Origin of the sequence: Novosphingobium arvoryzae, from assembly GCF_014652615.1 — a bacterium.
GTDB classification, from domain to species: Bacteria; Pseudomonadota; Alphaproteobacteria; order Sphingomonadales; family Sphingomonadaceae; genus Novosphingobium; species Novosphingobium arvoryzae.
In genome coordinates, this window is record NZ_BMZD01000002.1 from 110,689 (window position 1) to 335,106 (window position 224,418).

Sequence of the window (224,418 nt, forward strand, 5' to 3'; positions counted from 1 at the left end):
TCGACCGTGCGGCCCGGATAGGCGGCCTCCAGCGCGGCGGCATAGGCTGCCATCTGCCGCAGGATCGCCACCGGCACTCCATCCAGGCTGGCGGGCGGACGCCGCGCGGTCTTGAAATCGACCAGGCGGATGCGCGCCGGTTCGATCAGCAGGCGGTCAATCGTCCCGGCCACGACCTGCCCGCCGACCGTCGCCGCAATCGGCACTTCGGCCAGCGCGGCGGGGGTGAACAGGTCGCTCCAGTCCTTGTGCTCCACCACGGCCAGCGCGGACGCGGCCATTTCGGCGCGGGCATGGGCGTCAAGGTCACTGGCCGAACGCGCCAGCCAGCCTTGCGCGGCGGCCTTGCGTTCCGCCGGGGGCACATCGGGCAGGCGTTCCAGCAGCTTGTGCAGCAGCACGCCCCGGCGCGCGGCGGCCATGCCCGCACCCGGCGGGAACGGCGGATCGGCCGCGAGTTCCTCGCCCAGCGCCGACGGAGCCAGCGGGCGCGGCGGGCGCGGTTCGGCGGGCGGCGCGCGGTCCAGCCAGGGCGGCAACAGCGGCAGGCTGGCCGGGTCTCCGCCCGTGCGCGGCGGTGCGGCCGGCAGGGCGTCGCCATGTTCCAGCCGCGCGCCCCAGATCGGGTCTTCCACCCATTCATCGGCCAGGAACAGCCCGGCCAGCCGCGCATACCAGCTGTCTGGCGCGGGCTCCTTCTCCTTCGGCCCCAGCGCGCCCGCCACGAACAGCGCCTCTTCCGCGCGAGTCATCGCGACGTAGAGCAGGCGCCAGTGCTCCTGCCGCTCCTCGGCCTTGGCCTGCGCTTCGGCGGCGCGAATCGGCCCCACCTTTTCCTCGGTCCGCAGGCTGGGCAGCGGCACCGCGCGGCCTGCCGGATCGGGCAGGGTCAGCGGGCTGCCGAGCGAGCGATCGGGATTATCCGCCGCATCGGCCAGGATCACGATCGGTGCCTGCAAGCCTTTCGATCCGTGGACCGTCATCACCCGCACTTCATCGCCGCGCTGGCCCGCCTCGCGCTTCAGCTCGCCCTCGCCCGCGTCGAACCAGCGGATGAAGCCGAGCAGGCTGGGGACCGAGCTGGCGGCATAGGCGCTGGCGGCGTTGAGCAGCTCGTCAATCGGATCGTTGGCTTCGCCGCCCAGCCGTGCAACCAGCTGGCGGCGCCCCTGCCACGGCCCGGTCAGCAGCCAGTGCAGCAGCGCCTGCGGGGTCTCGCGATCAGCCTGGTTGAGCAGGTCCACCAGCCGGTCCACCGTGCCCGCAACAAAGGGATCGCGCGAGCGACCCAGGTGGCTCCACAGCCGCACCCGCTCACCCCGGTGGCCGTGTTCCAGCAACTGCTCCTGCGTCCACCCCAGCAGCGGCGAGACGAGCAGGCAGGCAAGGTTGAGATCGTCGAGCGGCTGGGTGGCAAACCGCACCGCCGCCATCAGATCGCGCACCGCCAGCGGCGCGGCCAGCCGCAGCCGGTCCACCCCCGCCACCGGCACTCCGGCCGCATGAAGCCGCGCGACAATCAGCCCGGCCAGTTCCTTGCGCTTGCGCACCAGCACCATGACGTCGCCCGGCCCGGCGCGGCGCAATCCGCCCTTTTGCAGGGGAAAGCCGTGATCCATCCAGCTGCGCACCTGCCGCGCGATCCGGTCGGCCAGCCGCCGGTCCGACCGGGCGAACCAGCCCTCCTGCCCTTCGTCGTCGTCATCGCCGCCGGCCTGTTCGGATGCGTCGCCGACCACCCGCCACAGCGCGACATGGCCGGGCCGCGCCTCACCCACGTGCTGTTCCGGCTCACGCGGCAGGCCGAAGGCGGCATAGCCGATCCGGGCAATCGCCATGTTGACGAAATCCAGCACGGATTGCGCGGTGCGGAAGCTTTGCCCCAGATCGAGGTCCTGCAATTCGCGCGCCGCGATATTGCCGCGCAGCGCCTCGGCATTCTGGGCCAGACCGGCCATTTCCGCGCGCACCCGCTCGCGCGCGGCTTCGAAGTTTTCCGGGCTGGTCCCCTGGAAGCGGAAAATCGCCTGCTTGTAATCGCCCACCACGAACAGCGTGCGCAGCTTGTCGGCATGGGCGCCCAGCCCTGCAAAGAAATCGCCGGTCAGCGCGTTGATGATATCCCATTGCTGGGCGTTGGTATCCTGCGCCTCGTCCACCAGAATGTGATCGAAGCGCCGGTCCAGCTTGTAGCGGATCCACTCGGCGAGGTCCGACTGGTGCAGCAAGGCGGCGGCCTGGCGAATCTGGTCGTCGAAATCGATGAACCCGGCGCGCGCCTTCGCCTCGTCCCACGCCAGCGCGAACTTGCGGCCCAGCTCCAGCGCGGGAGCAAGCCATTCGGAGAGGTCAAGCAGCGCCTTGCGGTCCGTCACGGCGTTGACGGCCTCAAGCACCGCCAATCCCGCCGCCTCGAAGTTCTCTTCGAACTTTTCGACATAGCGCTTGTTTTTGACGTTACCCTCTTTCGAGAACATCGTCGTCACCAGCGCATCAAGCTCAGATCGCCGCTGTTGAGGCGAAGCAGACAACCAATCCGCAATCACCGCGCGCGCGGCGATCGCAGTCGGCGATTGCCACTGGTTATAGGCCGACAGACAGCAGCGCAGCGCATCGACCGCGAAGGCATCATCACTGCACAACGCCACCAGATCGTCCGGCCCGGCATCGCTGGGCAGGCCGATCAGTTGCCGTATACGCGGCAGCATCGGCGGCTGCCAACCGGTGGAGCCGGTCCACAGCTCATGCGCCTGCGCGCAGCGCAGCAGCCATGATTCCACCTTGTCCGGACCCAGCCGGACGGAAAGATTGGCCAGTGCCTCCAGCGTGCCTGCGTCGTTCTGCGCCTCGGCATCGGCGAGCAGATCGGCCAGAACTTCGCGGCGCAGCAGGTCGCGGTCACGGTCCTCCATCGCGCGGGTGCCGGGGGTTAGCCCGGCCTCATGCGGGAACGCGGCGAGCAGCCACTGGGCAAAGGCGTGGATCGTATCGATCCGCAGGCCCCCGCCGGGGCAGTCCAGCACTTCGGCGAACAGCGTGCGGGCGCGGGCCTGCGTATCCGGGCCGATATCCGCCCCGATGGCCTGCAAGTCCGCGGCCAGGGCTTCGGGCTTGGCCCGCACCCAGCGCGCCAACACCTCGTTGATCCGCGCCGCCATTTCGGTCGCCCCGGCCTTGGTGAACGTCAGGCACAGCACCTGCCCCGGACTGACCCCGTCCTCCAGCAGCAGCCGCAGCACGCGGGCCGAAAGCACTTGCGTCTTGCCAGTCCCCGCCGAGGCGGAGAGCCACACCGTGTCTGCCGGATTGACGGCCGGACGCTGGTTGCCGACGAGGGGCCAGAGTTTTGCCGAACCGCTCATTGGCCGCCCTCCATTTGGCCGCCTTCCATTTGACTGGCCTCCCCGCGCGCCTGCCATTCGTCCAGCCGCATCAGCTGGTCATAGTCGTTGTAGCCGCCAAGGTCCGGATTGAGCCGCGCGGTGAAGGGTTCGTCGCCCTTGATCCAGCGCCGGATCGCATCGGCCAGAAAGCCCTCGATCTTTTCAAGGAACTGCTCACGCGGGATGCCGGATTTTTTCTTGTCCTCTAGGATTGGTTCGGTTGCATAGCCAAAGCCGGTTTCGCTGGTCTTGGCCTTGGATTTGCCCAGCGACCAGTATTCGAACCGCTCCGGCTCGCCCGTTACCCCGGCAAAACCCCCGTCGCGCGCGATCAGGCCGATCACGCCCAGTTGCAAGGCGAAGCCTTCTTCCACCATGCGCGGCGTTGGGGGGGCGCCGGTCTTGTAATCGACCACCGCCAGCGCCCCATCCGGCAGCCGGTCAATCCGGTCGGCCCGGCCATGGACCTTGACGTCCATGAACGTCATTTCACCCGTCTTTTCGCTGACCGCCACGGTGCGACCCTGCGCGGCAGCGGCGCGCACTTCGGCGTCGATCCATTCCAGCGCTTTCGACAGGCGCGGCCACCACAAGTGGCGGACGAGCGGGTGCGCCTGCATCGCGGCGAGCTCTTCCGACGCCAGCGCCAGCAATTCGCCCGCCCCGCCCTCACTCTTGTGCCAGCGTTCCAGCACCCGGTGAACCACGGTGCCCTTCCACGCGGCGGTCGGTTCCGCATCCAGCGCGTCGAGCGAGCGCAGCCCGAGGATCGCCTGCGCGTAGAACTGGTAGGGATCGCCGCGCAGCCGGTCGATCGCAGTGACGGCCAGCGGCACGTCGCGTTGCTCCGCCGAAGGCATCGGCTTGGGCTGAGGATAGGCCGGCGCGGGGTTGGCCCGGTCGATCCGGCGGGCCAGATCGATCGCGGCGACTTCGCGGTGCTGGTCGGCCAGCTCGCCCAGCATGGCCTCCACCCGCATGACGAAGCGGCTGGGGATCACCGGCCCGCCCTCATCGCGCAAGGCATGGCTCAGCACCACTTCCGGTGCACCGAGCGCCCCGGCAAGGTCATGCGCGGACAGGCCGATGCGAAACTCCGCCCCCGGCACGCCCAGCGCACGCAGCACGGCGGGGGGAAGCAACGCTTCGGGCGACGGGCTGGCAGGCCAGCTGCCCTCGGTCAGCCCGGCGCAGATCACCAGGTCGGCACGGCTCATCCGCGCTTCCAGCAGGCCATAGATCGCGACGCGCGGGTGGCCGCCCCACGGCGGGCGCACCGCCACGCGGTCCATCGCATCGCGCAGCACGGCGGGCAGATCGCGCGGGCCGATCACGGTGCCAATCGCCCGCGCGCCCTCGCGCAAGTCCTCGATGAAGGCGGCCAGCGCGCGGCCATCGGCCCCGCTCCACAGCGCGTCCCCGCACAAGGCCTCGCCGCCCGCTAAGAGCAGATCGAGCGCGTCGGCCAGCGGCACTTCCTCGGCCCAGTCGAGCAGCGGGGTCAGCACGGTTTCCACCTCGCACCACCAGCTGCGAATATCCTCGCCGTCCGCGCGCTTGGCCAGCTTGTCGATGGCCGCATGGAGCGGCGGCAAGCCCGGCGCGGGGCGCGGGCCGCGCAGTTCCAGATCGAGCGCACGGACCCGTTCCAGCCAGTCACGCCGCCCCTCGCCCGCGCGGACCAGCGGGTGTTGCAGCAGCGCCAGCAGCGGCACCGGCGCGGCGGCTTCTGCCGCGACTTCGGCCAGCAGCAGCAGCGCGCGGCCCGCCGAGGTTTGCGGCAGCGGGCGACCGGCGGTGTCGTCGGCGGCAATGCCCCAGCGTTTCAGCTGCGCGATGACGCGCCCTGCCAGGCCGCGATCCGGCGTGATCAGCGCAACGCGGCGTTCCGGCTGTTCCAGCGCCTGCCGGATCAGGATCGCAATAGCCTGCGCCTCCTCGCCCGGATGCGCGCTTTGCATCAAGCGCACGCCCGACAGGCGGCGCTGCGCGGCGGGCAGATCGACCCAGCCCGCGCTCGCGGCGGGGGGCAGGAACAGGTTGGAAATCGCGCGGCTGCGTTCCGGCGGAGCGGCGGCCAGACCCGCACGGTGCCAGGGCTGCACTTCATCGCGGTTCACGCCCATGCGGTTGAGCAGCAGCTTCAGGTGATATTGCGGGTGCGTCACCGCGTCGCGCTCACCGAACGGCGGATCGTCCGGCCCCTCCGGCGCGCCAGCCGTGCCCAGCGCGGCCCAGACATCGCGGTCCAGCGACAGGTCCAGATCGGGCAGGATCACCGCGCCGCGCGGGGTTTCCGCAATCGTGCGCAGCAGCGCGGCCAGCGCGGGCGAGGCGCTGGTTACGCCCGCCGCAACCACCGGATGCGCAGGCGGCGCTTCGCGCCAGCGCCGCGCGGCATACTGGAACAGCAGGTTGCGCCGCTCTGGCGGGTCCACTTCGCCGCGCTCGGCAAGGTCAGCCAGCCAGTGCGCCTGCACCGTGGCGAACAGCCGGGTCGCCTGCCGCCAGTGATCGGCCAGATCGCCGACGATCCCCGCAACGCGGTCCTGCAGCAGGTCGCCAAGTTCGATCCCTTCGACGGCCAGCCGGTCCATCGTCCGCCCGGTTTCCTGCGCCAGTCGCAACAAGCCCGGTGCCTTGGGGGCATCCTCGCCCAGTTCCGCCTTGAGCAGCTGCGCCAGCCGCAGCCAGCGCCGGGTCGGGTCGGCGGCGGGAGGAATGGCGCTGCCCGCGCCCAGCGGATCGAGCAGCGGCCCCAGCGTTTCGTCGAGGTCGAGGTCGCCCACCACCGCCATGCGCGGCAGCAGCATCCCCCCACCCGACAGGCGAATGAACGCCTCGGTCACGATCCGTTCGGCGCGGCGGCTAGGCAGCAGCAGGGTCAGCCGGGCCAGCCCGACATCGTCCCGCGCATAACGCGGGATCAGACCGGCGACGAGTGCGTCGGCGAACCCGCGATGCGCGGCGATGGAGTAGACTTGCGGCCCCGCCCGCTCAGCCACGGGCGAGCGCCGCCTCGGTCATGGCAATGGCGGCGGGGTAGCCGACATCGAACCACTGGCCGTGGTGAACCAGCCCGAAGCAGCGTCCCTGCGCAATCGCGCGGTCCCAGAACACGTTGGTCGAAAACACCGCCTCCGGGGGATCGGCGATCACCCGCCTGGCCAGCAGCTGGATGCCTGTCCAGACATAGGGACGCGGCCGCTTTGGCCCTTCGCGGGAGATGCGACCGTCGGCGTCGAGGTCGAAATCGCCAGTCCCCTGCGTGTTGCCCGCGCGGCTTGTCGGCACCAGCAGCATCAGCACGTCCATCCGCGCATCGTCCCACGCCTCGGCCAGCCGCAACAGGGCGTTCCCGCCCGCGTCGGTCCACCAGTTGTCGGCGTTGATGCAATAGAACGGATCGTCCGCGATCAGGTCTTTGGCCTGCACCAGCCCGCCCCCGGTATCGCGCAGCAGCCCGCGTTCATCGGAAATGCGGACATCGAAATCGGCAGCGTGCTTCGCCAGATGCGCCTCGACTTGATCGGCGAGGTAGTGGACGTTGACCACGATCCGCCCCACCCCGGCAGCGCGCAGCTGATCCAGCACGTGATCGAGCAGGGTCTGCCCGGCCACCTCGACCAGCGGTTTCGGCCGGTCCTTGGTCAGCGGCAGCATCCGCGTGCCCAGCCCCGCGGCCATCACCATCGCCGTGCCGGGATGCGCAGCGCTCATACCGTGAACGTGCCGCCGCCCGCCGCGCGCAATTCCGCCGGGATATTGGCATCGAACCAGCGCGCCACCGGTTCCAGCGCCGGGTGCGCCAGATCGCGTTCCAGCAAGGCCCAGACGCGCGGGATGTAATCCAGGTAACGCGGCTTGCCGTCGCGCTTCCACAGGCGCACGAAAATGCCCACGATCTTGGCGTTGCGCTGCGCGCCGAGGCGGGCGTAGTCGGCCAGGAAATCCGCGCCCGCGCCGGTCTGGCGGACGTAGTAATCGAACATTTCCGCTTCAAGTTCCGGTGCCACGTCGCGGCGCGCGTCTTGCAGCAGCGACACCAGGTCATAGGCCGGATGGCCGACCAGCGCGTCCTGAAAGTCCAGCAGGCCCTGCTTTTCCAGCGCACCCAGCAGCATCACGTTTTCGGCGTGATAATCGCGCATCACCACCACGCCGGGGCGCTGGCGCGGCAGCATCGGGCTGAGCACGGCTTCCCACGCGGCGGCATAGCCGGGACCATCGACGTAAAGGTTCTGCGCCGGGCAATACCAGTCAACCAGCAGCTTCGCCTCGCGCTGGTATTCGGCCAGGCTGTAGTCGCGGAACGGGCCAGGCGGCAGGCGGTGCAGATCGACCAGCGTGTCGATCGCGGCGGTATAGACCGCGCGTTCGTCGTCCGGCCACTGGTCCAGATACTCGCGCATCCGCACTTCGCCGAAGTCTTCGAGCAGGACCAGCCCGCGCAGCCCATCCTCGGCCAGGATGTGCGGCGCGCGCAGGCCGTTGGCGTCGAGCCACTTGGCGGCACGCAGGAACGGCTGGGGATCTTCCTCTGGCGGCGGAGCGTCCATCAGCATAGCCGATTTATCGCCCCGGCGAATGCGGAAATAGCGGCGGAACGAGGCATCGCCCGCCAGCGGTTCAACCACGCCGTCGCCCCATCCGGCGCTGGCAAGAAAGGCTTCGACGCCGTCAGGCAGGTTCAGTCCCATGGCTCCCGCCCTAGCCAATCGGGACCGGCTGTCGCAATGGCAATCCGCCCGCTGTCCGCAGTTTCCAGGGCGAGCGAGAGGCACCCCGGTTCATGTCCGAACCCGCCCGCGTGTTCCGGCCATTCCGCCAGCAGCGCCGCGCCGTAACGATAGTCGTCCAGTCCCAGCTCCTCCGCCTCGTCCGGGTGGTCCAGCCGGTAGAAATCGGCATGGACCAGCGGCAGGCGCACGGCGGGGGGATCATAAGTCTCGATGATGGCAAAGCTGGGGGACGGCACTTCGCCCGCATGGCCCAGCGCGGCGATGATCGCGCGGGCCAGCGTGGTCTTGCCCGCGCCCAGCCCGCCCGACAGTGCAATCACATCGCCGGGGCGCAAGGCGGTGGCGATGCGGCGGCCAAAGGCCTCGGTCGCGGCCAGATCGGGCAGCGCAATGCGCATCACGGCAAGTCAATGATCGCGGCAGTGCCCTGCCCCGGCTGCGACATCAGTTCCAGCATCCCGCCATGCGCCTCGATCAGTTGCCGCGCGAGCGGCAGGCCAAGGCCCTGACGGCGCTCCACCGCCTTGCCATCGGCCGACAGCTTCAGCCCTTCCAGCGCACGGGCCAGCGTCGGGCCGTCCATGCCGGGGCCATTGTCGGAAATGACGACCCGCGCCTTGCCCTTGCGGGCAGCCAGTTCAACCAGAATGCGCCCGCCCGGCGGCGTGGCCGAGATCGCGTTGTCGAGCACGTGCCCCAGCGCGCGGGCCAGCCGGCGCCGATCCCCCATGATCCGGCCCACGCCCTTCGCCCCGCGCAAGTCCAAGGTCAGGCCGCCATCCTTCAGCCGCGCCGCGCGATCTTCGACCAGCTTGGTCAGCAGCGGGAACAGGTCCACTTCCTCACGCGCAAGGGGCAGCATTCCGGCTTCGCTTTGCGACAGGTCCAGCACCGATTCGATCTGCTCGCCCAGCCGCTCGACCGACGTGAGGATCGCGGCGACATATTCGCGGCCCTGCTCGGACAGTTCACCGCCCAGCCCGGCTTCCAGCAGTTCGGCAAACCCGCCGATCGAGGTCAGCGGCGTACGGAATTCATAGCTCATGTTGGCAAGGAAGCGCGTTTTCATCGCGTCCGCTTCTTCCAGCGCGGCGTTGCGTTCGCGCAGGGCTTCCTCAGCCTTTTGCGAATCGGTGATGTCCAGCACGGTCAACAGCCCGTTGCCATCGGGCAGCGGCACGCCCGCGAATTCCAGCGTGCGCCCATCGGCCAGCACCGCCCGCCCCGTAGTCTGCCGCCGGTCCAGCGTCGCGCCGCGCACGGCATCGCCCACGGACTTGGCCTTGACCGGTTTGAGCAACCGGCGCGCGATCCGCTCCAGCAGCGATTCGATCCGGGGATGGGTATCCAGGAACGTGTCTTCCAGCCCCCAGTCGGCCGCAAACCGCCGGTTCCACAGCTGCATCCGGCCATCAGGCGCGAACACCGCGATCGATTCGAACAGGCTGTCGAACGTGGCAGTGCGGGTGCGCAGCAGGGTATCGCGCACGGCGGACAGGCGCAGCTGCTCGGTCCGGTCCTCCGCAATCAGCATCAGCCCGCCATCCGGCAGCGGCTGCGCGACGATCCGCAAGTGCGTGCCGTCACCCAGCGCCCAGGCTTCCTCTTGCGCCGCACTGGCCAGGAACCAGCCCGCGCGCGCTCGCCGCCAGGCCGGGAAATCGCGCGCTTCGGGCACCCGGCCCGCATCGCGCGCCTGATCCAGGAACCGTTCGAACTGCGGCGGATCGATCATCACGGCGGGCTTGAGCGCGAAAATGCGCTGGAACGGCTGGTTGGCAAAGGTCAGCTGGCGCTTGGCATCGAACTGGGCGACCCCGGCGGACAGCTGGTCCAGCATGGCGCGCTGCGCCTCGCGGAACGCGCGGAAGGCGCGGCCCTGCTCTTCCATGTCCTCGATATCGACGGCGTAACCGGCCACGCCTTCATCGCCCAGCGGCAGGTCCGACACGCGCAGCGCCCGGCGCGCGCCGTCGATCGTCGCCGCGACGATCCGCTCGATCGGCAGGCGCTTGGCTGCCGCCTGCAAGGCAATCTGCCGCGCGGTCAGGCCATCGACGCTTTCGATCAGTTCCGTCCCGTCCGCCACCACGGCGCGGGCATCCTTGCCCCCGACCGCACGGACATAGGCATCGTTGACCAGCCGCAGCGAGCCGTCGCCCCCGCGGAACCACATCGGCATCGGTGCCGCTTCGATCAGGCCGACCAGCGCGGCGAAATCGGCACGCGCACTGGCCGCTTCGGCGCGCAATTGCACCAGTTCGCTCTCGCTGTCGGAAAAGTCGAACACCCACACCAGCGCCGCGCCGCCGGGGGACACCGCCGGGTCGGCCAGGTGCCCGCGCAAGGCCAGGCTGCGCTTCGACCCGCGCGGGGTGACCACCATGCGGAAGGGTGCGGCGGTTTTCTGGGTGCGGCGCACCGCCTCGGTCAGCTGCGCCAGCTGCTCGCCGGTCAGCCCGCCGCCGCCGCCGTCGATCCGCCCGCCGTCCAGCTCGGTCAGAAAGCGGGGGACCGCATCCAGCCCCAGCCAGTTGGCCAGCCGCTGCGGCGCCTCGATCTTGCCGTCGACGCGCACCAGCAGCGGCAGCGCCGGGCTTTCATCCACCATCCGCGCCAGCCGCTTGGCATGGCGCTGGCTGGCTTCGGCGCGGCGTTCGCGCTGGCGGGCAGACAGCACCGCCCACGCCGCAGCCATCGTCCACGCGGCCAGCAGCAGCCCGATCACGGTCAAAGCCAGGGGGGACAGGGTCATGACACCCAGCTATGCGCGCCCAGCGCCAATGGCAAGGGCGGCACAGTGGCCGCCCCTGTGATAAGTTGCAGGTTCCGCCGGTCGGGAGCCGGTCAGTAGCGATAGTGGTCCGGCTTGAACGGCCCTTCGGTCGACACGCCGATGTAATCGGCCTGCTTCTTCGACAACTTGGTCAGCTTCACGCCCAGCTTTTCGAGGTGCAGCGCCGCGACCTTTTCGTCGAGGTGCTTGGGCAGGACATAGACTTCGTTCTTGTATTCCGAAGCCTTGGTGAACAGCTCGATCTGCGCCAGCGTCTGATTGGTGAAGCTGGCCGACATGACAAAGCTGGGATGGCCGGTGGCGCAGCCCAGGTTCACCAGGCGGCCCTTTGCCAGCACGATGATCTGCTTGCCATCGGGGAATTCGACCAGGTCGGTGCCCGGCTTCACTTCGGTCCACTTGTAGTTCGACAGGGCGGCGATCTGGATCTCGCTGTCGAAGTGGCCGATGTTGCACACGATGCTCATCGGCTTCATCGCCTTCATGTGCTCGGCGGTGATGACGTCTTCGTTACCAGTGGCGGTGACGAAGATGTCGCAGCGCTTCACCGCTTCTTCCATCGTGACGACCTCATAGCCTTCCATCGCCGCCTGCAGCGCGCAGATCGGATCGATTTCGGTGACCATCACGCGCGCGCCGCCCTGGCGGAGCGAAGCGGCGCTGCCCTTGCCCACATCGCCAAAACCGGCGACGCAGGCGACCTTGCCAGCCAGCATCACGTCGGTGGCGCGGCGGATCGCGTCGACCAGCGATTCCTTGCAACCATAGAGGTTGTCGAACTTCGACTTGGTGACGCTGTCGTTCACGTTGATCGCGGGGAACGGCAGCTTGCCGTCCTTGGCGATCTGGTAGAGCCGGTGCACGCCGGTGGTGGTTTCCTCCGACACGCCCTTGATGTGCGCGACCGACATCGTGAGATAGCCCGGCTTCTTCTTGAGGAACGCCTTCAGCGCGCGGCAGAATTCGATTTCCTCAGCATTGCTGGGCTCGAAAAGGTCTTCACCCGCTTCGACCCGCGCGCCCCACAGCGCGAACATCGTGGCATCGCCGCCATCGTCGAGGATCATGTTGGCGGTGCGGCCAGTGCCGTCATCCCAGTCAAAGATGCTGCCGACATAGTCCCAGTATTCGGCCAGGCTTTCGCCCTTCACCGCAAAGACCGGAATGCCCGCGGCGGCAATCGCGGCGGCGGCGTGGTCCTGCGTGGAGAAGATGTTGCAGGTGGCCCAGCGCACTTCCGCACCCAGCGCGACCAGCGTTTCGATCAGCACGGCGGTCTGGATCGTCATGTGCAGCGAACCGGTGATCCGCGCGCCCTTCAGCGGCTGGCTGGGGCCGAACTCCTCGCGCAGGGCCATCAGGCCGGGCATTTCGGTTTCGGCAATGCGGATTTCCGCGCGGCCAAAGTCGGCCAGGCCGATATCGGCAATCACGTAATCCTTGGCGGCTTCGGCGGTAGTGGCCACGATGCTAACTCCTGTGAACGTCGTTTCGGCGCGGCCCATACGACAAGGGCGGCACCGGCATGGTCCCGCCCTTAGCCGCTCACCCCAAGCGGCGCAAATATAAAGAAGTCTTTATATGGACCTGTGGTCAGCGCGCCCAGGCAAATTGCGGCGTACCGGACGACGCCAGCAACTGGTCCGCCGCCGCCAGCAACGGTTCCGGCCCGCTGGCTTCGGCCAGCCCGCGCGCCACCTGCTTCAGCTGCGCGCAGTTCAGCCACGGGTGCCCCTGGCCATAGGCGTTCGCCATCGTCACGCTCAGCCTGTCGAGCGCGCGGTTGGCCCCGCCAGCCCCGTGGCTCGCGGCCAGTTCGGTCTTCAACGCATCGCTCGCCTTGTTGAGTTCTGCGATGTGGCGCGTGGTGAAGCGGCCATAATCGGCCTGGAAATTGTCACTCGTGGTGCGGCATCGCAGCCCCGTAACCATCAGCATGATATCCAGCCGCCGCAACTTTTCCGCCTTGCTCATCGGCGCGGCCAGCACGGGCTGGGAACATAGCATTGCCACTGCGGCCATTCCGGCCGCGACCCCTGAAACTCGGTTCATCTGCAGTCTCCCGGCGGGACGGTCCCGCCAGGCTCACCCTGTCGGAGCCGGTTTACGGAATCTTAAACCGGGCCAGTAAAGCGAAATTAAGCATAACCGGACGTTGCGGAGTGCGGCGGCTGCCCTATATCCTGCGAGAGACTCGCAAATTCCCAACACCATCACAGGAGACGGATCCCATGACCATTTCAGTTGGCGACAAGCTGCCAGACGTAAAGCTCGTCAAGGCGGGCGAAAACGGCCCCGAAGCGGTGCAGTCGTCGGATTACTTCAAGGGCAAGCGCGTCGCGCTGTTCTCGGTTCCCGGCGCGTTCACGCCGACCTGCTCGGCCAAGCACCTGCCGGGCTATGTCGAAAAGGCCGAAGACCTGAAGGCCAAGGGCATCGACGAAATCGCCTGCACCGCCGTCAACGATCCGTTCGTGATGGGCGCGTGGGGCAAGGCCGCCGGTTCGGCCGACGTGACCATGCTGGCTGACGGCAACGGCGACTTTGCCGAAGCGCTGGGCCTGACGATGGACGGCAGCGGCTTTGGCCTGGGCAAGCGCGGCCAGCGCTTCTCGATGGTGGTCAACGACGGCGTGGTCGAACAGCTCCACGTCGAAGCACCGGGCGACTTCAAGGTCAGCGCGGCCGACTACATGATCGAGCAACTCTAAGTTGCTGCGATAAAAAAAGGGGGCAAGAACCGATGTTCTTGCCCCCTTTTTTTGTGCCCATCGGGTCAGTCTGAGTGCCGCTTGGGCGCGTTCGCCAGCGGCTGACGCAGTTTCAGGGCCACTTTGCCATTGGTGAAACTGCCGCGCATTCCGCAATAGCTATGGCAGCCGTTATCGCGGTCGCTCCAGCGCAGGTCCTTGCCCTGCCGCCAGATCTCCAGCCGGCACGCCTTGCCCTGCCAGCCATCGGGATCGGTGAACACCAGCTTGCGCCCCTGCATCACCGCCCGCCCCTGCAAATCGCAAGTGTGGCCGTTGAAGAAGTTCAGCGCAAAGCTGACATCCGCGCTCTGCCCATCGACGGGCGTGATGATCACTTCGTCGGTAACGTCGAACTTCGCCCCGCTGACGTCCCCGCTCTGCCAGGTGCGCGGATAATACCCGGCCAGTTCGGCCAGCGGATCGGCCTTGCCCGCCTGCACCGCTGCCGCCCCGCCCAGCGCCAGCAGCGCCGCCGCCGCGATCATCATCCGCCGCATCGGATCAGTAACCCATCAGGCTGAGCACTTCCTTGCGGCTGCGGTGATCGTCCAGGAAACAACCGATCAGGCGGCTGGTGACCATGCCCACGCCCGGAGTCTTGACCCCGCGCCCGGTCATGCAGCCATGCTGTGCCTCGATCACCACGGCCACGCCGTGCGGTTGCAGGTTGTCCCAGATGCACTGGGCCACTTCGGCGGTCAGCCGTTCCTGGATCTGCAGGCGCTGGGCATAGCCGTGCAGCACCCGCGCCAGCTTGGAAATCCCCACCACCTTGTCCCGCGGCATGTAGGCGATCGCCGCCTTGCCGGTGATCGGTGCCATGTGGTGTTCGCAGTGCGACTGGAACGGGATGTCCTTCAGCAGCACGACTTCATCATAGCCGCCCACTTCCTCGAACTGGCGCGCCAGATGGATCGCCGGGTCGTCCTGATAGCCCTGGCAATATTCCTTCCACGCCCGCGCCACGCGGGCCGGCGTATCCAGCAGGCCCTCGCGGCTCGGGTCGTCCCCCGCCCAGCTGATCAGGGTGCGGATCGCGTCCTGCACGTGCTCCGGAACCGGAAGCTTGGCCATCGGGCCGGCATCGCCGGCGTCGGAATCGCAGCTCATCCTCAAACCTTTCCCCTCAGCGCGGACGGCGCAACATCCCCCCGCGGAACAGCCCGCGCCGCTTGCTGAACGGCTCGAACAGTTCTTCCGGCCGCTCAGGATCGAGCAGGGCCTTGTCGGCAACCGCTTTCTCCGCTTCGCTCAACGGAGGCAAGACCAAAGCGTCCAGTCGCTTCCCATGCTTTGTGCTGTGTTCGATCAGCGCGATCATCGAGGGGTCGGCGGCCAGCGCCGCCTCCACCGCCTCGACCGACAGGCCCAGATGCTCGGCCAGCAGCCGGTGGCGCAGCCGGGTAATCGCCGGCATGGCATGGCCGTTGCCGGGGCGCGCGGCGTCGATGAACACGTCGCATTCGCTGTCCAGCCCCAGCGAGCGGTTGTTCATGTTGGCAGAACCGATCCGGACAATTTCGTCATCGACGATCATCATCTTGGAATGGACATAGATCGGCGTGCCCGCCGCGTTACGCGGCACATAGACGCGGAACCGGCCACGATGGTCGCGCTCGGCAATGGCATGGCACAGCCGCGCCCGCGCGCCGTCCATCGCCTTCTGCTCCAGCCAGCCGGATGCCGTCAGCGGGTTGATCAGGACGATTTCCGGCGGGTCCGGCTCCGCCATGCGCTCGGCGATCGCCTCGGCAATGGTGCGCGCCGCGAAATACTGGCTTTCGGCATAGATGAAGCGCCGGGCGCGGCGGATATGTTCGATGAACAGGTTCTCCACCTCGCGCAGCTCGCCCAGCCCGCCCCATGCGGCGCGGGTGCGGGCAATCCCGATCTCCACATCCTCGAATTCCGCCTTGATCGTCGCGGGCCAGGCCGTGGCGCGGCTGGGGGCGCATGGCTCCATCGGCACACCGCCCGCATTGCGCCACCGTTCGCGCCCCAGTTCGGCCAACGCGCCCGCCGCGTCGCCCTCGACCAGCATCGACAGGTCGTGCCAGGGCGGGAATACCCGCCGCCCCCACGGCATCTTGCGCCGCTCGTCGTCCTCGCGGTGTTCAGGCGTGTCCCAGCGGTCGGACGTCATGTCGATCCCGCCGCAGACCGCAAAGGTATCGTCGATCACCACGACCTTCTGGTGATGGCTGCACCCTAGCGGATGCGCGGCGTCGAACTTGAAATCGATATGCCGGTGCAGCCACCAGCGGATCAGATCGACCACCATCGAACCACGGAAGATGAACTTCAGCGCGCCGAAGTTCCATTTCAGCACCCGCACTTCCAGTTCGCGCGTGCGGCGGCACAGCCAGACGACGAAGCTGCCTAGCCGTGCCGGCATCTCGGTCTTGCTGGGACGATGCCAGATGCGCCGACCGGTGCCGAGGTGAATGCGGGTGTCAAAGTCCCAGCCGATCAGCATGATCCGCTGGCGCGCGCGCAGCATCGCGGTCTGCATCAGCGCAAAGTAATCCGCCGCATCGACCACCACGTGCGCGCGGCTGGCGCGGGCGAAGCGCCAGACGGATGGCGCCTCCTGATCCCCTGCCGTGCCGCCGTGTTCGGTCATGGCCCATGTGTAACCCGGCTTGGCTCGCGCGTCATCCGCCGCGATAAGGGGCAATCGCGCCCTTTCCCTAGGCCCCGGCGTATGACACCAAGGCCGCATGGTGCTCGATCCCCAACAATCCGCCCTCGCCGCCGTCGCGCGGCGATTCGCGGGCCGGATTCCCGGTGCCATGCCGCTGGGCCGCCTGGTGCGCCGCCTGCTCGATCCCGGCCTGCGCGAAATCGACCGCCTGCGACGCCATGAGGCGACACGCATCCTGCAGCCCTTCCCCGACACGTTCGAGGAACGCTATCCGCAATTGTTCGATGCCTTGGCCGAGCGGCTGCGCCATGTGCCGGAGCCGCGGATCCTGTCGTTCGGCTGCTCCAGCGGGGCCGAAGTGCGCTCGCTGCGCCGCCGCCTGCCCCAGGCGCGGATCGTGGGGCTGGACCTCAACCGCCGGATGATCGCGCAGGCACGCGCCGCCGATCCCGATCCCCGCAGCGATTACCGCCTCGCCGACGCGCCGCTTCCGGGTGAGGCGTTCGATGCCGTGCTGGCCATGGCCGTGCTGCGTCACGGGGTGCTGGAAGCGGATCGACCGGCCAGCTGCGCCGCCGTGCTGCCGTTCGCGCGCTTTGCGGAAACGATCGCCCGGCTGGACCGGCATGTCGCGCCGGGTGGCTGGCTGGCGCTCTATCACGCGCACTTCCGTTTTCGCGACACGCCGGTCGCACTGCATTATGCGGCCGATCCGCTGCGGATGAGCGACCATGCGCCGCAGACGCTGCTCTATGGACCCGATGACCGGCTGCTGGTTGGCGCGGTGGAGCCGGCAGTGCTGTTTCGCAAAAACGCAGCCGCTCAGGACGGCTGAAAAACAGGCAATACGGCCCGAAAATAAAAACCCCCGCCAGGTCAACAGACCGGCGGGGGATTTTGGCGCGCCCGGAACGATTGCCCTCGCCCTGCGGGCTCGGTCGTCTCCGCTTCGCTGCGACTCCGAAAGTCCGCAGCGTTGGCTCAGACCCGCCATATACAAAAGGGCCCACCTTGCGGTGGACCCTTTTGTATATGGCGCGCCCGGAACGATTCGAACGTCCGACCCTCAGATTCGTAGTCTGATGCTCTATCCAGCTGAGCTACGGGCGCGTTGGAGAGGCGCCAATAGGGGCCTGCTCCGACCTTGGCAAGGCCCTAATTGCACCTGTCGATAAGTTCTTTCACCGCGGACGCCAGCGGCACGTCGAGCGGCGGCATGGCGAGGTTCGCCAGTGCATCGGCCGCGAACCAGCCGATCGCTTCACCATCCAGGCAGCGCGGCTCCCCGGTCCACGCGCGGCAGGTGTAAAGCAGCACGACATGCGGATCGCCGGGGTTTGCGGCAAAGCTCAGCGGCGCCAGCGCGGCGGGTGTCAGCACCACGCCCAGCTCCTCGGCAATCTCGCGCACGAGGGCCCCCTCCAGCGATTCGCCCGGTTCCACCTTGCCGCCGGGAAATTCCCACAGCCCGCCATGCGCCTTGCCGATCCGGCGCTGCTGCATCAGCACCCGCCCCGCCGGGTCGATCAGCGCCGCCGCCACCACCGGCACGATTGTCGGAATTTTTGGCACCACCGCCACGGCCATAAACCTTTTCTTAGGGAACTGCTGCGAAACCGGGCCATCCGCCTGATCTCGCGGAGAGGGGACCCATGCTGGCCATTATCAAACGACTGTTTGCTGACAAGGCCGGGGCCACCGCTCTGGAGTACGGGCTGATTTGCGCGCTGATCGTGATTGCCATGGTTGGTGCTTTCAACGGCTTCACCAACGAAACCCAGTCCATGTGGACTGACGTCGCGTCGAAGCAAAAAGCGGCCACGCAAAAGTCCTCCAGGAATTAAGTATTTTTCAAGGAATAATACCTAGTTCTGCAAATGCTCAAACGGGGAAACCAAAGCGAGCCGGGTTTAATAGACTGCCTTAAGGAGACTGACCATGAAGAAGCTCATCAACAAGTTTTTCAAGAACGAAGACGGCGCCACCGCGATCGAATACGGTCTGATTGCTGCCCTCATCGCCGTTGCCGCGATCACCGCGATGCAGGGCCTGGGCAACGAACTGGGCACCACCTTCAACACGACTTCCTCGGCCATGCAGGAAGCCAACCAGGCTGGCGCCGGCAACTAAGCTGGCAGCCAACTGGCAAACGTTCGGGGCGGCAGGGAAACCTGCCGCCCTTTTCGTATGCGCGGGTCAATAGGTGACCAGCTTGACCTTTTGCCCGACTGTTACCGTGGCCCCGGCCGCCAGACCGTTGAGCACCCGGAAACGGTCTTCCTGCGCAGCGGTATAGGCCATGCGCTTGGCCAGCGACTGCACCGTGTCGCCCTTCTTGACAGTGTCCACCACCAGCTTGCGCGGCTTCACCGCGGTTGCCTCGGCCGCCGTGATCCGCCGCATAGACTGGAACATCCCGTCGAACAGGGCGGTGTTGCCGGCAGGAACGATGGTGATGAAGTGGAACGCCGAATCCTTCGCCCATTCATAGGCAAACACCACCACGTCCACCTGGCTGCCGCCAGAGGCGACCCGCGCCAGCGCGTAAGCGGCGGGAATGCCATTCACCGTGGTGCGCGAAATCGCGCCGGGCGTGATCTGCTGCTGCCCCGATTCGGTCAGCGACGCAAACGCCGAGCGGACATAGGCGTCCATGTCCCCCGCATAAGCGGCGGTGGTGAACTGCGCCTTCCCCGCCTGCCCGGTGATCGCCACCGCGCGGGTGCCGTTGACCAGGTAAAAGCCGTTGGGCGCGGTAAACGTCAGCTTCAGATCGGGGTGCGTGAACTTGTGCCCGTCGACAATGCCCTGCTTGGGATCGTCGCCATAGGTCAGCCCGGCGATCCGGCTGAGGAACAGGTCGCGATTCGTCACGCCCTTGGCCGTGCTGCCCGCGCGGGTCAGCGCGGTGCGCACGCGCGAGGCCGGGTCCGGGTGGGTAGAAGCCCATTCCGGCACCTTGTCGGTCGATCCCATCAGCCGGGCATCGAGCGTGTTCTGCGCCGCGAGGCTGCCCAGCACGGTCGACATCGCGCGCGGATCGTATCCGGCCTTGTTCAGATAGGCGATGCCCAGGTTGTCCGCCTCGGTTTCCTGCCCGCGCGAATACTTCAGGGTCAGCAGCTGCGATCCCTGCATGAAGCCCTGTTGCAGGACCTGGCCGACCTGGCTGTTCTTGAGCAGCACGCCCGACAGCACGCTGCCCAGCACGCCAATCACCGCGTTGCGCGTTGCCGCGCTCTGGCGCTTGGCCGCATGGCGGGCGGCCACGTGGCCAACCTCGTGCCCCAGCACGGCGGCCAGTTCCGCCTCGTTGTTCATCAGGGCCACCAGCTGGCGGGTGGTGTAGACATAGCCGCCGGGGATCGCGAAAGCGTTGTTCACCGGCGAATTGAGCAGCGTGACCGTGAAATCGCTCTGCGCGTTGCTGAGGCCGGACTGGACGGCGATCTTCTTGCCGACCGATTCGACGTATTGTGCCTGCATGCCGGTCATCGCGCCGCCGAATTCGGCCACCAGCTGCGGGTGCGCCTCTGCCCCCTGCTGCTTGTCCTTGGCGCTGATCGACTGGACCACGCCCGTGCCGGACTGGGCAATGGTGCCGGCCTGCGGAATGGCAACGGCGGCCAGCGCCGCGCTGGCAATCAGAACGGGACGGATGGGGCGCGACATGGCTGGCTTCTCCTCAAGGCCAAATTAACCACGACAAGGGCTACGCCCTCGCCAAGCGGTTGAAAAGGCCTGATAGCCAGCCCTGGGATGACCCGCCGCTGAACGGCGCTGTGCCGAAGTGTCGCGGGCCTCAGCCCTCGCCGATCCGCAGGAAGCGTTCCTCGCGCATGGCGCGGATCTTTTCCGCAGGCAGCTTGGCCAGCGTATCCAGTTCCTCGCCGATCACCTTGGCCAGCGCCAGGGCGGCCCCGGTCGGATCGCGGTGCGCACCGCCGATCGGTTCCTTCACGATCCGGTCGATCACGCCCAGCGCCAGCAGATCCTGCGCGGTCACTTTCATCGCTTCGGCCGCATCGGCCGCGCGTTCGTTGGTGCGCCACAGGATCGAGGCGCAGCCTTCCGGCGAGATCACCGAATAGACCGCGTGTTCCAGCATCAGCACGCGTTCCGCGCTGGCCAGCGCCACCGCGCCGCCGGAGCCGCCTTCGCCCACGATCACCGCCACCATCGGCACGCCCAGCGCCAGGCACGCCTCGGTCGAACGGGCAATTGCCTCGGCCTGGCCGCGCTCTTCCGCCTCGACCCCCGGAAACGCGCCCGAGGTATCGACCAGCGTCACCACCGGCAGACCAAACCGGCTGGCCATTTCCATCAGGCGGATCGCCTTGCGATAGCCTTCGGGCTTGCCCATGCCGAAGTTGTGCTTGATCCGGCTCTGCGTGTCGTTGCCCTTTTCGTGGCCGATCAGCATGACCCGGCGGCCACCCAGTCGCGCGAAGCCGCCGATGATCGCCTGGTCGTCGCCGTAATAGCGATCCCCGCCCAGCGGCACGAAATCGGTGAAGGCCAGCTCCACGAAATCCTTGAAGTGCGGGCGCATCGGGTGCCGCGCGACCTGCGTCTTCTGCCAGGGCGTCAGCGCGGCATAGGTGCTGGCCAGCAGGTCCGCGCTTTTCTTTTCAAGGCGGCGCAGCTCGGCGCTGATATCGACATCGCCGCCCGCGGCAGAGCGCAGCTCGGCAATGCGGGCTTCGAGCGCGGCGACGGGCTTTTCGAATTCGAGATAGGAAACCATGGTCGCTGCGCTAGCCTCATGCGCCGCGCACGGCAAGGGGATGCCGCGCATTCACCAGCGCCACCAGCCGCGCGCTGTCCACATGGGTATAGATCTGGGTGGTCGCGATGTCGGCATGGCCCAGCAGCGCTTGCAGCACGCGCAGGTCCGCCCCGCCTTCCAGCAGGTGCGTGGCAAAGGCATGGCGCAGCACGTGCGGGCTGACCTTTTGCGGGTCGATCCCGGCCCTTCCCGCCAGTTCGCGCAGCAACTGGTACAGCCGGATCCGGGTAATATGCCCCGCGCCGGAGCGCGACGGGAACAGCAGCCTGCCCCCCGGCGGGCGCACCGCCAGCCAGCGCGACAGCGCGTGGCGCGCACGGGTGCTGACCGGGACCATGCGTTGCTGCCCACCCTTGCCGGTCACGGTCAGGAACGGCGCATCGCGCGGCACCGCGTTCTGCGGCAGCGATACCAGTTCCGTCGCGCGCAGGCCCGACCCATAGAGCAGTTCCAGCAGGGTCAGCAGCCGCACGGCTTCGGGACGATCCGCCGCCGCCTCATCCTCGGCCCGGCGCAGCATCGCCTCGACCTCTGCATGGCTGAGCAGGCGCGGGAGCGGGCGGCGGGTGCGCGGGCGCGGCAGGGCGGGCGACGGATCGTCCGTGCGCAGTCCCTCATCCAGCAGGAAACCATAGAACTGGCGCAGCGCCGAGCACTTGCGGGCCAGGCTGGACGGCGCAAGATCCGCCCAGGCACCGCCCAGCGAGGCCAGTGCCGCCCCATCCGCCGCCACCAGATCGCCGATTGCCTCCTCGGCCCCGGCGAGGTCGCGGGCATAAGCCGCCAGCGTGTTTGCCGCCGCCCCGCGTTCTGCCGCGAGCATGGCAAGGAACGCGGAAATCGCGGCGGAAATCGGCTTATCCCCGCGCGACCGCTTCGGCCGCGATCATCCGCGCTTCCGCGCCCAGCCCGACGCGGTTGAGCGCCGCAACGATGTGATAGAGGTGCAGCCCCGTCATCCGGTTCCAGCCATCGCCCTGCATCCCCACCCCGGCCAGCAAGGCCACCAGCGCGCGGTTGTTGGTATCGGCAGCCTGTTCGATCAGCCGCGTCCAGCGCGTCTGCCGGGTCAGGTCGAGGCCCAGGTCCGCCGCGAAATCGCGCGCGGCGGCATCGTCCACGCGGCGCAGGCCCATCAGGCCGGCCAGCAGGAACTGCGATTTGCGGGCGGCATCGCTGTCATCGCCGCTCTTGAAGCTGCTGAGCGCCGCACTGTCCACCGGGCTGGCCCGCGTCGGCGCGGCAACGGCCAGGATGCCCCACGCCAGCGAACCGGATTCGGCCTGCGCGGCCCAGCGCAGGGCGTTCTGGTCCAGCCCCGCCGCCAGCATCGAGGCGATCAAGTCGGGCGCATCGTCGGCAAAGTCTGGCGCAACCGGCATGCGCGCGGCGGCATAGGCGGTCAGCACCTGCCGCGAATAGCGCGCGACCGGATCGCTGCCGCCATCCCACAACGTGCGAATCGCCGCCATGCGGTCCGCCGGAGCAGACGCGGTATAGGCCGTGCGCAGCGTCTCCGCCGCTTGCGACCAGTCACCGCTGATATCGTCCTGCGCGTAGATCTGGCTGTAGAGGTCCACCATCGCCGCGCTCGACAGGATGCCCGCCGCTGCCGCCTGGTCGGCCCCGGCCGCGCGCGATTGCAGCGGCACCATCGGCGCCAGCGCCGCGCTGTAGGCATAGCGGCGCGGCGCTCCGCGCATCAGGGCGGCTGGCGGCTCCAGCCCGGTGGCGATGGTCAGGGCATAGCGCCACGGGGTGATTTCATTCACGCCGTCCCACTCGATGGTTACCGCCCGGCGCGCCTTGCCGGCCGCGCCGGCATATTTCTGGGCCAGCAGGATATCGATCTTGGGCCAGACCTTGCCCCCTTCCAGCCGGTCGAGCTGGGTCATGCCGGCGGTGCTGTCGCCCTGGAACGACTGGCAGACGGCGCGCAGCACCTGCCAATCCGGGTCCTTGCGCACGCCGCCATGCACCGAGACGACCGGACAGATGCCGGTGATGTCGGCGGTGAAGGCATAAGCATCCATCGCTGTCTGGATCAGCGCGGGCGAATAATTCGCCGCGTCAACGTCCTGCACCAGCGCGCGGGCCACATCGCCCTCGCCCATGCGCAGCAACAGCGCCGCACGCTTGGCCGTGAAATCGGCCGGGTTCATGCCCGCTGGGGCATCCAGCCGTGAGGCCAGCGCGCGGCGCAGCAGGATGTGCCCCCAGCGCGACACCATCCGCCCGTTGTTCTTGTCCAACGCGGCCTCGATCAGGCGGGCGTTCTGCCGCGCGACCGAGCCGGCCGCAAAGCCGCCCTCGCTGGCGGCCAGAACGCCGACCTGCTTCATCGAGCGGCGCGCGGCGGCAGGCATGTCGGACTTGGGCTTCAGCCCCAGCAACTCGTCCAGCTCATCCGGAGACATTTCCTCCAGTTCCTTGAGCGTGGGAATCCGCATCCCGCTGGGGAGAGTCGGGATCGCACTGGCAGCCGCGCCCGGCACGGGCTGGACCACTGGCACCGATACCGATCCGCTGGCAGGCTGCGCGGCGGCGCTGGATTTGGCGGCAGGCGCAGCGGCCGCAGGCGCGGCAGCTGGCGTGCGGCTGGGGCGCGGCTTGTCAAAACCGGGGGGCAGCAGCGATTCCGGCGAATCCTGCGCAATCGCAAAGGCTGAGGTCAGCGCCAGCGCCGCGCCGCCCAGCAACAGGGAAATCCGCTTCACTGTCCGATCTCCGGCGCATCGAGGGGCACGGTTCCCGGCAGGGCCACCGGCTGAGCCAGCGGGCGAACCGGGCGCAGGCCGCCATCGGCCCAGGCATAGGCCAAGAGCGCCGCCAGCGCCGCCCCGCCGATTGCCAGCCACCAGATTTTCCCGATTCTTACCGCCACCCGCGACCTCACCTTGCGCAATGCTTGCGCTGCGGACTAGCGCAACTATAGGCGGGGCCGCAATGGAACTTGACGAAACCACCCTGTCCGCCCCCGAAATCGAGGCGCTGGCCCGGCGGATCGACCGGCCGCTGGTGCTGGTCGGCATGATGGGCGTCGGCAAGTCCAGCGTCGGACGCAAGCTGGCGACCCTGCTGCACATGCCATTCGTCGATGCTGACGACGAGATCGAGCGCGCCGCGCAAATGACGATTCCCGAAATTTTCGAACGCTTTGGCGAAGCCCACTTCCGCGACGGCGAACGCCGCGTGATCGCGCGGCTGGTGGATGGCGAGCGCAAGGTGATCGCCACCGGCGGCGGGGCGTTCGTCAATCCGGAAACCCGCGCGCTGATCCTTGATCGGGCCATTGCCATCTGGCTCGACAGCGATGTCGAGACGCTGCTCGAACGGGTCGGGCGCAAGGACAACCGCCCGTTGCTGAAACAGGGCAACCCGCGCGAAATCCTCACCCGGCTGCGCGACGAGCGCCGCCCCGCCTATGAACAGGCCCCCATCCACGTCATCAGCACGCGCGGCCCGCATGGGCGGACGCTGGGCAAGGTGCTGAAAGGAATCCAGGCATGGCTGTGATCCCGGTCGATATCGCTGGCCGTCCCTATGAAGTGCGGGTCGGCACCGGCCTGCTGGAAACTGTGGCCCAGCAATGCGCCGGGCGGCTGCGCAAGAAGCGCGTGCCGATCGTCACGGACGAACGGGTTCACGCCGCGTGGGGCAACGTGGTCGAAGCCTCGCTGGTCGCTGCCGGACATGAGCCAGCCTGGCGGATCCTGCCAGCCGGGGAAGCGACCAAGAGCTGGGACCAGCTGGCCGCGCTAGTCGACTGGCTGCTGGCCGAGGAAGTGGAGCGCGGCGACCATATCCTCGCGCTGGGCGGCGGGGTGATCGGTGATCTGACCGGATTTGCCGCCTCGATTGTCAAGCGCGGCTGCAACTTCATCCAGCTGCCCACCACCCTGCTGGCGCAAGTCGATTCCAGCGTCGGCGGCAAGACGGCGATCAACACGCCCGCGGGCAAGAACCTGGTCGGCGCGTTCCACCAGCCCGCGCTGGTGCTGGCAGACCTGGCCGCGCTCGACACCCTGCCCCGCCGCGAATTGCAGGCGGGCTATGCCGAAGTGGTCAAGTATGGCCTGCTGGGCGACGCCGCGTTCTTTGACTGGTGCGAGGCCCACGGTGCGGCAATGCTGGCGGGCGATCCCGCCTTGCGCGAATATGCCGTGTCCCGCTCGGTCGAGGCAAAGGCAAAGATCGTGAAAGCGGATGAGCGCGAGACGCTGGGCCTGCGCGCGCTGCTCAACCTGGGCCACACGTTCGGCCACGCGCTGGAAGCGCAGACCGGATTTTCCGACCGGCTGCTGCACGGCGAAGGCGTGGCGCTGGGGATGGTGCTGGCGGCGCGCTACTCCGCGCGGCGCGGCCATTTCCCGGCGGCGCAGGCAGAGCGGATCGCCCGGCACTTCGCCGACGCGGGCATGATCGGCAACATCAGCGCGCTGGGCCTGAACTGCGACGGCGCGGCGCTGACCGCGCACATGCTCCACGACAAGAAGATGGACGCCGGTACCCTGCCCTTCCTGCTGCTGAACGCGATTGGCGAGGCGTTTCTGGCCAAGGACGTGGAGCTGGCCGACGTCGCCGCGTTCCTCGACCAAGAACTGGCGCGCTGATCAGCCAGGCTTCGTTCAACCAAACAGGGCGATGGACTGCATCCCCACGGCCACCGCCGTGCCATCGGCATTCCAAATCGCCATGTCCTGGCTGGAGCAGCCCTTCTCGGCATAGTTTCCGGCCGAACGCAGCAGCCACCAGCCGTCGCGCGTTTCGGGCAGCGGGGTCAGCAGGTTGACCAGCCAGGTCATCGAACTGATCGGCGCGGGGTTCGGCATCATGAACAGCACGCCCGGCGGCAGGGCATCGGCGCAGAGCATCAGCTCTACCATCGGGTCCAGCCCCTCCCGGTCCTTCAGCTGCACCCACCAGCCGATTTCCGGTTCCGGCCGATCCGTGCGCGGCAAGCCGAAGCGGCGGTTGAAATGGCCCGCAAAGCCGGGGCCGCGCCCTTCCGGCAGCGGCTTGGCCTGGTCAACCGGCACCACGTTGGCGGGCGGCGGCACTTCGTGCAGGTGCAGCGCACTGTCGACCGCGCCCATGAACACGAACGTCGCCGTCAGCCCCACCCCGGCCGCGCTCGATACTTCGGCGCTGATCCAGCTGGCATTGCGCCCGCGCCGCAGGATGCGGGCGCGCACTTCCACTTCGCCCGCCAGCGGACCGATGAAGCTGACCTGGGCCGAACGCAGCGGCGGCAGATCGTCCGCCAGCCCGCGCGCGGCCTCCAGCGCCAGTGCGGCGGAGAACCCGCCATAGCTGGTACGGCCCTGCATCCAGCCGTCGGGCACGATCGTGGCAAAGCCGCCGTCGATGCGGCGCAGGTTCGAGAGGGTATCGGGCAAACTCATCGGCTTTCCATTGACGTAAACGGAAAGCAGGTCAACCGCTCACTGCCTCAGCCGCGCAGGCTGGCGGAGAGCACCGCCCCGACCTTGTCGCTGATCTGCTGGACCGAGAACGGCTTGGGCAGGAAGTGGACATTGGCAATGTCGATCTCCTTGCGCAGCTGTTCCTCGGCATAGCCGGACATGAACAGAACCGGCAGGTCCGGGGCCAGCTTGCGGATTTCGCGGGCCATCGTCGGGCCGTCCATCGCCGGCATCACAACGTCGGACACGATCAGGTCGAACTGCGCGCCACCTTCGACGATTTCCAGTCCCTCATCGCCATCGGCAGCGGTGGTGACGGTATAGCCCGCGCGGGTCAGGGCGCGTTCGGCCACGGCGCGGACCATGTCCTCGTCCTCGACCAGCAGGATGCGCCCGCCCCCGGCCCATTCGGTCACGACTTCAGGCTTGGCCGCCTTGGCCGCGCGTTCTTCGGGCAAGGCATTGTGGACCGGCAGGTAGACCGTGAAGCGCGTGCCGCGCCCGACTTCGCTGTCGGCGAAGATGAACCCGCCCGATTGCTTGACGATGCCATAGACCGTCGAGAGGCCCAGCCCGGTGCCCTTGCCCTGCTCCTTGGTGGTGAAGAAGGGCTCGAAGATCTTGCCGAGGTGATCGGGGGGAATGCCGGTGCCGGTGTCCTCCACGATCAGCGCGGTGTAATCGGCCTGCGGCATGATCGCGCTGCGCATCGCCCGCACATCGGCCGCGGTGACCCGGCGGGTCGCAAGGGTCAGCTTGCCACCGCTCTCGCTGCGCGCCTGCATGGCATCGCGGGCATTCACCGCCAGGTTGACGATCACCTGTTCCAGCTGTGTCGGGTCGGCGCGGACCGGGCCCAGATCGCGGTCGTGAGTCACGACCAGCTGGATCTTCTCGCCGATCAGCCGCTTGAGCAGGTGCGACACGTCCGACACGACGTCAGGCAATTGCAGCACTTCCGGGCGCAGGGTCTGCTGGCGCGAGAACGCCAGCAATTGCCGGGTCAGGCTGGCCGCGCGGTTGGAATTGGCACGGATCTGCTGGATATCGTCGTAATCGCTGTCGCCGGGCGTGTGGCGCAGCAGCATCAGGTCGCAGGTGCCCAGGATCGCGGTCAGCACGTTGTTGAAATCATGCGCGACCCCGCCCGCCAACTGGCCGACGGCCTGCATCTTGGTCGCCTGCGCCACCTGCCGCTTCAGGCGGGTTTCCTCGGTGCTGTCGGTCAGCCCCAGCAAGACCGCCGCTTCACCCAGCCCGCGCACGCCCGCGAGGCTCAGCGAAACCGGGTCTTCGGGCTGGTGCCGCAACCGCACGGCAATGTCGCCGCTGCTAACCCCGCCTTGCGCAAACCGGCGGATCGCGTCGGACAGCGGGCCCTTGTCTTCCTGCACCACCAGGTCGGTCGGATAGATCGGCGGCGCATCGCCCTCGCGCCCGGCCGCACGCATGAACGCCGGGTTCGCGAACAGCAGCCGCCCGTCGCGATCGGCCATCGCCAACCCCAGCGGCAACTGGCTGAGCAGCGCCTCAAGATGCGGCGCGGCGGCCGATCCCTCTCCGCCGCCACCGCCAATGCCGACGCCCTGATCGACCAGCAGCATCAGCGACGGGGCCTGTTCGTAATCCAGCCCGCCTGCGGCATCGGGATCGGCCACCGGCAGGTAATACATCGTCAGCGGCGCGCCGCGCTTGCCCTCGCGCGCCCAGCTGATCCGGTCGCGCTCGTCCTGACGCAGGAGGCTGACGAAATCCTCTCCGCTCAGCAGCGCGGCGGCATCGCCCACGGCGCGCAGGGCAAAGCCGGGGCTGGCGATGCGGATCTTGCCATCGGGATCGACAATCGCGGCGGAAATGCCGGCCTGCGCCAGCGCGCGGCCCAGCTTGCCGGTCAGGTGCGGAACCAGTTCCGCCACCGGATCGGACGCGACCAGCGGCTGGATCGTCCAGACCAGGTAATCATCGCCGCGCCCCGCGCGCAGCGCCTCGGCCCGCCAGCGACCGGTCGGCCCTTCCACCACATCGGCCTGCCCGCGCCCGTCGCGCCAGCCCGCCCGGCCCGCCTTGGCCAGCCGTTCCAGCGAGGGATTGTCCACCGGCAGGCGCGGCGGGGCCTGGCCCGTGCCGAACCATTCCTCGAACCGGGCGTTGGCGCAGACCAGCCGCCCGGCACGGTCGATGATGGCAACGGCGCAATCCGGCCGGTCGATCGCCGCAACCGTGACGGACCAGTCCGGGATCACCTGTTCGGGTTCAAGGACCACCGGCTTCGGACGGTAAAAGGCCCAGGCAATGCTGCCGAATGCCGCGATGCCGGCCGCGAACACGCCCACCAGCACCGGCTGGCGCGTGGTGAACCAGACCGCCGCGATGCTCAGCACCACGGCCGCGCCCATCACCAGCGCGCCTTGCGGGCGACTGTCGCCTGACGCCTCGCGGCGTGCCGTCATTTGGTTTCGCGTCCTGCCATCAGTTGCTCAAGCTTCGCCCGGCGCTTGTGCCGGACCCACCAGTTCCAGGTGAACGAAGCCACCAGATAGCCCACCGCAGCGGTCACGGTCGAGATGATGAACAGCCCGATCACCAGCGCCGGAGCGGCATCCGAGAGCATCCAGTAGGCCCATTCGCGCACCCCGGCCCCATGCTCCATCAACGAATAAAACGTCGAAATATCAGCATGAAATCCCAGCTTGTTACCAAGGTAGATCGACCCGGCGAGGATCAGCGGGGTGGTCGCGGGATTGGACAGGAAGGTCATCAGCGCGGCAATCGGGATGTTGCCCCGGCTCGGCACGCACATCAGCGCCGCGCCCAGGATCTGGATGCCGGGGATCAGCGCAAAGATGCCCACCAACAGGCCCACCGCGACACCGCGCGGCACCGAGCGGCGCGTGAAGCGCCAAAGTTCCGGCCGACGCGCGAACGGGCCGACGAAGCGGCTGTGCTCCAGCTCCTCGCGCCGGGGCATGTTGCGGTTGGCCCAGGCCGCGATGCGGGCAACCAGCGCGCTCACTTGTAGTCCCGCATGATCCGGGACTGTTCGCGCTTCCAGTCGCGTTCCTTGATGGTCGCGCGCTTGTCCGCCACGTTCTTGCCCTTCGCCAGCGCCAGTTCCACCTTGGCCCGGCCGCGTCCGTTGAAATAGACCGACAGCGGGACCAGCGTCATGCCCTTGCGTTCAACCGCCCCTTGCAGGCGATCAACTTCGCGGCGGTGCAGCAGCAGCTTGCGCGGACGCTTGGGTTCGTGGTTGTAACGGTTGCCGTGGCTGAATTCGGGGACGTTGGAATTGACCAGCCAGACCTCGCCATTCTTCACTTCGGCATAGGATTCGGCGATCGAGCCTTCGCCGAAGCGCAGGCTCTTCACCTCGGTCCCGGTCAGCATGATGCCCGCTTCCAACGTCTCGTCGATGAAATAGTCGAAACGCGCGCGCCGGTTCTCGGCGACGACTTTCTTCTTGTCGAACTGGGCGTGGGTCGGGCGGGCCATGATAGGGCGCATGTAGGGAGGGTTTGGTAAAAAAGAAACGTATCAAACGCCCCCTTTTTACCGAACTGCCCGGAAACCTGCCCGTCAGACCAGCCCGGCGTGTTCCAGCGCCGCATCCACCGCCTTGCGGGCGGCGGCGCTGCACGGGACCAGCGGCAGGCGCAGCTCTTCCCCGATCCAGTCGTGCACGCGGCTCAGCGCGTACTTGACCGGCCCCGGCGAGGCATCGTCGAACATCGCGTAGTGCAGCGGATAGAGCTTGTCGTTCAGCTCGCGCGCCTTTTCCAGGTTGTTTTCGGCACACGCCGCCTGGAATTCCGCGCAAAGCTTGGGCGCGACATTGGCCGTCACCGAAATGCAGCCTACGCCGCCCGCCGCGTTGAACGGCAGGGCCAGTTCATCGTCGCCGGCGAGCTGGCACCAGTCCTTCGAAATTCCCATGCGATGATCGGTCACGCGCGACAGGTCGCCGCTGGCGTCCTTGATCGCGATGAAGGTGTCGGGATAGCGCCGCACCAGCTCGATCACAGTTTCCGGCTTGAGATCGGTCACGGTCCGCCCCGGCACGTTGTAGAGCACGATCGGCAGTTCCGTGTTTTCGGCCAGGAAGCTGAAATGCGCGATCAGCCCTTCCTGGCTGGGACGATTGTAATAGGGCGCAACGCACAGCCCCGCCGCCGCGCCGCTCTTCTTGGAAAAGTTCAGGTGCAGGCGGGCGTTCATCGTGTCGTTCGATCCGCAGCCCGCGATCACCGGCACCCGGCCCGCGGCCTGTTCGATGCAGACCTCGATCACGCGGTGGTGTTCGGCGTTCGACAGGGTCGATGCCTCACCCGTGGTGCCACAGGGAACGAGCGCGGCCGAGCCGTTCTCGATCTGCCAGTCGACCAGGCGGCGAAACGCCTTTTCATCGAAGGCGCCATCGCGAAACGGGGTGACCAGAGCCGGAATCGAGCCGGAAAACATGGACTTTACCTTTGCACTTGCCCCATAGGTGACGGCACCGGCCGCCCCGCGTTCGGGGTATCCCATCATTCATCGCCTGATAAGGAGCCTTTGGCGAAAATGTCCAGTATGCACCGCAAGACAATTCCTTTGTTGCTGGTAATGCTGGCTATCGCTCCGCATGCGGCCCTGGCCCAGTCCGGTGCCGACCGTGACGGGGCGGAGTGGGACCGCGCCCGCGCCGCGCTGCGCGCCGCGCCCGCCGGAAACATGGCGCAGGCGATTGCGCGGTGGAAGCTGCTATCCGCCTCGGAACGCTTCACCTTTGCCGATTATTCGGGCTTCATGCTCAGCTATCCGGGCTTTCCGGAAGAGGCCAAGATCCGGGTCTGGGCCGAGCGCGCGCTGGAACGCGAAAGCGCCGAACCCGGCCGGACGGTTGCCTTTTTCGATCGCTTTGCCCCCGTCACCAACGCCGCCCGTGCGCAATATGCCCTTGCCCTGTTCGCGCTGAACCGGCCCGAGGCGCTGACGGTGGCGCGCGCGGCCTGGCGCGGCGGCGCGATGAGCGATGCCGCAGAAGCGGCGCTCTCGGCGCGGATTGCCCACACCCTGACTCCGGCGGATCACGATGCGCGCATGGACGCCTTGCTGTGGGCCGGGGCTTCGGCGCAGGCGGAGCGGCAGTTGCTCTATGTTTCCGCCGCCGCCCGCCCGCGCTTTCTGGCGCGGATGGGGCTGGCCAACGGCACTGACCCCAATGGCACGGCGCTGCAACCCGGCGCGGAAGTGCTGCGCGATCCCGGCTATCTCTACAACCGCGCGCGGATGCTGCGGCAGGCCGGGCGCCAGGCCGAGGCGATCAGCCTGCTGGCCTATCGCGCGCCGCTGGCCGCCCCGCCACAGGACGTGCGCAAGTGGATTGCCGAGCAGCTGGCCAACGCCCGCCGCGCCGATGCCGACAGCGCGGTGCGGATCGCAAGCCTGATCGACGATGCCTTTGCCCCCGGCACCGATGTCGCCCGCGAATCGTTCCAGATTCGCGATGACTACACCTCGCTGATGTGGCTGGGCGGGACGATGGCGCTGAACGGGCTGCGCGACGGGGCGCGGGCCGCGCCGCTGTTCTGGCGCTACGGCGCGGCAGCGCGCACGCCGCAGACGCGCACCAAGGGCTTCTACTGGGCCGGCCGCGCGATGGCGGCGGCAGGCCGGGTGGCCGAGGCGAACCGCTATTTCGAAATGGCCGCCGCCTTTCCCGATCAGTATTACGGGATGCTGGCGCTGGAACGGCTGGGCCGGGCCATGCCCGCCTTCAACAACGTCCCCCGCGTTGTCCCGACCCGGGCCGAGCGGGACGCCTTCAACGCCCGCGCCCTGACGCTGGCCGTGCGCGAAGTGGCACGCGAGAGCGACTGGCCGACCGGGGTGCGCTTTTTCCGGGAAATCGCCAACCAGGCCGAAACCGAGGCGGAGCACGTGCTGGTGGCCGAGCTGGCGCGCGAACTGGGGCGGCGCGACTTGGGCGTGATCCTGGCGCAGGCCGCGCATACGGACGGGTTCGGCGATTTCCAGCAGATCGGCTTTCCGCTGATCCCGATTCCCGAAGGCGGCAACTGGACGATCATCCACGCCATCACCCGGCAGGAAAGCCAGTTCGCGATGAACGCGGTGAGCCATGCGGGTGCGCGGGGGCTGATGCAGCTGATGCCGGGCACCGCGCGCGAGCAGGCGGGCAAGATGGAACTGGCCTATGACCAGCAGGCGCTGACGCTGGACGCGGGCTATAACATCACGCTGGGCAATGCCTATTTCGCCCGCGTGCTGGACTATTTCGGCGGCAGCTATCCCCTGGCCATCGCGGCCTACAACGCCGGTCCGGGCAACGTGAACAAGTGGCTGCGGCTGAACGGCGATCCCCGCAACGGATCGGTCGACTGGATTGAATGGGTGGAGAAGATCCCGATTTCGGAAACGCGCGGCTATGTCCAGCGCGTGCTGGAAAACGCGGTCGTCTATGAAACGATGCACCCGGCCCGCGCCCGGATGCCCGGTCCCAATCCGCTCAGCCGGTTCATGGGCAAGCGCCAGCCCGGATGAAGCCTGCCCAATGAAGCCTGCCCAATGAAACCTGAAGGCCCTCCGATCACGCCCGCCGGGTTTGCCGCCCTGCGCGCGCGCTATGACCACCTGCTGGGGACCGAGCGCCCCGCGATCGTCGAGATCGTCAGCTGGGCCGCCGGCAATGGCGACCGCAGCGAGAACGGCGATTACCTCTATGGCCGCAAGCGGATGCGCGAGATCGACCGCGAGCTGGCGCATCTGGCCCGGCGGATGAAGTTCTGCCGGGTCGTCGATCCTGCCCGGCAGGAGGACCGCGGCCGCGTCTGGTTCGGCGCAACCGTGACCATCGCGGACGAGGACGACAACCAGCGTACCCTGACCCTGGTCGGTGACGACGAACAGGATGCCAGCGCGGGCCTGATCGGCTGGAGCGCCCCCCTCGCCCGCGCGCTGCGCGGCGCGGCGCCGGGCGATCTGCGCCGGGTCAGCCTGCCCGGGGGCGAGAAGGAATGGGAAGTGCTGGAGATTTCTTATCCCGCCGCGTGAGGCGGCGCTTTCCATTTCCGGGTTTCATCCCTATATCGGCGGCATCGCGGTATTTCGCCTGTAAGCGTCCGCGGCTGAGAGACCATCCGTGCTCCCGCTTACTGGCCGGAGCCCATTCATGGACCTCAATTCCCTGTATTTTCGCCATCAAGTGCTGCTGATCCGCGCGGCGGCCAGCGGCTCGCGCTCGCTGCGCGCAACCCACGTGGCCGCGGCCGAGGCGCTGGCCGGCACGATTGCCTGCCTGCAATTCCGCTCTGGCGCGCCCGCATCGCACGGCTGGGCCGCGATTGCCGATCCCGCCGCCGATTTCAGCCAGTGCGAGTGCGCCGCATGAGCCGGGCGATGAACATCAAGCTGACCGAGGCCGAAGTGCTGGCCGAATGCGCAACCCGCAACGTCAAGGTCAGCGCCATCGAGCCGCTGCCGGGCGTCGGCACGCACCTGGTCTGCGTCACCATCGAAGGGGCGGATGAAATCCGCGCGCGCCTGAAAAAGCACCTGATTACCGGAGCGGTGAAGCGCTTTCCGTTCTACCGCGTGCCCGGCGCCTGGTAAGGCCTTTCCCGCCAGCGCTGCTTCTGGCAAGGCTGGCGGAGCATGGCTGACATCATCAATCTCCGCCTGGCCCGCAAGGCCCGCGCCCGCAGCGACGCGCAAGTCGCAGCGGCGGAAAACCGCGCCCGGTTTGGCCAGACCAAGGCCGTGAAACAGGTTCGCGCGCTGGACGAAGCCCGCGCCGCCCGGCAACTGGACGGCGCAAAGCGCGGGGACGATTGATGCGCACCACGTATGACCATGCCACCGTGCGGCTCTATCACCTCGACAGCGAGCAGGAAGGCGGCGCGGCGACCACGCTGTGCTATGCCCCGCTGGCCGAGGCGCTGGCCATGGCGGCCGCCCAGCCAGAGGAATTGCAGGGCGGATTATTCATCGCCACCGACAACGATGTGGTGGCCTACCTCGACCTGATCGGGCAATAGCGCCGCCGATGAAACCCGTCGTTCCCGCCGCGATCCTTGCGCTGGCCGCGCTGGCCAGCCCGGCGCTCGCCCGCGATGCGCTGGGGATGTTCGGCGAATGGGCCGCCTTCCGCGATCCCGCCGTGCCGCGCTGCTACGCCATCGCCAAGGCCGCGCCCTCCACGCTGCAACGCGATTACCAGCCCTATGCCGATGTGGCCTATTGGCCCAGGCAGGGCGTGCGCGGGCAGGTCCACTTTCGCCTGTCGCGCAAGCTGGCGGCGGATGCGAAGATCACGCTCAGCATAGGCGGACAGAAAATCCCCCTGACGGGCGGTGGCGGGGATGCCTGGGCGGTGGACAAGCGCGGCGATGCCGCCATCGTCGCGGCCATGCGGTCGGCCCGTGAAATGACCGTCAGCGCCCGCGATGCGCGCGGCCGCGGCTTTTCCAACACCTGGCAACTGGCCGGGGCCGCAACCGCAATGGACGCCGCCGCCGTGGGGTGTGCCGCCATTCGCTAGCTTTTCCGGGCGCGGCGCACTATATCGCCGCGCTTATGGCCGATACTGCACTTATGCCCATCCCCGGACAGATCGATCCGGTGCCCGTCGCGCGCGACATCACCCCGCGTGCCGATGGCCGCATCGACCTGATCGGCCTGCCCCGCCCGCGCATTGCCGAACTGTTCGCCGCCGCCGGGCTCGACCCCAAGGCGGCCAAGCTGCGCGCCAAGCAGGTGTTCCACTGGCTCTATCACCGCGGCGTCACCGATTTCGAGGCGATGACCGACATTGCCAAGACCATGCGGCCCTGGCTGGCGGAGCGGTTCGTGATCGGCCGGCCGGAAATCGTGCTGGCCCAGCATTCCAGCGATGGCACCCGCAAGTGGCTGCTGCGCACCGATGACGGCCACGAATTCGAAATGGTCTTCATTCCCGATGCGGACCGCGGCACGCTGTGTGTTTCCAGCCAGGTCGGCTGCACGCTGAACTGCCGGTTCTGCCACACCGGCACGATGCGGCTGGTGCGCAACCTGACGCCGGGCGAGATTGTCGGGCAGGTCATGCTGGCGCGCGACGCGCTGGGCGAATGGCCGCGCGCGGGCCAGGCCGATCTGGCCGCACTGGGCGATGATCTGGTCGACGAGGACGGCGGCTATTCCTCTGACGGACGCCTCCTCACCAACATCGTCATGATGGGCATGGGCGAGCCGCTGTACAACTTCGACAACGTCCGCGATGCGCTGAAGCTGGTGATGGACGGCGATGGCCTCGCCCTGTCGAAGCGCCGCATCACCCTTTCGACCAGCGGCGTCGTGCCGATGATGGCCAAGTGCGGCGAAGAAATCGGCGTCAACCTGGCCGTCTCGCTCCACGCCGTCTCCAAGGACGTGCGCGACGAGATCGTCCCGATCAACCGCAAGTATGGCCTTGAAGAATTGCTGCAGGCCTGCGCCGATTACCCCGGCGCATCGAACGCGCGGCGCATCACGTTCGAGTACGTCATGCTCAAGGACAAGAACGACAGCGATGCCGACGCACGCGAACTGGTCCGCCTGATCAAGCAGTACAAGCTGCCCGCCAAGGTCAACCTGATCCCGTTCAACCCCTGGCCCGGCGCGATCTATGAATGCTCCACGCCAGAGCGTATCCGCCGCTTTTCCGACATCGTGTTCGAAGCCGGGATCAGCGCCCCGGTGCGCACCCCGCGCGGGCGCGACATCGACGCGGCCTGCGGCCAGCTGAAAACCGCCGCCCAGAAGATGAGCCGCGCCGAACTGGACCGTCTGGCCGAGGAAAAGCAGGCCGCGCTGGGCTAACGCAGCGCCGCCCCGGCGGCGATGGTATCCACCCGCCCGCCGATCCAGACTGCGCCGTCCGGCTCGATCCGGCAATGCACGCGGCCGTCCGCGCCGATCTGCTGGCCCTGCCGCGCGATATAGCGATCCTGCGCCAGACCGCTGGCGAACAGGTATTGGGCGGTGGCGGCATTGAGGCTGCCAGTAACGGGATCTTCCTTCAGCTCGCCATTGGCGTTGGCGAAAAACGCGCGCACTTCCCAGGCCGGATCGCTGTCGTCATGCGGCCCGACCAGCCCCACATCGGTGCCCAGCGGCGCGCGGGCCACCGGCTGCGCCGCCAGCACAGCGGCGGCAGAGCGCAGCCGCAGCAGTTTCCACCCCGGTCCGTTGTTGGCGTGCACCGCATCGACGATGCCCGCTTCGTCCACCCCGGTCAGCCGCGCCACTTCGGCCCGCTCCTCCGCCGAGAGCGGCCCGCCTTTCACCAGCGGCGGGGCCTTGAACGCCAGCAGCTCGCCCTCGATCCGCACCTCGACCAGCCCGACCCCGCATTCCTGCACGACCACGCCCGCGCGCTTGGGCTGTCCCCCGGCGCGCAACCAGGCGTGGGCCGTGCCCAGCGTCGGATGGCCCGCGAACGGCAATTCGCCCGCCGGATAGAAAATCCGCACCCGGTAATCGGCATCGGGATGCGTCGGCGGCAGCAGGAAGGTGCACTCCGAAAAGCCGATCCAGCGCGTCAGGCGCAGCATCGCCTCGGCGCTCATCCCGTCAGCGGCGTGGACCACGCCCAGCGGATTGCCCGCCATGGCCCGCGCCCCGAACACATCGACCAGATCAAGCTGCATGCGCGATTCTCCTTCAGGCGGACGCAGGGCTAACCGCTCGTCGCGGCAAGGCAACTGTCCAACGCGCCGTTCATCGCCCGTTTTGGCGATCCGGCGCAAGGTATCCGGGTCGCAACTGCTCAACCCGAAAGGAACAAGCAGCCATGAAGAAACCCATTCTGGCCCTGATGATGGCCGCCGTCACCCTCCCCGCCGCCCCCGCGCTGGCCGATCCGCCGCACTGGGCCCCGGCCCACGGCTACCGCGCCAAGCAGGGCGGCATCGCCTATCGCACCACCGACAACGGCATCCGCTACTGGCGGGGCGAGGACGGGCGCTATTACTGCAAGCGGTCCAACGGCACCACCGGCCTGCTGGTCGGCGCGGCGCTGGGCGCGCTGGTCGGCCGTGCGGTCGATACGCGCGGCGAACGCACCACCGGCACGATCCTGGGCGCGGCAGCCGGGGCGCTGATCGGCAAGGAACTGGATAGCGGCCCGACCCGCTGCCGCTAGGCGGCATGGACCGGGTCTTTCGTCCCCTGCCGATTGACGCGGCGGGCCATCGTCCGCATGGGTTGCGGCGATGACCCGACCCGCTGTTCTCGTTACCGGAGGCGCCCGGCGCATTGGCGCCGTGCTGACCCGCACGTTCGCGGCGGCAGGCTGGCACGTGGTGATCCACGTCAAGGATTCGGTCCGCGATGCCCAGACCCTCGCCGCCACGCTGCCCTCGGCCGAAGTCGTCACCTGCGACCTGACCGATCCCGCCGCCGCCGCCGCCATGATCGAGCAGGTGGCCGCGCGGCTGGATGACTGGCGGGTGCTGGTGAACTGCGCGGCCGTATTCAACCTTGATACCGCCGCCGCCATCGACCATCCGACCTATGTCGAGGCCGTGACCGTCAATGCCGAAAGCCCGGCCCGCATGGCGCAGGCATTCCTGGCCCATGCGCGGTCCGCTGGTGGCCGCCGGGTAATCAATTTCCTCGACCAGAAGCTGCGCAACCCGAACCCGGATTTCTTCAGCTACACGATGGCCAAGCATGGCCTCGCCGCCGCCACCACGATGCAGGCGATGGCGCAGACCAGCGCCACGGACCGGGTCTATGGCCTTGCCCCCGGCGCGATGATGGCCAGTTTCGACCAGGCGCCGGAGGAGCACGAGATCAGCGGGCGGATGAACCTGCTGCGCCGCCTGACCGATCCGCAGGAACTGGCCGACGCGGCGCTGTGGCTGGCCGACGGCTGGCTGGCCAGCGGAGAAACCCTGTTCATCGATTCCGGCCAGCATTTGCTGGCGCAGCCGCGCGACGTGCTCTACCTCGCGCGGGCATGATTCCCGATCCGCTCAGCATCTTCACCGCGTCCACCGCCGTCGTTGCCCTCGCCGAAATCGGCGACAAGACGATGCTGCTGGCAATCGTCCTTGCCGCGCGGCTGCGGGCGCACTGGCAGATCCTGGCCGGGATCCTGGTCGCCACGCTGGCCAACCACGGCCTTGCCGCGCTGATCGGGCAGGAAGTGGCCGGGCTGCTGGACGCGCCGTGGTTCCGCACGGCGGTCGCGCTGGGCTTCATCGCCATGGCCGCCTGGACGCTGGTGCCCGACAAGCTGGACGATGACGAAGACAGCTTCGCCCATCGCGGCGGCGCATTCCTGACCACGCTGGTCGCGTTCTTCCTGGTCGAAATGGGCGACAAGACCCAGATCGCCACGATCGCGCTGGGCGCACAGTATCAGGATGTGGTCATCGTGGCCGCCGGCACCACGCTGGGGATGATGCTGGCCAATGCGCCCGCCGTGTTCCTGGGCGAGGAGCTGGTCAAGCGCGTCTCGCTGAACGCCACGCGCATTGCCGCGGCGCTGCTGTTCCTGGTGCTGGGGCTGTGGCAGCTGGCCGGGATTTTCGGCTGGCTCTGACCCCCTTGCCGCCACGCCGCTGGTAAGGCCGTCATTAGGACTTGTCTCTGCGCGCAGGAGGCATAGTCTTCCTGCCCATGTGGTTACTCGACAGGATGCTTCGTGCGCTGGTCCGGGATGGCCAGCTGGTCGTCACCGATCATGACGGCACGGTCTATCGCTATGGCGATGCCGCTGCCGATCCGGTCCGCATCCGCTTTACCGACAAGGGCGCGGCATTCCACGTCGCCCGCGATCCGCGGGTCGGCGCGGGGGAAGCCTACATGGACGGGCGGCTGGTGGTGGAACCGCCGCACGACATCCGCGACATGGTGCTGCTGGTCATGCGCAACGCCAACCGTCCCGGCGGAAAGCTGGGGCCGCCCAGCCGCCTGCGCCGCGCGGTGGACTGGGCCGTGGCCAAGGCGGACCAGATCAACCTGCGCGCCAAGGCCAGCACCAACGTCACCCACCACTATGACCTGACCCGCCAGTTCTATGAACTGTTCCTCGACGAGGACCGGCAATACACGATGGCCTATTTTCGCGATCCGGCCAATTCGCTGGAACGCGCGCAATTGGACAAGCAAGCGCTGATCGCGGCCAAGCTGCGGCTGGTGCCGGGCCAGTGCGAAGGCATGCGGATGCTGGACATCGGCTGCGGCTGGGGCGGCCTTGGCCTCTATCTCCATCGCCATTTCGGGATCGAGGTTCTGGGCGTGTCGCTCGCCCCCGATCAAGTCCGCTTCGCCAACGAACGCGCCGAGGCCGCCGGGGTGGCGGACAAGGTGAAGTTCCAGTTGATCGACTACCGCGATGTCACCGGCCAGTTCGACCGGATCACCAGCGTCGGCATGATCGAACACGTCGGCGCGCCCCACTTTGGCGAATACTTTGCCAAGACGAACGAGTTGCTGGCCGATGACGGCATCATGCTGACCCACACCATCGGCCGCACCGGCCCGCCCGGCACGACCGACAAGTGGACTCGCAAGTACATCTTCCCCGGCGGCTACATCCCGGCGATGAGTGAGCTGGTCGCCGCGCTGGAGCGCACTCGGTGGGAAATCGCGGATATCGAGGTGCTGCGTTATCACTACGCCCACACCCTGGCCGAATGGTATGCCCGCACCTGCCAGCACGAGGCGGAGATCACCGCGCTCTACGACGCGCGGCTGTTCCGCATGTGGCAGTTCTATCTGGCGGGGGCCGAACAGAGCTTCCGGTCAGGCGGGATGGTCAATTTCCATATCCAGAGCGTGAAACGCCGCAGCGCCGTGCCGATGACCCGCGACTACATCAGCGCCGAAGCTGCGCGGCTCTCCGCGCTCGACGAAGCGCCCAAGTGGCATCTGGCCAGGGACTGAGCGAAAGCCCGGTCAGTCCGGATACGCGGCGTTCATCACATCCCAGCTCAGCGCGACCAGTTGCTCCAGCACTGCCAGATCGACCTGATCCAGCCGCTTGATATAGAGGCACGACTTGCCGGTGGTGTGCTTGCCCAGCCGCGCGAACAGGTCATCCGCCTCCGCCTGCCGGTTCACGTAGTTGCCCATCAGGTAGATCGTCATCGCGGCCTTGCGCGGAGAAAACCCGCCCCGGCACATCACCCCTTCGCGCCCGCTGTCATAGCGGTAGTGATAGCTGCCATAGCCGACGATGCTCGGCCCCCACAGCTTGGGCTCGCACCCAGTCACCCGGCGGTGGAGCGCATCGATCACTCCGGCCTCGGCCCGGCAGCGTTCATCCGGTACGGCGGCGAGGAAATCGGCCACGCTGGCCTCGGTCGCGGTGGTTTTCATGTCCGCTTTGGCCACGCGCCTTCCTCCCCTTGCCGTCACGGCCCCCATGGCTTAGGGGCGCGCTGCAATCCTAACGTCAACGCAGTGGAACTCCAGCCCATGTCGGAAATCAAGAAAGTCGTCCTCGCGTATTCCGGCGGCCTCGACACCTCGGTCATTCTGAAGTGGCTGCAAGTCACCTACAACTGCGAAGTGGTGACTTTCACCGCCGACCTCGGCCAGGGCGAGGAACTGGAACCGGCGCGCGCCAAGGCCAAGCTGATGGGCCTGCCGGATGCGAACATCTACATCGACGACCTGCGCGAGGAATTCGTCCGCGACTTCGTGTTCCCGATGATGCGCGCAAATGCCCGCTACGAAGGCGACTACCTGCTGGGCACGTCCATCGCCCGCCCGCTGATTTCCAAGCGCCTGATCGAGATCGCGCACGAAACCGGCGCCGATGCCGTGGCGCACGGCGCGACCGGCAAGGGCAACGACCAGGTGCGGTTCGAGTTGTCCGCCTATGCGCTGGACCCGAACATCAAGGTCATCGCCCCCTGGCGCGAATGGGACCTGACCAGCCGCACCGCGCTGATCGCGTGGGCTGAACAGCACCAGATCCCCGTCCCCAAGGACAAGCGCGGCGAAAGCCCGTTCAGCACCGACGCAAACCTCCTCCACACCTCGTCCGAGGGCAAGGTGCTGGAAGATCCGTGGGAAGAAACCCCGGACTATGTCTATTCGCGCACGGTCAACCCGGAAGACGCGCCCGACGCCCCGGAATACATCACGATCGATTTCGAGAGCGGTGATGGCGTGGCGCTGAACGGCGTGGCGATGAGCCCGGCCACCCTGCTGACCGCGCTCAACGAACTTGGCCGCAAGCATGGCATCGGCCGGCTCGACCTGGTCGAAAACCGCTTCGTCGGCATGAAGAGCCGCGGGATGTACGAAACCCCCGGCGGCGAAATCTATGCCCGCGCGCATCGCGGCATCGAACAGATCACGCTCGATCGCGGCGCAGCCCATCTGAAGGATGAGCTGATGCCCAAGTATGCCGAGCTGATCTACAACGGCTTCTGGTTCGCGCCGGAACGCGAAATGCTCCAGGCCGCGATCGATCACAGCCAGGAAAAGGTGTCCGGCACCGTCCGCCTGAAGCTCTACAAGGGCCAGGCCTCGGTCGTGGGCCGCAAGTCGCCCAACTCGCTCTATTCCGAACGCCACGTGACGTTCGAGGACGACGCGGGCGCCTATAACCAGAAGGACGCCGCCGGTTTCATCAAGCTGAATGCGCTCCGGTTGCGCCTCTTGGCGCAGAGAGACCGGTAACGCTTGCGCCTCTTGGCGCAGCGGGACCGCTAAGCGCGAAGAAAACCGGGCCGTTTGACGGCCTATCCTGATTCTGTCCACCGCAAGGGCTGGGTTATCCACCGCCAAAATGGCGACTTGTGGATAACTCGGCCCTGCGCTGCTTGTGCGACTCAGCGATGAGGCGCAGCTTCAAGTCATCGAGAGGCTGAAATCGAACTTGAAAATTCGGCGGGAAACCACTGGATAAAAAGGGAAAACAGAAACCTCAAGATACCGGCGGCGATGCCCGCAGCAGTATCGGAAAACACGCTTGGCACACTCTTCGGAGCCGCCCAGCGAACCGCAGATGCAGCGAGAGGCGCAAGGCCGGTTGACCGCTTCAGGGCGGCCCGAACGGACACAGGGAAAGCAGCGTTTCGGCGCAGCGGAACGAAAGTCCGGGCAGGCAAGGCTGGAAACGGTCGCGGAACCGCCAGGCGGCGGAAACGGCTCTCGGGCCGGAACCGCCGCCTGACGGGACCACCACGCCGGCAAAGAGACGCCGGGCGAGGAACGCCGGTGCCTTGGCACCTCCGGGCTCGCAAGTGGCAGAACGGCAGGGGAAGGCAGCAATTGCCGGAACTCGCCGGACCGGATGCCGCCAGGCATTACCACGGTCGATCTGCCGCACAGTACCCCGGGAAAGGCGGTCGCCCAACTCGACCGGAACCGATGCAGGCGCGTGTGGGGCTGGCAGCAATGCCGGCCCCATTTGCGTTTGCGGCGCGGCTCCGGCAGCACCCCAAACTCTACCATTTGTTACAAAATCGCTTGCCTCGCCCCCGCGCTCCCGCGATATTGCGGGCCAAGGTGCCGTTCAGCGCACACGGGAGAGAATGATGCAGGATTTCGCGGGCCAGCTGGCCTTCATCACCGGCGGCGCATCGGGCGCGGGGTTTGGTCAGGCGCAGGTGTTCGGGCGGGCGGGCTGCCGGATCGTGATTGCCGATATCCGCGCCGAAGCCGTTGAAAAGGCTCGCGCAGCGCTGGCCGCCGAAGGCATCGAGGTCCAAGGCATCGCCCTCGACATCACCGACCGCGCCGCTTACGCCGCTGCTGCGGACGAAGTGGAGCGCGTGTTCGGGCAGGCCCCCACCCTGTTGTTCAACACGGCGGGTGTGAACAACTTCGGGCCGATCGAGAACACCACCTATGGCGATTTCGACTGGCTGATCGGCGTGAATCTGGGCGGCGTGGTCAACGGGATGGTCACCTTCGTGCCGCGCATGATCGCCAGCGGCAAGCCGTGCCACGTGGTCACCGTCGCCTCGCTCGGCGGGTTCACCGGCTCGGCGCTGGCCGGGCCGTACTCGGCGGCCAAGGCGGCAGTGATCAACCTGATGGAAGGCTACCGGCAGGGTCTTGAAAAGTATGGCATCGGTGTGTCGGTCGTCTGCCCGGCCAATATCAAGTCGAACATCGCGGAGGCCACCCTCACCCGCCCCGCTGCGCTGGGGGCAAGCGGCTATGTCGAAGGCCCGGAAGCGATTGCCTCGCTCCAGTCGATCTACCAGCACGGGATGGAGCCCGAAGTGCTGGCCGCCCACGTGATGCAGGGCATCCGCGACAACGCGCTCTACATCATCCCCTACCCCGAAACGAAGGACATGCTGGACCAGCATTTCCAGGCGATCCTGGCCTCGATCCCGCCGCTGGAAACGGATCCCGAAGGCGCGGAAAAGCGGGTCAAGGCGCTGATGGAATGGGCTGCTGGCGGGGCGCAAGTGTTCACCCAGCCCAAGGGTTAGTCCCGCACGAACAGGCTCGCCAGCTCGACATGGGTTGACCAGCGGAACTGCCCCACCGGGCGCAGCTGCGCGAGGCGATAGCCGTTCTCGATCAGCAAGGCCCCGTCCCGCGCCCAGCTGGACGGGTTGCAGCTGATATAGACGATCCGCGCGACGCTGCTGTCCGCCAGCCGCTCCACCTGCTCGCGCGCGCCCGCGCGCGGCGGGTCGAGCACGACGCCGCCAAAGCGGTTGAGTTCATCCACCAGCAGCGGGTTGCGGAACAGGTCGCGGTGCAGCGCGTGGACCGGCAATTGCAGCCGCACCGCCGCCGTCTTGCACGCCAGGTGCGCGTCGCGCGCGGCTTCCACCGCCAGCACTTTCGCGCCCTGCCCGGCCAGCGCAAAGGCAAATGTCCCCAGCCCCGCGAACAGGTCCGCCACCGCGCCGCAGCCGTCCAGCCATTCGCAGGCGGCGGCGACCAGCGCCTGTTCGCCGTCCAGCGTGGCCTGCAGGAACGATCCCGGCGGGAACGGCACGCTGACGCCGCCCAGTGCGACCGTCACCGGCTCCGGCTCCCACACGGCTTCCGGGCCATAGCCCGCATCCAGCACCAGCCGCGCCAGGGCGTGATCGCGCGCGAAATCGAGCAAGGCCTCGGTCGCGGCCAGCCCTTCGACTTTCAGCCCCTTGATGCCGATGTCCAGCCCCTGCTCGGTCATCGCCAGTTCGACGTCGGCGGCCAGCTTGGCGTGGACGTGCTTGCCGCCGGGTGCGCGCTTGCTGCCCTTGGCCGGGCCAGCGGCCTGTCCCAGCTTGATCAGCAGCTTGCGCAAATGCGGCAGGATCGCCACGAATTCCGGCACCAGCACCGGGCATTCGGTGAGTTCCACCAGCCGGTGCGACTTCGCCTCGCGGTAGCCGATCACGACCCGCCCTTGCGAGCTTTCCGCCCGCAGCGAGGCGCGGCGGCGCGAGTGCGGCGGGGACAGGTGCGGCAGCGCGATCGATTCCGCGCCGAGCCCTTGCGAGGTCGAGGCATTGGCCACCCGCGCCTCGACAAAGTCGGCCAGCGATGGCTCGTCCAACTGTTGCAGCTGGCACCCGCCGCAGCGGCCAAAGTGCTTGCACACGGGGGCCACGTGGTGTGGTCCCGGCTCAAGTGTGCCATCGGGCAGCAGCAAGTCGCCCGGCGCGGCGCCCCACGCGAAACGGCCCGATGCGGTTACGCCATCGCCCTTGGCGGCGATGCGGATGATTTCTTCTGGCTGGTCAGTCACAGCTCGCCGCGTAGGCGCTGCGGATCGCGGCGGCAAGCATTCCCGCCGTAAACGCGGGTGGACAGCGCCGCGCGGCCTCCCCATGCAGCCACACGCCCTGGCACGCGGCAGTGAAGGGATCGGCGCCGTTGGCGAGGCGGCTGGCAATGGTTCCGGCCAGCACATCGCCCGTCCCGGCGGTGGAGAGCCAGCTCGATGCGCGCGGCGATAGCGCCAGTCGGCCATCCGGCGCGGCAATCACGGTATCGGCCCCCTTGGCGACAATCACCATGCCGCTCGCCCGTGCCAGATCGCGCGCCCGGTCCAACTTGCTCCCCCCGGCATCGCAGCCGAACGCCCGCTCCAGCGCGGCAAGTTCGCCCTCGTGCGGGGTGGCGATCAGCGGCGCGGTCCGCTCTGCCAGCAGGCGCGGGGCCAGCAGGACCAGCGCATCGGCATCCAGCACGGCCGGGATGTTTTCCGCCACGGCCAGCGTCAGCCGCTCGCGCGCCGTGGCATCGCGGCCCAGACCGGGACCGACCAGCACCGCGTTGATCCGGGTATCGAGCAGGGCATTGGCCAGCGGCTGCGCATCGGTGACCAGATCGTCCGGCGCGGGGACATCGCCCAGCAGCTTGACGTAGCCTGCCCCCGCCCCTTGCGCCGCACTGGCCGCCAGCAGCGCCGCGCCCCGCATCGCCCCGCCGATTATCGCCAGCAAGCCGCGCCGATACTTGTGCGCGTCGGCATCCGGGGCGTGCAGCCGGGGGCGCTCGATCAGCATGGCAGCATTCGCCGCCGGGCCGATCCCGATGGGCACCAGCCGCAGCGCCCCCATCTGCGCACAGGCAGGCATCAGGAAATGCGCGGGCTTCCACGCGCCCAGCGCCACGGTCAAGTCATAGGCCGGCAGACCGGGGCCAAGTGGCTGGCCGGTATCGCTGTCCACCCCGCTCGGCAGATCGACCGCGACGCGATAGGGATGGCTGGCGGCAAGCTGGGCCAGCAAGGCCGTGTGTTCGGGGGAAAGCGCGCGGGTCAGCCCCGTGCCGAACAGGCAATCCACCAGCACTTCGCCGCTGGCGCCGCCATCCGGCCCGGTCACTTCGCCATGATAGAACCCGCGGGCGGTGCGCGCCACAGCGGTTCCGGGTTCGCTTGCGGCGATCACCCGCACCGCGCCGCCGCGCTCCAGCAGCGCCTGCGCGATCACATAGCCATCGCCGCCGTTGTTGCCGGGGCCGCACAGCACGGTAACCGCGCGCCCGCCGCTGATCCGCCAGACCCATTCCGCCGCGCCGCGCCCGGCGGTCTGCATCAGCGCATCGACGCTCGTCCCGGCATCCATCAGCTCCTCTTCCGCGCGGCGCATCTGCGCGGCGGTGAGGATCTGGTTACTGGGCAGCAGCATCGGCCTCGGCCGGGATGACATAGCGGTCCGGGCCAAGGATCACCTCGTAACGGCCCTCCTTCAGCGCGGATTGCGTCTGATCGGCCCCATCGGCGGCGAGCAGGTTCTGCCCATCCTCGCTCACTTCCAGACGGCGGAACGCGCCGTCCGGGTGGCGCACGATAAACACCTGCGCCCCTTCGACCACGCTGCGGTCGAGCTGGCATTCCGCCTTGAAATCCCGCGCTCCGCCCAGCGAGCACAGCACCGTCTCGCCCTTGGGCAACAGCTCATCGCCGCCCGCCTGGCCGCAGGCCGATGCCGCCAGCGCCAGCAGGATCGCCGCGCTGCGCCGCATCACTTGCCCTTCAGCTGCGACAGGTCGCGCACCGCGCCGCGCGCGGCGCTGGTGGTCATCGCGGCATAGGCTTGCAGCGCGGTCGAGACCTTGCGCGGGCGCTCCTTGGCCGGCTGCCAGCCCTTCGCGTCCTGCGCGGCGCGGCGGCGGGCCAGTTCATCCTCGGACACGGCGAGGTGGATGGTCCGCCCCGGAATGTCGATTTCGATCACGTCGCCATTCTCGACCAACCCGATGGTGCCACCTTCCGCCGCTTCGGGCGAAACGTGGCCGATCGACAGGCCGGACGTGCCGCCCGAAAAGCGCCCGTCGGTCAGCAGCGCGCAGGCAGCCCCCAGCCCCTTCGACTTCAGGTAGCTGGTGGGATAGAGCATTTCCTGCATGCCGGGGCCGCCCTTCGGCCCTTCATAGCGGATCACCACCACGTCACCGGCCACGACCTGCCCGGTCAGGATCGCGGTGACGGCGGCGTCCTGGCTTTCATAGACCTTGGCCGGGCCGGTGAACTTCAGGATCTTGTCGTCCACGCCCGCCGTCTTCACGATGCAGCCGTCGAGCGCGATATTGCCCGACAGCACGGCCAGCCCGCCGTCTTTGCTGAAAGCGTGTTCGGCGCTGCGGATCACGCCGTTCTGGCGATCGAGGTCCAGTTCCTCCCACCGGCGGTTCTGGCTGAACGCGACTTGCGTGGGCACCCCGCCCGGCGCCGCCTTGAAGAAGTGCTGCACGGCGGGATCGTTGGTGCGGCAAATGTCCCACTGGTTCAGCGCATCGCCCATCGTCGGCGCGTGCACCGTCGGCAGATCGGTGTGGAGCAGCCCGGCGCGGTCCAGTTCGCCCAGGATCGCCGGGATGCCGCCTGCGCGGTGCACGTCTTCCATGTGCACGTCGCTCTTGGCCGGGGCGACCTTGGACAGGCACGGCACCTTGCGGCTCAGCCGGTCGATGTCGGCCATGGTGAAATCCACCCCGGCTTCGTGCGCGGCGGCCAGCAGGTGCAGCACGGTGTTGGTTGACCCGCCCATCGCGATGTCCAGGCTCATGGCGTTTTCGAACGCCTTGAAGCTGGCAATGGCGCGCGGCAGGACCGATGCGTCGTCCTGCTCGTAATAGCGGCGGCACAGCTCCACCGCCAGGCGCCCCGCGCGCAGGAACAGCTCCTTGCGGTCGGCATGGGTGGCCAGCTGCGAGCCGTTGCCCGGCAGCGAGAGGCCCAGCGCCTCGGTCAGGCAGTTCATCGAATTAGCGGTGAACATCCCGCTGCACGACCCACAAGTGGGGCAGGCCGAACGTTCGATCTTGGCCACGTCCTCGTCGCTGACCTTGTCATCGGCGGCGGCAACCATCGCGTCGACGAGGTCCAGCGCGACTTCCTTGCCGTTCAGGATGACCTTGCCCGCTTCCATCGGCCCGCCAGACACGAACACCACCGGAATGTTGATCCGCAGCGCGGCCATCAGCATCCCGGGCGTGATCTTGTCGCAGTTGGAAATGCACACCATCGCATCGGCGCAGTGGGCATTGACCATGTATTCCACGCTGTCGGCGATCAGATCGCGGCTGGGCAGCGAATAGAGCATCCCGTCGTGGCCCATCGCGATGCCGTCATCGACCGCGATGGTGTTGAATTCCTTGGCAACGCCGCCCGCCGCCTCGATCTCGCGGGCGACCATCTGGCCGAGGTCCTTGAGGTGGACGTGGCCCGGCACGAACTGGGTGAACGAGTTTACCACCGCGATGATCGGCTTGCCGAAATCGCTGTCCTTCATCCCCGTCGCGCGCCACAGCCCGCGCGCCCCCGCCATGTTGCGGCCGTGGGTAGAGGTTCTGGAACGATAGGCAGGCATGGGTGGGGCTCCGGTAACGGCGAATGCTTCGCCCCGGCCCTACACCGCTAGTCGCCCAGCTTCAACGCCACATCATTACAAATTCGGCCCAGCAGGCTCGCCCAAAATTGCTGGCCTGCCGCGTCCGCGATCTGATCCTGCCGGATCTCGATCCCCAGATAGGGTCGCCCCTCGGCTTCGGCATGGCGGTTCATCGTCGCGTTGAGCAGCTTGCCGGAATAGGGTTCCTGATCGCCCACCACCAGTCCTTCGGCTGCCAGCAGCGGTATCGCGATCCGCGCGGCGCGGTCGTCCTGGTTATAGAGCACCCCCACCTGCCAGGGGCGCGGCTGGTCGCTGGTGGCCAGCTGCGGGGTGAAGGAATGCAGCGACAGGATCAGCGCGGGCGGCTTGTCATCCAGCACGGCGGCAAGCGCGGCGTGATAGGGGCGAAAGAACCGGTCCAGCCGCGCCTTGTGGCCCGCATGATCCAGCGCGTTGCCGGGAATCGCGTGGCCATCGCTGGCCACCGGAATGACGGCGGGGGCGTGTTCCTCGCGGTTGAAATCGCACACCAGCCGGCTCACTCCGCCCTGAAAGGCGGCGATGCCGGGGCGCTCCGCCATCAGCGCGCCGACTTCGGCCACGCCGATGTCGATGGCGATGTGCTGGTCCAGCAGCGCGGGGTCGATCCCCAGTTCGATGTCGGCGGGAACATGGCTGCTGGCGTGGTCCGACACCACCAGAATGCCGCCAAAGCGTGGGTTGCCAATCAGGCGGAAGGCTTCGCTCACCGCAGCTTCCCCAGCAATTGCCACCAGCCGGGCTGGCTGCGCGCGATCTGTGCCGCCGCAGCTTCCGCAGCACCGTAATCCTCATAAAGCGCAAAGCAGGTCGCACCCGATCCCGACATCCGCGCGATCAGCGGCGCGGTGGCGCGCAAGGCCGCCAGCACATCGCCGATCACCGGACACAGCGCCAGCGCGGGCGGTTCCAGATCGTTGCGTCCGGTCAGGGTGATGGTGCGCACATCACCCGTCGGCAGGGGGCCGCGATCCTGCCCGTCCCAGGCCTTGAACACCGGCCCGGTGCTGAGTGGCACGCGCGGGTTGACCAGCAGGCAGGCCATGCCCGCCAGATCGTTGTCGACCGGCTCCAGCTCCGTCCCGGTGCCAAGGCCAATGCACGCGCGGGACAGCACGCAAGCCGGCACATCCGCCCCCAGCGCGGCGGCGCGAGCGGGCCAGTCGGCGGGCAGGCCGTGGCTGCGCTCGACCATCCGGAACACCGCGCCCGCATCCGCGGAGCCACCGCCCAGCCCGGCGGCGACCGGCAGGCGCTTGTCCAGCGTCACCGCCCAGCCCGGCCCATGCGGCAGCGCCGACAGCGCCCGTGCCACGATATTACCGAACGGATCGTCCAGCGCCCCGCCAAACTCGCCCACCACGCGCAGGTCATCGCGCGCGGCGGGAACGGCGCTCAGTTCATCCCCCGCATCGACGAAGGCGAACAGCGTTTCCAGCTCATGATACCCATCCTCGCGCCGCCGCCGAACGTGCAGCGCGAGGTTGATCTTGGCATAGGCGGTTTCAATCATGCTTCCTCCCCGGCACGGGGAGGGGGAGGAAGATTGGCCATCACATATTCGGGTAGTTCGGGCCGCCGCCGCCTTCGGGCGTGACCCAGTTGATGTTCTGGGTCATGTCCTTGATATCGCAGGTCTTGCAGTGGACGCAGTTCTGGGCGTTGATCTGCAGGCGCGGGTTGCCTTCCTCGACGCCCAGGAACTCATAGACCCCCGCCGGGCAATAGCGCGCTTCCGGCCCGGCATAGTGCTTCAGGTTGACCTCGACCGGGATCGCCGGGTCCTTCAGCTGCAGGTGGCAGGGCTGGTCTTCTTCATGGTTGGTGAAGGACAGCGCGACCGAGGACAGGCGATCGAAGCTGATCACGCCATCCGGCTTGGGATAGTTGATCGGCTGATACAGGTCCGCGCGGCCAATCGCCTCGCAGTCGCGGTGGTGCTTCATCGGCTTCCACACGCCGAACCCGAACAGGGTGCGCAGCCACATGTCCGCGCCCGCCAGGATCGTGCCGAGGTCCCCGCCCCACTTCGCCACCAGCGGCTCTGCGTTCTGGACGAGCTTCAGTTCCTTGGCGATCCAGCTGTCGCGCACGGCGGCATCGTATTCGCTCATCGAATCGTTGGCGCGGCCTGCGGCAATCGCGGCGGCAATGGATTCAGCGGCGAGCATCCCGCTCTTCATCGCGGTGTGGCTGCCCTTGATGCGCGGCACGTTGACGAAGCCGGCCGAGCACCCGATCAGCGCGCCACCGGGGAAGTCCAGCTTGGGCACCGATTGCCAGCCGCCCTCGTTGATCGCGCGCGCACCATACGACACGCGGCGGCCACCTTCCAGAATCGCACGGATTTCCGGGTGCTGCTTCCAGCGCTGGAATTCCTCGAACGGGAAGACATAGGGATTCTTGTAATCGAGCGCGGTCACGAAGCCGAGCGCGACCTGGTTGTTGGCCTGATGGTACAGGAACCCGCCGCCCCAGCTGTCGCTTTCCGACAGCGGCCAGCCCTGGGTGTGGATCACGCGGCCCGGCACGTGCTTGGCCGGGTCGATGTCCCACAGTTCCTTGATGCCGATGCCGTAAACCTGCGGCTCGCAATCCGCTTCAAGGTCATAGCGGGCCTTGAGCTGCTTGGTCAGGTGGCCGCGCGCCCCTTCGGCGAACAGGGTGTACTTGGCGTGCAGTTCCATGCCGGGCTGGTATTCGCCCTTGTGGCTGCCGTCCTTGGCCACGCCCATGTCCTGCGTGGCAACGCCCTTGACCGAGCCGTCCTCGTTATAAAGCACTTCGCTGGCCGGGAAGCCGGGGAAGATTTCCACGCCCAGTTCCTCGGCCTTGCCCGCCAGCCAGCGGCACAGGTTGCCCAGGCTGCCGGTGTAGTTGCCGTCGTTCGACATGAACGGGGGCATCGGCCAGTGTGGAATGGGGATGTGCTTGCCCTTGGTCAGCACCCAGTGCCAGTTGTCGGTCACCGGGGTTTCCGCCATCGGGCAGCCATCGGTGCGCCAGTCGGGCAGCAGTTCATCCAGCGCCTTGGGATCGACCACCGCGCCCGACAGGATGTGCGCGCCGACTTCCGAGCCTTTTTCCAGGATGCATACCGAAAGATCGGCGTTCAGCTGCTTCAACCGGATCGCCGCGCCGAGGCCGGCCGGACCGCCCCCAACGATGACGACGTCATATGGCATCGATTCGCGTTCGCTCATGGCGGATTCCGTCCCCTGCAATATCTGCCTGTATCTGCGGAAAGCCTTGATTGCTGCGATGCGGCAGGTCAAGACCGCAATGTGGATGCAATGACACATTCTGACGCCCCCGATGGCCTGACGCCCCAGCAGTTCGCAGCCGTGCTGGACTGGTGGCGCGATGCCGGGGTGGACCTGGAATTCGTCGATACCGCGCGTGACTGGCTGGCCCGGCCCGATGCTGCCGCTACGGCAGGCAACGCTCCGCAATTCGTGGCGCCCCAGCCGCCCCCGCCCCCGCCCGCGCCAAAGATCGGCGGCGACGGGGCAGACCTGCCCGCGACCCTGGCCGAATTCGCGCAGTGGTGGCTGACCGAACCTTCGCTCGACGGCGGCCAGGTGTTTGACCGCGTCCCGCCGCGCGGACCGGCCGGGGCAGAGTTGATGGTGCTGGTCGACCATCCCGAGCCGGGCGATTCGGCGCGCCTGCTGGACGGGCCGCAAGGCGCGCTGCTGGATGCGATCCTGACCAGCTTCGGCATTGCCCCGGACGCCGCCTATGTCGCCAGCTGCCTGCCGCGCCACATGCCGATGCCCGATTGGGCCGCGCTGGCAGAGGCCGGGCTTGGCCGGATCGTGGCCCATCACGTCAATCTGGCCGCCCCCAGACGCCTGATCGTGCTGGGTCCGCACATCTCGTCGCTGCTGGGCCACGACCCGGCGAAAAGCGCTAATCCTTTACCGCGATTTAACCATGAGGGGGGGAATCTTGCGGTATTGGTAGCGCCGGGGCTAATGCGCCTGTCCGGCCGACCACGCGACAAGGCCGGCCTGTGGAACGCCTGGCTCGACTGGACGGGGTAATTCGGGACGTGACATTGCGGGCGAACGCACGACTTCTGGGGATGGCGCTGGCCAGTGCTGCCGCCCTGCTGCCGGTTGCCGCGCAGGCCAACAGCGCGGCGGTCGATTACTTCCGCAGCCGCGCCAATCGCTCCGCCGTGCCCAGCCTGCTGACGCAGGACGAGCGCACCTATTACCAGGACCTGTTCGCCGCGATCGACAAGGCCGACTGGGCCAAAGTGCAAGCGTTGTTCGAGCAAAAGGCCGATGGCCCGCTGCACCAGGTTGCCCGCGCGGAATACTTCCTGGCCCCCACTTCACCCAAGATCGAGGCCGGACCGCTGAGCGAATGGCTGGCGCGCGGCACCGACCTGCCGCAAGCGACGCAGATCGCCGCGCTGGCGGCCAAGCGCGGCGTGGCTGAACTGCCCGCGCTGCCGTCCGCCAACCGGCTGGTGTCGATGCCCAACCGGGCCAAGCGCATCCGCCCGCGCGAAGTGAACGATGGCACGATGCCCGCCGCGGTTTCCGCCGGCATCCAGGCCAGGATCAAGGCCGACGATCCCGCCGGGGCCAAGGCGCTGCTCGACGGGATCGACACCCAGCTCTCGCTTGAAACGCGGGCCGAATGGCGCGCCAAGGTGGCGTGGAGTTTCTACATCGAGAATGACGACGCCAATGCCTATGCGCTGGCGCAGACCGCCGCCGATGGCAGCGGCCCGTGGGTGGCCGAAGGGTTGTGGACAGCCGGCCTCGCCGCATGGCGCCTGAACGACTGCGCCGGGGCCGCCGACGCGTTTGAGCGCACCGCCCGCAGCTCTGACAATGCCGAACTCACCGCCGCCGCGCATTTCTGGCATTCCCGCGCGCTGGTGCGCTGCCGCCAGCCGGAACGCGCCGCCGCCCCGCTGAAGATCGCGGCGCGGATGGACGAAACGCTCTATGGCATGCTCGCCGCCGAACAGCTCGGCATGAAGCTGCCCGAAACCCACACCGCGCCCGACTTCACGCAGGCCGACTGGCAGAAACTGCGCGACGTGCCGAACATCCGCGTTGCCGTGGGGCTGGCCGAAGTGGGCCGCGACGGGCTGGCGGACGAAGTGCTGCGCCATCAGGCACGGATCGGATCGTCCGCGCAGTATCAGCCGCTTTCGCGCCTCGCGCGCGATCTGGGGCTGCCCTCGACCCAGTTGTGGATGGCCTACAACGCGCCTGCCGGGGGCAAGGCCGAACCCGCCGCGCGCTTCCCCACGCCCAAGTGGACGCCGACCACCGGGTGGAACGTCGATCCGGCGCTGGTCTATGCCCACGCGCTGCAGGAATCGATCTTCCGCACCGCCGTGACCAGCCCAGCCGGAGCCAAGGGGCTGATGCAGATCATGCCCGCCGCCGCGCGCGACCATGCCGCCGCGCTGGGCGTGTCGGGATCGTCCACCGATCTGGCCAAGCCGGAAGTGAACCTGGCGTTTGGCCAGCGCCACCTGCAACGCCTGAAGGACAGCCCCGCCACGCAGGGGCTGCTGCCCAAGGTCATGGCCGCCTACAACGCGGGCCTTGTCCCGGTCAGCCGCTGGCAGACCGAAATCCGTGATCAGGGCGATCCGCTGCTGTGGATCGAAAGCGTCCCCTATTGGGAGACGCGCGGCTACGTGAACATCGTGATGCGCAATTACTGGATGTATGAACGGCAGGCCGGCGGCCCGTCGGAAAGCCGGATGGCGCTGGCGCAAGGGTTGTGGCCCACCTTCCCCGGCCTGACCGGATCGGAAGCGGTGCGGCTGTCGGCCAGTGGCACGGTGCTGCGCACGCGGTGATGCCACGCCGCGCTTGCGGCAATGTTCTATTTATGTTCTAACTTGGGGATGATTCCCCACCCCATCCACGGGCGCGGTGCGCAGTCAGCCGCAGTGCCGCAACGCTTTGGCCTGTCCGCGCGCGAGGCGGATGGGGACTGGCTCGACGCGCAGGGTGGCGTGGACGGCCCCGCGCCCAAGCTGCGCACCACCGTGACGGAGGAACGCGCGCGCTCGATCCTCAGCTTCAACCGCTCGCCCGACATTCCGTTTGACCGCAGCATCAACGCCTATCGCGGGTGCGAACATGGCTGCGTCTATTGCTATGCCCGCCCCAGCCACGCCTTTCACGACCTGTCGCCGGGGCTGGATTTCGAAACGAAGCTGTTCGCCAAGCCCGATGCCGCCCGGCTGCTGCGCGCGGCGCTGGCAAAACCCGGCTACAAGCCCGCCCCGATCGCGATGGGGACCAACACCGATCCCTATCAGCCGATCGAGGCGCGTTACCGCCTGACCCGCGCCGTGCTGGAAGTGTGCCTGGAAACGCGCCACCCGGTCACGATCACCACCAAGAGCGTGCGGGTGCTGCGCGATCTGGAACTGCTGACCCAGCTGGCGCGGCTGAACCTGACGGCGGTCAGCATCTCGGTCACCAGTCTCGACCCGCGCCTGTCCGGCCTGCTGGAACCGCGCGCCTCGGCCCCGGCCAAGCGGCTGGACGCGCTGGCGCAACTGGCCGCAGCGGGGGTTCCGGCGCACGTTTCGGTCGCCCCGGTGATCCCGGCGATCACGGATGCATACATCGAAGGCATCCTCGAAGCCGCTGCCGCGCGGGGCGTGCAGACCGCCAGCTGGATCATGCTGCGCCTGCCCCACGAAGTCGCGCCGCTGTTCCGCGAATGGCTCGGCGTCCACTACCCCGACCGCGCGGGCAAGGTCATGGCCATCGTCCAGTCGGTGCGCGGGGGCAAGGACAACGACAGCCGCTTTTGCGAACGAATGAAGCCACGGGGCGTCTGGGCCGACGTGTTCCGCACCCGCTTTCGCCTCGCCTGCCAGCGGCTGGGGCTCAACCGCGATCAACCCGCGCTGGATTGCACGCGGTTCGTGCGGCCGGAACCGGGCGGGCAATTGCGGTTGTTTTGACTGACTACGGCCCCCGGCAACTCGTCACCCTGAACTTGTTTCAGGGTCCATCTCTCCGCCTGCACGGACAGTGCGGACCGAGAAATGGATGCTGAAACAAGTTCAGCATGACGGTTGGATAAAGCGAAACCTGATTGCCCTACCCCCGAAACCGGATCAGCCGGCTGTCCGCCAGAGCCGCCGTGCGATGCGGCACGATGTCGCGGATATATTCCTCGTTCTTGACCATGGCCATGAACAGGCCGCTGTTCGGGTATCCCATCACGAAGGCCTCGTCCCATTCGCCCGCCGGGCCGGTGACGGTGCATTCCATCGGCGCTTCCCACACCATCGCCGCGCCATCGTTCGCGACCACGCGCTGGAACCCTTCCTTGTAGATCGCGTAAGCCTCACGCCCGGTCAGTCCCTTGCCGTGCAGGGGATGCCCTTCCGGGTATTCGGCCAACTCGCGAAACTTGATCAGGTTGAGCATGTGGATCGGCGTGTCGCGCGGCAGGTCCTTGAAGGCCTGCCAGTTCGCGCGGTCGGGATCGATATAGGCGGTCATAAGGCTCCCTCGTCATTGCGAGCGACCGAAGGTCGCGCGGCAATCCAGCGCGATCCAAGCACGCCCTGGATTGCTTCGCTTCGCTCGCAATGACGAACGAAGCATTCGGGCGTTACGCGTCGGCCAGCTTGTAGTCCCGGAACCGGTCGCGCAGGTCCTTCTTGCTGATCTTGCCGGTGCCGGTGTGGGGAATGTCGTCCACGAACTCCACCGCGTCGGGCAGCCACCACTTGGCGACGTGCTGCGCCAGGTAATTGCGGATCTCCTCGGCAGTGGCGTCCACCCCGGCCTTTTTCACCACCACCAGAATCGGGCGCTCGTCCCACTTGGGGTGATAGATGCCGATCGCGGCGGCTTCCGCCACGGCGGGGTGGCCGACAGCGGCGTTTTCCAGCTCGACCGAGCTGATCCATTCGCCGCCGGACTTGATCACGTCCTTGGTCCGGTCGGTCAGTTGCAGGGTGCCGTCCGGGTGGATCACCGCGACGTCGCCGGTGTCGAACCACTGCTCGGCGTCGGTCGCGTCCTTGTCCGCCTTGAAGTAGCGCTTGATCACCCACGGCCCGCGCACCTGCAGCGCGCCAGAGGTCTTGCCATCGCGCGGCAGGACTTCGCCGGGACCATCCAGGCTGACGCAGCGCAGTTCCACGCCGAAGGGCACGCGGCCCTGCATCTGCTTGATGTCGACCTGCTGCTCGAATGGCAGATCGTCCCAGTCGTGGGTCTTGGCGCCGGTGGTGCCGATCGGGCTGGTTTCGGTCATGCCCCAGGCGTGGGCCACGTTGACGCCCGCCTTCATCAACCGCTCGATCATGAAGCGCGGCGCGGCGGAACCGCCGATGATCGCATGGCGCAGCGTCGGCAGGCTCGCGCCCGTCGCGTCCATGTGCTGGAACATCGAGAGCCACACCGTCGGCACCCCGGCCGAGTGCGTCACTCGTTCGCGGTTCATCAGCTCGGTCAGCACGGCCGCATCGTTGACGGCGGAGAACACGAACTTGATGCCAGCAGCCGCCCCGCCCCACGGCAGGCCCCAGCTGGCCGCGTGGAACATCGGCACCACCGGCAGCATGACCGAGCGCGCATCGAAATCAAAGATCGCCGGCTGCAGCCCGGTGATCGCGTGCAGGAACGTGCTGCGATGCTGATAGAGCACGCCCTTGGGATTGCCGGTGGTGCCGCTGGTATAGCACAGCATGCACGGATCGCGTTCGTCCCCGGTGGCCCAGGTGGTCTGGCCATCCTCGCCCCCGATCCAGTCCTCGAACTGGCCATCGTCATAGCAGATGTAGTGGCGGATGGTGGTCCAGCGCGGCTTCATCCGGTCGATGATCGGCTGGAACGCCTTGTCATAGAGCAGGACCTGGTCCTCGGCGTGGTTGGCGATGTATTCCAGCTGGTCGTCGAACAGGCGCGGGTTGATGGTGTGCAGCACCCCGCCCACGCCCACCGCGCCATACCAGGACACCAGGTGGCGGCTGTGGTTCATTGCCAGCGTGGCGATCCGGTCACCCACCTGCACGCCCAGCTTGCGCAGCGCCTGCGTCATGCGCAGCGCATCGTGGCGGATCCCGGCCCAGGTCGTGCGCGATTCGCTGCCGTCGGCCCAGCGCGTCACGATCTCCCGCGTGCCGTGTTCACGCGCGGCGTGATCGATGATGTGCGTGACCCGAAGGTCGAAATCCTGCATCGCTCCCAGCATTCTCTACTCCCATGTGCGCTTGCCCGCAGGCCCGGCGCGGTTCGTCCGCGCTCGCCCCGTGGCAAGGTGTGTTCGATCAGGCGACCAGCCGCAAGTGGCTTGCCCCGCGCCGCGCCGTCAGCGACACATTGGCAATCCCTTCGATGCTTGCCAAGCGTTCTGCAAGCTCGCCATCCAGCTGAAAGTCCGTACCCAGCCGGAAGGTGGGCTGTTCTTCCTGTCCGGTGATCAGCCGCGCGATCACTTCGCCGCGCCCGCTGGCCCCGCGCACCAGCAGCATGGCCAGTTCCTGCAATGCGTCGATCCGGGCGATATCCAGCCGCAGGACCATGCTCGATGCGCTCTTGACCTCGCTCAGCGGGCGGGCGCCGCGCACGGTCACGCGCGGGGGTTCGTCCGGGCTGGGCGCGTCAAGCTCGACGTTGAGCAGGATGCACGTGCCCTCGCGCGCCCATTGCAGCATCGGTTCGACCAGCGATTCCTCGAAACAGGCGGCGCTGAACTGGCCGGAACTGTCGGAGAAATCGGCGCGGACAAAGTCGTTGCCCTTGCGCGTCTTGCCCTTGCTGACGCTTTCCACCATCGCCGCCATCACCGCGGCGGATCGCCCGCCGGCAACGCCGGATTCCATCAGGCTGGCATAAGACCGCGCGCCATTGGCCGAGGCCACCGCGCGCCACTGTTCCACGGGATGCGCGGCGAAATAGAAGCCGAAGTTCTCGCGCTCCTTCGCCATCTGCTCGGACCGGCTCCACGCCTCTGTCTCGACCAGCCGCAGCGATGGCGCGGCGTGATCCTCGCCGCCGAACAGCCCCGCCTGTCCGCTGCTGCGGGTCCGCTCCGCCTCGTCCGCGACGGCCAGAAGCATGTCGGCATTGGCCAGCACCTTGGCGCGGTTCGGCTCAAGGCTGTCAAACGCCCCGGCGGCGGCCAGCCCTTCCAGCTGGCGGCGGTTCATGCTGCCACTGGGCACGCGGCGGAACAGGTCTTCAAGGCTGCTGAACCAGCCGTGCGCCTCACGCTCCGCCACGATCGCGTCCATTGCCTTTTCGCCGACGTTGCGGATACCCGCCAGCGCATAGCGCACCGCATGGCCATCGTCGGTCCGCTCCACGGTGAATTCCGCCTCGGACCGGTTGATATCCGGCCCGGCCAGCGCCAGTCCCGCCCGGCGCATGTCATCCACGAACACCGCCAGCTTTTCCGACTGGTGCATATCGAAGCACATCGCAGCGGCATAGAATTCGTGCGGATAGTGCGTCTTCATCCACGCCGTCTGATAGGCCAGCAGCGCGTAGGCGGCAGCGTGGCTCTTGTTGAAGCCATAGCCCGCGAACTTGTCGATCAAGTCGAACAGCTCGTTCGCCTTGGCCTTGTCGATCCCGGACACCTCGCGGCAGCCATCGACGAAGCGCTGGCGCTGCGCGTCCATTTCGGCCTGGACCTTCTTGCCCATCGCGCGGCGCAGCAAGTCTGCATCGCCCAGCGAATAACCCGCAAGGATCTGCGCGGCCTGCATCACCTGTTCCTGGTAGACGAAGATCCCGTACGTCTCGCTCAGGATCCCTTCCAGCTTGGGGTGCGGGTATTCAATGCTTTCCAGCCCGTTCTTGCGCCGCCCGAACAGCGGGATGTTGTCCATCGGCCCCGGTCGATAGAGCGAGACGAGCGCGATGATGTCGCCAAAGTTGGTCGGTTTCACCGCCGCCAGCGTGCGGCGCATCCCTTCGGATTCCAGCTGGAACACGCCCACGGTGTCGCCGCGTTGCAGCAGCTCGTAGACTTGCGCGTCATCCCACGGCAGCGCGTCGAGCTGGATGTCGATCTCGCGCCGCTTCAGCAGGTCGGTCGCCTTGCGCAGCACCGACAGGGTTTTCAGGCCCAGAAAGTCGAACTTGATGAGGCCCGTGTCCTCGACATATTTCATGTCGAACTGGGTCACCGGCATGTCGGAGCGCGGATCGCGGTAGAGCGGGATCAGCTGCTCCAGCGGCCGGTCACCGATCACCACGCCCGCCGCGTGAGTGGAACTGTTGCGCGGCATCCCCTCCAGCTGGATCGCCAGATCGATCAGCCGCTTCACATCGGGATCGTTGTCGTATTCGCGCTTGAACTCGGCCATGCCGTTCAGCGTGCGCGGGACGGTCCACTGGTCGGTCGGATGGTTGGGCACCATCTTGCACAGCCGGTCGACCTGGCCATAGCTCATCTGCAGGATGCGCCCGCAGTCGCGCAGCACCGCGCGGGCCTTGAGTTTGCCGAAGGTGATGATCTGCGCCACCCGGTCCGCGCCGTATTTCTGCTGGACGTAACGGATCACCTCGCCGCGCCGGGTTTCGCAGAAGTCGATATCGAAGTCCGGCATCGAGACGCGTTCTGGGTTGAGGAAGCGTTCGAACAGCAGGCCCAGCCGGATCGGGTCGAGGTCGGTGATCAGCAACGCCCACGCCACCAGCGAGCCCGCGCCCGAACCGCGCCCCGGCCCCACCGGAATGCCGTTGTCCTTGGCCCACTTGATGAAGTCGGCCACGATCAGGAAGTACCCGCAGAACCCCATGCGGGTGATGATGCCGACTTCGAAATCCAGCCGGTCGAAATAGACCTGCCGCTCCTCGGTCGAAAGCTCGCCATAAGGGGCCAGCCGTCGTTCCAGACCGGCGCGGGCATGCTCGGCCATCATCGCGGCCTCGCCTTCCTTGTCGCCCGCGAGGCTGGGCAGCAGCGCCTTGCGCTTCGGCGGCGAGAACGCGCAGCGCTGGGCGATGACCAGCGTGTTGGCGGTGGCTTCCGGCAGGTCCGCGAACAATTCGGCCATCGTCTCGGCCGGTTTCACCCAGTTTTCGGACATGGAGCGCGGCCGCTCCGCCGCGTCGACATGGGTCGAATTGGCAATGCAAAGCATCGCATCGTGCGCGGCGTGGAATCCGGCTTCCGCAAACTGCGCCGGGTTGGTGGCGACCAGCGGCAGATTGCGGGCATAGGCAAGGTCGATCAGCGCCTCTTCCGAAGCCTCCTCAACCGCCTCGCCGCGCCGGACGATCTCGATGTAAAGCCGCCCCGGAAACAGTACTTCCAGCTTTTCGGCATAGGCCTCGGCCCGCTCGTGCCGCCCCTCGGCCAGCAGCCGCGCCAGTGCGCCCTCCCCGCCGCCGGTCAACGCGATCAGCCCGTCGCTGTGGCCAGCGAAATCGGCCAGCGTGACGTGCGGGTCCAGTTCCAGCGGGCGGTCCAGGTGCGCGCGGCTGACCAGCCGGCACAGGTTCAGCCAGCCCGCGTCGTTCTGCACGATCAGCCCCAGCCAGTCGATCGGCCCGCCGCTTTCGCGCTGCACCGCCAGATAGGTGCCGACCAGCGGCTGGATGCCCGCATCCTTGCAGGCCGAGGCAAACGCCATCGCGCCGTACAGCCCGTTGCGATCGGTCATCGCGATGGCGGGAAAGCCGCGCTCCTTGGCCAGCTTGGCGATCGCCTTGGGATCGATCGCGCCGTCCAGCATCGAGTAGCTGGAAAAGACGCGCAAGGGGACAAAGGGAGCGTAGGCCATCGCGGCAGCCTAGGCCGCAATCGACGATTCGGGCAGTGCCGCCGCGCCGCTTTTTCCCCAGCGTTTCAGAGCAACGCTTCGATGTCCCGTTCCAGCGCTTCGGGCTTGTCGGTCGGGGCATAGCGGCGCACCACCTTGCCGTCGCGGTCGATCAGGAACTTGGTGAAGTTCCACTTGACCGACTTCGTCCCCATCAGCCCCGGCGCTTCGGCCTTGAGCCAGTCATACAGCGGATCGGCCTTGTCGCCGTTGACGTCGATCTTGGCCATCAGCGGGAAGGTGACGTCGTACTTCAGGCTGCAGAAGTTGGCGATTTCCTCGGCATTGCCGGGTTCCTGCGCGCCGAACTGGTTGCAGGGAAAGGCGATGACTTCAAAGCCGCGCTCCGCATACTTGCGATAGAGCGCTTCCAGCCCTTCATACTGCGGGGTGAAGCCGCACTTGCTGGCGGTGTTGACGATCAGCAGCACCTTGCCCGCCTTTTCCGACAGGTCGAGCGTTTCCCCGCCCGGCAGCTTAGCCTTGAAATCGGCAATCGTCTTCATTCCAGCACTCCCTCATGCAGCCGCACCACCCGGTCCATCGACCGCGCCAGCCGTTCGTTATGGGTCGCGACCAGCGCCGCGCTGCCTTCATCACGCACGAGTTTCAGAAACTCGGCAAGCACTTTGTCGGCGGTCGCCTCGTCGAGGTTGCCGGTCGGCTCGTCCGCCAGCACCAGCGCGGGCTTGTTGGCCAGCGCGCGGGCAACGGCGACGCGCTGCTGCTCACCGCCCGACAGCTGGCTCGGCCGGTGGTCCAGCCGCTGCCCCAGCCCCAGCGCGCCCAGCAATTCGCGCGCCCGGTCCTGCGCGGCGGCGAGCGGCTTGTCGGCCACCAGCTGCGGCAGGACGACGTTTTCCAGCGCGGTGAAATCGGGCAGCAGGTGATGGAACTGATAGACGAACCCCACCCGGTCGCGCCGCAGCGCGGTGCGCGCATCGCCATCGAGCGCGGAGGCATCGGTCCCGGCAATGTCGATCCGCCCGCCAAAGCCGCCTTCCAGCAGCCCGACGGCTTGCAGCAGGGTCGACTTGCCCGACCCCGACGGCCCCAACAGCGCGACGATCTCTCCGGGCTGGACCGCAAGGTTGACGCCGCGCAGCACGTCGATCCGCACCCCGCCCTGTTCGAAGCTGCGGGTCAGGTTCGTCAGCTGGACAACGGGATCATTCATAACGCAGCACCTGCACGGGATCGGTGCTCGCCGCCTTGAACGCGGGGTAGAGCGTGGCGAGGAAGCTGAACAGCAGCGCCATGATGCAGATGATGGCGATCTCCACCGGGTCGGAGCGGCTGGGCAGCTCGGTCAGGAACCGGATCGAAGGGTCCCACAGGTTCTGCCCGGTGACGAACTCCACCGCGCGCACCACCGACTGGCGGAAATAGAGGAAGATGAAGCCCAGCCCCAGCCCGGTGAACGTCCCCAGCGCGCCGATCAGGAAGCCCGCCGTCACGAAGATCTTCAGCAGGCTGCGCCGCGATGCGCCCATCGTGCGCAGGATCGCGATGTCGCGGGTCTTGGCCCGCACGAGCATGATCAGCGACGAGAGAATGTTGAACACTGCGACCAGCACGATGATCGAAAGGACGACGAACATCGCCACCCGCTCCACCGCCAGCGCCTCGAACAGGCTGGCGTTGATCGTCTTCCAGTCGGTCACCACGGCCCGCCCCGCCAGCTTCTGCGCCACGGGGGCAAGGATTTCGGACACGCGGTCCGGGTCGGTCACCTGCACTTCGATCATGCCGACGCTGTCGCCCGCCAGCAGGAGCGTCTGCGCATCACGCATCGGCATGACGACGAAGCGCTCGTCGAAATCATAGACCCCGATCTCGAAGATCGCGGCCACTTCATAGGCAATTTCGCGCGGAACCGTGCCGAATGGGGTGGAGCGGCCCTGCGGGTTGATGATGGTGATCGAATCGCCCACCCGCAGCCCCAGGTTCTGCGCCAGCTGCGATCCCACGGCGACCTTGCCCGCATCGGCCTGGAGCGGGGAAAGCGCGCCCGCGATCACTTTCGGCCCCAGCCGCTGAATGTCCTCCTGCGTGTTGCCACGCGCGAACACCGCCTCGACCCGGCCGTTGAAGCTGCCCAGCAGGGGCTGCTCGATCAGCGGGGATGCGCTGGTGACTTCGGGCGTGGCCTTTACGTCGGCCAGCACTTCGCGCCAGTTATCCAGCCGCCCGCCATAGGCCTGAACGATGGCATGGCCGTTCAGGCCGACGATCTTGTCGAACAGTTCGGCGCGAAAGCCGTTCATCACGCTCATCACGATGACCAGCGCCGCCACGCCCAGCGCCACCGCGACCAGGCTGATGCCGGCGACCAGCGCAATGAAGGCCTCGCCCCGTCCGGGCAGCATGTAACGCTTGGCAATCGTCCATTCGAAAGGGGTCAGGATCAAGCTTCGGTCCCGTCAGGTTGGCCCGGCGCGCGGGGCAGGACCGAGGATTTAGGGGGATCGGCCGCGCAGGGCAATGCCCCCCTTGTTTCCGGCCTTGGTTCCGGAGCACTCGTTTCCAGCGGCCTTGCTTTCCCCCGCCCTTGCTTTCCCTCACCCTTGCTTTCCAACGCGCATGGGGCCAAAGCGGCGCCAGCACTGGCCGGGCGAATCCTCATGAACGTGACACACCCCTTTTTCGACGCGGATGGCGACAAGCTCCGCGAGGAATGCGGCATTTTCGGCGTCATTGGCGCGCGTGATGCGGCGGCAATGACGGCGCTGGGGCTCCACGCGCTCCAGCATCGCGGGCAGGAAGCCTGCGGCATCGTCAGCCTTGATGGCCGCGAATTCTATGCGCACCGGGGCATCGGCCACGTCGCGCAGGTCTTTTCCGACAACGGCATCTTCGAACAATTGCCCGGCTCGGTCGCATCGGGCCACGTGCGCTATTCCACCACTGGCGGATCGGGGCTGCGCAACATCCAGCCGCTGTTCGCCGATCTGGCGGCGGGCGGCTTTTCCATCGCGCACAATGGCAACATCTCCAACGCGATGACGCTGAAGCGCGAACTGGTGTCCAAGGGTTCGATCTTCCAGTCGACGTCGGACACCGAAGTCATCATCCACCTGATCGCGACCAGCCGATTCCACAAGCTGCTGGACCGCTTCGTCGATGCGCTGCGCATGATCGAAGGGGCCTATTCGCTGATCTGCATGACGCCCAAGCGCCTGATCGCCTGCCGCGACCCGCTGGGCATCCGCCCGCTGGTGATGGGCCGGATCGGCGATGCCACCGTGTTCGCCAGCGAATCGGTTGCGCTCGATGTGGTCGGCGCGGAATTCGTGCGCGAGGTCGAACCCGGCGAAATCGTCGAAGTGCGCACCGATGGCCGGATCACCAGCCACCGCCCGTTCGGCGAAACCTCTGCCCGGCCCTGCATTTTCGAGCACGTCTATTTCAGCCGCCCGGATTCGGTCATGGGTGGCAATTCCGTCTATGAAGTGCGCCGCCAGATCGGCGCGGAACTGGCGATCGAGGCCCCGGTCGAGGCGGACCTGGTGGTCCCCGTGCCGGACAGCGGCGTGCCCGCGGCGATCGGGTATGCCCAGCAGAGCGGCATTCCCTTTGGCCTGGGAATCATCCGTTCGCACTATGTCGGGCGCACTTTCATCCAGCCGTCGGACGGCGCGCGCCACGCCGATGTAAAGCGCAAGCACAACGCCAACCGCGCGCTGGTGGAAGGCAAGCGGATCGTGCTGATCGACGATTCGATCGTGCGCGGCACGACCTCGATGAAGATCGTGCAGATGATGCGCGACGCGGGCGCGGCCGAAGTGCACATGCGCATTGCCAGCCCGCCCACGGTGCACAGCTGCTTCTATGGCGTCGATACGCCGGAACGCTCCAAGCTGCTGGCCGCGCGGATGAACATCGCGGAAATGACGCAGTTCATCCATGCCGACAGCCTGGCCTTCGTCTCCATCGACGGTCTGTATCGCGCGGTCGGGGAAAGGCAGCGTTCTGCCGCCTGCCCGCAGCATTGCGACGCCTGCTTCACCGGGGACTATCCCACCAGCCTGACCGACCTGGCCGAGCGTGACAACGCTGCCGACCAGCTGACCCTGCCGGTCGGACAGGTCGCATGACCGATCTGGCCGGACAAGTCGCGCTCGTCACCGGGGCGAGCGGAGGGATCGGTGCGGCCACGGCCGAGGCGCTGGCTGCGGCAGGCGCGCACGTGGTGCTGACCGGCCGCGATACCCGCGCGCTGGAAGCGGTCGAGGAGCGGATTTTCGCCGCCGGCGGCCATGCCACCATCGCGCCGGTCGACCTGGCCGAAGCGGACGGGATTGCCCGGCTGGCGCAGGCCATTGCCGGGCGCTGGAGCGCACTCGACATCCTGGTGCACTGCGCCGCCACCCTGCCCCAGCTGACCCCGGTCACCGCGATCGACCAGTCCACCCTGTCCAAGGCGCTGACGATCAACGTCCTCGCCACGCAGGCCCTGATCGCGCAGTTCGATCCGCTGCTGCGCAAGGCCGCCGATCCGCGGTTCCTGTACCTGACCACCAGCGTCGCCACCGCCCCGCGCGCGTTCTGGGGGGCCTATGCCGCCAGCAAGGCCGCCGCCGAAACGCTGGTCGATTGCTATGCGCAGGAAGTGCGCAATGCCGGCAAGGTGCGCGTGGGCATCATCGATCCGGGCGCGACCCGCACGGCGATGCGCGCCAAGGCCTATCCGGGCGAAGATCCGCAGACGGTGAAGCTGCCGTCGGTCGTGGCGGAGCGGATGGTAACCCTGCTTGGTGAACAATTCGCCAGCCCGCACCGCGAACGGGTTAACCAGTCTTCATAAATTCGTCGCAACCAGACAGCGCGATACTTTGCAAAGGCTGTCGGGAAAGACAGTGGCAAGCAAAGCAGCAGGGGTTGCAGACGATGAGTGATTACCTGATCCAGACGCGAGATCCCTATTTCACCGCAGCGCAGGAAGACCGCTGCGCGCCGCGCACCCGCATTTCGATCCCCGCAACGCTGCGCATGTCGGGCGGGCGCGGATTCCAGTCGGTGGTGCACGATCTGTCGCTCAGCGGCTTTTGCGCTGCGGCGGTCAACCGGATCACGCCGGGCACGGTCTGCTGGCTGACGCTGCCGGGGCTGGAATCCCTGCAGGGCGAAGTGATCTGGTGGGACAACAGCCTGGTCGGCTGCGCGTTCAACCAGATGCTCAGCCCGATCGTGCTGGACAACCTGCTGATGCGCTGGCGGCCGGAAACGGCGTATCGCCCGCTTGCCTAGGATCATGTGAGCCCGCTTGCCTAGGATCATGTGAGCCCCCCGGCGGTTCCCGTCCGGTCAGTCAAGCACGGATCGCGCTCCCCCCGGAGCGAACCGTTGGCCGGGCGGGAACTCGCGCCCGACGGGTGCGGCACCTCAATGGCGGCGCATCAGGTTCTCCAGGATCACCGGGTTCAACGGTTTCATGAACTCGCAGCCGAATTCGAATTCCGTGACCCAGGCCACGCGCGCCTCGATCGATTCCAGGCCCGGCAGGGTCAGGAAGAAGCGGTCGCCCTCGTGGACCAGGTAAACCCCCGATACCCGCGCGCCCAGCGTGGAAATGTCGCGGACCTTGACGGTTGCCTTGCGCGTGCCCGCACGGAACACAACCGCTGCTTCGAACGGAGCACGATCAGTGCGCCGCCCGCCTGTGGTCTGAAATGCCGGTTCACCTGCATATGCCATTGTGGCCACCGAATGCCTGCCTCTGTCAGGATCCGAATTTGCCAATGACCGGTAAAGGGGCTGTTAACGCAAGATTATCACCATTGCACAGCAATTTAGCGATTCAAAACGCAACAAGGGCGCGCATTGGCTGCGCGCCCTTGCCGGATTTTCAATGAAATTGCCGATTCGCCGCCCCGTGACCGGGGCAACGGATCAGAACTTCATTTCCGCCTGCAGGATGAACGAGCGACCGCGCGGATCGGCCACGCGCGGCTCCCACGAGCTGCCCGCACCGGTGTTGCCATCATAGGTGATGGCGAACGGCGGATCGGTATCGAACACGTTCTTCACGCCTGCGGTCAGCTTCAGCCCTTCGATCAGGCCCTGATAGCTGACCGTCAGGTTGTAGATCGCGTAATCCTTGACCATCGGGTTGTAGTCCGGCCGGGTGATCGTGCCCGCGGCGATGCCCGGCAGCGCCTGGTTCTTGTATCCCTTGCGGAAGATCTGGCTGAACGTGGCCGAGAGGTTGTCGTTCGACCAGGTCAGCCAGGCGTTGTGCTTCCAGCGCAGGCCCAGATCGCCCGCAAAGGTGAACACGCCGATCTGGCTGGCGCTCCACGCCGAAGTCGGGGTGAGCTTTTCCTTCTTTTCCAGCAGCATCGTGCCGTCCGCGCCCAGGTTCAGCTGGCTGTTCCCCGGCAGGTCGAACCCGCCGCGCAGCGAGATTTCCAACCCTTGCGTCTTGCGCGCACCGGCGTTGATCCAGCGCTGGTCGATGGTGGTGATCGTGCCGCTGCCGTCGCGGATGAACCGGTCGGGGAACAGGGCGGCGTTGTCGATCAGCTGGCGCAGGGTGAGCAGCTGGATCGTGTTGTCAGCGCGGATGCTCCACCAGTCGACCGAGGCGGTCCAGCGCGGCGCAGGCCGCAGCACCACGCCCAGGCTGGCCATCTTGGCCGTTTCAGGCCCCAGGTCGATCGTGCCGCCGGTCCAGATGTTCGGGCGGATGAAGGCGCAGGCCGGGTTGGTGGCGTTCGGCACGCCGCCCGGGCACTTCACCGGATCGGCCAGGTCGCTGCCCGAATAGGGGCTTTCGGTGATGCCGTTGAAGATCTGGTTGAAGCTCGGCACGCGGAAGCCGGTGCTGTAGGAGCCACGGAACATCACCCACTCGGCCGGCTGGAACTTGGCCGAAACCTTAGGGTTGGTGGTGGTGCCAAAGCCCGAATAGTCATCGATCCGCACCGCGCCGGTCAGTTCCAGCATATCGAACACCGGCACGTTGATTTCGGCATAGGCCGCCTTCACGTCGCGGTTCTTCGGGGTCAGCGCGTTGACGTTGTCGAACGCCGCCAGGAAGATCACCGGCGCGGTCGCCGCCGCAGCGGGCGAGCCGTTGAACTCATACGTCTCGCGGCGATAGTCCACGCCAACCGCCATCTGCACGTCGCCGCCCGGCAGCGCGAACAGCGGGCCAGAGAACGACGCATCGACCTGCTTCAGCTGATAGCGCCCGCCATAGAGCGTCGCGCCCTTGGCCGACACGGCTTCCAGCGCGGCGAGGCCGGCTTCGGTCTGGGTCAGCGAGAACGGATTGATCAGGCCGCTGTTGATCACGCCCACCAGGCCCGGCGCGGTCGCGCCCGGCGCGGTCGGTGCGTTGGGATCGGACGCGCCGTTGGCCAGCGTGCCGCGATAGTAATAGCCGCTGCCCAGCACCGACGAGCTTTCGCTGCGGGCATAGCTGGCACCGACGCGGTAATCCCACCCGGCCAGCGGCAGCGGACCGTCGATCCCGGCGGCAACGCGGAAGGTCTTGGTATCGGTCACGTATTCGCGCGGGCCGCACGGGGCGCAGCGCCAGCGGAACCCGATCGGGCGGCCATAGCGCGCATCGAGTGCGGCGACTTGCGCGGCATTGCCCGCAAACGCGCCTCGGATCGAATTGAACACCGAGTCATAGGTCGACTTGGTCAGGCTGTTCAGCGGCATCCCGATCGGCAGGTTGGTGGTGTTGGCGGAAAGCTGCGCGTTGGAGAAGCTCTTGGCCGAATTGGCGTCCGACCCGGTCAGTTCGACCGACAGTTCGCTTGCCCCCAGCGCCACCACGCCGCGCGCGAAATAGGTCAGCGTTTCGATCGGCTGCTGGATCACCGCCGCGCGGCCCGTATCCCAGGCGCAGGCGTAATAGGCGGTCGCCGCATTCCACAGGGCATAGTCATAGGCCATGCCGCCATCCATGGTTTCGCAGCCCGCCCCGCCCGGCAGGTTCAGCGGGTTGATCCCGCCCGCCGCCGCGTTTGCGCCGTTCGGCGCGGTCAGCGTCAGCCCTTGCAGCAGAGTGCCGCCCGGCTGCTGGAACGCGTTCGCGCCAATGTTGAACGCGGTTGCCAGCGGCGTGCCGCGCGTATCGACCGACAGGCCGCGGTTCGGCTGGTTGCCGTTCACGAAATCGCGCTGGCTGCCGCGCAGCATCTTGTTCCAGCGGTAGGACACCGCCGCCATGATGTTGAAGCCCTGCTCCTTCAGGTCGCCATACCCGGCAATGCCCGACACGTTGTAGATATTGCCGCCGCCCGCTTCGGTCAGGTCGGCAAAGCCGCTGACGCCAAGGCCGGTGTAGTCCTTCTTGGTGATGTAGTTGATCACCCCGCCGATGGCGTCGGTGCCGTAAATGGCCGAAGCGCCGTCCTTCAGCACTTCGACGCGGTCGATCGCGGCGAACGGGATCTGGTTCACATCAACCGCGCTGCCCGACAGGCCGTGCGCGGCGACGCGGCGGCCGTTGAGCAGCACCAGCGTTGCCGCCGAGCCCTGCCCGCGCAGGTTCGCTGCCGAAAGGCCGTTGGTGCCGCGCTGCGCGCCGGTGGTGACGTCGGCATTGGCGGCCAGGTTGTCCGCGCCGGTGCCGTTGGTGGACAGGTACATGATCAGCTGTTCGGGGCTGGAAATGCCGTTCTGCTGGATTTCCGCGTTGCTGATGACGGTCAGCGGCAGGGCGCTCTTGGTCGGGTCCTGCTTGATGCGCGAGCCGGTGACGATGATCGCGGTGCTGCCGCCCTCATCCGCCGCAGCCATCCCCGAAGAGCTGCCGGGCGCGGTCTGCGCCAGCGCCGGCGAGGCGAGCGCGCCCAGAGCCACGCCGCTGGTCAGCAGGATGCGGGAAAAGTCGCGTACATTCATGGATAACCCCCAAAGCGAAATGAATCGGCCCCCCAAAGGCCTGAGCGCGCACACTATCAAGCAGTCCGGGCAGCGCCAGAGTTGAAACCCCGTTCAACTGCCGGGCGCGCACGGTTTTTCGCCGCTGCCGCAATTTTGTTGCAACTGCGCAACAATTCCACTGGAAGCGATTTCAATTCGCGGCGGCGATCAGCAGCAAGGCTGCGTCCATGGCCGGAACCGCGCGGCCATCTTCCGGCACGTCGTTGGCCAGGATGGAAAACGTCAGTTCCCGCCCGCTGGCCGCCGTCAGATAGCCAGAAAGGGTGTTGGTGGCGTTGAGCGTGCCGGTCTTGGCGCGGATCTTCCCTTCCAGCGCGGTGCCCTTGAATCGCCGCCGCAGCGTGCCATCCACCCCGCCGACCGGCAGCGAGGCCGCCCAGTCCCCGCCCCACGGCTGCCCCTTGGCCCAGCGCAGCAGCGTGACCGCCGCGCGCGGGGAAATGCGGTTGTAGGTCGACATGCCGGAGCCGTCCGAGAAGTCATAGCTGCCGCGCGCCACGCCCGCCGCCGCCATCACGGCGTGCAGCGCGGCAATCCCGTCCGCCAGCGATCCGGTGCCGTCCAGCTTGCCCACGCGGCGCAGCAGCAACTCGGCATAAAGGTTCTGGCTGTCCTTGTTGACCACCCGGATCGTGTCGGCCAGCGGCGGCGCGGTGTGGCCGCCCATGAACGCGGCGCGCGGCATCCGCACCCGGATATCGCGCCCCTCGCGCGCCTTGGGTTCATCAATCAGGCTGACCGGGCGGTGCTGCGCGCGCACGCTGCCCGTCACGTTCACCCCGCGCGCTTCCAGCATCCGGCGCAGCTGCCAGGCGGAGTAATGCGCCGGATCGTCGATCCCCAGCCGGTCGCGGAATGGCGGTGCGCCGACCGCGATCTCGCCATAGATGCGCAGTTCCATGCCATTCACCGCGCGCTCGAACCCCAGCCGGGTCTGGCCGCCCGCCGCAATCGTCACCGCCTCGTTGCGCACGGTGTAATAGGGCGCGATTTCGACCAGCGGCGGCTGCCCTTCCGCTCCCGGCGCGATGGCCACCGGCAGCTCGTTGTTGTCGAGCGACAGCGCCGAAATCGCGGTGCCGGAATCGGTGCCGATGTTGTTCCAGCTCATGCCGGGGCTCCAGCGCTGGTCCGGGAACCAGCTGTCGTCGCCCACGACATCGCCCACCCGCCGGGCCTTGCGCGCGATCATGTCGGCTAGTTCGCTAAGGCAGTCCTGCTTGCAGTCCGCCGCGCTGGAAAGCTGCGCATCGCCCCGGCCATAGAGGATCACATCGGGCGCATCGCCCTCGCGCTCGGCCAGACCGATGAACGCACCAGGGGCATATCGCCCAAATCCCTCCGTCCCCAGCCTGGCCCCCGCGACCTTGTCGGCCAGCAGGGCATAGGCCGTGGCCGTGGTGAACAGCTTGGTGTTGGAGGCCGGGATGAAGCGGTCATCGGGCCGGATCGCCAGCACGTCCCGGCCCTCATCGTCGACCACCAGCACGCCAAAGCGTGTGCCCGCCGGGGCCAGCGCCAGCGCCTGCTCCACCGTCTGCGGCGGCGCTGTGGGCGTTTGAGCAGCTACGGGAACGGCCAGCAACAGCGCGGCTGCGAAAGGAACTGAAAACGAACGCATTCCCGCGTTGTGCCGCGCGGGACCGCTTATCGCAAGTCCACCAGTTCCACCGCAGGCAGCGCCTGAGCCCCCGGCTGTTCGGCCCAGTGGCGCGCGTTCAGCACGCCGCCATCGGCGCGCAGGTCCGCCACGCGGGCCAGGTCCACTTCGGCAAAGACCCACTGGCTGGCGTCCATTTCCCCCAGCGCGACCACGCCGTCATCGGGAAAGCCCCGGTCGGGCGGGCCATAGATCGCCGCCGCGCCGCGGTTGCTGTCCACCGCCGGGGACCAGTCCGCCTGCCCCACGGTCGGGCTGTGGACGGCATAGCACTGCCCCTCCAGCGCGCGGGCCTGCGCGCCCAGCCGCACCCGCCAGTAACCCAACGCCGCCTCGGTGCAGGACGGCACCAGCAGCAGTTCCATCCCCGCTTCCACCTGGCTGCGGGCGAGCAGCGGAAATTCGCTGTCATAGCAGATGGTTATGCCGATCTTGCCAAGTACGGTCTCAAACAGCCGCAGCGGCGCGCCACCGTGGATGCCCCATGCCTCGCGCTCGAACCGGGTCATGATCAGCTTGTCCTGCACGCCCACCTTGCCATTCGGCGCGAACAGCCGCGCGCGGTTGACGAAGCGGCCATCGGCGCGCTGGAACGGCGCGCTGGCGGCAAGGATGTGCAGGCCGTGCCGCGCGGCCAGTTCGCGGTGGAGCGCATCCACTTGCGGCAACAACGCCGACACGGTCGCAATCGAACCGCGCAAGTCACTCATCGTTGCTGGATCGAGCGAGGCCAGTTCCATCGCCCCGTATTCCGGAAAAACCGCCAGCGCCGCGCCGCCTGCGCCAGCGCGCTCGACCCAGCCGGTCAGCTTGGCCACATAGGCGTCCCAGTCGGCCAGTGCCTCGATCGGATACTGCGCGGCGGCGATGGTGAAGCGGGTCATAGGTTGCGCATCCAGTATTGCATCGGCTTGGGGCTTTCCTGCGCCTCGCCATGCTCGGCCCAGCTGAACTCCCCCGTCAGCCCCGCGACCGGGGCATAGCCGCGCCGCCGCCAGAACGCGTCGAGCGGGGTATATCCGGCGGGCCGCGCAGGGTGATCGTCTGACCGCACCACCGCGCAGAAGCTGGCCTGCGCCGCACCCCACGCCCGCGCCGCCGCCTCGCGGGCATCGAAAAAGGCATGGCCGATCCCTTGCCCGCGATAGTCCGGCAGCAGCACGCTTTCCCCGAAATAGAACACCCCGGCCGGATCGATCCCGGCGCGCCTGAACGGTTCGCGGATATAATCATCCTGTGCGCTCAGCGGCGAGGCCGTGGCCGCCCCGACGATCCGCGCACCATCGAACGCGGCGACCAGCACGGCATCGGGCGCGGCGGTAAATTCGGCCAGGTATTCGCGCTCATATTCCGCCGACCCGGCATAGAGATAGGGGAACGCGGCGAAGACCGCGATCCGCAGGGCCGCCAGATCGTCCAGCGCCGCGTGCAGGTCCGCGCCGGTCAGCGCCCGGACGGCAACGCTCATCCGCCGACCTGCGCGGTCCAGTCGGCCAGGTTGTAATAGACCGTGACCCGCGTGATCCGCCCGCCCGCGATGCTGAAAAACGCACCGGCCGGCAGGGTATAGGTCTGCCCGTTGGCTTCGGGCAGGCCCTCGTCGGTCGCGAGGTATTCGCCGTGGACCACGAATTCCGCCGCGCCGCGGGTGCCATCGTCGCTCGCCATCAGCACGATGCCGTCCAGCCGTTCGCGATAGCAGCGCTCCATGTGCGCCAGAAAGCTGCGGAACGCGTCCTTGCCGGTCTGCCGCCCACCCTGGTTGATGTCGTGGATCACGCCGTCGTCGAGGCAGTCGAGCATCCCTTCCCAATCGCCCGCATTGAACGCGGCGTAGTAACGGGTGAGCAGGGCAAGCGCTTCGGTGCGGTCCATCGGTGTCTCCTTGTGCCATGGGATTTAGCGCAGCGGCGGGGCGTTGTCAGCGGTTCGTCGATAAGCCGGTTGCCTGATCGCCCTGCCCCGGCCAGTCTGCGGGCATAGACCAATCTCAGGGGAATCCATCCACCATGCGTAAACTTCTGCTGGGCTTCACCGCCCTGACCCTGTCGATGACGCCTGCGCTGACTCCGGCGCTTGCACAAGATGCTACGCCGGTCGCCCCCAAGCCTGCGGGAATCGAGGCGGACGGCGTGCCTGCCGTGCCGATGGCGCTGGTCGATGCGACCCGCCCCTACATGGAATTCCGCACTGCCGCGTTCCTCGATTGGGACCCGGTGACCCGGGCGATGCTGGTATCGACCCGCTTCGGCAACGTTGCGCAGCTGCACACCGTGGCTGGCCCCGGCATGGCCCGCCGCCAGATCAGCTTCGAGGCGGAACCGCTGGGCGGCAGCTATGTCGGCAATGACGGCACGCTGGTGGTGCGCAAGGACAAGGGCGGCGATGAATTCTGGCAGCTCTACACGCTCAAGGACGGCCGCCTGACCCTGCTGACCGATGGCAAGAGCCGCAATGCGCTGAACGCGATCAGCGCCGACGGCACGCTGATCGGGTACAGCTCCACCCGCCGCAACGGCACCGACGGTGACCTCTATGTCGCCGACCCGCGCAATCCGGCGACCACGCGGATGGTGGCCGAGGTCAAGGGCGGCGGCTGGGCACTGGCCGATTTCGCGCCGGGCAACCAGACCGCGGTCGTCGTCAACTATGTCTCGGTCCAGAAGTCGGACCTTTACACGCTGGACCTGGCATCCGGCAAAATGACCCCCATCGGCAATCACAAGCTGGCAATTGCCCACGGCGGAGCCGAATATGCCCCCGACGGGCAGCTGTGGGTGACCAGCGATGTCGGCAGCGATTTCCAGCGGCTGGGCACGCTGGACATCAAGACCGGCAAGTTCACGCCCCGCTCGCCTGAGCCGAAGTGGGATGTCGAAGGGTTCGACATTGCCCCAGACGGCAGCTTCATCGCCTATGTGGTGAACGAGGCGGGGATTTCGAAGCTGAAGCTGCTCGATCCGAAAACCGGAACCGTGCGCGAAGTCACCGCCCTGCCCAAGGGCGTGATCGGCGGCATGAAGATCGCGCCGTGGGGCACGATTGGCGTGACGGTGTCCTCGGCCAAGGTGCCGACCGATGCCTTCTCGGTCGATCCGGCGACTCTGGCCGTCACCCGCTGGACGGAGAGCGAGACCGGCGGGCTCAACCCGGCCGTGAACGTCGAGCCGGAGCTGGTAGAAGTGAAGAGCTTTGACGGCGAGGCCGTGTCCGGCTTTCTCTATCGCCCCGATCCGGCCAAGTTCCCTGGCAAGCGCCCGCTGATCGTCAACATCCACGGTGGGCCGGAAGGGCAAAGCACCCCCAGCTTCAGGGGCCGCGCCAACTACCTGCTGAACGAGCTGGGCGTGGCGATCTTCTATCCCAACGTCCGCGGCTCCACCGGCTATGGCAAGCGTTTCGTCAGCCTGGATAACGGGCCGTTCAAGCGCGAGGATTCGGTCAAGGACATCGGCGCGTTCCTGGACCGCTTGCAGGCCGATCCCGCGATCGACGCGGGCCGAATGGCCGTGCAGGGCGGCTCCTATGGCGGCTACATGTGCTATGCCAGCGCGATCCGCTATGGCGCGCAGTTCAAGGCGGCGGATTGCATTGTCGCGATCAGCAACTTCGTGACGTTCCTCGAAAACACCCAGAGCTATCGCCGCGATCTGCGCCGGGTCGAATACGGCGATGAGCGTGATCCCAAGCAGCGCGCCAAGCTGCTCGAAATCTCGCCGCTGACCAGCATCGACAAGCTGGCGATCCCGCTGCTGGTCGTAACCGGCGCGAACGATCCGCGCGTGCCGAAAAGCGAGGCCGACCAGGCCGTCGCCGCCGTCCGTGCCAAGGGCCGCACCGCCTGGCACCTCGTCGGCCTCAACGAAGGCCACGGGTTCGGCAAGAAGGAGAACCAGGACTACCAGTTCTGGACCGAATTGCAGTTCTGGCAGAAGAACCTGCTGGGCGAGAAGTAAGAGACAGCGCCTCTCCCCTCCCCGCGTCGCCCCGGACCTGATCCGGGGCCCCGCTTCCCGTGACGGGGGGCGGAAAGGAAGCGGGACCCCGGATCAGGTCCGGGGTGACGGGCTGGGAGAGGTTGAGGCATCGGCGGGGCGGACCAGCGCGGTCCGCCCCGTTGTCGTTTTACCCGAACAGCTTGTTCGCGGTTTCGGCGACGCGCTTGCCCAGGTGCTGCGCGCCTTCCAGTTCGGTCGCGCTCGGCTGGCGGCTGCCGTCGCCGCCCGCGATGGTGGTCGCGCCATATGGGGCGCCGCCGACCACTTCGTCATTCCGCATCTGCCCGGCGTGGGCATAGTCCAGACCGACGATGGTCATGCCGAAGTGCAGCATGTTAGTGATGAGGTTGAACAGCGTGGTTTCCTGCCCGCCGTGCTGGGTGGCGGAGGAAGTGAACGCCGCGCCGACCTTGCCGATCAGCGCGCCGCGCGCCCACAGCCCGCCAGCCTGATCGAGGAACGCCGCCATCTGGCTGCTGATCCGGCCAAACCGCGTGCCGGTGCCCAGGACGATCGCGTCATAGTTTTCCAGTTCGGCGACCGTGGCGATCGGAGCGGCCTGGTCCAGCTTGAAATGCGCGCCGCGCGCGACGTCTTCCGGCACGGTTTCTGGAACGCGCTTCACGTCCACTTCCGCGCCGCCCGCGCGGGCGCCTTCGGCAATGGCGTGGGCCATCGTTTCAAGGTGACCATAGCTGGAATAATAGAGGACGAGGACCTTGCTCATGACAATTGCTCCATGGTGATCGCGGCCGGGGGGAAACGCCGCTGCATCTGATGGAGCGGATATGGCACCGCTTCACATTTCTGTTCAGTCGGATAATATCGATCATACTTTTCGACTGGATAGATATGTTCAAACCCGGCACGCCCTCGGTCGAGCAGATCCGCACCTTTCTGGCGGTGGTGGAGGAAGGCAGCTTTGCCGCCGCCGGACGCCGCCTTCGCCGCGCAACCTCGGTGGTCAGCTATGCCATCGCCAATCTGGAGGCCCAGCTGGGCGTCACCCTGTTCAGCCGCGAAGGCACGAAGAAGCCCCGCCTGACCCCGGCGGGCGAAGCGGTGCTGGAGGAGCTGCGGCAGGTCGAACGCGGGCTGGAAAGCCTGCGCGCCCGGGTCGGCGGGCTGGTCGCGGGGCTGGAACCGCGCGTGGCGCTGGTGGTGGACGTGATGTTCCCGATGCCCTGCCTTGCCGCCGCGCTGCGCGATTTCGCCGCCCAGTTCCCCAGCGTGGCGCTGTCCCTGCGGATCGAGGCGCTGGGCGCGGTGGCGCAGCTGGTTCAGCAGGGCGAGGCTTCGCTGGGAATCGCCGGACCGCTCGCGGCGGAGCAGGCCGGGCTGGAGCGTCGCCTGCTTGCCCATGTCGACCTGATCCCGGTCGTCGCGCCCGGCCATCCGCTGGCCCACGGCAGCCGCCCCCGCGATGAAGTGCAGCTGGTCCTGTCAGACCGTTCCAGCTTGTCGGCGGGCCGCGAATTCTCGGTCATCTCGCCGCGCACCTGGCGGCTGGGCGATCTCGGCGCAAAGCACGAATTGCTGCGTGAGGGGCTGGGCTGGGGCAACATGCCGCGCTGGATGGTGGGCGATGATCTGGCCCGCGGGCGGCTGGTGGAACTGACCCTGCCGGAAGCGCCCGGCGGGGCCTACCCGCTCTACGCAATCCACCGCACCGATGCTCCGCCCGGCCCCGCCGCACGCTGGCTGGCGGACCGGCTGGGGCAATTGGACGGCTCGATTGCACCGGCTGTCGTTTTGGCGTAGAGGCGCTCAAATCTGCCCCGGCCCGCGCGAGTCCCGTTAACCGACCCGCCTTTGCCGGGGCTTGGTTTTTCGAGGAACGTGAAGATGTCCCGTCGCCGCCAGATCTACGAAGGCAAGGCCAAGATCCTGTACGAAGGCCCCGAACCGGGCACGATCATCCAGTACTTCAAGGACGATGCCACCGCGTTCAACGCCCTGAAAAAGGGCACGATCAACGGCAAGGGCGTGATCAACAACCGCATCAGCGAGTATGTGTTCACCCGCCTCAACCACATCGGCATCCCCACCCACTTCATCAAGCGGCTCAACATGCGTGAGCAGCTGGTCCGGCAGGTGGAAATCGTGCCGATCGAAGTGGTCGTGCGCAACGTTGCCGCCGGTTCGATCTCCAAGCGCCTCGGCATTCCCGAAGGGGAACCGTTGCCGCACACCCTGATCGAATACTATTACAAGGACGATGCGCTGGGCGATCCGCTGATCGCGGAAGAGCACATCGCCTGCTTCGGCTGGGCCAATAACGAGGAAATGCAGGACATTTCCTCGATGGCGATCCGCATCAACGATTTCATGTGCGGGATGTTCGCGGCGATCAACATTCGCCTGGTGGACTTCAAGCTGGAATTCGGCCGCATCTGGGACGGCGATTACAGCCGCGTGATCCTGGCGGACGAAATCAGCCCCGACGGCTGCCGCCTGTGGGACATGACCACCGGCGAAAAGCTGGACAAGGACCGCTTCCGCCGCGACCTTGGCGGGGAAGAAGAAGCCTATCAGGAAGTCGCGCGCCGCCTTGGCCTGCTCGACGCCGACAACGGTCCGAGCGAAGTGCTGGACCTGTCCGCGCACCGCAAGCTGCGCGGCAAGTAAGTTCCGGCCTCCTCCCCCCCCAGCGGGGGAGGAGCGCCCCACTTGCCCCACCCCACCCACTTGCCCCGGCGGGCACAATCCGGCACGAAGCCGCGATGATTTCGCGCAAGTTCCTGCTCGCCCTCACCATTTCCACATTTGCCCTGTCCGCCTGCGCCCCGCGCGGCGAGGGGCTGACCTCTGCCGCCACCGCCCTGCCCCCGCGCCCGACCTGGGCCTTCGAGGCGAGCGACGTGCCGCTCGACCCCGGCTACCGCTTCGGCCAGCTCGAAAACGGGATGCGCTATGCCATCCGCAGCAACGCCACGCCAAAGGGCACGGCGCTGGTGCGGATGCAGGTCGATGCCGGATCGCTGGACGAGGAAGACAGCGAGCGCGGGTTTGCCCACTTTGTCGAGCACATGGCCTTCAACGGCAGCACCAACCTGCCCGAAGGCGAGATGGTGAAGCTGCTCGAACGGCTGGGGCTGGCATTTGGCGCGCACAACAACGCCAGCACCAATTACGACCGCACGACCTATATGCTCGACCTGCCGCGCAACGATCCCGCGCTGCTCGACACCGCGCTGATGATCATGCGCGAAACCGCCAGCGAACTGACGATTTCACCTGAAGCGGTGGAGCGCGAACGCGGGGTCGTGCTGGCCGAAATGCGCGACCGCAACACTTTCGCGCTGCGCAATTACCAGGACAGCCAGGAATTCCTGGCTCCCGACGCGCGTTTCACCAGGCGGCTCGCCATCGGCGCCGCCGAAACGCTGAACGGCGCGACGGCGGAAAGCCTGCGCGCGTTCTGGCGGCGCGAATACGTGCCGCGCCACACCACGCTGCTGATCGTCGGCGATTTTGACGCAGGCGAAGTGGAGGCCGCGATCCGCCGCCGCTTTGGCGACTGGCGCCCGGCCCCGGCCGAGCCGCAGCCCAGCCCCGGCCCGCTCGATCCCAGGGCGGCGGGCAAGGTCGACGTGTTCGTCGATCCCGCGCTGTCCGAACGGATCACCGCCACCCGGATCGGCCCCTGGCTGGACGAGCGCGACAGCATTGCCCAGCGCCGCGAGAACCTGCTGCGCCAGATCGGCTATGCCATTCTCAACCGCCGCCTGCTGAGCCGCACGCGTGAGGACAACGCCCCCTTCCGCAGCGCCGGGTTCGGCACTGGCGACGTGTTCCGCACCGGCCGCACCACCAGCATCGCGGTCGATACCGTGGACGGCAAGTGGCGGCGCGGGCTGATCGAGGCGGCGAAGGAATACCGCCGCGCGCTGCAATACGGCTTTACCGCGCAGGAAGTGGCCGAACAGGTCGCCAACATCCGCAAGGCGAACCTCAACGCCGCCGCATCCGAAAGCACCCGCAGCCATTCCCAGCTGCTGGGCGCGGCTCTGGCGCTGGTGAACGATGATGTCGTGCCCGATACGCCAACCCGTTCGCTGGAACGGCTGGAAGCGTTCATTCCCCAGATCACGCCGGCGGCGGTGCTGGCCGCGGTCAAGCGCGAGGTCGTCCCGCTCGATACGCCGTTGCTGCGCTTTCAGGGGCGGCGCGATCCCGAAGGCGGGGCCAGTGCGATCCGCGCCGCGTGGGACGAGGCGATGCGCGCGGCGATCAGGCCGCTGGAGCAGAAGGCCGCCGGGGCCTTTGCCTACACCGATTTCGGCCCTGCCGGGCAGGTCGTCAGCGACACGACCGAGCCGGTGCTGGGCATCCGCCAGCTGCGCTTTGCCAATGGCGTGCGGCTGAACCTGAAGCGGACCACCATCGAGAAAGAGCGCGTGCTAGTGCAGCTGTCGGTCGACGGCGGGCAGCTGATCGAAACGCGCGAAAACCCGCACGCGACCAACATGATGTCGGTCTTTGCCCAAGGCGGGCTGGGCAAGCACAGCCGGGACGAGCTGGATTCGCTGCTGGCGGGTCGCACCGTCTCGGCCGGGCTCAGCGCGACGGATGAAACCTTCGTGGCGCTGGCGGGCACGACGCCCGGCGATCTGGAACTGCAATTGCAGCTGCTGACCGCGCAGCTGACCGATCCGGGCTATCGCAAGGAAGGCGAAGTCCTGTTCCGCCAGACGATCAACAACATGTTCGCCGCGCTGCGGGCCACGCCGGGCAGCGCGCTCAACGCCGATCTGGGGGCGATCCTGTCGGACAACGACCCGCGCTTCAGCCTGGGCAAGGTCGAGGAATGGCGCGCGCTGACCTTTGCAAAGCTGAAGGCCGACGTGGCCGACCGGCTGGCGAAGGGCGCGATCGAAGTGGGGCTGGTCGGTGACTTTGACGAGGCGCAGGCCATCGCGCTGGTCGGCAAGACGCTGGGCGCGCTGCCCGCGCGCGAGGCGGAGTTCGGCGCCTATGCCGACCGCCGCACCCGCCCCTTCACCGCCGACCGCAGCCAACGCGTGCTGCGCCATACCGGCGCGAAGGATCAGGCGCTGCTGGCGCTGACCTGGCCCACGCGCGACGGGGAAGACCCGGTTGCCGCGCTGGAGCTGCAACTGCTCGACCGGGTGGTGCAACTGGCGATTACCGACACCCTGCGCGAAAAGCTGGGCAAGGCCTACTCCCCCGGCGTGAACAGCAACGCCTCGCGCACCTGGCGCGGTTACGGCACGTTCTCGATCAACGCCTCGGTCGATGTGGCGCAAGTCGCGGCGACCCGCGCGGCAATCTTCGAGACGCTGGCGGCACTGCGCGACGCGCCGGTGGGCGAGGATATGCTGCTGCGCGCCCGCGCGCCGGTGCTGGAAGGCTATGACAACGCGCTGAAAACGAACGGCGGCTGGCTGACCCTGGTCGACCGCGCCCAGACCGAACCGGACCGGATCGAGCGCTATGCCGCCGCCAAGGCGCGGATTGCGGCGATCACGCCCGCGCGCCTGCAGGCGCTGGTCCGACAATATCTGGCGCAGGACGCCGCCGTCGAAGTGACCGTCCTGCCCGAAGGAGTCGATCCGCCGCGCTGAGGCAGACTGACGGATTACCGTCACGAAAACGTCATATCGCTGGGTCATGGTGCAGCTTCAGGATCAACCGAAGCGCTGCAACCAAGACCGGACCGATGACTGTTCTGCTGACCGCCCAGGACCCCACGCTATACGGCACCCTTTCACAGGTGAAGCCGGGGGTGCGCGCGTTACCACTGGGGCCGGACATTCCCGAAATCCCTTTCGACGGCCCGATCTGGTGCTTTGTCGACTGGCTGCTGCCAGAGCTGTCGGGACTGGAAATGGTCCGCCGCCTGCGCGAGGCGAAAAACACCCGCCACGGCCATATCACGATGGTGCTGGAAGCCGGCGATCCCGATGACCAGCGCCGCGCGCTGCGCGCCGGGGCGGACGATTACCTTGTCGGCCCGCTCAGCCCGGCCAAGCTGGCCGAACGGCTGGACCTTTATGAAGCGAAAGACCCGGCGGCCGGCGCGCGCACCCGGCTGGTCCACGGCGACCTGACGCTGGATCTGGCTGCGCATCAGGTGCGATTTCGCGGAAATCCGCTGCCGCTGCGCCCCAACGAGTTCCGCCTGCTGGCGCATTTCTGCGAGCACCCCGACCAGGTGTTCAGCCGCACCGCGCTGATCGAACGGATCGGCAAGGACAGCGAAGCCATCGACGAGCGCACGGTCGATGTCTGGATCGGCCGACTGCGCCGTTCGCTGACCGGACACGGCGTGCCCGATCCGCTGCGCACGGTCCGCTCGCTCGGATACGTATTGGATTCGCTGCCCGCCGGTTAAAACGCGCGCGCAACCCTTGCCCCGCCGCCGTTCTGGCGGCATAGGCGCGGTCGAGTCTCCTGCCCCGTTTGGAAAGGCCCCGCCCATGAAGGTCCGCGTCTATGTCAGCCTCAAGAACGGGGTGCTCGACCCGCAGGGCCGCGCCATTCACCACGCGATCGAAGGGCTGGGCTTTTCGGGCGTGCAGGACGTGCGCGCCGGCCGCCTGATCGAACTCGACGTGGACGATACCGTCACCGACGAAGCGCTCGACGCGATGGCAAAGCAGCTGCTGGCAAACATGGTGATTGAAAACTACCGCATCGAACGGGTGGCGGCATGACCTTCCGCTCCGCCGTCATCACCTTCCCCGGCTCCAACTGCGACCGGGACATGGCCGATGCGCTGGAGAAGATTTCAGGCACCGCGCCGCACCGCGTGTGGCACGGCGACGATGCCCTGCCGGACGGGCTGGACTTCATCGCCCTGCCCGGCGGGTTCTCCTATGGCGATTACCTGCGCTCTGGCGCGATGGCCGCGCGCAGCCACATCATGCAGGCCGTGATCGCGGCGGCGGGCCGGGGCGTGCCGGTGCTGGGCGTGTGCAACGGCTTTCAGGTCCTGACCGAAAGCGGGCTGCTGCCGGGCGCGCTGATGCGCAACGCGGGCATCCGCTTCGTCTGCCGCGATGTGAAGCTGACGGTTGAAAACAACCAAAGCCTGTTCACCAGCGGCTATGGCGCGGGCCAGGAAATCCTGATCCCGGTCGCCCACCACGATGGCAACTACTTTGCCGATGCCGATACGCTCGACCGGCTGGAAGGCGAAGGCCGCGTGGCGTTCCGCTATGCCGAAAGCGTCAACGGTTCGGCCCGCAACATCGCGGGCGTGCTGAACGCGGCGGGCAACGTGCTGGGCATGATGCCGCACCCCGAACGCATGATCGAACCCGAACAGGGCGGCACCGATGGCCGCGCGCTGTTTGAAAGCGCGATCCGGGGTCTGGTCGGGGCGTAAGTTCCGCGCCGGGGCCGGTTAATCCTTACGCACCAACCCGCTGCAACTGCGGACGGCCGAACAGCGCGCGCGCGTCGGTCGCCGGCATGGGGCGCCCGAAGTAATACCCCTGGATCTTGCGGCACCCCAGGCCGCGAATGATCGCCAGCTCGCGTTCGGTTTCCACGCCTTCGGCCGTGGTCGACATTTCCAGGCTTTCCGCCATCGCCACCACGGCGCGGATGATCGCCAGGCTTTCCGGATTGTCCGCCGCCGCGCCCTGCACGAAGCTGCGGTCGACCTTGATGGTCGAGAACCGCAGGTTGCGGATGTAGGCGAGCGAGGAATAGCCGGTTCCGAAATCGTCCAGCGCGATGCCGCAGCCCAGCGCCATGATCTGTTCCAGCACGCCCCGCGCTGCCGACGAATCGCGCACGAAGATGCTTTCCGTGACCTCGATTTCCAGCCGCTGCGCCGCCAGCCCGCTGGAGGACAGCGCCCCCACGACCGTGGCGATGAAGTTCTGTTCCAGCAGCTGTTCGCCCGATACGTTGACCGCGACCTTGACGTTGGACGGCCAGTTGGCCGCCTCGCGGCAGGCTTCGCGCAGCACCCATTCGCCAATCGGCACGATCAGGCGGGTGTCCTCGGCCAGCGGGATGAACTTGGCCGGGCTGACGAAGCCGTGCTCCTCGCTATGCCAGCGCAGCAGCGCCTCGAAGCTGACGATGGACTCGTCCTTGGCGTCGACCACCGGCTGGTAATTCAGCACGAACTCGTTGCGTTCCAGCGCGCGGCGGAGCGAAAACTCCAGCTTGCGGCGCTCCTCGGCGTGGGCGTGCAGCGAGGGCTCGTAATTGAAATGCTGCCCGCCGCCCTCTTCCTTCGAGCGGTAGAGCGCAAGGTCGGCGTTGCGCATCAGCGTTTCCACCGTGTTGCCATCGCGCGGACCGATCGCGGAGCCGACGCTGGCCCCGATGTAGAGCGTGTGGTGATCCACTTCATAGGGGCGCGAGAGCAGCTCGATCACCGCCTGCGCCACGCGGTTGACGCGGGTGTGGTCCGACGCATCGCGCACCACGATGGCGAATTCGTCCCCGCCCAGGCGGCCGCACAGCTCGTTGTCGGTAATCAGGCTTTTCAGCCGTTCCGACACCCGCGCCAGCAACTGGTCGCCGACCAGGTGGCCCAGCGTATCGTTGACCGACTTGAACCGGTCGAGGTCGATCATCAGAAACGCGCAGCGCGTGCGCCACTGCGCGGCATAGCGCAGCGCATCGCCCAGCGCCTCGGTCACCATCATGCGGTTCGGCAGGCCGGTCAGCGTGTCGTAACGCGCCATGTGCGCGATCTTGTCAGAGCTTTCGCGCTGCTCGGTCACGTCCGAGCCGACGCCGCGAAAGCCGTCGAACACCCCGTTTTCGTCAAGCTTGGGCGTGCCCGACAGTTCCCACCAGCGCTGCTGGCCGTTGATGGTGACGCGCACCAGCAGGTTGGAGAAGTTCTCGCGCCGCTTCAGGCGTTCGGCCAGGTCGTGCAGGCTGGACGGGAACTGGCCCGTTTCCCAGGCCGGCCCGGCGATCATCTGGATGAACGGCTTGCCATCGATTTCCTCCGGCGGCAGGCCCAGCGCATAGGCGAAGCGTGGGCTGACCGAGCGGCACCGGCGCGAGGTATCGATCTGCCACAGCCAGTCGGCCTCGCCTTCCTCGAACTCGCGCAGCAGCAGCGAGACGACCTCGCTCTTTTCCGCCATCGCGGATTCGGCCACCCGCGCGGTCAGGAACGAGCGGGCGCTTTCAATCGAGCCCAGCCCGACGACTCCGGCAAAGATCAGGTTGCCCAGCGGCACGGCGGGCATCAGCACCGCCGATGCCGTCATCAGCATCGCGGTGATCGCCCACAATTCCAGCATCCGGTCGGAATCGCCGAACGGCGCGAACCCGGCAATCGGCACGACCCAGACCAGCGCGTTGGCAGCGGACAGCATCGTCTGCTTCTTGACCTCGTCGCGCGACAGGCGGCGGCGGTCGGCGTCGGCTAGCGACTGGTCGGTCTTGGCCGAATAGAACAGGCTGGCCCCCAGCGCGACACCCCAGCCCAGCAGGATGAAGATCGACACCACATCATAGAACAGCCGCGCCACGCCCACCGCCGCCACGGCATGGGCCAGCACGCGCAGCTTGGTGACGTTCGACAGGCTGGAATACTGCAGTCCGCGCAGGCGGGTCCAGTCGGCATCGCCCGGCTCGTTCAGGCCAAGCACCGCCATGACCGGCAGGTTGCGCGGAAGGCTTGCGGATGAGGTCTGGTTCTGGGTCACCCGCGCATCATACGCGGGCAATCGTTAGCAGCGCGTAAAGCCTGTCCGGCAATGGCGCGGTGAGGCTACTCCACCGTCACCGATTTCGCCAGGTTGCGCGGCTGGTCCACATCGGTGCCCTTCACGCAGGCAACGTGATAGGCCAGCAGCTGGACCGGCACGGCATAGACCAGCGGCGCGATCAGCGGGTGAACCTTGGGCATCTCGATCGTGGCCAGGCACCCCTCGCCCGCCTCGTCCAGCCCTTCGCGGTCGGAAATCAGCACGATCTTGCCGCCGCGCGCGCGCACTTCCTGCATGTTGGACACGGTCTTTTCGAACAGCGGCCCGGATGGCGCCAGCACGATTACCGGCACGGCTTCGTCGATCAGGGCGATGGGGCCGTGCTTCATTTCGCCGGCGGCATAGCCTTCGGCATGGATATAGCTGATTTCCTTCAGCTTCAGCGCCCCTTCCAGCGCCAGCGGATAGTCCTGCCCGCGCCCCAGGTAGAGCACGTCGCGCGCCGGGGCGATCAGCGGGGCAATCGCCGCGATCTCGTCGTCATGGTTCAGCGCGGCGTTGAGCGTGGAGGGCGTTTCGAGCAGCTGGGCGACGATTTCCGTCTCCTCCGCGCGGTCCATCCGCCCGCGCTTGACCGCCATGTTGGCGGCAAACGCGGCCAGCACTGCCAGCTGGCACGTGAACGCCTTGGTCGATGCAACGCCGATTTCCGGCCCGGCATGGGTCGGCAGCAGCAGGTCCGCCTCGCGCGCCATAGAACTGGTCGGCACGTTGACGACCACCGCGATGGTCTGCCCCGCCGCCTTGCAGTGGCGCAGCGCGGCAAGGGTATCGGCGGTTTCGCCCGACTGGCTGATGAACAGCGCCAGGCCGCCCGGCTCCAGCACGGGGTCGCGATAGCGGAACTCGCTGGCCACATCGATGTCCACCGGCAAGCGCGCGAACTGTTCCAGCCAGTATTTCGCCACCATCCCGGCATAGAAGCTGGTCCCGCAGGCGACGATAGTGACGCGGCTGATCTGGCTGAGATCAAAATCGAACTGCGGCAGCGCGACCGACTGGTCGACCTGGCGGATATAGGTCTTGAGCGTCTGCGCGACGACGGTTGGCTGCTCGAAGATCTCCTTCTGCATGAAGTGGCGGTAATTGCCCTTCTCGATCGCGGCGGCCGATGCGCCGGACGTGGTGACCGCGCGGGTGACGGGCTGGTTGTCCTTGTCAAAGATCTGCGCGCCTTCGCGCGTCACGATCACCCAGTCGCCCTCTTCCAGATAGGTGATCTTCTGGGTCAGCGGGGCCAGCGCCAGCGCGTCCGACCCCAGGTAGGTCTCGCCCTCGCCAAAGCCCAGTACCAGCGGCGATCCCAGCCGCGCCCCGATCAGCATGTCGGGATGCTGGCGGAACGCGATGGCCAGCGCGAACGCGCCGCGCAATTGCGGCAGCGCGGCCTGCACCGCTTCCGCCGGGGTCTTGCCCGCCTCGACCTGTTCGGAGATCAGGTGCGCGACGACTTCGGTATCGGTGTCGCTTTCAAACTTGTGCCCGCGCGCCTGCAGGGCTTCCTTCAGCTGGCGGAAATTCTCGATGATCCCGTTGTGGACCAGCGCCAGTTCCTTCGTCGCGTGGGGATGCGCGTTCGCGGCGGTCGGCGCGCCGTGGGTGGCCCAGCGGGTGTGGGCAATGCCGGTGGTGCCGGGCGCGGGATCGCGCGCCAGTTCGCGCACCAGCCCGATCAGCTTGCCCGGCGCGCGGCGGCGGATCAGTTGCCCGTCCGAAACCGTGCAGACGCCCGCGCTGTCATAACCGCGATATTCCATCCGCCGCAGCCCATCGACCAGCCGGTCTGCCACTTCTTCCTTGCCGACGATGCCGATAATGCCGCACATGGAACTTGCTTTCTCTAGAGGGTGTAAGGAACGCGGATACCCGGCATCTCTGCCGGAAAATCCTTTGTATTTCGTGTAATAAGGATCGCCCCGTTCACTTGCGCGGTGGCCAGGATATAGGCGTCCATCAGCTTCATCCGGCTGCGGTGGCGAATGTCCGCCGCCGCCATCGCAATGCGCGCGTCAATCTCGACAACCTCGAACGGGGCGATCAGCGCCCTCACCGTATCGCGGGTTTCCAGCGATTCCCCGGCAAGAATTTCGGTCCACACGACGCGGCTGATCCGGTTGACGTTATAGCGCGCCAGCTCGGCGCTGGCCTCGGGAACGTCTCGCAGCCAGTCGATCAGAATGTTGGTGTCGAAGAACGGGTCCGCCACCGCTCAGAGATCTTCGTAAGGGGTGCGATCTTCACGCAGGGCCCGCTGGTATTCCACCGCGTCACCAATATCGCTCCGGTGCTTCCAGTATCCGGCCCCGCGCCTGATCCAGTCCTTGTTATCGGCGTTCTGCACCAGGTGCATTCGGATCGCTTCCCGAATCTCCGCCGCACGCGACTTGCCATGGCGCTTGGCCAGCGCGTCGAGCTTTTCGATGTCTTCGTCGGGGATATCAACCAGGGTTCGCATGATATACTGATATCATATCATGATATCGCGTCAACCCTACCCCTTCTTCTCCGCCTTCTTCTTCTTCATGGCGTCGTGGAACCGGTCGGCCCAGCCGGGCTTGACCAGCTGTTCCGCGCGCACGATCCGCAGCTCGCCCGCGCCGACGTCGCGCGTTACCGCGCTGCCCGCGCCGACGATCGCGTCCGCGCCGATCTTCACCGGGGCGATCAGCGAGGAATTGGAGCCGATGAACGCGCGTTCGCCGATCACGGTCTTGTACTTGAAATAGCCGTCATAGTTGCACGTGATCGTGCCTGCGCCGATGTTCGCCCCTGCCCCCACTTCGGCATCGCCGATGTAGGACAAGTGGTTGGCCTTCGCGCCCTTGCCCATGGTCGCCTTCTTGACCTCGACGAAGTTGCCGACCTTGGCCTTTTCTTCCAGCACCGCGCCGGGGCGCAGGCGGGCATAGGGGCCGACTTCGACCCCGGTGGCAAGGCTGGCACCCTCGATATGGCAGAACGCGCGGATCTTCACGCCGTCGGCCACGGTCACGCCGGGGCCGAACACCACGTTGGGTTCAACCAGCACATCGCGGCCCAGCCGGGTATCCCACGCGAACCACACGGTTTCCGGCGCGACCAGCGTGGCGCCGTCATCCATCGCGGCGCGGCGGCGGCGCTGCTGCCAGCGACCCTCGGCCTCGGCCAGTTCGGCGCGGCTGTTGATACCCGCCACTTCGTCCGGGTCCTCGGTCGTCACCACGGCGCAGACGCGGCCATCGCCCAGCGCGATGTTGACCACATCGGGCAGGTAGTATTCGCCTTGCGCGTTGTCATTCCCGACCCGCGCCAGCAGCGCGAACAGGTCGGCGGCGCGCACTGCCATCAGGCCCGAATTGCACAAGTTGCAGGCGCGTTCCTCCGGGTCGGCGTCCTTGTATTCGACCATCTTCACGATCCGGTCGCCCACCGCGATCACGCGGCCATATTGCAGCGCGTCGTCCGGGGTGAAGCCCAGCACGACGACCGCGGGCTCATCGGCATCGTGGAGCCGTTCCAGCATCGCGCGCATGGTGTCTGCGGCCACGAAGGGCACATCGCCGTACAGGATCAGCACATCGCCGGCGAAGCCCGCCAGCGCGCTCTCGGCCTGTTGGACCGCATGGGCGGTGCCCAGTTGCGGGTCCTGCACCGCCAGGCTGGCGCGGCCGTTCAGCGCGGTTTCCAGCTGATCGCGCCCGCTGCCCACCACCACGACCTGCCGCGCCGGGGCCAGCGCAGCCACGCTGGCCAGCAGGTGTTCCAGCATCGGGCGGCCCGCAATCGGGTGCAGTACCTTGTGCAGGTCGCTTTTCATGCGGGTGCCCTTGCCCGCGGCAAGGACGATGACGGCAAGATCGGATTCAGCGCTCATGGTTCAGCGCCATGCCACCAAATGCTTGCCGTTTCCACAATCGCGCGGCAGGTGCAGGCCCGATGACGCAAATTCCCTTCCGGATCGTCGGGTTCGACCTTGACGGCACCCTGCTCGACACCTCGAAAGACCTTGGCGCGGCGGTCAACCACGCGCTGTCGCTGATTGGCCGCCCGCCCGTGCCGGACGAGGCGGTGTCAGGCCTGATCGGCGGGGGATCGCGGCTGATGCTGCGGCGCGCGCTGGCGCTGACCGGCGGGGACGAAGGGCTGGACGTGGAGGCGCTCTATGCCCCGCTGCTGGCGTTTTATGAGGACAACATCGCGGTCCATACCGCGCTCTATCCCGGCGGCGCGGCGATGCTCGATGCGCTGGACGATGCCGGCGTGGCCATCGCCATGGTCACCAACAAGCCTCAGCCACTGGCGGAAAAGCTGCTGGGCGAACTGGGCCTGATGCAGCGCTTTGCCTGCGTGATCGGCGGAGGCGGCGGGTTTCCGCTGAAACCCGCACCCGATGCGCTGCACGCGATGGTAGAGCGCGCGGGCGGCGGCGCGGCGGCCTATGTCGGTGATACCACGTTCGACACCGGCGCGGCCCGGGCGGCGGGCCTGCCCTGCGTCGCGGTCAGTTTCGGCTTCAACGACCTGCCGGTACACGATCTGGGCGCCGATGCGATGATTGACCACTTCGACGCCCTGATCCCGGCGCTGCGCCGCCTTTAGAAGTCGATCTGCAATCGCGACTGCAGCACGTTGACGCCATATTCGCGCTGATTGACCGGCAGGGTCGAAGCCGGGTCGACCAGCGCCGCAATCGGCCCGCCGCGCACTTCGATCCGGCCGTAGTTCAGCATGAAGCGGACATAGTCGGTCGCGTGCCAGTTCAGTCCCAGCAGATAGCTGGACTGGGTGCCCCCGCGGCCCAGGCGGCTGTTCAGCGCGGCCAGGCTGGTGGCGCCGGTGGTGAAGTTGTTGGTGACGCCGCCGGTCAGCGCATCGTCGGCCAGGTCCAGGTATTCATAGCGCGCCGCCAGCAGGAACGCGCCAGAGCCGCCCTTGCTGACCGGGTTCAGCACCTTGGTCCGCGCCCAGGTGCCGTCACCGCGCTTGTAGCCGCGCGTCTCGCCGGTCAGGAAATAGCCCACTTCGCCATAGGCCCCGAAGAAGCCGGGATTTTCCGTCGGCACGACCGCGCTGTTGCCGCCGCTGAAGACGTCGGCGCCGGTGGCCAGCTCACCCGCGCGATAGGCCTTGGTCTTCACCCACTGCGCTTCGCTGGACAGGTACAGCCCCTTGAAGATCGCCATCGCTTCCAGCCCCAGCACCTGGTCGCTGTGCGCGGCAAAGCTGCCGGTGTCGACAAACCGCACATCGGTTAGCTGGCTGTTCGGACGGGCGCGATAGCGGGCCAGCTGGTTGGTCGAGGGCATCGCCGTGCCGGTCGAGGTGCCGCCGGAAATGTTCGAGGCAAAATCGCGGTACTGATAGTTCAGGCCCAGGTGCAGCTGCCCGCCCAGCGCCTGCGGCGCATAGACCAGCCGCGCCGCGCCGATCCAGCCGTCGTTGTCCAGGCTGCCGTCGATCGCATGGCCGGTGAACAGGCCCAGTTCGGCACGCAGGTCGTTGTCCTTGGTGCGATAGGCCACTGCCGCACCCAGACGGCGGGCATTGATGAAGGCATCGTTGAAGGCTGCCCGCTCGATGAAGGTGTTGAAGTTCGAACTGGAAATCTGCTCCATCGAATTGAGCGATTCAAAGTTGCCGATGCGGACGCTGACTGGCGAATTGGCCGGGCTGTAGCTGATCTGGACATCGCCGAAGCCGACGCTGCTGTTGGCGAAATCGGCCTCCGCCTTGTATCCGAACCCGCCCGGCACGGTGCCTTCAAAGCCCAGGCGGGCGCGGCGCACGCGGCTGCGGGTGCCGAGATTGGCGTTGGTATAGGCGCCCGGCGAAGACACGGTGCCGGCATCGATGTGCAACCGGCCGCGCGGCTTGAACGACCAGCCGTCCTTGGTCGTCAGCTTGGGCGCGCCGTCCCACGTGATCTCGGTCGCGGGCTTGGCCGAGGCGGTGGCGGCGGGGACGGCGGCCGCGCTGGCCTTGGCGGCTTCGGCCTGGGCGATGGCGGTAGCGGCCTTGGCCTCGGCCGCATCGGCGCGGGCCTTGGCGGCGGCGAGATCGCCTTCCAGCGTGCCGACGCGCTGGTTCAGCTGTTCCAGCTGAGCCTGCATCGCCGCCAGCTGCTGCATCACGGCGTTATCCTTGGCGGCAGCGGCATGAACAGGCAGCGCCCATCCTGCGGCGAGCGCCAGTGCGATGGTCGAAGTGCGAAGCGTGCGGTTCATGGTCGGTGCCCCTCCAGGCGGCTGTGTTACGATTCGAAGGCGTATCTAAGACGAGAGCGTGACAGATATTTGACAGTGCGACGGCACCTGCCGCTACGGCAAGGCGGCTGGCATTATCCGCAGTTGAAAGGGGCGCGCCAACGTGTCAGTGACGCGCCGTTTCCTGCCGGTTTCAGGCGGGATCAACCCTTTTGCAGCGGAGCACACGATATGACGATTTCTTTCAAGGACCGCGTCGCGATTGTTACCGGCGCTGGCGGCGGCCTGGGCCGGACTTACGCGCTTGAACTGGCCCGGCGCGGCGCGAAGGTCGTCGTCAACGACCTCGGCGGTTCGCGCGACGGCACCGGCCATTCCGACGCCGCGCTGAAGGTGGTCGAGGAAATCAAGGCCTTCGGCGGTGAAGCCATGTCGAACGGCGGCAACGTTGCCGACCTGGAGCAGATGACCGAAATGGTCGCCAAGGCGAAGGAAGCCTGGGGCGGCGTCCACGTGCTGATCAACAACGCCGGCATCCTGCGCGACAAGAGCTTCGCCAAGATGACCATGGACGATTTCAAGCTGGTCGTGGACGTCCACCTGATCGGCAGCGCCAACTGCACCAAGGCGGTATGGGAAACCATGCGCGAGCAGAACTATGGCCGCATCCTGATGACCGCATCGTCCACCGGCCTGTTCGGCAACTTCGGCCAGGCCAACTATGGCGCGGCCAAGCTGGGCCTGGCTGGCCTGACCAAGACGCTCTACCTCGAAGGCGCGAAGAACAACATCCGCGTCAACACGCTGGCCCCGGTCGCCGGCACCCGCATGACCGAGGACCTGGGCATGCCCGAAGCCCTGTTCAACGCGCTGAAGCCTGAAAACGTCGCCCCGGCGGCGCTGTTCCTAGTCAGCGAAGATGCTCCCACCAACATGATCGTCGGCGCCGGCGCGGGTGCCTACCACGCCTCGTTCATCACCCTGACGCCGGGCGTGGCCCTGCCCGAAGCGGAACGCACCCCCGAGGGCATCGCGGCCCACTGGGACCAGATCATCGACCGCACCGGCGAAATCGTGCCGCAGTCGGGCGGCGAACAGTCGGGCGTGGTGATGGCCGCGCTGAACAAGATCGGCGGCCTCGGCTGATCCAGCCGCGCCTTACCGGCTAAACAACACCGCGCGAAACGGCGATGCCCGTTCCGCGCGGTTTCTGTTTGGGGAGCAGTCAGGGTGATGGCTCGCCCCGCAAGCGCAATCTCAATGCACGCTCCCTCCAACCCCTTCACCCCGGACTAGATCCGGGGTCCAGCTTGGTCTGATGGCGCTTGCGGGCCTGATTAGCTGGACGGAAAAACCGCAGCGGGACCCCGGATCAAGTCCGGGGTGACGGGCGCGTGGCGGATGGTGGGAGTGACCCCCTACTCTTTAACCAGTTTCACCAGCCGCCGCTCAACCGGGGAGAGCACGCTGGCGAGGTCGTGCCCGCGTTTCAGCACCTGGCCCATCTCGCCATAGAGCACCCACATCCCCTGTTTCGCGCGCAGGGCGGGGCGTTTTTCCAGGCGGCTCTGGGGGTATTCGGCGGCGCGGCGATAGGCGCAGAAGATCGCCGCGTCTTTCGTGAAGTCCATCGCGTAATCGCGCCACTCCCCCGCCGCGACCATGCGGCCGTAGAGATCGAGGATACGCAGCAATTCGGCGCGGTCAAAACCGACCTGAGTGGGCTGGGCAGCCGGGCCGGGAAACGGGGTGACGACCGCGCTCAAGCGCTTTTCTTGCCCTTTGCCTTCGCGGCGGCCGCAGCCTTGGCCGCTTCGCGTTCATCCAGCAATTCGGCCAGCCGCTTTTGCAGGACCTGCATTTCGCACTGGAGCAGTTCCAGCTTTTGCGTCGCGGGATCGAACCGGTCGGAGCACGGCGTGCCATAGGGCACGAAGTTCTGGGTTTCGGGCTTCACCTCGACCAGCATCTGCTTGGCCGGGATGCCGACCATCGTCGCGCCTTCGGGCACGTCCTTGGTCACCACCGCGTTGGCGCCGATGCGCGCGCCCGCGCCGACGTGGATCGGGCCGAGGATCGCCGCACCCAGACTGATGATCGCGCCGTCGCCAATGGTCGGGTGACGCTTGCCGCCCACGCCGCTGGTGGGGTTGGTGCCGCCCAGGGTGGAGCCCTGGTACATCGTCACGTTATCGCCGATTTCGGCGGTTTCCCCGATCACCACGAAGCCGTGGTCGACAAAGAAGTTCTTGCCGATACTCGCGCCGGGATGGATGTCGATCGAGGTCATGAACCGCGCAAAGTGGTTGACCACCCGCGCGAGAAAGAACAGCCGCGCCTTGAACAGGCGATGCGCGATCTTGTGAAAGCCCAGCGCCCAGACGCCGGGATACAGCAGCACTTCCCAGCGCGAACGGGGCGCGGGATCGCGGGCGACAATCGAGTCGATATAGCTGAACAGACGTCCCGGCATGGTTCCCCTCTTGTCCCACGCGCCTTGCTGGAAAGCAAGGTTTGCTATTGCCGCGCTCTCAAAACAGGCGCGGTTCCTGCGGCCCCATCAGCTCTTCCAGCGCATCGCGCCAGACCGACAGCGTGGGGGCCTGCTTGCGTTCCAGGCTGATCCGGTCAATCGCCTCGACCAGCCGCTCCACCCCCATGTGGGAACGCTCGGCGCGCGGCACAAGATAGGCGCAGGCATCGGGACCAAGCACGATCCCGCGCTGCTCTGCGTGCAGTTCGATCAACTCCGCCAGCATCGCGTCATCCGGCGCGCCGATCTGCAGGTGCAGCGCCGCGCCGAGGCGCGAGGCAAGATCGGGCAGGCGGATGGTCCACGCCCCCTCCGCCGCGCTGCTGGTAAGAAGCAGCGGCACGCCGCTTTCCTGCGCGCGGTTCCAGCGGTGAAACAGTTCCGTCTCGTCCATCCGGTCGGCATCGTCGATCGCCTCGCCCACGCCCGATTCGGCGAACCAGCGCGCGATCAGCGATTTGCCGGAGCGCGGCGGTCCGAACAGGATCGCGGTGCGGAACGGCCAGGTGGCAGCGGCGGCCATGGCTTCCAGCGCGGCGCGGTTGGCATTGCCGACGACGATCCGCGTCGGGCCATCCGCCCCGCCCGGTGCCAGGGGAAGTGCAATCTGGCTCATGCCCGAAAAGCCGCCTAGCGCCGGATCGAAAGCGCGTTGCTGCCGACCGAGACCTGCCACCCGCGCGCGCGCAGCGCGGCGGCCAGCGCGCTGAGTTCGCCCGCATAGGACACGCGCATCACCGAAGTGCCGCCCATCGCCAGGCTGGTGGTCGAAGCGCCCTGCACCCCCGGCGCGCCGCGCACCGCGGCCAGCGCGGCATCGACCGCGCCCGCATCGGGCGAGGCGAACTGGATCGTGATCGTGCTGGCAGGGGCTGCGGCGGCGGTGGGCGTGGCGGATGGCGTTGCCCCGTCGGTCGGCGCGGTCCCGGCCTGCTTGGCCTGTTCCAGCGCCTGCGCCCGCTGCACCAGCGCGACCAGCGCCGGATCCATGCCCGAACCCTGCCGGATCGTGGGATCAGGCTTCAGCAGGCCCTGCTCCAGCGCGCGGGTATAGGCGGCATCGATCCGCACCACGGCGTCGGCCAGCATCCGGGTAACCCCGGCCTCGTCATTGGCGGTGAGCGTGAAGGATTCGAGGAACGTCCGATCCGGGCCATAGCGCGCCGTGAACGTGCCGCGCACCGGGCCACCGGGCCATTGCCGTTCCAGCCGCGCCTCGGGCACGATCACGTCGGCCGCGCCGAACTGGTCGAGCACGTTGTGCCACCATGCCCGGCTGCGGCGGGCGGGCTGACCGGCGGTGACCAGCAGCGAATCGCCGCCCGCGCCGCTGGGGCGCACGTAATCGATCGGACTGGTACCGCCGCGAAACTGTGCCCACGCGTTCTGCCAGGGCCCGCGCACTTCGAACACTTGCGCTACGCCGCCCGAATAGAGCACCGGGATCACCAGCAGCGGGGCCGAGCGCGCCCGCGCGCCCGTGGCGACGCCGCCGATATACTGCCCGGCGCGCGCCCGGTCGAACACGATGGTCAGCGTGGCGATATAGCGGCGGGGGCCGATCTGCTCACGCTCGATCACCACGGCCGTGACCATGCTTTCGATCGTGCCGTCGGCCATCGGTGCGCCGCCCGCCTTGATCCATGCTTGTTTTTGCGCGGCTTTCCAGCCGGCCAGCCGCGCTTCCCAGCCGGTCTTGCCAGTGGTGTTGACTGCGATTCCGGTGATTTCGATGTCGCTGGAGGTGGCCACGGGCAGAATGCCGCGCTCCCCCTCGACTTGCGCGATCAGCCGCGCGGGACCGATGGCGACGAGCGCCACGGCCAGCGCCACGCCAAGCCCGCCCAGCAGGGTGGCGGCGGGTCCGGGCCGCCAGCGGCCGAGGTGCGAAAGGGTCAGGTTGGGTGTCATCGGGGAAAACCGAGGGCCTTTTGCCCAAACGGCGATGGAAATCCAAGCCGGAAAGCGTTAGGCGCCCAAACATGTCTGAAAAGTCTTACAGCTACGAGCAGGCCGGCGTGTCGATTGCCGCCGGTAATGCCTTGGTCAAAGCCATTGCGCCGCTGGCGAAAGCCACTGCGCGGCCCGGCGCGGATGCGGAACTGGGGGGCTTTGGCGGGTTCTTCGATCTGAAGGCCGCCGGTTACACCGATCCGCTGCTGGTCGCCGCGAACGACGGCGTCGGCACCAAGGTGAAGCTGGCGATCGACCATGACCGCCATGACAGAATCGGGATCGACCTGGTCGCGATGTGCGTCAACGACCTGATCGTGCAAGGCGCAGAGCCGCTGTTCTTCCTCGACTATTTCGCCACCGGCAAGCTCGACAGCGGCGTCGCCGAACGCGTCGTCGCGGGGATCGCCGATGGCTGCAGGATTTCGGGCTGCGCGCTGATCGGCGGCGAAACGGCGGAAATGCCGGGGATGTATGCCGCCGGGGACTATGACCTGGCAGGCTTCTGCGTCGGCGCGGTGGAGCGCGGGCAGCAACTGACCGGGGACCGGGTCGCTGCGGGCGATGTTCTCCTCGGCCTCGCCAGTTCGGGCGTTCATTCCAACGGCTATTCGCTGGTCCGGCGGCTGGCGGCGGACAAGGGCTGGAAGCTGGACCGCCCCGCCCTGTTCGACGCCGACCGGCTGCTGATCGACCACCTGATCGAACCGACCCGCATCTACGTGAAAAGCCTGCTGCCGGTGATCCGCTCTGGCCGGATCCACGCGCTAGCGCACATCACCGGCGGTGGTCTGCTGGAAAACGTCCCCCGCGTCCTGCCCAAGGGACTGCACGCGCGGATCGACGCCGACGCGTGGGAACAGCCCCGGCTGATGGCGTTCCTGCAGGCGCAGGGCAACATCGAACCGGGCGAGATGGCGCGCACGTTCAACTGCGGCATCGGCATGGTGCTGGCCGTGGCGGCGGACGATGTCGCCAGCGTGCAGGCCGATCTGGTCGCGGCGGGCGAAACGGTCCACGTAATCGGCGCGATCGAGCCGGGTGAACGGGGCTGCACCGTGCAGGGCAGCGCTGAGGCGTGGAGCGCCCGCGCTGCGTGGGAAGCCGTGCATCTTGCCTGAACAGGCGCCTGAACGGGCCAAAGTCGCCGTCCTGATTTCAGGCAGCGGCACCAACATGGCCGCGCTGCTCTATGCCAGCCGCGCGCCCGATTGCCCGTACGAGATCGTGCTGGTCGCCAGCAACAACCCGGACGCAGGCGGCCTCGCGCTCGCGGCAGCCGAGGGCGTGGCGACTTTCGCCCTGCCGCACAAGGGGATGGCCCGCGCCGACCACGACGCCGCGATGGACGCCGCGATCCGGGCCAGCGGCGCGCAATATGTCGCGCTGGCCGGGTACATGCGCATCCTCACCCCGGAATTCGTCAGCGGCTGGGAAGGCCGGATGGTCAACATCCACCCCTCGCTGCTGCCCAAGTACACCGGCCTCCACACCCATGACCGCGCGCTGGCGGCGGGTGACAGCCACGGCGGCTGCACCGTCCATCTGGTCACGGCCGAGCTGGATGAAGGCCCCATGCTGGGCCAGACGGCAGTGGCGATCCTGCCCGGCGACACCGCCGACAGCCTGGCCGCGCGGGTACTGATCGCGGAACACCAGCTCTATTCGCGCTGCCTCTCCGCCCTCGTCGCGCGCGGCAACGATCCCGTGTGGCTGCTGGAGCGGGTCCGCGAACTGGCCCTCGCCCTGCCCGAGGTCGAGGAACGCCCCAGCCACGGCTCCCCCGGCTGGCGGGTGGGCGGCAAGTATTTCGCCCACTTCAACGACCAGCACCACGGCACGCCGCACATCGCCCTGCTGGCCAAGACCAGCGGCGCGGACGAGCTGGACGGATTGGTGGAAAGCCAGCCCCACGCCTATTTCCGCCCGGCCTATTACGGCGCAGCGGGCTGGGTTGGCGTGATCCTGAACCAGCCGGACGTCGACTGGGACGGCGTGGCCCAATGGCTGGCCCGCAGCTGGCGCAGCGTGGCTCCGAAAAAGCTGACGGCGCTGATGGACGCGGCGGACGCGTTTTAGGCCGGGATATCCACTTCAACCGTCACCCCGGACTTGATCCGGGGTCAGGCTGCTTTGGCCAGCATTGCCGCAACCTGCACCGTTGCCGACGAAAAGCCCAGCCCCGGGTCAAGCCCGGGGCGACGAGATGTAGGTTGGGAACTTCCCTAAATCTCGCTCTCCTCCACCACCGGGCGGCTTTCGCGGGTGCCCTTGTAGCGCGCCTCCGGTTCGTTTTCGCCCGGTGAAATCACCACGTAATCGTCGTGAACCTCGATCAGCTGGCCGACGAAGGGGAAGCCCTCGAAATTGCCGGTCACGCGGTAGCTGACGGTATCGCCGACCTTGAACGTCGCCGGATCGAAGTTGAATTCGAACGGGCAATCCTCGCCGCCCGCGCCCATGCCTTTCATTGCGTCTCTCCTTTGCGGGGCAGGATAGGCTGAACCGCGCGCAAAAGGAAAGGGCCGCCGGATCGCTCCGGCGGCCCTTTCCTGAAACGGTGAACCAGATGGTTCAGCCGACGATTTCTTCCGGCTTGAAGAAGAAGGCGATTTCGATCGCCGCGTTCTCTTCCGAGTCCGAACCGTGGACGGTGTTCTCACCGATCGACAGCGCGAAGGTCTTGCGGATGGTGCCTTCGGCGGCGTCGGCCGGGTTGGTGGCGCCCATCACTTCACGATTGCGGGCCACGGCGTCTTCGCCTTCCAGCACCTGCACGACGACCGGTTCGCTCATCATGAAATCGCACAGTTCGCCGAAGAAGGGGCGATCCTTGTGGACCGCGTAGAAGCCTTCGGCCTGTTCGCGGGTCATGTGGATGCGCTTGGACGCAACGACGCGCAGGCCGGCTTCTTCCAGCTTCGCGGTGACCGCACCGGTCAGGTTGCGGCGCGTGGCGTCGGGCTTGATGATCGAGAAGGTGCGGGTGACCGCCATGATGTTATCCTTGCAGAAAATTGCGGGAGGGTGTGGTTGGCGCGGCCCCTAGCGGGGATTGCGCCGCGCTGCAACATTCATGCAGCCTTGATCCAGCGCCCGTCCTCCTGCCGCCAGAAATTGCGTTCCAGCCCGGCGTGACTGCCCAGACTGCGCCACACGCCGCGTGCGTCGTCGATGCTGGCATTGTCGAACAGCAGGAACGCGCGCTCATACTCCAGCGCCTCGTCCAGCCAGCGGCCATCAGCCATGGCGATATAGCGCGCGCCATTGGTGGCATCGGGCACATCGGCCAGCAGCACCGGCTGGCGCGCGTCATGCGGACCGCCCGCCAGCCCATGCGCCAGAAAGCTGTCCTTCAGCGCCCACAGCGCCTGGCTGAGCCGCTGGGTGAGGTCGGCATCGGCGGAAACGACCAGCAACCGTTCCCCCAGTTTCAGCGTGTTGCGCGCGATCAGCGGCAGGGCGCCTTCCGCGCCGCCCTGCCCCAGCTGATAGAAATCCACGCGCATTCAGGCCTGATCCTTTTTCGCGCCGCCTTTGCCGCTGCGGCAGCGGTCGGAACAATAGCGCACGTTGTCCCAGTCACGCTCCCATTTCTTGCGCCACGTGAACGGCAATCCGCACGCGGCGCAAGTCTTGGTCGGCAGGTCGCTCTTGCGCCGCATGCGCGGCATGGGCGTTACCCTTCGAGGTGATCGCGCACGAAGCGGTCAAGGATGCGCACGCCATAGCCGGTTGCGCCCTTGTCCCACGTCGCGCCGGGCTTGGACGCCCAGACCATGCCCGCGATATCCAGATGCGCCCACGGCGTGCCCTTGTTCACGAACCGCTGGATGAACTGCGCCGCCGTGATCGAGCCGCCTTCGCGCGGGCCGACGTTCTTCATGTCGGCAATCGGGCTGTCGATCAGCTTGTCGTACGCCGGCCCCATCGGGAAGCGCCACAGCTTGTCGCCCGAAGCCGTCCCGGCATCGAGCAGCTTGCCCGCAAGCGCATCGTCGTTGGAGAACAGCCCGCCGTGCTCGTTGCCGAGCGAGATGATCATCGCGCCGGTCAGCGTGGCCAGATCGATCACGGCGCTGGGGGCGAATTCCTGCTGCACCCAGGTCACCGCATCGCACAGCACCAGCCGCCCTTCGGCGTCAGTGTTGATGACTTCGATCGTCTGCCCCGACATCGAGGTGACGACATCGCCGGGACGCTGCGCGTTGCCATCGGGCATGTTTTCCACCAGCCCGCAGATGCCGACCACGTTGGCCTTGGCCCCGCGCTTCGCCAGCGCCAGCATCGCGCCCGCAACCGCGCCCGCGCCGCCCATGTCCCACTTCATGTCTTCCATGCCGGCGGCCGGCTTCAGCGAGATGCCGCCGGTGTCGAACGTGACGCCCTTGCCGACGAAGGCGGTGGGCTTGCCGCCAGCGGGGCCGCCCTTCCATTCCATCACCAGGAGCTGCGGTTCGCGCACCGACCCCTGCGCCACGCCCAGCAGTGCGCCCATGCCCAGCGCGACCATCTCGTCACGCCCCAGCACGCGGATCGCCACGCCGGTTCCGGCCAGGCGGGCCTGCGCGCGGGCGACGAAGCTGGCGGGGTAGATCACGTTGGCCGGTTCGGTCACCAGCTCGCGGGTGAACTCCACCCCTTCGGCCAGCGCGGCTTCCACCGCCCAGGCCTCGGCCGTGCCAGCCGGGGCGTTGGCGACATGCAGCGTGGTCAGGGTGGGCTTCTGATCGTCGGGGAGCTTGGTGCGATAGGCATCGTGGCGCCAGCCGCGCAGCCGCGCGCCCAGAAGCACGGCGGCCGCGTCCGTGGCCGAAAGGCCCGCGCCCGACAGGTCCAGCGTCAGGGCGGTCACGCCGGAGGTCAGGTACTTGGCGGTGATCGCCGCGCCCGCGCGTTCCAGCGCGGCGCTGCGGTCCTTGGCCTTGGGATCGCCAGCGCCGGCCAGCGCCATCCGCACGACCGAGCCGCCCTGCGCGACGAAGCCTTCGTGCAGCTGCCCGGTCTTGCCGGAGAAGCGCGAGGCGCGCGCGCCTTCGACCAGGACGGCATCAAGATCGGCGGGCAACGCATCGAGGTTGACGATGCGGGCGACGGGGCTGGTTCCGGCGGCAATCGGACCGGCAAGGAATTCGATGATCATGCGTGCTCCCATGGGAAACTGGCCCACCCGCGCCGCACGCCCCGTTGAATGAAGTATGCGGCCAAGTGGTTAGCGTGGATTGCAGTTAGGCGCGGGCGGTGCGATAGGCAACCCATGCTCCCTTGTCCGCAGCCCCTGCTGCCTGCCCCGGAATCGCGCCTGCCCACCTGCCGCACCAGCGCCCTTGCGCTGGCGCTGATGCTGGCCTGCGCCCCGGTTGCCGCGCTGGCGCAGGATGCCCCGGCAGCGGAAACGGCGGCCGAGGACCCGGATATCGGCTTCGAGGCGGACGGCGTCAGCTATGACAGCGACACCGGCATCGTCACCGCGTTCGGCAACGTGGTGATGAAGCGCGGCGACCAGTCGCTGCGGGCCGACCAGATCACCTGGAACCGCACCACCGGTGTGATCGAGGCGACCGGCACGATCCGCATGGTCGATGCGGACGGCAACCAGCTGTTCACCGACCGGATCGAGCTGAACGACGAATTCAAGGCCGGGGCGATGCAGAACATGCTGCTGGCCCTGCGCGAAGGCGGGCGGCTGGCCGCGGCCAGCGGCTCGCGCGCCGAGGACGGCACGATCCTGCTCGACCGCGCGGTCTATACCGCCTGCGCGATCGAGGACGACCAGGGCTGCCCGCGCAACCCCAGCTGGCGCATCACTGCCAAGCGCGTGATCTATGACGACGCGAAGAAGCAGGTGACGTTCAAGGGCGCGCGGCTGGAATTGTTCGGCGCGCGGCTGCTGCCCTTGCCGGGGCTGGTGCTGACCACCGATGGCCGCCCGATTTCCGGCCTGCTGATCCCGGACGTGCGCCTCTCCGCCTCGAACGGGGTGGAATTTTCCGAAACCTGGTATCAGCGCCTCGCCCCCAACCGGGACATCGCGGTGACGGGCTATGTCTATACCGAGGCGCTGCCGATGATCTCGGCGCAATACCGCGCGCTGACCGCCAAGGGCGCCTATCAGGTCACCGGCTATGCCACGCGCAGCAGCCGCATTTCGATTTCAGGCAACAGCGTCGGCTCGGAAAAGGACTTTCGCGGCTATTTCTTCGCCAACGGCAAGTTCCAGTTCAACCCGAACTGGAGCATTACCGCATCGGGCCGCTTCGCCTCTGACCGCACGTTCCTGCGCCGCTATGACATCAGCCGGGATGACCGGCTGCGCTCGATGATCGAGGCAGAGCGGATCGGCGAGAATTCATACCTCTCCATCGCCGGCTGGGCGACCCAGACGCTGCGCGTGGGCGACAAGCAGGGGCTGGTCCCGGTGGCGCTGCCGATCATCGACTATCGCCGCCGGATCAACGATCCCATGCTGGGCGGCAAGATCGAGCTGCAGGCCAATTCGATGGCGATTACCCGCACCAGCGGGCAGGATACCCAGCGCGCCTTTGCCAGCGCGCGGTGGGATCTGCGCCGGATCACCGGGCTGGGCCAGGAAGTGACCTTCACCACCCTGCTGCGCGGCGATGTCTATCATTCGGACGAGAACGCGCTGACCGCGACCACCATCTATCGCGGCAATCCCGGCTGGGAAACGCGCGGTCTGGCCACGGCGGCGGTCGACGTGAAGTGGCCGCTGGTGGGCGAATTCGCGGGCGGAACGCAAGTGCTGACCCCGCGCTTCGAGGTCGTCGCCAGCCCGCGCCTGCGCAACCTGGCGGTCCCCAACGAGGACGCCCGCGCGATCGACCTTGAGGATTCCAACCTCTTCGCGCTCAACCGCTTCCCCGGCTATGACCGGGTCGAGGACGGCGTGCGCTTTACCTACGGTCTCGACTGGCAGTTCGAACGGCCGGGCTGGCGCGTGTCCTCCACCATCGGCCAGACCTACCGCGTGTCCAGCCGTCCCACCCTGCTGCCTGATGGCACCGGCCTGTCGAGCCGCGTGTCCGACGTCGTCGGGCGGACCGAGGTGCGCTTCCGCGACTTCGTGAAGCTGACGCACCGCTTCCGGCTGGACAAGGACAACTTCGCCGTCCGCCGCAACGAGTTCGACGCCACCATCGGGACCGAGCGGACCTATGCCGAAATCGGCTACCTGCGGCTCAACCGCGACATCGGCGCCGGGATCGAGGATCTGGCCGACCGCGAGGAACTGCGCGTGGCCGGGCGGGTCGCCTTTGCCCGTTACTGGTCGCTGTTCGGCTCTGGCGTGTTCAACCTGACCAGCAAGAACGAGGACCCGCTGACCACGACCGACGGGTTCCAGCCGCTGCGCACCCGCATCGGTGTGGCCTATCAGGACGAATGCCTGGAGCTGGCCTTCACCTGGCGGCGCGATTTCGTGGCCACCGGCGATGCGCGCAAGGGCAACACGTTCCAGATCAATTTCGCGCTGCGCAATCTGGGCTTCAGGTGATAGCGCGGCCCGCAACATTGGCACTGGCGCGCAAACGCGCTATCCGCCGCGATGCTCAGCTTGGGTTAAGCCTGCTTGCGGCAGTCCACCCGGCAAGTCCGGCCCGGAAATCCCCGGCCGTTTTTGGGAATTAGGTACCTGTGAACAGCACTTCGCTCTCCCGCCTTTCGGCCCGTTTTCCGGCTCGCTTCTCGGCCCGCCTCGCAGTTGCCGCACTGGGCGTCAGCGCCATCGCCCTGACCGGCGCCGCCATCGCGCAGGACGGCGGTGCCGCCGGCGGCCTGATCCTGCCCGACAATCCGGCCTTTTTCGCCAAGAACGATCCCAACCACCGCAAGGCGACCGTGATCGTCAACGGCGAGATCATTACCGGCACCGACGTTGACCAGCGCGTCGCGCTGATCGTCAACGCCAGCGGGGGCAAGGTCAGCGACGAGGAACTGGGCCGCCTGAAGCTGCAGGTGCTGCGCAACCTGATGGACGAAACGCTCCAGATCCAGGAAGCCAAGGCGCAGAAGGTCGATGTCGACAACAGCGAAGTCGATCAGACCTTTGCCCGCATCGCCCAGCAGAACTTCGGCCAGGACGTGAAGGCGATGGAGGCCTATCTGGCCAAGATCGGCTCCTCCGCCGCTTCGCTCAAGCGCCAGATCCGGGGCGAGCTGTCGTGGAACCGCCTGCTGCGCCGCAACGTCCAGCCGTTCGTCAACGTCTCGGACGAAGAAGTGCGCGAAGTGCTGAAGCGAATGCAGGAAGCCAAGGGGACCGAGGAATATCGCGTCGGCGAAATCTTCCTCTCGGCCACCAGCGAAAACCGCGACGCGGTGTACCAGAACGCCCAGAAGATCGTCGAACAGCTCAAGGGCGGCGGCAGCTTCGTGGGCTATGCCCGCCAGTTCTCCGAAGCCTCGACCGCGGCCACCGGCGGCGATCTGGGCTGGGTGAAGCGCGGCGTGCTGCCGACCGAACTCGATGCCCTGCTGCCCACGATCCAGAGCGGCCAGCTGGTCGGCCCGGTGGAGATCCGGGGCGGCTTTTCGATCCTGCTGCTGATCGACAAGCGCCAGGTGCTGACCGCCGATCCGCGCGATGCGGTGCTCAGCCTCAAGCAGATTTCCATCGGGTTCGCCCCCGGCGTGACCGAAACCCAGGCCACCACCCGCGCCAAGGCCTTTGCCGATGCGATGGGCGCCGCGCGTGGCTGTGCCAACGCCGATGAAGTCGCCGCCTCGCTGGGGGCGGACGTGGTCAACAACGACCAGATCAAGGCGCGCGACCTGCCGACCCCGCTGCAGAACCTGGTGCTCAGCCTGAACCTGGGGGAAACCACCCCGCCGTTCGGCTCGATCCAGGAAGGCGTGCGCGTGCTGATGCTGTGCGGCCGCGACGATCCCAAGGCCGATAGCGGCCCGGATTTCGAACAGGTGCAAAGCCAGATGGAAGACGAACGCGTCAACAAGCGCGCGCAAACCTACCTGCGCGACCTGCGCCGCGACGCGGTGATCGATTATAACTGACGGCATGGACGGGGCCGCGCTGGCAGTATCGCTGGGCGATCCGGCGGGCGTCGGCCCCGAATTGCTGGCCGCCGCCTGGGCGCGGCGGTTTGCTGACGATCTGCCGCCGTTCTTCGCCGTGGGCGGGCCAGACCTGCTGGCCGAAGCAGCGAAGCAGCGCGGGCTGTCCGTGCCCATCGTCCAGATTTTCCACCCGGCCGAAGCGCTCGACTGCTTCGATGTCGCCCTGCCCGTGCTGGCAGGAATCGACAGCGATTACCGCCCCGGCGCGCCGGACCGCGACGGCGCGGAATTCGCGCTGGCTTCGCTGACCGAGGCCGCCCGGCTGGCGGTGGACGGCGAAGCCGCCGCGCTGGTCACCGGCCCGATTGCCAAGGCGCGGCTGGCCGAAGTCGGGTTCGACCATCCCGGCCAGACCGAATTCGTCGCGGCGGCCTGCGGGGTTGCGGCAGAGGACGCGGTGATGATGCTGGCCGGGCCGAACCTGCGCACCGTGCCACTGACGGTCCACATCGCCTTGTCCGAAGTGCCCCGGCGCCTGTCGAGCGACCTCATCGTCCGCCGCGCCCGGGTCGTCGCCGCCGCGCTGGCGCGCGATTTTGGGATCGAGCAGCCGCGCCTCGCCATCGCCGCCTTGAACCCCCACGCGGGCGAGGACGGGCGCATGGGGGATGAGGAAGCGCGGATCATCGCTCCGGCGATCGCAGCCTTGCAGGCCGAGGGGATCGCCGCCACTGGCCCCCACCCCGCCGACGCCCTGTTCGCCCCGCGCGCCCGCGCCGGGTTCGATGCGGCGCTGTGCATGTATCACGATCAGGCGCTGATCCCGCTGAAAGCGCTCGATTTCGACAACGGCGTCAACGTCACGCTGGGCCTGCCCGTCATCCGCACCTCGCCCGATCACGGCACCGCGTTCGGCATTGCCGGAACCGGTCAGGCCGACGCAGGCGCAACCATCGCCGCAATCCGCATGGCCGGGGAATGCGCGGCGCGGCGCGCAGAGGCGCTTTGATTTCTCCCGCGAACGGCTAAGGGAAACGGGTGAACCAACCTGACCTCCCCCCCCTGCGCGACGTCATCAATCGCCACGGCCTGTTCGCCACCAAGGCGCTGGGCCAGAACTTCCTGTTTGACGAACAGCTGCTGGACCGGATCGCCGCGATCCCCGGCAAGCTGAAGGGGCAGGACGTGCTGGAAGTCGGCCCCGGACCTGGCGGCCTCACCCGCGCGCTGCTGCGCGCCGGGGCCAACGTCACCGCGATTGAAATGGACAAGCGCTGCCTGCCCGCACTGGCCGAACTGTCAGAAGCGTTTCCCGGCCAGCTGACCGTGATCGAGGGCGATGCGACCAAGATCGACCCGGCCACGCTGTTCGCGGGCGCGTATCACATCGTCGCCAACCTGCCCTACAATGTCGGCACCGCGCTGTTCACTGGCTGGCTGTCGGGTGAAAACTGGCCGCCGCAGTGGGCCAGTCTGACGCTGATGTTCCAGCTGGAAGTCGCCCAGCGGATCATCGCCACCCCCGCTGATCCGTCCGCCTTCGGCCGTCTCGCCGTGCTGGCCCAGTGGCGCAGCGCCGCGAAGCTGGCGATGAAAGTCCACCGCAGCGCCTTCACCCCGCCGCCCAAAGTGATGAGCGCGATCGTCCACGTGACCCCCGCCGATATGCCGCAAGGCGTCTCCGCCCGGATGCTCGAACGCGTCACCGAAGCCGCCTTCGGCCAGCGCCGCAAGATGCTACGCCAAAGCCTGAAAGGCCTACCCGGCGCGCTGGCTGCGCTGGAGCGCCTGGGCATCGATCCCCAGCGCCGCGCCGAAACGCTGAACGTGGAAGAATTCGTCGCCATCGCCCGCGAACTGACCGCCTAGGCGGCGCGGACAAATTCCGCACTGAAGAGATGACCGCTATTGCGGATCGCCAACAGGGCACCGAACGGCAGTATATGGGTGGGTTCCAGACGGTCGGCTTTCGGACGCGAGGCACCACAAGCTGAAGTAATTTGAACAGCTTCGCCATGCGCTCACGATCATAGTCGAGGAGCCAGTCAGCAAAACCCGCGTAAAGCCCGTGAAGCGTGGCGGCATCATAAGCACTCACGTCCATTCCTCGATCATCATAGATGTGCATCATCACGGATTTGCTTGGGTCGATCAGGAAGGCAACGACAGGAGCGCTCGGATAGATGGGCATTTCTGACGCGACCACATGCCAAAGAAGGGTGTCGCGGACGATCTTGTCGGGACCCATATCGTAGCTCCGGACGTCCCAGACATCCGCCTCTTCGCCGGGATCGGGGTAAAGAACTGCCTGCCATTCGCTGATCTGAGGCGCATGAAATCCGGTGGACTGAAGAGCCACGAACCCGTCGTCTACTTCATCAGGGAGACCAGCTGGATCAGGCAGGCGGCCGTTCCAAGCCACAACGCCTATGCAGCTTTCACGAAACAGCGCGTCAGCGACGGTCGATGCCCGTCGGTGCGCCTGAAGAAAACGAGGAACTGGCTGGACGGAGTTATCAAACTCCTTGCCCCCAAGTTCGAAACGTAGCCGAACGTCTTCGAAGCCAAAGCGGGCTGCCCAAAGATTCGACCACAAATTCTCAATGGATGGGCTGCTCATAGGGCTTCATAGCCGCATCACGCGCGACCGAGCAATGACGGCTTTTGACACTATGAAAAGCTTGGCCGAATGACCGCAATGGGGTCGTGTCCTGACAGGCAGCTTTCAGAGCAAAATGGCGGATAGCTGACGTTCCCACCATGACGGAATTTGTCCACGCGTCCTGAGCTCCTCCCGATTCTGGCCCGTTTTCTCATGGGACCAAATGGGGAGGTGGCAGCCGCCAAGCGGCTGACGGAGGGGCCATTTTCCTACATCGCCGCCGCCTGCTACGTTCGCGTCGGCTCTTTCCATCGTCGATCTTCACGCACCAGCGCAGGGGACCGCTTGTTTCGCATCGAAACAGACGCCCCGCGCATGACTTTCATCAACTAAACCCCGGCGACACCCCGGCGACTCGGGCGAATCACCGCGCCTTTTTCACCCGCCGCCAGGCATGCAGCAGCGGTTCTGTATAGCCGCTGGGCTGCTCCACGCCCTTGAACACCAGATCGCAGGCAGCGCGGAAGGCCGGGCCATCCTCGTTCCCGGTCAGCGGCACATAGGCCGGATCGCCCGCGTTCTGGGCATCGACCTTCACCGCCATCCGCCGCAGCGAATCCATCACCTGCTCCGCCGTGCAGACCCCGTGGAGCAGCCAGTTGGCCATGTGCTGGCTGGAAATGCGCAGCGTCGCGCGGTCTTCCATCAGGCCAACGTCGTTGATGTCAGGCACCTTGGAACAGCCGACCCCGGCATCGATCCAGCGCACGACATAGCCGAGCAGCCCTTGCGCATTGTTGTCCAGTTCGGCGCGGACTTCCGCGTCCGACCAGTTGGTTCCCTGCGCCAGCGGCACGGTCAGCAGCGCCTCCAGCGGCGGCACCGGCTGGCTCGCCAGTTCACGCTGGACGGCGAACACGTCGACCGCATGGTAATGCATCGCATGCAGCGTCGCCGCCGTGGGCGACGGCACCCAGGCGGTGTTCGCGCCAGCCTTGGGATGGCCGATCTTCTGGACCATCATGTCGCCCATCATGTCCGGCGCGGCCCACATGCCCTTGCCGATCTGCGCCTTGCCCGACAGCCCGCAGGAAAGGCCGATCTGGACGTTGCGGGCCTCATAGGCACTGATCCACGCGGTCTGCTTCATGTCGGCCTTGCGGATCATCGGCCCGGCCCGCATCGAGGTGTGGATTTCATCCCCGGTCCGATCGAGGAACCCGGTGTTGATGAACACGATCCGGTCCTTCACCGCATGGATGCAGGCGGCCAGATTGGCGGAGGTGCGGCGCTCCTCGTCCATCACGCCAACCTTGATCGTGTGGCGCGGCAGTTCCAGCAAATCCTCAACCACGTCGAACAAGGTATTGGTAAAGGCGGCTTCTTCCGGCCCGTGCATCTTCGGCTTGACGATATAGATGCTGCCTTCGCGGCTGTTGCCGAACCGCCCCAGCCCGGCCAGGTCCTGCGCCGAAATCGCGCTGGTCAGGACCGCGTCCATGATTCCTTCGGGGATCTCGCCGCCGTCCGCCAGCCGGATCGCCGGGTTGGTCATCAGGTGGCCGACATTGCGCACGAACAGCAGGCTGCGCCCCGGCAGGGTCAGTTCGCTGCCATCGGACAGAGTCCAGACGCGGTCCGGATTAAGCGTACGGGTCAGCGTCTTGCCGCCCTTCTCAAAGGTGTCGGCCAGATCGCCCCGGATCACGCCCAGCCAGTTGGCATAGGCGTTCAGCTTGTCCTCGGCATCGACCGCCGCGACCGAATCTTCCAGGTCGACAATGGTGGTCAGCGCGGCTTCCAGCACGATGTCGGCAATGCCCAGGGGATCGGTCTTGCCGACGGGATGGGCCGGATCGACCAGCACTTCGATGTGCAGGCCGTTATGCCGGAACAGGAAGCCGCCCTCGCGCCGGGCGACTAGGTGTTCGCACGGCTGCCCCGCCAGCGCCGCTTCCCAGCCGGGAATCGCACTGTTCAGGAACGCCCGCCCCGCCGCGATAACCGCCGCGCCGCGCACCTCGTCATAGCCGCCGGGCCGCGCCGGTGCGGCATCGAGCGCGTCGGTGCCGTAGTAGGCGTCGTAGAGGCTGCCCCAGCGGGCATTGGCGGCGTTGAGCAGGAAGCGCGCGTTGAGCACCGGCACCACCAGCTGCGGCCCGGCCATCTGCGCGATCTCGCGGTCCACGTTCTGCGTACCAACGCTGAACGGAGCGGGTTCGGGCACCAGATAGCCGATCTCGCGCAGGAACGCCTGATATTCGGCCATGTCGATCGGCTTGCCCGCGCGGGCCATGTGCCACGCGTCGATTTCGGCCTGCAGCGCATCGCGCTTGGCCAGCAGCGCGCGGTTGACGGGCACCAGCCGGTCCACCAGCGCGGCAAACCCGGCCCAGAACGCGGCCACATCCTTGCCCAGCGGGGCCAGCACCTGACCTTCGACAAACGCCGCCAGCGCCGCATCGACCTGCAAGCCCGACTTATCGACAAAACCGCTCATTGTTCCTCGCACATCATTGAACCGGGGACGCAACATGCGCCTCGGCAGGGGTGATCAACGATTCCGGGGAGGAATGCCAGCGCCTATGCCGCACTTGCGAAGGCAGCGCAACCGGGTCTGTATCGGGCAGGGGTTGGAGAGCGTCCATTGGTCAGCTAGAGAAGGTTTCAGATGCAACAGCTTGACCCCACCGAACAGGCCCTGCTGGCCGCCGTCGATCCCGCCCCGATGCTGGGACAGGTGCAGGCGTGGAGCGCGATCAACACCGGCACCGGCAATCTGGCGGGTCTGGCCGAGCAGGCCGCGCAACTGGCCGATGCCTTTGCCGCGCTGCCCGGCAAGGTGACGCTGGAGGCCCCTGCCCCCGTCACCCAGATCGCCGCCGATGGGCGCGAGGCCGGCGTCGCATTTGGCCAGCATCTGGTCCTGCGGGTTCGCCCCGATGCGCCGCGCCGGTTCCTGTTGACCGGGCACATGGACACCGTGTTCCCCGCGCACCACCCCTTCCAGCAGCAGCACTGGCTGGACGAGCAGACCCTGTGCGGCCCCGGCGTGGCCGACATGAAGGGCGGGATCGCGGTGATCCTGGCGGCGCTCAAGGCCTTCGAGACGTCCCCGGCGGCACCGGCGACCGGCTATGACGTGCTGATCAATTCGGACGAGGAAACCGGCAGCCTCTCTTCCGCCGCGCTGATCGCCGCGCTGGCCCAGGGAAAGACCGCCGCGCTGACCTATGAACCTTCCGCCCTGCCCGATGGCACGCTGGCGGGCGAGCGGGCGGGCAGCGGCAACTACAGCCTGATCGTGACGGGCCGCTCCGCCCATGCGGGCCGCAACCCGCAGGACGGGCGCAACGCGATTGTCGCCGCCGCCGCGCTGGCGCTGGAGCTGAAGGCGCTGGAGCGCGAAGGCCTCTCGGTCAACCCGGCGCGGATCGACGGCGGCAGCGCCAACAACGTCGTGCCGGACATGGCCGTCCTGCGCTTCAACATCCGCCCGCGCAGCACAGCGCTGGCCACAATTTTCGAACAGGAAATCAACAGCCTTATCCACAAGGTTGCTGCCGAATATGAAGTCTTGATCCACCGCCACGGCGGGATCAGCCGCCCGCCCAAGCCACTTGATGCGGCGGCGGAAAAGCTGTTCGGGATCGTCGAGGAATGCAGCGCGCTGCTGGGCCAGCCAATCACCCGCAAGGCATCGGGCGGGGTCTGCGATGGCAACAATATCGCGGCCTGCGGCGTGCCGGTGGTCGATACGATGGGCGTGCGCGGCGGGGCGATTCATTCGCCTGACGAATTCCTGATCGTGCCCAGTCTGGCCGAACGCGCACGCCTGTCCGCGCTGGTCCTTCATCGACTTGCCAACGGAGCAACCCTGTGACTTTCCTGATACGCGCCGCCACGCCTGACGATCTGCAGCACATCTATGAAATGGCCAAGCGCACCGGCGGCGGCTTCACCAACCTGCCACCGGACCGCAAGGCGCTGACTGCCAAGCTGGAGCGATCGGCAGAGGGCTTTGCCCGGACCGAGGATACGCTCGGCAACGACCTGTTCGTGTTCGTGCTGGAGAATACGGCCACCGGCGAAGTGCGCGGCACCTGCCAGGTGTTCTCCGCCGTCGGCCTGAAATGGCCGTTCTACAGCTATCGCATCGGCGCACTAACCCAGCACAGCGAGGAACTGGGCCGCACCTTTCGCGCCGATATCCTCAACCTCTCGACCGATCTGGAAGGGGCAACCGAAGTCGGCGGGCTGTTCCTCCATCCGGGCGAGCGGTCAGGCGGGCTGGGGATGCTGATCGCGCGCAGCCGTTACCTGTTCATCCGCAACCACCGCCCCCGCTTTGCCGACCGCACTCTGGCCGAATTGCGCGGGGTCATCGACGAGGCCGGTGGATCGCCATTCTGGGACGGAGTCGCCGGGCGTTTCTTTGGCATGAACTTCCAGGACGCGGACGAATTCAATGCCAAGTATGGCAACCAGTTCATTGCCGACCTGATGCCCAAACACCCGGTCTATATCGCCATGCTGACCGAACACGCCCGCGCCGTGATCGGCGTGCCCCACCCCACGGGGCGGGCCGCCATGCGGATGCTGGAAAACGAAGGGTTCGCCTGGGAAAACTATATCGACATTTTCGACGGCGGCCCGACGATGACCGTCCGCACCGACCAGATCCGTTCGATCCGCGAGGCGCAGGACAGCCAGGTCACGCTGCTCGATGCGGGGCTGGGTGATCACTTGCGCGGCGAGAAGCGGCTGGTGGCCTGCGGCAAGCTGGCGGACTTCCGGACAACCTATGGCTGGGTTGAACCTGATGGCGACGGCATCGCGCTCGATCCGGCCAGCGCCGCCCGGCTGGGGATCGAGCCCGGGATGACCGTCACCCATGTGGCGCGGTGGTGAGCCATGGCACTGGTTGAAATCAACTTCGACGGGATCATCGGTCCCAGCCACAACTACGCCGGCCTCAGCCTTGGCAACCTCGCCTCGGCCAACAACGCGGGCGAGGTGTCCTATCCCCGCGCGGCCGCGCTGCAGGGCCTGGCCAAGATGCGCCACAATCTGGCGCTCGGCCTGGCGCAGGGCTTCCTGCTGCCCCTGCCCCGCCCCAACCACCGTTTCCTGGACGCGCTGGGGCTCGATCAGGGTCAGGACCAGCGCTTGCTGGCGGCGGCGTGGTCGGCCAGCTCGATGTGGACGGCGAATGCCGCCACGGTATCGCCTGCGCCGGACACGACGGACGGGCGCTGTCACCTGACGGCAGCCAATCTGGTGACGATGCCGCATCGATCGCAGGAATGGCCGATTACGGTCCGCCAGTTGCAGTTGGCATTTGCCGATCCGGAACATTTCCGGGTGCACGATGCGGTGCCGCCCTGTTTTGGCGACGAGGGCGCGGCCAATCATATGCGGATGTGCGCCAGCCATGATGCGCCGGGGCTGGAAATCTTCGTCTATGGCCGCAGTGGCAGCGCGTTTCCGGCGCGTCAGCACGAACAGGCCAGTCGCGCGGTTGCGCGGCTCAACCGGCTGCCTGCCGAACGGGCGCTGTTCGTCGAGCAAGCGCCCGAGGCCATCGCGGCCGGGGCGTTTCACAACGACGTCGTTGCCGTGGCGAATGAGCGGGTATTGTTCACCCACGAGCAGGCCTTTGCCGATCCGGAAGGCACTTACGCCGCAATCCGGGCAAAGCTGCCAGAGGCCGAAATCGTGGTGGTTCCCGCCAGCGCTGTAAGCCTGGCCGACGCCATCAGCTCATACTTGTTCAACGCCCAGTTGCTGACCCTGCCGGGCGGAGAAATGGCACTGGTGATCCCGTCGGAAGCCTGGGAGCATCCGCGCGTTCGCGTTTGGCTGGACGGGATGCTGGCCGGCAACGGCCCGATCCGGCAGGTTCTGCCCGTCGATGTCCGCCAATCGATGGCCAACGGCGGCGGCCCGGCCTGCCTGCGCCTGCGCGTGGTAGCCGATCCGGCGGCAGTCGATCCGCGCTTCATGCTGGATGTGGCCAAGGCCAGCCGGATCGAAGCGGTCATTGCCGCGCACTGGCCCGAAAGCATCTACCCGGACCAGATCGGCACGCCGGCTCTGGCGCGCGCAGTGACGACCGCCAGAGTGGCCCTGCTGGAGGAGTTGCAACTGACGGAGTTGGCATGACACGGGGTTGTCGGCGGGCTTTACAGCATCGGCAGCGTTAACCACCCTCTTGCGCCAAAATCCGCCACTGGCATGATCATTGCGGAGACGGCGGTTAAGAATTCGAGGGTCCCGATGCTGCGCAAGATCAAACGTCTGTTCGTAATCAAGACACCGATCGAGGCGTACATGATCATCTACGCCCTTGCGCTTGGCGCGGTGGAGCGCGGATCGGCCTATCTGGTGCGGTTTCCGGGCTATGGCGGCAAGCTGCTGTTCCTGGCTTGCACGGGCGCGGTATTCCTGGCGGGCGCCAAGATCCTCGACTGCCTGAAGCTGGAACGCATGCTCAAGGAAAAACCTGAGACCGTGTTTTAAGCGCCGGAAACGCGGCACGCTGCGTTCGCAGCCCGGCATCGGAATTCACCGCGGTTCGGAAAGGTGGGGTGGTTCTGTTGCTAGGCCCACCCCGGGCCCCCGGTATCCGTTCTGTTGCCCGGTCGGTCCAACCGCGCTTTAGCTTTGTAAGATCAGGCCGCTAGGCCGTCAGATTACGCCGCGAGAGCGAGTGCTTCGTTGTCGTTGGCACTTATGAGTTTTGAGCCTTGAACGGGTTACTCAGCCCGGGTGAAAACAACGCTTTTCAACACACGTCGATCCTAGTTCGGCCCCATCATCACCCCGGCGACAACCGGGCCCCGGCCTACCCGCTTCCGGGCGTCCAGGTGGTGGTGGTGGAGCCGCCGGGTACCGCCCCCGGGTCCGCTGCATCTATTGCACGTCGCAATTTATCACCATAGCCGGGCGAACCCGGCAACGCGGATATAGGATGCCTGCGCGCAAAAGAAAAGGGCGGGACGCTCTGATCACGCCCCGCCCTTTGATTAAGTCAATGAAGTAAATTCACTTTTTCAGTGAATCGCGAATCTCGGTCAGCAGTTCCACTTCGGTCGGACCGGCCGGTGCCGCAGGCGGCGGCGGAAACGCCCGGTTGGCCTGGCGCACGATGAGGAAGATCACGAATGCCAGTATCAGGAAATTGATCACCGCCGTTACGAAGCTGCCGTAAGCCAGCACGGTCGCTCCGGCCTCGCGCGCGGCGGCCAGGGTTGCCCCTTCGGGCGCGCTGCCAGACAGCACCACATACTTGTTGGAATAATCAATCCCGCCGGTCACGGTCCCGATTACCGGCATGATCACGTCATCCGTCAGCGATGATACTATCTTGCCGAACGCCGCACCGATGATCACACCAACAGCAAGGTCCAGCACGTTCCCGCGCGCGATAAAGGTCTTGAATTCACTCAGCATTGCGTCCCACCCCTTCACGGATTTCCTCGGTCGGCACTTTGCCAGCAAACTCATGACGTCACAATAATCGATTGATGGCACACGAAATTCGACCGAATGCCATTGAAAGCAATGCCCCCTGCGCTACATTCCAGACCACTGCGGCCCGATGCCGCGATTTTGAAGGGAATGTGATCTGATGACCGCATCGCCAGTCCGTCATTTTGGGCTTGTCCGCCGTTTCGGGCAGATTGCCTTTGCCGCAGCCGCCGCAGTGAGCCTGACGGCCTGCGGGATCAACAGCGTTCCGACCGCGGAAGAAAACGCCAAGGCCAAGTGGGCCGACGTCGAAAGCGCCTACCAGCGCCGCGCCGATCTCGTCCCGAACCTGGTCGAAACGGCCAAGGCTGCCGCTGCTTCCGAAACCCAGATCCTGACCAACGTCACCAACGCACGCGCCGCGGCGACCTCGATCAACATCCGGACCGAGGATCTGTCCGATCCCGCCGCGTTCGAAAAGTTCCAAGGCGCGCAGAACCAGCTCACCCAGGCGCTGGGCCAGTTGCGCACCGTGGTCGAGAACTATCCGCAACTGCAAAGCCAGGCCCGCTTTGCCGACCTGATGGTGCAGCTGGAGGGCACCGAAAACCGCATCAACGTGGCCCGCACCCGTTATAACGAGGCGGTGCAGGAATATAACACCACGATCCGCACCTTCCCCGATGCGATCGGTGCCAAGCTGATCCACGGCGCGAAGCCGATGATCCCGTTCAAGGCCGATCCGGCGGCCGCGACCGCACCCAAGGTGAACTTCGGTGCAGCCCCTGCAGCGCCCGCAGCCAATGACAACGCGGCTGCCGCTCCGGTCTCGCCCGCTGCTGCGGCGAACTGAGTGAAGGGCTGAAAGGGCGCGTCGATGCGGCGCTTCATCCTCTGGTGCGCGGCGGTCCTGGCTCTTGCGAGCACCGCCGCGCACGCCGAGCTGCCGCCGCGCCCTGAAGGGCCGGTGCTGGATCAGGCCGCCATCATTCCCGATGCGGATGAAGCCGCGCTGGACCAGAAACTGCGCGCCTACAATCGCGATACCGGACGGGCCGTGATCGTTGCGACCGTCTCCAGCCTCGACGGTTTGGAGGTGGAGCAATACGCCCAGACGCTGGCCGAAACGTGGGACATCGGCGGCGCGGAAACCGAACAGGGCGTGCTGCTGCTGGTCGCGCCGAACGAACGCAAGATCCGCATCCACACCGCGCGCGGCGTGCAGGAACGCCTGCCGGACGTACTGGCCGGGCGGATCATCCGCGACCAGATGGTGGGTCCGTTTCGCGAAAAGAACTTCGCGAGCGGGATTGCTGCGGGCATCGATGCCATCACCGCCCAGCTCAATCGCGATCCCGCTGACGCGAAAGCGATTGCCGAAGCCGCAGCAGCCGCCCAGCAAGCCGGTGGCCGGGATGAAGCAAGCGCGGGTAGCGTGATCTTCTGGATCCTGCTGATCCTGTTCTTCATGTTCGTGTTCGGTCGCGGTGGACGCCGCCGGTCGCGGCGCAGCCGCATCGATCCCGGCATCGTCCTGTGGGGCCTCAGCGAAGTGATGCACCACGCCGCCCGCAACAGCGGCAGCGGCGGCTGGAGCAGCGGCGGCGGCAGTGACTTTGGCGGGTTCGGCGGCTTTGGCGGCGGCGGCGGCGGGTTCGACGGCGGCGGCGCATCGGGGGATTGGTAATGCGTGCGCCCCTCCTTCTCTCTCCCGCCGATCACGCCCGCATTTCGGCCGCCGTGCACGCTGCCGAACAGCACAGCGCGGGTGAAATCGTGACGATCGTGACCGACCGGTCCGATGGCTACACCGACATTGCGCTCGCCTGGGCGGCACTGGCAGCATTCACGGCGCTAACGGCACTGTCGATCTTCCCCGATTTTTTCCTTGGCCTCTACGACCGCATGACGGGCCACTGGGACCGTGCATGGACCCCGGCGGCAGTGCTGACACTGGGTGTCAGTTTCGCGATCGTGAAGTTCATCGGCGTGCTGCTGATCCAGCTCTGGCCGCCGGTGAAGTGGTTCCTGATCCCGCGCCACATCAAGGCAGCCCGCGTCCGCGCCCGCGCGATCACCTGCTTCAAGGTCGGTGCGGAACGCAGGACCGATGGCCACACCGGCATCCTGATCTATGTCAGCCTGCGCGAACATCGCGCCGAGATTATTGCTGATTCCGCCATTGCTGCCCTGGTCTCTCCCGAAACATGGGGCGAGGCGATGGCGGCAATGCTGATCCACATCCGTGCCGGTGATCTGGCCGAGGGAATGATTGCGGCAGTCGGCAAAGTCGGCGCAGTGCTGGCCGAGCACTTCCCCCGCGCCGAAAATGACCGGAACGAATTGCCGGACCGCCTGATTGAGGTCTAGGTAGCCGAATGGCTATCGAAGACCCCGAACACACCGTCTGGCAAGGCAAGTTCATCACCGCCAAGGTCAAGGGCAAGTGGGAATACGTGTCCCGCGCGCGGGGCATCAAGGCGGCGGTGATCCTCGCGATTGACGACGAGCAACACGTCATTCTGGTCGAACAGTTCCGCGTTCCATTGGGACGCGCCTGCATTGAGCTCCCTGCGGGCCTGATCGGAGATAATGGCGAAAGCGAGAACGCCACTGATGCGGCCGTGCGCGAACTGGAGGAAGAAACCGGATACCGCGCCGCCCGGATGGATACCCTTGGCGAGTATTACTCATCGCCTGGCATGGTCAGCGAGAGCTTCACCCTGTTGCGGGCATCGGGCCTGACCAAGGTTGGCCCCGGCGGAGGGGTGGACGGCGAGGACATCACCGTCCATCGTGTGCCGATAACAGGGATCGGCCAGTTCATCGCCGAATCACGGGCACGGGGTCTGGGCATCGATGTGCGGCTGCTGATGCTGCTGGGGCCGGCAATCATGACGGGAGAGTGAAAAGATGGCAGGACGGGTTGCAGGCAAGAAGGCATTGGTAACCGGTGCGGCGCAGGGACTGGGGGCCGCTCAGGCCCGCATGCTCGCGCGTGAAGGGGCACAGGTGCTGCTGGCCGATATCAATGCGTCTGGCGCAGCGGATCAGGCCGCTGCCATCAATGCCGAACTTGGCTCTGGCACGGCATTTTCGGTCGCACTGGACGTCACGCAGGAGGACCAGTGGATTGCTGCCGTGGACTATGCGGCAGAGGCAATGGGCGGTCTATCGGTGCTGGTCAACAACGCCGGCGTCGGGGTGCGCGGCAATATCGAAACCTGCACACTGGCAGATTGGCACCGGGGCTTTGCGATCAACGTGGATTCCGTGTTTCTGGGCTGCCAGAAAGCGTTGCCGCTGATGAAGGAGAGCCAGCCGGGCTCGATCATCAACATCTCTTCCATCGCCGGGCTGATCGCCAGCGATACCATGCCGGGCTACAACGCCAGCAAGGCGGCCGTCTGGATGCTATCCAAATCGGTTGCGCTCTATTGCGCCAAGATGGGCTGGGATATCCGCAGCAACTCGGTCCACCCCACATTCGTCGACACGCCGATCCTCGATGGAATCGCGGCCAGTTCCGGCCACCCCAAGGATGTGGTCATGGGAAAGCTGGCCCGCCAGATTCCGCTGAAGCGGGTGGGCGAACCCGATGACATCGCTGCCGGGGTGCTGTACCTGGCCAGCGACGAATCCCGGTTCATGACCGGGGCGGAGTTGAAGCTGGATGGCGGCATCTCCGCAATGTGAAGGCGGATAAAGGCGGGGCGCATGGACGAGGACAACAGCAAGGCCAAGGCGCGCAATTACCGCGTGACCTCGTTCGACGTGGCTGCCGAGGCGGGCGTCAGCCAGTCCACGGTTTCGCGCGCGCTGGCTGGCGACCCGGTCGTGAGCGAGGCGACACGGCTGCGCGTCGCAGAAGCTGCCCGCCGATTGAACTATTCCGTCGATGAAAACGCAGCGCGACTGCGCACCGGCAAGACCGGAACACTTGCCGTGGTGGTGATCTGCCGTCCGGATGAAGACCGCAAGGATCTCAACCCCTTTACCTATTCGCTGCTCGGCACGATCTGCGCCGCGGCATCGGTACGCGGGTATGAGACACTGGTCAGTTTTCAGGACGGGCCGCAGAACCTGTCCGGCCGGTATGAGGAACGGCGCAAAGCCGACGGATTGATCCTGATCGGGACGACCCAGAACCTGGATGCGTGGAACTATTACCGCGATCTGGGGCAATCAGGCATGAAGCTGGTGTGCTGGGGATCGCCGTTCGACGATCTGGAATGGATCCGCAGTGACAATCACGCTGGCGCCGTGCTGGCGACCGATCACCTGATCAACGCAGGCTTTCGGCAGATCGTCTGCATCGGTTCCGAAAATTCGCTGCAGCGCCAGTTCAAGGAACGGTACGACGGCTATTGCGAGGCCATCCATGCCGCTGGTCTGACACCGGCCCTGATCGAGATCGAGGAAGGCCTGAGCCGCGAAGAACAGGGCCGCCGCGCGGTCCGTGCGCTGAAAGCCAGCGGCCAGCCCTTCGACGCGATCTTCGCCGTCTGTGACGAGTTGGCGCTGGGCGTTCTGCGCGAACTGACCGAAACCGGCACGCGCATACCACAGGATTGCGGCCTGATCGGCTTCGACGGCATTCGCGCCAGTGCCCACGCCATGCCGCCGCTCTCCAGCATCCAGCCGGATTTCACCGCCGCCGGGGCCATGCTGGTGGACAAGCTGCTGGCCGTCATCGCTGGCAAGGCCCACGAGCAGCGCCGGGTTCCCGTCAGCCTGTTGGCGCGGGAAAGTACCAGGCGGAGTTAGTCCCTAACCCTTCAGCGCTTGATGCGCTGCCAGCGCCCGCGCTCGTGCGGCGGCGTGATCGACGATCCTTTGCGGATAGCCGCGCACCGGCTTGACCGGGTCGTGAATCTCGAAATCCGACAGGTGGGCCAGTTCCGGCACCCATTGGCGGATGTAATCACCAGCGTCGAACTTGGGCGACTGGGTCAGCGGCGCCATGATCCGCACGAACATGTTGCTGTCCACGCCGGTTCCCGCGCTCCATTGCCAGTTGACCGCGTTCGAACCGTAATCGGCATCGACCAGTGTGTCCCAGAACCACTGCTCCCCGCGTCGCCAATCGATCAGCAGGTGCTTTATCAGGAAACTGGCGGCAATCATCCGGACGCGATTGTGCATCCAGCCCGTTGCCCATAGCTGACGCATCCCGGCATCGACGATTGGATAGCCGGTGCGGCCCTGCGTCCAGGCCGTGAAATCCGCATCGGCATCCGCACCTTCACGCCACGGAAAAGCATCATAGGCATCGCGGGCATTGCGGCTGCCATAGTCGGGGTATTGCAGGATCACGTTCTGGGCATATTCGCGCCAGCCAATCTCCCCCAGGAACGTATCGACCGACCCGCCTGCATCGGCCACCCGATGCCAGATCGTGGCAGGCGAAACCTCACCGAAATGAAGGTGCGGAGACAACCGCGAAGTGCCCTCCATCGAGGGCAGGTTGCGGTGCTCCGCATAGCGGGAGGCACGGCCTGCAAAGGTTTCCAGTCGGTCGAGTGCTCCGGCCTCACCGGGCCTCCATTCGGCCCGAAACCCAGCAGCCCAATCCGGCCGGACCGGAAGCAGGCCCCAGTCTTCCAACGGCTCACTCGCCGGCCACTGCGCGGGCGCGGCCAGTTCAGGCACCGGCAACGGCGGCGCGGGCGGCATCCGTTCAGACAACGCGCGCCAGAATGGGGTGTAGATCTTGAAGGGCGTGCCGCTGCCGGTCAGAACAGATCCAGCCGGAACCAGCGTATTGCCATGGTGGAGGTGGAGCGGCACCGAGCGGGCCACGGCGCGCTCGGCATTGCGCCACCACGGTTCATAGTGATGCAACGCGTGGACACTGCTTGCGCCGGTCTCTGCCACCAGTGCGGGCAAGATCTCCTCGCACCGCCCACGCCGGAGAATCAGCCGTGACCCAAGGGCGCGCAAGTCTGCATCGAGCCGGGCCAGGGAGTGATGCAGCCACCAGCGCGAGGCCCCGCCCATCCGGCGGTGGCGCAGCGTTTCATCATCCAGTACAAAGACCGGGATCACCGGCCCGGCCTGGGTGGCGGCGTGGAAAGCTGCCTGGTCTGCCAGCCGCAGGTCGCGGCGCAGCCAGACAATGGTGTGCAAGGTCATGGTTTGGGTTTCAGCGTTACCGTAAATCCGGATCGTGCCGGGGATTGCGCGAAACGCTGGTCAGTCAGCAAGATGCCCTTTGGTCCCACCGTGGCCACTGGCATGCGGCTCCAGAACAGGAACGCCTCTGCACCGGGATTGCCCCGGGCCCAGGCTGCGATGCGGGCATCGGCCATGTTCGTTGGCTTGCCGGATGTATCGATGCCCGATGCCCCGCCAAACAGCGACCAGTCATATGCGCCATGGCGATCCGCGCTGCGCCACAGGATTTCACGGCGCCAGAACGCCGCCGGGACGGGCTGAGATACCACGGTTACGGGATATGGCTCTCGCATCCGGGCCAGATCGGCGGAGACCTCAGTGAGCGTCAGGTTCAGGCCGATATAGGCGGCAAGGACCAGCAACGCCGCGCGGGCCGGGCGCGCCGGACGCCCTGCCCCGCCGCGTTCGCGCCGGCGCGACTGCCAGATGCCCAGACCCAGCATGGCGAGCACCCAGATGTCGATGATGAACAGCGTGTCGCCATAGAACCACCGGCTGGAGAACGGCTCCAGCAGCCGGATGCCGTAATTGTTGAACCAGTCGAACAGCGGATGGCTGAGGCAGCCGATCAAGGCGAGCAGATAGAGCCAGCCAAACCGGACCGGCAAACGCCCTTCCGGCCGGGTTCCCCGCCCGGTTTGCCACCGATCATAGCCCCACAAAAGCGCCGCCAGCACCAGTGGCAGCAGCACCATCGCTGGCGGACCGTGCGTGATGCCACGGCGGAAGCCCAGGTGCTCCGTCCCATCCAGCCAGAGAAAGCACGATGCGTCCACATCGGGCAGGTTCGCGCCGATGATCAGCGCCGGCATGGCAAGGCCCGTGCGACGTTTAAGCCCCGCCTGACCGATTGCGGCGCCGATCAGGGAATGCGTGAGATTATCCATCTACCGGATTTCACACGAAGATGCGCCAAAGGCAAACATCCCGTTCCCGCGTGCAAATCCGGTAATGGATATCAGGCCGGATGCCCCTCGCGGTCGTCCACCGTCCAGGTCTGGCCCTTGGCCAGCAGCTTGCCCAGATCGGCGACCTTGCCTTCGCGGGCCTGGTGATCCTGCCCCAGCACGGCATCCTCGAACGTCGGGCGCGGGTCGTCATAGAGAACGCCCAGCGCCATCGGGAACGGACCAAACGGCATTTCCACCAGCATGTGCGCGATCGAACGGTTGGTCACGTCGTGAACAATCACGCCAGCAGCCTGCCAATCACCATCGGTCACATCGACGACCTTGAGCGTCAACGCCTCGGCATCGAGCGCGATACCCTTGGTGCCCTTGCCGAACAGCATCGGTTCGCCGTTCTTCAGCCACAGCTGCCGATCCTCCGCACCCTTCGGGGCGGCGAATTCCTCGAACCGGTCCTTGTTGTAGACGATGCAGTTCTGGAAGATTTCGATGAACGCCGCGCCGCGGTGCGCATGGGCGGCCTTGAGCACATTCGGCAGTTCCTTCGACACGTCGAACCCGCGCGCGATGAACCGAGCACCCGCCCCCAGCGCGAACGCGCAAGGGCTAGCCGGACGGTCGACCGAGCCGAGCGGCGTGGTCGGGCTGTTGGTGCCCTGACGGCTGGTCGGCGAATACTGCCCCTTGGTCAGACCGTAGATCTCGTTGTTGAACAACATGATCTGGCAATTCAGGTTGCGGCGCAGCACGTGCATCGTGTGGTTGCCACCAATGGACATGCCATCGCCGTCACCCGTGACCAGCCAGATATCCAGTTCCGGATTGGCCAGCTTGATGCCCGTGGCGAAGGCCGGGGCGCGACCGTGGATGGTGTGGAAACCATAGCTTTCGACGTAGTACGGAAAGCGGCTGGAGCAGCCGATGCCGGATACGAACACCGTCTTGGACGGGTCCGCGCCGATTTCCGGCAGGGTGCGCTGCACCGCCTTGAGGATCGCATAGTCGCCGCAACCGGGGCACCAGCGCACTTCCTGATCGGTTTCCCAGTCCTTCAACGTGGTCTGGACCTTGGCGATGGGGGTCATGTCGTTCATGAAAGCGCTCCTTCGATGGCCGCCTCGATCTCTGCGATCGTGAAGGGCTGGCCGGAGGTCTTGGTCAGGGGCTTGGCGTCGACCAGATACTGGTCGCGCAGCACGGTCTTGAACTGCCCGGTATTCATTTCGGGGACCAGCACGCGCTCATACCCCTTGAGCAGGTCGCCCAGGTATTCCGGCAGCGGCCAGACGTGGCGCACATGGACGTGGCTGACATCCAGCCCCTTCGTCCGCGCCCGGCGGACGGCCTGGTGGATCGGGCCATAGGTGCTCCCCCAGCCGACCACGGCCAGCTTGCCGCCTTCCGTGCCCAGCGTGACTTCCTGGGCCGGAATGCCCTTGGCGATACCGTCAACTTTCGCCTTGCGCGCGTCGGTCTGAGCCTGGTGGTTCGCGGGCGAATAGTCGAGGTGGCCTGTATCGACCGCCTTTTCGATCCCGCCAATGCGGTGCATCAGGCCCGGCGTGCCGGCCTTGATCCACGGCCGCGCACCCTTTTCGTCGCGCTTGTAGGGCAGCAGGGTGTCGCCGCCGTTCTTCTCGGTCAGGAACTGCACGGGGAACGGCGTGAACGTGGCCGGATCAGGCACCTTCCACGGTTCCGCCGCGTTGGCGATGTAGCCATCGGTCAGCAGGATCACCGGCGTCATGTACTGCACGGCAATGCGGCACGCCTCGATCGCGCAATCGAACGCGTCCGACGGGCTGCGCGCAGCAATCACCGGAATCGGCGCATCGCCATTGCGGCCATAGACTGCCTGATAAAGGTCGCTCTGCTCGGTCTTGGTCGGCAGACCGGTCGACGGGCCACCACGCTGCGAATTGACGATGACCAGCGGCAGTTCGGTCATCACCGCCAACCCCATCGCCTCACCCTTCAGGGCAATGCCCGGACCGGACGAGGAGGTGACGCCCAGTTGCCCGGCATAGCTGGCCCCGATGGCCGCGCAGATCGCCGCGATTTCGTCTTCCGCCTGGAACGTGGTGACGCCGAATTCCTTCAGCCGGACCAGGCTGTGCAGGATCGAGCTGGCAGGCGTGATCGGATAGCCGCCAAAGAACATCGGCAGTTCGGCCAACTGCGCCCCGGCGACCAGCCCCAGCGCAATCGCGTCGGCACCCGTCACCGTACGATAAAGGCCCGGCGGCGATGCAACGGGATCAAGATGGATCTTCTTGATCTGGCCGCCCAGTTCCGCCGTCTCGCCATAGGCATGGCCGGCATTGAGCGCGGCGATGTTGGCATCCGCCAGAACCTGGTTCTTGGCGAACTTGCCCTTCAGCCAGTCAATCAGCGGCGCGCGGTCGCGGTCGAACATCCAGAGCGCCAGCCCCAGTGTCCACATGTTCTTGCAGCGCAGTGCTTCCTTGTTGCCAAGGCCGAACGGCTTGACCGATTCCAGCGTCAGCGCGCTGATGTCGAAGGCCAGCACCTGCCACTTCGCCAGGCTGCCGTCTTCCAGCGGATTGACATCGTACTTGGCCTTTTCAAGGTTGCGCTTGTTGAATTCACCGGTGTCAGCGATGATCAGCCCGCCGGGCTTGAGCGCACCGACATTGGTTTTCAGCGCCGCCGGGTTCATCGCCACCAGCACATCCGGCGCATCGCCCGCGGTGTCGATCTCAGTCGAACCGAAGTTGATCTGGAACGCCGAAACGCCGAACAGCGTGCCTTGCGGCGCACGGATTTCCGCCGGAAAATCCGGGAAGGTGGCAAGGTCGTTGCCCGCCAGCGCGGTCGAGAGCGTGAACTGCCCACCGGTCAACTGCATGCCGTCGCCGGAGTCACCCGCAAAGCGGACAACGACAGCTTCGGGCGCGTTGGTGGTCTGTGCTTGTTGATCGGCGAGTTGCGTTGCCATGCTTGTTCCTTGTCAGGCGGACAGGCCGCCCCTTCTCACTCAGGGCCGCCCTAATCCCCTCCCTGCCGACTGCGCAATCAAGAAAAACTGTCGCCCCGGCAAAACCACAAGACGAGCGCCAAGGCGGCTAGTCAAGTGGCATTTCGCGACTTAACCTGCCGATTAAACAGTAACGAGAGAGGATTCCCCGATGGCCGATACCCAGCCCTATGTCCGTCCCGACGTAAAAGCTGTGCTTGATGCGCTGGCCGCAATGGCGGGACCGGAAATGAGCGAGATACCACTGGCCGATGCCCGCGCCAGCTATCTCGCCATGGGGGCCATGCTGGAAGCCGATCCGCTGCCGCTGGCGGTGATCAAGGATCTGACCTGCCCCGGCCCCGGCGGTGCCATTCCGCTGCGCCTCTACGATGCCCGCGCAGAGCGTGGCCCCGGCCCGGTTATCATGTTCTTCCACGGAGGAGGATTCGTGATTGGCGATCTCGATACCCATCACGCGCTGTGCACCCAGATTGCCGCGGAAATGGATCTGCCCGTTGTCGCCGTGCATTACCGCCTGGCACCCGAGGCGCCCTACCCCGCCGCCGCGGACGATTGCGAGGCAGCGACCCGCTGGGTGGCTGGCAGCCCGACCGACCTGGGACGCAGCGCCACCGGGCTGATCACCACGGGAGACAGTGCTGGCGGGCACCTGGCCATTGTCGTGCCCCAGGCCCTTGCGGCGCAACCGGCGGCCGTACCGGTAATCATGCAGGCCCCGATCTATCCGGCCACGGATGAATCGCATGACGGATCGATGCAGGAATTTGCCGAGGGCTATGTCCTGACCAAGAAGACGATGGACTGGTTCATGGATTGCTATGCGCCAGTCGCTGGCGAAGCGCGGGCCTATCCGATCCATGGCAACCACGCCGCCTCGCCGCCAACCGTCATCACCACCGCCGGGCTGGACCCCTTGCGCGATCAGGGCCGTCGCTACGCCGCCGCACTGATCCAGGCCGGGGTGGAGTGCCACTACATGGAAATGAAGGGCATCGTTCATGGCTTCGTCAACTTGCGCAAAGCCGTCCCCAGCGCCCAGGCCGACACGCTGGCCTTCATCAAGGCAATGAAGTTGATGCTGGAGCGGGTTTCGGCCTAAAGGGCCGTCATGACTGATCCTTTCGCCAATCTGCCCTATCGCCCCTGCGTGGGCGTCATGCTCGTCAATTCCGCCGGCCACGCCTTTGTCGGCCGGCGGATCGACAACCAGGAGGGGGAATTCTGGCAGATGCCGCAAGGCGGGATCGACGATGGCGAGGATTTGCGCGAAGCCGCCCTGCGCGAACTGTGGGAAGAAACGGGCGTGCGGGCCGAGCATGTCACGATCCTGGCGCAAACCCGCGAGGAACTGCTTTATGACCTGCCGCCCGAACTGCTGGGCAAGGTTCTGGGCGGAAAATTCCGCGGCCAGCGCCAGCACTGGCTGCTGGCCCGCTTCACCGGCGAAGACGCGCATATCGACCTGGAAGCGCATGATCCGCCGGAATTCTGCGAGTGGAAGTGGCTCAACCCCGCGCATTTGCCGGATGTGATCGTGCCGTTCAAAAAGCGCGTCTACCGCGCCGTTCTGGACGAATTCCGCGACCTGATCTGAACCGAAGCCCCGTCACGAGGCCACAAGAGTTCAGTTTTCGACCACCACGGGCTCTGCCTTGACCTGATCCGCCGTGACCACCCTGGGCGCGGGACCGGCTGCAATCGCGGCGGCAAGATCGCGGGCAGGCTGGCAATCCGCGCCGCACAGCTGGTTCAGCCGCGACAGGTTGCGCCGTGCCTTCTCGATTGCGCCCTTCTCGGCCAGCGCCATGCCCTCACCCGCGATGGCATACTGGTTGTCCGGTTCGATCGTCAGCGCCTGGCGGTAATACCGCAGCGCCTTGCCCTGCATCCCCTGCTTGCGGGTCGCCTCCGCAAGGTTGAGATAGATCGCGACATGGCCGGGCTGGACGGCAAGAGCCGATTCATAAGCATCGATCGCGCCATCGACATTGCCAGCCGCCAGCGCGCTCCGCCCCTGCTGAACCAATGCCGCCGCGCGTGGGTCAAGCGGGGCGGGAGCCTTGCCTTGTCCCACGCTGGATGTCACCGCGACCAGCATGGCCAGCGCGAGGGCAGCGGGGGTGTAGCGCATCAATTGCTCCCGAATGGTCGGCATACACAGCGTGGCTATCACAGCTTCCGCAGGCGCGCGACGAAAAACCCGTCCGTGCCGTCATGCCAGGGCGACAAGCGCAGCCCCTGGCCGCGAGGCACACCGGCGCCGATGCCCGGCGCCTCGACCTGCCACCCCGGATTGCGCGACAGGAACGCATCCACCTGATTCGCCCCCTCGGCATCCAACAGCGAGCAGGTGACAAACACCAACCGGCCACCAACGCGCACCAGGCCCGCCGCAACGTCCAGCAAGCGGGACTGAAGGGCCGCATAACGGGCGACTTCCGTGGGGCTGAGCCGCCAGCGCGCTTCCGGATTGCGCCGCCACGTGCCTGTACCAGAACACGGTGCGTCAACCAGCACCGCATCGGCCTGTCCGGCAAGGTCCGCCAGCGCGTCCAATTCCCGATTGGGGTTCAGCAGGCGCATTTCGATCAGACCGGCCCCGGCCCGCTCGGCACGAGGGGTCAGCCGCGACAGACGGGTGCGGTCGGTATCGCAGGCGATCAGCCGCCCGCGCCCGGCCATCGCGGCGGCCAGCGCCAGCGTCTTGCCGCCAGCACCTGCGCACAAGTCGATTACCATCTCGCCAGACTGGGCCGCGACTGCAAGGCACGTCAGCTGCGAGCCGCCGTCCTGTACCTCGATCTGGCCAGCCTGATAGGCCTCCCAGCTTTCGACGTTGGTGCCATGCGGCAGGCGCAGCCCCTGCGGTGCCAGCAACGCCTCGCCGGCCAGCGGCAAGTCCAGTACCGCACGATCCGCTTTCAGCGTGTTGACGCGAATGTCCAACGGTGCCCGGTCCAGCAACCGGGCGGCCTCATCGGCAGCGATCCCGCTATCGGCAAGGGCTTGTTCCAACCAGCGTGGGGCAATGCCCGGAGCCGCGACAGGCTCACCCTCCGCGATCGGCAGCGGCGCGTGGCGCGATCCATCGAACAGGCCGGCCAGCGACGGGTCCCGGTGGGCAAGCAGCACCAGCGCGGCCCGCCCGCTTTCGGGAACGTCGCCGCAAGTCCGGATCGCGGCATAGGCCAGATCGCGCACCGCCCGGCGATCCCCGCTGCCGGCAAAGCGACGCGTGCGGAACCAGTCGGTAATGATCCGGTCAGCCGGAGCGCCGCCCCGGCGCGCGGCGTCGATCACCAGGTCCAGCACCTCGATCGCGGCCTGGACGCGCGCTTGCGGGGTCATCGCCCTGAACCCGTTCCGCCCGCCTTATCGCGTCGGGTAGTTCGGGGCTTCGCGCGTGATCGTGACGTCGTGAACGTGGCTTTCCTTCAGCCCCGCGCCGGTGATCCGCACGAAGTTGGCCTTGGTGCGCAGTTCCTCGATCGTGGCCGATCCGGTGTAGCCCATCGCCGCCTTGATGCCGCCAACCAGCTGGTGAATGACGTCCTTGGCGGGTCCCTTGTAGGGCACCTGGCCTTCGATCCCTTCGGGCACCAGCTTCATCTGGTCCTTGATGTCGCCCTGGAAATAGCGGTCCGCACTGCCGCTACCCATCGCCCCGACCGAGCCCATGCCGCGATACGACTTGTAGGCGCGGCCCTGATACAGGAACGTTTCGCCCGGTGCTTCCTCGGTCCCGGCCAGCAACGAGCCGACCATGACCGACGATGCCCCGGCAGCAAGCGCCTTGGCCGCATCGCCCGACGTGCGCAGACCGCCATCGGCGATGATCGGCACGCCCGCGTCACGCGCGGCGCGCGAAGCTTCCATGATCGCGGTCAGCTGCGGCACGCCCACGCCCGCGACAATGCGGGTCGTGCAGATCGAACCAGGGCCGATGCCCACCTTCACCGCGTCCGCACCCGCATCGATCAGCGCGCGGGTAGCGTCATAAGTGGCGACGTTGCCCGCGATCACCTGCGCCGAATTGGACAGCTTCTTCACCCGCTCCACCGCGCGCGCGACGTCCTTGTTGTGCCCGTGCGCCGTGTCGATGATCACGACATCGCATTCGGCCGCCAGCAGCGCCTCGGTCCGTTCAAAGCCCTTGTCACCCACGGTGGTCGCCGCGGCCACGCGCAGGCGCCCGGCGGCGTCCTTGGTGGCGTTGGGGTAATTGACCGCCTTTTCGATGTCCTTGACCGTGATCAGGCCGACGCAGTGGAATGCATCATCCACCACCAGCAGCTTCTCGATCCGGCGCTGGTGCAGCAGCTTGCGCGCTTCTTCCTTGCCCACGCCCATGCTGACGGTCGCGAGGTTTTCGTGGGTCATCAATTCGCGCACCGGCTGGGCCGGGTTCTCGGCAAACCGCACATCGCGGTTGGTAACGATGCCGACCAGCTTACCGCTGGCTTCGACGACCGGAATGCCGCTGATGCGGTTGATCTGCATCAGGGCCCGCGCCTCACCCAGGGTGGCGTCGGGGCCGATGGTGATCGGGTTGACCACCATGCCGCTTTCAAACCGCTTCACCGCGCGAACGGCGGCGCACTGTTCCTCAAGGGTAAGGTTGCGGTGCAGCACCCCAATGCCGCCCAACTGGGCCATGACAATCGCCATGTCGGCTTCGGTCACGGTATCCATCGCGGACGACAGCACCGGGATATTCAGCGCAATCTCACGCGAAAGCCGGGTCCGGGTATCGGCCATCGAGGGGACGATATCGGATTCGGCGGGCTGGAGCAGGACGTCGTCAAACGTCAGGCCAAGGGGGATGTCGATGAATGCCACAGTGCCTCTGGGGGTCTAGAATCGTGGCGGCCCATGTAAACCCAGTCCCCGAAAAGGGCTAGTGCGTTTTCCAGCCCTATTTTGCGGGCCGGTCCGGGATGCCGGGCACCTTCCTTGGATCGGCAAACCAGCGTGCCAGTGCGGTGAGGAAAACGACATCGTCCGCCGCTCCGCCCAGCTCGATGCCGGGTTTCACCGTGTCGCCGGGGCGGTGGTAATCACCGTCCATAAAGCGCTCCATCCGCGCGATATCGGACCATGCGGTGGAAACCATCACGGCCGGCACATCGTGCTGCAATAACGCCCAGCCATCCTGCCGCCGCACGAAGGCGTTGGCAGCATCGCCGTTCACCAGCTTCTTCTTGTTGGCCTTGGCCGCCGCGGCGATCTGGGCATCCAGTCCGGTCATGCCCTTGCCGACGATGGCAAAAGGTGACCCCGCCGGGGCCACCGCCACGGTATCGATATTGAACGCCGCCACGATTTGTCCCAACGGCAGCGGTGGATTGTCGGCAAAGGCGTGCGCACCCAGCAAGCCGATCTCCTCTGCCGTAGTCGCCAGGAAATAAATGTCACGCTCTGGCGTGATCCCGCGCACCAACCGCCGGGCGATCTCGGTCAGCACCGCCACCCCGCTCGCGTTGTCGATCGCGCCATTGCAGATCAGGTCTTCGGCGGGCGGCTCGGCACAGCGTCCGAAATGGTCCCAGTGCGCCAGCAGCAGCACCGCCTTGCCATCCGGTTTGCGCCCAGGCAGCTTGCCGATCACGTTGTGGGTGTTGATCCGCGTCTCACGCGTGGTGGCTTCCAGTGTGGCCGTCAGGTCGATCAGGCGGGGTGCGAAATCGGGCGCCGCCGCCGCCGCCTGCAAGCTTGCCAGCGACTGCCCGGTCCCGGCCAGCAACCGCCCCAGCCCCTCCGGCGTGATGAACGCTTCCAGATCACCGCCCAGCCGGTCGCTGGCCAGCGCATAGCCGGACCGTTCGCGACGATCGCGGACGTTGTCCAGCGTACGATCACCGTCCAGCACAGTCAGCACCGCGGTCGCCCCGCCCTTGAGCAAGGCGTTCTGCCGCTCCGAATCCTCGGTTCCGCCATCCAGCAACAGCGCCACCCGCCCCGCCAGCTCGGTACGCGAAGGGATTGCCGCACCCGTGCCCACAAACAGGACCGGCGCGTTTTCAACCAGGCTGCGCTTGGCCGACGTCAACACCAGCGTCGCACCGGCCGGCAGGATCAGCCGCCGCCCCTTGCGCATAAACACGGCATTGCTGCCATAGGGCTCGCGCGCGACCAGCGTGACCGGCGCAAACCAGTTATGCAGCGGGTCATTAGTGCCGGATTCCAGGCCGATGTCGAACCACTGCTTGCCAAGATAGCGCAGCGTCTTGGATTCGCCTTCGGTCCCCGGCTCGCGTCCCTCATAGGCGTCGCTGGCGAGTTCGGTGATGTGGGCCAGCAATTGCGCTTCGAGCGCCTTGTCCCGTTTGGGCGCGGCGACGGAGGCGGCGGGAGACAACAGCATAGTGGCGGCAAATGCCACCACAACCCCTCGCCTCATCGCTCTCCAGCCACGCTTCATCGCGGCGAAACTACACGTTGCCCGCCCGCCGACAAGCGCCGTTCGTCGAGTCGGTTCAGTTCGCCGCGCGGGGTGGCAGGAAAGCTACAGTCGCGCTACCCGCCGCCCTATTCCGCGGTCCAGCCACCATCCATGCTGATGTTCGTCCCGGTGATGTTGGCGGCGGCGTCGCGGCACAGGAACACGGCCATTTCGCCCACGTCGCCTGGCTGGACGAACTTCTTGGTCGGCTGGCGCTGCAACAGCACATCGTTGATCACCTGCTCGCGCGAGAGGCCGCGGGCGGCCATCGTGTCGGGGATCTGGTTTTCCACCAGCGGCGTCCAGACATAGCCGGGGCTGATGCAGTTGGCGGTGATGTTGTGCGTTGCCAGTTCCAGCGCCAGCGTCTTGGTCAGCCCGGCAAGGCCATGCTTGGCCGAAACATAGGCCGCCTTGAACGGGGAAGCGGTCAGCGAATGGGCGCTGGCCGTGTTGATTATCCGCCCCCACCCGGCAGCCTTCATGTGCGGGATCGCCAGGCGGCAGGCATCGAACGCCGCCGTCAGGTTCAGGGCAATGATCGTGTCCCACTTCTCGACCGGGAATTCCTCGACCGGGGCGACATGCTGCATCCCGGCATTGTTGACCAGGATGTCGACCGGCCCAGCCCCCGCCATCAATGCTTCGACCCCGGCGCGCTGCGACAGGTCGGCGGCGACATGGATTGCGCCCAGTTCCTCGCACAACGCGGCAATCACGGCGTCATCGCCGAAGCCGGACAGCACCACCTCTGCCCCCTCGGCCCGCAGCGAGCGCGCAATCGCCAGCCCGATGCCCGACGTCGAACCCGTAATCAGCGCACGCTTGCCCGAAAGAAACATTCCCGACTCCAACCCTATGAGAAAACACGTTACACCCCGGCATTGCCGCTGGGTCGCAAACCTGTCCAGCGTCTTGCCACGGTTTGGAAGGTTTTCGCGATGCGCCTCGACGATTTTGATCCCAATGCCCTGAACATCGAGGATCAGCGCGGCAGTGGCGGCGGGTTCCGGATGGGCGGCGGCGGCGGCAAGATCGGCTGCGGCACCCTGGTGATCGCCCTGATTGCGGCAGTGGTGTTCGGGGTCGATCCGGTGCAGATGCTGGGCGGGCTGCAACAGATACAGCAGGCCGGGCCGGAAGTGGCCGGCCCCGCGCAGGGCGGCGCGACCATTTCGGAAAGCTGCACGGTCGACGCGATGAGCCGCGAGACATGCAATGCGCTCTCCTCGCTCAACAAGACCTGGCAACCGATCTTCGCGGCGGCGGGCGAGGAATTCGCGCCGCCGAAGCTGGTGTTCTATTCCCAGTCCGGCGATTCCGGCTGCGGCGCGGCGCAAAGCGCGATGGGGCCGTTCTATTGCCCAAGCGACAACGGCATCTACATCGACACCGACTTCTACCGCGAGATGGAGCAGAAGCTGGGGGCCGGAGGCGATTTCGCCCGCGCCTATGTCATCGCGCATGAATATGGCCACCATATCCAGACCATCACCGGCATCGCCGCGCAGATCCGCAGCGCGCAAGAGCGCAATCCGCAGGCCGCCAACCGCTTGCAGGTGCGGATGGAATTGCAGGCCGATTGCTATGCCGGGGTCTGGGCCGCCAAGAATGCCGACCGGATCGAACCGGGCGACATGGAAGAAGGCCTGAACGCGGCGCACTCCATCGGCGATGACACGCTGATGAAAAACGCCGGCCGCCGCCCGGTAGAAGCCGCCTTCACCCACGGCACCAGCGAACAGCGGATGACCTGGCTCAAGCGCGGACTGGAAAGCGCGAGCGAGAACGCCTGCGACACGTTTGCCGATCTGCGGTAACCGATATGCGCCTGACCGATTGCCACAACATCGACGATTTTCGCCGCCTCGCCAAGCAACGGCTGCCCTGGCCCGTGTTCGATTACATCGACGGAGCCGCCGACGATGAGCTGACCAAGCAGCGCAACACCGATGCCTATGCCCGCGCCGATCTGGTCCCGGACGTGCTGGCCGGGGTGGAAACCATCGACACCAGCTGTTCGATCATGGGCCGCACCAGCGCGCTGCCGCTGATCCTTTCCCCCACCGCGCTGCAACGCGTGTTCCACTGGCAGGGCGAACGCGCCGTGGCCCGCGCGGCGGCGAAGTTCGGGCTGTGGTTCGGCATTTCCAGCCTTGCCACCGTCTCGATCGAGGAAATCGGGGCGATGGGGGACAATCCCAAGATGTTCCAGTTCTATTACCACAAGGACCGGGGCCTCAACCGCAGCATGATCGAGCGTTGCCAGGCGGCGAAGTTCGATGCCATCGCGCTGACGGTGGACACTATCGTCGCGGGCAAGCGCGAACGCTGCGCCCGCAGCGGGTTCACCTCGCCGCCCAGGTTCACCGCCCGCAACCTGCTGGGCTATGCGATGAAGCCGCGCTGGGGGCTGGACTACCTGCTACGCGAGAAGTTCGCCCTCCCCAACCTCGACACCCACGTCAGGGAAGGCACCGGCGAAGCCGTCTCCATCGCGGGCTACTTCAACACCATGCTCGACCAGTCGATGGACTGGAAGATGGCCGAACAGCTGCGCGAGGACTGGGGCGGCAAGTTCGCGCTCAAGGGCGTGATGAGCGTGGCCGATGCGCGCCGCGCGGTGGCAATCGGCGCGGATGCGATCATGATTTCCAACCACGGCGGCCGTCAACTCGATGGCAGCCGTTCCCCCTTCGACCAGTTACCCGAAATCGTCGATGCCGTGGGCGGACAGATCGAGATCATCTGCGACGGCGGCGTCCGGCGCGGCACCCATGCGCTGAAGGCGCTGTGTGCCGGAGCCACGGCGGCATCGGGCGGCCGCCTCTACCTCTACGCCCTCGCCGCCGCCGGACAGGACGGGGTGGAGCGCGCGCTGGCGATCCTGCAGGACGAAATCGAACGCGGCATGAAGCTGATGGGCGTCACCCGTGTTGACCAGCTGACGGCGGACCGCCTGCGCTGGCGCTGATCGCATGGGGCGCAGGGCGGATGGGTGACTGAGACCATCCGCCCTGCTGTTTCCAGGTCAGGGATCAAGGGGTGTGCGATCAGCCCTGCTTGGAAAGTCGTTCAATCTCCGCATCCAGTTGCCGGACGATGTCGTCGCGCATCGCGGGCAAGAGCTTGTCGTCCTTCATCAGGCGGTCGCGCGCGGCCTTGATCCCTTCGACCGCCTTGGCCATCGGTGCGCCCTTGGCGCAGAACCGCATCACCATCTTGCGCTGCTTGCCATCCGGGCCGACGCCGGTGCTCTCGGCGGTGGAACCACTGCCTTCGGGGCAATCGAACGCCAGCGGCTTGCCGTCCTGTTCGTGCCACACCATCGCGCCGGGAGCACCCTCGCCGTGCAGGCGCTTCACGATCACGCGGGTCTGGCCATCCACGGGCGGGACCGGCGGAACCGGGGGAACGGGCGGCACCGGGGGCATTGCGGCCATGGCGCGGGCAACCTTTTCCTCGACCTCGGCATCGGTCAGATCCTTGCTGGTCTTGAGCACGATGGTCTTGCCATCGCGGGTCACGACCCGGGTCTTGAGCGCGGCATCGGCATTCTCGCCATCCGCCTGCTTCTCGACAATCACGATCCGGTGCTGCTGGTGAACTTCCGGCGCGGGCATCGCTTGGGGAGCGGGCGGAGCCTCTGGCGCAGAGGGCGCGGCCTCGGCGGCGGAGTACGAGATCGAGGCGGTCAGCGGCAGCGCCAGCGCGCCAACCGCAATCAGGGTGCGGCCTGCCAGTCGGCGGCGCGGGGTGGGTTCATGCATGGTCAGGCTCCTCAAACGATGGATGATGCTTTTCTCGCCCAGCACCGGGCAGGCCATCGGCGCGGCCAGGGCAAGGCGGGGGGACTTGGCAAACGTGGCAATCAGGTGGGCATAGGCGGCGCGGGTGGCCCCATCGGCCCCGGCCAGCACGCGGGCATCGCAGGCGGCTTCTTGATCGCGGCGCAGGGCGCGCCATCCGGCCCATGCCAGCGGGTTGAACCAGTGCAACGCCAACAGCGGCTGCATCGCCAGGTTGACCGCCAGGTCCCGCCCCGCATGGTGCTGCAATTCATGGGTGATGGCGAGGTCGCGTCCGGCGCGGTCCGCCCGGTCCATGAACCCGGCGGGCAAGGCCACGACCTTGTCCAGCACCCCGAACGCCACCGGCGATTGCGTCGCCGGGCTTTCGACCAGCCGCACCGCCCCGACCTGCCCCAGCGGCTGTGCATCCGCCAGCAGCGCCCGCCGCATCCGGATATAACAGGCCGCGCGCCACAGCAGGAACAGCCCGGCCCCGCCCAGCCAGAGCGCCAGCAGCAGGTCTGGCCAGAGCGGCGCGGCGGCCGGCGCGGCGGTCAGCATGACTTCGGCGACCGCCCCGTCCGCTGCCACGGCAGCCACCGGCGCGGCTGGCAGGACCAGCGGCGGCAGCATCAGGCGCAGCAGCGGCAAGGCCCACAGCGTATAGGCCATGCCGGGGCCAAACCAGCGCGCCACCGGACGGCGGATCACCAGCACCAGCGCGATCAGCCCGCCGGTGACCAGCAGCGTATCGAGCAGCCAGGTCAGCACCGGCGCATTCATTGCCCGGCCCCTTCGCGCAGGCCCTTCAGCAGCGCCTCGATCTCGGACAGGTCCGCCTCGCTCAGCGCCTCGGCTTCGGCCAGGTGGGCGAACAGGCCCGCCGCGCTGCCACCGAACAGCCGTTCGACCAGCCGCCGGGATTCACCCGCGGCATAGTCCGTCCGGGCGAGCAGCGGGCGGTAGAGAAAGCGCTTGCCCTGCGGCTGGGTCGCCACCGCCTGCTTGGCCACCAGCCGCGACAGCAGCGTCTTGACCGTGGGCAGGGTCCAGCCCCGCGCGGGGGCGACGGCATCGGCCACCTCGTTGGCAGTCAGCGGCGAGCGCGCCCACAGCGCCTCCATTACCGCGTGTTCCGCCTCGCTGATCCGTTCGCCGGGTTCGGGCGCTTCGGCCATGTCCTCACCTCATCGTTTACACTCGTAATCGACTACAGTTGTAAACATGAAGCGTGGATGAATGCAATCGGTCATCCAGCGGCTGCCAGCGACCGCCTTTGCAAACTGCCTCCTTTGATTTTCAAGGCTTTTCCCAGGTTAGTTGATGAAAGTCATCCGCAGGGCGGTGTTGTACTCAAAAAACGGGCCTGCCCTGCCCCACGCCACCCGCAACGGGAATCCAACAGAGTCAAAGCGCCGGGCCTGAGTATGACAGGTTTGCCGGATGTAGGAAAACCGGGGGATTGCAAAAGCCAGCGCCAGGCGGGCGATCTTGATGTCCGCCCGCGGCAATCACCGGCAAGACCGTGGCGCGCGCGCCGGACATCCGCGTGGCCGTTGCCAGAGTCGGCTTGAACCGCCGGACATTTGCGTTACTTTAGCAACGCGGGCCGGGCCCCTCTGGCGACCATCCCGGTCGTGATGTCGGACCGCATCGGGTGAGCCCGATGCCGGTTTGTTGTATTTTCGCCATGCCGGTGCGCGGGCCACTCGTTTCTGAACGACGAAACGAGGAAATTGCCAGTGACCGATACCATTCGATCCAGATCCGTGGCGCTCTATGCTCCGCTGGGCAGCTTCGCCGTGGACCGGGGGCCAGCGGCATATGCGCCGGCACTCTGCCAGGCCATCGGCGCCAGCCTGACCGGGCTCTTGTTCAATATCGAAGCCAATGCCACGCCATCGGCCGACGGGCTGAGCCTGTCCGCGCAGGAACAGCAAGCACGGGATCGCGATCAGGCCAACGCCGCCAATGCCGCGCAACTGGAACAGCGCTGCTCCGCCCTCAGCGTTCCCGCGCGCACCGTTACCGCCATCGACCACTCGCAGGGACTGATCAACTACATCGCCGATCATGCCCGGCTTCACGACGTGCTGATTACCGGATCACGCCGCTCCGGCCCGCTGAGCGACCGGATCATGGCGGAAAATCTGCTGTTTGAAACAGGGCGGCCACTGCTGGTCGTGCCGGAGGCGCATGACGGCCAGTTTGCAGCGCGGCGCATCGTTGCGGCCTGGGACAACAGCCGCAACGCCGCGCGGGCGCTGGGAGATGCGCTAGCGCTGCTGCCACAGATCGAGGACGTCGTGCTGCTGACGGTCGGCGACGAAAAGGCCATTCGTTCGACGCTGGATCAGGCCGATCTGGTCGCCGGCATCGCCCGGCGCGGCATCGCGGCCAGCGTAGAACGGCGATTCCTCAATGGCCGCAAGATCGGTGAAGCCTTGCAGGATACGGCCATCGAACTGGATGCCGACCTGCTGGTCATGGGCGGCTGCGGCCATTCCCGCTTGCGCGACTTCCTGCTGGGCGGCGCCACGATCAGCGTCCTGGATAACCCGCGCCTGCCAGTGCTGCTGTCGCACTGAACACAAAAAGGCCGGAGCGTTGCCGCTCCGGCCTTTCCTGTTCCAGCGCTGAAGCAGCGGCTTAGTAAACGCGCTTCTTCGGCTTGATGTAGTCCACGTCGTCGGTCAGCGTGAATTCGTGCACCGGGCGGTAGTCCAGCCGGACTTCGCCGCCCTTGCCGCCCCAGCCGTTGAACCAGGCAGCGGTGTGCTTCATCCAGTTGGCGTCGTCGCGATCGGGGAAGTCCTCGTGCGCGTGGGCGCCGCGGCTTTCCTTGCGGTTGTGGGCGCCGTGCAGCGTGACAGTGGCCTGGCTGATCAGGTTGTCCAGCTCCAGCGTCTCGATCAGGTCCGAGTTCCAGATCAGCGAGCGGTCGGTAACGTGGATGTCCTCCATCCGCTTGTAGGTTTCGGCCAGCTTGACCTTGCCTTCCGCCATCAGTTCATCGTTGCGGAACACGGCTGCGTGCTTCGACATCGTGCGCTGCATTTCGGTGCGCACTTCCGCCGTGGGCGAGCCGCCCTTGGCGTTGCGGAAGTGGTCGAGCCGGGTCAGCGCGAGGTCGGCGCTGTCCTTGGGCAGGGCCTGGTGCGCGGTCTGCGGCTTGATCAGTTCCTTCAGGCGGTGGCCCGCCGCGCGGCCGAACACCACGAGGTCGATCAGCGAGTTGGAACCCAGGCGGTTCGCGCCGTGGACTGAAACGCAGGCAGCCTCACCCACCGCGAACAGGCCAGGGACGACCGTTTCGGGGTTGCCGTCAGGCCCGATGGTCACGACTTCGCCGTGATAGTTCGTCGGGATGCCGCCCATGTTGTAGTGCACGGTCGGCACCACCGGCAGCGGCTGGCGGGTCAGGTCGACACCGGCAAAGATCTTGCCCGATTCGGTGATGCCCGGCAGGCGTTCGCCCAGCACCTTGGGATCGATGTGATCGAGGTGCAGGTAGATGTGGTCCTTGTTCGGACCCACGCCGCGCCCTTCGCGGATTTCCAGCGCCATCGAGCGCGAGACGACGTCGCGCGAGGCGAGATCCTTGGCCGAGGGGGCATAGCGCTCCATGAAGCGCTCGCCTTCGGAGTTGGTCAGGTAGCCGCCCTCGCCGCGCGCGCCTTCGGTGATCAGCACGCCCGCGCCGTAGATGCCGGTCGGGTGGAACTGCACGAATTCCATGTCCTGCAGCGGCAGGCCGGCGCGCAGCACCATCGCCCCGCCGTCACCGGTGCAGGTGTGGGCCGAAGTGGCGGTGTAATACGAACGGCCATAACCACCGGTCGCCAGCACCACGGCCTTCGCGCGGAAGCGGTGGATCGAGCCATCGTCCATGCACAGCGCGATCACGCCCCGGCATTCCGGCACGCCGCTGGCGCCGGTTTCCATGATCAGGTCGATCGCGAAGTATTCGATGAAGAAGTCCGCGTCGTACTTCAGGCTCTGCTGATAGAGCGCGTGGAGCATGGCGTGGCCGGTGCGGTCCGCCGCGGCGCAGGTGCGCTGCACCGGCGGGCCTTCACCCATGTTCTGCATGTGGCCGCCGAACGGGCGCTGATAGATCGTGCCATCCGGGTTGCGCGAAAACGGCACGCCCGCGTGTTCCAGCTCGTACACCGCCTGCGGCGCTTCGCGGACCATGTATTCGATCGCGTCCTGGTCGCCCAGCCAGTCAGACCCCTTGACGGTGTCGAACATGTGCCAGGTCCAGTGGTCGGGCGAATTGTTCATGAGGCTCGCGGCGATCCCGCCCTGCGCGGCCACGGTGTGGCTGCGGGTGGGGAACACCTTGGTGATGCACGCGGTCTTCAGGCCGGCTTCGGCGCTGCCCATCGTGGCGCGCAGGCCAGAGCCGCCCGCGCCGACGACGACGGTGTCATAAGTGTGGTCGATGATCTTGTAGGCAGGCGCGGACATCAGGCAGCTCCCAGCGCGAGGCGAACGATGCTGAACAGGCCGAAAGCGGCCCCGGCAAAGACGGAAAGGTTGAGCAGCGCCATGCAGGCGAACTTGTTGGCGTGTTCGTAGACATAGTCCTCGATCAGCACCTGGATGCCCAGGCGCGCGTGCCAGAACGCCGACACGACCAGCAGGGCCATCGCCGTTGCCGGGATGCCGCCCGAAATCCATTCGCGCACCGTCTTGAAGTCATAGTCCGGCAGCGTGATCAGCGAGATGATCAGCCACAGCCCCAGCACCAGGTTGCCGATGGCGCTGAAGCGCTGCACCAGCCAGTGATGCGCCCCCGAATGCGCCGAGCCCAGCCCGCGCACCCGTCCGATCGAAGTTCCGTTACCCATGTCTCAGCACTCTCAACGCAGGATCGTCGCCCAGGTGGCGACAGTCAGCACGATGGCCACGATCGGCGTCACCACCGACCAGAAATTGTTGCTCTGCAGTTCGAACCCCGCGCCGATATCCAGCACGAAGTGGCGCAGGCCAGAGCACATGTGGCTGAAGAACGCCCAGGTCAGCCCGATCAGCACGACCCGGCCATACCAGGCGGTGGCGTGCGTGGTGAACACGGCATAGGCCGCTTCCCCGCCAACCAGCGCACCCAGCCACCACAGCAACACGCCCAGGCCCGCGAAGGCCAGGCCATTGCCGGTAACGCGGTGCAGGATCGAGATGGCCATCGCCGGGCCCCAGCGCCAGATTTGCAGGTGCGGCGAAAGCGGGCGGTTTTTCACTCCGGCCATGCGGCTGTTCCCTTTCGTGACTTTTGCGGGCGCAAGGACGCCCCCCTTCGTGCAAACCCCATAACCAAAACGCGGGGCCGTGCAAGCGGTCCTAAGGTCAGGACTTGCGGATCGCGCCTTCGAGGCGCCGAAATGGCGAACAGATCGAGCGGATATTCGTGCCGGGAAGGCTGGTTGCCTTTCCAAACGAATGTCCGTTCGAGATGGAAGCCATTTCGGCGTCCCTGCGGGATTTGATCAGAATGGCCCATTGCGGCGTCGGGTCGGCGCGAAATATCGACATATTCCCGCGCCTCCCCTTCTTGCACCGGGCCATTCTGCTTCAAACCTCGAAGGCGCGCTCCGCAAGTCCTGACCTTAGCCTTATCTGACTTGTCCCACGGCGCGGCGTGCGCCAATGGCAGGGGATGAGCACACTTACCGCACTTGTCACCGGATCCTCGCGCGGCATTGGCGCGGCCATCGCCGCCCAGCTGCGCGCGCGCGGCGTTACCGTCATTGGCCACGCCACCCGCGCGGTGGACGAACACACGATTGCCGCCGACCTGACCGATCCCGCCGCCCCGGCGCGGATCTGGGGCGAGGCGCTGGAGCGCGGCGGCGGGCGGATCGACCTGCTGGTCAACAACGCCGGGCTGTTCAGCCCCAATCCGATCGCGCTGTCCGACATCCAGTGGCTGGACAACTGGGAAGATACCCTGCGGATCAACCTGACCGCATCAGCAGAACTGTCGCGCTTTGCGGTGAAGCACTGGCTGGATGATGGCCGCGCGGGCCGGATCGTCCACATCGCCAGCCGCGCCGGATACCGGGGCGATTCGCCCGACCACTGGCACTATGCCGCCGCCAAGGGCGGGATGATCGCGATGCACAAGACCATCGCCCGCCAGTATGCCGCGAAGGGCGTGATGAGCTATGCCATCTGCCCCGGCTTCACCGACACCTCGATGGCCGACGATTACCTCGCCAGCCGGGGCGGCGCCGGGCTGCTGGCCGACATTCCGCTGGGCCGGGTCGCCACGCCCGACGAAATCGCCACGATCGCCACGTTCTGCGCGCTCGACGCGCCGGAAAGCATGACCGGCGCGGTGCTGGACGCCAACGGGGCGAGTTATGTTCGCTAGGCTCGCACTGGCGGGCGCGGTGCTGCTGACGCTGGGCGCGGCGGCTCCGGCGGAACGCACGGGCGCAAGCCCAAGGGCTAGCAAGGACATCGCGGGCGCCTGCGCCGGGCGCGATGGCTGGTCCGATCCCGCCCCGCCCGCGCATATTCACGGGCGCAGCTGGTATGTCGGCACGTGCGGGATCACGGCGGTGCTGGTGGAAACCGCCGCCGGACTGGTGCTGATCGATACCGGGCCAGAGGACGCCGCGCCGCACGTGCTGGCCAATATCCGCGCGCTGGGGTTCGATCCCCGGCAGGTCAAATGGCTGCTGATGACGCACGAACATTTCGACCATGTCGGCGCCATGGCCGCGATCCAGCGGGCGACCGGGGCCAGGCTGGTCACCGGGACCGAGGCCGCCGCCGTGATGCGGTCCGGGCAGGCGCACCCGGCTGACCCGCAGGCCGATCTGCTGGCGAAGTATCCGATGGCCCCGGCCCGCGTCGACCGAACGCTGCGCCACGGCGGCGCGCTCACCGTCGGCGGCACGCGCTTTGCCCTGCACGCCAACCCGACGCACTCGCCCGGATCGACCAGCTGGACCTGGCAAAGCTGCGAGGGCAAGCAGTGCGTGACCGTGGCCTACGCGGATTCGACCAACACGATCTCGTCCGACACCTACCGCTTCACCGCCCATCCCGACCGGGTGGACGCCGCGCGCGCGGGCCTGCGCGTGATCGAGCGCCTGCCCTGTGACGTATTGCTCACCCCGCATCCGGGCAGCAGCGCGCTGCTGGAGCGCCTCTCGGGCAAGGCCCCGCTGGCCCAGCCGCGCGCCTGCATCGCCTATGCCGCCGGGGGCAGCGACCGGCTGGCGAAACGCCTTGCGCGTGAGGAAGCCGGCCAATGACCAGCTGGAAAGTCACCGCCCTCGCCCCCCGCCCCGTGATCGAAGGCGCGCTGCTGGCGCACGAGGATGCGTTCGACTGGGACCCGGACATCGTCATTTCCGGCAGCGAGATTGCCGAGGACAAGCCCGACGACTGGCAACTGGAAGCGTGGCTGCCGCGCAAGCCTTCGCGCGCCGACAAGGCCGCGCTGGCCGCGCTGTTCGCGGATGGCCCGCCGCCGTTCGAGATCGAGCAGCTGCCCGAGGTCGACTGGCTGACCACCAGCCAGCAGGGGCTGGAGCCGATTCGCGCCGGACGGTTCCACGTCCACACGCCAGAACATCCGCCGCTGGCCCAGCCGGGCGTGCGCGACTTCTGCATTCCGGCCAGCCAGGCCTTCGGCACCGGCCAGCACGCCACGACGGCCGGATGCCTCGCCATGCTGGGCGCGATGAAGCGCAGCGGCGTGGTGGTGAAGAACTGCGCCGACATCGGCACCGGCACCGGCCTGCTGGCCTTCGCCGCGCTGGACCTGTGGCCGCGCGCGCTGGCGACCGCGAGCGACATCGACCACGTCTGCGTTGGCGTGGTGGAGGACAACGCCGCGCTGAACCACGTGGCCATGGGGCCGCGCCCCGGTGAGCTGGTGATGCTGGTGGCCGACGGGATGGAGCATCCGCTGCTCGCCGCGCGCGGGCCTTATGACCTGGTGATCGCCAATATCCTTGCCGGGCCGCTGATCAGCCTTGCCCCGGATTTCGCCAAGGCGCTGGTGCCGGGCGGGCATCTACTGCTGGCCGGGCTGCTGGAAACGCAGGAGGCACAAGTGCGCGCCGCCTGCCGCCGGGCCGGGATGCGGCTGGCGGGGCGAATGGTGAACGGCGACTGGTCGATCCTGTGGCTGCGCAAGCGCACCGGCGCGCGGGTCCATGCCTCACGCCCCGGCGCACTGCCCGAATGGTCGCGCAAGTGGTGATGGATAGGCCCTGATCCGAACCAGACGGTTCGGATGTTGCGGCACCGACCCGCTCCCCCGCCCGGCCACCCAACGAGATGGTATGCTCTGGGTGACCGGGCGGGGGAGCGGGCCGGTGCCGCTGCTGAAATTCGCATCTTGCGAATTTCAGGACACCTCTAGAACCGCGCGTAATGCTCCAGCCGGATGCGGGCGGTGGAGTAGGACGGCGGACCGCCGTGCCGGAACACCCGCACGCCCTCGGCGCGGAAAGTCAGCCCTGCCGGACCGAACAGCCGCACCGCCGCGCCGCCGCCCAGTTCCTCGAACTCGTTGTCACGCAGGCCCTTGGTGTCGAAGCCCGCTGCCGCATGGAGATAGGCATCGAGCGCCCAGCGCTCATTCTCCGCCAGCCGCAGGCCCGGACGGACGCGCCCGGTGAACAGCACGTTGTCGTCATAGCGCGAATAATAGATGCCGTCGGCATAGACATCCGCCACCGGGCGGATGCCGCCGCCTTCGCGCGGGGCCATGTTCCAGTCGTTGTAGTAGAGGAACCCGCCGCGCACATCCCCGCGCCAGCGCGTCCGCCCCCGGTCGACCAGGTCATAGGCCGCGCCGCCTTCGACGAACAGCGCCAGCCCCGGCAGCGGGCGCAGGCGCAGACCGGCCGCAACGGCGGCCATGTTGTCGGTATAGACCTGCGGCCCGAACGGCCCCTTGCCCGAACGGCTGTCCACGTTCAGCCGCACCCCGACATAGGCCTCCACCACCGGCGCATCGGCCAGCACCACGCCGACCCGCGCCTGGACCGGCAGCACCGCCATGTCCCAGTACGAGTTGTATTCGGGCGCGGCATAGGTCTCACCGAAGATGTCCCCCTTTTCCGCCGGACCCCAGGCCCCGCCGGCCGAGCGCAGGTAGGCCAGCTCCGCCCGTGCCGGCCGGTCCGCCGGGTCGAGCTGCGCCGCGCGCTCGAACGCCGTGATCGCGCCAGACCGCTGCCCCAGCGCCTTGCGGATGTAACCGACCTGCTTCCACAGGTCCGCCCGTTCCGGCTGGAGGGCAACCGCGCGTTCGAACCACGGCAGGGCCTCGGCCCGGCGATCCTGCTTGAGCAGGTAATAGCCCGCCTCAAGCTGGATGCGCGGATCGTCCGGATAGCGCGGAGCGGCTTCGGCCAGCGCGGCGAACGCCGCCGCCGGGTCTTGCTGGGCCTGCGCGTAATAGCGGTTCAGCACCTCTTCCGGGTTGGCCAGCGCCGTGCCGGCATTGAGCAGGGCGGCGCCCGCCAGCAGCGCGGCGGCCAGACGCGGCCAGCGGCGCGCGGGTGTATTTGTCTTGGTCATGGGGTCCCTCTGTTCCATCGCCGGGTCAGTTCAGTTCGCTGGGGGTATGCTCGGTCTTGTCCCACGGGATCGGCTCATGCCGCTTGCGCGCGCGGAAATAGAACAGCAGCGCCCGGGTGGTTGCCAGGAAGTTGATGAAATTGCCCCAGACCGCGCGCGGGATGGAAAGCACAGCGTGGATCAGGCCATAGATCGTCAAAGTGCAGGCAAACCGCACGATCAGCTGGATCAGCATGATGAAGAAGTTGATGATCAGCAGATACCACACCAGCGTGCCTTCGGGGACGACGTTGGGGAAGGTCTGGTCATCGGTGATCTGCCAGCGCGTGATCCACAGGCCCAGCGTGAAGACCACCAGGATATAGCCGGCGAAGTTCGCCAGGTTGCCGAACAGCACCTTGCGATCGCGCCACAGCATGTAGCTGTGCATCGCCCCGCCGCCGCGCCAGCCCAGGTGCTCCCAGCCCTGCAACGAGATGCCCAGCACCCAGCGCGTCTTCTGCCGCACCGCCGCGCGCAGCTTTTCCGGGAAGGCGCTGCGGATATAGGGGTATTCCTCGTCCACGGTGACTTCGGGCGCGATGTCCGGGTGCTCGCTGTAGACCGGCTTGCCGGGTTCGACGAACGCCTCGTTCGCCTTCATCCGCACCAGTTGCAGCGGCAGCTCGTAGTCCTCGGTCAACGTGTCTTCGGAAAAGACCTTGCCGTGGTTGACCTCGGCCGCCAGCAGCATGGCCCGGCGGCTGAACGCCGCGCCCACCCCGGCGCTGGGGATCACCCCGGTCAGCCATTCGCGGGTGCGCATGTCTTTCAGGTGCAACTGCGCGAATTCGTCCATGTAATGGCCGGCGGTGAATTTCCACCAGCGCACCTTTTCCGGAAACACCGGCAGCTGCACGAAGTCCTTGCGCGGGACGAGGTGGTTGAACACCAGGAAGCCGTAGCGCGGGATCGCATCCTCGGCATCGTCGAGCACGAAGATCTCGAACGGCTTGCCCGTGGTCTGTTCCAGCGCAAAGGCATCGGCGATGATCGCGTTCAGGCAGTCGGCCTTGGTCGTCGGGCCATCATGGCCCACTTCGACGATTCGGATCCGTTCGGGATAGAGCGTGCGCGCGCCCTCCACTTCGGCCCGGGTGGCCGGATCGTTGGGATAGACGCCGACGAAGATCGTGTATTCGTCGTACTGGATCTTCTCGATCGCGCGCAGCAGCGTGGCCCGGATCACCTTGTCCTCGCGCCAGGCGGGGATCATCACCGCAATCGGCCGCTGCGGTTCGGCCAGCAGCATTTCGCGCGTCAGCGGGCGGTGCTTGCGGTTGAACGCCGGTCGGCGGAACACCCGCCAGACCACGTAGAACACGTCCATCAGCAGATCATCGATCCCGCTGAACACAAAGACCGTCGCAACAATCGCGATCAGGATCGTGATGATCGGAACGGCACTGTCGATCAATTCCAGCATCGTCAGGTCAGCCTTTCAGGCGAAAAGAGCGATCCGGCGAGGCCGCAAGGCCGCATCGGAACTCTTAACATCTAGCCTGAAGTAACTTACCCGTTAATTGACCTGAAACAAACGTTACACATTCAACGCGGATCAATCTGGTCCGCGCAGCACCGCCGCAAGGTGATCCAGCGCGGCGCGGGTGAAAGTAACCATGTTGGCGATGCGGTCATCGCTGGCGGTTTCGGTGACGCGCACCTGTTCCACGCCGGGGCCGACCACCGCGCAGACGCTGATCCCCGATGCCACCCCCAGCGGATGGGTGCTGCCCCCGGCGGACCCGGATTCGGCAATCCCCCACTCCGCCCCGAACCGGTCGCGGATCGCGCGGGCTTGCAGCAGGGCATAGTCGTTGGTGGCAGAGCGCATCCCGGCATAGGCATCGCGCGGCAGATCGAACAGCACGTCGCGCGCGCGCAGCGAATAGACCACGCCGCCGCCGACATAGAATTGCAGCGCCCCCGGCACGGTCAGCAGCGATGCCGCGATCAGCCCGCCGGTCGCTCCGTCCGCCACCGCGATCTTCTGCCCCCGTGCTTTCAAAGCCTCGGCAATCCGCGCCGCCGTCTGGTGGAACTCCTCCAGCATCGCCCTACCCCGCTGCCTTGACGATTTCGGCCCACGCCGCCTCGTCGATCACTTCGATCCCCAGCGCGGCGGCCTGCTTCAGCTTGCTGCCCGCGCCGGGGCCGGCCACCACCAGATCGGTCTTGGCCGAGACGGACCCGGCCGCCTTGGCCCCCAGCCGCTCGGCCTGCGCCTTGGCCTCGTCGCGGCTCATGGTTTCCAGCTTACCGGTGAACACCACCGTCTTGCCCGCCACCGCGCTGTCTTTCGTTTCCACCACGTAATCGGGCGGGGAGACTTCGGACAGCAGATCGTCCCACACCGCGCGGTTGTGGGGTTCGTGAAAGAAATCGCCCAGCGCCTCGACCACGGCGGGGCCGATCCCGTCGATCGCCAGCAGTTCGGCGCGCGTATCTTCCGCTTCCGCCACCTCCCGCAGCCGGTCCAGCGTCACGAACCGCTTGAGCAGATCGCGCGCCGTGACCGCGCCGACATGGCGGATGCCAAGGCCGAACAGCAGCCGCGCCGCATCCGGCTGGCGCTTTGCCTCGATCGCGGCAAGCAGGTTGTCGACCGACTTGTCCTTCCACCCCTCGCGCCCGACGATCTCCTCGCGGCGGGCCTTCAGGCGGAAAATATCGGCCGGGCTTTCCAGCCAGCCCAGCGCGAAGAACTCGGCAATGGTCTTTTCGCCCAGCCCCTCGATATCGAGCGCACCGCGGCTGACGAAGTGCTTCAGGCGTTCGGTCCGCTGCGCCGGGCAGACCAGCCCGCCGGTGCAGCGCACATCGACCTCGCCTTCCTCGGCCACCGCCTCGCTGCCGCATTCCGGGCAGTGATCGGGGAACGGGAAAGCCGCGCGCGGTTCGTCGCGGGTCAGGTTCTCCACCACTTGCGGGATCACATCGCCCGCGCGCTGCAGCACCACGCGGTCGCCCACCCGCACCTCCAGCCGCGCGATCTCGTCGCGGTTGTGGAGCGTGACGTTGGAGACGACCACGCCGCCCACTGTCACCGGCGTCAGGCGGCCCACGGGCGTCAGCTTGCCGGTGCGGCCCACCTGGATGTCGATGGCTTCCAGCGTGGTCTCCGCGCGTTCGGCGGGAAACTTGTGCGCCATGCCCCAGCGCGGCGCCTTGGCGACAAAGCCCAGCCGCTCCTGCCAGTCGAGCCGGTCGACCTTGTAGACCACGCCGTCGATGTCATAGGGCAGCTCCGCCCGCTCGCGCTCGATCCGCCGGTAATGCGCCAGCATCGCGGCCGTATCGGCGCAGCGCACCAGCAGCGGGGATACCGGCACGCCCCAGGCCGCAATTGCCTGCATCACCTCCAGCTGGGTCGTCCCCGGAATCTCGCTCGCCGCGCCCCAGCCGTGCGCCCAGAACCGCAAGGGACGGCTGGCGGTGACGCTGGCGTCCTTTTGCCGCAGCGATCCGGCAGCGGCATTGCGCGGGTTGGCAAAGACCTTGTCCCCCCGCTCCGCCTGCGCGGCGTTGAGCGCGGCGAAATCGGCCTTGCTCATGAACACTTCGCCGCGAATTTCGAACACGGCCGGCACGTTGCCGCGCAAGGCCTGCGGAATGTCGGCAATCGTGGCGACATTGGGCGTCACGTCCTCGCCCACCTGCCCGTCGCCGCGCGTCGCCGCGCGCACCAGCAGGCCGTTTTCATAGCGCAGCGAACAGGACAGCCCGTCGATCTTGTCCTCCGCCGTCATCGCCACGGGCGCGTCGTCCGGCAGGGCCAGGAACCGCCGCACCCGCGCGACGAATTCGGCCACGTCCTCGTCAGAGAACGCGTTGTCGAGGCTCATCATCCGCACTTCGTGCGTGACTTTCGACAGCGGCGATGCGGCGACGTCATGCCCGACCTGACGGCTGGGCGAATCGGGGCGGATCAGGTGCGGAAAGGCCGCTTCCAGTTCCGCATTGCGGCGCACCAGCGCGTCATAGGCCGCGTCGGAAATCTCCGGCGAATCCTCGGCGTGATACAGCTTGTTGTGATGCGCGATCTGGCGCGCCAGCCGCATCAGCTCGTTGGCGGCATCAGCTTCGGATATCGGGTTCACAACGTCTCCAGCAGCCGGTCCGCCTGCGCGCGGGCCTCCGGCGTCACTTCCGCACCGGAAAGCATCCGGGCGATCTCTTCCTGCCGCCCCGCGTGATCGAGCAGGTGGACCGAGGTGCGCGTTACCGTCCCCTCGCTCGATTTCGCGATCACGTAGTGGCGGTTGCCGCGCGCGGCGACTTGCGGGCTGTGCGTAACGGCCAGCAATTGCCCGCCAGCCGCCAGCCGCGCCAACCGTTCGCCAATGGCGCTGGCAACAGCCCCGCCGACGCCGCGGTCGATCTCATCGAAGATCACCGTTGCCGCGCCGCCCTCTTCCGCCAGCGCGACCTTGAGCGCGAGGATGAAGCGCGACAGTTCCCCGCCCGAAGCGATCTTGCCCAGCGGGGCGAAGTCCGCGCCGGGGTTGGTGGAGATCAGGAATTCCACCCCGTCGCTGCCCGACGGGCCCCAGCGGTCCTCTGGCAAAACGGTGACGCTGGTGCGGAACCGCGCGGCGTCCAGCTTCAGCGGCGCGAGTTCCGCCGCGACCGCCGCGTCCAGCCGCTCCGCCCCGGCGCGGCGCAGCGCGGATACTTCGGCGGCTAGGGCGCGATAGGTCTCGCCCGCCGCCCGGGCCGCCGCTTCCAGCCCGGCCAGCGCCGCTTCCCCGCCCTCGATCGCGTCGAGCTGCTCACGCATCGCGCGCATCTTCGCGGGCAAGTCATCGACCTGGCAAGCGTGCTTGCGGGCCAGCGCACGCAGATCGAACAGGCGGGTTTCGATCCGGTCGAGCGCGGCGGGATCATGGGCCAGCGCCTCGACCGCGCGGGTGATCTTGTCCTCGGCCTCGCCCGCCTCGATCACCGCGCGGTCCAGCGCGTCGAGCGCTTCGGCCAGCAGGGGGTGTTCCGCCGCAATCCGGTCCAGCCGCCGCGCCGCGCCGCGCAGGGCCGCCAGCGCCGAATCCGATCCTGCCCAGAGGTGCTGCAATTCGGCAAGATCGCCGGACAGACGCTCTCCCTTCTGCATGTCGGCGCGGGCCGAGGCGAGTTCCGCTTCCTCGCCCTCCTCCGGAGCAATCGCGGTGAGTTCGGCCAGATGCGCGAGCAACAGGTCACGATCCGCCGCCGCCTGGGCGATGGCGGCGCGGCGTTCGTCCAGCGCGTCTGCCGCGCTGCGCCACGCCTTCCACGCCGCTTCCACGCCGGCAACGTCAGCGCGGGCATAGCGATCCAGCAACTGACGATGGCCGCGCGGATTGACCAGCCCGCGGTCATCATGCTGGCCGTGCAGTTCCACCAGGAACGGCGCCAGTTCGCGCAGCAAGGCGGCGCTGACCGGCTGGTCGTTGACGAAGGCCTTGGACCCGCCGTCCGCTTTCAGCCGGCGCTTGATCAGCAGCGGTTCGCCGGGCTCCACGTCCACTTCCGCTTCGGCCAGCACGGCGCGGACCCCGGCAGGCAGCTGGCTGAATTCAAAGCTGGCGGTGACGCTGGCCTGCTCCTCGCCCCCGCGCACCAGTCCGCTGTCGGCGCGGTTGCCCAGCACCAGCCCCAGCGCATCGAGCAGGATCGACTTGCCCGCCCCGGTTTCGCCGGTCAGCACGCCCAGCCCGGAGCCGAAATCGAGGTCCAGCGCCTCGATCAGCACGATGTTGCGGATGGATAATCTGGTCAGCATGTTCGCGACTCGTTCTAGCGAACAAGCACGCGCGCGCAAATCCCCCTGCCGCGATTGGCAGGGGGATACTCCAGATTCAGAACGTCGCCTTGATCGTTGCGCCAAAGGTGCGCGGATCGCCCGGCTGGCCGGTGATCAGCCCGGTGTTGCCGCCGGGCACATTGAGCGCCTCGAAGTAGTTCACGTCAAACGCGTTGCGGACCCAGCCATAGATGTCGAACCCGGCATCGGTGCGGAACCCCAGCCGGATATTGCTGAGCGCATAACCATTCACCCAGGTATAGGCCGAGGGCGAGGGATTGGACGAGAAGCTGGAGCGATAGTTGCCGTCAAACCCCAGATAGGCCTGCCCATCCTGACCCAGCAGCTTGACCGGCACGTTGTATTCCGCGCCGTAGCTGAAGGTCCATTCCGACACGCCCGGCAGGCGCTGGCCGGAAATGTTGCAGTTGGCCGGGCTGTTGGTGCCCGGCGCGCCCGGCGCCCCGATCACCGCGCCACTGCCCCCGCCCGACAGTTCCGGCGGGCACGGCGCGTCGACGAACTTGCGGTACTTCGCATCGTTGTAGGCGGCGTTGACGTAGACGTTGAACCGCTCGCTGGGGCGCAGCGAGAAATCGGCCTCCACCCCTTGCGAGCGAACCTGCTGCGCATTGGCGAGATAGCCACGCACCAGCCCCAGGCTGCCGTTGGTGACCTGCGCCTGATAGTCCTGGATGTCGGTGCGGAAGATCGAGAGGTTGAAGGTGGCCTTGCGGTCCCAGAACTGCGCCTTGATCCCGGCTTCATAGTGGTTCAGCGATTCCGGCAGGATCGTCTGCGCGGCCAGCGCGGGGACGCCGGTGGCATCGTTGGGCACGCCGTTCTGGTTGATCCCGAACGACTTGAACGTCTTGGCATAGGTCGCATAGGCCAGCACATCGCGCGCCAGCTCGTAGCTCAGCGTCAGGTCATAGCTGAAGTTCCAGTCGCGGCCTTCGGGGGCATAGGATTGCGGCGAGAAGATCGCCAGCTGCGCGGCCTTTACCGCCCCCGTCTGGCCCAGCAGCACGGGCACGCCCCGCCCGTCAAACACCTTGCGGTCGTAGAAGCCCTTCTTCTTGTCATAGTTGAGCCGCACGCCCGGCTGGATGGTGAAGGCATCGGTCACTTTCCAGCTGGCCTGCCCGAACAGCGCCGCGCTGGTGTTGATCAGGTACTGCGTGTTCAGCGCGGTCAGCCCGTTCAGGACCGAGGGATCGTTCGCCAGCGCATTGGTGGGGTTGATGTTCCAGCGGCTGGATGCCGGCCCGTGCTGTTCGGTCCCCTGCGTGTCGATCCGCTGGTGATAGATGAACGCGCCCAGCACGAAGTCCAGCCAATCACCGCTTTGCAAATAGCGCAGTTCCTGCGTGTACTGGTTCTGCTGCGACGGGTTCTGCGAGCGGGTGACGATCGGCAGCCCGGTGAAGTCGCGGTCATTCTCCGGCTTCCAGTCCCAGAACCGCCAGGCGGTGACGGAGGTGAACTCACCCGCGCCCACGTCCCACTTGATCCGCAGCGAAGCCCCGCCGATCTTGTTGCCCGCGTTGAGATCCGCGTCGATGTCGGTCAGCCGGTCGAACGGATTGGTGCTGACCACGGCATAGCCCTGCGCTGCGGCGAGCGCGGCATACTGGCGGCTGAGCGGACGCTGGGTCGATCCGGTGCGGACATAGACAGTGCCGCAGCATTCCGGGTTCTGCGCGCTGTAATCGCCCGCCAGCGTGATATCGAGGGTGTCGTTCGGCCGGAACAGCAGCTGCGCGCGCAGGCCCAGGTTGTCCTGTTCGTTGATCCAGTTACCGCTGGTGACGTTGAAGATCGTGCCCCGGCGACTGGTGGACGACAGCGCGATGCGCGCGGCCAGCGTGTCCGACAGCGGGCCGGAAACCGCCGCCTTGGCCTGCTTGAACCCCAGGTTGCCCACGGTCACTTCGGCGCGACCTTCGAAATCGAAGGTCGGCTGGCGGGTGGCGATGTTGATCGCACCGGCCGTGGTGTTCTTGCCATAGAGCGTGCCTTGCGGGCCGCGCAGCACTTCGATCTGGGCCACATCGAGGAAGTCGAAGGTCGAGGACGCCGCGCGCGAATAATAGACGTCGTCGACATAGATGCCGACGCCCTGCTCGATCCCGTCGTTGGTCAGGCCGAACGGCGCGCCCAGCCCGCGAATGTTGGCGGCGCTGTTGCGCGGGTTGGATGAATAGAACGTCAGCGACGGGGTCAGCTGGGTCAGGCGGCCGACATTGAAGCTGCCGGTGTTGTCGATGTGATCCCCGCCCACGACCGAGATCGCCAGCGGCACCTCCTGCGAGGTTTCCTGGCGGCGGCGCGCAGTGACGAGGATTTCGGCTTCGGGTTCGGTGGCGCCAGTGCCAGCGGCGGAAATCTGCTGGTCATCAGCAGACAGGTCGGCGGCCAGTGCGGGGGCCGCGACGAATGCGGCGGACGAGAACAGGGCGAAACGGACTAATGAATGCATTTCCAATTCCTTTGCAGGGTATTGGCCGCATCCGGTGGTCCGGTCTGCAACGATGGTCAGGTGAAAACGTGAAGAATCATAGGGTTTGGGCAGGCCCGGTCATGCGCGGCCGGACCTGCCCGCTGAAGCGGCTCAGCCGAAGCGCTGCCGCTCCGTAACATCGAGCTGCACGACGCGGCCTTCGTGGACGGTCAGTTGCACCACCCCGTACCGCACCTTGCCCAGCGCGCGCGACACGGCATCCAGCACGGGTTCGGTGATCCGGTTGGCGGGATGGGTGCGGGTCGCTTCGGGCGGTTGGACGGGGTGCGGCATCGGTCAGCTCCTTCGCCGCCCACACTAACTCTACCGATTAGATAGACAAGTGCAGTTTCGCTTGCACGCGGCGAAGCGCAACTTTTGCGCGCCAAAGCGCAAACCCGCCCGACTGTAACCGAACCGTCACCGCGCTGCCATGCAACCGCAACCTTGCCCGCGCAGAGCAGGGTTCCGAATTGGCCCGGATTGGAGAGCGCCATGGCAAGTCGGATACGCACCACGATCAGCAACCTGCCCGCCTGGCTGGACCTGCCCGAACCGCAGGCGTTCCGGCCCAAGCGGCGCTATCGCACGATCTGGATTTCGGACATTCACCTGGGCACGCGCGGCTGCAACGCGGTGATGCTGCTGGACTTCCTGCGCTCGGTCGAATGCGACGTGCTCTATCTGGTCGGCGACATTCTGGACGGGTGGCGGCTGCGCAAGGGCTGGTACTGGCCCGATGCCCACAACGAAGTGGTGCGCCGCATCCTGAAGATGGCGCACGGCGGCACCCGCGTGATCCTGATCGCCGGCAACCATGACGAGATGCTGCGCCCTTATGCCGGCATGAGCTTTGGCGGAGTGGAGGTCGCGCTCGATGCCGTCCACCTCACCGCCGATGGCCGCCGCCTGCTGGTGACGCACGGCGACAGCTTCGACAGCGTGGTGCTCTATGCCCGCTGGCTCGCGTTCCTGGGGGACAAGGCCTATTCGGTGCTGCTGCGGCTGAACGTGGTGCTGAACGCGGTGCGGCGGCGCTTGCATCTGCCATACTGGTCGCTGTCGGCCTATCTGAAGAAGCGCGTCAAGAACGCGGTCCAGTTCATCGGCGCCTACGAGGAAGCCGTGGCCCACGCCGCGCGCGATTGCCACGTCGACGGCGTGGTCTGCGGCCACATCCACAGCGCCGAGATCCGCCAGATCGGCGACATCACCTATTACAACGACGGCGACTGGGTCGAAAGCTGCACCGCGCTGGTCGAGGCTGCCGACGGCACGATCAGCCTGGTCGACTGGGCCGAGGAATGCCGCCTGCGCGCGGCCAAGGCCCCGGCCACCGCCCCATCCGAAGAGAAGGAATACGCATGAGGATCGCCATCTGCACCGATGCCTGGCACCCGCAAGTCAACGGCGTGGTCCGTTCGCTGGCGATGACCGTCCACCAGTTGACCCAGCGCGGCCACGCGGTGGAGCTGATCACGCCCGACCAGTTCCGCACCCTGCCCCTGCCCGGCTACAGCGAGATCCGGCTGGCGCTGGCCCCGCGCTTCGGCACGCGGCGATCCCTGTCGGCGTTCGCGCCGGACATCGTCCACATCGCCACCGAAGGGCCGATCGGCTGGAGTGCGCGGCGCTGGTGCCTGGCGAATGATGTGCCGTTCACCACGGCCTTCCACACCCGCTTTCCCGATTACGCCGCGCTGCGCACCGGGCTGGATGCGGAACGGTTCTGGCCGCTGATGCGCCGGTTCCACGCGGCCAGCCGCGCGGTGCTGGTGTCCACGCCGGCGCTGGCTGCGGAACTGGCCGCGCGCGGCCTGCCGCAGGCACGGCTGTGGAGCCGGGGGATCGACCGCGCGTTGTTCCGGCCCGGCCATGCCCCCCTGCCCGAACTCGCCGCGCTGCCGGGGCCGATCATGCTGTATGTCGGGCGCGTGGCGGCGGAAAAGAACCTGCCCGCGTTTCTCGACGCCCCGGTCACCGGCACCAAGGTGGTCGTCGGCGACGGGCCGGAGCTGGAACGGCTGCGCCAGCGTTACCCGGAAGTGCGCTTCCTGGGCGCGCTGAGCGGCGAGGACCTGGCCCGCGCCTATTGCTCGGCCGACGTGTTCGTGTTCCCCAGCCGCACCGATACCTTCGGGCTGGTGCTGATCGAGGCGCTGGCCTGCGGGCTGCCGGTCGCGGCATTCCCGGTGGCGGGTCCGCTCGACGTGATCGGCGCGGACGGGCGCGGCGCGGACGGGACGATGCCCGCCACGATCGGCGTGCTGCATGATAACCTGACCTTCGCGATCCAGCGCGCGCTGCGGCTCGATCCGCTGGCGGCGGCGGTCTATGGCGCGGGGTTCGGGTGGGACCGGGCGACCGACCAGTTCGAGGCCGCGCTGGCCGAGGCGGCTATTCGGCCGCTTCCGGTTCCTGCATCTGCAATTCGGGAAATGGCGGTTCCAGCTTGATCGGGTCGGCCAGGCTGACCCGGTCCAGCATGGCCGCCATTTCATCGCGCAACGTCAGCATCAGCCCGCGCAGCCGGCATTCCGCCTCTGGCAGGCAGTTCTGGCAGGTTTCGTGGGCGTTACGGCTGGCACACGGCACCAGCGCCAGGCTGCCGCGCGTCAGGCGGATGATGTCGCCATAGCGGATGTCGATAGGATCGAGCGCCAGCTCATAGCCGCCGTCCCGCCCCCGGTGCGAGATGACCAGCCCTTCGCGCACCATTTCCGCCAGGATCACGGTCAGGAACTTGCGCGGGATGTTCTGCGCTTCGGCAATCACGTCCAGCCGCACCGGTCCCTGCCGCCAGGTGTCGGCCAGATGCTGCAAGGCGCGGATCGTATAGCGGGTTTTCTGCGAAAGCATGGGCGCCGCCTATCAGCGCCCCCGCCGCCGGATTGTCAACCTGCAGGGTAGAAAGTTTTCGGCTGTGGCGCGTTTGCCGCAGTGGCCCGGATCAGGAAACCTTGGTGCCGGCGGCGTGCTTCTGCATCAGGTCGAACGCCTTCTGATACCATTCGCTGCCGGGATAGTTCGAACCCAGTACGGCGGCGGCCTTTTGCGCTTCTTCCGGGATGCCCATCGCCAGATTGGTTTCGACCAGCCGGAACAACGCCTCGGGCGTGTGGCTGGTGGTCTGGTACTGGTCGATCACGTTGCGGAACCGCAGCGATGCCGCCAGCCAGCGTCCGGCGCGTTCGTAGAACCGGCCGATTTCCATTTCCTTGCCGGCCAGGTGGTCATTCACCAGGTCGATCTTCAGGCGGGCATCGGCGGCATAGCGCGTGCCGGGATAGCGGCGCACCACTTCGTTGAGCGCGTTCAGCGCCAGCAGCGTGTTCTTCTGGTCCCGCGAAACGTCGCTGATCTGCTCGTAATAGCACAGCGCGATCAGGTAATAGGCATAGGGCGCATCGCGGTTGCCGGGGTGGATTTCCAGAAAGCGCTGCGCGGCCTGCACGGACTTGTTGTAATCCTTGGCCACGTAATACGAGAACGAGCTCATCAGCTGCGCCCGGCGCGCCCACGGCGAATAGGGGTGCTGACGCTCCACCTCGTCGAACAGGGCGGCGGCGACGCGGGTGTCGCCCCGGTCCAGCCGATCCTTCGCCGCGCGGTAGAGCGTATCGACGTCACGCGCGACGAACGCGGTATCCTTGGGCTTGCCGCCCCGTCCGCCGCAACCGGCGGTAAGCGAAATGGCCACCGTGGCGGCGGCAAGAACGGCGAGCTTCAGCGGAGAACGAGCATGCATGGGGATGGCCTATAACCACCCCCAGCCTGAACGCCAAGTGAAGTTGCAGCGGCTATGCCCGATCCCGTTTGCCGACCGGCTTCGGGCCAAGGCCTATTCCCAATACGCGATGCAGCGCACCTCGATCGACGAGCGGGTCTGCGCATCCGGCAGGCTGGTATCGTGGAACGCGGTGTGGGGGCAGCGCCAGGTGACCGAATGGTCGCTGTCATAGAACTTGAACAACAGCACGTCGTCCGCCGCCATGTTCGAAAAATACCACCAGCGGTGGGCCGCGCGGTGGCGAAAGATCGATGCGGCGATCCGCTGGTCCTCGTCCGCGACCGGCGCGGTCAGCGCGTCGCCTTCGGGGAAGCGGTCGACCACGAACAGGGTGTTGTTCGCCGTCTCGTCGCCCACCACGGAGCGTCCATCCATCACCGCCAGCGGCCAGTCCTGCGGCCCCGGCGAGAACGTGCGCCAGAACGAGAAGCAGCAGTGGCGGCGATAGCCGGGGCCATCCGGCCGGCGCTCGGCATAGACGCGCGCGCCCGCGCGCTCTCCGGTCAGCGGGTTGTAATCGATGTGCGCCTCGCCCGCCGGGGGCTGGATGCCGCCGACGTGCTGGTAATTCTCCACCTGCTCCTGCGCGCGGGCGGAAAGGTCGGCGCTGGTGCGGATCATCCAGCCTTGCGCGGCGACGAAGCTGGCACCCGTCAGCGCCGCAACCGCGCGTTCGACATCGGCGTTGTAGAGCGCGTTGACCGCATCGGTATCGCCGAAGTCCTCCAGCGGCGGCGCCCACTTGCCGAGCATGAAGCCGTGGGTGTCCAGCGTGAAGTGATCGCGGATCGGCATCCCGTCGCGCACCGGCATGGGATGGTCGAAATAGTCCCCGGTATTCATTTCCGCACCCCGGCTGACATAGCGCCGGGTGACGTAATCCCCGTCCCCCAGATAGCGGATCAGCGCGGGCGCGATGCGGGCATCGTCCTCGATGGGGTCGTAAACCGTGGCGGTTGCCATGAGCCTCTCCAGTGCGGCATTGCCATTATGGCTTTGTATGCTTCACTGACAACCTTACCGATTGTTAGAGTACTGGCAAGCCCATCAGCTTTTCAGTTTCCAGCCGCTGCGCAGCAACCGGTACAGCACCAGCGCCAGCACCACGTTCAGCACGCCCAGCCCGATGGCGCCGTTCAGCACCGCCATGTTGGTATCGCCGATGTCGCTTTGCCCCAGGAAGCCGAACCGGAATCCGGAAATGACATAGAAGAAGGGATTGAGGCGACTGATCGTCTGGAACATCGGCGCCAGGTTGTCGATCACGTAGAACGTGCCCGACAGCAGCGACAGCGGCGCGATCACGAAGTTGGTGACCGCGGCGTTATGATCGAACTTTTCCGCCCACAGCGACGTCATCAGGCCCACCAGCGCCAGCATGATCGACCCCATCAGGCCGAACCAGGCCACCGCCCAGGGATGCGCCATGGTCAGGTGCACGTCGGGCCACAGCAGCATCGCGGCATAGAGCGCCAGCCCCACCAGCAGCGCGCGGGTCACGGCGGCGGCCGTCATCGCCAGCATCAGCTCCCCTTCGGACAGGGGCGGCATCAGGTAATCGATGATCGTGCCCTGGATCTTGCCGGCCAGGAAACTGAAGCTGGCATTGGCAAAGGCATTCTGCATCATTCCCATCACGATCAGCCCCGGCGCGACGAAGGTGGCGAAGTTCACGCCCAGCACCATCCGCCCTTCCCGCCCAAGCGCCACGGTGAAGATCACCAGGAACAGCAGGGTGGTGACGGCGGGCGCCCAGATCGTCTGGGTCTGCACCTTGAAAAATCGGCGCACTTCCTTCATATAGAGCGTCCAGAGCCCCAACCGGTTGATCCGGTGGATCACGGGCACTCCCTGCGCCGGAAAGTTGCGTTGCCCCACACCCGTTTCGGGCAGGTGGGCGGACGAAGCTGCGGAGGCAGGAACAGGTTGATCGGCCATGCCGCTGCGACTATCGCCTTGCCGACAGACTGGCAAGCGCGGGGCGTGGTTTGGCCCGCTAAGGAAGTGGACAGGTAATGAGCTGGACCGACGAACGGATCGAAAAGCTGACCAAGATGTGGGAAGGCGGCTCCACCGCCAGCCAGATCGCGGAAGAGCTGGGCGGCGTCAGCCGCAACGCCGTGATCGGCAAGGCGCACCGCCTGGGGCTGAAGGCCCGCCCCTCCCCCGTGAAGGCCAACGACAAGACCGCTGACCGGGCCGAAGCCGCGCCCGCTCCGGCCAAGGCGGCCAAGCCCGCGCCGGAACCGGCCGCTCCGCGCGCCGCACCGGCCGCCCCGGCACCGCGCGCGGCCGCTCCGACTGCACCCACGCCTGCCGCCCCGGCACCGCGCGCCGCGGCACCGGCCGCCGCCGTACCGGCGGGCGATGCCCCCGCCGCCGCGCCGCAGCCGCGCATCGTTTCGGTTGGCCCCGGCGGGTTCCTGCGCCAGGGCCCCGGCGATCAGCAGGCCCCGATCCCGCCCGCGCCGCCGCGCCGCCTGGTTCCGGCCAAGCCCAGCCCGGAAATCGCCGACAAGACCAGCCTGCTGGACCTGAACGACCGCATCTGCCGCTGGCCGATGGGCCACCCCGGCGAAGCGGACTTCCATTTCTGCGGCGAAAAGGTGAACCCCGGTTTCCCCTATTGCGTGGAACACTGCGGCCGGGCGTTCCAGGCCCAGCTGCCGCGCGGCCATCGCCGCCCGCCGCCGCCGCTGCCGTTTGGCGGGCCGCGCGTCCGCTAAATCCGGTCCATTCGCGCGCCGTGGTCGGTCGTCGGGCTTAAAAACCCCGGCAGGCTGCCGTTAACCATGGCATGACCGCGCATGATCGTTCCCTGCACCGCCCGAAAGGCGGACTTCTCGGCTGGCTGAGACTGGGCCAGCGTGCCGCTGCCGCATCGGCCACGGACGAGCCGCCTTCGCCTGCCGCTGGCCGCGACCGGCGCGAGGCGCTGCGCCAGCGCACGCTCGAGGAAATCGCCTCGTTCCTGACCTATCACCAGCTGGAAGTGACGGTCCAGACGCTGACCATCGCGCACAACTATCTGTCCGGGGCGGACCCGCAGCTGGCCCGCCTGATCGACCGGCAGGTGCAGGCGCGCAAGCCCGTGACGATCGACTGGATCGAGGACGTCCTGTCGCGCAGCGAGCGCAGCGACGAACTGGCCATGCTGACCCAGCTGATGCAGCGGCTGGAAGCCAGCATCGAGGAATTCGGCAAGACCAGCCAGGACGCCCAGCGGGCCACCAGCGACTACAATTCCGCATTGGCCGAACACGTGACCGAGCTGGAACAGGTTACCGCCGCCGGGGCCGTCATTTCCGAGCTGGCGACCATCGCCAAGGTCATGCTGAAGCGCACCCGCGACATCGAGCGCCAGATGGTCCGCAGCGAAGCGCAGACCCGCGCGCTCAAGCGCCGCCTGGCCGAAACCCGCCGCAGCGCGGAGGAAGACCACCTGACCGGCCTGCCCAACCGCCGCGCCTTCGAGGTGCGCTATGAAGAGGAATACCGCCAGGCCTTTGCGGCGGCGGAACCGCTGTGCGTGGCGTTCTGCGATATCGACAACTTCAAGCGGATCAACGATCACCACGGCCACGACGCCGGCGACCGGGTGCTGAAACTGGTGGCGGAAAGCCTCAGCCGCATTTCAAACGACAGCTGCCACGTTGCCCGTCACGGCGGCGAGGAGTTCGTCGTCCTGCTGCGCGATGTGACGCCGGGGGACGCGTTCGAGCGGCTCGACAAGCTGCGCGCCAGCCTGGCCGAACGACGCCTCGTCAACCGCGCCACGGACGTGCCGTTCGGGCAGATCACGTTCTCGGCCGGGATCGCCGATGTGTTCGCCTTCCCGGATCGCCGCGCCGCGCTGAAGGCTGCTGACGCGGCGCTGTACCGGGCCAAGCAGGGCGGCCGGAACCGGATCGAGATGGCTGAGCCCGGCGATCTGGCCCCGGCGGAGTAGCCCCGGTCAGATCCCCCGGACGGCGGCGTTCTCCACATCGGGGGTGGCGTCCAGCACGGCGGCCGCGCGGGCGCGCTGCCAGTCCTTGAAGATGCCGTGGGTGACGATGTAGGTCGCGTTGGCGACGATCCCGTCGGCCACCATGTTGCCCACCACGTCCGGCTCCATCCAGTCCGCGCCGACCTGGCGCCGGGCTAGCTGCGCCTCGCTCTCCACGAAGCCGCTGCCGCTGCGCAAGTGTTCGGGGCGGTTCTGGCTGGCCTGGTGGATGTTGGACTTGATCGGCCCCGGCAGCAGGATCGACACGCCGATGCCGTGCTCGGCAAGTTCGGGCTTCACCGCCTCGCAATAGTGGCACACGGCCGCCTTGCTCGCGGCGTAGATCGCCAGGTGGGGCGGCATCACCACTTCGGCGGCCAGGCTGGCGGTCGAGACGATGTGCCCGCCCCGGCCATGCGCGATCATCTGCGGCAGGAACGTGACGAACCCGTTGATGACCCCGCCGACATTGACGCCAAAGCCGAAGTCATAGTCCGCGTAGGTCGCTTTCAGCACCGGCCCTTCCAGCCCGACGCCCGCGTTGTTGACCAGGATGTCGATCCCGCCAAACTCCGCCTGCATCCGCGCGGCGGCGTCGGCATAGGCCTCGCGGCTGGTAACATCCAGCTGCAGCGCCGTCACCGCGTTCGACCGCGCTCCCCCCGCAAAGCTGGCCAGCGCGGTGTCGATATGGTCCGCCCGCAAGTCCGCGATCACCACCCGCGCGCCGCGTTCGGCCAGCACTCTGGCGATCCCCAGGCCGATCCCGCTGGCCCCGCCAGTGATGAAGGCCGTGCGGCCGGTGAAATCGGTGATGTGCATCCAGTTCCTCGCCCCTTGGTTATTTGTATGCATTGCTAACAAATGGGAGGAAGTCTGGCTAGTGCTCCGGATTGACGAGGAACACCACGTAGCCGCGAAAGCCCGGATCGCTGCGCAGCGCCGCCGGTTCCTGCCATTCGCCGCCCTGCACCAGCGCCACCTTGTGCGGGATCGGCACCCGCGCCAGCCGGCTCAGATAATCGGCATAACCGGGGATCGTGCTGCGCCCCTGATAGGATTGCACCACCACTTCATCGACAATCCCCGCCAGCCGGGCGAGCGCGGCGGGATCGCCATGCGCGCTCCAGTCCATCAGCCCGGTGACGGATAGCTGGTAACGCTGCGGCAGGCGCTGGCGCAGGCGGGCGAGGAAATCGGCATAGCCATCCAGCCCCCGCGTCGCGGCGTCGAAATCCACTTGTAGGCCCGCCACGCCATTGCCCGCGCGTTCCCAGCGCGCCAGATCGGTCAGCACCGCGCGGTGGACGCCCTCGCCCCAGTCCAGCCGCGCCGCGCGGACCACCAGCCAGACCCGCTTGTCCGCCAGCCGCGGCACGCCTGCGCGCATCGGCACGTAAGTGTCGGGGTCCTCCGCCTTCACCTCGCCGCCGAGGATATAGAGCTCGGTCGCGCGGCTCAGTTCCGGAGGGGGCTTCACCTCGGCCCACAGAAAGAACGACGTGTAATCCGCCGGATCGACGCGTTGGTCGCTGCCGCCGGACCGTTCCCAGCACCCGGCCAGCAGCGCCAGCGCCGCCAGCAGGGCAATGCTCCGGCGCACGCTTACCAATAGAACCGCAGCTTCCTGGCCCAGGGGCTGGCCGGATATTCGCGCTTCAGCTGGTTGAACCACGCCTTGCGCTGGTCGACCTCGACATCCTTGCCGCCGCAGCCGTTATAGCCAGACGGGGCATAGCAATAGACCATCCGGTAGAGCGCATAGGCGCGGTCGTTCGCGGGGGCGGCGCGGTTGGCGATGATCCCGGCGTAGATCGATTCGCGCGTCAGCGGCTGGCCCGCGAAATCGCGCGCGTGGCCGCCCAGCTCGTCCTTGTCCGGGCTGTCGTCCAGCTCGTTCCAGCCATCGAACCCGTTGAGCCGCAGGAAATCGCCCAGGCACAGCCGCGCGGCGGTGTCCTGCGGGTTTTGCGCCAACTTCTGCGCGGTGACGGTGATCGACTGGCACGGATAGCCGTCCGACCACCGCCCCGTGGCGAACAGGCCCACGGGAATCGTCTCCTGCTCGGTAAAGTTCCACAGCGCGGCATCCGTGTTGGCCCCCGCCGGAACCAGCGCGCGGTTGCCGATGAACCCGGCATAATCGCCGCGCGTCAGCTGCTTGTAGAGCAGCGTGAACAGCGCCGCGTCACGCTCTGCCTGCGGACGGGCACCGTCCTGCGCCACGCCGCGCAGCACGGCCGGACCGGCGGAATGGGTCAGCAGGATCTTGCGGATCGTGGTGTCCTGCACCGGCGAATCCTTGGCAAAGACCTGTGCGACCTGGCCGCGGCGCTCCATGTGCAGGGCCAGCCCCAGTTCGACCGTCGGGCGCTGCCACAGCGCCTTCGCGCCGCCCAGCAGCTCGCGCCAGAAGCCGCCCTCGTTGCGGTCGCCCAGCGCCGCCAGCGCCATCCCGCGCAGCACCTGGCGGCTGAACGCGACCGGGGAATACTCGCTGCGCCGTGCATCGTCCGGGATCAGCGCCAGCACCTTGCGATAGTCCTTCTGGACATAGAACGCGTGGCTGGCCTGAACGAAGCCATACAGCTCCGGCTCGCCGGCAAAGGCGGGGGCCTGCGCGGCGAGGGCAGCCTCGGTCAGCGCGGGCTTGCCGACCTGCGCCTCACCTTCGTCATCATAAGTATGGGTCTCGCGCATCTGGACCAGATCGAGCGCGGCCAGCAGCAGCGGACCGCTCGCGGCGGCAGGGCGGTCTCCCGCGAACAGCAGCTTGTTGTCGATTTCCTCGACCAGCCGGGCGGCCTGCTCGCTTCCGGCAGGGACCGCGCCCAGCAGCCGCGCATATTCCGCCGCCAGCGCGCCGGTATCGCCCGCCAGCCACAGCGCGCGGCGCTGCAGGCCAATGGCCGAGGCGGCATAGCGCCCGTTCGGCCAGGCCTTCAGATAGGCGGCCAGATCGGCATGGGCCTGCTTGACCGCCGCCTGGTCGATTGTCTTCAGCCCCTCATACCAGCCATATTCGTCAAACGCCTTGGCCTGCGCGGCGTTGAGCGCGACGCGGGCGAGCATGTAGACGCCGGTTTCGCGCAGCCACGGATCAGGCGCCTGCGCCAGCGTGGCATAGCCTTGGCGCGCCGCGTCCCAACGCTCATCATAGAACGCTTCGGACGCCTGAAGATAGGTCAGGAACGCTTTCGCCACCGGGCTGGTCAGGCCGGCGGGCCACACGGTCTTGTCGGCCTCGTCGCTGCCCCGGCAGGTCTGCTCCAGCCGCTGGCGGGCCTCGGTCAGCCCGGCACGCTCGCTGGCGGAGAGCGCCGCGTTGGCGTTCAGCGCCGCCAGGAACGCGGGCGTCCCGGTGTTCAGGCTGACGCAGCGCGATCCGGCGAAGTCCGGGCCATAGTCATCCTCGGCGCGGGGCGGCCGGGGGAACAGCCCCTCGTTCAGCAACTGCCAGTCAACGAAATTGCGGCCATAGCCCGAAGATTGATACTCCAGCGCCGGATAGCTGGCCGGATTGACGCCCAGCCCGGCCTTGCCGCGCAGCAGGAACAGCAGGTTGACGCGGCTGTCATTGCCGGGAGAGAGGATTGCGTTGCTGGCGCAGTCCAGATCGGTCGAACCCAGCTTCCAGCTGGGCGAACAGCTGCTGTCCGCACAGGCCCAGGCCACACCCGACGCCGCCAGCAGGCCCGCCCCGACGGCCGACCACATGACATTCCGCTTCATTCAAATCACTCCGGAACCAGACGCGCGCGAACTGGCGACAGATTCCAGAGCGAGGGGGGAATGTGCAAGCGAAAAGGGGGCCGCAGCGCGACCCCCTTCCCGTTTTTCAACCGTTTAGCGTGGTTCTCAGTCGTCAGACTTGAGGAACGCCGGAATGTGATCCGGATTGCCGCCTTCTTCACGGTCACGGCGCGGAGCACGATCGCCGTCACGGCGCGGACCACGGTCCCCGCCGCGACCGCCACGGTCGCCATCACGGCGCGGACGACGGTCGCCGCGGTCGCCACGATCACCGCGCGGTTCGCGCGGTTCTCGGGCCGGACGGGTGTCTTCCAGCTCTGCACCGGTTTCCTGATCGACGACGCGCATCGACAGGCGAACCTTGCCGCGCGGATCGATTTCGAGGACCTTGACCTTCACGGCCTGGCCTTCGGACACGACATCGGTCGGCTTTTCGACGCGCTCGTTCTTCATTTCGGAGACGTGGACCAGACCGTCCTTGCCGCCCATGAAGTTCACGAAAGCACCGAAGTCGACGATGGTGACGACCTTGCCGTCATAGATCTTGCCGACTTCCGGTTCCTCGACGATGCCCAGGATCCAGTTCTTCGCGGCTTCGATCTGCGACAGGTCGGACGAGCTGATCTTGATCAGGCCTTCGTCGTCGATGTCGACCTTCGCACCGGTGGTGGCGACGATCTCGCGGATCACCTTGCCGCCGGTGCCGATCACGTCGCGGATCTTCGACTTGTCGATCTGCAGCGTTTCGATGCGCGGAGCATGGGCCGACAGCTCGGTGCGGGCCGAACCCAGCGCCTTGGTCATTTCGCCCAGGATGTGCGCGCGGCCTTCCTTGGCCTGGTTGAGCGCGGCGGCGAAGATTTCCTTCGTGATGCCGGCCACCTTAATGTCCATCTGCATCGTGGTGATGCCTTCGGACGTACCGGCCACCTTGAAGTCCATGTCGCCCAGGTGATCTTCGTCACCCAGGATGTCGGACAGCACGGTGAATTCGTCACCTTCCAGGATCAGGCCCATGGCGATGCCCGACACCGGACGCGTCAGCGGCACGCCCGCATCCATCATCGACAGCGCGCCGCCGCAGACGGTGGCCATCGACGACGAACCGTTGGACTCGGTGATGTCCGAGACAACGCGGATCGTGTAGGGGAACTCTTCCTTGCTGGGCAGCACCGCCTGCAGCGCGCGCCAGGCCAGCTTGCCGTGACCGGTGTCGCGACGGCTGGGAGCGCCAAAACGGCCAACTTCACCAACCGAATAGGGCGGGAAGTTATAGTGCAGCATGAAGTTCGAATACGACAGGCCTTCCAGCCCGTCGATCATCTGTTCCGCATCCTTGGTGCCCAGCGTGGTGGTGCAGATCGCCTGCGTTTCACCGCGGGTGAACAGCGCCGAACCGTGGGTGCGCGGCAGGAAGCCGACCATCGATTCAATCGGACGGATCTGGGTGGTCGAACGCCCGTCGATGCGGGTGCCGTCCTTCAGGATCGCGCCGCGCACGATGTCCGCCTCGACCTTCTTGACGGTCTTGATGGCGACCATCTGGGTCTGCGCATCCTGATCGGCAAAGGCGGCCTTGGCCTTGTCGCGCGCCGCGTTGAGCGCGTTCGAACGGGCCGACTTGTCGGTCAGCTTGTAAGCGGCGGCGATGTCGTCGCCGATCAGCTTCTTCAGCTGGTCCTTGATCGCGGTGTTGTCCGAAACGGCCACGTCCCACGGATCCTTCGCGGCCTTTTCAGCCAGCGAGATGATCAGGTCGACGACCTTCTTGCACTCGTCATGCGCGAACATGACGGCGCCCAGCATCACGTCTTCCGACAGTTCGCGGGCCTGCGATTCGACCATCATCACGGCATTGCCGGTGGCAGCCACGACCAGGTCGAGCGCGCCGGCGGCGGCCGCGTCCTGACGCGGGTTCAGCGTGTAGGCACCGTCTTCGTAACCGACGCGCACCGCGCCGATCGGGCCCATGAACGGCACGCCCGAAATGGTCAGCGCGGCCGAAGCGGCGATCATCGCCAGCACGTCGGGCTCGACTTCACCGTCATAGCTCAGAACCTGGGCGATGACGTTGATTTCGTTGTAGAAACCTTCGGGGAACAGCGGGCGGACCGGACGGTCGATCAGGCGGGAAACCAGCGTTTCCTTTTCCGTCGCGCCGCGTTCACGCTTGAAGAAGCCGCCCGGAATGCGCCCGGCGGCGAAGAACTTTTCCTGATAGTGCACGGTGAGCGGGAAGAAGTCCTGCCCTTCCTTCACCGACTTGGCGGCCGTGACAGCGCACAGCACGACAGTTTCGCCATACGTGGCGAGGACCGCGCCGTCAGCCTGACGGGCAATGCGGCCGGTTTCCAGCGTGAGGGTCTTTCCGCCCCACTCCATGGATACGGTTTTGACGTCGAACATTTCGTTTCCTTCAGCCCGCAGGCCCTATTGCGTGCGGGTTTTGCTGCCGGGGTAAAAATCCGTCCCGGTCCGGATATGGGGCGCTTTCGGCCCCCAAAGGCCTGCCGCCGGATTGCGGCCGGGCCTTAAAGCAAAAGCGGCCCCGTAGGGCCGCTCCGCTTGGTTACTTGCGCAGACCGAGCTTTGCGATCAGTGCGTTGTAACGGTCAACGTCCTTGCGCTTGAGGTAATCCAGCAGCGAGCGCCGCTTGTTCACCATCATCAGCAGGCCGCGACGCGAATGGTTGTCCTTGTGGTGAGCCTTGAAGTGCTCGGTCAGCGTCTGGATGCGGCTGGTCAGGATGGCAACCTGAACTTCCGGCGAACCCGTGTCACCCGCGGCGCGGGCGTTGCTGGCGATGACTTCCTGCTTCTTGTCTGCCGAGATCGACATATTCTTTACTCCGCGACATCCGGAAGATTGAAACCCCTGACGACCCGGACGTTTCCGCCGGAAAGCTCGACCAGAGCAACCGGAGTATCCTCCAGCCGCGCCCAGTAGAGCCCATCGCCTTGGGGCAACCCGGTCAGAACCCGGCCCTGTCGGACCGCCCTTGCCTGTTCCGGGTCGAGGTTGAGAGCCGGGATGTCGACCAGCCCTGCCTCCAGCGGCAAGAGTACGTTCTCAAGGGGTGCGCCCTTACCGACTTCGTTGAGATTGTCCAGCGAAATCGCCCGGTCCAGCCCGAACGGCCCGGCCCGCAGCCGCCGCAGCATGGTGACATGGCCCACCGTGCCAAGCGCGCGCGCAATGTCCCGCGCAAGGCTGCGGATGTAGGTGCCCTTGGAGACATGGGCGACCAGCGTGGCATGGCCGGCCTCCGCCCCCTCCAGCCGCAGCGCATGGATCGTGACGCTGCGGCTTTTCAACGCTACCGCCTCGCCCTTGCGCGCCAGGTCATAGGCGCGCTGGCCGTCGATCATCAGCGCGGAATAGGCGGGCGGCACCTGCTCGATCGGCCCGGTAAAGCGCGGCAGCACCGCCTCCAGCTCCGCACGGGTTGGCCTGACCGCACTTTCCGCAATCACCTTGCCTTCCAGGTCCAGCGTGTCTGTCTCGGTCCCGAAGGCAATCGTGAAGGCGTATTCCTTGCTGGCATCCAGCATCCGCCCGCACAGCTTGGTCGCCTCGCCCAGCGCGATCGGCAGCACCCCGGTCGCCAGCGGGTCGAGCGTGCCGCCGTGGCCGACCTTGACCTTGCCCAGCCCCGCCGAACGCAAATTGCGCTTCACCGCGCCGACGGCCTGGGTCGAGCCCAGCTCCAGCGGCTTGTCGAGGATGATCCAGCCGTTGACGCGCGCCGGATCAGGCACCCGCCACCACCTTCACCACCGCCAGATACTGGTCCATCGCCCAGTTCACCGGCGGCAGCAGGAAGCGGCGCACCACGTCCAGTTCCGGGGCGATGGTGGGCAGTACCACCAGCAAGGCGATCATCAGGAAAAAGGCATAGGGCCGCGTCGCCGCATAGGCCGCCGCCGCCCGGCGCGGGAGCAGCCCTTCGACCACGTGCGAACCGTCAAACGGCGGGATCGGCAGCAGGTTGAACAGCGCCAGGAACACGTTGATCGCCAGGAAATTGACCAGGTTGAGCATCAGGAACGCCGTCACCCCGGTCGGCTCCGCATCGCGGTAGGGCGCGACCAGCAGGCCCAGCGCGACCGCGCCCGCCAGCGCCATCAGCAGGTTCATCCCCGGCCCCGCCACCGCCACCAGCATCATGCCGACGCGCGGATTGCGCAGCCGCTGCGGCACCACCGGCACCGGCTTGGCCCAGCCGAACACCGGCAGGCCCGCCAGCTTGAGCATCCCCGGCACGATGATCGTGCCCATCGGGTCGACATGGCGCAGCGGGTTGAGGCTGAGCCTGTTCAGTTCCGCCGCGGTCGGATCGCCCAGCGCCCGCGCGGTCCACCCATGCGCGACTTCGTGGAACACGATTGCCAGCACCAGCGGGATAATCAGCGCGGCGGCCTGGTAAATGGTATCCGTCATCGTCCCAGCGCCTCGGTAAAATGCTTGCGGCACAGCGCCACGTAGCGATCATTCCCGCCAATCTCGGTCTGCGCGCCCTGCTTCACCGCCGCGCCGCTGGCATCGACCCGCAGGTTCATCGTCGACTTGCGGCCGCAGTGGCAGACGGCTTTCAGCTCGACCAGCGAATCCGCGATGCCCAGCAGGACCTTGGCGCCGGGGAACAATTCACCCTGGAAATCGGTCCGCAGGCCATAGCACAGCACCGGAATGCCCGCCTCGTCCGCCACCCGCGCCAGTTGCCAGACCTGTCCCTCGGTCAGGAACTGCGCCTCGTCCACCAGCACGCAGGCCAGCGGCTCCACCCGGTGCGCAGCCGTAATCCGGCCCCACAGGTCGGTTCCGCCATCAAAGCGGTGGGCATCGGCGTGCAGCCCGATCCGGCTTTCGATCGCCCGGTCCCCGCCGCGATTGTCGATGTCGGCAGTCCACAGCATCGTGTGCATGCCCCGCTCACGGTAATTGAAATCCGCCTGCAGCAAGGTGGTCGATTTGCCGGCGTTCATGCTGGCGTAATAGAAGTAAAGCTTAGCCATGGTGGACAAGCATCTACCTGTGATGGCAGTCAAAGAACAACTCGCGAAACAGCGGGACATGGGGAAAGATCAGACGATGAGCGAATTGGCCGCACAGCAGAACAGCGCAACCGGGCAAACCGGCGTGCTGGCGTGGATCGAACGGACGGGCAACCGGCTGCCCGATCCGGTGTTCCTGTTCCTGGGGCTGATCGCCGGGTTGGTGGTCCTGTCGATGATCGCGGCGGCGGCGGGCTGGTCCGCCCTGCACCCGACCGAGATCGACGAGGCGACCGGGCAGGCCAAGGTCATCGCCGCCACCAGCCTGCTGTCCGCCGACAACATCCGCACGCTGTGGGTCGACATGCCCAAGACCTTCACCCACTTTCACCCGCTGGGATACGTGCTGGTGGTGATGCTGGGCGCGGGCGTGGCGGAGCGGTCCGGGCTGTTCGGCACCGCGATGCGTGCCGGGGTGAGCGGCGCGCCGACAGTCCTGCTGACGCCGATCGTCGCCTTCGTGGCGATGATGGGCAATCTGGCGGCGGATGCGGCCTATGTCGTGCTGATCCCGCTGGCGGGCATCATCTTTCACGCCGCGGGCCGCCACCCCATCGCGGGGATCGCGGCGGCCTTCGCCGGGGTTTCGGGCGGATTTTCGGCCAACCTGCTGCCGGGGCAGCTGGATGCGCTGCTGTTCGGGATCACCGAGGCGGCAGTCGAAACCGTGTTTGCCGACTTTACCGCCAACATCGCCGGCAACTGGTACTTCATTGCCGCGATGCTGGTGATCTTCCTGCCGGTCATCTGGTATGTCACCGACCGGGTGATCGAGCCGCGCCTGGGCCCGTGGGACCCGGCCCGCGCCGGATCGGCGGGCGCGAACGAGCAGGTTTCGGATGAACTCACCGGCGCCGAGCGCAAGGGCCTGCGCCGCGCCGGGCTGGCGACGCTGTTCGTGGTCGGCCTGTGGCTGCTGTTCACCTTCGGCCCCGGCACGCCGCTAATCGACGAGGAGGCCAGCGCCGAAGCCCGCCTGACCCCGCTCTACCAGAGCCTGGTGGGCGGCTTCTTCCTGCTGTTCCTGCTGGCGGGCTGGGCCTACGGCAAGGCCGCCGGCACGGTCAGCGACCATCGCGGCCTCGTAAAGATGATGAGCGAATCGATGGCCGACATGGCCTATTACCTGGTCCTCGCGTTCACCGCCGCGCACTTCGTGGCGATGTTCGCGTGGTCGAACCTGGGGCTGATCCTGGCCGTGCAGGGCGCCGACCTGCTCAAGGCATCGGGGCTGCCCGCCTGGGCGCTGCTGATGCTGATCGTGGTGTTCACCGCGCTGCTCAACCTGTTCGTCGGCTCGGCCAGCGCCAAGTGGGCGCTGCTCGCCCCGGTGCTGGTGCCGATGCTGATGCTGCTGGGGATCACCCCGGAAATGACCACCGCCGCCTATCGCGTGGGCGACGGGGCGACCAACATCATCACCCCGCTGATGGTCTATTTCCCGCTGATCCTGATCTTCTGCCAGCGCTGGCAAAAGGATTTCGGCCTTGGCAGCCTGGCCGCGACGATGCTGCCGTTCTCGATCGGGCTGCTGCTGTCGGGCATGGTGCTGGTTGGCGCGTGGGTCATGCTGGACCTGCCGCTTGGCCCCGGCGCCAGCGTGTTTGCCCCGGTGCCCGCCGCACCATGAGCCTGCCCCGCCCGCTGCGCGCCGGACTGCTGGCTGCCGCGCTGATCCTGCTAACCGGCGCGGCAACGCCGACCTATCGCTACCAGATCGATGCGCCGCGCAGTTCGGTTGACGCCAAGGTCGCGTTCCTGGGCCTGGCCAGCAAGTCCGCCCGCTTTCCCCGGATGAGCGGCGGCATCCACCTGACCCCGGACCGGCTCGACGCGATCGACCTTGACGTCACGCTGGATGCCCGCGCCCTGACCGCCGGGGACAAGGTCACGCTGGAGCGGCTGCGCGGCAAGGACTTCTTCGATGTGGAGCGCTATCCCACGATCCGCTTCGCCGGCACGCGCATGACCATGACCGGGCAGACCACCGCGCGGGTCGAAGGGGAGATCACCGCGCGCGGCGTAACGCGCCCCGCCACGCTGGCCGTCACGTTCGCCCAGCCGCCCGTCAGCGCCACCGGCAAGGAACCGATCCAGCTGAGCGCGCAGACCACTATCAATCGCCACGATTTCGGCATGACGGCCTATAGCGTGGTGGTGGGCCGGAAAGTGACGATCACCATCAACGCGCGGATGGTGCCGGGCTAAACGGGCGCTTATTCGGCGTCCGCCTCGCCTGCCACGTCGCGGCGGACTTGCGGGCTGGCCAGCAGCGCCTCGATCCGGCTGGCCTCGTCAAAGCTCTCGTCCGGCAGGAACTTGATCTTCGCGGCGTATTTCAGGCGCAGCTTGCCGGCGACTTCCTTCTGGAAATAGGCCGTGTTGGTGCGCAGCGCCTTGAGCACGACGTCCTCGTCGCTGCCCAGCAGCGGTTTCACGAACACGGTGGCGTGGCGCAAATCGGGCGACATGCGCACTTCGGTCACGCTGATCGCGTGCGCGGTAAGCACTTCGTCGTGGACCATCTGGCGGGTCAGCAGTTCGCTGATCACGTGGCGTACCTGTTCGCCCACCTTGAGCAGGCGGACCGAGCGGGTTTCGGGGGTTGCATTGGGCTTGGCCATGGCCGCTCTCTACTCTCTATCCTGCCCGCTTGCATCAAGCTTGGCGACGATCCGGGCCAGCGAGCGCACATTGCGCGCGGTGCCCCGGCATTGCATCCGCCGCTCGATGAACGGCAGCGTGAGGCGGCTGGTCCCCGCCCCGCCCGCATAATCGATATAGAGCGCGCGCGGTCCCATCGCCAACCGTTCCGGCCCGCGCCCGGCGTGATCCGCCACCAGCACCGCGAACTGGTCCGGATCGGGATCGCGGTCGAGGAACAGGGTGTGGACGAGGTTCGGCTCGCCATCGGCGGCAAAGGGGTTGTCGGCAATCGCCGCGGCCAGTTCGTCACGGCTGCGCACGGCGGCCAGGCTGCGCATGCCAAAGCGCTGGCGCATCATCAGCTCCAGCTTTTCCTCAAGGCCGCGCGTCGGGCGGTCTTCGTGATCGAACAGCACGTTACCGCTGGCGACCACGGTTTCGACGTTGCTCAACCCTTCCGCCTCGAACGCGGCGCGCAGCTCCGCCATCGTCAGGCGGTTGCCGCCGACGTTGATGCTGCCGAACAGGGCGACATAGCGGGCCATGTCAGCGCCGTGCCCGCATGGTCATGCGGACGGCTTGGGCGTGGGAATCGCGGTGGAGGTTGCACGCGCCAGCGGCTTGCCGTCGAGGCTGAACAGTTCCGCCTCCAGGAAGATCACGCGCCGTCCGCGCCGCACCACCCGGCCCTTGCCCAGCAGCGGGCCGGGCGGGATCAGGCTGAGCAGCGTCATGCTGATTTCCAGGTTGAGCGGGGCTTCCTCGCCTTTCGTGGCGTGGACATGGGCCCAGCCCATCGCCTCGTCCAGAAACCCGGCAACCAGCCCGCCCTGCACCCCGCCGCGCGGCGTGATGAAGCTGTCGGGCGCGTGGAAGCGCATCGTGATCGTCTCGGTGACCGGGTCGAAGTCCACGAACTCCGCCCCGATCAGCGCGACATGCGCTCCCTGATAGGTGTCGATGCCACTCACAGGGTGCGTTCGCGTTCCTCGACCTCAAACACTTCGAGCATGTCGCCCGGCTTGATGTCGTTGGTATCCTGCAACACGACGCCGCATTCCAGACCGGCACGGACTTCGGCCACGTCGTCCTTGAAGCGCCGCAGCGAAGCGATGACCGTCTTCGAAACGATAACGTCGTTGCGGGTAAGGCGCGCGAAGATGCCCTTCTTGATATAGCCTTCCAGCACCAGCAGACCGGCTGCCTTGTCCTTCTTGCCCGCGGGGAACACTTCCTTGACCTCGGCGCGGCCGACGACGTGTTCGATGATTTCCGGGCCCCACTGGCCGGCCATTTCCTTGGCGACGTCCTCGGTCAGGTGATAGATCACGTCGAAGTACTTCAGCCGCACCTTCTGGCGTTCGATCAGCTCGCGCGCCTTGGCGTTCGGGCGGACGTTGAAGCCGATGATCGGCGCGCCCGATGCCTGCGCCAGGCTCACGTCGCTTTCGGTGATCGCGCCAACGCCAGACTGCAGGATGCGGACCTTGATCTCGTCGTTCGACAGGCGGTTCAGCGCGTTGACGATGGCTTCGGTCGAACCCTGCACGTCGGCCTTCACGACCACCGGGTATTCGATGACCGTCTGCTTGGCCGACAGCGCGGAGAACATGTTTTCCAGGCTGGTCGGCGCGGTGGTGGTGCGCTTGGCGGTCGCGCGTTCCTGGCGGAAAGCGGCGACTTCGCGGGCGCGGGCCTCGCTCTCGACCACGGTCAGCGTATCGCCGGCCATCGGCACGCCGCCGATCCCCAGCACTTCGACCGGAAGCGAGGGCGGCGCGGCCTTGATCTGGCGACCCTTGTCATCCAGCATCGCGCGGACGCGGCCGGAATGGGTGCCGACAACCAGGATGTCGCCCACCTTCAGCGTGCCGCGCGTGATCAGCACGGTCGCCAGCGGACCCTTGCCCTTGTCGAGCTTCGCCTCGATCACGGTCGCTTCGGCGGCGCGGTCGGGGTTGGCCTTCAGCTCCATCAGTTCGGCCTGGAGCAGGATCTTCTCGATCAGCTCGTCCAGACCGGCGCCGGTCTTGGCCGAAACCTCGACGTCCTGCACATCGCCCGACATCTGCTCGACGATCACTTCGTGCTCCAGCAGGCGCTCGCGGATCTTCTGCGGGTTCGCCTCGTGCTTGTCCGACTTGGTGATCGCCACGATCATCGGCACGCCGGCGGCCTTGGTGTGATTGATCGCCTCGATCGTCTGCGGCATGATCCCGTCATCGGCGGCAACCACCAGAATGACTATGTCGGTGACGTTCGCCCCGCGCATGCGCATTTCGGTGAACGCTTCGTGGCCCGGCGTATCGAGGAAGGTGATCAGGTCACCGCCCTTGGTCTTGATCTGGTACGCGCCGATGTGCTGCGTGATCCCGCCCGCTTCGCCGCGCACCACGTCGGTGCCGCGCAGCGCGTCGAGCAGGCTGGTCTTGCCGTGGTCGACATGGCCCATGATCGTCACGACCGGCGGACGCGGCTTGAGGGTGTCTTCCGCGTCAACGTCGGCAGCGGTGTCGATATCGACGTCCGCTTCGGACACGCGCTGGATGTTGTGGCCGAATTCGGTGACGAGCAGTTCGGCGGTATCCTGGTCGATCGTCTGGTTGACGGTGACCATCATGCCCATCTTGAACAGCGCCTTGACCAGGTCCGCGCCCTTTTCGGCCATGCGGTTTGCCAGTTCCTGCACGGTGATCGCTTCGGGCACGACCACGTCGCGGACCTGCTTTTCACGCTGCTGCTGCTGGCCGCCAAAGTGCGCGCGGCGCTCCTTCTCGCGGGCGCGCTTCAGCGCCGCGAGGCTGCGGGCGCGGGCGCCCTCGTCCTCGTTCAGCGCCTTGGTCACGGTCAGCTTGCCGGCCTGGCGGCGGTTGTCGCCAGCCTTGTCGCGCGGGTTGTTCGCGGGCTTCTTGACCACCGGCTCGGGGCGCTTGACCGGCGCAACCGGGGTGAAGCGGCGCGGCGCGGGGGCGGCTGCGGCAGCCGGCTTGGCCTCTGCCTCGGCAGCGGCGGGCGCGGCGGCAGTTTCCGCGGCCGGAGCAGCCGCTTCGGCGGCCGGCGCGGGCGCGGCGGCTACCGGAGCTTCCGGTTCCGGCGCACGCGCAGGCGCGGCGGCGGCGGCAGCCGCGGCAGCTTCGGCCTGGCGCTTTTCCTCGGCGCGGCGGCGCTCTTCTTCCTGAGCGCGCTGGCGGGCTTCCATCTCGCGGCGGGTCTGCTCTTCCAGCAGGGCCAGACGGGCTTCCTCGGCCTCGCGCTGCAGGCGGGCGACGCGCTCCTGCGGGGTCTCGTCCGACGCGACCGGGCGCGGCGCGGGCTTGGGCGCGGCGGCGACGGGGGCTGGCGGCGGCGGCGGAGCCGGTTCGGGCGCGGCCGGAGCGGCCAGCGGGGCTTCACCCGGCTTGCCGATCAGCTTGCGGCGCTTCACCTCGACCACCACCTTGTTGGTGCGGCCGTGGCTGAAGGTCTGCTTGACCTCGCCCGCTTCGACCGAGCGCTTCAGCCCAAGCGGCTTGCGGCCCAGAGTCGGTTTATCGTTGCTGTCGGTCATGCTCAAATAGGCCCTTCACGTCTCAATTCGTCGTCACGGCAACAGGCGCGGCGGAATCCGCCGGGCTATCGCCTTCATTCTGTCCGGTCGCCGCGCCATGCCCCAGATAGCGCAGCAAGCGCTGTAGCGGGATGGCCAGCCGTTCCGCCGCCGACCGGTCGGTCAGCGCCATGTGGACGACGTTGTCGCGGCCCAATGCCACAGACAGCGTTGCCCGGTCCAGTGGCAAGGTGATGCCCTGCTTGCCGGATCCTTCCTCGTCCTCGCCCACGCGCCAGGCCTGGTCCAGCTTGCGCGAACCGTCCTGCCCGGCATCGGCGGCGTGCGCCAGCCAGCGGACCTTGCCCATCCGGGCATTCTCCGCGATCCGGTCGGACCCGACCAGCAGCTTGCCGCTTTTCATTTCCAGCCCCAGCCGGTCGGTGAAGGCGCGGGTCAGCGCCGCTTCAATCCGCTGCGGCAAATCGGCCGGAATGGTCAGCGCGGCACCCTTGTAGGCTCGCGCCAGCGCGCCTTTCAGCTTGCCCTTGGCCAGTGCGGTTTCCAGCTCCCCGCGCGACACGCCGATCCACGCCCCCCGCCCCGGCGCACGCGCCAGCGCATCGGGCAGCACATCGCCATCGGGCGAAATGGCAAGCCGGATCAGCTCATCCCGCGAGCCGTGGCTCCCGGTGAGGATGCAGCGCCGCTCGGGCGCTTCCAGGCTGTCGGAACCTAGCGCGTCATTGTGAGGAATCCGCATCGGCGGCCTCCTCGGTAGCCGGTTCATCCTCGAACCAGTGGGCGCGCGCGGCCATGATGATCTCGTTGCCCTGCTCTTCGTTCAAGCCATATTCGCCGAGCACGCCGCCCTTGTCCTCGACACGGTCGCTGCGGCGCGGCGCGGTGGCGGACTTGAGCGAGTTGTCGCGGCGGCGCTGTTCGGTGCGCTTCTTGGCAATGAGTTCGTCGGTGGCGAGGTCGGCCAGATCGTCCAGCGTCTTGATCCCGGCCTTGCCCAGCGTGACCAGCATCGCTTCGGTCAGGTGCGGGATTTCGGCCAGCGCATCCTCGACGCCCAGCGCGCGGCGTTCCTCGCGGCTGGCTTCCTCGCGGCGTTCCAGCGCTTCGGTGGCGCGGCTTTGCAGCTCCTCGGCCAGTTCCTCGTCGAAGCCTTCGATCGCGGCCAACTCGTTCACATCGATGTAGGCCACTTCTTCCAGCTCGCTGAAGCCTTCGGCCACCAGCAGCTGCGAGAGGGTTTCGTCGACGTCCAGTTCTTCCTCGAACATCTTGGAGCGCTCGGCGAATTCCTTCTGGCGCTTTTCCGAAGCTTCCGCCTCGGTCATGATGTCGATCTGCGAACCGGTCAGCTGGCTGGCCAGACGCACGTTCTGGCCGCGGCGGCCGATCGCCAGCGAAAGCTGGTCATCGGGGACAACCACTTCGATGCGGCTTTCTTCCTCGTCGATCACCACGCGGCTGACAGTGGCCGGCTGGAGCGCGTTGACGACGAACGTCGCGGTGTCTTCGCTCCACGGGATGATGTCGATCTTTTCGCCCTGCAGTTCCTGCACGACGGCCTGCACGCGGCTGCCCTTCATGCCGACGCAGGCGCCGACCGGGTCGATGCTCGAATCGCGGCTGATCACGCCGATCTTGGCGCGGCTGCCCGGATCGCGGGCGGCGGCCTTGATCTCGATGATGTTGTCGTAGATTTCGGGCACTTCCTGCGCGAACAGCTTCTTCATGAATTCCGGGTGCGCCCGGCTGAGGAAGATCTGCGGACCGCGGTTCTGGCGCTCCACCTTCAGGATCAGCGCGCGGACGCGTTCGCCGACGCGGGCGACTTCGCGCGGGATCTGCTGATCGCGGCGGATCACGCCTTCGGCGCGACCCAGGTTCACGATCACGTGGCCGAATTCGACCGACTTGATCACGCCGGTGACGACTTCGCCGGCACGGTCCTTGAATTCGTCATACTGGCGATCACGCTCGGCATCGCGGACCTTCTGGAAGATCACCTGCTTGGCCGACTGCGCGTCGATGCGGCCCAGATCGACCGGCGGCAGCGGATCGACGATGAAGTCGCCCAGCTTCGCGTTCGGATCGAGCTTCTGCGCGGCCTTGAGGTCCACCTGCTTGAAGTAGTCCTCGACTTCCTCGACCACTTCGACGACGCGCCACAGGCGCAGGTCGCCGGTGCGCGGGTCCAGCTTGGCGCGAATGTCGTTTTCCGCGCCGTATCGGTTGCGCGCGGACTTCTGGATCGCTTCTTCCATCGCCTCGATCACGATCGACTTGTCGATCATCTTCTCGGTCGCGACGGAGGTCGCGATCGCAAGCAGTTCGGCGCGGTTGGCAGAAATCGGACTGGCCATAATCAGTCTTCCTGTTCTTCAAGCAATTCGTCCGCGCCACTGGAATCCAGCGGGCGCGTGGCAGCAATCAGCCGGTCGGTCAGGACCAGCTTGGCGGAATGAATATCGGACAGCGGGAAGGAAACGCGGCCGGACTTCTTGTCCTCCAGCGTCACCACATCGCCTTCCAGGCCCACGAGTTCGCCCTGGAGCGACTTGCGATTCCCTTCGACCGGAACGGTCAGATTGATGCGAGCCTCGTGACCAGCCCAGTTGGCATAGTCCTTGGGGCGGGTCAGCGGCCGGTCGATCCCAGGCGAGCTGACTTCGAGGCGGTAGGCATCCGCGATCAGCACTTCGCCCGCTTCTTCCAGCGCGTCCAGCGCATCGGAGACGCGGCGCGACAATTCGGCGCAGTCCTCGATCACCAACTGGCCGGTTTCGGGACGCTCGGCCATGATCTGGAGCGTATGCTCGTCGTCATGGTCGGAAATCGGGCCGATCTCTCCACCCTTGTAATAGCGCACGCGCACGAGATCGAAGCCGAGCGCTTTCGCCTCCGGCTCAACAACCTCGATAATCCGCGCGATATCCGCCATGCCAACTCCGTTTTGCCCGAAAAGCGAAATGCCCGTCTGCGCCGGCCCCTTTCGGCGCCAGCCCTGACCTTGGTTCACAATGTCGGGATGAGCAGTCCGTTAGGCCCATTTCCCGCGAAACGCAAGCAGAGTCTGCGCCGCTTATCCCCGCTCCAGCAGGCCATGCTTCTTCATCGCATGGCGCAACTGGTCATAGCTGAGGCTCAGCGCTTTCGCGGTCTGCCGCTGGTTATAGCGGTTGCGGCCCAGCGCCTGTTCCAGGATCGCCTTTTCGTGCGCGTCCACCGCCGCGCGCAGATCGTCGATCGAATCGAGCGGCGGCAGCGTGGGGGTGCCGGCCGGGGCGGGCTGGAACACCGGGTGATCCTCGCTGCGCACGGCGTTAAGCGCCTGCGCCATCGGCTCCGGCTTCCACGGGCTTTCGAACGGGTTGAACTGGATGTGGGCGATCGGGGTTTCGGGATCGCCCCAGCGATAGACCGCACGCTCCACCACGTTGCGCAATTCGCGCACGTTGCCCGGCCACTGGTATTCCTCCAGTGCGCGCAGGGCATGGTCGGAAAAGCCGGGCCACCGCTCCCAGTCCAGCTCGGTCGCCATGCGGCGGCCGAAGTATTCGGCCAGCACGTGAATGTCGCCCTCCCGCACGCGCAGCGGCGGCAGGGTGATGACCTCGAAACTCAGCCGGTCGAGCAGATCGGCGCGGAACCGGCCCTGATCGGCCATGCGCGGCAGGTCCTCGTTGGTGGCGGCGACGATCCGCACATCCACCCGGATCGGGCGGGAAGAACCGATCCGCGTGACTTCGCCATATTCGACCGCGCGCAGCAGGCGTTCCTGCGCGCCCATCGACAGCGTGGCCAGTTCGTCGAGGAACAACGTGCCTTTGTCGGCTTCCTCGAACCGCCCGGCCCGCGCTCTGGTAGCGCCGGTAAAGGCCCCTTGCTCATGACCGAACAGCTCCGCCTCGATCAGCGTTTCCGGCAGTGCCGCGCAGTTCAGCGTGACCAGCGGCTCGCCCCAGCGCGGCGACAGGCGATGGAGGCGCTCGGCGATCAGTTCCTTGCCGGTCCCGCGCTCACCGATCACCAGCACCGGGCGGCGCATCGGCGCGGCGCGGCTGGCGCGTTCGACCGCGTCGAGAAAGGCCGTGGACTGGCCGATGAACTGAACGTCACGATCCATTCCCAACATATAGTGAAAATTCCCAACATTGGGAACAGGCGCCAATATGTCGTTCGTCGATTAATCCGCAAAAACCCGCAAAATCGGCCCGACCGCAATTTGGCACACCCTTTGCGAAGGGATGACCAAACGCTTTACCACGAGGAACGCCATGTTCACCAAGCCTCTCTCCGCCGCTTCCAAGCTCGACAAGGCGATCATGCTGTCGATCACCGCGATGCTGGCGATGAACGTCGTCGTGCTGGCCAACCAGCTGGATGCGGCCCCGGTGGTTGCCCAGTATGCACAGCCCTCGACGCAGCCGGTCGCTGCGGCGCAGCAGGCCTGATCGGCACGATCATGGTCAACGATCCCTTCAACCCCCTTGGGCCGGAACGCGACGAGCCCCCCGCTGGCGGCACCCAGTCCCCCCGCCACAGCGACGTTCCGGCCCAAACCCTCTCCAGCGGGAGCACCGGCTCCGCGCGCAAGGCCTCGCGCTTCGATGACGAAGTGGAACGCCTGCGCAAGTCGCCCACCCCCGCCGCTTCTTCGCTTTCCAGTATCGGAGTACCCTTGATGGGCATTTTCAGCCGCACCCGTGACATCATCGCCGCCAACTTCAACGAGTTGCTCGACAAGGCGGACGACCCGTCGAAGATGATCCGCATGATCATCCTGGAGATGGAGGAAACCCTGGTCGAAGTGCGCGCCAGCGCGGCCCGCACCATCGCCGACCAGAAGGAAATGCACCGCCACACCGTGAAGCTGGACCGCCTGCAGGCCGACTGGGCGGAAAAGGCCCAGCTGGCGCTGAGCAAGGACCGCGAAGACCTGGCCCGCGCGGCGCTGGTCGAAAAGAAGAAGGCCGCCGACATGGCCGACCAGCTGAAGGCTGAAATTGCCGTGCTGGACGATGCCCTGCGCGCCTACGAACTGGACATCGAAAAGCTCCAGACCCGCCTGCGCGAAGCCCGCAGCCGCCAGACCGCGATCGCCGCCCGCCTGGAAAGCGCCGAGAACCGCGTCAAGCTGCGCACGCTGCTGGCCAGCGAGCGGGTGGACGAGGCGATGGCCCGGTTCGACCAGCTGGAACGCCGCGTCGATTACGCCGAAGGCCGCGCCGATGCGCTGAGCCTGGCGGACGGCACCGGCCAGCCCAGCCTGGCCGACCAGATCTCCGCGCTCGCCGGGCAGGACAAGATCGACGAGGAACTCGAAGCCATGAAGCGCGCCCTCTCTGGCGGCGCCAACACCACCAAGGAGGGCTGAAGCCATGGAAGAAATCGTCCTGTTCGGATCGCTGTTCATCGGCCTGCCGTGGCTCATCCTGCACTATGTCACCAAGTGGAAGACCGCCGCGACGCTGACCGTCGATGACGAGGCGATGCTGGAGGAACTCTACCAGCTGGCCCGCCGCCTGGATGAACGGATGGACACGGTCGAGCGCCTGGTCGCTGCCGACAACCCGGAATTCCGCCCGGCCCGGCTGGTCCACGACCGCGAGATCGACAACCAGCCGCTGCGGGAACTCGACCGCATGATTGCACGCAAGGGGGGGAAGTAAGATGAACAGCCCGCGCACCAGCTTTTACCGCGACAAGCAGAACGCCAAGTTCATGGGGATCTGCTCCGGCATCGCCGACTATACCGGGATCAACGCGATCTGGGTGCGGCTGGCCGCGATCGGCCTGGTCTTCATGACCGGCGGCGGGATCATCCCGTTCTACTTCCTCGCCGGGTTCCTGGCGAACAAGAAGCCGCCGCACCTCTACGTCGATAGCCAGGAACAGAAGTTCTGGCAGCGCGTGCGCCAGTCGCCGGCCCGCACCGCCCGCGACGTGCGCGCCAGCTTCCGCGACATCGACCGCCGCCTGGCCGACGTCGAACACTATTACGTCAGCGCCAACCCGCGCCTGTCTGAAGAAATCGAGCGGCTGCGCTGAGCGCGGCCTGAGGGGGAAAACCGATGGGTGAACTTGCAATCCTGGTCCCGCTGGCACCGTTCCTGATGGTCGCCTTCATCGTCTGGACCAAGCACCAGTCCAAGGTGGCCGAGCTGAACGCCCGCGCCACCGCGGAAAAGGCCGCGCTGTATGCCGCCAGCAATTCCGACCTGGAAGAGCGCGTGCGGGTGCTGGAACGGATCGTTACCGACAAGGGCTATGACGTCGCCAGCCAGATCGAGGCCCTGCGCGATGCGCGCAAGGTCGAGGCGCTGCTGGACGCGCGTGAGCCAGAGGTGCGGCCGTGAACTGGGGCAGTCCGGAATTCGTGATCGCGCTGGTCGCGATCTCGACCGGGGGGTGGCTGATCAACAACTGGATCCGCGCCCGCCACGGGTATGCGCTGGAAGACGAATGGGGCGGCAAGACCGTCCAGGCCGAAACCGACAACACCCGCGCGCTGAGGGCCGAAAACGCGGACTTGCGCGAACAACTCGCCCACTTTGCCGACCGCGTGAAAGTGCTGGAACGCATCGCCACCGACAAGAGCATTGCCGTCGCCGCCCAGATCGAAGCACTGCGCGACGCCCCTGAACTGGAGAACCGCCCGTGAGCCCTGAAGTGATGCAAGCCCTCGCCCCCGCCGCGTCGATCTTTGCCGTTGTCGGCGTGGTCGGCTGGGTCGTTACCACCTGGCTGCGGGTCAAGCACGGCTATCCGCTGGAAAGCTCGTGGGGCAAGGCGATCTATCCCAAGACCAGTTCCGAGGAACTGGAGCGGATCAAGCTGCTGAGCCAGGAAAACGCCCAGCTGCGCGCCGAACTGGGCTCGATCAAGGACCGGCTGGGCAATGTCGAGCGGATCGTCACCGACAGCGGCTACAGCCTGACCCACCAGATCGAGGCGCTGCGCGAGCTGCCGCGCAACTGATCCGCACGCTGCTTGTACCTGGGGAGGGAACCATGAATTTCTGGAATGCCGTCGTGCTGGTCGCAGCGATCATCGCCGTCGCCAACATCGTAATGACCAAATATCGCTACCAGGGCACCGGGAAGGGCGCGATCGACGCGCCCGGGACCTCACCCCGCGAACTGGAACTGGAACGCGAGCTGGCCGAGCTGAAAGACCGCCTGCACGTGCTGGAACGCATCGCCACCGATGATCGCCAGTCGCGCTCCATCGCCGCCGAAATCGAAAGCCTGCGCGACAAGTAGGCCCACCCACGGGGAGTAACCGCCATGATCAGCGAATACCTCGTCGTTTCCCTTGCCACCCTGGCCGCGATCGGCATCGTCGCGGCAGCCATGCTGAAAGGCTGGCAGGGCTGGCTGACGCTGAAGCTGCGCGAACTCGACGCGCACCGCGGCGAGCCTGAATCCGGCTCCGGCATGGCCCGGATCGAGATCGCCGACCTGAAGGAACGCATCCGCAAGCTGGAGGCCATCGCCGCCGGGGTGGACCTTTGACCGTCCCCCCGCAGCGTTGACAAGCGTGGCGGGGCAAGGAAAAGCGGGTTTTCCCATTCGCGAAAGTAGCTTGCCCACCATGCGTCGATTTGCCCTGCTGCCTGCGCTTGCCCTGATCGCTGCTCCTGCCCTGATCGCCGCTCCTTCGCACGCCGAACCGGCCAAGGCTCCGCCGGCGCAATCCCCGCAGACCAAGGCGCTGATCGCCGCCGAAAAGCAGTGGGCCAGCTATGATGCACAGGCCACCGGCTGCGGCTTCACCACCACCACGGTCGATGTGATCCAGCGCCGCGAAATCTCGCTGCAACGCAAGCTCGCCAAGCTGGGCGATCCCACGATCAACGTTGCCCCGACCAAGGTCGCCCCCGTCGGCTGCACCGGGCCGTTCCACGGCGAAATGGTCGGCGCAACGATGGTGACCACGTGGGACTGGCTGACCCGCCTCAACACCTATTCCGAAGCCGCCTCGACCGCCGGCTGGACGCAGGGCATCGCCAAAACGGGCGGCTATGCCGAGGTCACCCACCAGGCCCTGATGACCGGGCTGACCGATAGCCTGGTGAAGTCCAACAGCAAGGCGGCGATGGACCAGCGGCGCCAGGCGCTGCAGCAGGAAGCGGTCGCGGTGATGATCCTGATGTGCCGCGAACGCCGCCCGGCGGCGAGCGACTGCCCGGAAGTGCCTGCCGGACTCAAGGGGCAGGAAGCCATGGCCCGCGCCCGGCTGGCCGAAATCGAACGCGCCGCGCTCCAGCTGGAAGCCCCGGCCAAGCGCGACGAAGTGGACGCCATCGGAGTGGCCTGGCGCCTGCAAAAGGACGCCAAGGATACCTCCACCAGATGCGTGGACGGCGACCGGGTGATCTTCCCCCATTCCAAGGAAGCCAAGCGCGGCATCCTGCCCGGCCAGATCATGCTGTACCTGCGCGAGTGGGGCCTGCTGACACCGACCAACACCGATAACCCGGATGAACTGGTGACCATCGGCGAAACGCCAGACGGCTTTCAGCTGCTCTATTCAACCGAGCTGAAAGTGGGCTTCCGCGATCCGGTGAAGCGCAAGTTCATCGCCTGTGAGGCCTTCTGATCCCGCCATGCGCAGCCTGACCGACATTCTGGAAGAATACGAGTTCCTCGACGGGGACGAACGCTATCGCCTGCTGATCGAGCTGGGGCGCGAGCTGGAAGCCATGCCCGATCCGCTCAAGACCGACGCCACGCTGGTGCGCGGCTGTTCGGCCAGCGTCTGGGTCTATCCGATGCGCCGCGATGACGGGACGCTGCACTTCCTGGCCGACAGCAATGCGGCGATCACCAAGGGGATCGTCGCGCTGGTCGTCTCCGCCGTGCAGGACCAGCCCGCCGCGACTGTTGCCGACACCGATATCGCCGCCCTGCTCGCGCCGTTCGACCTGAAAAACCAGCTGTCCTCCAACCGCACCCAGGGCGTGCCGAACATGATCGCGCTGATCCGCGAGACGGCGGCCCGTTATGCCGCTGGTTAGCATGCCCGTGCCCATCCAGACTCGTCATTGCGAGCGGAGCGAAGCAATCCAGAGCGCATTGCGCGACGCTCTGGATTGCTTCGCTCCGCTCGCAATGACGAAGTAGGCATTATGCCGCTGGCTAAACCGCTGTGGCTGGGCGCGGGCCTCTCCGCGCTGGGGCTGGGCGTGGTCGGTGCGTTCCTGCCGATCATCCCGACCGTGCCGTTCCTGCTGCTCGCCGCATTCTGCTTTGCGCGGGGCAAGCCGGAATGGGCGCAGCGGCTTTACGACCACCCGCAATACGGCCCAGCCATGCGCCAGTGGCGCGACCGCCGCGCCATTCCGCGCCGCGCCAAGGTGTCCGCCGTGCTGGCGATGACGGCGGGCGTCGGGTTTACGTGGTTCACCGTGGGCTGGCCGTGGGTGCTGATTTCGGTGGCGGTGCTGGTCACGGTCGGCCCGTGGATCTGGACCCGCGCAGAGTAAATAATCAGTCTTCCACCGCCTCGCGCAGCACGGCGATACCCGCCGCACGCTGGGCTTTCAGTTCCTGCTTCAGCACGGCCGGATCGCGCGCGAAGACAAAGCCGAAGCTGACCCCGCCTTCCTTGCCGATGGTCGCGTGGTGCAGCTTGTGCGCCTGCACCAGCCGCTTGGCGTAGCCGCGCTTGGGCACCCAGCGGAACCAGCGTTGATGGACCAGCCCGTCATGCACCAGCGTATAGATGATGCCGTAGAACAGGATGCCAAGCCCGATCCAGGTGCCCGGGGCCCACGCGGCATCGCCCCGGATCATCGGGCTGCCGATCGCGAACATCGAAATGCTCATCGCCGCACCGACCAGCGCGTACTGGTCGTTCTTTTCGAGGAAGTTGTCGTGCGGTTCGTGGTGGTCGCGATGCCAGCCCCAGCCCCAGCCATGCATGATGTACTTGTGGCTGGCCCAGGCGACCCACTCCATTGCCAGCACGGTGGCGATCACGATGGCGCTGGCAGCCAGAAAGCCCATCGGTTCAGCCCTCGGCCGCCGGCGTGCGCGGGAAGAAGAACGCGGCTACGTCCGCGCCGATGCGGGCCGGGCGCAGGGTGACGGTATCGATGCAGCACCAGCTGGACTTGATCTCGGCCAGCACGTCCTCGCCCCGCTTGACGATGGTCTGGTAAAACGCGCGCGCGCCGTGGATGCTTTCCAGCACGACTTGCGCGATCACTTCGTCATCGAGGAACGCGGGCTTGCGATAGGTAATCTCGTGCTTGAGCGCGACCCACGCGCGCTCCGCCACGGCGTCGGCCGGGGCCAGCTTGTGCCAGTGCGACAGCACCGCATCCTGGACCCAGCCCAGATAGCGCGCGTTGTTCACGTGGCCCATGAAGTCGATGTCGGTGGGAAGAATCTTGATCGGAAAAAAGTGCGCGGGTGCAGTCATACCCGCCCTTTAGCCGGTTCAAGGTGACATTGCTATTAACAACGATGCAAGCAAGCCCGGAAATCGGCCAGTGGCTTGCCAATTGCGCCGCGCTGTGGCTATCGGCCCATATGGCACACACTCCGCGCACGCTGTATGACAAGATCTGGGACGCCCATGTGGTGGAACGCCGCGATGATGGCACCTGCCTGATCTATATCGACCGCCACCTCGTCCACGAAGTCACCAGCCCGCAGGCGTTCGAATCGCTGCGCGCAGCGGGCCGCAAGGTGCGCCGACCGGACCTGACGCTGGCCGTGCCGGACCACAACCTGCCCACCACGGCGCGCCGCGACGCCGCCGGACAGCGCATCCCGATTGCCGACCCCGAAAGCGCGCAGCAGCTGGCCGCGCTGGAACGCAACGCACCCGAATTCGGCATCCGGCTGATCGGTGATGCCGATGTGGAACAGGGCATCGTCCACGTCGTCGGCCCGGAACAGGGCTTCTCCCTGCCCGGCGCGACCATCGTCTGCGGCGATAGCCACACCGCCTGCCACGGCGGGCTGGGCGCGCTGGCGTTCGGCATCGGCACCAGCGAGGTGGAGCACGTGCTCGCCACGCAGACCCTGCTGCTCAAGCAGTCGAAGAACATGGAAGTCCGGGTCGAGGGCGAACTGGGCGCGGGCGTGACGGCGAAGGATGTCGTCCTGCACATCTGCGGCGTGCTGGGCGCGTCGGGCGGCACGGGCTATGTCATCGAATACACCGGCTCCGCCATCCGGAGCCTCTCGCTGGAGGGGCGGCTGACCGTGTCCAACATGGCGATCGAGCACGGCGCGCGCGCCGGCCTGATCGCGCCGGACGAGACGACGTTCGCCTATCTCAAGGGCCGCCCGTTCGCGCCGAAGGGCGAAGAATGGGACAAGGCCGTCGCCTGGTGGCGCAGCCTCGCCACCGATCCGGGCGCGAAGTATGACAAGGTGGTGGTGATCGACGCCGCCGACATCGTCCCCAGCGTGACCTGGGGCACCTCGCCCGAAGATGTCGTGCCGATCACCGGCGTGGTGCCCGCCCCGGAAAGCTTCACCGATCCGTCGAAGCAGCAGGCCGCGCAAAAGTCGCTCGACTACATGGGCCTGACGCCGGGCCAGCGGCTGGAAGAGGTTGAAGTGCAGAACGTGTTCATCGGTTCTTGCACCAACAGCCGGATCGAGGACCTGCGCGCCGCCGCTGCCGTGATCAAGGGCCGCAAGAAGGCCGATAACGTGCGCTGGGCGATCGTCGTCCCCGGCTCCGGCCTCGTCAAGCGCCAGGCCGAGGAAGAGGGGCTGGACCGCATCTTCATCGAGGCCGGGATCGAATGGCGCGAACCGGGCTGCTCAGCCTGCCTCGCGATGAACCCCGACAAGGTTCCCGCCGGGGAGCGCTGCGCTTCCACCAGCAACCGCAACTTCGTGGGCCGGCAGGGTCCGGGCGCGCGCACCCACCTCGTTTCCCCCGCGATGGCGGCGGCGGCGGCGGTGACCGGCAAGCTGACCGACGTGCGCAAGCTGACTTCCGCCTGAGGCAAATTGCCGCCTGATGCTTGAACGCCGCGCCAGCGGTCACCATAGGACAAGTCATGACCGACAATTCTGAAAAGTCCGAAAAAGCCAGCTGGACCGGCAAGGCCGCCCTGGCCGGGGCCGCAATTGGCTCTGCCGCGCTTGCCGCCGCCTTGCTCTATGCCTCGCGCCGCAAGGAACGCACGGAAAAGGCATCGTCCAAGCCCCTGCCCGATGACCTGCCGGAGACCGATTGATGGAGCCGGTGAAGGAAGTTGCCGGCCGCGCGATCCCGTTCGGCCGCAAGAACGTTGACACCGACGTCATCATTCCCGCCCACTGGCTGAAGACCATCACCCGCGACGGGCTCGGCCGCGGCGCATTCGAAGCCCTGCGGCAAGACCCGGACAACCTGTTCGATTCCCCCGAGTTCAAGGGCTCGCCGATCCTGATCGCGGGCGACAATTTCGGCTGTGGCTCCAGCCGCGAACACGCCGCCTGGGCGCTGCTGGACCTGGGCATCACCGCCGTGATCGCGCCCAGCTTTTCCGACATCTTTTCGGGCAACGCCTTCAAGAACGGCATCCTCACCGTCGTCCTGCCGCAAGCGGCGATCGACCGGCTGATGGAAGTGGCGCAGACCGATCCGGTTACGATCGATCTGGAAAGCCAGACCGTGACCACGCCGTTCCAGGACCGTTTCAGCTTTGAAATTGATCCGTTCCGCAAGCATTGCCTGCTCAACGGCCTCGACGAAGTGGGCCTGACGCTGGCGCGCGGCGATGCGATCAGCGATTATGAAAACAAGAGCGCGGGGGAAACACCCTGGCTGGCAAAGGGAGTAGCTGCATGAAAGCCTTGAGGACGCACGCGGTCGGTGGACCGGATACCCTGACGCTGGACGAGCTGGACAGCCCCGTCCCCGGCCCCGGCCAGGTCCGGATCAAGGTCAAGGCCTGTTCCATCAACTTCCCCGACGTGCTGATCATTCAGGACCTTTACCAGTTCAAGCCCCAGCGCCCCTTCTCGCCCGGCGGCGAAGTGGCGGGGATCGTCGACGCGCTGGGCGAAGGCGTGACTGGCTGGAACGTGGGCGACCGCGTGATCGCGATGATGGGCAATGGCGGCCTGGCCGAGGAAGTGCTGGCCGATGCCGCGCGGATGTGGCCCCTGCCCGCCGACGCCAGCTTTGAAACCGGCGCGTCGCTGCTGATGACTTATGGCACCAACATGCACGGCCTGCTGGATCGCGGGCACCTGAAGGCGGGCGATACCCTGCTGGTGCTGGGCGCGGCGGGCGGCGTCGGGCTGGCGGCGGTCGAACTGGGCAAGGCTTACGGCGCCAAGGTCGTCGCGGCGGTTTCCAGCGAGGACAAGGCCGCCGTCGTGCGCGAACACGGCGCGGACGAAGTGGTCGTCTATCCCCGCGCGCCGCTCGACAAGGACCAGTCCAAGGCGCTGGCCGAAGCGTTCAAGGCCGCCTGCGGCCCGAACGGCGCGGACGTGGTCTATGACATCATCGGCGGCGACTATTCCGAACCGGCGGTGCGCTCCATCGCGTGGGAAGGCCGCTTCTGCGTGGTCGGCTTCACGGCGGGCATCGCCAAGCTGCCGCTCAACCTGACCCTGCTGAAAAGCTGCGATGTCTGCGGCGTGTTCTGGGGCGCGTTCGCCGCGCGCGATCCGCAGGCGAATGCCAAGCACATCGCGACCTTGTTCGAATTGCTCAAGGCGGGCAAGATCAACCCCAAGGTTTCCGCCACCTTCCCGCTGGAGCGCGGGGGCGAGGCAATCCAGCTGCTGGCCGACCGCAAGGCCATCGGCAAAGTCGTGGTGACGATGAACTGACCAGCGCGCTTGCCTCTGCTTGCGCGGAGTGTAAGGCGTTTCGTGATTCCTTCAGGCGACGCCTTGCGCCGCAAGCGCAAGGCGGCCGCGCCAGACATTCGAGCAGGAGCAGACATGACCGATTTCAAAGACCGCGAACGCGCCGAGGAAGCCAAGTTTGCGCACGATGAGGAAATGCTCTTCCGCATCACCGCGCGCCGCAACCGCCTGCTGGGTGCCTGGGCCGCGGAAAAGATGGGCCTCTCCGCCGTCGAGGCTGAAAGCTATGCCAAGGCGGTCGTTCAGGCCGACTTCGAGGAAGCCGGGGACGAGGACGTGATCCGCAAGCTGCTGGGCGATCTGGTTTCGGCCGGGGTCGATGTCAGCGAGGGCGACGTGCGCGCCGCGCTGGACGCCAAGGCCGTGGAAGCCCGCCGCGCGCTGATGGGCGAGGCCTGAGCCATGGCCATGGCCGCCTCTGAAATCGAGGCGCTGATCAAGGCTGCCCTGCCCGATGCGGCCGTGACCATCACCGACCTGCGCGGCGATGGCGATCACTATGCCGCGCACGTCGTGTCCGCCGCCTTTGCCGGCAAGCCGCGCATCGCCCAGCACAAGCTGGTCTATGCCGCACTGGGCGGACGCATGGGCGGCGAACTCCATGCCTTGCAACTGACCACCGCCGTTCCCAATTGAGCGGCGAAGGAGCTTACCCCATGTCCGATACCAACGAGCGCATTGCCGACATCGTGAACACCAATGACGTGGTGCTGTTCATGAAAGGCACCCCGCTGTTTCCGCAGTGCGGCTTTTCCAGCCGGGCGGTCGCGATTCTCGACCATCTGGGCGTGCAGTACGAAAGCGTCGATGTGCTGCAGGACATGGAAATCCGCCAGGGCATCAAGTCGTTCTCCGACTGGCCGACGATTCCCCAGCTTTACGTGAAGGGCGAATTCGTGGGCGGCAGCGACATCATGATGGAAATGTTCGAAGCGGGCGAACTGCAACAGCTGGTCACCGACGCAGGCGTCGCATCCGCCAGCTGAGCGGGCCGCAGCGCCGGACGAAACGCCGGTCGAAACAGGGCCTCCTGCCACGTGCAGGGGGCCTTTTTCGTGCGCCACGGGCGCGCCTGGCCAATGGCCGGATAGCAGCGATCTGGGGGAAGGCGTTCTCGGGGAGGCGGGGCCGCGGAGACCAGAAGCGGCCCCGCCTCAGTCGAGACTGCTTGGGGTACGGATAACAATGCACCGACCGTGCCAAATGGCTCGATAGCCCCTTTTACAGCCACTTAGACCGTTAACGCCCGGCGCGGCGATCCGGATTTGTAAACCGGGCCGACACCCCGCGTGACATTTGCTGCAAATGCCCCTTGGCAAAGCGGCTTCCCCCCTGCACCATGCCGCGCGAGATGGATGTGAAAGACATATTTGACACGGGCGGTGAAATCCCCCCGGCAACCCCCGCGGCCACGCTGGTCATTTTCCGCAACGCGGCCGATGGTGGCCCGCCGGAACTGCTGATGGTGCAGCGTTCCAAGGCGATGAGCTTTGCCGGCGGGGCGGCGGTCTTTCCGGGCGGGCGGGTCGACGATGCCGACTTCGCCCTGGCCGATGCCCTGGGCGCGACCGATGACGAGCACCGCGACGAACTGGCCGCGCGGATCGCGGCCGTGCGCGAAACGCTGGAAGAAACGGGCCTCGCCGTGGGCGTCCACCAGCGCCCCAGCCTGGAAGATGCCCTGCGCGCCCGCGCGCTGCTGCTGGAACAGGGCACTCTGGCCCCGGTGCTGGAGGCGATGGGCTGGACACTGGATCTGGACCGGCTGGTGCCGTTCGCCCGCTGGCGCCCCAAGCACCGCGAAGTGCGGGTATTCGACACCCGCTTCTACCTGGCCGACCTGGGCACGGGCGCGGTCGAACTGCTGGTCGACGATACCGAAAACACGCACTTGTTCTGGGCCAGCGCCGCCGGGGCGCTCGAACTGGCCGAACAGGGCGAGATCAAGATCATCTTCCCCACCCGCCGCAACCTGGAACGGCTGGCGCTGTTCGGCAACTTTGACGAGGCGGTGCGCCATGTCGCCGAATATCCGGTGCGGATGATCACGCCGTTCATGGAATTGGAAAACGGCGAACCGTGGCTGAAGATCGACGCCGACGCGGGCTATCCGATCACCGGGGAAAAGCTGGAAACGGCCGCGCGCGGCTGAAAAAGGAACCCCCGCGCAAAGGGTTGCACGGGGGTCAGGTGCCGGTGGACAGAAGGGCCACCGGTCGGGTCGCGTATGTGAAATAACGGGGATTCGCCGACACCGCCGTGATGGCCATCACGCGCGGTGAACTATCGCGCGCATTGCAGCCTGGCGCCCCGGACCACTTGACTGAATGGTCAGAATCATCCACGAATTGACCAAATAGTCATAAAGAGGATTCCCCGGGGATGAAACGAGTTCTGGTCTGGCTGGGCACGGCTACGGTAACCGTGGTCCTGATCGCGTTCCTTGCGTTCCAGTTTTCGCCCGCCTTGCAGGACCGGCTGTTCGCCGCCGGGGCGCGACAGCAAATGGCCCGTTCCAGCCAGTTGCCGACCGGCGACGATGCCCTGCGGGTGGTGCTGTGCGGCACGTCCAGCCCGCTGCCGCTGCGCCAGGCGGCCAAGGCCTGCACACTGGTCGTGGCCGGCGGCAAGCTGTTCGTGGTCGACGTTGGCCCCGAATCGCCGGAGAACCTGGCGCTGTGGCGCATCCCCACGCCCAATATCGAAGCCGTGTTCCTCACCCATTTCCATTCCGACCACATCGGCGAACTGGGCGAACTCAACATGCAGGGCTGGGCCCAGGGCCGCCGCCAGCCGCTGAAGGTCTTTGGTCCGGCCGGCGTGGACCAGGTGGTCGGCGGCTTCAATGCGGCCTACAGCTTCGACCGGCAGTATCGCAACGCACACCACAGCCACGGGCAGGGCCTCCTCCCGCTGGAAGCCGCGGTCATGGCCCCCTACCCCGCCGATTTCGTGCAGCCGGGCGATGTGCCGGCGGGCCGCACGCAAGTGATCTACAACGCCGGCGGCGTCACTGTCACCGCGATCGAGACCGACCACCGCCCGGTCGCGCCGGCCTTTTCCTACCGCTTCAGCTACAAAGGCCGCTCGGTCGTGATTACCGGGGACACGGTGCTGAACGACGGCCTGACCGCCGCCGCCAGGGGTGCGGACGTGCTGGTGAGCGAGGCGCAGGCCCACCACCTGCAGGACCTGATGGCGAACGAGGCCGAGGCAATCGGGCAAAAGACGCTCGCCAGCGTGCTGAAGGATACCAGCCGCTATCACATCAACCCGGTCGAAGCCGCGCGACTGGCCAACCGGGCCGGGGTGCGCGAGCTGGTCTATACCCACATCGCCCCGCCGCTGGTCTTCGGTCTGCTGAAGACCCCGTGGCTGCGCGGCGTCAGCAAGGAACGTCCCGATGGCGTCACCATCGGCCGCGACGGGATGCTGATCACGATCCCGCTGGATGGCAGCGCGATCCGCTTTGACCAACTGGAGGGATAGCCCCTGCCGCGCATGACGGAAAGTTGGCGCGCCCGGCAGGATTCGAACCTGCGACCACCAGCTTAGAAGGCAGGTGCTCTATCCAGCTGAGCTACGGGCGCGCGCGGGGGTGCTCATAGTCGGGGATTGCGCCGGGTGCAAACGGCGCTAGCGTGCGCGCGCATGAGCACCCAGCTTTCCCGCATCGACGGCACCACCGGCGCGCGCCGCCACTTCCGCTATTTCGACTACCTGATGGCGGCCTTTGTCGCGATCCTGCTGCTGTCGAACCTGATCGGGGCCAGCAAGCTGGCCACGATCGAGGGCTTCACGTTTGGTGCGGGAATCCTGTTTTTCCCGCTGTCCTACGTGCTGGGCGACGTGCTGACAGAGGTCTACGGCTATGCCAACGCGCGGCGCTGCGTGTGGATGGGCTTTGCCGCGCTGATCTTCATGGCGGTGATGAGCTATGTCGTCGTCGCCATGCCGCCCGCGGCCGGGTGGGACGGGCAGGCCGCCTATGAAAGCGTGTTCGGCAGCACCTGGCGCATCGTCGCGGCATCGGTGCTGGCGTTCTGGGCGGGCGAATTCGTCAACAGCTTCGTCATGGCCAAGATGAAGATCTGGACCGGCGGCAGCAAGCTGTGGGCGCGCACCATCGGCTCCACCTTCTTCGGGCAGGCCGTGGACAGCCTGATCTTCTATCCGGTGGCGTTCCTGGGCATCTGGTCGACCGAGCAGGTGCTGACCGTGATGGTCACCAACTGGCTGCTGAAAGTGCTGTGGGAAGCCCTGCTGACGCCGGTGACCTATGCCGTGGTCGGCTGGTTCAAGGCGCGCGAGGGCGTGGACGTGTTCGACGAAGGCATCGATTTCTCGCCCTTCGCAAAAACCGAATCGGTTTGATCCCGACACACTTACGGCCCCGTCTTGGTAGACGGGGCCGCGTCGTGTCGGTTCAATCCGCGATCAGGCCGATGGCGAGGTAGATCAGCAGCAGCGAGCCAAAGCCGACCAGCGTGCCGACCACCCAGGCCAGGCGAACCAGCGTCACATCGACGCCGAAATAATCGGCGATCCCGGCGCTGACGCCCATGAACTTGGCGTTGGCCTTGTTCAGGCGGAACGACTTGGCGGCGGGGGCGCTGCGGGAATGGTCAAGCTGGGTCATGCGACAACACTCACATAAGCCGAAGCGCCGTGCGCCTGGGCAGTGGACGGAACGGAAACGGTGCCGCTGATCAGCACCAGCGAAAGCGTCAGGGCGGTGGCGGCGGCGGCGATGGAGCGGCCGATTTGCGTGAAAGTGGTCATGGTGAATTCCCTCTATCTGAACTGTTTGGCGGCCTGTGCCGCGATGCCAGACGTATTGCAGGGGTCGTGCCAAACTGCGAAAATGGCGAAATTCAGCCATTCCTGAACTCAGCACCACCCCTTGACCACAACCCCACTTCAAACAGTTGGTGAAATTTCCCAACTTTCAGGATCGGACTTTTGCGTGACAGCGCGGGGCGCGGCGGACTATCGCGGGCGGCATGGCGCTGGCCCGCATCACCCTGTCCGATTTTCGCAACCACCGCGCCACGCGGCTGGACGGTGCGGCGCAGTTCAATCTGCTGGTGGGGGAGAACGGCGCGGGCAAGACCAACGTACTGGAGGCGCTGTCGCTGCTCGCGCCGGGCCGGGGGCTGCGCCGCGCGGCACTGGTCGACATTCCGGCCAAGGACGGCGCGGGCTGGTTCGCCGTCAATGCCGAACTGGCGGATGGTGTGCAGATCGGCACCGGCGCGCGTGCCGACAAGCCGGGACGACGCGTGGTGCAAGTGAATGGCGCCGACGCCCCGGCGGTGCGACTGGGCGAATGGCTCAGCATCGGCTGGCTGACCCCGGCGATGGACCGCCTTTTTGCCGAGGGCGCGGGGGCGCGGCGGCGGTTTCTGGACCGGCTGGTGCTGGCGCTGGAACCTGGCCATGCCCGCAATGCCGCCAAGCTGGAAGGCGCCTTGCGCGAACGCAACCGCCTGCTGGGCGAAGTGCAGGAACCGGACCCGCAGTGGCTGGCCGCGCTGGAAGGCCAGCTGGCCGAAGCCGGGGCCGCTGTCGCGCAGGCCCGCGCGCGGCTGGTGGAGCGGCTGGTCGAGGCGCTGGCCACCCTGCCCGAAGCCCCGTTCGCGCGGCCCCTGCTGCGCTACCAGCCGGGCGGACCGCTGGAGGCGGAGGCACTCGCCGCCGAACTCGCCGCGACCCGCCGCCGCGACCGCGCCGCCCAGCGCACGCTGACCGGCCCGCACCGCGACGAGTTACTCGTGACCATGAGCGGCAAGGACCAGCCCGCCGCCGAATGCTCCACGGGTGAGCAGAAGGCGATGCTGATCGCGATCACACTGGCCCATGCGGGGCTGCTCAGCCCGGATCGCCCCGGCCTGCTGCTGCTCGACGAAGTGGCCGCGCACCTTGACCCGCTGCGCCGCGCCGCGCTGTTCGACCGGCTGCGGCAGGGCGGCGCGCAAGTCTGGCTGACCGGCACCGAACTCCCCCCGTTCGAGGCGATTGCCACCGAAGCCGCCGTCTGGCGCGTCAGCGACGGGGTGGCCGAGCGGGTCTAGGCCATTCCAACCCGCTCCGCCCGTGCTGAGCGTGTCGAAGCACTGCCTTGCTTCTGAACCGGCTGCGCCACCCGCAGAAGGGACAGCAATCCTTCGACAAGCTCAGGATGGACGGGTTCGGGAGAGAGGGCCTTTTCCCTCGCAGCCTAGCCCTTTGGCTTGGGCACCGCCTTGGCCACGTCGTCCACCGTCGCTTCGACAAGTTTGTCGATCCCCGGCAGGGTCGGGTGGATATTGTCGGCCTGCAACAGGTCTGGCCGGCCGATCAGCGGTTGCAGGAAAAACGGCACCAGCGTCGCGCCGTGCTTCTTCGCCAGCGCGGGATAGATCGGATCGAACTGCTTGCGGTAATCCGCCCCCAGGTTGGGCGGGGAGAGCATTCCCAGCAGCACCACCTTGACCTTGCGCTCGGTCAGCGTGGTCAGGATCGCGTCGAGGTTCTGCCGGGTCTGTTCCGGCGGCAGCGCGCGCAGCATGTCATTCCCGCCAAGGCTGATAATTGCCAGCGCGGGCGGCTCCTTCATGCCTGACAGGGCGAAGTCCAGCCTCTGCAAACCGCCCGCCGTGGTATCGCCGGAAACGCCCGCGTTCGTGATCTGCGCATTGATCCCGCGCGCGCGCAGGGCCGCTTCCAGCCGGGCGGGATAGCTTTGTCCCGGCTCCAGCCCGTATCCGGCAAACAGGCTGTCGCCCAGCGCCAGCACTGGCACCGCCGGCCCCATCACCGGGATTTCCGGCGGCGCCTCTGCGGCCGCGGATTCGCTGGCCGTGGGGGTGCCTGCCCCCTGCCCGCAGGCACCCAGCATAAAGGCCATGGCCACGGGGGTTGCAACTTGGGTCACCCACTTCCATTTCATGCAGAAATTCCTTGCGTTCTTTCCCTCTAGCTATGGCTTCCTGACCCTGTGACAAGCCCCCAGACGGCAATCCGTGCCGCAAACCTCAAACTTGCCCTTGGCCAGGGCGACAGCGCTGTCGAAATCCTGCGCGGGATCGACCTGTCGGTACCGCTGGGCCAGACGCTGGCGCTGCTGGGTCCGTCGGGTTCGGGCAAGAGCTCGCTGATGGCCGTGCTCTCCGGGCTAGAGCGGGCTTCGTCGGGCACGCTGGAAGTGGCGGGCGCGGATTTTGCCGCGCTGGACGAGGACGCGCTGGCCGCCGCCCGGCGCGGGCGGATCGGGATCGTGCTGCAGGCGTTCCACCTGCTCCCCACCATGACCGCACTGGAAAACGTGATGACCCCGCTGGAACTGGCGGGCATGGACGATGCGCGCGAACGAGCGGAGCAGGAACTGGCCGCTGTCGGCCTGGGCCACCGGCTGAACCACTACCCGGCGCAACTGTCAGGCGGGGAGCAGCAGCGCGTTGCCATCGCCCGCGCGCTCGCCCCGCGCCCGCCGCTGGTGTTCGCGGACGAGCCGACCGGCAACCTCGACGCGGCGACCGGCAGTGCGATCATGGACCTGCTGTTCGCCCGCCGCGCCGAGACCGGCGCGACACTGGTGATCATCACGCACGACCCTGGTCTGGCGCAGCGCTGTGAGCGGGTTATCACCCTGGCCGATGGCCGCATCGCGAGCGACAGTATGAGCGATTTGGGGGCATGAGCGCCCTGCCCTGGCGCACCGCGTGGACGATTGCGCGCCGCGACCTTTCGGCCCGCTTCCGAGGGCTGCGGCTGCTGCTGGTCTGCCTGTTCCTGGGGGTTGGCGCGCTGGCCGCGATCGGCACGCTGACCGGGGCGATTGAAAGCGAACTCAAGGCGCGCGGCAAGACCATTCTGGGCGGGGACATTCAGGTCGAGGTCTGGCAGCGCACCGTCACGCCGCAGGAACGCGCCGCGCTGGATGCGCTGGGCCAGGTTTCGGGCGGGCTGCGCTTGCAGGCGATGGCCACCAACGGCGCGCTCGCCTCGCCCGTCGAACTGAAAGCCGTCGATGCCGCCTGGCCGCTGGTCGGGCAGCTGAAGCTGGCCGATGGCCGGCTGACCGGCGCGCCGCCCGCAGGCAGCGCCTATGTCTCCACCGATGCCGCCGCGCGGCTGGGGGTGAAGGCGGGGGACAGCTTCGTGATCGGCGGCCAGCGGCTGACGGTGGGCGGCGTGATCGCCGATGAGCCGGACCGGCTGAGCGAGGGCTTCACGCTTGGCCCGGCCGTGATCGTGGCGGAGAGCTTTCCGGCCAGCGCCGGGCTGACCTCGCCCGGATCGATGTTCCGCGCGCGCTATCGCATCCTGCTGCCCGATGGGACCGAGCCGGTGCCGGTGATCGATGCGCTGAAAGCCAAATATCCCGCCGCCGGGTTCACCTATCGCACGCGCGACAAGGCCGCGCCGGGGGCGGAACGCTTCGTCGGGCGGATGGGCGAATTTCTGGTGCTGGTCGGACTCGCCGCGCTGGTGATCGCGGGCATCGGCATTGGCGGCGGGGTTTCCTCCTATCTGGAGGCGCGGCGCGGCTCCATCGCCACACTGAAAGTGCTGGGCGCGACCAGCGGCGACATTGCGCGGATCTACCTGTTGCAAGTCGGCGCGGCGGCGCTGGTCGGCAGTGCGATTGGCCTTGCCGCGGGCGTGGTGGTGACCCCGCTGTTCACGCAGGCGCTGGGCCAGTTGCTGCCCGTTGCCGCCGGGTTCGTGTTCGATCCCTGGGCGCTGCTGCGCGCAGTGGCCTATGGCCTGCTGGTGGTGCTGGTATTCGCCGCGCCGCCGCTGCTCGCCGCGCGGCGCTTTCCCGCGATGGCGCTGATGCGCGCGCGGGTTTCCCCCCTGCCCTCGATCCGGCGCGAGGCGCTGCTGCCCGTCGCGCTGGGCATGGCCGCGATTGCCGCCATCGCGATGCTGACCGCCGCGCAGCCGCTCGTCACCGCCACGTTCCTCGGTGGAGCGGTCGCGCTGCTGGGGTTGCTGGCCCTGCTCGGCTGGGCGATCCGCACCATGGCCGCCCGCGCGCCGCGCCCGCAGCGCCCGCTGCTGCGCCTCGCGCTCGCCAACCTGCACCGGCCCTCCGCCCAGACCGGCGCGCTGGTGACGGCGCTGGGGTTTGGCCTGTCCGCCTTCGTCCTGCTGGCGGCGGTCGAGAGCAGTCTGGACGCCAACATCGCCGCACGCGTGCCCAACCGCGCGCCCGATTACTTCGTGCTCGATGTGCCAAAGGACCGCGCCGACGCGTTCCGCCAGACGGTTCAGGCCGCCGATCCGGGATCGAAAGTGACACTGGTGCCCTCGATGCGCGGCTCGATCCTTGCCTATGGCCCGGAAGGGGCCATGACCCGCGTCGCCGACCTCAAGCAGATTCCCGACAACGCCTGGCCCCTGCGCGGCGAACGCGGACTGACTTATGCCGACACCCTGCCCGATGGCAGCACGCTGACGGCCGGAAAATGGTGGCCCAAAGGTTACACCGGCGAGCCGCTGGTCTCGGTGGACGAGGAACTGGCCGCCGCGATCGACCTGAAGCTGGGCGACCAGATCACCATCGCCCTGCTGGGGGTGGAGCGCACCGCACGGATCGCCTCGTTCCGGCGGGTCGACTGGGACACGATGGGCTTCAACTATGTGCTGGTGTTCAGCCCCAATGCGATTGCCGACGCGCCGCACAATCTGGCCGCAACCATCGACCTGCCCCCCGGCGCGCCCAAGGCCGGGCTGCTGCAGGCGCTGATCCGCCAGTTCCCGTCAAGCTCGGTGATCGAGGTCGGCAACGTGCTGCGCCAGGCGCGCGAACTGCTGACGCAAGTGTCCACCGCGATCCTCGCCGCCGCATCGGTGGCGGTGCTGGCGGGCGTGGCGGTGCTGCTGGGCGCCATCGCGGCGGCGCGCGCCAGCCGCCTTTATGACAACGTGATCCTGCGCGTGCTGGGCGCGAGCCGCCGCCAGCTGCTGTTGCTGCAACTGGCCGAATACGGGCTGCTGGCGGCACTGCTGGCGGGCGTGGCGCTGGTGCTGGGCTCTGCGATGGCGTGGCTGGTGATCGTCCAGCTGTTCGAATTCGACTGGCTGCCCAACTGGGGCCAGGTGCTGGGCGTGCTGGGCGCAGGGCTGGGTCTGGTGATCCTGTTCGCGCTGGGCGGCTCCATCCCGCTGCTGCGGGCGAAACCTGCACAGGCGCTGCGGGAGCTTTAACCAACGAAAAACGGGGACCGGTTGCCCGGTCCCCGCATTGTTCAGGCGCTGGTGGCCTGGCTTACCACTTGAACCGTACCGTCGCGCCATAAGTGCGCGGCTGGTTGGGGTAGCCGGAGATCGAGCCGGACTGGACCACCGAATCGAAGATCTGGATCAGGTGACGGTCGTTGGTCAGGTTGCGGCCCCAGACCGACAGTTCCAGCCCGTTCATCATCGCATAAGTCAGCGAGGCGTTGATTTCGCTCACTTCGCGCTGGAACGGCCGCGCCGCGTCGAACGCGGGCTGATAGCTGATCACCTGGCCCAGCGCGTTGCGCTGGATGAAGCCGGGCAGCCCTTCGAGCACCTGCACTTCGCTTTCATAGTGCCAGTCCCCGCGCAGGATCACGCGGTCGCCATTGCCCAGTTCCTGGTTCCACTGCGCGCCGAGCGTGGCCGAGATGCCGGGGATGCCGGCCGGCTTGGTGCCGCTGGCATCGCCCAGCGCGGAGCCGGGGAAGCTGACGTACTTCGGATCGAGCCAGACGAGCGAGAGGTTCAGCGTCAGCGGCTTCACCGGCTTGACCATGCCGTCGAATTCGATCCCGTGGGTGGTCTGCTGGCCCGCGTTGGCAAGGGCAAAGCCGGTGCGGGTGAAGACGTTGGACTGGAAGCCGTTGATGGTCTGCTTGAACAGCGTCAGGTTGGCGCTGGCCGTGCCCCAGTTGGCCTTGAGGCCCAGTTCCAGCACCTTGGCGTTTTCCGGCCCGGCATAGCGCGAACCGGTCGTCAGGTTCGGCGTCACCAGCCCGGCGGCGACCAAGGCGGCCCGGTCGCTCGCCAGCGGACGACCATCGCGCGAGAGGTTGAACGAGCTGGCCTTGAAGCCGGTCGCATAGGAAATGTAGGCGTTCAGGCTGTCCGTCACATCCCATGCCAGCCGCGCCGTCCACGACAGGTCGTTGTCCCGGCTCTTGCCGTTTTCGACCGCGTTGGGAATGTTGAGGAACGGCGGCAGGAACTGGAGCGAACGCAGCGCCAGCAGCGGGTTGACCGCCGGGTTGGTCTGGTTCGCCCCGGCAAAGGCGGTCGCCCCGGAAACGATCGCGGAATAGATCGCGGGTTGCAGGCCCGCGAACGTGGCGATCTGGGTCGCGTTGGCCGGGCTGGTCTGCCCCAGCGCCGCGCCCACCTGCTGCGCGATCACGGTGTTGCGGATCACGCCGCCGCCGATCGCCACCAGATCGAGCGCGGAGAACGCATCGGTGCTGACCGTGTTCGAACGCACGGTCTTGCGATCCTGGGTATAGTTCGCACCCAGCGTCAGGGTCAGCTTCTGGCCCAGCTGGACGTCGACGTTGCCGAACACCGACCACGCGGTGTTCTTCATCCGGAAGTCGTCAAAGATGCCCTGCCCCGGCTTCTGGAAGGTGTTGGCCGGCAGGCCCAGCACCTGCGTTTCCAGCGCGGTGATGCCGCCTGCGGACAGCAGGTTCACATAAGGGCGGAACTGCGTGCCAAAGGTCAGTGCGTTCTGGTTACGCACGTTCTCGTTGAAATAGAATGCGCCCAGCATGGCGTTGAACACGTCCATGAACCCGGCCGAGACGCGCAGTTCCTGGGTGAAGGTATCCAGTTCCACATCGCCCCGGTTGCCGCCGATCAGGTCCGCGCTGGTGAAGTCCGAATCCTGGTTGGTCCGCGCGCGGCTGCTGCGGTAGGCGGTGATCGAGGTCAGCTTGAGCGGACCGACCGTATAGTCCGCCTGCCCCGAAACGCCCCAGTTCTCGATCTTGTTCGACGATGGGAAGTTGGAATAGGCCACGTTGGCAAACGGCGTGCGGAAGTCATTGACCTTGCCGCCCAGCGCCTCCAGCGCCGTGGTCGCGCCAGAGCGGCGCAGGTTGACCACCGCGCAGCAGTTTTCGTCCAGCTTGTCGTAATCCGCGATCAGGCGGACCTTCAGCTGGTCGTTCGGTTCGAACAGGGTCTGGCCGCGCACGAACCAGCGGTCACGCTCGTTCGCCTTGCCGTTATAGCCCAGGTCCATCGCGGTGCCGTCGCGCTTGTTGATCCCGCCGGCCAGGCTGGCGGCGATCGAATCGGTCAGCCCCCCGGTGACATAGCCCTTCACCACCACGGCGTTGTAATTGCCGTAGCTCGCCTCGAGGTTGCCGCCGAACTTGAACTTCGGCTCACGCGTGACGAGCGAGATCACGCCTGCGCTGGCGTTCTTGCCGAACAGGGTGGACTGCGGCCCGCGCAGCACTTCCACGCGCGCCACATCGGGCAGGTCGCCGATCTGGGCCGCCGTGCGCGAACGATAGACGCCATCGACGAACACGCCGACCGACGGTTCGATCCCCGGATTGTTCGCGCCGTTGCCGAACCCGCGGATGATGAAGTTGGTGTTGGCCGAGCTTTGCAGCTGGGCCACGCGCAGCGACGGGACCAGCGATTGCAGGTCCTTCAGGTCGCGCACTTGCGCGCGCTCGATCAGTTCGCCCGTGGTGACCGACACGGCCACCGGAACGTCCTGCAGGGTCTGCTCGCGCTTGGTGGCGGTAACGATGATCTCGTTGCCGTCCTCATAGGTCGGGGCGCGCTCTTCCGCTTCGGGGGCAGGCAGCGCTTCCTCTTCCGGCAGGTCACCGTCTTGCGCCCAGGCGGCGGCGGGCGCGGTCAGCGCAGACGCGGCGATGCCCAGCAGCAGGGCCGTGCGCAGATGGATGGAAGCGGCGGAAGCAGGCAATTTCATCTTGGATTCCCTTTGCAGAACACAGGCAAGTTCGGGCCGGGCCAGATGTGGTGAACCCTCGCGCAACCATGCCGGATGCAGGTTCCCATAGGTTTGCGTCAGTCCCGCGGCAACGCCGTTCGTCGATCCCAGCCGGAATTGGCCGATCCAGCGTGCCGTAGCGGCAGTGCGCAACGCTTGCTCAAATCCGCCTGATCCGCTAGGGGCGCGCGCAATGTTGCGGTGCAACAGGCACCGCCCGCTACTCCAGAATTCGAGAACCCATTTCCATGTCCGCACCCCTTCCCCTGCGCAACATCGCCATCATTGCGCACGTCGACCACGGCAAAACCACCCTGGTGGACCAGCTGTTCCGCCAATCCGGCACCTTCCGTGACAACCAGCGCGTGGAAGAACGCGCCATGGATTCCAACGATCTGGAAAAGGAACGCGGGATCACCATCCTGGCGAAGCCGACCTCGATCGAGTGGAACGGCACGCGCATCAACATCGTGGACACCCCCGGCCACGCCGACTTCGGCGGCGAAGTGGAACGCATCCTCAGCATGGTCGACGGCGTGATCCTGCTGGTCGACAGCTCTGAAGGCGCGATGCCGCAGACCAAGTTCGTGACCGGCAAGGCGCTGGCGCTGGGCCTGAAGCCGATCGTCGTGGTCAACAAGGTCGATCGCCCGGACGAGCGCATCCAGGAAGTGCTGGACGAAGTGTTCGACCTGTTCGTGACGCTGGACGCCACCGACGAACAGCTCGATTTCCCGGTGCTCTATGCCTCGGGCCGCAACGGCTATGCCAACACCGACCCGTCGCTGCGCGAAGGCACGCTGGAGCCGATGTTCCAGAAGATCGTCGATCACGTGCCGCCGCCGTCGCTGGATGAGGACGCCCCGTTCAGCTTCCTGGTGACACTGCTGGACCGCGACAACTTCCTGGGCCGCGTGCTGACCGGCCGCGTCCAGTCGGGCACGGTCAAGGTCAACCAGCCGATCCACGCGCTCGACGCGGACGGCAAGGTGATCGAAACCGGCCGCGCGTCCAAGCTGATGGCCTTCCGCGGGCTGGACCGCGTGCCGGTGGAAGAAGCCCGCGCGGGCGACATCATCAGCCTGGCCGGTCTGGCCGTGGCAACTGTGTCCAACACCATCGCCGACACCTCGGTCAGCACCCCGATCAAGGCCCAGCCGATCGATCCGCCGACCCTGTCGATGCGCTTCGCAGTGAACGACAGCCCGATGGCGGGCCGCGAAGGCAGCAAGGTGACCAGCCGCATGATCCGCGACCGCCTGATGCGCGAAGCGGAATCGAACGTTGCCATCCGCGTTACCGAATCGGCCGACAAGGACAGCTTCGAAGTCGCCGGGCGCGGCGAACTGCAGCTCGGCGTGCTGATCGAAACGATGCGCCGCGAAGGCTTCGAACTGGGCATCAGCCGCCCGCGCGTGCTGTATGGCACCGACGAGAACGGCCAGCGCACCGAACCCTATGAAACCGTCGTGATCGACGTGGACGACGAACACGCCGGCACCGTGGTGGAAAAGATGGCAACCCGGAAGGGCGAAATGCTCGACATGCGCCCGTCGGGTGGCGGCAAGACCCGCATCACCTTCAGCGCCCCGTCGCGCGGGCTGATCGGTTATCACGGCGAATTCCTGTCCGACACGCGCGGCACCGGGATCATGAACCGCCTGTTCGAAAAGTATGGCCCCCACAAGGGCAAGATCGAAGGCCGCAAGAACGGCGTGCTGATCTCCAACGGCACGGGCGAAGCGGTGGCCTATGCCCTTGGCCCGCTGGAAGAACGCGGCATCCTGTTCGTCGGCGTCGGCACGCCGCTGTACGAAGGCATGATCATCGGCGAAAACGCCAAGCCGGAAGACCTTGAAGTCAACCCGATGAAGTCCAAGCAGCTGACGAACTTCCGTTCGAGCGGCAAGGATGATGCCATCCGCCTGACCCCGCCCAAGATCATGACGCTGGAACAGGCCATCGCCTATATCGACGACGATGAAATGGTCGAAGTGACGCCCAAGTCGATCCGCCTGCGCAAGGCGATCCTCGACCCGCATGAGCGCAAGAAGGCCAGCCGCAAGAAGGAAGCGGCCTGATCGCTGCGGCGGCCCGGTAACGGGCCGCCACCCGGCGCGGCCGGGGCCAAGCTGGCCGCAGCGGCAACCGTGCCGTGAATTTCAGGTTTGGCTGTCGCGCACCAGCAACGCCAGTTCGGTGCGGTTCGCCACTCCCAGCTTGTCGTAAAGCCGGTGCAGCGCGACCTTGATCGCCCCTTCTGTCATGCCCATCTGCGCGGCGATATCGCGGTTGCGCAGCCCCGATCCGGCAGCCTTGGCCAGCACCAGTTCGCGCGGTGACAGGCCGGCCAGCCCGTTGACCGTGTCCCCGCGACGGGCCAGTTCGTCCGCCCGTGCCAGCAGATCGGGGGCAATGGCCTGCCCGCCCTGCGCGACGATTCCGATCGCCTCGACCAGCGTGCGGCTGCCGCCCTGCTTGCCCAGGATGCCGTTTACCCCGGCGCGCAGCGCGTGCAGCAACTGCACGTCGCCCAGTTGCGCGGTCAGCAGGATCACCGGCCGCGCATCCCCGCTGTCGCGCAGCGTTTCCAGCACGGCGATCCCGTCCTGACCCGGCATGGTGATATCCAGCACCACCACATCCGGATCATGCTCCGCAATGCCTGCCAGCGCTCCGGCGCCATCGGCCACCGCCGCAACCACTTCCATCCCCGCGGCTTCCAGCACGGCCTGCACCCCGGCCAGCAGGAACGGATGATCGTCCGCGATCAGTACCCGCATCATGCTGCCGACCACCGGTCCGGCACGGCCAGATGCAGCACCGACCGCCCGGGTTGGGATTCCACGGTCATCCGCCCGCCCATGTCCGCCACGCGCGCCGCGATCGAGCGGGGCTGAAGCGGACGCGGCCGGGCCGGAAAGCCGGTCCCGTCATCAATGATATCCAGCACGATCTGCCCTTCCCCCTTGCGCAAGTGCACGTCGACCCGTGCGGCGTTGCCGTGGCGGACCGCATTGGCCACCGCTTCGCGCAGGATCTGTTCGAATTCATGAAGCGCCAGCAGCGGCACGGTGGGCAGGCCCGGATCGGCCGTCAGCGCGCAGGCAATCCCCCAGCGCGCGCCCGTATCGTTCAGCGTCGTGTCCAGTTCGCTGACCAGATCGCACGGCCGGTCGGGCTGATCGCGGTCGCGCAATTGCAGGATAAGGCGCTGGACTGTGCGTTCCTCGCGCTCCAGTGAGCGTTGCAGCGCATCGAGATCGGCATCGATGGCGCGCCCGTTTGCCAGCGCCAGACGCAGCGCCTCGATCCGGAAACTCGCCCCGGCCAGCGACTGCGCCACGCTGTCGTGCAGGTCGCGTGCCAGCGTATCGCGGATCCGGGTCCGGTCCGCCTCGCGCGTGATCACCATCACCGCCCGTCGATCCAGCGCATGGCCGATCTCGACCCCGGCGGCACGGGCCAGGCGCAAGTGATCCGCGGCGACATCCTCCACCCCCGTCAGCAGCAGTGTGCAGGTGCCGCCTTGCGCACGGACCGTCAGCAGCAATCCGCTCGGCGCGCTGCAGCGGGTCAGCAGCGGATGGACCAGCGCGCCCTTGCGCGCGACGACCGCTCCGCTGTCCAGCAGCACCAGCTGGCGCTGCCGGCGGCGATCGAACAGCACGGTCCCGGCCAGTTCCTGCGCGGCCGGCGGGAACTGGTCCGGCCCCAGCCGCTCGTGGCTATCCCCCAGCGTTCCGGCCGTGTGCAGGAAAACCCACGGTTCGTCATCGGGTTGCCACGCGGCGGCGGCACCCGCCGCCTCGGCCTGCTCGCTTACGAAATCCAGCATTGCCGACAGGGCTTCGGGCCATTCGCCCTCGTCCGGCAGGTCAAGGCGCGGCGGCCTGATCTTGCCGATCCGCTGCCCCATCCACGCCACCAGACCGGCCAGCGCGATCATGGCCATCAGGTGGGGCCCCAACCACTGGCTCAGCCCCGGCGCAAGCGGCACCGCCGCGACGGCCAGGGCATGACCGGCGACCACCACCAGTGCCGCAATCGGCGCGCCGTTGCGCGGCCAGCCGATCGCCGCCCCCAGCAGGATGAAGGCATAGAGCGCCATCAGCACTCCCGCCATCGCGGGCGGCGGCGGCGCGGGCAGCGCCAGCGCCGCGAACAGCACTGCCGCATCGATCGCGAGGGCCACCAGCCGCAAGCGGTGGGTCTGCCACCAGCTGAGCAGCGTTACCCCAAGCAGGGCGAAAGCGGCCACGATGTATCCCGCCGCCACCAGCCGCGCGGCCGCATCCCCAGTGGAACGTTCACTCTCCAACGTCCAGGTGGTCGCCAGCAATGCCAGCGCCAATCCGCTTCGGACGATCGCGACGACCCTGCCGGTCCGGAAATTCAATGCCTTACGCATCGGACCCTGTGCTTTCGCTGCCTTTTTGCACAGGTGCCCGCGTTCCGGTCGCCAGTCAATCCGCGACGCCGACTCGCGCTTTTAAGGGCAATCCGCTATGGGCCGCCCGATGGAAATGACGGACCTTCGCATTGCGCTCGTTTCGGGCAATTACAACTATGTCCGCGATGGCGCGAACCAGGCGCTCAATCGGCTGGTCGGTTATCTGCTGCGTCAGGGCGCGGCCGTGCGCGTCTATTCGCCCACGGTGGACGAACCCGCGTTCCCGCCGACCGGCGATCTGGTCAGTGTTCCCAGCTTTGCCATTCCGGGACGCCCGGAATACCGCTTTCCCATCGCGCTCAGCCCCAGGGTGCGGCGCGATCTGGCGGCCTTCGCGCCCAACGTGGTCCACGTCGCCTCGCCCGATACCGTCTCGCACCGCGCGGTCAGCTGGGCGCGGGCCCGTCAGGTGCCGGTGCTGGCGTCGGTCCACACCCGGTTCGAAACCTATTTCCGCTATTACAACATGGCCTGGTTCGAGCCGGTGATGGAGGCGATCCTGCGCCGGTTCTATCGCCGCTGCGACGCGCTGGTCGCGCCGTCGGAATCAATGGCGCAAGTGCTGCGCGACCAGCGCATGAACTATGACGTCGGCATCTGGTCGCGCGGGGTGGACCGCGAGATCTTCAATCCCGGTCGCCGCGATCCGGAATGGCGGCGCGGCCTGGGGATTGCCGACGATGATGTGGTGATCGGATTTCTGGGCCGGCTGGTGATGGAAAAGGGGCTCGACGTGTTTTCCGACACGATCGACGAGCTCAACCGCCGGGGCGTGCCGCACAAGGTGCTGGTCGTGGGCGAAGGCCCCGCGCGCGATTGGTTCGAGGCGCGGCTGCCCGGCGCGGTGTTTGCCGGTTTTCAGGGCGGCGCAGACCTGGGCCGCGCGGTGGCCAGCATGGATGTGCTGTTCAATCCGTCGATCACCGAAACTTTCGGCAACGTCACGCTGGAAGCGATGGCCTGTGCCCGCCCGGTGGTCGCCGCTGCGGCGACTGGCAGCGAAAGCCTGGTCGATGATGGCGCATCCGGCCGCCTGATCCGCCCCGGCGCGATCCACCAGTTCGCCGAGGCGCTGCGTGCCTATGTCGAACATGGCGACTTGCGCACCCGTCATGGCGCGGCAGGAGAGGCGCGCGCGATGGAATTCAGCTGGGACCGGATCAACCAGGCCGTGGCTGACACCTATCTGCGGCTGATCCGCCAGCGCGCCGGGGCGCGCCGGCAGGGCTGATCAGCGCAAGTTCCCTGCCGTCACGGCGGAGCGCGCATACCACAGCAGGAAGGCGATCACCGCCAGGATCAGCACGGGCTGGGCCGGTTCCAGCACACCCGCCAGCCCCTGCGCCGTAAAACTGCCCGCCGCGCCCAGCAGCGACACGCCGAACGCCGCGACCGCATGGCGGACCCGCAGCAGCAGCAGCACCGACCCCGCCAGCGAGCCCCAGATTCCCAGCGCCCAGGCGATGTGCGCCCACAGCGGCATATTGGCGATATAGTCCTGCATCGCTGGCGGCGCACTGGCCAGCAGCGCCGCGTCGTCCAGGTTGGTCAACGTGTAGAGATACGCACCAAAGCCATTCCAGAGCAGGCTCAGCCCGGCAACGACCCAAAAGCTCAGCGGCGGACGCACCGCCCCAAACGTTCCTGCCATGCACCCATCCCCCTTGTTCTCATCGAGGTTCGGGGGACGGTAACATGCATGGGCCAGTTAACCAAATCAGGCGTTGTGCCATTCCAGCGTGAGCGGCGCCTCGCGGAAGGCAAACCGTTCCAGATGGCGTACCACCGCGCCCTGCAATCCGGTCAGCTGCCCTTCCTCGCTGGCGTCGATCCGGCAGTCCAGCCCGCTCGCGTCGGCGGTAAACGTAACCAGCGCATCGCCCTGCCAGCTCGCCCCGCGCGCATCGCGCGGGAACGTCACCGTTCCGCGTTCCGGCGTGAATTCCACGGCCAGGTTGTGCGCCCAGTGCTTGCAGAGCTGTTGCAGGTAGCGGCTGCCATGCGGCGTTTCCAGCCGCGCCGTGGCCGACGCGCTCACAGCCGTTCGATCCGGCGGGCGGCTTCGTCAAGGATGTCGGCCACGGCGTGCATCGTCTCCTTGTCGAAATCGGCTTCGCGGGCGCGGTGGCGCAGCGCGGTCATCAGGTTGCCCATCGCGCGGGCGACCGGCGGCGCGCGGTGGCGGCTGTCCGCCTCCCCCAGCGCCTTCAGCCGCTCGACCAGCGCGGCCACTTCCTCGGCCCGCTCGGTCAGTTCGGCACGGGCCGCGTCGGTCAGCGCGAACGCCTTGCGCGCGCCGTCCCCGGCCTGCTCGGTCACCGCGCCTTCGTCGGTCAGCAGGTTCAGCGTGGGATAGACCACGCCCGGACTGGGGGCATAGGCCCCGCCGGTCAGTTCCGCGATCGCCTTGATCAGATCATAGCCGTGGCGCGGGGTTTCCCCCAGCAGGTGCAGCAGCACCAGCCGCAGTTCGCCGGATGCGAACACCCGGCCCCGCCCGCCGCCCCAGCCGCCGCCACGACCCCGGCCACCGCCGCGCGGCCCGCCGTGTTCGCCGTCCCAGCCTTCACCGAAACCGCCGCCGAAGCCCCGGCCAAAGCCGCGCCCGCCCATCATGGCCAGCACTGGCCCACGCATTCGGCCCCGTGGGCCACATCCATGCATTCGCATATGTCTTGATTCCTTCATGATGGCTCTAAGATATATCTTTATGCGATCTTTGCAAGCCCCCGTGCAAAATTTCCCGCCAGCCCCTAAACAGGCGGGCGATGACCGACCTGTTTCCCACCGCCGTTCCGCCCGCCCCTGGCCCGGAACCGCTGCGCGCGGATGCGCCGCTGGCGGACCGGCTGCGCCCGCTTACGCTGGCGGACGTAATCGGGCAGGAGCATCTGACCGGGCCGGAAGGCGCGATCGGGCGGATGGTGGCGGCGGGGAAGCTGTCCAGCATGATCCTGTGGGGCCCGCCCGGCACCGGCAAGACCAGCACCGCCCGGCTGCTGGCCGACGCGGTGGGGATGCGCTTCATTTCGGTCAGCGCGGTGTTTTCCGGCGTCGCGGACCTGAAGAAAGCCTTTGCCGAGGCCGAAACGGCGGCCAAGGCAGGCCAGCGCACGCTGCTGTTCGTGGACGAGATCCACCGCTTCAACCGTGCCCAGCAGGACGGCTTCCTGCCCTTCGTCGAACGCGGCACCGTGACGCTGGTGGGCGCGACGACCGAGAACCCCAGCTTCGCGCTCAACGCCGCGCTGCTCTCCCGCGCGGCGGTGCTGATCCTGCACCGGCTGGACGCCGCCGCGCTCGATACCCTGCTGACGCGCGCCGAGGCGCTGGCTGGTCCCCTGCCCCTGACGGCGGACGCGCGCGCGGCGCTGGTTGCCTCTGCCGATGGCGACGGGCGGTTCCTGCTCAATCAGGCCGAAACTCTTTATAACGCGCGGATTGCCCAGCCGCTCGATCCCGCTGGCCTAGGCAAGTTCCTGCAACGCCGGGTCGCGGTGTACGACAAAGACCGCGACGGGCACTACAACCTGATTTCCGCGCTGCACAAGGCGCTGCGCGGGTCGGACCCGCAAGCCGCGCTCTATTACATGGCGCGGATGCTGACGGCGGGCGAGGAACCGCTTTACGTCCTGCGCCGCCTCGTGCGGTTCGCCAGCGAGGACATCGGCCTTGCCGATCCACAAGCGTTGACCCAGTGCCTCGCCGCCAAGGACGCCTATCAGTTCCTCGGCAGCCCGGAAGGCGAACTCGCCATCGTCCAGGCCTGCCTCTACCTCGCCACCGCGCCCAAATCGAACGCGGCCTATGTCGCCTACAAGGAGGCATGGAAGAGCGCCAGGGACACCGGCAGCCTCGCCCCGCCCGCCAACATCCTGAACGCACCGACCAAGCTGATGAAGGACATCGGCTATGGCGCGGGCTATTCCTATGACCATGATGCCGAAGACGGCTTTTCCGGCGACAATTACTGGCCGGAGGAGATGGCGCCGCAGACCTATTACCGCCCGGTCGAGCGCGGGTTCGAACGCGAAGTGCTGAAACGGCTGGAATGGTGGGACAAGAAACGGCGCGAGAAACGCGGCGGATGAGAGCGGACCGGTTCCGCCACTTCGCCGCCATCGACTGGTCCGGGGCGGCGGGGGAGCGCCACCGCGGCATCGCCGTCGCGCTCTGCACCAGCGGCAGCGCCGCGCCGGAACTGGTCCGCCCCGGCCACCGCTGGTCGCGCGGCGAAGTGCTGGACTGGTTGTTGGAGGACTTGCCCGCCGACACGCTGGCCGGCTTCGACATGGGCATCAGCCTCGCCTTTGCCGACGCGGGAGGCTTTCTGCCCGGCTGGAGCGAATCTCCATCCGACGCCAAGGCACTGTGGGCGCAGATCGACCGCCTCTGCGCCGACGATCCCCACTTGTCCGCCACCAGCTTCGTCGACCATCCCGAAGTATCGCGTCACTTTCGCCGCCACGGCGGGCGGCAGGGCGACCTCTTCCCCGCCAAAGGAGAACGGGGCGGCCAAGGCCGATTCCGCGTGACCGAACGCGCGCAGGCGGCGATGGGGTGCAAGCCCTACAGCAACTTCAACCTCGTCGGCGCGGCGCAAGTGGGCAAGTCCAGCCTGACCGGGATGCGGCTGCTGCACCGGCTGGACGGGCGCCTGCCGGTCTGGCCGATTGACCCGCTGCCACCGGCCGGCTCGGTCGTCACCGAAATCTACACCACGCTGGCGGCGATGGCAGCGGGGCGCAGCGCGGGCCGCTCCAAGATGCGCGACTATGCCGACCTCAACGCCGCGCTTGGCGCACTGGGCAGCGCCGGCCTGCCCGGCAGCGGACCGATTGCCGACCATGCCAGCGATGCGCTGCTCACCGCCGCGTGGCTGCGCACTGCCGCGCACGATCCGGCGCTGTGGGCTCCGCCCGCCCTGACCGATGAAATCGCCCGCACAGAGGGGTGGACCTTTGGCGCAAGGTAACGCTAAGGACGCTGCAACAAACCACTCTGGCCCAAGGTCCAGATAGCCGGCTTAGCTCAGTTGGTAGAGCACCTGATTTGTAATCAGGGGGCCACGGGTTCGAATCCTGTAGCCGGCACCACAACATGGTAAGGGAGCGGCGGGCCACGATGCTTGCAGACATGATCCAGCGCCTGTTCGAGCGGTCGGTTGACGACGCCGCGCAGGCCCGCGCACGCGATGGCCAGTGGCTGGCCGATGTCTGGGCCGAAGTCGAGGAAATGGGCCTCCCCCTCGCCCTGCTGACCGAGGAACAGGGCGGGTTCGGCCTGAGCCTGGCAGAGACGGGCGAAGCGCTGCGCCTGCTGGGCCTGCATGCCGTGCCGCTGCCGGTCGCCGAAACGATGGCCGCGAACCGCCTGCTCGCCGCTGCTGGCCTGCCATTGGCGGAAGGCCCCGCCACGCTGGCCCGCGCCGATGATCTGGCGGTGGCAGGCGGACGCCTGACCGGCACGGTGGAGCGCGTTGCCTGGGCCGAACAGCTCGATTGCCTGGCCGTGGCCGTGGGCGATACGCTCTACCGCGTGCCGCGTTCGGCTTGGACGATTGCCGAAGCTGGCCTGTCGCTCAACTTCCACCCGCGCCCGACGATCCGGATCGACTGGACGGTCGATGCCTCCGCGCCGCTGCCCTATTGCCCGCTGGCCGGGGGCGCGACCGTGCGCGCCTATCAGATTGCCGGCGCGCTCGAAGCCGCGCTGGACCTGACGCTGTCGCACACCGCCACCCGCGTGCAGTTCGGCAAGCCGCTCCAGAAAAATCAGGTGGTGCAGCACGAGCTGGCCAAGCTGGCCGGTGAACTGGCCTGCGCAACCGCCGCCGCCGATCTGGCGGGCGAAGCGCTGGACCGGGGCGATGTGCTGGGCGTGGCCGCCGGATCGCTCCGCGCGCGCGAGGCAGCCACGGCGGGGGCCAGCATCGCCACGCAGATGCACGGCGCGATCGGGTTCACCCGCGAACACCGCCTGCACCTTTACACGACCGCCCTGTGGGCCTGGCGCGATGAATTCGGCGGGCAGGTGATGTGGGCGAAACTGCTGGGGCAGGCCGCGCTCGACGCGGGCGGGCCCGGATTCTGGCCGATGGTGACTGAACTATGAGCGCGATCCCCTTTCCCGCCCCGCCGGCTGACAGCGATGCCGTCGTCGCCCTGCGCGCTGAATTCCGCGCCTTTCTGGCCGAGCAGCTGAAGGACCGCAGCCCGCGCCAGCGCAGTGACAACTGGTATGGCTATGACCGCGCGTTCAGCCGCGCGATGGGTCAGGCCGGATACCTCGGCATGACCTGGCCCAAGCAGTATGGCGGGCATGAACGCACCGCGTTCGAACGCGCCGTGGTGGTCGAGGAATGCCTGGCCGCGGGGGCGCCCGTCGGCGCGCACTGGATTGCCGACCGGCAGAGCGGCCCGTCGATCATCAAGTTCGGCACCGAAGAACAGAAGCAGCTGATCCTGCCGCGCATCGCCAAGGGCGAACTGTCGTTCGGGATCGGGATGAGCGAGCCGGATTCCGGTTCCGATCTGGCCGCCACCCGCACCAAAGCCGTGCGCGATGGCGACGTCTACCGCGTCACCGGCACCAAGGTCTGGACCAGCTTCGCGCACGAGGCGGACTATGTGATCCTGTTCTGCCGCACCAGCGGCACGCCCGCCGACCGGCACAAGGGCACCAGCCAGCTGCTGGTCGACCTGAAAAACACCCCCGGCCTCACCATCCGCCCGATCATCGATCTGGCCGGACAGCACCACTTCAACGAAATGCATTTCGAGGACGCGGTGGTCCCCGCATCCATGCTGCTGGGCGAAGAAGGCCAGGGCTGGGATCAGGTGATGAGCGAACTGGCGTTCGAACGCTCCGGCCCGGAACGGTTCCTGTCATCCATCGAACTGCTGGTGCAACTGATCGAAGTGCTGAAAACCCGCCAGAGCGACGCCGCGCAGATCACCGTGGGCCGCGTCACCGCGCGCCTCGCCGTGCTGCGCCGCCTGTCGCGCTCGGTCGCGGGGATGCTGCAGAACCACCAGGACGCGGGGCTGCAGGCCTCGATCGTCAAGGATATCGGCGCGCTGTTCGAACAGGGCCTGCCGGATATCGCCCGCGAGTTGATCGACTGCGAACCCGATCCGCGCGCGGCATCGGCATATGCATCGGTGCTGGCCAACATCGTCCACAACGCGCCAAGCTGGTCGCTGCGCGGCGGCACGCGCGAAATCCTGCGCGGGATCATCGCGCGCGGGCTGGGGACGCGGTAGGAATCATCCTCTACTGTCACCCTGGACATGGTCCGGGGTGACGGCTGTTGGAAAGGTCGGGTTTTACCCCCGCCCGCGATAGCCCTGCACGCCCTGATCGGGCACCCACAGGCCCTCCGGCACCGGGCCGCTCTGCCAGAACACGTCGATGGGAATGCCGCCGCGCGGATACCAGTAGCCGCCGATGCGCAGCCAGCGGGGCTGCATTTCGGTGAACAGGCGCTGGCCGATGCCCACCGTCACGTCCTCGTGAAAGCCCGCGTGGTTGCGGAAACTGCCCAGGAACAGCTTCAGGCTTTTCGATTCGACGATGGTTTCGCCGGGGGCATAATCGATCACGAGGTGCGCGAAATCGGGCTGGCCGGTAACCGGGCACAGGCTGGTGAATTCCGGCGCGGCAAAGCGCACCATGAACAGCGATCCGGCGCGGGGGTTGGGCACATAGTCCAGCACCGCCGCTTCGGGAGAGGTCGGCAGCGCGCTGTTCTGGCCCAGGAACTTGGGGCGATGTGTGTCTGTCATGCCACGCGCCATGCCCCGATCGCGCGGCAGACACAAGTGAGCGGTTGGCCCGTATGGGTTCACTCCCTATTCAGGCCGCAAAGCGCGATGCGCAGGTGTGACATTCAGGACGGAATAATGCGTATTTTCGGGGGAATCATCGGCGGCGTGGCGCTCGCAGGGCTGCCGCTCGCAGCGGCGGCACAATCGGTCGAGGAATACCGCCTGCCTGCCCCCACGGCCACGCCGACCACGCGCGCGCCCGGCCCGGTCGATCCCGACAATCCGGTGGTGATGACCCCGCGCCCGGCCGCAGCCGCGACGGCCAACCCCGCGCCCGCCGCTACACCGACCCCCACGCCGAGCACCCGCGCCACCCCTGCGGCGACTGCCCCGGCGCGGACCGCCTCGCCCGCCCCGCGCCCGGCCCCCGGCCCGGCCACGCCAGCGCAGGCCACCCCAACGCCGACCGGCACGCCGCTGACGCTGCCGACCAGCGATGCCCCAGCCGGTGCAGCGCTGCCTGCCTTGCCGGCCGAGTTGACCCCCGCGCCGTCCACCGCGCCTACGGCTGCGGCGCCGATGCCAGGTGCGCCGGTGGACTGGCTCCCCTGGGCCGCAGCCCTGGCCGCCGTGCTCGCCGCGCTGGGCGGCCTGCTGTTCTGGTGGCGCCGCCGGGCCAAGGACAGCGCCGCAGCGGTCGATTTCGAACCGCCGGTGGTGGATCGCCCTCTCGCTTCGCCCGCTGCGCCCGCTGCCGAGCCGGACGCAGCCCCCTTGCCCGAACCCGCGTTCGCCGCGCCTCCACCCATGCTGGAGATCGCGCTGGAGGCCAAGCGGCTCAATGCCTCGCTGATGGCCACCACCCTGACGTACGCGGTGCGCATCACCAACAACGCCGCCATTCCGCTCTCCGCGCTGGCGATCGAGGGCGACATGATTTCGGCCCACGCCTCGCTGCCGCCGGAACAACAGATCGCCAACGCGGCGCAGCGGCTGGAGCTGCGCCATGCCCACGTCGCGCTCGCCCCCGGTGAAAGCGCGGAGTTTACCGGCGACATCCGCCTGCCGCTGGCCGCGATCACCCCGATTCGCGCCGGGGATGCGGCCTATTTCGTGCCGCTCGCCCGGTTCCGGGTCGAAGCGGCGGCAACCGGCGACATTCCGCTGACCGCCGCGCAGACTTTCGTGATCGGCGAACTGCCGGAGCAGCCCGGCGCGGCGCTGCGCCCGTTCCGGCTGGACCTTGGACCGCGCACCTATTCCCGGATCGGCCAGCGCGCGGTCAACTGATCGCGCCAATAACTCGCCCCGCCGCACATTGCCCCCTCGACGCCGCGCGCGGGCACGGCTACCTTCTTCGCAGTTGCAGCGTTGAGGAGCGCGGCAACGCCAGAACATGACGGCAAAACGCCGCGATCTGTCGCAGTCGAGGAGGACACGAAGAACATGGATAGCCTGGTTTCGACCGAGTGGCTGGCCAATGAAATGGGCGCCAGCGATCTGCGGATCGTCGATTGTTCAAAGCACCTGCCCGGCGCGAATCGCGATGGGCTGGCCGAGTACGAGGCCGGTCACATCCCCGGGGCGGTCTTCATGGATCTGGGCGATCTGGTGGACACCAACGCCCCGGTGGAAAACACCCTGCCCCCGGCGGAAAAGTTCGCCAGCCGGATGCAATCGCTGGGTCTGGGCGATGGCAGCCGGATCGTGCTTTATGATGACAGCGCGGTGAAAACCTCGGCCCGCGCGTGGTTCATGCTCAAGATGTTCGGCGCGCACGATGTGGCGATCCTCGATGGCGGTCTGGCCAAGTGGAAGGCCGAAGGGCGCCCGCTGGCCACGGGCCGCGAAACGCTGCGCCACCGCCACTTCACCGTCTGGCGCGATGACAAGCAGGTCCGCGCCAAGGCCGATGTGCTGGCCAATCTGGAAACGCGGGCCGAACAGGTGATCGACGCGCGCGGCGCGGCGCGCTGGTCGGGCGCGGAGCCTGATCCCCGCCCCAACATCGCCTGCGGCCATATCCCCGGATCGGCGAATGTCCCCTACACCACGCTCTACAACGCGGATGGCACGTTCAAGCCCAAGGCCGAGTTGAAAGCCGCGTTCGAGGCAGCCGGGGTGGACTTGTCCAAACCCGTCGTCACCAGCTGCGGCAGCGGCGTAACCGCGTGCGTGCTGCTGTTCGCGCTGCACCTGCTGGGCAAGGAAGACACCGCGCTTTACGACGGCAGCTGGACCGAATGGGGGGCCGACCCCGAAACCCCCAAGGCAACGGCAGCCTGATCGGTGGCCGGCGGCGGCGATGACGGTGAAGGTGGCGGCGGGCACCTGAAACCCGCGACCCGGCTGGTCACCAGCGGGCGGCGGGCAGAGTGGACCGGCATTCCCGGCCAGCCCGGATCGGTGGTCAACCCCGCCGTGTGGCGCGCCAGCACCCACCTCTACCCTGATGTCGCTGCGCTCAACGCCGGCAAGCCGAACGCGGACGGCCACTTCTATTACGGGCGGCGCGGCGCGCCGACGCAGTGGGCGCTCGCCGATGCCCTGACCGCGCTGGAACCGGGCGCGGCGGGGACAATGCTCTACCCCTCCGGCGTCGCCGCATTGGCGGGCGCGCTGCTGGCAGTGCTGCGCCCCGGCGACGTCCTGCTGATGACCGACAACGCCTATGAGCCGACCCGCAATATCGGCCGGGCGCTGCTGAAAGATTTCGGGATCGAAACCCGCTGGTTCGATCCACAGGACCCGGATGCCTTCAAGGCCGCGATCTGCGAAAAGACCAAAGCCGTGCTGCTAGAAAGCCCCGGCAGCCTGACGATGGAAGTGCAGGACGTTCCCGCCCTGTCCGCGATTGCCCGCGAACACGGGCTAGCGGTGGTGCTGGACAACACCTGGGCCGGGCCGCTCGGCTTCCCCGCGCTGGAACGCGGCGCGGACATTACCGTGATGAGCCTGACCAAGCACGTTGGCGGCCATAGCGACCTGATGCTGGGCAGCGCGGCGGCGGGCGAGCGCTATTACGCCAAACTGCGCCGCACCGCGCAATTGCTGGGACAGGTCGTCTCGCCCGACGACGCCGCGCTGGCGCTGCGCGGCCTGCGCACGATGGGCCTGCGGCTGGCGCAGGAAACGGCCACTGCGCTGGCGCTGGCGCAGTGGCTTGAGGCACAGCCGGAGGTTGCCCGCGTGCTCTGCCCGATGCTGCCCGGATCGCCGGGCCATAACCTGTGGGCGCGCGACTTTTCGGGCGGCTGCGGGCTGTTCAGCTTTGTGTTCAAGGGCGGCGACGGCGCGGCGCGCGATCGCTTCATCGATGCGCTGGCGCTGTTCGGGATCGGTTACAGCTGGGGCGGGTTCGAAAGCCTGATCACTCCGCTCGACCCCGCCGGCATCCGCACCGCCACCGCCTGGCCGCTGCCCGGCATGGACGCGTCCGACCGGTTCGGCGTGCGCCTGTCGATCGGGCTGGAAGCGGCGGACGACCTGCAAGCGGATCTGGCGCAGGCGCTGGGTGCCTGGCGCAACCCGGCCTGATAGTTCGGCTTAGCCCCCGCATAGGCAAACTGGCTGGCGGGACTCGGTGACTCAATCCATTGCAGGGGGATGAGCAATGCTGCCCCCAATCCCGCCGGCAAAGTCTGGCTGGTCGGCGCCGGTCCCGGCGATCCCGATCTGCTGACCCTGCGCGCGGCGCGCCTGATCATGCAGGCCAGGCTGATCGTCCACGACGGGCTGGTCGATCCCGCCATTCTGGCGCTGGCCCGCCCCACCGCGCGGCTGATCTCGGTCGCCAAGCAGCGTTCGCGCCACACCATGCCGCAGGACGAGATCAACGCCCTGCTGGTGCGCGAGGCGCTGGCCGGAACCGATGTTGTCCGCCTGAAGGGCGGCGATCCGTTCATTTTCGGACGCGGCGGTGAAGAAGCCGAAGCCTGCCACGCAGCGGGCGTGACGGTGGAGATCGTCCCCGGCATCAGCGCGGCCATTGGCGGCGCGGCGGCGGCCTGCCTGCCGCTGACCCATCGTGACAGCGCATCGGTCGTCAGCTTCGTCGCGGGCCAGTGCAAGGGGCTGTCGGACCAGAACTGGGCCGGTCTGGCCGGCGTCGGCCGCACGCTGGTAATCTACATGGGCGTCGCCACGGCAGAGGCGATTGCCGAAAAGCTGATGGCTGATGGCCTGTCGCCCGCCATGCCCGTGGCCGTGATCGAAAACGCCACCCGCCCGCAAATGCGCGTGCTGCGCGCGCCGATCGCGGGCCTGCCGGATCTGGTGGCAACAAGGAATGTGAAAAGCCCGGCGGTAATCGTGATCGGCGAAGTCGCCGCGCAGCCGCAGGTCGATAATTTGCGCGCTCTGGCGCTGGAGGTGCTGTCTTGAAGATCCTGACCGGTAATGACCTGAAAACCGGCGCCGTCACCTGGTGGGACGGCGTGCAATGGTCGCTGCACGTAGAGGACGCGGTTGACGTGGGCGACCACGCCGAAACGATCCTGGCCCGCGAAAGCGCGGCGCGCCGGGTCAACGCGGCCTACGCCATCGACGCGACCCGCGATGAACAGGGCGTGCGCCCTGCGCACATCAAGGAGCGCATCCGCGCGCTCGGCCCCACCGTGCGCCCCGACCTGACACTGAAACCGGCCGATCCCGATGCCGGCAACTGGGTGATCTGATGTATCAGTACGACACTTACGACCAGGCGATGGTCGATGCCCGCGTCGAGGAATTCCGCGATCAGGTGCGCCGCCGGCTGGCGGGCCATATCACCGAGGACCAGTTCAAGCCGCTGCGGCTGATGAACGGCCTGTACCTGCAGCTCCACGCCTACATGCTGCGCGTCGCTGTGCCCTATGGCACGCTGTCGGGCGCGCAGATGCGGATGCTGGGCGACATCGCGGACAAGTATGACCGCGGCTATGGCCACTTCACCACCCGCCAGAACATCCAGTACAACTGGATCAAGCTGGAAGACGCGCCCGACATTCTGGCCGATCTGGCCTCGGTCGAGATGCACGCCATCCAGACCAGCGGCAACTGCATCCGCAACACCACCTCGGACCAGTATGCCGGGGCGGCGGCGGACGAAGTGGTCGATCCGCGCCCTTATGCCGAACTGATCCGCCAGTGGAGCACGTTCCACCCGGAATTCAGCTTCCTGCCGCGCAAGTTCAAGATGGCGGTGATAGCTTCGGATACCGACCGCGCGGCGATGCGCCTGCACGATATCGGCATCCAGATCGTCCGCAATGCCGCCGGGGAAATCGGCGCGGCGTTCTATGTCGGCGGCGGCATGGGCCGCACGCCGATGATCGCGCCGTGCATCAACGCCTTCGTGCCGATCGACCAGATGATCACCTATGCCGAGGCCTGCCTGCGCGTCTACAATCGCCACGGCCGCCGCGACAACAAGTACAAGGCGCGGATCAAGATCCTCGTCCACGAACTCGGCAAGGATGAATACACCCGTCAGGTCGAAGCCGAATTCGCCCATCTGCTGACCCAGAACATCGAACCGCCACTGGCCGAGCTGGAGCGGATCAAGGGCTTCTTCGCCGATCCCGCGTTCGAAGTCGGCGCGCCCGACGTACTGGACCGCAGCGATCCGGACTTCGCCCTGTGGGTGGACAACAACTGCCTGCCCCACAAGCAGCCGGGTTACATCGCCGTCACCATCAGCCTGAAGCCGGTTGGCGGCATTCCGGGGGATGCCACGGGCGAGCAGATCCGCGTGATGGCAGACCTTGCCACCCGCTACAGCTTCGATGAACTGCGCGTCACCCATGCCCAGAACATCGTCCTGCCGCACGTGCGCAAGGCGGACCTGTATGCGCTGTGGCAGGTGCTGGACGCCAACGGGCTGTCGACCCCGAACCTCGACCAGATCGGTGATATCATCGCCTGTCCGGGGCTGGATTATTGCAGCCTCGCCAATGCCCGCTCGATCCCGATCGCGCAGAAGATCTCGCAGCGCTTCCAGGGCCGCGAACAGGAAATCGGTGAGCTGAAGCTGAAGATTTCCGGCTGCATCAACGCCTGCGGCCACCACCATGCCGGGCACATCGGCATCCTGGGGGTCGACCGCAAGGGCACCGAAAACTACCAGCTGCTGCTGGGTGGCTGCGAAGGGGCGGATACCTCGCTCGGCCAGATCACCGGCCCCGGCTTTGACGAAGACGGGATCGTCGACGCGGTGCAACGCGCGACCGATTTCTACCTGTCGAACAAGCAGGACGGGGAACGCTTCCTCGATACCTACCGCCGTCTTGGCATGGCCCCGTTCAAGGAGGCGATTTATGGCTGAAGTCCAGTTCCGCTTTCGTGATGACGAACCGGTGGCCGATCCCGGCGTCACCGTCGATGCCTTTGGCGAGCAGACCAATGCCGCCGCCGTCCGGCTGGAGCCGGGTGACGACGCGCGCGACCTCTTGCCGCACCTCGACCGGATCAGGCTGGTCGAAGTGAACTTCCCCGTATTCGGCGACGGGCGTGGCTATTCGTCGGCCCGGATCCTGCGCGAGGCCGGCTACACCGGCGAACTGCGCGCCGTGGGAGACGTGCTGGTCGACCAGATCGCGTTCATGCGTCGCTGCGGGTTCGATGCCTTCGCGCCCGATGTCGCGCTGGATCCGGCTGACGCCGAGGCCGCCTTTGGCCGCTATGCAGACGTCTATCAGCCCACCACCGATGGCCGCGCGCCGATCTGGGCCAAGCGGCATGGCTGAAGCCGCCCGCCGCATCGACATGCTGGACACCGCGCCGCGCTTTACCGCGGCGCAGGCGGACGCGCTCAACGTGCGCTTCGCCGGGGTGGCCACGCACGAGATGCTGGCGGCGCTGCTGCGCGAAGGGCTGGCCGGGCGGATCGCCGCCGTATCCAGCTTTGGCGCGGAAAGCGCGGTCCTGCTCCACCTGATCGCCAGCGTGGACAGGAACGTGCCGGTGCTGTTCCTCGATACCGGCAAGCACTTTGCCGAAACCCTGGCCTACCGCGATGAACTGGTGGCGCGGATCGGCCTCACCAACCTGATCAACCTGACACCCGATGCCGAAGTGCTGGCCAAGCGCGACGAAACCGGGCTGCGCTGGTCCTATGACCCCGATGGCTGCTGCGAAATCCGCAAGGTGCTGCCACTGGCACAGGCGCTGTCCGGGTTCGATGCCAGCTTTACCGGGCGCAAGGGGTTCCAGAGCAAGACCCGCGCGGGGCTCGCCCGGTTCGAAATCGACACCACGGACGCCGCCGGGCGGTTGAAAGTGAACCCGCTGGCGGACTGGAGCGCCGACCAGATCGAGGCCTATTTCAAGGCCACTGGCCTGCCCGCGCATCCGCTGGTGGAACAGGGTTATCCGTCCATCGGCTGCTCGCCCTGCACCACCAAGGTCGCGCCGGGCGAAGATCCGCGTTCAGGCCGGTGGAAGGGCTGGGACAAGACCGAATGCGGCATCCACGTCGAAGGCGCGGCGAGCGAGTTGCCCCCCGGCTACGACCCGGCGTTCTAACGCGAACGGCCGGAACTTACCGGCCGGGACGCATCCGCAGCAGGACACCGTCCTTCAGCACGTAATGATGGAACAGCGCGGCAAGCGCGTGAAAGCCGATCAGCCAATAGGCAATCGTCCCGCCCAGCTCGTGCAGTTCTTCGATCCGTTCGGCCAGGTCCTTGTCCGGACTGACCAGCGGCGGCAATTCCAGCCCGAAGAACGGCACCGGATCGCCCTCGGCGCTGAGGATCACCCAGCCCGCAATCGGCATCCCGATCATCAGGGCGTAGAGCGCCAGATGAACCGCCTTGGCCAGCACCTTGCGCCACATCGGCTCGGCCATCGGGCGCGGTCCGGCGGTCATGATCCGGGCGGCGATCCGCACGATGACCAGCACCAGCACCGACAGGCCCAGCATGAAGTGCCAGTGCTTCAGCCCTTCCCGAATGTCGCTGCCACGCTCGAAATTCACGCGAAGCTCGATCGTGGCGAAGGCTGCGGCCATCACCAGCAGCATCAGCCAATGAAGCGTGATCGAAATCGCGCTGTAGCGGTCGGTGTTGTCGTTCAGGATCATGGGCAGCAACCTAACGCCAAAAATCGCGCCGACAACATCATATCCACTTGTTGTCGCGGTACCAGCGGGCAGTCGCCTTGAGCCCGTCACGCGTCGGCACTTGCGGGCGCCACAGGGCATGGGGCGGCTGGGCGCCCTCGCTCACCACCCAGTCCGGATGGGTCATGTAGCCGACCCGGTCGAGCGTCAGCTTGGCCCTGGCGCCGCGCACCATCCGGTCCGCACGGGCGGCGCGTTCCAGCGAGCGGCGCGAAAGGTGCACCACCCATGGACGGCGCCCCATCGCCCAGCCGATCGCGCGGGCCATCTCATAGTGGCTCCACCCGCCGGGCTTGCCGTCATCGGGTTCGAACACCCGGTGCGACACGCCCTCGCCTCCCGGCACCAGCGCCAGCAGCAGCCGCGCCAGATCATCGACGTGCAGCAGCGATGAGCGCCCCTCGCGCGGGGGGACCGGCAGCACCCCCCAGCGGGCGAGCTTGAACAGCTCGAACATCTCGGTATCGCGCGGACCATAGATCGCGGGCGGACGCACCACCGTCCAGTCCATGCCGCTGGCCATGACCAGCCGCTCCGCCCGCGCCTTGGACGCGCCATAGGCGGACAGGTCCGGCTCGCGCGCCGAAAGCGAGGACACGCAGACAAA

221 protein-coding genes, 3 tRNA genes, 1 other RNA gene and 1 pseudogene (2 of these 226 cut by a window edge) are annotated in these 224,418 nt (G+C 67.0%); 105 read left to right on the plus strand and 121 right to left on the minus strand.

Going from position 1 to position 224,418, the window contains the following annotated elements; translation table 11 throughout:
* From addA to IE113_RS03825, 8 genes are all read right to left on the minus strand, one after another.
* Window positions 1–3,362 carry the 5' portion of a double-strand break repair helicase AddA gene (addA, locus tag IE113_RS03790; RefSeq protein ID WP_189539105.1) on the minus strand. The gene continues 103 nt to the left of window position 1, outside the view, so 3,362 of the gene's 3,465 nt are visible here — the first part of the coding sequence; it begins with the start codon at window positions 3,360–3,362; the stop codon falls past the left edge of the window.
* The gene (gene addB, locus IE113_RS03795; RefSeq protein WP_189539106.1) at window positions 3,359–6,388 is read right to left on the minus strand and encodes a double-strand break repair protein AddB; all 3,030 of its coding nucleotides are present in this window, start codon (window positions 6,386–6,388) and stop codon (window positions 3,359–3,361) included. Before addB ends, addA begins: the two co-directional genes overlap by 4 nt.
* Complete coding sequence (locus IE113_RS03800) at window positions 6,381–7,103, minus strand: nucleotidyltransferase family protein (protein WP_229822131.1); 723 nt, start codon at window positions 7,101–7,103, stop codon at window positions 6,381–6,383. The genes addB and IE113_RS03800 overlap by 8 nt, the downstream gene beginning before the upstream one ends.
* Entirely contained in the window at window positions 7,100–8,083 is a 984-nt protein-coding gene (locus IE113_RS03805) for an aminoglycoside phosphotransferase family protein (RefSeq protein ID WP_189539107.1), read from the minus strand. The genes IE113_RS03800 and IE113_RS03805 overlap by 4 nt, the downstream gene beginning before the upstream one ends.
* Window positions 8,074–8,523 (minus strand): tRNA (adenosine(37)-N6)-threonylcarbamoyltransferase complex ATPase subunit type 1 TsaE, encoded by a 450-nt coding sequence (gene tsaE, locus IE113_RS03810; RefSeq protein ID WP_189539108.1) that lies wholly within the window; start codon window positions 8,521–8,523, stop codon window positions 8,074–8,076. Before tsaE ends, IE113_RS03805 begins: the two co-directional genes overlap by 10 nt.
* Complete coding sequence (locus IE113_RS03815) at window positions 8,523–10,880, minus strand: sensor histidine kinase (protein WP_189539109.1); 2,358 nt, start codon at window positions 10,878–10,880, stop codon at window positions 8,523–8,525. The genes tsaE and IE113_RS03815 overlap by 1 nt, the downstream gene beginning before the upstream one ends.
* A gap of 92 nt (window positions 10,881–10,972) precedes the next feature.
* Window positions 10,973–12,388, minus strand: coding sequence for an adenosylhomocysteinase (gene ahcY / locus IE113_RS03820; protein WP_189539110.1), 1,416 nt, complete (start codon window positions 12,386–12,388; stop codon window positions 10,973–10,975).
* Between the two features lie 127 nt (window positions 12,389–12,515).
* Window positions 12,516–12,974, minus strand: coding sequence for an S-adenosyl-L-homocysteine hydrolase (locus IE113_RS03825; RefSeq protein WP_189539111.1), 459 nt, complete (start codon window positions 12,972–12,974; stop codon window positions 12,516–12,518).
* Window positions 12,975–13,153: 179 nt separating this feature from the next.
* Between IE113_RS03825 and IE113_RS03830 the strand changes: the two genes are divergently transcribed.
* A complete protein-coding gene (locus IE113_RS03830) occupies window positions 13,154–13,633 on the plus strand; it encodes a peroxiredoxin (RefSeq protein WP_189539112.1) in 480 nt (159 codons plus the stop codon).
* Between the two features lie 65 nt (window positions 13,634–13,698).
* On the opposite strand, the gene IE113_RS03835 is transcribed toward IE113_RS03830, so the two are convergent.
* From IE113_RS03835 to IE113_RS03845, 3 genes are read right to left on the minus strand one after another with little or no spacing between them, the layout of a single operon-like run.
* Window positions 13,699–14,172: a hypothetical protein gene (locus IE113_RS03835; RefSeq protein WP_189539113.1), complete on the minus strand. Its 474-nt coding sequence runs from the start codon at window positions 14,170–14,172 to the stop codon at window positions 13,699–13,701.
* 4 nt (window positions 14,173–14,176) lie between these two features.
* The gene (gene folE, locus IE113_RS03840; protein WP_189539114.1) at window positions 14,177–14,785 is read right to left on the minus strand and encodes a GTP cyclohydrolase I FolE; all 609 of its coding nucleotides are present in this window, start codon (window positions 14,783–14,785) and stop codon (window positions 14,177–14,179) included.
* 16 nt (window positions 14,786–14,801) lie between these two features.
* Entirely contained in the window at window positions 14,802–16,352 is a 1,551-nt protein-coding gene (locus IE113_RS03845; RefSeq protein ID WP_308430039.1) for a phospholipase D-like domain-containing protein, read from the minus strand.
* A 43-nt stretch (window positions 16,353–16,395) separates the two neighbouring features.
* Between IE113_RS03845 and IE113_RS03850 the strand changes: the two genes are divergently transcribed.
* Window positions 16,396–17,154 (plus strand): class I SAM-dependent methyltransferase, encoded by a 759-nt coding sequence (locus IE113_RS03850; protein WP_189539115.1) that lies wholly within the window; start codon window positions 16,396–16,398, stop codon window positions 17,152–17,154.
* 198 nt (window positions 17,155–17,352) lie between these two features.
* Here the strand turns inward: IE113_RS03850 and IE113_RS03855 are convergent.
* Window positions 17,353–17,429 (minus strand) — tRNA-Arg (locus tag IE113_RS03855).
* A 45-nt stretch (window positions 17,430–17,474) separates the two neighbouring features.
* Window positions 17,475–17,906, minus strand: coding sequence for a (deoxy)nucleoside triphosphate pyrophosphohydrolase (locus IE113_RS03860; RefSeq protein ID WP_189539116.1), 432 nt, complete (start codon window positions 17,904–17,906; stop codon window positions 17,475–17,477).
* Window positions 17,907–17,971: 65 nt separating this feature from the next.
* Between IE113_RS03860 and IE113_RS03865 the strand changes: the two genes are divergently transcribed.
* Window positions 17,972–18,163 carry a Flp family type IVb pilin gene (locus tag IE113_RS03865; RefSeq protein ID WP_189539117.1) on the plus strand — a complete coding sequence of 64 codons (192 nt, stop codon included), beginning with the start codon at window positions 17,972–17,974 and terminating at the stop codon, window positions 18,161–18,163.
* A gap of 94 nt (window positions 18,164–18,257) precedes the next feature.
* On the plus strand, window positions 18,258–18,449 hold the full coding sequence (locus IE113_RS03870) for a Flp family type IVb pilin (protein ID WP_189539118.1): 192 nt from the start codon (window positions 18,258–18,260) through the stop codon (window positions 18,447–18,449).
* A gap of 66 nt (window positions 18,450–18,515) precedes the next feature.
* Here IE113_RS03870 and IE113_RS03875 read toward each other — a convergent pair whose 3' ends face one another.
* From IE113_RS03875 to IE113_RS03895, 5 genes are all read right to left on the minus strand, one after another.
* Window positions 18,516–19,991, minus strand: coding sequence for a M48 family metalloprotease (locus tag IE113_RS03875; RefSeq protein ID WP_189539119.1), 1,476 nt, complete (start codon window positions 19,989–19,991; stop codon window positions 18,516–18,518).
* A gap of 130 nt (window positions 19,992–20,121) precedes the next feature.
* A complete protein-coding gene (locus IE113_RS03880) occupies window positions 20,122–21,066 on the minus strand; it encodes an acetyl-CoA carboxylase carboxyltransferase subunit alpha (RefSeq protein ID WP_189539120.1) in 945 nt (314 codons plus the stop codon).
* Window positions 21,067–21,082: 16 nt separating this feature from the next.
* Window positions 21,083–21,961, minus strand: coding sequence for a tyrosine recombinase (locus IE113_RS03885; RefSeq protein ID WP_189539612.1), 879 nt, complete (start codon window positions 21,959–21,961; stop codon window positions 21,083–21,085).
* Between the two features lie 4 nt (window positions 21,962–21,965).
* On the minus strand, window positions 21,966–23,825 hold the full coding sequence (locus IE113_RS03890) for a hypothetical protein (protein ID WP_229822133.1): 1,860 nt from the start codon (window positions 23,823–23,825) through the stop codon (window positions 21,966–21,968).
* A complete protein-coding gene (locus tag IE113_RS03895) occupies window positions 23,822–23,992 on the minus strand; it encodes a hypothetical protein (protein WP_229822134.1) in 171 nt (56 codons plus the stop codon). Before IE113_RS03895 ends, IE113_RS03890 begins: the two co-directional genes overlap by 4 nt.
* Before the next feature lie 62 nt (window positions 23,993–24,054).
* On the opposite strand from IE113_RS03895, the gene IE113_RS03900 reads away from it, so the two are divergent.
* Window positions 24,055–24,624, plus strand: a complete 570-nt coding sequence (locus IE113_RS03900; protein ID WP_189539122.1) for a shikimate kinase — start codon at window positions 24,055–24,057, stop codon at window positions 24,622–24,624.
* The gene (gene aroB, locus IE113_RS03905) at window positions 24,615–25,721 is read left to right on the plus strand and encodes a 3-dehydroquinate synthase (protein ID WP_189539123.1); all 1,107 of its coding nucleotides are present in this window, start codon (window positions 24,615–24,617) and stop codon (window positions 25,719–25,721) included. The genes IE113_RS03900 and aroB overlap by 10 nt, the downstream gene beginning before the upstream one ends.
* 15 nt (window positions 25,722–25,736) lie before the next feature.
* Here aroB and IE113_RS03910 read toward each other — a convergent pair whose 3' ends face one another.
* From IE113_RS03910 to dapA, 5 genes are all read right to left on the minus strand, one after another.
* Entirely contained in the window at window positions 25,737–26,513 is a 777-nt protein-coding gene (locus tag IE113_RS03910; RefSeq protein ID WP_189539124.1) for a thioesterase family protein, read from the minus strand.
* 47 nt (window positions 26,514–26,560) lie between these two features.
* Entirely contained in the window at window positions 26,561–28,984 is a 2,424-nt protein-coding gene (locus tag IE113_RS03915) for a hybrid sensor histidine kinase/response regulator (protein ID WP_189539125.1), read from the minus strand.
* Window positions 28,981–29,547: a DUF2062 domain-containing protein gene (locus tag IE113_RS03920; RefSeq protein ID WP_229822135.1), complete on the minus strand. Its 567-nt coding sequence runs from the start codon at window positions 29,545–29,547 to the stop codon at window positions 28,981–28,983. The genes IE113_RS03915 and IE113_RS03920 overlap by 4 nt, the downstream gene beginning before the upstream one ends.
* On the minus strand, window positions 29,544–30,026 hold the full coding sequence (gene smpB, locus IE113_RS03925) for an SsrA-binding protein SmpB (RefSeq protein ID WP_189539618.1): 483 nt from the start codon (window positions 30,024–30,026) through the stop codon (window positions 29,544–29,546). Before smpB ends, IE113_RS03920 begins: the two co-directional genes overlap by 4 nt.
* An 84-nt stretch (window positions 30,027–30,110) precedes the next feature.
* Window positions 30,111–30,992, minus strand: a complete 882-nt coding sequence (dapA, locus tag IE113_RS03930) for a 4-hydroxy-tetrahydrodipicolinate synthase (RefSeq protein ID WP_189539619.1) — start codon at window positions 30,990–30,992, stop codon at window positions 30,111–30,113.
* Window positions 30,993–31,133: 141 nt separating this feature from the next.
* On the opposite strand from dapA, the gene IE113_RS03935 reads away from it, so the two are divergent.
* The 8 genes from IE113_RS03935 to rlmN all read left to right on the plus strand — a co-directional run bounded on the left by IE113_RS03935 (window position 31,134) and on the right by rlmN (window position 36,365).
* On the plus strand, window positions 31,134–33,071 hold the full coding sequence (locus IE113_RS03935) for a lytic transglycosylase domain-containing protein (protein ID WP_229822136.1): 1,938 nt from the start codon (window positions 31,134–31,136) through the stop codon (window positions 33,069–33,071).
* Window positions 33,072–33,095: 24 nt separating this feature from the next.
* On the plus strand, window positions 33,096–33,581 hold the full coding sequence (locus IE113_RS03940) for a GreA/GreB family elongation factor (RefSeq protein WP_189539127.1): 486 nt from the start codon (window positions 33,096–33,098) through the stop codon (window positions 33,579–33,581).
* A 118-nt stretch (window positions 33,582–33,699) separates the two neighbouring features.
* Entirely contained in the window at window positions 33,700–33,918 is a 219-nt protein-coding gene (locus tag IE113_RS03945; RefSeq protein WP_189539128.1) for a hypothetical protein, read from the plus strand.
* Window positions 33,915–34,139: a hypothetical protein gene (locus IE113_RS03950; RefSeq protein ID WP_189539621.1), complete on the plus strand. Its 225-nt coding sequence runs from the start codon at window positions 33,915–33,917 to the stop codon at window positions 34,137–34,139. The genes IE113_RS03945 and IE113_RS03950 overlap by 4 nt, the downstream gene beginning before the upstream one ends.
* Before the next feature lie 42 nt (window positions 34,140–34,181).
* A complete protein-coding gene (locus tag IE113_RS03955) occupies window positions 34,182–34,361 on the plus strand; it encodes a DUF4169 family protein (RefSeq protein WP_189539129.1) in 180 nt (59 codons plus the stop codon).
* Window positions 34,361–34,564, plus strand: coding sequence for a hypothetical protein (locus tag IE113_RS03960; RefSeq protein ID WP_189539130.1), 204 nt, complete (start codon window positions 34,361–34,363; stop codon window positions 34,562–34,564). Before IE113_RS03955 ends, IE113_RS03960 begins: the two co-directional genes overlap by 1 nt.
* Before the next feature lie 8 nt (window positions 34,565–34,572).
* Window positions 34,573–35,067, plus strand: a complete 495-nt coding sequence (locus tag IE113_RS03965; RefSeq protein WP_189539131.1) for a hypothetical protein — start codon at window positions 34,573–34,575, stop codon at window positions 35,065–35,067.
* A 35-nt stretch (window positions 35,068–35,102) separates the two neighbouring features.
* Entirely contained in the window at window positions 35,103–36,365 is a 1,263-nt protein-coding gene (gene rlmN, locus IE113_RS03970) for a dual-specificity RNA methyltransferase RlmN (RefSeq protein WP_189539132.1), read from the plus strand.
* On the opposite strand, the gene IE113_RS03975 is transcribed toward rlmN, so the two are convergent.
* Window positions 36,362–37,195 (minus strand): PhzF family phenazine biosynthesis protein, encoded by an 834-nt coding sequence (locus tag IE113_RS03975; RefSeq protein ID WP_189539133.1) that lies wholly within the window; start codon window positions 37,193–37,195, stop codon window positions 36,362–36,364. The two genes, rlmN and IE113_RS03975, sit on opposite strands and share 4 nt — an antisense overlap.
* A 143-nt stretch (window positions 37,196–37,338) precedes the next feature.
* Between IE113_RS03975 and IE113_RS03980 the strand changes: the two genes are divergently transcribed.
* From IE113_RS03980 to IE113_RS03995, 4 genes are all read left to right on the plus strand, one after another.
* Entirely contained in the window at window positions 37,339–37,689 is a 351-nt protein-coding gene (locus tag IE113_RS03980) for a glycine zipper 2TM domain-containing protein (RefSeq protein ID WP_189539134.1), read from the plus strand.
* Window positions 37,690–37,759: 70 nt separating this feature from the next.
* Window positions 37,760–38,512 carry an SDR family oxidoreductase gene (locus IE113_RS03985; protein WP_189539135.1) on the plus strand — a complete coding sequence of 251 codons (753 nt, stop codon included), beginning with the start codon at window positions 37,760–37,762 and terminating at the stop codon, window positions 38,510–38,512.
* Window positions 38,509–39,096 carry a TMEM165/GDT1 family protein gene (locus tag IE113_RS03990; protein ID WP_189539136.1) on the plus strand — a complete coding sequence of 196 codons (588 nt, stop codon included), beginning with the start codon at window positions 38,509–38,511 and terminating at the stop codon, window positions 39,094–39,096. Before IE113_RS03985 ends, IE113_RS03990 begins: the two co-directional genes overlap by 4 nt.
* 77 nt (window positions 39,097–39,173) lie before the next feature.
* A complete protein-coding gene (locus tag IE113_RS03995; RefSeq protein ID WP_189539137.1) occupies window positions 39,174–40,442 on the plus strand; it encodes an SAM-dependent methyltransferase in 1,269 nt (422 codons plus the stop codon).
* 12 nt (window positions 40,443–40,454) lie between these two features.
* On the opposite strand, the gene IE113_RS04000 is transcribed toward IE113_RS03995, so the two are convergent.
* Entirely contained in the window at window positions 40,455–40,892 is a 438-nt protein-coding gene (locus IE113_RS04000) for a DUF1801 domain-containing protein (RefSeq protein WP_189539138.1), read from the minus strand.
* A gap of 84 nt (window positions 40,893–40,976) precedes the next feature.
* On the opposite strand from IE113_RS04000, the gene IE113_RS04005 reads away from it, so the two are divergent.
* Entirely contained in the window at window positions 40,977–42,191 is a 1,215-nt protein-coding gene (locus IE113_RS04005; protein ID WP_189539139.1) for an argininosuccinate synthase, read from the plus strand.
* Window positions 42,192–43,051: 860 nt separating this feature from the next.
* The gene (locus IE113_RS04010) at window positions 43,052–43,960 is read left to right on the plus strand and encodes an SDR family NAD(P)-dependent oxidoreductase (protein ID WP_189539140.1); all 909 of its coding nucleotides are present in this window, start codon (window positions 43,052–43,054) and stop codon (window positions 43,958–43,960) included.
* On the opposite strand, the gene IE113_RS04015 is transcribed toward IE113_RS04010, so the two are convergent.
* From IE113_RS04015 to IE113_RS04045, 7 genes are read right to left on the minus strand one after another with little or no spacing between them, the layout of a single operon-like run.
* A complete protein-coding gene (locus IE113_RS04015; RefSeq protein ID WP_229822137.1) occupies window positions 43,957–45,219 on the minus strand; it encodes a class I SAM-dependent RNA methyltransferase in 1,263 nt (420 codons plus the stop codon). The genes IE113_RS04010 and IE113_RS04015 overlap by 4 nt on opposite strands.
* A complete protein-coding gene (locus tag IE113_RS04020) occupies window positions 45,212–46,609 on the minus strand; it encodes an NAD(P)H-hydrate dehydratase (RefSeq protein WP_189539142.1) in 1,398 nt (465 codons plus the stop codon). The genes IE113_RS04015 and IE113_RS04020 overlap by 8 nt, the downstream gene beginning before the upstream one ends.
* Window positions 46,593–46,946, minus strand: coding sequence for a hypothetical protein (locus IE113_RS04025; RefSeq protein ID WP_189539143.1), 354 nt, complete (start codon window positions 46,944–46,946; stop codon window positions 46,593–46,595). Before IE113_RS04025 ends, IE113_RS04020 begins: the two co-directional genes overlap by 17 nt.
* Complete coding sequence (gene ilvD / locus IE113_RS04030) at window positions 46,946–48,793, minus strand: dihydroxy-acid dehydratase (RefSeq protein ID WP_189539144.1); 1,848 nt, start codon at window positions 48,791–48,793, stop codon at window positions 46,946–46,948. Before ilvD ends, IE113_RS04025 begins: the two co-directional genes overlap by 1 nt.
* Window positions 48,794–48,840: 47 nt before the next feature.
* On the minus strand, window positions 48,841–49,566 hold the full coding sequence (locus IE113_RS04035) for an N-formylglutamate amidohydrolase (protein WP_189539145.1): 726 nt from the start codon (window positions 49,564–49,566) through the stop codon (window positions 48,841–48,843).
* Complete coding sequence (locus IE113_RS04040; protein ID WP_189539146.1) at window positions 49,563–50,369, minus strand: 4-(cytidine 5'-diphospho)-2-C-methyl-D-erythritol kinase; 807 nt, start codon at window positions 50,367–50,369, stop codon at window positions 49,563–49,565. Before IE113_RS04040 ends, IE113_RS04035 begins: the two co-directional genes overlap by 4 nt.
* 40 nt (window positions 50,370–50,409) lie before the next feature.
* Complete coding sequence (locus IE113_RS04045) at window positions 50,410–52,059, minus strand: electron transfer flavoprotein-ubiquinone oxidoreductase (protein ID WP_189539147.1); 1,650 nt, start codon at window positions 52,057–52,059, stop codon at window positions 50,410–50,412.
* A gap of 90 nt (window positions 52,060–52,149) precedes the next feature.
* Between IE113_RS04045 and IE113_RS04050 the strand changes: the two genes are divergently transcribed.
* The 3 genes from IE113_RS04050 to IE113_RS04060 are packed head-to-tail and all read left to right on the plus strand — an operon-like array spanning window position 52,150 to window position 55,820.
* Window positions 52,150–52,902, plus strand: a complete 753-nt coding sequence (locus tag IE113_RS04050; protein WP_189539148.1) for a uracil-DNA glycosylase family protein — start codon at window positions 52,150–52,152, stop codon at window positions 52,900–52,902.
* A 41-nt stretch (window positions 52,903–52,943) separates the two neighbouring features.
* Entirely contained in the window at window positions 52,944–54,695 is a 1,752-nt protein-coding gene (locus IE113_RS04055) for a lytic transglycosylase domain-containing protein (RefSeq protein ID WP_189539623.1), read from the plus strand.
* Window positions 54,696–54,743: 48 nt separating this feature from the next.
* Window positions 54,744–55,820, plus strand: coding sequence for a PA0069 family radical SAM protein (locus tag IE113_RS04060; RefSeq protein WP_189539149.1), 1,077 nt, complete (start codon window positions 54,744–54,746; stop codon window positions 55,818–55,820).
* 139 nt (window positions 55,821–55,959) lie between these two features.
* Here IE113_RS04060 and IE113_RS04065 read toward each other — a convergent pair whose 3' ends face one another.
* From IE113_RS04065 to IE113_RS04090, 6 genes are all read right to left on the minus strand, one after another.
* Window positions 55,960–56,367, minus strand: a complete 408-nt coding sequence (locus IE113_RS04065; RefSeq protein ID WP_189539150.1) for a DUF1330 domain-containing protein — start codon at window positions 56,365–56,367, stop codon at window positions 55,960–55,962.
* Between the two features lie 112 nt (window positions 56,368–56,479).
* The gene (locus IE113_RS04070) at window positions 56,480–58,069 is read right to left on the minus strand and encodes a long-chain fatty acid--CoA ligase (protein ID WP_189539151.1); all 1,590 of its coding nucleotides are present in this window, start codon (window positions 58,067–58,069) and stop codon (window positions 56,480–56,482) included.
* Window positions 58,070–58,145: 76 nt separating this feature from the next.
* Window positions 58,146–61,613: a DNA polymerase III subunit alpha gene (dnaE, locus tag IE113_RS04075; RefSeq protein WP_189539152.1), complete on the minus strand. Its 3,468-nt coding sequence runs from the start codon at window positions 61,611–61,613 to the stop codon at window positions 58,146–58,148.
* Between the two features lie 65 nt (window positions 61,614–61,678).
* On the minus strand, window positions 61,679–62,158 hold the full coding sequence (locus tag IE113_RS04080) for a glutathione peroxidase (protein WP_189539153.1): 480 nt from the start codon (window positions 62,156–62,158) through the stop codon (window positions 61,679–61,681).
* Window positions 62,155–62,829 (minus strand): ABC transporter ATP-binding protein, encoded by a 675-nt coding sequence (locus tag IE113_RS04085; protein WP_189539154.1) that lies wholly within the window; start codon window positions 62,827–62,829, stop codon window positions 62,155–62,157. Before IE113_RS04085 ends, IE113_RS04080 begins: the two co-directional genes overlap by 4 nt.
* Entirely contained in the window at window positions 62,822–64,063 is a 1,242-nt protein-coding gene (locus IE113_RS04090) for a lipoprotein-releasing ABC transporter permease subunit (RefSeq protein WP_189539155.1), read from the minus strand. Before IE113_RS04090 ends, IE113_RS04085 begins: the two co-directional genes overlap by 8 nt.
* A 213-nt stretch (window positions 64,064–64,276) precedes the next feature.
* Here IE113_RS04090 and purF point away from each other — a divergent pair, with 213 nt between their 5' ends.
* From purF to IE113_RS04105, 3 genes are all read left to right on the plus strand, one after another.
* A complete protein-coding gene (purF, locus tag IE113_RS04095; protein WP_189539156.1) occupies window positions 64,277–65,749 on the plus strand; it encodes an amidophosphoribosyltransferase in 1,473 nt (490 codons plus the stop codon).
* Window positions 65,746–66,459 carry an SDR family NAD(P)-dependent oxidoreductase gene (locus tag IE113_RS04100; protein ID WP_189539157.1) on the plus strand — a complete coding sequence of 238 codons (714 nt, stop codon included), beginning with the start codon at window positions 65,746–65,748 and terminating at the stop codon, window positions 66,457–66,459. Before purF ends, IE113_RS04100 begins: the two co-directional genes overlap by 4 nt.
* An 83-nt stretch (window positions 66,460–66,542) precedes the next feature.
* The gene (locus IE113_RS04105; protein WP_189539158.1) at window positions 66,543–66,902 is read left to right on the plus strand and encodes a PilZ domain-containing protein; all 360 of its coding nucleotides are present in this window, start codon (window positions 66,543–66,545) and stop codon (window positions 66,900–66,902) included.
* 135 nt (window positions 66,903–67,037) lie between these two features.
* Here the strand turns inward: IE113_RS04105 and IE113_RS04110 are convergent, their stop codons facing one another.
* The 6 genes from IE113_RS04110 to IE113_RS04135 form a co-directional block, all read right to left on the minus strand.
* Entirely contained in the window at window positions 67,038–67,349 is a 312-nt protein-coding gene (locus IE113_RS04110; protein ID WP_229822163.1) for a PilZ domain-containing protein, read from the minus strand.
* A gap of 195 nt (window positions 67,350–67,544) precedes the next feature.
* Window positions 67,545–70,517, minus strand: coding sequence for a TonB-dependent receptor domain-containing protein (locus IE113_RS04115; RefSeq protein WP_189539160.1), 2,973 nt, complete (start codon window positions 70,515–70,517; stop codon window positions 67,545–67,547).
* 172 nt (window positions 70,518–70,689) lie between these two features.
* The gene (gene dacB / locus IE113_RS04120; protein WP_189539161.1) at window positions 70,690–72,180 is read right to left on the minus strand and encodes a D-alanyl-D-alanine carboxypeptidase/D-alanyl-D-alanine endopeptidase; all 1,491 of its coding nucleotides are present in this window, start codon (window positions 72,178–72,180) and stop codon (window positions 70,690–70,692) included.
* 26 nt (window positions 72,181–72,206) lie between these two features.
* The gene (locus tag IE113_RS04125; protein ID WP_189539162.1) at window positions 72,207–73,103 is read right to left on the minus strand and encodes a carbon-nitrogen hydrolase family protein; all 897 of its coding nucleotides are present in this window, start codon (window positions 73,101–73,103) and stop codon (window positions 72,207–72,209) included.
* A complete protein-coding gene (locus IE113_RS04130; protein WP_189539163.1) occupies window positions 73,100–73,687 on the minus strand; it encodes a GNAT family N-acetyltransferase in 588 nt (195 codons plus the stop codon). The genes IE113_RS04125 and IE113_RS04130 overlap by 4 nt, the downstream gene beginning before the upstream one ends.
* Entirely contained in the window at window positions 73,684–74,094 is a 411-nt protein-coding gene (locus IE113_RS04135; RefSeq protein WP_189539164.1) for a ketosteroid isomerase-related protein, read from the minus strand. Before IE113_RS04135 ends, IE113_RS04130 begins: the two co-directional genes overlap by 4 nt.
* A 134-nt stretch (window positions 74,095–74,228) precedes the next feature.
* Between IE113_RS04135 and IE113_RS04140 the strand changes: the two genes are divergently transcribed.
* Complete coding sequence (locus IE113_RS04140; protein WP_189539165.1) at window positions 74,229–76,175, plus strand: prolyl oligopeptidase family serine peptidase; 1,947 nt, start codon at window positions 74,229–74,231, stop codon at window positions 76,173–76,175.
* A gap of 169 nt (window positions 76,176–76,344) precedes the next feature.
* On the opposite strand, the gene wrbA is transcribed toward IE113_RS04140, so the two are convergent.
* Window positions 76,345–76,944 carry an NAD(P)H:quinone oxidoreductase gene (gene wrbA / locus IE113_RS04145; protein WP_189539166.1) on the minus strand — a complete coding sequence of 200 codons (600 nt, stop codon included), beginning with the start codon at window positions 76,942–76,944 and terminating at the stop codon, window positions 76,345–76,347.
* 125 nt (window positions 76,945–77,069) lie between these two features.
* Here wrbA and IE113_RS04150 point away from each other — a divergent pair, with 125 nt between their 5' ends.
* The 6 genes from IE113_RS04150 to purQ all read left to right on the plus strand — a co-directional run bounded on the left by IE113_RS04150 (window position 77,070) and on the right by purQ (window position 83,571).
* Window positions 77,070–77,978: a LysR family transcriptional regulator gene (locus IE113_RS04150; protein ID WP_189539167.1), complete on the plus strand. Its 909-nt coding sequence runs from the start codon at window positions 77,070–77,072 to the stop codon at window positions 77,976–77,978.
* An 84-nt stretch (window positions 77,979–78,062) separates the two neighbouring features.
* The gene (purC, locus tag IE113_RS04155; protein ID WP_189539168.1) at window positions 78,063–78,845 is read left to right on the plus strand and encodes a phosphoribosylaminoimidazolesuccinocarboxamide synthase; all 783 of its coding nucleotides are present in this window, start codon (window positions 78,063–78,065) and stop codon (window positions 78,843–78,845) included.
* Window positions 78,846–78,940: 95 nt separating this feature from the next.
* The gene (locus tag IE113_RS04160; protein ID WP_189539169.1) at window positions 78,941–81,805 is read left to right on the plus strand and encodes a M16 family metallopeptidase; all 2,865 of its coding nucleotides are present in this window, start codon (window positions 78,941–78,943) and stop codon (window positions 81,803–81,805) included.
* A gap of 95 nt (window positions 81,806–81,900) precedes the next feature.
* Window positions 81,901–82,575 (plus strand): response regulator transcription factor, encoded by a 675-nt coding sequence (locus IE113_RS04165; protein ID WP_189539170.1) that lies wholly within the window; start codon window positions 81,901–81,903, stop codon window positions 82,573–82,575.
* 85 nt (window positions 82,576–82,660) lie between these two features.
* Window positions 82,661–82,897, plus strand: a complete 237-nt coding sequence (purS, locus tag IE113_RS04170; RefSeq protein WP_189539171.1) for a phosphoribosylformylglycinamidine synthase subunit PurS — start codon at window positions 82,661–82,663, stop codon at window positions 82,895–82,897.
* Window positions 82,894–83,571 (plus strand): phosphoribosylformylglycinamidine synthase subunit PurQ, encoded by a 678-nt coding sequence (purQ, locus tag IE113_RS04175; RefSeq protein WP_189539172.1) that lies wholly within the window; start codon window positions 82,894–82,896, stop codon window positions 83,569–83,571. Before purS ends, purQ begins: the two co-directional genes overlap by 4 nt.
* 25 nt (window positions 83,572–83,596) lie before the next feature.
* Here the strand turns inward: purQ and IE113_RS04180 are convergent, their stop codons facing one another.
* The 5 genes from IE113_RS04180 to glmU all read right to left on the minus strand — a co-directional run bounded on the left by IE113_RS04180 (window position 83,597) and on the right by glmU (window position 89,789).
* A complete protein-coding gene (locus IE113_RS04180) occupies window positions 83,597–85,822 on the minus strand; it encodes a putative bifunctional diguanylate cyclase/phosphodiesterase (RefSeq protein WP_189539626.1) in 2,226 nt (741 codons plus the stop codon).
* Window positions 85,823–85,938: 116 nt separating this feature from the next.
* Window positions 85,939–87,762 carry a glutamine--fructose-6-phosphate transaminase (isomerizing) gene (gene glmS, locus IE113_RS04185; RefSeq protein ID WP_189539173.1) on the minus strand — a complete coding sequence of 608 codons (1,824 nt, stop codon included), beginning with the start codon at window positions 87,760–87,762 and terminating at the stop codon, window positions 85,939–85,941.
* 14 nt (window positions 87,763–87,776) lie between these two features.
* The gene (locus IE113_RS04190) at window positions 87,777–88,142 is read right to left on the minus strand and encodes a type II toxin-antitoxin system VapC family toxin (RefSeq protein ID WP_189539174.1); all 366 of its coding nucleotides are present in this window, start codon (window positions 88,140–88,142) and stop codon (window positions 87,777–87,779) included.
* A gap of 3 nt (window positions 88,143–88,145) precedes the next feature.
* Complete coding sequence (locus IE113_RS04195; RefSeq protein ID WP_189539175.1) at window positions 88,146–88,391, minus strand: ribbon-helix-helix domain-containing protein; 246 nt, start codon at window positions 88,389–88,391, stop codon at window positions 88,146–88,148.
* 36 nt (window positions 88,392–88,427) lie between these two features.
* The gene (gene glmU, locus IE113_RS04200) at window positions 88,428–89,789 is read right to left on the minus strand and encodes a bifunctional UDP-N-acetylglucosamine diphosphorylase/glucosamine-1-phosphate N-acetyltransferase GlmU (RefSeq protein ID WP_189539176.1); all 1,362 of its coding nucleotides are present in this window, start codon (window positions 89,787–89,789) and stop codon (window positions 88,428–88,430) included.
* Between the two features lie 62 nt (window positions 89,790–89,851).
* Here glmU and IE113_RS04205 point away from each other — a divergent pair, with 62 nt between their 5' ends.
* Window positions 89,852–90,514: an HAD-IA family hydrolase gene (locus IE113_RS04205; RefSeq protein ID WP_189539177.1), complete on the plus strand. Its 663-nt coding sequence runs from the start codon at window positions 89,852–89,854 to the stop codon at window positions 90,512–90,514.
* On the opposite strand, the gene IE113_RS04210 is transcribed toward IE113_RS04205, so the two are convergent.
* Entirely contained in the window at window positions 90,511–92,139 is a 1,629-nt protein-coding gene (locus IE113_RS04210) for an OprO/OprP family phosphate-selective porin (protein WP_189539178.1), read from the minus strand. The two genes, IE113_RS04205 and IE113_RS04210, sit on opposite strands and share 4 nt — an antisense overlap.
* Before the next feature lie 210 nt (window positions 92,140–92,349).
* Here IE113_RS04210 and IE113_RS04215 point away from each other — a divergent pair, with 210 nt between their 5' ends.
* Window positions 92,350–93,264: an SDR family NAD(P)-dependent oxidoreductase gene (locus tag IE113_RS04215; protein ID WP_189539179.1), complete on the plus strand. Its 915-nt coding sequence runs from the start codon at window positions 92,350–92,352 to the stop codon at window positions 93,262–93,264.
* A 272-nt stretch (window positions 93,265–93,536) separates the two neighbouring features.
* Here the strand turns inward: IE113_RS04215 and IE113_RS04220 are convergent, their stop codons facing one another.
* The 4 genes from IE113_RS04220 to IE113_RS04235 are packed head-to-tail and all read right to left on the minus strand — an operon-like array spanning window position 93,537 to window position 96,562.
* The gene (locus tag IE113_RS04220) at window positions 93,537–93,884 is read right to left on the minus strand and encodes a DUF2794 domain-containing protein (protein ID WP_189539180.1); all 348 of its coding nucleotides are present in this window, start codon (window positions 93,882–93,884) and stop codon (window positions 93,537–93,539) included.
* Window positions 93,881–94,591 (minus strand): serine O-acetyltransferase EpsC, encoded by a 711-nt coding sequence (epsC, locus tag IE113_RS04225; RefSeq protein WP_189539181.1) that lies wholly within the window; start codon window positions 94,589–94,591, stop codon window positions 93,881–93,883. Before epsC ends, IE113_RS04220 begins: the two co-directional genes overlap by 4 nt.
* A 58-nt stretch (window positions 94,592–94,649) precedes the next feature.
* Entirely contained in the window at window positions 94,650–95,267 is a 618-nt protein-coding gene (locus tag IE113_RS04230; RefSeq protein ID WP_189539182.1) for a P-loop NTPase family protein, read from the minus strand.
* Between the two features lie 14 nt (window positions 95,268–95,281).
* Window positions 95,282–96,562 (minus strand): heavy-metal-associated domain-containing protein, encoded by a 1,281-nt coding sequence (locus IE113_RS04235; protein ID WP_229822138.1) that lies wholly within the window; start codon window positions 96,560–96,562, stop codon window positions 95,282–95,284.
* A 71-nt stretch (window positions 96,563–96,633) separates the two neighbouring features.
* Here IE113_RS04235 and purM point away from each other — a divergent pair, with 71 nt between their 5' ends.
* Complete coding sequence (gene purM / locus IE113_RS04240; RefSeq protein WP_189539183.1) at window positions 96,634–97,725, plus strand: phosphoribosylformylglycinamidine cyclo-ligase; 1,092 nt, start codon at window positions 96,634–96,636, stop codon at window positions 97,723–97,725.
* A 55-nt stretch (window positions 97,726–97,780) separates the two neighbouring features.
* Window positions 97,781–98,683 carry a phosphoribosylglycinamide formyltransferase gene (purN, locus tag IE113_RS04245; RefSeq protein ID WP_189539630.1) on the plus strand — a complete coding sequence of 301 codons (903 nt, stop codon included), beginning with the start codon at window positions 97,781–97,783 and terminating at the stop codon, window positions 98,681–98,683.
* Window positions 98,684–98,829: 146 nt separating this feature from the next.
* Here the strand turns inward: purN and IE113_RS04250 are convergent, their stop codons facing one another.
* From IE113_RS04250 to IE113_RS04270, 5 genes are all read right to left on the minus strand, one after another.
* Window positions 98,830–99,075, minus strand: coding sequence for a hypothetical protein (locus tag IE113_RS04250; protein WP_189539184.1), 246 nt, complete (start codon window positions 99,073–99,075; stop codon window positions 98,830–98,832).
* Window positions 99,076–99,178: 103 nt separating this feature from the next.
* Window positions 99,179–99,601 carry a nucleoside-diphosphate kinase gene (gene ndk, locus IE113_RS04255; protein WP_189539185.1) on the minus strand — a complete coding sequence of 141 codons (423 nt, stop codon included), beginning with the start codon at window positions 99,599–99,601 and terminating at the stop codon, window positions 99,179–99,181.
* Window positions 99,602–99,678: 77 nt separating this feature from the next.
* Window positions 99,679–100,113: a DNA polymerase III subunit chi gene (locus IE113_RS04260; protein ID WP_189539186.1), complete on the minus strand. Its 435-nt coding sequence runs from the start codon at window positions 100,111–100,113 to the stop codon at window positions 99,679–99,681.
* The gene (locus IE113_RS04265; RefSeq protein WP_189539187.1) at window positions 100,114–100,278 is read right to left on the minus strand and encodes a DUF2256 domain-containing protein; all 165 of its coding nucleotides are present in this window, start codon (window positions 100,276–100,278) and stop codon (window positions 100,114–100,116) included.
* 5 nt (window positions 100,279–100,283) lie between these two features.
* Window positions 100,284–101,747 carry a leucyl aminopeptidase gene (locus IE113_RS04270; protein WP_189539188.1) on the minus strand — a complete coding sequence of 488 codons (1,464 nt, stop codon included), beginning with the start codon at window positions 101,745–101,747 and terminating at the stop codon, window positions 100,284–100,286.
* Between the two features lie 114 nt (window positions 101,748–101,861).
* On the opposite strand from IE113_RS04270, the gene IE113_RS04275 reads away from it, so the two are divergent.
* From IE113_RS04275 to rsmA, 4 genes are all read left to right on the plus strand, one after another.
* Entirely contained in the window at window positions 101,862–104,117 is a 2,256-nt protein-coding gene (locus tag IE113_RS04275; protein WP_189539189.1) for an LPS-assembly protein LptD, read from the plus strand.
* A 140-nt stretch (window positions 104,118–104,257) separates the two neighbouring features.
* Window positions 104,258–105,634, plus strand: a complete 1,377-nt coding sequence (locus IE113_RS04280; RefSeq protein ID WP_189539190.1) for a peptidylprolyl isomerase — start codon at window positions 104,258–104,260, stop codon at window positions 105,632–105,634.
* Between the two features lie 4 nt (window positions 105,635–105,638).
* Entirely contained in the window at window positions 105,639–106,646 is a 1,008-nt protein-coding gene (pdxA, locus tag IE113_RS04285) for a 4-hydroxythreonine-4-phosphate dehydrogenase PdxA (protein WP_189539191.1), read from the plus strand.
* Window positions 106,647–106,675: 29 nt separating this feature from the next.
* Window positions 106,676–107,506: a 16S rRNA (adenine(1518)-N(6)/adenine(1519)-N(6))-dimethyltransferase RsmA gene (rsmA, locus tag IE113_RS04290; protein ID WP_189539192.1), complete on the plus strand. Its 831-nt coding sequence runs from the start codon at window positions 106,676–106,678 to the stop codon at window positions 107,504–107,506.
* Window positions 107,507–107,723: 217 nt separating this feature from the next.
* Here rsmA and IE113_RS16490 read toward each other — a convergent pair.
* Together IE113_RS16490 and IE113_RS04300 are read right to left on the minus strand one after the other, a co-directional pair.
* Window positions 107,724–108,257: pseudogene (locus IE113_RS16490) on the minus strand (DUF3885 domain-containing protein); the annotation flags it as partial.
* 406 nt (window positions 108,258–108,663) lie between these two features.
* The gene (locus IE113_RS04300; protein WP_189539193.1) at window positions 108,664–110,739 is read right to left on the minus strand and encodes a malate synthase G; all 2,076 of its coding nucleotides are present in this window, start codon (window positions 110,737–110,739) and stop codon (window positions 108,664–108,666) included.
* Between the two features lie 171 nt (window positions 110,740–110,910).
* Here IE113_RS04300 and IE113_RS04305 point away from each other — a divergent pair, with 171 nt between their 5' ends.
* The 4 genes from IE113_RS04305 (at window position 110,911) to IE113_RS04320 (ending at window position 114,761) form a co-directional block, all read left to right on the plus strand.
* A complete protein-coding gene (locus tag IE113_RS04305; protein WP_189539194.1) occupies window positions 110,911–112,122 on the plus strand; it encodes a hydrolase in 1,212 nt (403 codons plus the stop codon).
* Entirely contained in the window at window positions 112,119–113,150 is a 1,032-nt protein-coding gene (astA, locus tag IE113_RS04310) for an arginine N-succinyltransferase (protein ID WP_189539195.1), read from the plus strand. Before IE113_RS04305 ends, astA begins: the two co-directional genes overlap by 4 nt.
* Before the next feature lie 3 nt (window positions 113,151–113,153).
* Window positions 113,154–114,404, plus strand: a complete 1,251-nt coding sequence (locus IE113_RS04315) for an N-succinylarginine dihydrolase (protein ID WP_189539196.1) — start codon at window positions 113,154–113,156, stop codon at window positions 114,402–114,404.
* Window positions 114,405–114,518: 114 nt separating this feature from the next.
* Window positions 114,519–114,761, plus strand: coding sequence for a hypothetical protein (locus tag IE113_RS04320; RefSeq protein WP_189539197.1), 243 nt, complete (start codon window positions 114,519–114,521; stop codon window positions 114,759–114,761).
* A 101-nt stretch (window positions 114,762–114,862) separates the two neighbouring features.
* Here the strand turns inward: IE113_RS04320 and ssrA are convergent.
* Both ssrA and mscL read right to left on the minus strand, forming a co-directional pair.
* Window positions 114,863–115,237, minus strand: a transfer-messenger RNA (tmRNA) gene (ssrA, locus tag IE113_RS04325).
* 49 nt (window positions 115,238–115,286) lie between these two features.
* On the minus strand, window positions 115,287–115,694 hold the full coding sequence (gene mscL / locus IE113_RS04330) for a large conductance mechanosensitive channel protein MscL (RefSeq protein ID WP_189539198.1): 408 nt from the start codon (window positions 115,692–115,694) through the stop codon (window positions 115,287–115,289).
* Between the two features lie 178 nt (window positions 115,695–115,872).
* Here mscL and IE113_RS04335 point away from each other — a divergent pair, with 178 nt between their 5' ends.
* Genes IE113_RS04335 through IE113_RS04360 form a run of 6 tightly spaced genes read left to right on the plus strand, consistent with a single transcriptional unit; the run spans window position 115,873 to window position 120,479 of the window.
* Window positions 115,873–116,565, plus strand: a complete 693-nt coding sequence (locus tag IE113_RS04335) for a LemA family protein (protein ID WP_189539199.1) — start codon at window positions 115,873–115,875, stop codon at window positions 116,563–116,565.
* 24 nt (window positions 116,566–116,589) lie between these two features.
* Window positions 116,590–117,399, plus strand: coding sequence for a TPM domain-containing protein (locus tag IE113_RS04340; RefSeq protein ID WP_189539200.1), 810 nt, complete (start codon window positions 116,590–116,592; stop codon window positions 117,397–117,399).
* Complete coding sequence (locus IE113_RS04345) at window positions 117,399–118,082, plus strand: TPM domain-containing protein (protein ID WP_189539201.1); 684 nt, start codon at window positions 117,399–117,401, stop codon at window positions 118,080–118,082. Before IE113_RS04340 ends, IE113_RS04345 begins: the two co-directional genes overlap by 1 nt.
* Before the next feature lie 8 nt (window positions 118,083–118,090).
* Complete coding sequence (locus IE113_RS04350; RefSeq protein WP_189539202.1) at window positions 118,091–118,621, plus strand: NUDIX hydrolase; 531 nt, start codon at window positions 118,091–118,093, stop codon at window positions 118,619–118,621.
* Window positions 118,622–118,625: 4 nt separating this feature from the next.
* The gene (locus IE113_RS04355; protein WP_189539203.1) at window positions 118,626–119,408 is read left to right on the plus strand and encodes an SDR family oxidoreductase; all 783 of its coding nucleotides are present in this window, start codon (window positions 118,626–118,628) and stop codon (window positions 119,406–119,408) included.
* A 21-nt stretch (window positions 119,409–119,429) separates the two neighbouring features.
* The gene (locus IE113_RS04360) at window positions 119,430–120,479 is read left to right on the plus strand and encodes a LacI family DNA-binding transcriptional regulator (RefSeq protein WP_189539204.1); all 1,050 of its coding nucleotides are present in this window, start codon (window positions 119,430–119,432) and stop codon (window positions 120,477–120,479) included.
* Window positions 120,480–120,482: 3 nt separating this feature from the next.
* On the opposite strand, the gene IE113_RS04365 is transcribed toward IE113_RS04360, so the two are convergent.
* From IE113_RS04365 to IE113_RS04380, 4 genes are all read right to left on the minus strand, one after another.
* A complete protein-coding gene (locus IE113_RS04365) occupies window positions 120,483–121,847 on the minus strand; it encodes a cryptochrome/photolyase family protein (RefSeq protein ID WP_189539205.1) in 1,365 nt (454 codons plus the stop codon).
* A complete protein-coding gene (locus IE113_RS04370; protein WP_189539206.1) occupies window positions 121,844–122,776 on the minus strand; it encodes a metal-dependent hydrolase in 933 nt (310 codons plus the stop codon). Before IE113_RS04370 ends, IE113_RS04365 begins: the two co-directional genes overlap by 4 nt.
* A 71-nt stretch (window positions 122,777–122,847) precedes the next feature.
* The gene (locus IE113_RS04375; RefSeq protein ID WP_189539207.1) at window positions 122,848–123,891 is read right to left on the minus strand and encodes a 2-oxoacid:ferredoxin oxidoreductase subunit beta; all 1,044 of its coding nucleotides are present in this window, start codon (window positions 123,889–123,891) and stop codon (window positions 122,848–122,850) included.
* The gene (locus tag IE113_RS04380) at window positions 123,888–125,756 is read right to left on the minus strand and encodes a 2-oxoacid:acceptor oxidoreductase subunit alpha (RefSeq protein ID WP_189539208.1); all 1,869 of its coding nucleotides are present in this window, start codon (window positions 125,754–125,756) and stop codon (window positions 123,888–123,890) included. The genes IE113_RS04375 and IE113_RS04380 overlap by 4 nt, the downstream gene beginning before the upstream one ends.
* A gap of 190 nt (window positions 125,757–125,946) precedes the next feature.
* On the opposite strand from IE113_RS04380, the gene IE113_RS04385 reads away from it, so the two are divergent.
* Window positions 125,947–126,897, plus strand: a complete 951-nt coding sequence (locus IE113_RS04385; RefSeq protein WP_189539209.1) for an alpha/beta hydrolase — start codon at window positions 125,947–125,949, stop codon at window positions 126,895–126,897.
* Window positions 126,898–126,906: 9 nt separating this feature from the next.
* Complete coding sequence (locus tag IE113_RS04390; RefSeq protein ID WP_189539210.1) at window positions 126,907–127,392, plus strand: RNA pyrophosphohydrolase; 486 nt, start codon at window positions 126,907–126,909, stop codon at window positions 127,390–127,392.
* Between the two features lie 30 nt (window positions 127,393–127,422).
* Here the strand turns inward: IE113_RS04390 and IE113_RS04395 are convergent, their stop codons facing one another.
* From IE113_RS04395 to IE113_RS04415, 5 genes are all read right to left on the minus strand, one after another.
* On the minus strand, window positions 127,423–127,929 hold the full coding sequence (locus IE113_RS04395) for a tetratricopeptide repeat protein (RefSeq protein ID WP_189539211.1): 507 nt from the start codon (window positions 127,927–127,929) through the stop codon (window positions 127,423–127,425).
* 38 nt (window positions 127,930–127,967) lie between these two features.
* Complete coding sequence (locus IE113_RS04400) at window positions 127,968–129,146, minus strand: RsmB/NOP family class I SAM-dependent RNA methyltransferase (protein WP_189539212.1); 1,179 nt, start codon at window positions 129,144–129,146, stop codon at window positions 127,968–127,970.
* 24 nt (window positions 129,147–129,170) lie between these two features.
* Complete coding sequence (gene guaB, locus IE113_RS04405) at window positions 129,171–130,628, minus strand: IMP dehydrogenase (RefSeq protein ID WP_189539632.1); 1,458 nt, start codon at window positions 130,626–130,628, stop codon at window positions 129,171–129,173.
* A gap of 85 nt (window positions 130,629–130,713) precedes the next feature.
* Window positions 130,714–132,219 carry a M28 family metallopeptidase gene (locus IE113_RS04410; protein WP_189539213.1) on the minus strand — a complete coding sequence of 502 codons (1,506 nt, stop codon included), beginning with the start codon at window positions 132,217–132,219 and terminating at the stop codon, window positions 130,714–130,716.
* 107 nt (window positions 132,220–132,326) lie between these two features.
* Window positions 132,327–133,229 carry a 3-hydroxybutyrate dehydrogenase gene (locus IE113_RS04415; protein ID WP_444544208.1) on the minus strand — a complete coding sequence of 301 codons (903 nt, stop codon included), beginning with the start codon at window positions 133,227–133,229 and terminating at the stop codon, window positions 132,327–132,329.
* Between IE113_RS04415 and ypfJ the strand changes: the two genes are divergently transcribed.
* Both ypfJ and IE113_RS04425 read left to right on the plus strand, forming a co-directional pair.
* Window positions 133,182–134,060: a KPN_02809 family neutral zinc metallopeptidase gene (gene ypfJ, locus IE113_RS04420; RefSeq protein WP_189539215.1), complete on the plus strand. Its 879-nt coding sequence runs from the start codon at window positions 133,182–133,184 to the stop codon at window positions 134,058–134,060. The two genes, IE113_RS04415 and ypfJ, sit on opposite strands and share 48 nt — an antisense overlap.
* Window positions 134,061–134,065: 5 nt before the next feature.
* Window positions 134,066–135,214 carry an alpha-hydroxy acid oxidase gene (locus IE113_RS04425; RefSeq protein WP_189539216.1) on the plus strand — a complete coding sequence of 383 codons (1,149 nt, stop codon included), beginning with the start codon at window positions 134,066–134,068 and terminating at the stop codon, window positions 135,212–135,214.
* A gap of 79 nt (window positions 135,215–135,293) precedes the next feature.
* On the opposite strand, the gene IE113_RS04430 is transcribed toward IE113_RS04425, so the two are convergent.
* A complete protein-coding gene (locus IE113_RS04430) occupies window positions 135,294–136,814 on the minus strand; it encodes a M56 family metallopeptidase (protein ID WP_189539217.1) in 1,521 nt (506 codons plus the stop codon).
* Window positions 136,811–137,209, minus strand: a complete 399-nt coding sequence (locus IE113_RS04435) for a BlaI/MecI/CopY family transcriptional regulator (protein WP_189539218.1) — start codon at window positions 137,207–137,209, stop codon at window positions 136,811–136,813. Before IE113_RS04435 ends, IE113_RS04430 begins: the two co-directional genes overlap by 4 nt.
* 564 nt (window positions 137,210–137,773) lie before the next feature.
* On the opposite strand from IE113_RS04435, the gene IE113_RS04440 reads away from it, so the two are divergent.
* The gene (locus tag IE113_RS04440; RefSeq protein ID WP_189539219.1) at window positions 137,774–138,619 is read left to right on the plus strand and encodes a universal stress protein; all 846 of its coding nucleotides are present in this window, start codon (window positions 137,774–137,776) and stop codon (window positions 138,617–138,619) included.
* 61 nt (window positions 138,620–138,680) lie between these two features.
* Here the strand turns inward: IE113_RS04440 and sdhA are convergent, their stop codons facing one another.
* From sdhA to IE113_RS04460, 4 genes are all read right to left on the minus strand, one after another.
* Window positions 138,681–140,504 (minus strand): succinate dehydrogenase flavoprotein subunit, encoded by a 1,824-nt coding sequence (gene sdhA / locus IE113_RS04445; protein WP_189539220.1) that lies wholly within the window; start codon window positions 140,502–140,504, stop codon window positions 138,681–138,683.
* Window positions 140,504–140,887, minus strand: coding sequence for a succinate dehydrogenase, hydrophobic membrane anchor protein (sdhD, locus tag IE113_RS04450; protein ID WP_189539221.1), 384 nt, complete (start codon window positions 140,885–140,887; stop codon window positions 140,504–140,506). The genes sdhA and sdhD overlap by 1 nt, the downstream gene beginning before the upstream one ends.
* Before the next feature lie 12 nt (window positions 140,888–140,899).
* Complete coding sequence (gene sdhC / locus IE113_RS04455; protein WP_189539222.1) at window positions 140,900–141,286, minus strand: succinate dehydrogenase, cytochrome b556 subunit; 387 nt, start codon at window positions 141,284–141,286, stop codon at window positions 140,900–140,902.
* A gap of 97 nt (window positions 141,287–141,383) precedes the next feature.
* The gene (locus IE113_RS04460; protein WP_189539223.1) at window positions 141,384–141,569 is read right to left on the minus strand and encodes a hypothetical protein; all 186 of its coding nucleotides are present in this window, start codon (window positions 141,567–141,569) and stop codon (window positions 141,384–141,386) included.
* A 124-nt stretch (window positions 141,570–141,693) separates the two neighbouring features.
* On the opposite strand from IE113_RS04460, the gene IE113_RS04465 reads away from it, so the two are divergent.
* From IE113_RS04465 to IE113_RS04475, 3 genes are read left to right on the plus strand one after another with little or no spacing between them, the layout of a single operon-like run.
* Window positions 141,694–142,410: an SDR family NAD(P)-dependent oxidoreductase gene (locus tag IE113_RS04465; RefSeq protein ID WP_189539224.1), complete on the plus strand. Its 717-nt coding sequence runs from the start codon at window positions 141,694–141,696 to the stop codon at window positions 142,408–142,410.
* Window positions 142,400–143,302, plus strand: coding sequence for a subclass B3 metallo-beta-lactamase (gene bla / locus IE113_RS04470; RefSeq protein ID WP_189539225.1), 903 nt, complete (start codon window positions 142,400–142,402; stop codon window positions 143,300–143,302). Before IE113_RS04465 ends, bla begins: the two co-directional genes overlap by 11 nt.
* Window positions 143,299–144,258: a 50S ribosomal protein L11 methyltransferase gene (locus IE113_RS04475; protein ID WP_189539226.1), complete on the plus strand. Its 960-nt coding sequence runs from the start codon at window positions 143,299–143,301 to the stop codon at window positions 144,256–144,258. Before bla ends, IE113_RS04475 begins: the two co-directional genes overlap by 4 nt.
* 158 nt (window positions 144,259–144,416) lie before the next feature.
* Here the strand turns inward: IE113_RS04475 and IE113_RS04480 are convergent, their stop codons facing one another.
* From IE113_RS04480 to IE113_RS04510, 7 genes are all read right to left on the minus strand, one after another.
* Complete coding sequence (locus IE113_RS04480) at window positions 144,417–145,586, minus strand: tetratricopeptide repeat protein (RefSeq protein WP_189539227.1); 1,170 nt, start codon at window positions 145,584–145,586, stop codon at window positions 144,417–144,419.
* Between the two features lie 25 nt (window positions 145,587–145,611).
* The gene (locus IE113_RS04485) at window positions 145,612–147,051 is read right to left on the minus strand and encodes a glycosyl transferase family protein (protein ID WP_189539228.1); all 1,440 of its coding nucleotides are present in this window, start codon (window positions 147,049–147,051) and stop codon (window positions 145,612–145,614) included.
* 132 nt (window positions 147,052–147,183) lie between these two features.
* Complete coding sequence (locus IE113_RS04490) at window positions 147,184–147,678, minus strand: CinA family protein (RefSeq protein WP_189539229.1); 495 nt, start codon at window positions 147,676–147,678, stop codon at window positions 147,184–147,186.
* A gap of 4 nt (window positions 147,679–147,682) precedes the next feature.
* The gene (ligA, locus tag IE113_RS04495; protein WP_268248091.1) at window positions 147,683–149,725 is read right to left on the minus strand and encodes an NAD-dependent DNA ligase LigA; all 2,043 of its coding nucleotides are present in this window, start codon (window positions 149,723–149,725) and stop codon (window positions 147,683–147,685) included.
* On the minus strand, window positions 149,722–151,386 hold the full coding sequence (gene recN, locus IE113_RS04500) for a DNA repair protein RecN (RefSeq protein WP_189539230.1): 1,665 nt from the start codon (window positions 151,384–151,386) through the stop codon (window positions 149,722–149,724). The genes ligA and recN overlap by 4 nt, the downstream gene beginning before the upstream one ends.
* Window positions 151,387–151,462: 76 nt before the next feature.
* A complete protein-coding gene (locus tag IE113_RS04505; RefSeq protein ID WP_189539231.1) occupies window positions 151,463–153,889 on the minus strand; it encodes a TonB-dependent receptor in 2,427 nt (808 codons plus the stop codon).
* Window positions 153,890–154,021: 132 nt separating this feature from the next.
* Window positions 154,022–154,204, minus strand: coding sequence for a YezD family protein (locus IE113_RS04510; RefSeq protein ID WP_189539232.1), 183 nt, complete (start codon window positions 154,202–154,204; stop codon window positions 154,022–154,024).
* 201 nt (window positions 154,205–154,405) lie between these two features.
* Here IE113_RS04510 and IE113_RS04515 point away from each other — a divergent pair, with 201 nt between their 5' ends.
* Entirely contained in the window at window positions 154,406–155,278 is an 873-nt protein-coding gene (locus IE113_RS04515; protein ID WP_189539233.1) for a UDP-2,3-diacylglucosamine diphosphatase, read from the plus strand.
* On the plus strand, window positions 155,275–156,366 hold the full coding sequence (locus IE113_RS04520) for a glycosyltransferase family 4 protein (protein ID WP_189539234.1): 1,092 nt from the start codon (window positions 155,275–155,277) through the stop codon (window positions 156,364–156,366). The genes IE113_RS04515 and IE113_RS04520 overlap by 4 nt, the downstream gene beginning before the upstream one ends.
* Here the strand turns inward: IE113_RS04520 and IE113_RS04525 are convergent.
* The 4 genes from IE113_RS04525 to IE113_RS04540 all read right to left on the minus strand — a co-directional run bounded on the left by IE113_RS04525 (window position 156,308) and on the right by IE113_RS04540 (window position 159,638).
* Window positions 156,308–156,769: an RrF2 family transcriptional regulator gene (locus tag IE113_RS04525; protein ID WP_189539235.1), complete on the minus strand. Its 462-nt coding sequence runs from the start codon at window positions 156,767–156,769 to the stop codon at window positions 156,308–156,310. The genes IE113_RS04520 and IE113_RS04525 overlap by 59 nt on opposite strands.
* Before the next feature lie 91 nt (window positions 156,770–156,860).
* Window positions 156,861–157,658: an outer membrane protein assembly factor BamD gene (locus tag IE113_RS04530; RefSeq protein WP_189539236.1), complete on the minus strand. Its 798-nt coding sequence runs from the start codon at window positions 157,656–157,658 to the stop codon at window positions 156,861–156,863.
* 93 nt (window positions 157,659–157,751) lie between these two features.
* Complete coding sequence (locus IE113_RS04535; protein WP_189539237.1) at window positions 157,752–158,663, minus strand: CmcJ/NvfI family oxidoreductase; 912 nt, start codon at window positions 158,661–158,663, stop codon at window positions 157,752–157,754.
* An 84-nt stretch (window positions 158,664–158,747) separates the two neighbouring features.
* Window positions 158,748–159,638 (minus strand): ABC transporter permease, encoded by an 891-nt coding sequence (locus IE113_RS04540; protein ID WP_189539238.1) that lies wholly within the window; start codon window positions 159,636–159,638, stop codon window positions 158,748–158,750.
* A gap of 77 nt (window positions 159,639–159,715) precedes the next feature.
* Here IE113_RS04540 and IE113_RS04545 point away from each other — a divergent pair, with 77 nt between their 5' ends.
* Both IE113_RS04545 and IE113_RS04550 read left to right on the plus strand, forming a co-directional pair.
* Window positions 159,716–160,426 carry a GcrA family cell cycle regulator gene (locus IE113_RS04545; RefSeq protein ID WP_189539239.1) on the plus strand — a complete coding sequence of 237 codons (711 nt, stop codon included), beginning with the start codon at window positions 159,716–159,718 and terminating at the stop codon, window positions 160,424–160,426.
* 71 nt (window positions 160,427–160,497) lie between these two features.
* Complete coding sequence (locus tag IE113_RS04550) at window positions 160,498–161,649, plus strand: GGDEF domain-containing protein (RefSeq protein ID WP_189539240.1); 1,152 nt, start codon at window positions 160,498–160,500, stop codon at window positions 161,647–161,649.
* 6 nt (window positions 161,650–161,655) lie between these two features.
* Here the strand turns inward: IE113_RS04550 and IE113_RS04555 are convergent, their stop codons facing one another.
* From IE113_RS04555 to IE113_RS04590, 8 genes are all read right to left on the minus strand, one after another.
* Window positions 161,656–162,510: an SDR family NAD(P)-dependent oxidoreductase gene (locus IE113_RS04555; RefSeq protein WP_189539241.1), complete on the minus strand. Its 855-nt coding sequence runs from the start codon at window positions 162,508–162,510 to the stop codon at window positions 161,656–161,658.
* Window positions 162,511–162,568: 58 nt separating this feature from the next.
* Window positions 162,569–163,291: a DUF3142 domain-containing protein gene (locus IE113_RS04560; RefSeq protein WP_229822139.1), complete on the minus strand. Its 723-nt coding sequence runs from the start codon at window positions 163,289–163,291 to the stop codon at window positions 162,569–162,571.
* A 2-nt stretch (window positions 163,292–163,293) separates the two neighbouring features.
* Window positions 163,294–165,420 carry a PA5441 family protein gene (locus IE113_RS04565; protein ID WP_189539242.1) on the minus strand — a complete coding sequence of 709 codons (2,127 nt, stop codon included), beginning with the start codon at window positions 165,418–165,420 and terminating at the stop codon, window positions 163,294–163,296.
* A 126-nt stretch (window positions 165,421–165,546) separates the two neighbouring features.
* Window positions 165,547–167,847 (minus strand): polyribonucleotide nucleotidyltransferase, encoded by a 2,301-nt coding sequence (pnp, locus tag IE113_RS04570; RefSeq protein WP_189539243.1) that lies wholly within the window; start codon window positions 167,845–167,847, stop codon window positions 165,547–165,549.
* 163 nt (window positions 167,848–168,010) lie between these two features.
* Window positions 168,011–168,280, minus strand: a complete 270-nt coding sequence (rpsO, locus tag IE113_RS04575) for a 30S ribosomal protein S15 (protein ID WP_189539244.1) — start codon at window positions 168,278–168,280, stop codon at window positions 168,011–168,013.
* Window positions 168,281–168,285: 5 nt separating this feature from the next.
* The gene (truB, locus tag IE113_RS04580) at window positions 168,286–169,200 is read right to left on the minus strand and encodes a tRNA pseudouridine(55) synthase TruB (RefSeq protein WP_189539245.1); all 915 of its coding nucleotides are present in this window, start codon (window positions 169,198–169,200) and stop codon (window positions 168,286–168,288) included.
* Window positions 169,193–169,882 (minus strand): site-2 protease family protein, encoded by a 690-nt coding sequence (locus tag IE113_RS04585; protein WP_189539246.1) that lies wholly within the window; start codon window positions 169,880–169,882, stop codon window positions 169,193–169,195. The genes truB and IE113_RS04585 overlap by 8 nt, the downstream gene beginning before the upstream one ends.
* Window positions 169,879–170,457: a thymidine kinase gene (locus tag IE113_RS04590; RefSeq protein WP_189539247.1), complete on the minus strand. Its 579-nt coding sequence runs from the start codon at window positions 170,455–170,457 to the stop codon at window positions 169,879–169,881. Before IE113_RS04590 ends, IE113_RS04585 begins: the two co-directional genes overlap by 4 nt.
* A 76-nt stretch (window positions 170,458–170,533) precedes the next feature.
* Between IE113_RS04590 and IE113_RS04595 the strand changes: the two genes are divergently transcribed.
* Together IE113_RS04595 and IE113_RS04600 are read left to right on the plus strand one after the other, a co-directional pair.
* Complete coding sequence (locus tag IE113_RS04595; RefSeq protein ID WP_189539248.1) at window positions 170,534–172,126, plus strand: AbgT family transporter; 1,593 nt, start codon at window positions 170,534–170,536, stop codon at window positions 172,124–172,126.
* Complete coding sequence (locus IE113_RS04600; protein ID WP_189539249.1) at window positions 172,123–172,704, plus strand: YceI family protein; 582 nt, start codon at window positions 172,123–172,125, stop codon at window positions 172,702–172,704. Before IE113_RS04595 ends, IE113_RS04600 begins: the two co-directional genes overlap by 4 nt.
* Window positions 172,705–172,712: 8 nt before the next feature.
* Here the strand turns inward: IE113_RS04600 and rbfA are convergent, their stop codons facing one another.
* The 8 genes from rbfA to pspF all read right to left on the minus strand — a co-directional run bounded on the left by rbfA (window position 172,713) and on the right by pspF (window position 180,812).
* Entirely contained in the window at window positions 172,713–173,120 is a 408-nt protein-coding gene (gene rbfA, locus IE113_RS04605) for a 30S ribosome-binding factor RbfA (RefSeq protein WP_189539250.1), read from the minus strand.
* A 9-nt stretch (window positions 173,121–173,129) separates the two neighbouring features.
* A complete protein-coding gene (locus tag IE113_RS04610; RefSeq protein WP_189539251.1) occupies window positions 173,130–173,687 on the minus strand; it encodes a DUF1697 domain-containing protein in 558 nt (185 codons plus the stop codon).
* A 21-nt stretch (window positions 173,688–173,708) separates the two neighbouring features.
* Window positions 173,709–174,113: a PaaI family thioesterase gene (locus IE113_RS04615; protein ID WP_229822140.1), complete on the minus strand. Its 405-nt coding sequence runs from the start codon at window positions 174,111–174,113 to the stop codon at window positions 173,709–173,711.
* Window positions 174,110–176,689, minus strand: a complete 2,580-nt coding sequence (gene infB, locus IE113_RS04620) for a translation initiation factor IF-2 (RefSeq protein WP_189539252.1) — start codon at window positions 176,687–176,689, stop codon at window positions 174,110–174,112. Before infB ends, IE113_RS04615 begins: the two co-directional genes overlap by 4 nt.
* Window positions 176,690–176,711: 22 nt before the next feature.
* Window positions 176,712–177,431 (minus strand): DUF448 domain-containing protein, encoded by a 720-nt coding sequence (locus IE113_RS04625; protein ID WP_189539253.1) that lies wholly within the window; start codon window positions 177,429–177,431, stop codon window positions 176,712–176,714.
* Window positions 177,412–179,049, minus strand: coding sequence for a transcription termination factor NusA (gene nusA / locus IE113_RS04630; RefSeq protein ID WP_189539254.1), 1,638 nt, complete (start codon window positions 179,047–179,049; stop codon window positions 177,412–177,414). Before nusA ends, IE113_RS04625 begins: the two co-directional genes overlap by 20 nt.
* A gap of 2 nt (window positions 179,050–179,051) precedes the next feature.
* Window positions 179,052–179,627 (minus strand): ribosome maturation protein RimP, encoded by a 576-nt coding sequence (gene rimP / locus IE113_RS04635; RefSeq protein WP_189539255.1) that lies wholly within the window; start codon window positions 179,625–179,627, stop codon window positions 179,052–179,054.
* Window positions 179,628–179,768: 141 nt separating this feature from the next.
* Window positions 179,769–180,812, minus strand: coding sequence for a phage shock protein operon transcriptional activator (gene pspF, locus IE113_RS04640; RefSeq protein ID WP_189539256.1), 1,044 nt, complete (start codon window positions 180,810–180,812; stop codon window positions 179,769–179,771).
* Between the two features lie 151 nt (window positions 180,813–180,963).
* Here pspF and IE113_RS04645 point away from each other — a divergent pair, with 151 nt between their 5' ends.
* The 12 genes from IE113_RS04645 (at window position 180,964) to IE113_RS04700 (ending at window position 186,176) form a co-directional block, all read left to right on the plus strand.
* Window positions 180,964–181,140 carry a hypothetical protein gene (locus IE113_RS04645; protein WP_189539257.1) on the plus strand — a complete coding sequence of 59 codons (177 nt, stop codon included), beginning with the start codon at window positions 180,964–180,966 and terminating at the stop codon, window positions 181,138–181,140.
* Window positions 181,141–181,151: 11 nt separating this feature from the next.
* On the plus strand, window positions 181,152–182,063 hold the full coding sequence (gene pspA, locus IE113_RS04650; protein WP_229822142.1) for a phage shock protein PspA: 912 nt from the start codon (window positions 181,152–181,154) through the stop codon (window positions 182,061–182,063).
* A 4-nt stretch (window positions 182,064–182,067) separates the two neighbouring features.
* Window positions 182,068–182,358, plus strand: coding sequence for an envelope stress response membrane protein PspB (pspB, locus tag IE113_RS04655; RefSeq protein WP_189539258.1), 291 nt, complete (start codon window positions 182,068–182,070; stop codon window positions 182,356–182,358).
* Window position 182,359: 1 nt separating this feature from the next.
* The gene (gene pspC / locus IE113_RS04660; protein ID WP_189539259.1) at window positions 182,360–182,737 is read left to right on the plus strand and encodes an envelope stress response membrane protein PspC; all 378 of its coding nucleotides are present in this window, start codon (window positions 182,360–182,362) and stop codon (window positions 182,735–182,737) included.
* Between the two features lie 23 nt (window positions 182,738–182,760).
* The gene (locus IE113_RS04665) at window positions 182,761–183,045 is read left to right on the plus strand and encodes a hypothetical protein (RefSeq protein WP_189539260.1); all 285 of its coding nucleotides are present in this window, start codon (window positions 182,761–182,763) and stop codon (window positions 183,043–183,045) included.
* Complete coding sequence (locus tag IE113_RS04670; protein ID WP_189539261.1) at window positions 183,042–183,350, plus strand: hypothetical protein; 309 nt, start codon at window positions 183,042–183,044, stop codon at window positions 183,348–183,350. The genes IE113_RS04665 and IE113_RS04670 overlap by 4 nt, the downstream gene beginning before the upstream one ends.
* Window positions 183,351–183,361: 11 nt before the next feature.
* Window positions 183,362–183,667 carry a hypothetical protein gene (locus IE113_RS04675; RefSeq protein ID WP_189539642.1) on the plus strand — a complete coding sequence of 102 codons (306 nt, stop codon included), beginning with the start codon at window positions 183,362–183,364 and terminating at the stop codon, window positions 183,665–183,667.
* 32 nt (window positions 183,668–183,699) lie between these two features.
* Entirely contained in the window at window positions 183,700–183,951 is a 252-nt protein-coding gene (locus tag IE113_RS04680; RefSeq protein ID WP_189539262.1) for a hypothetical protein, read from the plus strand.
* A 24-nt stretch (window positions 183,952–183,975) separates the two neighbouring features.
* Window positions 183,976–184,203 carry a hypothetical protein gene (locus IE113_RS04685; protein ID WP_189539263.1) on the plus strand — a complete coding sequence of 76 codons (228 nt, stop codon included), beginning with the start codon at window positions 183,976–183,978 and terminating at the stop codon, window positions 184,201–184,203.
* A gap of 79 nt (window positions 184,204–184,282) precedes the next feature.
* On the plus strand, window positions 184,283–185,290 hold the full coding sequence (locus IE113_RS04690; RefSeq protein ID WP_189539264.1) for a hypothetical protein: 1,008 nt from the start codon (window positions 184,283–184,285) through the stop codon (window positions 185,288–185,290).
* 7 nt (window positions 185,291–185,297) lie between these two features.
* Window positions 185,298–185,708 (plus strand): SufE family protein, encoded by a 411-nt coding sequence (locus IE113_RS04695; protein WP_189539644.1) that lies wholly within the window; start codon window positions 185,298–185,300, stop codon window positions 185,706–185,708.
* Window positions 185,709–185,819: 111 nt separating this feature from the next.
* Window positions 185,820–186,176 (plus strand): YbaN family protein, encoded by a 357-nt coding sequence (locus IE113_RS04700; protein WP_189539265.1) that lies wholly within the window; start codon window positions 185,820–185,822, stop codon window positions 186,174–186,176.
* Window positions 186,177–186,180: 4 nt separating this feature from the next.
* Here IE113_RS04700 and IE113_RS04705 read toward each other — a convergent pair whose 3' ends face one another.
* Together IE113_RS04705 and IE113_RS04710 are read right to left on the minus strand one after the other, a co-directional pair.
* On the minus strand, window positions 186,181–186,699 hold the full coding sequence (locus IE113_RS04705; protein ID WP_189539266.1) for a sterol desaturase family protein: 519 nt from the start codon (window positions 186,697–186,699) through the stop codon (window positions 186,181–186,183).
* Between the two features lie 4 nt (window positions 186,700–186,703).
* Window positions 186,704–187,117 (minus strand): acyl-CoA thioesterase, encoded by a 414-nt coding sequence (locus IE113_RS04710; protein WP_189539267.1) that lies wholly within the window; start codon window positions 187,115–187,117, stop codon window positions 186,704–186,706.
* Window positions 187,118–187,227: 110 nt separating this feature from the next.
* Here IE113_RS04710 and leuC point away from each other — a divergent pair, with 110 nt between their 5' ends.
* The 9 genes from leuC to IE113_RS04755 all read left to right on the plus strand — a co-directional run bounded on the left by leuC (window position 187,228) and on the right by IE113_RS04755 (window position 194,019).
* Window positions 187,228–188,664 (plus strand): 3-isopropylmalate dehydratase large subunit, encoded by a 1,437-nt coding sequence (gene leuC, locus IE113_RS04715; protein WP_189539268.1) that lies wholly within the window; start codon window positions 187,228–187,230, stop codon window positions 188,662–188,664.
* 56 nt (window positions 188,665–188,720) lie between these two features.
* Window positions 188,721–188,900 (plus strand): hypothetical protein, encoded by a 180-nt coding sequence (locus IE113_RS04720; protein ID WP_189539269.1) that lies wholly within the window; start codon window positions 188,721–188,723, stop codon window positions 188,898–188,900.
* Window positions 188,900–189,496, plus strand: coding sequence for a 3-isopropylmalate dehydratase small subunit (gene leuD / locus IE113_RS04725; protein WP_189539270.1), 597 nt, complete (start codon window positions 188,900–188,902; stop codon window positions 189,494–189,496). The genes IE113_RS04720 and leuD overlap by 1 nt, the downstream gene beginning before the upstream one ends.
* On the plus strand, window positions 189,493–190,491 hold the full coding sequence (locus IE113_RS04730; RefSeq protein WP_189539271.1) for an NADPH:quinone oxidoreductase family protein: 999 nt from the start codon (window positions 189,493–189,495) through the stop codon (window positions 190,489–190,491). The genes leuD and IE113_RS04730 overlap by 4 nt, the downstream gene beginning before the upstream one ends.
* Before the next feature lie 114 nt (window positions 190,492–190,605).
* Window positions 190,606–190,929, plus strand: coding sequence for a DUF1476 domain-containing protein (locus tag IE113_RS04735; RefSeq protein WP_189539272.1), 324 nt, complete (start codon window positions 190,606–190,608; stop codon window positions 190,927–190,929).
* 3 nt (window positions 190,930–190,932) lie between these two features.
* Window positions 190,933–191,166: a BolA family protein gene (locus tag IE113_RS04740; protein WP_189539273.1), complete on the plus strand. Its 234-nt coding sequence runs from the start codon at window positions 190,933–190,935 to the stop codon at window positions 191,164–191,166.
* 20 nt (window positions 191,167–191,186) lie between these two features.
* Window positions 191,187–191,516, plus strand: a complete 330-nt coding sequence (gene grxD / locus IE113_RS04745; RefSeq protein WP_189539274.1) for a Grx4 family monothiol glutaredoxin — start codon at window positions 191,187–191,189, stop codon at window positions 191,514–191,516.
* Between the two features lie 365 nt (window positions 191,517–191,881).
* Complete coding sequence (locus IE113_RS04750; RefSeq protein WP_189539646.1) at window positions 191,882–192,682, plus strand: NUDIX hydrolase; 801 nt, start codon at window positions 191,882–191,884, stop codon at window positions 192,680–192,682.
* Between the two features lie 230 nt (window positions 192,683–192,912).
* Window positions 192,913–194,019, plus strand: coding sequence for an MBL fold metallo-hydrolase (locus IE113_RS04755; RefSeq protein ID WP_189539275.1), 1,107 nt, complete (start codon window positions 192,913–192,915; stop codon window positions 194,017–194,019).
* Between the two features lie 24 nt (window positions 194,020–194,043).
* On the opposite strand, the gene IE113_RS04760 is transcribed toward IE113_RS04755, so the two are convergent.
* Window positions 194,044–194,120, minus strand: a tRNA-Arg gene (locus tag IE113_RS04760).
* Between the two features lie 61 nt (window positions 194,121–194,181).
* Between IE113_RS04760 and IE113_RS04765 the strand changes: the two genes are divergently transcribed.
* Window positions 194,182–194,904 carry a queuosine precursor transporter gene (locus IE113_RS04765; protein ID WP_189539276.1) on the plus strand — a complete coding sequence of 241 codons (723 nt, stop codon included), beginning with the start codon at window positions 194,182–194,184 and terminating at the stop codon, window positions 194,902–194,904.
* 52 nt (window positions 194,905–194,956) lie between these two features.
* On the opposite strand, the gene IE113_RS04770 is transcribed toward IE113_RS04765, so the two are convergent.
* Together IE113_RS04770 and IE113_RS04775 are read right to left on the minus strand one after the other, a co-directional pair.
* The gene (locus IE113_RS04770; protein ID WP_189539277.1) at window positions 194,957–195,169 is read right to left on the minus strand and encodes a PspC domain-containing protein; all 213 of its coding nucleotides are present in this window, start codon (window positions 195,167–195,169) and stop codon (window positions 194,957–194,959) included.
* The gene (locus tag IE113_RS04775; RefSeq protein WP_189539278.1) at window positions 195,166–195,312 is read right to left on the minus strand and encodes a hypothetical protein; all 147 of its coding nucleotides are present in this window, start codon (window positions 195,310–195,312) and stop codon (window positions 195,166–195,168) included. Before IE113_RS04775 ends, IE113_RS04770 begins: the two co-directional genes overlap by 4 nt.
* A 221-nt stretch (window positions 195,313–195,533) precedes the next feature.
* On the opposite strand from IE113_RS04775, the gene recF reads away from it, so the two are divergent.
* On the plus strand, window positions 195,534–196,604 hold the full coding sequence (gene recF, locus IE113_RS04780; RefSeq protein WP_189539279.1) for a DNA replication/repair protein RecF: 1,071 nt from the start codon (window positions 195,534–195,536) through the stop codon (window positions 196,602–196,604).
* A 146-nt stretch (window positions 196,605–196,750) separates the two neighbouring features.
* Here the strand turns inward: recF and IE113_RS04785 are convergent, their stop codons facing one another.
* On the minus strand, window positions 196,751–197,446 hold the full coding sequence (locus IE113_RS04785) for an arylesterase (protein ID WP_229822144.1): 696 nt from the start codon (window positions 197,444–197,446) through the stop codon (window positions 196,751–196,753).
* A gap of 63 nt (window positions 197,447–197,509) precedes the next feature.
* Between IE113_RS04785 and IE113_RS04790 the strand changes: the two genes are divergently transcribed.
* Together IE113_RS04790 and IE113_RS04795 are read left to right on the plus strand one after the other, a co-directional pair.
* Window positions 197,510–198,211 carry an ABC transporter ATP-binding protein gene (locus tag IE113_RS04790; protein WP_189539280.1) on the plus strand — a complete coding sequence of 234 codons (702 nt, stop codon included), beginning with the start codon at window positions 197,510–197,512 and terminating at the stop codon, window positions 198,209–198,211.
* Window positions 198,208–200,727, plus strand: a complete 2,520-nt coding sequence (locus tag IE113_RS04795) for an ABC transporter permease (protein ID WP_189539281.1) — start codon at window positions 198,208–198,210, stop codon at window positions 200,725–200,727. The genes IE113_RS04790 and IE113_RS04795 overlap by 4 nt, the downstream gene beginning before the upstream one ends.
* 61 nt (window positions 200,728–200,788) lie before the next feature.
* Here the strand turns inward: IE113_RS04795 and IE113_RS04800 are convergent, their stop codons facing one another.
* A complete protein-coding gene (locus tag IE113_RS04800; RefSeq protein WP_189539282.1) occupies window positions 200,789–203,467 on the minus strand; it encodes a TonB-dependent receptor in 2,679 nt (892 codons plus the stop codon).
* A 269-nt stretch (window positions 203,468–203,736) separates the two neighbouring features.
* On the opposite strand from IE113_RS04800, the gene typA reads away from it, so the two are divergent.
* Entirely contained in the window at window positions 203,737–205,569 is a 1,833-nt protein-coding gene (typA, locus tag IE113_RS04805; RefSeq protein WP_189539283.1) for a translational GTPase TypA, read from the plus strand.
* 81 nt (window positions 205,570–205,650) lie between these two features.
* Here the strand turns inward: typA and IE113_RS04810 are convergent, their stop codons facing one another.
* Window positions 205,651–206,271, minus strand: coding sequence for a response regulator (locus IE113_RS04810; protein ID WP_229822145.1), 621 nt, complete (start codon window positions 206,269–206,271; stop codon window positions 205,651–205,653).
* Complete coding sequence (locus IE113_RS04815) at window positions 206,271–207,899, minus strand: sensor histidine kinase (protein WP_189539285.1); 1,629 nt, start codon at window positions 207,897–207,899, stop codon at window positions 206,271–206,273. Before IE113_RS04815 ends, IE113_RS04810 begins: the two co-directional genes overlap by 1 nt.
* A gap of 109 nt (window positions 207,900–208,008) precedes the next feature.
* Between IE113_RS04815 and IE113_RS04820 the strand changes: the two genes are divergently transcribed.
* Window positions 208,009–209,172 (plus strand): glycosyltransferase family 4 protein, encoded by a 1,164-nt coding sequence (locus tag IE113_RS04820; RefSeq protein WP_189539651.1) that lies wholly within the window; start codon window positions 208,009–208,011, stop codon window positions 209,170–209,172.
* Here IE113_RS04820 and IE113_RS04825 read toward each other — a convergent pair whose 3' ends face one another.
* The 3 genes from IE113_RS04825 to IE113_RS04835 form a co-directional block, all read right to left on the minus strand.
* A complete protein-coding gene (locus tag IE113_RS04825) occupies window positions 209,173–209,592 on the minus strand; it encodes a hypothetical protein (protein WP_189539286.1) in 420 nt (139 codons plus the stop codon).
* A gap of 66 nt (window positions 209,593–209,658) precedes the next feature.
* Window positions 209,659–209,979 carry a DUF2218 domain-containing protein gene (locus IE113_RS04830; RefSeq protein WP_189539287.1) on the minus strand — a complete coding sequence of 107 codons (321 nt, stop codon included), beginning with the start codon at window positions 209,977–209,979 and terminating at the stop codon, window positions 209,659–209,661.
* Window positions 209,976–210,578: a PadR family transcriptional regulator gene (locus tag IE113_RS04835; RefSeq protein WP_229822147.1), complete on the minus strand. Its 603-nt coding sequence runs from the start codon at window positions 210,576–210,578 to the stop codon at window positions 209,976–209,978. The genes IE113_RS04830 and IE113_RS04835 overlap by 4 nt, the downstream gene beginning before the upstream one ends.
* Before the next feature lie 131 nt (window positions 210,579–210,709).
* On the opposite strand from IE113_RS04835, the gene IE113_RS04840 reads away from it, so the two are divergent.
* The 5 genes from IE113_RS04840 (at window position 210,710) to IE113_RS04860 (ending at window position 215,206) form a co-directional block, all read left to right on the plus strand.
* Complete coding sequence (locus IE113_RS04840; RefSeq protein ID WP_189539289.1) at window positions 210,710–212,032, plus strand: replication-associated recombination protein A; 1,323 nt, start codon at window positions 210,710–210,712, stop codon at window positions 212,030–212,032.
* On the plus strand, window positions 212,029–212,916 hold the full coding sequence (locus tag IE113_RS04845; RefSeq protein ID WP_189539290.1) for a hypothetical protein: 888 nt from the start codon (window positions 212,029–212,031) through the stop codon (window positions 212,914–212,916). The genes IE113_RS04840 and IE113_RS04845 overlap by 4 nt, the downstream gene beginning before the upstream one ends.
* A 45-nt stretch (window positions 212,917–212,961) precedes the next feature.
* Window positions 212,962–213,037: transfer RNA gene (locus tag IE113_RS04850), tRNA-Thr, on the plus strand.
* Window positions 213,038–213,065: 28 nt separating this feature from the next.
* Window positions 213,066–214,055: an acyl-CoA dehydrogenase family protein gene (locus IE113_RS04855; RefSeq protein WP_189539291.1), complete on the plus strand. Its 990-nt coding sequence runs from the start codon at window positions 213,066–213,068 to the stop codon at window positions 214,053–214,055.
* A complete protein-coding gene (locus IE113_RS04860) occupies window positions 214,052–215,206 on the plus strand; it encodes an acyl-CoA dehydrogenase family protein (RefSeq protein ID WP_189539292.1) in 1,155 nt (384 codons plus the stop codon). Before IE113_RS04855 ends, IE113_RS04860 begins: the two co-directional genes overlap by 4 nt.
* 63 nt (window positions 215,207–215,269) lie before the next feature.
* Here IE113_RS04860 and queF read toward each other — a convergent pair whose 3' ends face one another.
* Window positions 215,270–215,728 (minus strand): preQ(1) synthase, encoded by a 459-nt coding sequence (queF, locus tag IE113_RS04865; RefSeq protein ID WP_189539293.1) that lies wholly within the window; start codon window positions 215,726–215,728, stop codon window positions 215,270–215,272.
* 117 nt (window positions 215,729–215,845) lie between these two features.
* Between queF and IE113_RS04870 the strand changes: the two genes are divergently transcribed.
* The 8 genes from IE113_RS04870 to IE113_RS04905 all read left to right on the plus strand — a co-directional run bounded on the left by IE113_RS04870 (window position 215,846) and on the right by IE113_RS04905 (window position 223,213).
* Window positions 215,846–217,000, plus strand: coding sequence for a hypothetical protein (locus tag IE113_RS04870; RefSeq protein ID WP_189539294.1), 1,155 nt, complete (start codon window positions 215,846–215,848; stop codon window positions 216,998–217,000).
* Between the two features lie 156 nt (window positions 217,001–217,156).
* Entirely contained in the window at window positions 217,157–217,996 is an 840-nt protein-coding gene (gene sseA, locus IE113_RS04875) for a 3-mercaptopyruvate sulfurtransferase (RefSeq protein WP_189539295.1), read from the plus strand.
* A gap of 3 nt (window positions 217,997–217,999) precedes the next feature.
* Window positions 218,000–219,247 carry a cystathionine beta-lyase gene (gene metC, locus IE113_RS04880; RefSeq protein WP_189539296.1) on the plus strand — a complete coding sequence of 416 codons (1,248 nt, stop codon included), beginning with the start codon at window positions 218,000–218,002 and terminating at the stop codon, window positions 219,245–219,247.
* 69 nt (window positions 219,248–219,316) lie between these two features.
* The gene (gene cobA, locus IE113_RS04885) at window positions 219,317–220,093 is read left to right on the plus strand and encodes a uroporphyrinogen-III C-methyltransferase (RefSeq protein WP_189539297.1); all 777 of its coding nucleotides are present in this window, start codon (window positions 219,317–219,319) and stop codon (window positions 220,091–220,093) included.
* Entirely contained in the window at window positions 220,090–220,386 is a 297-nt protein-coding gene (locus IE113_RS04890; RefSeq protein WP_189539298.1) for a DUF2849 domain-containing protein, read from the plus strand. Before cobA ends, IE113_RS04890 begins: the two co-directional genes overlap by 4 nt.
* Window positions 220,386–222,014, plus strand: a complete 1,629-nt coding sequence (locus IE113_RS04895) for a nitrite/sulfite reductase (protein WP_189539299.1) — start codon at window positions 220,386–220,388, stop codon at window positions 222,012–222,014. The genes IE113_RS04890 and IE113_RS04895 overlap by 1 nt, the downstream gene beginning before the upstream one ends.
* A complete protein-coding gene (locus IE113_RS04900; RefSeq protein ID WP_189539300.1) occupies window positions 222,007–222,435 on the plus strand; it encodes a DUF934 domain-containing protein in 429 nt (142 codons plus the stop codon). The genes IE113_RS04895 and IE113_RS04900 overlap by 8 nt, the downstream gene beginning before the upstream one ends.
* Complete coding sequence (locus IE113_RS04905; RefSeq protein WP_189539301.1) at window positions 222,428–223,213, plus strand: phosphoadenylyl-sulfate reductase; 786 nt, start codon at window positions 222,428–222,430, stop codon at window positions 223,211–223,213. The genes IE113_RS04900 and IE113_RS04905 overlap by 8 nt, the downstream gene beginning before the upstream one ends.
* A 16-nt stretch (window positions 223,214–223,229) precedes the next feature.
* Here the strand turns inward: IE113_RS04905 and IE113_RS04910 are convergent, their stop codons facing one another.
* A complete protein-coding gene (locus IE113_RS04910; protein WP_189539302.1) occupies window positions 223,230–223,772 on the minus strand; it encodes a cytochrome b in 543 nt (180 codons plus the stop codon).
* A gap of 37 nt (window positions 223,773–223,809) precedes the next feature.
* On the minus strand, window positions 223,810–224,418 hold the 3' portion of the coding sequence (locus IE113_RS04915; protein WP_189539303.1) for an NAD-dependent epimerase/dehydratase family protein. Its footprint extends 300 nt past the window's final position; 609 of the gene's 909 nt are visible here — the last part of the coding sequence; its start codon lies beyond the right edge, outside the window; the stop codon is at window positions 223,810–223,812.

Coding starts and splice junctions, on each gene's coding strand:
- IE113_RS03800 (WP_229822131.1), bottom strand. CDS start 7,103: ATGAGCGCTGCGCATCCCGGCACGGCGATGGTGATGGCCGCGGGGCTG.
- IE113_RS03805 (WP_189539107.1), bottom strand. CDS start 8,083: ATGGGACTGAACCTGCCTGACGGCGTCGAAGCCTTTCTTGCCAGCGCC.
- tsaE (WP_189539108.1), bottom strand. CDS start 8,523: ATGCGCATTGCGCTGCCCGATCTGGCCGCGACCGAGGCCTTTGGCCGC.
- IE113_RS03815 (WP_189539109.1), bottom strand. CDS start 10,880: ATGACCCTGTCCCCCCTGGCTTTGACCGTGATCGGGCTGCTGCTGGCC.
- IE113_RS03825 (WP_189539111.1), bottom strand. CDS start 12,974: ATGAACCGAGTTTCAGGGGTCGCGGCCGGAATGGCCGCAGTGGCAATG.
- IE113_RS03830 (WP_189539112.1), top strand. CDS start 13,154: ATGACCATTTCAGTTGGCGACAAGCTGCCAGACGTAAAGCTCGTCAAG.
- IE113_RS03835 (WP_189539113.1), bottom strand. CDS start 14,172: ATGCGGCGGATGATGATCGCGGCGGCGGCGCTGCTGGCGCTGGGCGGG.
- folE (WP_189539114.1), bottom strand. CDS start 14,785: ATGAGCTGCGATTCCGACGCCGGCGATGCCGGCCCGATGGCCAAGCTT.
- IE113_RS03850 (WP_189539115.1), top strand. CDS start 16,396: ATGGTGCTCGATCCCCAACAATCCGCCCTCGCCGCCGTCGCGCGGCGA.
- IE113_RS03860 (WP_189539116.1), bottom strand. CDS start 17,906: ATGGCCGTGGCGGTGGTGCCAAAAATTCCGACAATCGTGCCGGTGGTG.
- IE113_RS03865 (WP_189539117.1), top strand. CDS start 17,972: ATGCTGGCCATTATCAAACGACTGTTTGCTGACAAGGCCGGGGCCACC.
- IE113_RS03870 (WP_189539118.1), top strand. CDS start 18,258: ATGAAGAAGCTCATCAACAAGTTTTTCAAGAACGAAGACGGCGCCACC.
- IE113_RS03875 (WP_189539119.1), bottom strand. CDS start 19,991: ATGTCGCGCCCCATCCGTCCCGTTCTGATTGCCAGCGCGGCGCTGGCC.
- IE113_RS03880 (WP_189539120.1), bottom strand. CDS start 21,066: ATGGTTTCCTATCTCGAATTCGAAAAGCCCGTCGCCGCGCTCGAAGCC.
- IE113_RS03900 (WP_189539122.1), top strand. CDS start 24,055: ATGGAACTTGACGAAACCACCCTGTCCGCCCCCGAAATCGAGGCGCTG.
- aroB (WP_189539123.1), top strand. CDS start 24,615: ATGGCTGTGATCCCGGTCGATATCGCTGGCCGTCCCTATGAAGTGCGG.
- IE113_RS03910 (WP_189539124.1), bottom strand. CDS start 26,513: ATGAGTTTGCCCGATACCCTCTCGAACCTGCGCCGCATCGACGGCGGC.
- IE113_RS03915 (WP_189539125.1), bottom strand. CDS start 28,984: ATGACGGCACGCCGCGAGGCGTCAGGCGACAGTCGCCCGCAAGGCGCG.
- smpB (WP_189539618.1), bottom strand. CDS start 30,026: ATGGCCCGCCCGACCCACGCCCAGTTCGACAAGAAGAAAGTCGTCGCC.
- dapA (WP_189539619.1), bottom strand. CDS start 30,992: ATGTTTTCCGGCTCGATTCCGGCTCTGGTCACCCCGTTTCGCGATGGC.
- IE113_RS03935 (WP_229822136.1), top strand. CDS start 31,134: ATGCTGGCTATCGCTCCGCATGCGGCCCTGGCCCAGTCCGGTGCCGAC.
- IE113_RS03940 (WP_189539127.1), top strand. CDS start 33,096: ATGAAACCTGAAGGCCCTCCGATCACGCCCGCCGGGTTTGCCGCCCTG.
- IE113_RS03945 (WP_189539128.1), top strand. CDS start 33,700: ATGGACCTCAATTCCCTGTATTTTCGCCATCAAGTGCTGCTGATCCGC.
- IE113_RS03950 (WP_189539621.1), top strand. CDS start 33,915: ATGAGCCGGGCGATGAACATCAAGCTGACCGAGGCCGAAGTGCTGGCC.
- IE113_RS03955 (WP_189539129.1), top strand. CDS start 34,182: ATGGCTGACATCATCAATCTCCGCCTGGCCCGCAAGGCCCGCGCCCGC.
- IE113_RS03960 (WP_189539130.1), top strand. CDS start 34,361: ATGCGCACCACGTATGACCATGCCACCGTGCGGCTCTATCACCTCGAC.
- IE113_RS03965 (WP_189539131.1), top strand. CDS start 34,573: ATGAAACCCGTCGTTCCCGCCGCGATCCTTGCGCTGGCCGCGCTGGCC.
- rlmN (WP_189539132.1), top strand. CDS start 35,103: ATGGCCGATACTGCACTTATGCCCATCCCCGGACAGATCGATCCGGTG.
- IE113_RS03975 (WP_189539133.1), bottom strand. CDS start 37,195: ATGCAGCTTGATCTGGTCGATGTGTTCGGGGCGCGGGCCATGGCGGGC.
- IE113_RS03980 (WP_189539134.1), top strand. CDS start 37,339: ATGAAGAAACCCATTCTGGCCCTGATGATGGCCGCCGTCACCCTCCCC.
- IE113_RS03985 (WP_189539135.1), top strand. CDS start 37,760: ATGACCCGACCCGCTGTTCTCGTTACCGGAGGCGCCCGGCGCATTGGC.
- IE113_RS03990 (WP_189539136.1), top strand. CDS start 38,509: ATGATTCCCGATCCGCTCAGCATCTTCACCGCGTCCACCGCCGTCGTT.
- IE113_RS03995 (WP_189539137.1), top strand. CDS start 39,174: ATGTGGTTACTCGACAGGATGCTTCGTGCGCTGGTCCGGGATGGCCAG.
- IE113_RS04005 (WP_189539139.1), top strand. CDS start 40,977: ATGTCGGAAATCAAGAAAGTCGTCCTCGCGTATTCCGGCGGCCTCGAC.
- IE113_RS04010 (WP_189539140.1), top strand. CDS start 43,052: ATGCAGGATTTCGCGGGCCAGCTGGCCTTCATCACCGGCGGCGCATCG.
- IE113_RS04020 (WP_189539142.1), bottom strand. CDS start 46,609: ATGCTGCTGCCCAGTAACCAGATCCTCACCGCCGCGCAGATGCGCCGC.
- IE113_RS04025 (WP_189539143.1), bottom strand. CDS start 46,946: ATGCGGCGCAGCGCGGCGATCCTGCTGGCGCTGGCGGCATCGGCCTGC.
- ilvD (WP_189539144.1), bottom strand. CDS start 48,793: ATGCCTGCCTATCGTTCCAGAACCTCTACCCACGGCCGCAACATGGCG.
- IE113_RS04040 (WP_189539146.1), bottom strand. CDS start 50,369: ATGATTGAAACCGCCTATGCCAAGATCAACCTCGCGCTGCACGTTCGG.
- IE113_RS04045 (WP_189539147.1), bottom strand. CDS start 52,059: ATGAGCGAACGCGAATCGATGCCATATGACGTCGTCATCGTTGGGGGC.
- IE113_RS04050 (WP_189539148.1), top strand. CDS start 52,150: ATGACACATTCTGACGCCCCCGATGGCCTGACGCCCCAGCAGTTCGCA.
- IE113_RS04055 (WP_189539623.1), top strand. CDS start 52,944: ATGGCGCTGGCCAGTGCTGCCGCCCTGCTGCCGGTTGCCGCGCAGGCC.
- IE113_RS04060 (WP_189539149.1), top strand. CDS start 54,744: ATGATTCCCCACCCCATCCACGGGCGCGGTGCGCAGTCAGCCGCAGTG.
- IE113_RS04065 (WP_189539150.1), bottom strand. CDS start 56,367: ATGACCGCCTATATCGATCCCGACCGCGCGAACTGGCAGGCCTTCAAG.
- IE113_RS04070 (WP_189539151.1), bottom strand. CDS start 58,069: ATGCTGGGAGCGATGCAGGATTTCGACCTTCGGGTCACGCACATCATC.
- dnaE (WP_189539152.1), bottom strand. CDS start 61,613: ATGGCCTACGCTCCCTTTGTCCCCTTGCGCGTCTTTTCCAGCTACTCG.
- IE113_RS04080 (WP_189539153.1), bottom strand. CDS start 62,158: ATGAAGACGATTGCCGATTTCAAGGCTAAGCTGCCGGGCGGGGAAACG.
- IE113_RS04085 (WP_189539154.1), bottom strand. CDS start 62,829: ATGAATGATCCCGTTGTCCAGCTGACGAACCTGACCCGCAGCTTCGAA.
- purF (WP_189539156.1), top strand. CDS start 64,277: ATGAACGTGACACACCCCTTTTTCGACGCGGATGGCGACAAGCTCCGC.
- IE113_RS04100 (WP_189539157.1), top strand. CDS start 65,746: ATGACCGATCTGGCCGGACAAGTCGCGCTCGTCACCGGGGCGAGCGGA.
- IE113_RS04105 (WP_189539158.1), top strand. CDS start 66,543: ATGAGTGATTACCTGATCCAGACGCGAGATCCCTATTTCACCGCAGCG.
- IE113_RS04110 (WP_229822163.1), bottom strand. CDS start 67,349: ATGGCATATGCAGGTGAACCGGCATTTCAGACCACAGGCGGGCGGCGC.
- IE113_RS04115 (WP_189539160.1), bottom strand. CDS start 70,517: ATGAATGTACGCGACTTTTCCCGCATCCTGCTGACCAGCGGCGTGGCT.
- dacB (WP_189539161.1), bottom strand. CDS start 72,180: ATGCGTTCGTTTTCAGTTCCTTTCGCAGCCGCGCTGTTGCTGGCCGTT.
- IE113_RS04125 (WP_189539162.1), bottom strand. CDS start 73,103: ATGACCCGCTTCACCATCGCCGCCGCGCAGTATCCGATCGAGGCACTG.
- IE113_RS04130 (WP_189539163.1), bottom strand. CDS start 73,687: ATGAGCGTTGCCGTCCGGGCGCTGACCGGCGCGGACCTGCACGCGGCG.
- IE113_RS04135 (WP_189539164.1), bottom strand. CDS start 74,094: ATGGACCGCACCGAAGCGCTTGCCCTGCTCACCCGTTACTACGCCGCG.
- IE113_RS04140 (WP_189539165.1), top strand. CDS start 74,229: ATGCGTAAACTTCTGCTGGGCTTCACCGCCCTGACCCTGTCGATGACG.
- wrbA (WP_189539166.1), bottom strand. CDS start 76,944: ATGAGCAAGGTCCTCGTCCTCTATTATTCCAGCTATGGTCACCTTGAA.
- IE113_RS04150 (WP_189539167.1), top strand. CDS start 77,070: ATGTTCAAACCCGGCACGCCCTCGGTCGAGCAGATCCGCACCTTTCTG.
- purC (WP_189539168.1), top strand. CDS start 78,063: ATGTCCCGTCGCCGCCAGATCTACGAAGGCAAGGCCAAGATCCTGTAC.
- IE113_RS04160 (WP_189539169.1), top strand. CDS start 78,941: ATGATTTCGCGCAAGTTCCTGCTCGCCCTCACCATTTCCACATTTGCC.
- IE113_RS04165 (WP_189539170.1), top strand. CDS start 81,901: ATGACTGTTCTGCTGACCGCCCAGGACCCCACGCTATACGGCACCCTT.
- purS (WP_189539171.1), top strand. CDS start 82,661: ATGAAGGTCCGCGTCTATGTCAGCCTCAAGAACGGGGTGCTCGACCCG.
- purQ (WP_189539172.1), top strand. CDS start 82,894: ATGACCTTCCGCTCCGCCGTCATCACCTTCCCCGGCTCCAACTGCGAC.
- IE113_RS04180 (WP_189539626.1), bottom strand. CDS start 85,822: ATGGCGGTGCTTGGCCTGAACGAGCCGGGCGATGCCGACTGGACCCGC.
- glmS (WP_189539173.1), bottom strand. CDS start 87,762: ATGTGCGGCATTATCGGCATCGTCGGCAAGGAAGAAGTGGCAGACCGG.
- IE113_RS04195 (WP_189539175.1), bottom strand. CDS start 88,391: ATGCGAACCCTGGTTGATATCCCCGACGAAGACATCGAAAAGCTCGAC.
- glmU (WP_189539176.1), bottom strand. CDS start 89,789: ATGAGCGCTGAATCCGATCTTGCCGTCATCGTCCTTGCCGCGGGCAAG.
- IE113_RS04205 (WP_189539177.1), top strand. CDS start 89,852: ATGACGCAAATTCCCTTCCGGATCGTCGGGTTCGACCTTGACGGCACC.
- IE113_RS04210 (WP_189539178.1), bottom strand. CDS start 92,139: ATGAACCGCACGCTTCGCACTTCGACCATCGCACTGGCGCTCGCCGCA.
- IE113_RS04215 (WP_189539179.1), top strand. CDS start 92,350: ATGACGATTTCTTTCAAGGACCGCGTCGCGATTGTTACCGGCGCTGGC.
- epsC (WP_189539181.1), bottom strand. CDS start 94,591: ATGCCGGGACGTCTGTTCAGCTATATCGACTCGATTGTCGCCCGCGAT.
- IE113_RS04230 (WP_189539182.1), bottom strand. CDS start 95,267: ATGAGCCAGATTGCACTTCCCCTGGCACCGGGCGGGGCGGATGGCCCG.
- IE113_RS04235 (WP_229822138.1), bottom strand. CDS start 96,562: ATGACACCCAACCTGACCCTTTCGCACCTCGGCCGCTGGCGGCCCGGA.
- purM (WP_189539183.1), top strand. CDS start 96,634: ATGTCTGAAAAGTCTTACAGCTACGAGCAGGCCGGCGTGTCGATTGCC.
- purN (WP_189539630.1), top strand. CDS start 97,781: ATGGCCGCGCTGCTCTATGCCAGCCGCGCGCCCGATTGCCCGTACGAG.
- IE113_RS04250 (WP_189539184.1), bottom strand. CDS start 99,075: ATGAAAGGCATGGGCGCGGGCGGCGAGGATTGCCCGTTCGAATTCAAC.
- ndk (WP_189539185.1), bottom strand. CDS start 99,601: ATGGCGGTCACCCGCACCTTCTCGATCATCAAGCCCGACGCCACGCGC.
- IE113_RS04260 (WP_189539186.1), bottom strand. CDS start 100,113: ATGCGCGTGGATTTCTATCAGCTGGGGCAGGGCGGCGCGGAAGGCGCC.
- IE113_RS04265 (WP_189539187.1), bottom strand. CDS start 100,278: ATGCCGCGCATGCGGCGCAAGAGCGACCTGCCGACCAAGACTTGCGCC.
- IE113_RS04270 (WP_189539188.1), bottom strand. CDS start 101,747: ATGATCATCGAATTCCTTGCCGGTCCGATTGCCGCCGGAACCAGCCCC.
- IE113_RS04275 (WP_189539189.1), top strand. CDS start 101,862: ATGCTCCCTTGTCCGCAGCCCCTGCTGCCTGCCCCGGAATCGCGCCTG.
- pdxA (WP_189539191.1), top strand. CDS start 105,639: ATGGACGGGGCCGCGCTGGCAGTATCGCTGGGCGATCCGGCGGGCGTC.
- IE113_RS04300 (WP_189539193.1), bottom strand. CDS start 110,739: ATGAGCGGTTTTGTCGATAAGTCGGGCTTGCAGGTCGATGCGGCGCTG.
- IE113_RS04305 (WP_189539194.1), top strand. CDS start 110,911: ATGCAACAGCTTGACCCCACCGAACAGGCCCTGCTGGCCGCCGTCGAT.
- IE113_RS04315 (WP_189539196.1), top strand. CDS start 113,154: ATGGCACTGGTTGAAATCAACTTCGACGGGATCATCGGTCCCAGCCAC.
- IE113_RS04320 (WP_189539197.1), top strand. CDS start 114,519: ATGCTGCGCAAGATCAAACGTCTGTTCGTAATCAAGACACCGATCGAG.
- mscL (WP_189539198.1), bottom strand. CDS start 115,694: ATGCTGAGTGAATTCAAGACCTTTATCGCGCGCGGGAACGTGCTGGAC.
- IE113_RS04335 (WP_189539199.1), top strand. CDS start 115,873: ATGACCGCATCGCCAGTCCGTCATTTTGGGCTTGTCCGCCGTTTCGGG.
- IE113_RS04340 (WP_189539200.1), top strand. CDS start 116,590: ATGCGGCGCTTCATCCTCTGGTGCGCGGCGGTCCTGGCTCTTGCGAGC.
- IE113_RS04345 (WP_189539201.1), top strand. CDS start 117,399: ATGCGTGCGCCCCTCCTTCTCTCTCCCGCCGATCACGCCCGCATTTCG.
- IE113_RS04350 (WP_189539202.1), top strand. CDS start 118,091: ATGGCTATCGAAGACCCCGAACACACCGTCTGGCAAGGCAAGTTCATC.
- IE113_RS04355 (WP_189539203.1), top strand. CDS start 118,626: ATGGCAGGACGGGTTGCAGGCAAGAAGGCATTGGTAACCGGTGCGGCG.
- IE113_RS04360 (WP_189539204.1), top strand. CDS start 119,430: ATGGACGAGGACAACAGCAAGGCCAAGGCGCGCAATTACCGCGTGACC.
- IE113_RS04365 (WP_189539205.1), bottom strand. CDS start 121,847: ATGACCTTGCACACCATTGTCTGGCTGCGCCGCGACCTGCGGCTGGCA.
- IE113_RS04370 (WP_189539206.1), bottom strand. CDS start 122,776: ATGGATAATCTCACGCATTCCCTGATCGGCGCCGCAATCGGTCAGGCG.
- IE113_RS04375 (WP_189539207.1), bottom strand. CDS start 123,891: ATGAACGACATGACCCCCATCGCCAAGGTCCAGACCACGTTGAAGGAC.
- IE113_RS04380 (WP_189539208.1), bottom strand. CDS start 125,756: ATGGCAACGCAACTCGCCGATCAACAAGCACAGACCACCAACGCGCCC.
- IE113_RS04385 (WP_189539209.1), top strand. CDS start 125,947: ATGGCCGATACCCAGCCCTATGTCCGTCCCGACGTAAAAGCTGTGCTT.
- IE113_RS04390 (WP_189539210.1), top strand. CDS start 126,907: ATGACTGATCCTTTCGCCAATCTGCCCTATCGCCCCTGCGTGGGCGTC.
- IE113_RS04395 (WP_189539211.1), bottom strand. CDS start 127,929: ATGCGCTACACCCCCGCTGCCCTCGCGCTGGCCATGCTGGTCGCGGTG.
- IE113_RS04400 (WP_189539212.1), bottom strand. CDS start 129,146: ATGACCCCGCAAGCGCGCGTCCAGGCCGCGATCGAGGTGCTGGACCTG.
- IE113_RS04410 (WP_189539213.1), bottom strand. CDS start 132,219: ATGAAGCGTGGCTGGAGAGCGATGAGGCGAGGGGTTGTGGTGGCATTT.
- ypfJ (WP_189539215.1), top strand. CDS start 133,182: ATGCGCCTCGACGATTTTGATCCCAATGCCCTGAACATCGAGGATCAG.
- IE113_RS04425 (WP_189539216.1), top strand. CDS start 134,066: ATGCGCCTGACCGATTGCCACAACATCGACGATTTTCGCCGCCTCGCC.
- IE113_RS04430 (WP_189539217.1), bottom strand. CDS start 136,814: ATGAATGCGCCGGTGCTGACCTGGCTGCTCGATACGCTGCTGGTCACC.
- IE113_RS04435 (WP_189539218.1), bottom strand. CDS start 137,209: ATGGCCGAAGCGCCCGAACCCGGCGAACGGATCAGCGAGGCGGAACAC.
- sdhA (WP_189539220.1), bottom strand. CDS start 140,504: ATGTCCGCGCCTGCCTACAAGATCATCGACCACACTTATGACACCGTC.
- sdhD (WP_189539221.1), bottom strand. CDS start 140,887: ATGGGTAACGGAACTTCGATCGGACGGGTGCGCGGGCTGGGCTCGGCG.
- sdhC (WP_189539222.1), bottom strand. CDS start 141,286: ATGGCCGGAGTGAAAAACCGCCCGCTTTCGCCGCACCTGCAAATCTGG.
- IE113_RS04460 (WP_189539223.1), bottom strand. CDS start 141,569: ATGTCGATATTTCGCGCCGACCCGACGCCGCAATGGGCCATTCTGATC.
- IE113_RS04465 (WP_189539224.1), top strand. CDS start 141,694: ATGAGCACACTTACCGCACTTGTCACCGGATCCTCGCGCGGCATTGGC.
- bla (WP_189539225.1), top strand. CDS start 142,400: ATGTTCGCTAGGCTCGCACTGGCGGGCGCGGTGCTGCTGACGCTGGGC.
- IE113_RS04475 (WP_189539226.1), top strand. CDS start 143,299: ATGACCAGCTGGAAAGTCACCGCCCTCGCCCCCCGCCCCGTGATCGAA.
- IE113_RS04480 (WP_189539227.1), bottom strand. CDS start 145,586: ATGACCAAGACAAATACACCCGCGCGCCGCTGGCCGCGTCTGGCCGCC.
- IE113_RS04485 (WP_189539228.1), bottom strand. CDS start 147,051: ATGCTGGAATTGATCGACAGTGCCGTTCCGATCATCACGATCCTGATC.
- IE113_RS04490 (WP_189539229.1), bottom strand. CDS start 147,678: ATGCTGGAGGAGTTCCACCAGACGGCGGCGCGGATTGCCGAGGCTTTG.
- recN (WP_189539230.1), bottom strand. CDS start 151,386: ATGCTGACCAGATTATCCATCCGCAACATCGTGCTGATCGAGGCGCTG.
- IE113_RS04505 (WP_189539231.1), bottom strand. CDS start 153,889: ATGCATTCATTAGTCCGTTTCGCCCTGTTCTCGTCCGCCGCATTCGTC.
- IE113_RS04510 (WP_189539232.1), bottom strand. CDS start 154,204: ATGCCGCACCCCGTCCAACCGCCCGAAGCGACCCGCACCCATCCCGCC.
- IE113_RS04515 (WP_189539233.1), top strand. CDS start 154,406: ATGGCAAGTCGGATACGCACCACGATCAGCAACCTGCCCGCCTGGCTG.
- IE113_RS04520 (WP_189539234.1), top strand. CDS start 155,275: ATGAGGATCGCCATCTGCACCGATGCCTGGCACCCGCAAGTCAACGGC.
- IE113_RS04525 (WP_189539235.1), bottom strand. CDS start 156,769: ATGCTTTCGCAGAAAACCCGCTATACGATCCGCGCCTTGCAGCATCTG.
- IE113_RS04530 (WP_189539236.1), bottom strand. CDS start 157,658: ATGCATGCTCGTTCTCCGCTGAAGCTCGCCGTTCTTGCCGCCGCCACG.
- IE113_RS04535 (WP_189539237.1), bottom strand. CDS start 158,663: ATGGCAACCGCCACGGTTTACGACCCCATCGAGGACGATGCCCGCATC.
- IE113_RS04540 (WP_189539238.1), bottom strand. CDS start 159,638: ATGGCCGATCAACCTGTTCCTGCCTCCGCAGCTTCGTCCGCCCACCTG.
- IE113_RS04545 (WP_189539239.1), top strand. CDS start 159,716: ATGAGCTGGACCGACGAACGGATCGAAAAGCTGACCAAGATGTGGGAA.
- IE113_RS04550 (WP_189539240.1), top strand. CDS start 160,498: ATGACCGCGCATGATCGTTCCCTGCACCGCCCGAAAGGCGGACTTCTC.
- IE113_RS04555 (WP_189539241.1), bottom strand. CDS start 162,510: ATGCACATCACCGATTTCACCGGCCGCACGGCCTTCATCACTGGCGGG.
- IE113_RS04565 (WP_189539242.1), bottom strand. CDS start 165,420: ATGAAGCGGAATGTCATGTGGTCGGCCGTCGGGGCGGGCCTGCTGGCG.
- pnp (WP_189539243.1), bottom strand. CDS start 167,847: ATGTTCGACGTCAAAACCGTATCCATGGAGTGGGGCGGAAAGACCCTC.
- rpsO (WP_189539244.1), bottom strand. CDS start 168,280: ATGTCGATCTCGGCAGACAAGAAGCAGGAAGTCATCGCCAGCAACGCC.
- IE113_RS04585 (WP_189539246.1), bottom strand. CDS start 169,882: ATGACGGATACCATTTACCAGGCCGCCGCGCTGATTATCCCGCTGGTG.
- IE113_RS04590 (WP_189539247.1), bottom strand. CDS start 170,457: ATGGCTAAGCTTTACTTCTATTACGCCAGCATGAACGCCGGCAAATCG.
- IE113_RS04595 (WP_189539248.1), top strand. CDS start 170,534: ATGAGCGAATTGGCCGCACAGCAGAACAGCGCAACCGGGCAAACCGGC.
- IE113_RS04600 (WP_189539249.1), top strand. CDS start 172,123: ATGAGCCTGCCCCGCCCGCTGCGCGCCGGACTGCTGGCTGCCGCGCTG.
- rbfA (WP_189539250.1), bottom strand. CDS start 173,120: ATGGCCAAGCCCAATGCAACCCCCGAAACCCGCTCGGTCCGCCTGCTC.
- IE113_RS04610 (WP_189539251.1), bottom strand. CDS start 173,687: ATGGCCCGCTATGTCGCCCTGTTCGGCAGCATCAACGTCGGCGGCAAC.
- infB (WP_189539252.1), bottom strand. CDS start 176,689: ATGACCGACAGCAACGATAAACCGACTCTGGGCCGCAAGCCGCTTGGG.
- IE113_RS04625 (WP_189539253.1), bottom strand. CDS start 177,431: ATGCGGATTCCTCACAATGACGCGCTAGGTTCCGACAGCCTGGAAGCG.
- nusA (WP_189539254.1), bottom strand. CDS start 179,049: ATGGCCAGTCCGATTTCTGCCAACCGCGCCGAACTGCTTGCGATCGCG.
- rimP (WP_189539255.1), bottom strand. CDS start 179,627: ATGGCGGATATCGCGCGGATTATCGAGGTTGTTGAGCCGGAGGCGAAA.
- pspF (WP_189539256.1), bottom strand. CDS start 180,812: ATGGATCGTGACGTTCAGTTCATCGGCCAGTCCACGGCCTTTCTCGAC.
- IE113_RS04645 (WP_189539257.1), top strand. CDS start 180,964: ATGTTCACCAAGCCTCTCTCCGCCGCTTCCAAGCTCGACAAGGCGATC.
- pspA (WP_229822142.1), top strand. CDS start 181,152: ATGGTCAACGATCCCTTCAACCCCCTTGGGCCGGAACGCGACGAGCCC.
- pspB (WP_189539258.1), top strand. CDS start 182,068: ATGGAAGAAATCGTCCTGTTCGGATCGCTGTTCATCGGCCTGCCGTGG.
- pspC (WP_189539259.1), top strand. CDS start 182,360: ATGAACAGCCCGCGCACCAGCTTTTACCGCGACAAGCAGAACGCCAAG.
- IE113_RS04665 (WP_189539260.1), top strand. CDS start 182,761: ATGGGTGAACTTGCAATCCTGGTCCCGCTGGCACCGTTCCTGATGGTC.
- IE113_RS04675 (WP_189539642.1), top strand. CDS start 183,362: ATGCAAGCCCTCGCCCCCGCCGCGTCGATCTTTGCCGTTGTCGGCGTG.
- IE113_RS04680 (WP_189539262.1), top strand. CDS start 183,700: ATGAATTTCTGGAATGCCGTCGTGCTGGTCGCAGCGATCATCGCCGTC.
- IE113_RS04685 (WP_189539263.1), top strand. CDS start 183,976: ATGATCAGCGAATACCTCGTCGTTTCCCTTGCCACCCTGGCCGCGATC.
- IE113_RS04690 (WP_189539264.1), top strand. CDS start 184,283: ATGCGTCGATTTGCCCTGCTGCCTGCGCTTGCCCTGATCGCTGCTCCT.
- IE113_RS04695 (WP_189539644.1), top strand. CDS start 185,298: ATGCGCAGCCTGACCGACATTCTGGAAGAATACGAGTTCCTCGACGGG.
- IE113_RS04700 (WP_189539265.1), top strand. CDS start 185,820: ATGCCGCTGGCTAAACCGCTGTGGCTGGGCGCGGGCCTCTCCGCGCTG.
- IE113_RS04705 (WP_189539266.1), bottom strand. CDS start 186,699: ATGGGCTTTCTGGCTGCCAGCGCCATCGTGATCGCCACCGTGCTGGCA.
- IE113_RS04710 (WP_189539267.1), bottom strand. CDS start 187,117: ATGACTGCACCCGCGCACTTTTTTCCGATCAAGATTCTTCCCACCGAC.
- leuC (WP_189539268.1), top strand. CDS start 187,228: ATGGCACACACTCCGCGCACGCTGTATGACAAGATCTGGGACGCCCAT.
- IE113_RS04720 (WP_189539269.1), top strand. CDS start 188,721: ATGACCGACAATTCTGAAAAGTCCGAAAAAGCCAGCTGGACCGGCAAG.
- leuD (WP_189539270.1), top strand. CDS start 188,900: ATGGAGCCGGTGAAGGAAGTTGCCGGCCGCGCGATCCCGTTCGGCCGC.
- IE113_RS04730 (WP_189539271.1), top strand. CDS start 189,493: ATGAAAGCCTTGAGGACGCACGCGGTCGGTGGACCGGATACCCTGACG.
- IE113_RS04735 (WP_189539272.1), top strand. CDS start 190,606: ATGACCGATTTCAAAGACCGCGAACGCGCCGAGGAAGCCAAGTTTGCG.
- IE113_RS04740 (WP_189539273.1), top strand. CDS start 190,933: ATGGCCATGGCCGCCTCTGAAATCGAGGCGCTGATCAAGGCTGCCCTG.
- grxD (WP_189539274.1), top strand. CDS start 191,187: ATGTCCGATACCAACGAGCGCATTGCCGACATCGTGAACACCAATGAC.
- IE113_RS04750 (WP_189539646.1), top strand. CDS start 191,882: ATGGATGTGAAAGACATATTTGACACGGGCGGTGAAATCCCCCCGGCA.
- IE113_RS04755 (WP_189539275.1), top strand. CDS start 192,913: ATGAAACGAGTTCTGGTCTGGCTGGGCACGGCTACGGTAACCGTGGTC.
- IE113_RS04765 (WP_189539276.1), top strand. CDS start 194,182: ATGAGCACCCAGCTTTCCCGCATCGACGGCACCACCGGCGCGCGCCGC.
- IE113_RS04770 (WP_189539277.1), bottom strand. CDS start 195,169: ATGACCCAGCTTGACCATTCCCGCAGCGCCCCCGCCGCCAAGTCGTTC.
- IE113_RS04775 (WP_189539278.1), bottom strand. CDS start 195,312: ATGACCACTTTCACGCAAATCGGCCGCTCCATCGCCGCCGCCGCCACC.
- recF (WP_189539279.1), top strand. CDS start 195,534: ATGGCGCTGGCCCGCATCACCCTGTCCGATTTTCGCAACCACCGCGCC.
- IE113_RS04795 (WP_189539281.1), top strand. CDS start 198,208: ATGAGCGCCCTGCCCTGGCGCACCGCGTGGACGATTGCGCGCCGCGAC.
- IE113_RS04800 (WP_189539282.1), bottom strand. CDS start 203,467: ATGAAATTGCCTGCTTCCGCCGCTTCCATCCATCTGCGCACGGCCCTG.
- typA (WP_189539283.1), top strand. CDS start 203,737: ATGTCCGCACCCCTTCCCCTGCGCAACATCGCCATCATTGCGCACGTC.
- IE113_RS04810 (WP_229822145.1), bottom strand. CDS start 206,271: ATGCGGGTACTGATCGCGGACGATCATCCGTTCCTGCTGGCCGGGGTG.
- IE113_RS04815 (WP_189539285.1), bottom strand. CDS start 207,899: ATGCGTAAGGCATTGAATTTCCGGACCGGCAGGGTCGTCGCGATCGTC.
- IE113_RS04820 (WP_189539651.1), top strand. CDS start 208,009: ATGGAAATGACGGACCTTCGCATTGCGCTCGTTTCGGGCAATTACAAC.
- IE113_RS04825 (WP_189539286.1), bottom strand. CDS start 209,592: ATGGCAGGAACGTTTGGGGCGGTGCGTCCGCCGCTGAGCTTTTGGGTC.
- IE113_RS04835 (WP_229822147.1), bottom strand. CDS start 210,578: ATGCGTGGGCCAGTGCTGGCCATGATGGGCGGGCGCGGCTTTGGCCGG.
- IE113_RS04840 (WP_189539289.1), top strand. CDS start 210,710: ATGACCGACCTGTTTCCCACCGCCGTTCCGCCCGCCCCTGGCCCGGAA.
- IE113_RS04845 (WP_189539290.1), top strand. CDS start 212,029: ATGAGAGCGGACCGGTTCCGCCACTTCGCCGCCATCGACTGGTCCGGG.
- IE113_RS04855 (WP_189539291.1), top strand. CDS start 213,066: ATGCTTGCAGACATGATCCAGCGCCTGTTCGAGCGGTCGGTTGACGAC.
- IE113_RS04860 (WP_189539292.1), top strand. CDS start 214,052: ATGAGCGCGATCCCCTTTCCCGCCCCGCCGGCTGACAGCGATGCCGTC.
- queF (WP_189539293.1), bottom strand. CDS start 215,728: ATGACAGACACACATCGCCCCAAGTTCCTGGGCCAGAACAGCGCGCTG.
- IE113_RS04870 (WP_189539294.1), top strand. CDS start 215,846: ATGCGTATTTTCGGGGGAATCATCGGCGGCGTGGCGCTCGCAGGGCTG.
- sseA (WP_189539295.1), top strand. CDS start 217,157: ATGGATAGCCTGGTTTCGACCGAGTGGCTGGCCAATGAAATGGGCGCC.
- cobA (WP_189539297.1), top strand. CDS start 219,317: ATGAGCAATGCTGCCCCCAATCCCGCCGGCAAAGTCTGGCTGGTCGGC.
- IE113_RS04895 (WP_189539299.1), top strand. CDS start 220,386: ATGTATCAGTACGACACTTACGACCAGGCGATGGTCGATGCCCGCGTC.
- IE113_RS04900 (WP_189539300.1), top strand. CDS start 222,007: ATGGCTGAAGTCCAGTTCCGCTTTCGTGATGACGAACCGGTGGCCGAT.
- IE113_RS04905 (WP_189539301.1), top strand. CDS start 222,428: ATGGCTGAAGCCGCCCGCCGCATCGACATGCTGGACACCGCGCCGCGC.
- IE113_RS04910 (WP_189539302.1), bottom strand. CDS start 223,772: ATGATCCTGAACGACAACACCGACCGCTACAGCGCGATTTCGATCACG.